The 229808-nt window shown below is 53.6% G+C and carries 219 protein-coding genes and 1 tRNA gene (2 of these 220 only partly in view); 116 read left to right on the forward strand and 104 right to left on the reverse strand.

Annotated features, from left to right (window positions below; genetic code table 11):
- Both FHS30_RS14760 and FHS30_RS14765 read right to left on the reverse strand, forming a co-directional pair.
- Positions 1 to 371: the 5' portion of a hypothetical protein gene (locus FHS30_RS14760; RefSeq protein ID WP_183911278.1), read on the reverse strand. Its footprint begins 238 nt before the window's first position; the window shows 371 of its 609 coding nt (coding positions 1-371); its start codon is at positions 369 to 371; its stop codon lies off the left edge, out of view.
- A complete protein-coding gene (locus tag FHS30_RS14765; RefSeq protein WP_183911279.1) occupies positions 364 to 1155 on the reverse strand; it encodes an SURF1 family protein in 792 nt (263 codons plus the stop codon). Before FHS30_RS14765 ends, FHS30_RS14760 begins: the two co-directional genes overlap by 8 nt.
- 76 nt (positions 1156 to 1231) lie before the next feature.
- Between FHS30_RS14765 and FHS30_RS14770 the strand changes: the two genes are divergently transcribed.
- The gene (locus tag FHS30_RS14770; protein WP_183911280.1) at positions 1232 to 1459 is read left to right on the forward strand and encodes a DUF2909 domain-containing protein; all 228 of its coding nucleotides are present in this window, start codon (positions 1232 to 1234) and stop codon (positions 1457 to 1459) included.
- 10 nt (positions 1460 to 1469) lie between these two features.
- On the opposite strand, the gene FHS30_RS14775 is transcribed toward FHS30_RS14770, so the two are convergent.
- From FHS30_RS14775 to coxB, 4 genes are read right to left on the reverse strand one after another with little or no spacing between them, the layout of a single operon-like run.
- Positions 1470 to 2390: a cytochrome c oxidase subunit 3 gene (locus FHS30_RS14775; protein WP_183911281.1), complete on the reverse strand. Its 921-nt coding sequence runs from the start codon at positions 2388 to 2390 to the stop codon at positions 1470 to 1472.
- 28 nt (positions 2391 to 2418) lie between these two features.
- Positions 2419 to 2994 (reverse strand): cytochrome c oxidase assembly protein, encoded by a 576-nt coding sequence (locus tag FHS30_RS14780; protein ID WP_183911282.1) that lies wholly within the window; start codon positions 2992 to 2994, stop codon positions 2419 to 2421.
- A 3-nt stretch (positions 2995 to 2997) separates the two neighbouring features.
- Complete coding sequence (ctaD, locus tag FHS30_RS14785; protein WP_183911283.1) at positions 2998 to 4548, reverse strand: cytochrome c oxidase subunit I; 1551 nt, start codon at positions 4546 to 4548, stop codon at positions 2998 to 3000.
- Positions 4549 to 4561: 13 nt separating this feature from the next.
- Positions 4562 to 5695 carry a cytochrome c oxidase subunit II gene (coxB, locus tag FHS30_RS14790; RefSeq protein WP_183911284.1) on the reverse strand — a complete coding sequence of 378 codons (1134 nt, stop codon included), beginning with the start codon at positions 5693 to 5695 and terminating at the stop codon, positions 4562 to 4564.
- A gap of 406 nt (positions 5696 to 6101) precedes the next feature.
- Between coxB and FHS30_RS14795 the strand changes: the two genes are divergently transcribed.
- Together FHS30_RS14795 and FHS30_RS14800 are read left to right on the forward strand one after the other, a co-directional pair.
- Positions 6102 to 7418: an MATE family efflux transporter gene (locus tag FHS30_RS14795; protein ID WP_183911285.1), complete on the forward strand. Its 1317-nt coding sequence runs from the start codon at positions 6102 to 6104 to the stop codon at positions 7416 to 7418.
- 257 nt (positions 7419 to 7675) lie between these two features.
- Positions 7676 to 8431 (forward strand): hypothetical protein, encoded by a 756-nt coding sequence (locus FHS30_RS14800; RefSeq protein ID WP_343049191.1) that lies wholly within the window; start codon positions 7676 to 7678, stop codon positions 8429 to 8431.
- Here the strand turns inward: FHS30_RS14800 and FHS30_RS14805 are convergent.
- On the reverse strand, positions 8428 to 8670 hold the full coding sequence (locus FHS30_RS14805) for a YheV family putative zinc ribbon protein (protein ID WP_183911286.1): 243 nt from the start codon (positions 8668 to 8670) through the stop codon (positions 8428 to 8430). The two genes, FHS30_RS14800 and FHS30_RS14805, sit on opposite strands and share 4 nt — an antisense overlap.
- A gap of 4 nt (positions 8671 to 8674) precedes the next feature.
- The gene (locus FHS30_RS14810; protein WP_183911287.1) at positions 8675 to 10717 is read right to left on the reverse strand and encodes a M3 family metallopeptidase; all 2043 of its coding nucleotides are present in this window, start codon (positions 10715 to 10717) and stop codon (positions 8675 to 8677) included.
- Positions 10718 to 10781: 64 nt separating this feature from the next.
- On the opposite strand from FHS30_RS14810, the gene FHS30_RS14815 reads away from it, so the two are divergent.
- The gene (locus FHS30_RS14815; RefSeq protein WP_183911288.1) at positions 10782 to 11330 is read left to right on the forward strand and encodes a gamma carbonic anhydrase family protein; all 549 of its coding nucleotides are present in this window, start codon (positions 10782 to 10784) and stop codon (positions 11328 to 11330) included.
- 2 nt (positions 11331 to 11332) lie between these two features.
- Here the strand turns inward: FHS30_RS14815 and aroE are convergent, their stop codons facing one another.
- The 5 genes from aroE to FHS30_RS14840 form a co-directional block, all read right to left on the reverse strand.
- The gene (gene aroE / locus FHS30_RS14820) at positions 11333 to 12199 is read right to left on the reverse strand and encodes a shikimate dehydrogenase (protein ID WP_343049193.1); all 867 of its coding nucleotides are present in this window, start codon (positions 12197 to 12199) and stop codon (positions 11333 to 11335) included.
- On the reverse strand, positions 12196 to 13104 hold the full coding sequence (gene hemF / locus FHS30_RS14825) for an oxygen-dependent coproporphyrinogen oxidase (protein ID WP_183911289.1): 909 nt from the start codon (positions 13102 to 13104) through the stop codon (positions 12196 to 12198). The genes aroE and hemF overlap by 4 nt, the downstream gene beginning before the upstream one ends.
- A gap of 25 nt (positions 13105 to 13129) precedes the next feature.
- Positions 13130 to 13699, reverse strand: a complete 570-nt coding sequence (gene tsaC, locus FHS30_RS14830; protein WP_183911290.1) for an L-threonylcarbamoyladenylate synthase type 1 TsaC — start codon at positions 13697 to 13699, stop codon at positions 13130 to 13132.
- A 75-nt stretch (positions 13700 to 13774) separates the two neighbouring features.
- Positions 13775 to 14899 carry a DNA-processing protein DprA gene (dprA, locus tag FHS30_RS14835; protein ID WP_183911291.1) on the reverse strand — a complete coding sequence of 375 codons (1125 nt, stop codon included), beginning with the start codon at positions 14897 to 14899 and terminating at the stop codon, positions 13775 to 13777.
- Positions 14900 to 14957: 58 nt separating this feature from the next.
- Positions 14958 to 16001 carry a LysM peptidoglycan-binding domain-containing protein gene (locus tag FHS30_RS14840; protein WP_183911292.1) on the reverse strand — a complete coding sequence of 348 codons (1044 nt, stop codon included), beginning with the start codon at positions 15999 to 16001 and terminating at the stop codon, positions 14958 to 14960.
- Positions 16002 to 16276: 275 nt separating this feature from the next.
- Here FHS30_RS14840 and def point away from each other — a divergent pair, with 275 nt between their 5' ends.
- Genes def through FHS30_RS14865 form a run of 5 tightly spaced genes read left to right on the forward strand, consistent with a single transcriptional unit; the run spans position 16277 to position 21958 of the window.
- The gene (def, locus tag FHS30_RS14845) at positions 16277 to 16783 is read left to right on the forward strand and encodes a peptide deformylase (RefSeq protein WP_183911293.1); all 507 of its coding nucleotides are present in this window, start codon (positions 16277 to 16279) and stop codon (positions 16781 to 16783) included.
- A 35-nt stretch (positions 16784 to 16818) separates the two neighbouring features.
- Positions 16819 to 17784, forward strand: coding sequence for a methionyl-tRNA formyltransferase (fmt, locus tag FHS30_RS14850; protein WP_183911294.1), 966 nt, complete (start codon positions 16819 to 16821; stop codon positions 17782 to 17784).
- Positions 17781 to 19073 (forward strand): 16S rRNA (cytosine(967)-C(5))-methyltransferase RsmB, encoded by a 1293-nt coding sequence (gene rsmB, locus FHS30_RS14855; protein ID WP_183911295.1) that lies wholly within the window; start codon positions 17781 to 17783, stop codon positions 19071 to 19073. Before fmt ends, rsmB begins: the two co-directional genes overlap by 4 nt.
- Before the next feature lie 29 nt (positions 19074 to 19102).
- Positions 19103 to 20488, forward strand: a complete 1386-nt coding sequence (trkA, locus tag FHS30_RS14860) for a Trk system potassium transporter TrkA (protein ID WP_183911296.1) — start codon at positions 19103 to 19105, stop codon at positions 20486 to 20488.
- Positions 20489 to 20509: 21 nt separating this feature from the next.
- On the forward strand, positions 20510 to 21958 hold the full coding sequence (locus tag FHS30_RS14865; RefSeq protein WP_183911297.1) for a TrkH family potassium uptake protein: 1449 nt from the start codon (positions 20510 to 20512) through the stop codon (positions 21956 to 21958).
- A gap of 1 nt (position 21959) precedes the next feature.
- Here FHS30_RS14865 and FHS30_RS14870 read toward each other — a convergent pair whose 3' ends face one another.
- Entirely contained in the window at positions 21960 to 22886 is a 927-nt protein-coding gene (locus FHS30_RS14870) for a lysophospholipid acyltransferase family protein (protein ID WP_183911298.1), read from the reverse strand.
- A 145-nt stretch (positions 22887 to 23031) separates the two neighbouring features.
- Here FHS30_RS14870 and glyQ point away from each other — a divergent pair, with 145 nt between their 5' ends.
- Genes glyQ through FHS30_RS14890 form a run of 4 tightly spaced genes read left to right on the forward strand, consistent with a single transcriptional unit; the run spans position 23032 to position 27348 of the window.
- A complete protein-coding gene (glyQ, locus tag FHS30_RS14875) occupies positions 23032 to 23994 on the forward strand; it encodes a glycine--tRNA ligase subunit alpha (RefSeq protein WP_183911299.1) in 963 nt (320 codons plus the stop codon).
- Complete coding sequence (gene glyS, locus FHS30_RS14880) at positions 23991 to 26069, forward strand: glycine--tRNA ligase subunit beta (protein WP_183911300.1); 2079 nt, start codon at positions 23991 to 23993, stop codon at positions 26067 to 26069. Before glyQ ends, glyS begins: the two co-directional genes overlap by 4 nt.
- Positions 26070 to 26077: 8 nt before the next feature.
- Positions 26078 to 26653 carry a D-glycero-beta-D-manno-heptose 1,7-bisphosphate 7-phosphatase gene (gene gmhB, locus FHS30_RS14885; protein ID WP_183911301.1) on the forward strand — a complete coding sequence of 192 codons (576 nt, stop codon included), beginning with the start codon at positions 26078 to 26080 and terminating at the stop codon, positions 26651 to 26653.
- Positions 26647 to 27348, forward strand: a complete 702-nt coding sequence (locus FHS30_RS14890) for a lysophospholipid acyltransferase family protein (RefSeq protein WP_183911302.1) — start codon at positions 26647 to 26649, stop codon at positions 27346 to 27348. Before gmhB ends, FHS30_RS14890 begins: the two co-directional genes overlap by 7 nt.
- 66 nt (positions 27349 to 27414) lie before the next feature.
- Here FHS30_RS14890 and gyrB read toward each other — a convergent pair whose 3' ends face one another.
- From gyrB to dnaA, 4 genes are all read right to left on the reverse strand, one after another.
- Complete coding sequence (gene gyrB / locus FHS30_RS14895; protein WP_183911303.1) at positions 27415 to 29829, reverse strand: DNA topoisomerase (ATP-hydrolyzing) subunit B; 2415 nt, start codon at positions 29827 to 29829, stop codon at positions 27415 to 27417.
- A gap of 13 nt (positions 29830 to 29842) precedes the next feature.
- Positions 29843 to 30949: a DNA replication/repair protein RecF gene (gene recF, locus FHS30_RS14900; protein WP_183911304.1), complete on the reverse strand. Its 1107-nt coding sequence runs from the start codon at positions 30947 to 30949 to the stop codon at positions 29843 to 29845.
- A gap of 45 nt (positions 30950 to 30994) precedes the next feature.
- On the reverse strand, positions 30995 to 32098 hold the full coding sequence (gene dnaN / locus FHS30_RS14905; RefSeq protein WP_183911305.1) for a DNA polymerase III subunit beta: 1104 nt from the start codon (positions 32096 to 32098) through the stop codon (positions 30995 to 30997).
- Positions 32099 to 32186: 88 nt separating this feature from the next.
- Complete coding sequence (gene dnaA / locus FHS30_RS14910; RefSeq protein ID WP_183911306.1) at positions 32187 to 33614, reverse strand: chromosomal replication initiator protein DnaA; 1428 nt, start codon at positions 33612 to 33614, stop codon at positions 32187 to 32189.
- 633 nt (positions 33615 to 34247) lie between these two features.
- Here dnaA and rpmH point away from each other — a divergent pair.
- The 21 genes from rpmH to FHS30_RS15015 all read left to right on the forward strand — a co-directional run bounded on the left by rpmH (position 34248) and on the right by FHS30_RS15015 (position 54334).
- Positions 34248 to 34385 carry a 50S ribosomal protein L34 gene (rpmH, locus tag FHS30_RS14915; RefSeq protein ID WP_183911307.1) on the forward strand — a complete coding sequence of 46 codons (138 nt, stop codon included), beginning with the start codon at positions 34248 to 34250 and terminating at the stop codon, positions 34383 to 34385.
- 21 nt (positions 34386 to 34406) lie between these two features.
- Complete coding sequence (rnpA, locus tag FHS30_RS14920; RefSeq protein ID WP_183911308.1) at positions 34407 to 34775, forward strand: ribonuclease P protein component; 369 nt, start codon at positions 34407 to 34409, stop codon at positions 34773 to 34775.
- The gene (gene yidD, locus FHS30_RS14925; protein WP_183911309.1) at positions 34772 to 35026 is read left to right on the forward strand and encodes a membrane protein insertion efficiency factor YidD; all 255 of its coding nucleotides are present in this window, start codon (positions 34772 to 34774) and stop codon (positions 35024 to 35026) included. Before rnpA ends, yidD begins: the two co-directional genes overlap by 4 nt.
- Positions 35022 to 36671: a membrane protein insertase YidC gene (gene yidC / locus FHS30_RS14930; RefSeq protein WP_425502403.1), complete on the forward strand. Its 1650-nt coding sequence runs from the start codon at positions 35022 to 35024 to the stop codon at positions 36669 to 36671. Before yidD ends, yidC begins: the two co-directional genes overlap by 5 nt.
- 66 nt (positions 36672 to 36737) lie before the next feature.
- The gene (gene mnmE, locus FHS30_RS14935; RefSeq protein WP_183911311.1) at positions 36738 to 38099 is read left to right on the forward strand and encodes a tRNA uridine-5-carboxymethylaminomethyl(34) synthesis GTPase MnmE; all 1362 of its coding nucleotides are present in this window, start codon (positions 36738 to 36740) and stop codon (positions 38097 to 38099) included.
- A 523-nt stretch (positions 38100 to 38622) separates the two neighbouring features.
- Positions 38623 to 40515: a tRNA uridine-5-carboxymethylaminomethyl(34) synthesis enzyme MnmG gene (gene mnmG / locus FHS30_RS14940; protein ID WP_183911312.1), complete on the forward strand. Its 1893-nt coding sequence runs from the start codon at positions 38623 to 38625 to the stop codon at positions 40513 to 40515.
- Between the two features lie 21 nt (positions 40516 to 40536).
- A complete protein-coding gene (rsmG, locus tag FHS30_RS14945; protein ID WP_183911313.1) occupies positions 40537 to 41178 on the forward strand; it encodes a 16S rRNA (guanine(527)-N(7))-methyltransferase RsmG in 642 nt (213 codons plus the stop codon).
- Positions 41179 to 41194: 16 nt separating this feature from the next.
- Positions 41195 to 41995 (forward strand): AAA family ATPase, encoded by an 801-nt coding sequence (locus tag FHS30_RS14950; protein WP_183911314.1) that lies wholly within the window; start codon positions 41195 to 41197, stop codon positions 41993 to 41995.
- Positions 41996 to 42016: 21 nt separating this feature from the next.
- The gene (locus tag FHS30_RS14955) at positions 42017 to 42928 is read left to right on the forward strand and encodes a ParB/RepB/Spo0J family partition protein (protein ID WP_183911315.1); all 912 of its coding nucleotides are present in this window, start codon (positions 42017 to 42019) and stop codon (positions 42926 to 42928) included.
- Positions 42929 to 43094: 166 nt separating this feature from the next.
- Positions 43095 to 43469 carry an ATP synthase subunit I gene (locus FHS30_RS14960; RefSeq protein WP_221197326.1) on the forward strand — a complete coding sequence of 125 codons (375 nt, stop codon included), beginning with the start codon at positions 43095 to 43097 and terminating at the stop codon, positions 43467 to 43469.
- Between the two features lie 49 nt (positions 43470 to 43518).
- Positions 43519 to 44445: a F0F1 ATP synthase subunit A gene (gene atpB, locus FHS30_RS14965; protein ID WP_183911316.1), complete on the forward strand. Its 927-nt coding sequence runs from the start codon at positions 43519 to 43521 to the stop codon at positions 44443 to 44445.
- Positions 44446 to 44507: 62 nt separating this feature from the next.
- Positions 44508 to 44756 (forward strand): F0F1 ATP synthase subunit C, encoded by a 249-nt coding sequence (gene atpE, locus FHS30_RS14970; RefSeq protein ID WP_015047823.1) that lies wholly within the window; start codon positions 44508 to 44510, stop codon positions 44754 to 44756.
- A gap of 51 nt (positions 44757 to 44807) precedes the next feature.
- Positions 44808 to 45278: a F0F1 ATP synthase subunit B gene (locus tag FHS30_RS14975; protein WP_183911317.1), complete on the forward strand. Its 471-nt coding sequence runs from the start codon at positions 44808 to 44810 to the stop codon at positions 45276 to 45278.
- A gap of 11 nt (positions 45279 to 45289) precedes the next feature.
- Positions 45290 to 45826: a F0F1 ATP synthase subunit delta gene (locus tag FHS30_RS14980; protein ID WP_183911318.1), complete on the forward strand. Its 537-nt coding sequence runs from the start codon at positions 45290 to 45292 to the stop codon at positions 45824 to 45826.
- A gap of 25 nt (positions 45827 to 45851) precedes the next feature.
- A complete protein-coding gene (gene atpA, locus FHS30_RS14985) occupies positions 45852 to 47396 on the forward strand; it encodes a F0F1 ATP synthase subunit alpha (RefSeq protein WP_183911319.1) in 1545 nt (514 codons plus the stop codon).
- A gap of 55 nt (positions 47397 to 47451) precedes the next feature.
- Entirely contained in the window at positions 47452 to 48312 is an 861-nt protein-coding gene (gene atpG / locus FHS30_RS14990) for a F0F1 ATP synthase subunit gamma (RefSeq protein WP_183911320.1), read from the forward strand.
- A 48-nt stretch (positions 48313 to 48360) separates the two neighbouring features.
- Positions 48361 to 49743, forward strand: a complete 1383-nt coding sequence (gene atpD / locus FHS30_RS14995) for a F0F1 ATP synthase subunit beta (protein ID WP_183911321.1) — start codon at positions 48361 to 48363, stop codon at positions 49741 to 49743.
- Positions 49744 to 49767: 24 nt separating this feature from the next.
- Positions 49768 to 50193: a F0F1 ATP synthase subunit epsilon gene (locus tag FHS30_RS15000; RefSeq protein ID WP_183911322.1), complete on the forward strand. Its 426-nt coding sequence runs from the start codon at positions 49768 to 49770 to the stop codon at positions 50191 to 50193.
- 144 nt (positions 50194 to 50337) lie between these two features.
- Positions 50338 to 51699, forward strand: coding sequence for a bifunctional UDP-N-acetylglucosamine diphosphorylase/glucosamine-1-phosphate N-acetyltransferase GlmU (glmU, locus tag FHS30_RS15005; protein ID WP_221197327.1), 1362 nt, complete (start codon positions 50338 to 50340; stop codon positions 51697 to 51699).
- A 61-nt stretch (positions 51700 to 51760) separates the two neighbouring features.
- Positions 51761 to 53590, forward strand: coding sequence for a glutamine--fructose-6-phosphate transaminase (isomerizing) (gene glmS / locus FHS30_RS15010; protein WP_183911324.1), 1830 nt, complete (start codon positions 51761 to 51763; stop codon positions 53588 to 53590).
- A complete protein-coding gene (locus FHS30_RS15015) occupies positions 53591 to 54334 on the forward strand; it encodes a TlyA family RNA methyltransferase (protein WP_183911325.1) in 744 nt (247 codons plus the stop codon).
- 34 nt (positions 54335 to 54368) lie between these two features.
- Here FHS30_RS15015 and FHS30_RS15020 read toward each other — a convergent pair whose 3' ends face one another.
- Positions 54369 to 54941: a hypothetical protein gene (locus FHS30_RS15020; protein ID WP_183911326.1), complete on the reverse strand. Its 573-nt coding sequence runs from the start codon at positions 54939 to 54941 to the stop codon at positions 54369 to 54371.
- Positions 54942 to 54998: 57 nt separating this feature from the next.
- Complete coding sequence (gene hexR / locus FHS30_RS15025; protein WP_425502389.1) at positions 54999 to 55856, reverse strand: transcriptional regulator HexR; 858 nt, start codon at positions 55854 to 55856, stop codon at positions 54999 to 55001.
- A gap of 175 nt (positions 55857 to 56031) precedes the next feature.
- Here hexR and uvrD point away from each other — a divergent pair, with 175 nt between their 5' ends.
- Together uvrD and FHS30_RS15035 are read left to right on the forward strand one after the other, a co-directional pair.
- Positions 56032 to 58212, forward strand: coding sequence for a DNA helicase II (gene uvrD / locus FHS30_RS15030; protein WP_183911327.1), 2181 nt, complete (start codon positions 56032 to 56034; stop codon positions 58210 to 58212).
- Between the two features lie 49 nt (positions 58213 to 58261).
- A complete protein-coding gene (locus tag FHS30_RS15035; protein WP_183911328.1) occupies positions 58262 to 59398 on the forward strand; it encodes a TRAP transporter substrate-binding protein in 1137 nt (378 codons plus the stop codon).
- A gap of 57 nt (positions 59399 to 59455) precedes the next feature.
- Here FHS30_RS15035 and FHS30_RS15040 read toward each other — a convergent pair whose 3' ends face one another.
- The 3 genes from FHS30_RS15040 to FHS30_RS15050 are packed head-to-tail and all read right to left on the reverse strand — an operon-like array spanning position 59456 to position 61793.
- On the reverse strand, positions 59456 to 59848 hold the full coding sequence (locus FHS30_RS15040) for an acyl-CoA thioesterase (RefSeq protein WP_183911329.1): 393 nt from the start codon (positions 59846 to 59848) through the stop codon (positions 59456 to 59458).
- A gap of 33 nt (positions 59849 to 59881) precedes the next feature.
- A complete protein-coding gene (locus FHS30_RS15045) occupies positions 59882 to 61246 on the reverse strand; it encodes a TRAP transporter large permease (protein WP_183911330.1) in 1365 nt (454 codons plus the stop codon).
- Positions 61239 to 61793 carry a TRAP transporter small permease subunit gene (locus FHS30_RS15050; RefSeq protein WP_183911331.1) on the reverse strand — a complete coding sequence of 185 codons (555 nt, stop codon included), beginning with the start codon at positions 61791 to 61793 and terminating at the stop codon, positions 61239 to 61241. The genes FHS30_RS15045 and FHS30_RS15050 overlap by 8 nt, the downstream gene beginning before the upstream one ends.
- A 165-nt stretch (positions 61794 to 61958) precedes the next feature.
- Here FHS30_RS15050 and FHS30_RS15055 point away from each other — a divergent pair, with 165 nt between their 5' ends.
- From FHS30_RS15055 to FHS30_RS15105, 11 genes are all read left to right on the forward strand, one after another.
- On the forward strand, positions 61959 to 62999 hold the full coding sequence (locus tag FHS30_RS15055) for a substrate-binding domain-containing protein (RefSeq protein ID WP_183911332.1): 1041 nt from the start codon (positions 61959 to 61961) through the stop codon (positions 62997 to 62999).
- An 80-nt stretch (positions 63000 to 63079) separates the two neighbouring features.
- Positions 63080 to 64468, forward strand: a complete 1389-nt coding sequence (pstC, locus tag FHS30_RS15060; RefSeq protein ID WP_183911333.1) for a phosphate ABC transporter permease subunit PstC — start codon at positions 63080 to 63082, stop codon at positions 64466 to 64468.
- Entirely contained in the window at positions 64461 to 65738 is a 1278-nt protein-coding gene (pstA, locus tag FHS30_RS15065; protein WP_183911334.1) for a phosphate ABC transporter permease PstA, read from the forward strand. Before pstC ends, pstA begins: the two co-directional genes overlap by 8 nt.
- A gap of 31 nt (positions 65739 to 65769) precedes the next feature.
- Complete coding sequence (gene pstB, locus FHS30_RS15070) at positions 65770 to 66618, forward strand: phosphate ABC transporter ATP-binding protein PstB (protein WP_183911335.1); 849 nt, start codon at positions 65770 to 65772, stop codon at positions 66616 to 66618.
- Between the two features lie 14 nt (positions 66619 to 66632).
- Entirely contained in the window at positions 66633 to 67349 is a 717-nt protein-coding gene (gene phoU / locus FHS30_RS15075) for a phosphate signaling complex protein PhoU (protein ID WP_183911336.1), read from the forward strand.
- Between the two features lie 54 nt (positions 67350 to 67403).
- Complete coding sequence (locus FHS30_RS15080; RefSeq protein ID WP_183911337.1) at positions 67404 to 67628, forward strand: hypothetical protein; 225 nt, start codon at positions 67404 to 67406, stop codon at positions 67626 to 67628.
- 85 nt (positions 67629 to 67713) lie between these two features.
- Positions 67714 to 68190, forward strand: coding sequence for a DUF4265 domain-containing protein (locus tag FHS30_RS15085; RefSeq protein WP_183911338.1), 477 nt, complete (start codon positions 67714 to 67716; stop codon positions 68188 to 68190).
- A gap of 17 nt (positions 68191 to 68207) precedes the next feature.
- A complete protein-coding gene (gene yaaA, locus FHS30_RS15090) occupies positions 68208 to 68984 on the forward strand; it encodes a peroxide stress protein YaaA (protein ID WP_183911339.1) in 777 nt (258 codons plus the stop codon).
- 153 nt (positions 68985 to 69137) lie between these two features.
- Positions 69138 to 69482 carry a hypothetical protein gene (locus tag FHS30_RS15095; RefSeq protein ID WP_183911340.1) on the forward strand — a complete coding sequence of 115 codons (345 nt, stop codon included), beginning with the start codon at positions 69138 to 69140 and terminating at the stop codon, positions 69480 to 69482.
- Positions 69483 to 69530: 48 nt separating this feature from the next.
- Entirely contained in the window at positions 69531 to 70394 is an 864-nt protein-coding gene (locus FHS30_RS15100) for a response regulator (protein ID WP_183911341.1), read from the forward strand.
- A gap of 60 nt (positions 70395 to 70454) precedes the next feature.
- Positions 70455 to 71060 carry a DUF938 domain-containing protein gene (locus FHS30_RS15105; protein ID WP_343049209.1) on the forward strand — a complete coding sequence of 202 codons (606 nt, stop codon included), beginning with the start codon at positions 70455 to 70457 and terminating at the stop codon, positions 71058 to 71060.
- Here FHS30_RS15105 and FHS30_RS15110 read toward each other — a convergent pair.
- The 5 genes from FHS30_RS15110 to FHS30_RS15130 all read right to left on the reverse strand — a co-directional run bounded on the left by FHS30_RS15110 (position 71057) and on the right by FHS30_RS15130 (position 75803).
- Positions 71057 to 72181, reverse strand: a complete 1125-nt coding sequence (locus tag FHS30_RS15110; RefSeq protein ID WP_183911342.1) for a GNAT family N-acetyltransferase — start codon at positions 72179 to 72181, stop codon at positions 71057 to 71059. The genes FHS30_RS15105 and FHS30_RS15110 overlap by 4 nt on opposite strands.
- A gap of 50 nt (positions 72182 to 72231) precedes the next feature.
- Positions 72232 to 73512 carry a phosphate regulon sensor histidine kinase PhoR gene (gene phoR / locus FHS30_RS15115; protein ID WP_183911343.1) on the reverse strand — a complete coding sequence of 427 codons (1281 nt, stop codon included), beginning with the start codon at positions 73510 to 73512 and terminating at the stop codon, positions 72232 to 72234.
- 35 nt (positions 73513 to 73547) lie between these two features.
- Positions 73548 to 74249, reverse strand: coding sequence for a phosphate regulon transcriptional regulator PhoB (gene phoB / locus FHS30_RS15120; RefSeq protein WP_183911344.1), 702 nt, complete (start codon positions 74247 to 74249; stop codon positions 73548 to 73550).
- Between the two features lie 78 nt (positions 74250 to 74327).
- A complete protein-coding gene (ubiA, locus tag FHS30_RS15125) occupies positions 74328 to 75239 on the reverse strand; it encodes a 4-hydroxybenzoate octaprenyltransferase (RefSeq protein ID WP_183911345.1) in 912 nt (303 codons plus the stop codon).
- A gap of 9 nt (positions 75240 to 75248) precedes the next feature.
- On the reverse strand, positions 75249 to 75803 hold the full coding sequence (locus tag FHS30_RS15130) for a chorismate--pyruvate lyase family protein (RefSeq protein WP_183911346.1): 555 nt from the start codon (positions 75801 to 75803) through the stop codon (positions 75249 to 75251).
- A 168-nt stretch (positions 75804 to 75971) separates the two neighbouring features.
- Here FHS30_RS15130 and FHS30_RS15135 point away from each other — a divergent pair, with 168 nt between their 5' ends.
- Together FHS30_RS15135 and FHS30_RS15140 are read left to right on the forward strand one after the other, a co-directional pair.
- Positions 75972 to 76247: an HU family DNA-binding protein gene (locus FHS30_RS15135; protein WP_183911347.1), complete on the forward strand. Its 276-nt coding sequence runs from the start codon at positions 75972 to 75974 to the stop codon at positions 76245 to 76247.
- Between the two features lie 58 nt (positions 76248 to 76305).
- Positions 76306 to 77598, forward strand: a complete 1293-nt coding sequence (locus tag FHS30_RS15140) for a dicarboxylate/amino acid:cation symporter (protein ID WP_183911348.1) — start codon at positions 76306 to 76308, stop codon at positions 77596 to 77598.
- Positions 77599 to 77709: 111 nt separating this feature from the next.
- Here FHS30_RS15140 and FHS30_RS15145 read toward each other — a convergent pair whose 3' ends face one another.
- The 3 genes from FHS30_RS15145 to FHS30_RS15155 form a co-directional block, all read right to left on the reverse strand.
- A complete protein-coding gene (locus FHS30_RS15145; protein ID WP_183911349.1) occupies positions 77710 to 79098 on the reverse strand; it encodes an HDOD domain-containing protein in 1389 nt (462 codons plus the stop codon).
- A 115-nt stretch (positions 79099 to 79213) separates the two neighbouring features.
- Positions 79214 to 81307: an ATP-dependent DNA helicase RecG gene (recG, locus tag FHS30_RS15150; RefSeq protein ID WP_246341353.1), complete on the reverse strand. Its 2094-nt coding sequence runs from the start codon at positions 81305 to 81307 to the stop codon at positions 79214 to 79216.
- Positions 81300 to 82220 carry a hydrogen peroxide-inducible genes activator gene (locus tag FHS30_RS15155; protein ID WP_183911351.1) on the reverse strand — a complete coding sequence of 307 codons (921 nt, stop codon included), beginning with the start codon at positions 82218 to 82220 and terminating at the stop codon, positions 81300 to 81302. Before FHS30_RS15155 ends, recG begins: the two co-directional genes overlap by 8 nt.
- Positions 82221 to 82304: 84 nt before the next feature.
- Here FHS30_RS15155 and FHS30_RS15160 point away from each other — a divergent pair, with 84 nt between their 5' ends.
- Positions 82305 to 83117 carry an NAD-dependent epimerase/dehydratase family protein gene (locus tag FHS30_RS15160; protein WP_183911352.1) on the forward strand — a complete coding sequence of 271 codons (813 nt, stop codon included), beginning with the start codon at positions 82305 to 82307 and terminating at the stop codon, positions 83115 to 83117.
- On the opposite strand, the gene FHS30_RS15165 is transcribed toward FHS30_RS15160, so the two are convergent.
- The 5 genes from FHS30_RS15165 to FHS30_RS15185 all read right to left on the reverse strand — a co-directional run bounded on the left by FHS30_RS15165 (position 83110) and on the right by FHS30_RS15185 (position 87578).
- Positions 83110 to 83493 carry a RidA family protein gene (locus tag FHS30_RS15165; protein WP_183911353.1) on the reverse strand — a complete coding sequence of 128 codons (384 nt, stop codon included), beginning with the start codon at positions 83491 to 83493 and terminating at the stop codon, positions 83110 to 83112. The two genes, FHS30_RS15160 and FHS30_RS15165, sit on opposite strands and share 8 nt — an antisense overlap.
- A gap of 98 nt (positions 83494 to 83591) precedes the next feature.
- Entirely contained in the window at positions 83592 to 85688 is a 2097-nt protein-coding gene (gene spoT / locus FHS30_RS15170; RefSeq protein ID WP_183911354.1) for a bifunctional GTP diphosphokinase/guanosine-3',5'-bis pyrophosphate 3'-pyrophosphohydrolase, read from the reverse strand.
- A gap of 20 nt (positions 85689 to 85708) precedes the next feature.
- Entirely contained in the window at positions 85709 to 85957 is a 249-nt protein-coding gene (rpoZ, locus tag FHS30_RS15175; protein ID WP_183911355.1) for a DNA-directed RNA polymerase subunit omega, read from the reverse strand.
- 107 nt (positions 85958 to 86064) lie between these two features.
- Positions 86065 to 86682 (reverse strand): guanylate kinase, encoded by a 618-nt coding sequence (gmk, locus tag FHS30_RS15180; protein ID WP_183911356.1) that lies wholly within the window; start codon positions 86680 to 86682, stop codon positions 86065 to 86067.
- A 29-nt stretch (positions 86683 to 86711) separates the two neighbouring features.
- Positions 86712 to 87578: a YicC/YloC family endoribonuclease gene (locus FHS30_RS15185; protein WP_183911357.1), complete on the reverse strand. Its 867-nt coding sequence runs from the start codon at positions 87576 to 87578 to the stop codon at positions 86712 to 86714.
- Positions 87579 to 87677: 99 nt separating this feature from the next.
- Between FHS30_RS15185 and rph the strand changes: the two genes are divergently transcribed.
- Entirely contained in the window at positions 87678 to 88400 is a 723-nt protein-coding gene (gene rph / locus FHS30_RS15190; protein WP_183911358.1) for a ribonuclease PH, read from the forward strand.
- A 72-nt stretch (positions 88401 to 88472) separates the two neighbouring features.
- Here the strand turns inward: rph and FHS30_RS15195 are convergent, their stop codons facing one another.
- Positions 88473 to 89246: an exodeoxyribonuclease III gene (locus tag FHS30_RS15195; protein WP_183911359.1), complete on the reverse strand. Its 774-nt coding sequence runs from the start codon at positions 89244 to 89246 to the stop codon at positions 88473 to 88475.
- 238 nt (positions 89247 to 89484) lie between these two features.
- Here FHS30_RS15195 and pyrE point away from each other — a divergent pair, with 238 nt between their 5' ends.
- Positions 89485 to 90129 carry an orotate phosphoribosyltransferase gene (gene pyrE, locus FHS30_RS15200; RefSeq protein ID WP_183911360.1) on the forward strand — a complete coding sequence of 215 codons (645 nt, stop codon included), beginning with the start codon at positions 89485 to 89487 and terminating at the stop codon, positions 90127 to 90129.
- 29 nt (positions 90130 to 90158) lie between these two features.
- On the forward strand, positions 90159 to 90773 hold the full coding sequence (locus tag FHS30_RS15205) for a hypothetical protein (RefSeq protein WP_183911361.1): 615 nt from the start codon (positions 90159 to 90161) through the stop codon (positions 90771 to 90773).
- Between the two features lie 106 nt (positions 90774 to 90879).
- On the opposite strand, the gene slmA is transcribed toward FHS30_RS15205, so the two are convergent.
- From slmA to FHS30_RS15240, 7 genes are all read right to left on the reverse strand, one after another.
- A complete protein-coding gene (slmA, locus tag FHS30_RS15210) occupies positions 90880 to 91497 on the reverse strand; it encodes a nucleoid occlusion factor SlmA (protein ID WP_183911362.1) in 618 nt (205 codons plus the stop codon).
- A 95-nt stretch (positions 91498 to 91592) separates the two neighbouring features.
- Positions 91593 to 92495, reverse strand: a complete 903-nt coding sequence (gene argB, locus FHS30_RS15215; RefSeq protein ID WP_183911363.1) for an acetylglutamate kinase — start codon at positions 92493 to 92495, stop codon at positions 91593 to 91595.
- 97 nt (positions 92496 to 92592) lie between these two features.
- The gene (locus FHS30_RS17415) at positions 92593 to 94998 is read right to left on the reverse strand and encodes a phosphohexomutase domain-containing protein (protein WP_183911364.1); all 2406 of its coding nucleotides are present in this window, start codon (positions 94996 to 94998) and stop codon (positions 92593 to 92595) included.
- A gap of 32 nt (positions 94999 to 95030) precedes the next feature.
- Positions 95031 to 96242, reverse strand: a complete 1212-nt coding sequence (coaBC, locus tag FHS30_RS15225; RefSeq protein ID WP_183911365.1) for a bifunctional phosphopantothenoylcysteine decarboxylase/phosphopantothenate--cysteine ligase CoaBC — start codon at positions 96240 to 96242, stop codon at positions 95031 to 95033.
- Positions 96243 to 96316: 74 nt separating this feature from the next.
- Positions 96317 to 96850 carry a GAF domain-containing protein gene (locus FHS30_RS15230; RefSeq protein WP_221197328.1) on the reverse strand — a complete coding sequence of 178 codons (534 nt, stop codon included), beginning with the start codon at positions 96848 to 96850 and terminating at the stop codon, positions 96317 to 96319.
- Positions 96851 to 97371: 521 nt separating this feature from the next.
- A complete protein-coding gene (locus tag FHS30_RS15235; RefSeq protein WP_183911367.1) occupies positions 97372 to 98016 on the reverse strand; it encodes a response regulator transcription factor in 645 nt (214 codons plus the stop codon).
- Positions 98013 to 100937: a sensor histidine kinase gene (locus FHS30_RS15240; RefSeq protein ID WP_183911368.1), complete on the reverse strand. Its 2925-nt coding sequence runs from the start codon at positions 100935 to 100937 to the stop codon at positions 98013 to 98015. The genes FHS30_RS15235 and FHS30_RS15240 overlap by 4 nt, the downstream gene beginning before the upstream one ends.
- A 171-nt stretch (positions 100938 to 101108) precedes the next feature.
- On the opposite strand from FHS30_RS15240, the gene radC reads away from it, so the two are divergent.
- Together radC and FHS30_RS15250 are read left to right on the forward strand one after the other, a co-directional pair.
- The gene (gene radC, locus FHS30_RS15245; RefSeq protein ID WP_183911369.1) at positions 101109 to 101783 is read left to right on the forward strand and encodes a RadC family protein; all 675 of its coding nucleotides are present in this window, start codon (positions 101109 to 101111) and stop codon (positions 101781 to 101783) included.
- 70 nt (positions 101784 to 101853) lie between these two features.
- Positions 101854 to 102759, forward strand: a complete 906-nt coding sequence (locus FHS30_RS15250) for an ELM1/GtrOC1 family putative glycosyltransferase (RefSeq protein WP_183911370.1) — start codon at positions 101854 to 101856, stop codon at positions 102757 to 102759.
- Here the strand turns inward: FHS30_RS15250 and FHS30_RS15255 are convergent.
- The 4 genes from FHS30_RS15255 to FHS30_RS15270 are packed head-to-tail and all read right to left on the reverse strand — an operon-like array spanning position 102746 to position 106850.
- Positions 102746 to 103861, reverse strand: a complete 1116-nt coding sequence (locus tag FHS30_RS15255) for a glycosyltransferase family 4 protein (RefSeq protein ID WP_183911371.1) — start codon at positions 103859 to 103861, stop codon at positions 102746 to 102748. The genes FHS30_RS15250 and FHS30_RS15255 overlap by 14 nt on opposite strands.
- A complete protein-coding gene (locus FHS30_RS15260; protein WP_183911372.1) occupies positions 103858 to 104544 on the reverse strand; it encodes a YrbL family protein in 687 nt (228 codons plus the stop codon). The genes FHS30_RS15255 and FHS30_RS15260 overlap by 4 nt, the downstream gene beginning before the upstream one ends.
- A gap of 24 nt (positions 104545 to 104568) precedes the next feature.
- Entirely contained in the window at positions 104569 to 105585 is a 1017-nt protein-coding gene (locus tag FHS30_RS15265; RefSeq protein WP_183911373.1) for a glycosyltransferase family 4 protein, read from the reverse strand.
- A 5-nt stretch (positions 105586 to 105590) separates the two neighbouring features.
- Entirely contained in the window at positions 105591 to 106850 is a 1260-nt protein-coding gene (locus FHS30_RS15270; protein ID WP_183911374.1) for an O-antigen ligase family protein, read from the reverse strand.
- 246 nt (positions 106851 to 107096) lie between these two features.
- Between FHS30_RS15270 and rpmB the strand changes: the two genes are divergently transcribed.
- From rpmB to FHS30_RS15295, 5 genes are all read left to right on the forward strand, one after another.
- Positions 107097 to 107333: a 50S ribosomal protein L28 gene (gene rpmB, locus FHS30_RS15275; protein WP_183911375.1), complete on the forward strand. Its 237-nt coding sequence runs from the start codon at positions 107097 to 107099 to the stop codon at positions 107331 to 107333.
- Positions 107334 to 107354: 21 nt separating this feature from the next.
- Positions 107355 to 107510, forward strand: a complete 156-nt coding sequence (gene rpmG, locus FHS30_RS15280; RefSeq protein ID WP_183911376.1) for a 50S ribosomal protein L33 — start codon at positions 107355 to 107357, stop codon at positions 107508 to 107510.
- 79 nt (positions 107511 to 107589) lie between these two features.
- Positions 107590 to 108297 (forward strand): tRNA (N6-threonylcarbamoyladenosine(37)-N6)-methyltransferase TrmO, encoded by a 708-nt coding sequence (gene tsaA, locus FHS30_RS15285; protein WP_183911377.1) that lies wholly within the window; start codon positions 107590 to 107592, stop codon positions 108295 to 108297.
- Between the two features lies 1 nt (position 108298).
- Entirely contained in the window at positions 108299 to 109114 is an 816-nt protein-coding gene (mutM, locus tag FHS30_RS15290; protein WP_183911378.1) for a bifunctional DNA-formamidopyrimidine glycosylase/DNA-(apurinic or apyrimidinic site) lyase, read from the forward strand.
- Between the two features lie 134 nt (positions 109115 to 109248).
- Positions 109249 to 109566 (forward strand): hypothetical protein, encoded by a 318-nt coding sequence (locus FHS30_RS15295; protein WP_183911379.1) that lies wholly within the window; start codon positions 109249 to 109251, stop codon positions 109564 to 109566.
- A gap of 17 nt (positions 109567 to 109583) precedes the next feature.
- Here FHS30_RS15295 and coaD read toward each other — a convergent pair whose 3' ends face one another.
- Entirely contained in the window at positions 109584 to 110072 is a 489-nt protein-coding gene (gene coaD / locus FHS30_RS15300; RefSeq protein WP_183911380.1) for a pantetheine-phosphate adenylyltransferase, read from the reverse strand.
- Positions 110073 to 110127: 55 nt separating this feature from the next.
- Positions 110128 to 110703, reverse strand: a complete 576-nt coding sequence (gene rsmD, locus FHS30_RS15305; protein WP_183911381.1) for a 16S rRNA (guanine(966)-N(2))-methyltransferase RsmD — start codon at positions 110701 to 110703, stop codon at positions 110128 to 110130.
- Positions 110704 to 110811: 108 nt separating this feature from the next.
- On the opposite strand from rsmD, the gene ftsY reads away from it, so the two are divergent.
- The 7 genes from ftsY to FHS30_RS15340 all read left to right on the forward strand — a co-directional run bounded on the left by ftsY (position 110812) and on the right by FHS30_RS15340 (position 117110).
- Positions 110812 to 111849, forward strand: a complete 1038-nt coding sequence (ftsY, locus tag FHS30_RS15310; protein WP_183911382.1) for a signal recognition particle-docking protein FtsY — start codon at positions 110812 to 110814, stop codon at positions 111847 to 111849.
- Positions 111846 to 112559 (forward strand): cell division ATP-binding protein FtsE, encoded by a 714-nt coding sequence (gene ftsE / locus FHS30_RS15315; RefSeq protein WP_183911383.1) that lies wholly within the window; start codon positions 111846 to 111848, stop codon positions 112557 to 112559. The genes ftsY and ftsE overlap by 4 nt, the downstream gene beginning before the upstream one ends.
- A complete protein-coding gene (gene ftsX / locus FHS30_RS15320) occupies positions 112552 to 113535 on the forward strand; it encodes a permease-like cell division protein FtsX (protein ID WP_183911384.1) in 984 nt (327 codons plus the stop codon). The genes ftsE and ftsX overlap by 8 nt, the downstream gene beginning before the upstream one ends.
- A gap of 125 nt (positions 113536 to 113660) precedes the next feature.
- Positions 113661 to 114515 (forward strand): RNA polymerase sigma factor RpoH, encoded by an 855-nt coding sequence (gene rpoH / locus FHS30_RS15325; protein ID WP_183911385.1) that lies wholly within the window; start codon positions 113661 to 113663, stop codon positions 114513 to 114515.
- A gap of 99 nt (positions 114516 to 114614) precedes the next feature.
- Positions 114615 to 115001: a DUF423 domain-containing protein gene (locus FHS30_RS15330; protein WP_183911386.1), complete on the forward strand. Its 387-nt coding sequence runs from the start codon at positions 114615 to 114617 to the stop codon at positions 114999 to 115001.
- 3 nt (positions 115002 to 115004) lie between these two features.
- The gene (gene trmB, locus FHS30_RS15335; protein WP_183911387.1) at positions 115005 to 115742 is read left to right on the forward strand and encodes a tRNA (guanosine(46)-N7)-methyltransferase TrmB; all 738 of its coding nucleotides are present in this window, start codon (positions 115005 to 115007) and stop codon (positions 115740 to 115742) included.
- A gap of 258 nt (positions 115743 to 116000) precedes the next feature.
- Positions 116001 to 117110, forward strand: a complete 1110-nt coding sequence (locus FHS30_RS15340; RefSeq protein WP_246341354.1) for an OmpA family protein — start codon at positions 116001 to 116003, stop codon at positions 117108 to 117110.
- A 59-nt stretch (positions 117111 to 117169) separates the two neighbouring features.
- Here FHS30_RS15340 and FHS30_RS15345 read toward each other — a convergent pair whose 3' ends face one another.
- The 3 genes from FHS30_RS15345 to FHS30_RS15355 form a co-directional block, all read right to left on the reverse strand.
- Positions 117170 to 118033 (reverse strand): universal stress protein, encoded by an 864-nt coding sequence (locus tag FHS30_RS15345; RefSeq protein WP_183911388.1) that lies wholly within the window; start codon positions 118031 to 118033, stop codon positions 117170 to 117172.
- Positions 118034 to 118148: 115 nt separating this feature from the next.
- A complete protein-coding gene (locus FHS30_RS15350) occupies positions 118149 to 120080 on the reverse strand; it encodes an autotransporter domain-containing protein (protein WP_183911389.1) in 1932 nt (643 codons plus the stop codon).
- Between the two features lie 197 nt (positions 120081 to 120277).
- On the reverse strand, positions 120278 to 122167 hold the full coding sequence (locus tag FHS30_RS15355) for an ABC-F family ATP-binding cassette domain-containing protein (protein WP_183911390.1): 1890 nt from the start codon (positions 122165 to 122167) through the stop codon (positions 120278 to 120280).
- Between the two features lie 45 nt (positions 122168 to 122212).
- Between FHS30_RS15355 and FHS30_RS15360 the strand changes: the two genes are divergently transcribed.
- Complete coding sequence (locus tag FHS30_RS15360; RefSeq protein WP_183911391.1) at positions 122213 to 122689, forward strand: TIGR02444 family protein; 477 nt, start codon at positions 122213 to 122215, stop codon at positions 122687 to 122689.
- Positions 122690 to 122759: 70 nt separating this feature from the next.
- On the forward strand, positions 122760 to 123494 hold the full coding sequence (bamJ, locus tag FHS30_RS15365; protein WP_425502392.1) for a BamJ family beta-barrel-assembly machinery protein: 735 nt from the start codon (positions 122760 to 122762) through the stop codon (positions 123492 to 123494).
- A gap of 62 nt (positions 123495 to 123556) precedes the next feature.
- Here the strand turns inward: bamJ and FHS30_RS15370 are convergent, their stop codons facing one another.
- The 5 genes from FHS30_RS15370 to FHS30_RS15390 form a co-directional block, all read right to left on the reverse strand.
- Positions 123557 to 124525: a WD40 repeat domain-containing protein gene (locus tag FHS30_RS15370; RefSeq protein ID WP_183911392.1), complete on the reverse strand. Its 969-nt coding sequence runs from the start codon at positions 124523 to 124525 to the stop codon at positions 123557 to 123559.
- Between the two features lie 113 nt (positions 124526 to 124638).
- Entirely contained in the window at positions 124639 to 125100 is a 462-nt protein-coding gene (gene rsd, locus FHS30_RS15375) for a sigma D regulator (protein WP_183911393.1), read from the reverse strand.
- Between the two features lie 78 nt (positions 125101 to 125178).
- The gene (locus FHS30_RS15380) at positions 125179 to 125880 is read right to left on the reverse strand and encodes an LrgB family protein (protein WP_183911394.1); all 702 of its coding nucleotides are present in this window, start codon (positions 125878 to 125880) and stop codon (positions 125179 to 125181) included.
- Positions 125873 to 126250 (reverse strand): CidA/LrgA family protein, encoded by a 378-nt coding sequence (locus FHS30_RS15385; RefSeq protein WP_183911395.1) that lies wholly within the window; start codon positions 126248 to 126250, stop codon positions 125873 to 125875. The genes FHS30_RS15380 and FHS30_RS15385 overlap by 8 nt, the downstream gene beginning before the upstream one ends.
- Positions 126226 to 126714 carry a disulfide bond formation protein B gene (locus FHS30_RS15390; RefSeq protein WP_183911396.1) on the reverse strand — a complete coding sequence of 163 codons (489 nt, stop codon included), beginning with the start codon at positions 126712 to 126714 and terminating at the stop codon, positions 126226 to 126228. Before FHS30_RS15390 ends, FHS30_RS15385 begins: the two co-directional genes overlap by 25 nt.
- A gap of 149 nt (positions 126715 to 126863) precedes the next feature.
- On the opposite strand from FHS30_RS15390, the gene FHS30_RS15395 reads away from it, so the two are divergent.
- Positions 126864 to 127295 (forward strand): flagellar basal body-associated FliL family protein, encoded by a 432-nt coding sequence (locus tag FHS30_RS15395; protein ID WP_246341355.1) that lies wholly within the window; start codon positions 126864 to 126866, stop codon positions 127293 to 127295.
- A gap of 92 nt (positions 127296 to 127387) precedes the next feature.
- Here FHS30_RS15395 and FHS30_RS15400 read toward each other — a convergent pair whose 3' ends face one another.
- From FHS30_RS15400 to FHS30_RS15445, 10 genes are all read right to left on the reverse strand, one after another.
- Positions 127388 to 127873 (reverse strand): GNAT family N-acetyltransferase, encoded by a 486-nt coding sequence (locus tag FHS30_RS15400; RefSeq protein WP_183911398.1) that lies wholly within the window; start codon positions 127871 to 127873, stop codon positions 127388 to 127390.
- On the reverse strand, positions 127870 to 128904 hold the full coding sequence (locus FHS30_RS15405) for an oxidoreductase (protein WP_183911399.1): 1035 nt from the start codon (positions 128902 to 128904) through the stop codon (positions 127870 to 127872). The genes FHS30_RS15400 and FHS30_RS15405 overlap by 4 nt, the downstream gene beginning before the upstream one ends.
- 34 nt (positions 128905 to 128938) lie before the next feature.
- Complete coding sequence (locus tag FHS30_RS15410) at positions 128939 to 129760, reverse strand: DUF4349 domain-containing protein (protein ID WP_183911400.1); 822 nt, start codon at positions 129758 to 129760, stop codon at positions 128939 to 128941.
- Between the two features lie 113 nt (positions 129761 to 129873).
- Positions 129874 to 130479 carry an acyl carrier protein phosphodiesterase gene (locus tag FHS30_RS15415; RefSeq protein WP_183911401.1) on the reverse strand — a complete coding sequence of 202 codons (606 nt, stop codon included), beginning with the start codon at positions 130477 to 130479 and terminating at the stop codon, positions 129874 to 129876.
- Between the two features lie 24 nt (positions 130480 to 130503).
- Entirely contained in the window at positions 130504 to 132120 is a 1617-nt protein-coding gene (gene gshA / locus FHS30_RS15420) for a glutamate--cysteine ligase (RefSeq protein ID WP_183911402.1), read from the reverse strand.
- A 32-nt stretch (positions 132121 to 132152) separates the two neighbouring features.
- Positions 132153 to 132536, reverse strand: a complete 384-nt coding sequence (locus FHS30_RS15425) for a hypothetical protein (RefSeq protein ID WP_183911403.1) — start codon at positions 132534 to 132536, stop codon at positions 132153 to 132155.
- Between the two features lie 91 nt (positions 132537 to 132627).
- Positions 132628 to 133701 carry an efflux RND transporter periplasmic adaptor subunit gene (locus FHS30_RS15430; protein WP_183911404.1) on the reverse strand — a complete coding sequence of 358 codons (1074 nt, stop codon included), beginning with the start codon at positions 133699 to 133701 and terminating at the stop codon, positions 132628 to 132630.
- 10 nt (positions 133702 to 133711) lie between these two features.
- Positions 133712 to 136816: an efflux RND transporter permease subunit gene (locus FHS30_RS15435; RefSeq protein WP_183911405.1), complete on the reverse strand. Its 3105-nt coding sequence runs from the start codon at positions 136814 to 136816 to the stop codon at positions 133712 to 133714.
- Positions 136817 to 136968: 152 nt separating this feature from the next.
- Positions 136969 to 137772: a LytR/AlgR family response regulator transcription factor gene (locus FHS30_RS15440; RefSeq protein ID WP_183911406.1), complete on the reverse strand. Its 804-nt coding sequence runs from the start codon at positions 137770 to 137772 to the stop codon at positions 136969 to 136971.
- On the reverse strand, positions 137769 to 138890 hold the full coding sequence (locus FHS30_RS15445) for a sensor histidine kinase (protein WP_183911407.1): 1122 nt from the start codon (positions 138888 to 138890) through the stop codon (positions 137769 to 137771). The genes FHS30_RS15440 and FHS30_RS15445 overlap by 4 nt, the downstream gene beginning before the upstream one ends.
- Before the next feature lie 183 nt (positions 138891 to 139073).
- Here FHS30_RS15445 and FHS30_RS15450 point away from each other — a divergent pair, with 183 nt between their 5' ends.
- Positions 139074 to 139448, forward strand: coding sequence for a VOC family protein (locus tag FHS30_RS15450; protein WP_183911408.1), 375 nt, complete (start codon positions 139074 to 139076; stop codon positions 139446 to 139448).
- A 305-nt stretch (positions 139449 to 139753) separates the two neighbouring features.
- Positions 139754 to 140527: a hypothetical protein gene (locus FHS30_RS15455; RefSeq protein ID WP_183911409.1), complete on the forward strand. Its 774-nt coding sequence runs from the start codon at positions 139754 to 139756 to the stop codon at positions 140525 to 140527.
- Between the two features lie 134 nt (positions 140528 to 140661).
- Here FHS30_RS15455 and FHS30_RS15460 read toward each other — a convergent pair whose 3' ends face one another.
- Complete coding sequence (locus FHS30_RS15460) at positions 140662 to 140883, reverse strand: penicillin-binding protein (RefSeq protein ID WP_183911410.1); 222 nt, start codon at positions 140881 to 140883, stop codon at positions 140662 to 140664.
- Between the two features lie 292 nt (positions 140884 to 141175).
- Here FHS30_RS15460 and FHS30_RS15465 point away from each other — a divergent pair, with 292 nt between their 5' ends.
- A complete protein-coding gene (locus tag FHS30_RS15465; protein WP_183911411.1) occupies positions 141176 to 143530 on the forward strand; it encodes a putative bifunctional diguanylate cyclase/phosphodiesterase in 2355 nt (784 codons plus the stop codon).
- Positions 143531 to 143583: 53 nt separating this feature from the next.
- Here FHS30_RS15465 and FHS30_RS15470 read toward each other — a convergent pair whose 3' ends face one another.
- From FHS30_RS15470 to rep, 3 genes are all read right to left on the reverse strand, one after another.
- Positions 143584 to 144201, reverse strand: coding sequence for a class I SAM-dependent methyltransferase (locus FHS30_RS15470; RefSeq protein WP_183911412.1), 618 nt, complete (start codon positions 144199 to 144201; stop codon positions 143584 to 143586).
- A 1-nt stretch (position 144202) separates the two neighbouring features.
- Entirely contained in the window at positions 144203 to 144874 is a 672-nt protein-coding gene (locus FHS30_RS15475; RefSeq protein WP_183911413.1) for an SOS response-associated peptidase family protein, read from the reverse strand.
- A gap of 66 nt (positions 144875 to 144940) precedes the next feature.
- Positions 144941 to 146974, reverse strand: a complete 2034-nt coding sequence (rep, locus tag FHS30_RS15480; RefSeq protein WP_183911414.1) for a DNA helicase Rep — start codon at positions 146972 to 146974, stop codon at positions 144941 to 144943.
- Positions 146975 to 147417: 443 nt separating this feature from the next.
- Between rep and FHS30_RS15485 the strand changes: the two genes are divergently transcribed.
- Positions 147418 to 149121, forward strand: coding sequence for an EAL domain-containing protein (locus tag FHS30_RS15485; RefSeq protein WP_183911415.1), 1704 nt, complete (start codon positions 147418 to 147420; stop codon positions 149119 to 149121).
- 40 nt (positions 149122 to 149161) lie between these two features.
- Here the strand turns inward: FHS30_RS15485 and FHS30_RS15490 are convergent, their stop codons facing one another.
- A complete protein-coding gene (locus FHS30_RS15490; RefSeq protein WP_183911416.1) occupies positions 149162 to 150658 on the reverse strand; it encodes a YifB family Mg chelatase-like AAA ATPase in 1497 nt (498 codons plus the stop codon).
- A 39-nt stretch (positions 150659 to 150697) separates the two neighbouring features.
- Positions 150698 to 150925: an accessory factor UbiK family protein gene (locus FHS30_RS15495; protein WP_183911417.1), complete on the reverse strand. Its 228-nt coding sequence runs from the start codon at positions 150923 to 150925 to the stop codon at positions 150698 to 150700.
- Positions 150926 to 151249: 324 nt separating this feature from the next.
- On the opposite strand from FHS30_RS15495, the gene FHS30_RS15500 reads away from it, so the two are divergent.
- From FHS30_RS15500 to FHS30_RS15515, 4 genes are all read left to right on the forward strand, one after another.
- On the forward strand, positions 151250 to 151906 hold the full coding sequence (locus FHS30_RS15500) for a TorF family putative porin (RefSeq protein ID WP_183911418.1): 657 nt from the start codon (positions 151250 to 151252) through the stop codon (positions 151904 to 151906).
- A gap of 53 nt (positions 151907 to 151959) precedes the next feature.
- The gene (locus tag FHS30_RS15505; protein ID WP_183911419.1) at positions 151960 to 152298 is read left to right on the forward strand and encodes a P-II family nitrogen regulator; all 339 of its coding nucleotides are present in this window, start codon (positions 151960 to 151962) and stop codon (positions 152296 to 152298) included.
- A 36-nt stretch (positions 152299 to 152334) separates the two neighbouring features.
- Entirely contained in the window at positions 152335 to 153567 is a 1233-nt protein-coding gene (locus FHS30_RS15510; RefSeq protein ID WP_183911420.1) for an ammonium transporter, read from the forward strand.
- A 273-nt stretch (positions 153568 to 153840) separates the two neighbouring features.
- A complete protein-coding gene (locus tag FHS30_RS15515; RefSeq protein WP_183911421.1) occupies positions 153841 to 154179 on the forward strand; it encodes a P-II family nitrogen regulator in 339 nt (112 codons plus the stop codon).
- Here FHS30_RS15515 and FHS30_RS15520 read toward each other — a convergent pair.
- The gene (locus FHS30_RS15520) at positions 154176 to 154871 is read right to left on the reverse strand and encodes a 2-thiouracil desulfurase family protein (RefSeq protein ID WP_183911422.1); all 696 of its coding nucleotides are present in this window, start codon (positions 154869 to 154871) and stop codon (positions 154176 to 154178) included. The two genes, FHS30_RS15515 and FHS30_RS15520, sit on opposite strands and share 4 nt — an antisense overlap.
- Positions 154872 to 155345: 474 nt before the next feature.
- Between FHS30_RS15520 and FHS30_RS15525 the strand changes: the two genes are divergently transcribed.
- Complete coding sequence (locus FHS30_RS15525; protein ID WP_183911423.1) at positions 155346 to 155687, forward strand: hypothetical protein; 342 nt, start codon at positions 155346 to 155348, stop codon at positions 155685 to 155687.
- A 70-nt stretch (positions 155688 to 155757) separates the two neighbouring features.
- On the opposite strand, the gene FHS30_RS15530 is transcribed toward FHS30_RS15525, so the two are convergent.
- Positions 155758 to 158064 carry a Tex family protein gene (locus tag FHS30_RS15530; protein WP_183911424.1) on the reverse strand — a complete coding sequence of 769 codons (2307 nt, stop codon included), beginning with the start codon at positions 158062 to 158064 and terminating at the stop codon, positions 155758 to 155760.
- Between the two features lie 228 nt (positions 158065 to 158292).
- On the opposite strand from FHS30_RS15530, the gene FHS30_RS15535 reads away from it, so the two are divergent.
- Both FHS30_RS15535 and FHS30_RS15540 read left to right on the forward strand, forming a co-directional pair.
- Complete coding sequence (locus FHS30_RS15535; protein WP_183911425.1) at positions 158293 to 159450, forward strand: efflux RND transporter periplasmic adaptor subunit; 1158 nt, start codon at positions 158293 to 158295, stop codon at positions 159448 to 159450.
- On the forward strand, positions 159447 to 162608 hold the full coding sequence (locus FHS30_RS15540; RefSeq protein WP_183911426.1) for an efflux RND transporter permease subunit: 3162 nt from the start codon (positions 159447 to 159449) through the stop codon (positions 162606 to 162608). The genes FHS30_RS15535 and FHS30_RS15540 overlap by 4 nt, the downstream gene beginning before the upstream one ends.
- Here the strand turns inward: FHS30_RS15540 and chrA are convergent.
- Positions 162522 to 163745, reverse strand: coding sequence for a chromate efflux transporter (gene chrA / locus FHS30_RS15545; RefSeq protein ID WP_183911427.1), 1224 nt, complete (start codon positions 163743 to 163745; stop codon positions 162522 to 162524). The genes FHS30_RS15540 and chrA overlap by 87 nt on opposite strands.
- A gap of 54 nt (positions 163746 to 163799) precedes the next feature.
- On the opposite strand from chrA, the gene FHS30_RS15550 reads away from it, so the two are divergent.
- Complete coding sequence (locus tag FHS30_RS15550) at positions 163800 to 164531, forward strand: substrate-binding periplasmic protein (protein ID WP_183911428.1); 732 nt, start codon at positions 163800 to 163802, stop codon at positions 164529 to 164531.
- A 26-nt stretch (positions 164532 to 164557) separates the two neighbouring features.
- Positions 164558 to 165433 (forward strand): DMT family transporter, encoded by an 876-nt coding sequence (locus tag FHS30_RS15555; RefSeq protein ID WP_183911429.1) that lies wholly within the window; start codon positions 164558 to 164560, stop codon positions 165431 to 165433.
- Positions 165434 to 165454: 21 nt separating this feature from the next.
- Here FHS30_RS15555 and FHS30_RS15560 read toward each other — a convergent pair whose 3' ends face one another.
- From FHS30_RS15560 to cysQ, 3 genes are all read right to left on the reverse strand, one after another.
- On the reverse strand, positions 165455 to 165676 hold the full coding sequence (locus tag FHS30_RS15560; RefSeq protein ID WP_183911430.1) for a hypothetical protein: 222 nt from the start codon (positions 165674 to 165676) through the stop codon (positions 165455 to 165457).
- A gap of 169 nt (positions 165677 to 165845) precedes the next feature.
- On the reverse strand, positions 165846 to 166622 hold the full coding sequence (locus FHS30_RS15565; protein ID WP_183911431.1) for a zinc metalloprotease: 777 nt from the start codon (positions 166620 to 166622) through the stop codon (positions 165846 to 165848).
- Between the two features lie 286 nt (positions 166623 to 166908).
- Positions 166909 to 167751 carry a 3'(2'),5'-bisphosphate nucleotidase CysQ gene (gene cysQ / locus FHS30_RS15570; protein ID WP_425502395.1) on the reverse strand — a complete coding sequence of 281 codons (843 nt, stop codon included), beginning with the start codon at positions 167749 to 167751 and terminating at the stop codon, positions 166909 to 166911.
- Between the two features lie 140 nt (positions 167752 to 167891).
- Here cysQ and yrfG point away from each other — a divergent pair, with 140 nt between their 5' ends.
- The 5 genes from yrfG (at position 167892) to FHS30_RS15595 (ending at position 173445) form a co-directional block, all read left to right on the forward strand.
- Positions 167892 to 168572, forward strand: a complete 681-nt coding sequence (gene yrfG, locus FHS30_RS15575) for a GMP/IMP nucleotidase (protein WP_183911432.1) — start codon at positions 167892 to 167894, stop codon at positions 168570 to 168572.
- A complete protein-coding gene (locus FHS30_RS15580) occupies positions 168565 to 168960 on the forward strand; it encodes a S4 domain-containing protein (protein WP_183911433.1) in 396 nt (131 codons plus the stop codon). The genes yrfG and FHS30_RS15580 overlap by 8 nt, the downstream gene beginning before the upstream one ends.
- Before the next feature lie 51 nt (positions 168961 to 169011).
- A complete protein-coding gene (gene hslO / locus FHS30_RS15585; protein WP_183911434.1) occupies positions 169012 to 169914 on the forward strand; it encodes an Hsp33 family molecular chaperone HslO in 903 nt (300 codons plus the stop codon).
- Positions 169915 to 170193: 279 nt separating this feature from the next.
- On the forward strand, positions 170194 to 171744 hold the full coding sequence (locus FHS30_RS15590) for a phosphoenolpyruvate carboxykinase (RefSeq protein WP_183911435.1): 1551 nt from the start codon (positions 170194 to 170196) through the stop codon (positions 171742 to 171744).
- Positions 171745 to 171960: 216 nt separating this feature from the next.
- A complete protein-coding gene (locus FHS30_RS15595; RefSeq protein WP_183911436.1) occupies positions 171961 to 173445 on the forward strand; it encodes a S10 family peptidase in 1485 nt (494 codons plus the stop codon).
- Here the strand turns inward: FHS30_RS15595 and FHS30_RS15600 are convergent.
- Both FHS30_RS15600 and FHS30_RS15605 read right to left on the reverse strand, forming a co-directional pair.
- Positions 173435 to 173926 (reverse strand): FAD-binding oxidoreductase, encoded by a 492-nt coding sequence (locus tag FHS30_RS15600; RefSeq protein WP_246341356.1) that lies wholly within the window; start codon positions 173924 to 173926, stop codon positions 173435 to 173437. The genes FHS30_RS15595 and FHS30_RS15600 overlap by 11 nt on opposite strands.
- 49 nt (positions 173927 to 173975) lie before the next feature.
- Complete coding sequence (locus FHS30_RS15605; RefSeq protein ID WP_183911437.1) at positions 173976 to 174341, reverse strand: PEP-CTERM sorting domain-containing protein; 366 nt, start codon at positions 174339 to 174341, stop codon at positions 173976 to 173978.
- 368 nt (positions 174342 to 174709) lie between these two features.
- On the opposite strand from FHS30_RS15605, the gene FHS30_RS15610 reads away from it, so the two are divergent.
- The 5 genes from FHS30_RS15610 (at position 174710) to FHS30_RS15630 (ending at position 178839) form a co-directional block, all read left to right on the forward strand.
- Complete coding sequence (locus FHS30_RS15610; protein ID WP_221197331.1) at positions 174710 to 175318, forward strand: dioxygenase family protein; 609 nt, start codon at positions 174710 to 174712, stop codon at positions 175316 to 175318.
- Positions 175319 to 175450: 132 nt separating this feature from the next.
- Entirely contained in the window at positions 175451 to 176521 is a 1071-nt protein-coding gene (locus FHS30_RS15615; RefSeq protein WP_183911439.1) for an SIR2 family protein, read from the forward strand.
- 78 nt (positions 176522 to 176599) lie between these two features.
- Entirely contained in the window at positions 176600 to 177250 is a 651-nt protein-coding gene (locus FHS30_RS15620) for a hypothetical protein (RefSeq protein WP_183911440.1), read from the forward strand.
- A gap of 87 nt (positions 177251 to 177337) precedes the next feature.
- Positions 177338 to 177991: an AbiV family abortive infection protein gene (locus tag FHS30_RS15625; protein ID WP_183911441.1), complete on the forward strand. Its 654-nt coding sequence runs from the start codon at positions 177338 to 177340 to the stop codon at positions 177989 to 177991.
- 101 nt (positions 177992 to 178092) lie between these two features.
- Positions 178093 to 178839 carry a hypothetical protein gene (locus tag FHS30_RS15630; protein WP_183911442.1) on the forward strand — a complete coding sequence of 249 codons (747 nt, stop codon included), beginning with the start codon at positions 178093 to 178095 and terminating at the stop codon, positions 178837 to 178839.
- Positions 178840 to 179610: 771 nt separating this feature from the next.
- Here the strand turns inward: FHS30_RS15630 and FHS30_RS15635 are convergent.
- From FHS30_RS15635 to FHS30_RS15655, 5 genes are all read right to left on the reverse strand, one after another.
- Positions 179611 to 180168 carry a hypothetical protein gene (locus tag FHS30_RS15635; RefSeq protein WP_183911443.1) on the reverse strand — a complete coding sequence of 186 codons (558 nt, stop codon included), beginning with the start codon at positions 180166 to 180168 and terminating at the stop codon, positions 179611 to 179613.
- Positions 180169 to 180716: 548 nt separating this feature from the next.
- Positions 180717 to 181160: a hypothetical protein gene (locus FHS30_RS15640; RefSeq protein ID WP_183911444.1), complete on the reverse strand. Its 444-nt coding sequence runs from the start codon at positions 181158 to 181160 to the stop codon at positions 180717 to 180719.
- A gap of 320 nt (positions 181161 to 181480) precedes the next feature.
- The gene (locus tag FHS30_RS15645) at positions 181481 to 182167 is read right to left on the reverse strand and encodes a hypothetical protein (protein ID WP_183911445.1); all 687 of its coding nucleotides are present in this window, start codon (positions 182165 to 182167) and stop codon (positions 181481 to 181483) included.
- Positions 182160 to 183212, reverse strand: a complete 1053-nt coding sequence (locus FHS30_RS17420) for a tyrosine-type recombinase/integrase (RefSeq protein WP_183911446.1) — start codon at positions 183210 to 183212, stop codon at positions 182160 to 182162. Before FHS30_RS17420 ends, FHS30_RS15645 begins: the two co-directional genes overlap by 8 nt.
- Before the next feature lie 336 nt (positions 183213 to 183548).
- Positions 183549 to 183624 (reverse strand) — tRNA-Phe (locus tag FHS30_RS15655).
- A 147-nt stretch (positions 183625 to 183771) separates the two neighbouring features.
- Between FHS30_RS15655 and FHS30_RS15660 the strand changes: the two genes are divergently transcribed.
- Complete coding sequence (locus FHS30_RS15660; protein ID WP_246341357.1) at positions 183772 to 184104, forward strand: type 1 pili tip component; 333 nt, start codon at positions 183772 to 183774, stop codon at positions 184102 to 184104.
- Position 184105: 1 nt separating this feature from the next.
- Here FHS30_RS15660 and FHS30_RS15665 read toward each other — a convergent pair whose 3' ends face one another.
- The 3 genes from FHS30_RS15665 to FHS30_RS15675 form a co-directional block, all read right to left on the reverse strand.
- Positions 184106 to 184384, reverse strand: a complete 279-nt coding sequence (locus FHS30_RS15665) for an oxidative damage protection protein (RefSeq protein ID WP_183911447.1) — start codon at positions 184382 to 184384, stop codon at positions 184106 to 184108.
- 63 nt (positions 184385 to 184447) lie between these two features.
- Positions 184448 to 185539 carry an A/G-specific adenine glycosylase gene (gene mutY, locus FHS30_RS15670; RefSeq protein WP_183911448.1) on the reverse strand — a complete coding sequence of 364 codons (1092 nt, stop codon included), beginning with the start codon at positions 185537 to 185539 and terminating at the stop codon, positions 184448 to 184450.
- Positions 185532 to 187634 carry an AsmA family protein gene (locus FHS30_RS15675; RefSeq protein WP_183911449.1) on the reverse strand — a complete coding sequence of 701 codons (2103 nt, stop codon included), beginning with the start codon at positions 187632 to 187634 and terminating at the stop codon, positions 185532 to 185534. The genes mutY and FHS30_RS15675 overlap by 8 nt, the downstream gene beginning before the upstream one ends.
- A 175-nt stretch (positions 187635 to 187809) precedes the next feature.
- Here FHS30_RS15675 and gcvT point away from each other — a divergent pair, with 175 nt between their 5' ends.
- On the forward strand, positions 187810 to 188895 hold the full coding sequence (gcvT, locus tag FHS30_RS15680) for a glycine cleavage system aminomethyltransferase GcvT (protein ID WP_183911450.1): 1086 nt from the start codon (positions 187810 to 187812) through the stop codon (positions 188893 to 188895).
- A gap of 42 nt (positions 188896 to 188937) precedes the next feature.
- Positions 188938 to 189327, forward strand: coding sequence for a glycine cleavage system protein GcvH (gene gcvH / locus FHS30_RS15685; RefSeq protein ID WP_183911451.1), 390 nt, complete (start codon positions 188938 to 188940; stop codon positions 189325 to 189327).
- A 66-nt stretch (positions 189328 to 189393) separates the two neighbouring features.
- On the opposite strand, the gene FHS30_RS15690 is transcribed toward gcvH, so the two are convergent.
- From FHS30_RS15690 to FHS30_RS15700, 3 genes are read right to left on the reverse strand one after another with little or no spacing between them, the layout of a single operon-like run.
- Positions 189394 to 190257, reverse strand: coding sequence for a PhzF family phenazine biosynthesis protein (locus FHS30_RS15690; protein WP_183911452.1), 864 nt, complete (start codon positions 190255 to 190257; stop codon positions 189394 to 189396).
- Positions 190258 to 190311: 54 nt separating this feature from the next.
- On the reverse strand, positions 190312 to 190656 hold the full coding sequence (locus tag FHS30_RS15695) for a MerR family transcriptional regulator (protein ID WP_183911453.1): 345 nt from the start codon (positions 190654 to 190656) through the stop codon (positions 190312 to 190314).
- A 27-nt stretch (positions 190657 to 190683) separates the two neighbouring features.
- Positions 190684 to 191256 carry a pyridoxamine 5'-phosphate oxidase family protein gene (locus tag FHS30_RS15700; RefSeq protein ID WP_183911454.1) on the reverse strand — a complete coding sequence of 191 codons (573 nt, stop codon included), beginning with the start codon at positions 191254 to 191256 and terminating at the stop codon, positions 190684 to 190686.
- A gap of 342 nt (positions 191257 to 191598) precedes the next feature.
- On the opposite strand from FHS30_RS15700, the gene FHS30_RS15705 reads away from it, so the two are divergent.
- From FHS30_RS15705 to FHS30_RS15720, 4 genes are all read left to right on the forward strand, one after another.
- Positions 191599 to 192240 carry a cupredoxin domain-containing protein gene (locus FHS30_RS15705; protein WP_183911455.1) on the forward strand — a complete coding sequence of 214 codons (642 nt, stop codon included), beginning with the start codon at positions 191599 to 191601 and terminating at the stop codon, positions 192238 to 192240.
- Positions 192233 to 194545, forward strand: coding sequence for a putative bifunctional diguanylate cyclase/phosphodiesterase (locus tag FHS30_RS15710; protein WP_183911456.1), 2313 nt, complete (start codon positions 192233 to 192235; stop codon positions 194543 to 194545). Before FHS30_RS15705 ends, FHS30_RS15710 begins: the two co-directional genes overlap by 8 nt.
- 89 nt (positions 194546 to 194634) lie before the next feature.
- Positions 194635 to 195531, forward strand: a complete 897-nt coding sequence (locus FHS30_RS15715; protein WP_246341359.1) for a DUF3034 family protein — start codon at positions 194635 to 194637, stop codon at positions 195529 to 195531.
- Between the two features lie 16 nt (positions 195532 to 195547).
- Complete coding sequence (locus FHS30_RS15720; RefSeq protein WP_246341360.1) at positions 195548 to 195997, forward strand: group I truncated hemoglobin; 450 nt, start codon at positions 195548 to 195550, stop codon at positions 195995 to 195997.
- A gap of 62 nt (positions 195998 to 196059) precedes the next feature.
- Here FHS30_RS15720 and metE read toward each other — a convergent pair whose 3' ends face one another.
- Positions 196060 to 198408, reverse strand: coding sequence for a 5-methyltetrahydropteroyltriglutamate--homocysteine S-methyltransferase (gene metE, locus FHS30_RS15725; protein WP_183911457.1), 2349 nt, complete (start codon positions 198406 to 198408; stop codon positions 196060 to 196062).
- Between the two features lie 111 nt (positions 198409 to 198519).
- Here metE and FHS30_RS15730 point away from each other — a divergent pair, with 111 nt between their 5' ends.
- The 3 genes from FHS30_RS15730 to FHS30_RS15740 all read left to right on the forward strand — a co-directional run bounded on the left by FHS30_RS15730 (position 198520) and on the right by FHS30_RS15740 (position 202868).
- Complete coding sequence (locus FHS30_RS15730; RefSeq protein ID WP_183911458.1) at positions 198520 to 199440, forward strand: LysR family transcriptional regulator; 921 nt, start codon at positions 198520 to 198522, stop codon at positions 199438 to 199440.
- A 30-nt stretch (positions 199441 to 199470) separates the two neighbouring features.
- Positions 199471 to 201204 (forward strand): DUF3592 domain-containing protein, encoded by a 1734-nt coding sequence (locus tag FHS30_RS15735; protein WP_183911459.1) that lies wholly within the window; start codon positions 199471 to 199473, stop codon positions 201202 to 201204.
- A gap of 470 nt (positions 201205 to 201674) precedes the next feature.
- Complete coding sequence (locus tag FHS30_RS15740; protein ID WP_183911460.1) at positions 201675 to 202868, forward strand: class I SAM-dependent rRNA methyltransferase; 1194 nt, start codon at positions 201675 to 201677, stop codon at positions 202866 to 202868.
- 88 nt (positions 202869 to 202956) lie between these two features.
- On the opposite strand, the gene FHS30_RS15745 is transcribed toward FHS30_RS15740, so the two are convergent.
- Both FHS30_RS15745 and FHS30_RS15750 read right to left on the reverse strand, forming a co-directional pair.
- A complete protein-coding gene (locus tag FHS30_RS15745) occupies positions 202957 to 204108 on the reverse strand; it encodes an imelysin family protein (protein ID WP_183911461.1) in 1152 nt (383 codons plus the stop codon).
- Positions 204109 to 204125: 17 nt separating this feature from the next.
- Positions 204126 to 204839, reverse strand: a complete 714-nt coding sequence (locus FHS30_RS15750) for a histidinol-phosphatase (RefSeq protein ID WP_221197332.1) — start codon at positions 204837 to 204839, stop codon at positions 204126 to 204128.
- An 89-nt stretch (positions 204840 to 204928) separates the two neighbouring features.
- On the opposite strand from FHS30_RS15750, the gene rppH reads away from it, so the two are divergent.
- Together rppH and ptsP are read left to right on the forward strand one after the other, a co-directional pair.
- Positions 204929 to 205477, forward strand: a complete 549-nt coding sequence (gene rppH / locus FHS30_RS15755; RefSeq protein ID WP_183911462.1) for an RNA pyrophosphohydrolase — start codon at positions 204929 to 204931, stop codon at positions 205475 to 205477.
- Between the two features lie 23 nt (positions 205478 to 205500).
- Positions 205501 to 207756, forward strand: a complete 2256-nt coding sequence (gene ptsP / locus FHS30_RS15760; protein WP_183911463.1) for a phosphoenolpyruvate--protein phosphotransferase — start codon at positions 205501 to 205503, stop codon at positions 207754 to 207756.
- Between the two features lie 14 nt (positions 207757 to 207770).
- Here the strand turns inward: ptsP and FHS30_RS15765 are convergent, their stop codons facing one another.
- Positions 207771 to 208586 (reverse strand): NRDE family protein, encoded by an 816-nt coding sequence (locus tag FHS30_RS15765; protein WP_183911464.1) that lies wholly within the window; start codon positions 208584 to 208586, stop codon positions 207771 to 207773.
- A gap of 93 nt (positions 208587 to 208679) precedes the next feature.
- On the opposite strand from FHS30_RS15765, the gene lgt reads away from it, so the two are divergent.
- The 9 genes from lgt to FHS30_RS15810 all read left to right on the forward strand — a co-directional run bounded on the left by lgt (position 208680) and on the right by FHS30_RS15810 (position 216294).
- The gene (gene lgt, locus FHS30_RS15770) at positions 208680 to 209507 is read left to right on the forward strand and encodes a prolipoprotein diacylglyceryl transferase (protein ID WP_183911465.1); all 828 of its coding nucleotides are present in this window, start codon (positions 208680 to 208682) and stop codon (positions 209505 to 209507) included.
- Positions 209504 to 210337: a thymidylate synthase gene (locus FHS30_RS15775; RefSeq protein ID WP_183911466.1), complete on the forward strand. Its 834-nt coding sequence runs from the start codon at positions 209504 to 209506 to the stop codon at positions 210335 to 210337. Before lgt ends, FHS30_RS15775 begins: the two co-directional genes overlap by 4 nt.
- A gap of 9 nt (positions 210338 to 210346) precedes the next feature.
- Positions 210347 to 210853: a type 3 dihydrofolate reductase gene (gene folA / locus FHS30_RS15780; RefSeq protein ID WP_183911467.1), complete on the forward strand. Its 507-nt coding sequence runs from the start codon at positions 210347 to 210349 to the stop codon at positions 210851 to 210853.
- A gap of 294 nt (positions 210854 to 211147) precedes the next feature.
- Positions 211148 to 211930: a DUF3450 domain-containing protein gene (locus tag FHS30_RS15785; protein WP_183911468.1), complete on the forward strand. Its 783-nt coding sequence runs from the start codon at positions 211148 to 211150 to the stop codon at positions 211928 to 211930.
- Positions 211930 to 213303 (forward strand): MotA/TolQ/ExbB proton channel family protein, encoded by a 1374-nt coding sequence (locus FHS30_RS15790; RefSeq protein WP_183911469.1) that lies wholly within the window; start codon positions 211930 to 211932, stop codon positions 213301 to 213303. Before FHS30_RS15785 ends, FHS30_RS15790 begins: the two co-directional genes overlap by 1 nt.
- A 10-nt stretch (positions 213304 to 213313) precedes the next feature.
- The gene (locus FHS30_RS15795; protein WP_183911470.1) at positions 213314 to 213841 is read left to right on the forward strand and encodes a MotA/TolQ/ExbB proton channel family protein; all 528 of its coding nucleotides are present in this window, start codon (positions 213314 to 213316) and stop codon (positions 213839 to 213841) included.
- A 74-nt stretch (positions 213842 to 213915) separates the two neighbouring features.
- Positions 213916 to 214317, forward strand: a complete 402-nt coding sequence (locus FHS30_RS15800) for an ExbD/TolR family protein (protein WP_183911471.1) — start codon at positions 213916 to 213918, stop codon at positions 214315 to 214317.
- Between the two features lie 6 nt (positions 214318 to 214323).
- Complete coding sequence (locus FHS30_RS15805; RefSeq protein ID WP_183911472.1) at positions 214324 to 214932, forward strand: energy transducer TonB; 609 nt, start codon at positions 214324 to 214326, stop codon at positions 214930 to 214932.
- Positions 214933 to 214947: 15 nt separating this feature from the next.
- Positions 214948 to 216294 (forward strand): tetratricopeptide repeat protein, encoded by a 1347-nt coding sequence (locus FHS30_RS15810; protein WP_183911473.1) that lies wholly within the window; start codon positions 214948 to 214950, stop codon positions 216292 to 216294.
- A gap of 142 nt (positions 216295 to 216436) precedes the next feature.
- Here FHS30_RS15810 and FHS30_RS15815 read toward each other — a convergent pair whose 3' ends face one another.
- From FHS30_RS15815 to FHS30_RS15845, 7 genes are all read right to left on the reverse strand, one after another.
- The gene (locus FHS30_RS15815; RefSeq protein ID WP_183911474.1) at positions 216437 to 219064 is read right to left on the reverse strand and encodes a TonB-dependent receptor; all 2628 of its coding nucleotides are present in this window, start codon (positions 219062 to 219064) and stop codon (positions 216437 to 216439) included.
- Between the two features lie 226 nt (positions 219065 to 219290).
- Positions 219291 to 221132, reverse strand: coding sequence for a dihydroxy-acid dehydratase (ilvD, locus tag FHS30_RS15820; protein WP_183911475.1), 1842 nt, complete (start codon positions 221130 to 221132; stop codon positions 219291 to 219293).
- Between the two features lie 106 nt (positions 221133 to 221238).
- Complete coding sequence (argA, locus tag FHS30_RS15825) at positions 221239 to 222576, reverse strand: amino-acid N-acetyltransferase (RefSeq protein WP_183911476.1); 1338 nt, start codon at positions 222574 to 222576, stop codon at positions 221239 to 221241.
- A gap of 57 nt (positions 222577 to 222633) precedes the next feature.
- A complete protein-coding gene (gene argE, locus FHS30_RS15830; protein WP_183911477.1) occupies positions 222634 to 223782 on the reverse strand; it encodes an acetylornithine deacetylase in 1149 nt (382 codons plus the stop codon).
- 139 nt (positions 223783 to 223921) lie between these two features.
- Entirely contained in the window at positions 223922 to 224716 is a 795-nt protein-coding gene (locus FHS30_RS15835) for a PhzF family phenazine biosynthesis protein (protein ID WP_183911478.1), read from the reverse strand.
- 124 nt (positions 224717 to 224840) lie between these two features.
- The gene (locus FHS30_RS15840; RefSeq protein WP_183911479.1) at positions 224841 to 226109 is read right to left on the reverse strand and encodes an inorganic phosphate transporter; all 1269 of its coding nucleotides are present in this window, start codon (positions 226107 to 226109) and stop codon (positions 224841 to 224843) included.
- 30 nt (positions 226110 to 226139) lie between these two features.
- Positions 226140 to 226820, reverse strand: coding sequence for a TIGR00153 family protein (locus FHS30_RS15845; protein ID WP_183911480.1), 681 nt, complete (start codon positions 226818 to 226820; stop codon positions 226140 to 226142).
- A 156-nt stretch (positions 226821 to 226976) separates the two neighbouring features.
- Between FHS30_RS15845 and tfpB the strand changes: the two genes are divergently transcribed.
- On the forward strand, positions 226977 to 228746 hold the full coding sequence (gene tfpB, locus FHS30_RS15850; RefSeq protein WP_183911481.1) for a type IV pilus assembly ATPase TfpB: 1770 nt from the start codon (positions 226977 to 226979) through the stop codon (positions 228744 to 228746).
- Between the two features lie 216 nt (positions 228747 to 228962).
- Positions 228963 to 229808 carry the start of a bifunctional [glutamate--ammonia ligase]-adenylyl-L-tyrosine phosphorylase/[glutamate--ammonia-ligase] adenylyltransferase gene (gene glnE, locus FHS30_RS15855; RefSeq protein WP_246341361.1) on the forward strand. The gene runs 2064 nt beyond the window's last position, so the window shows 846 of its 2910 coding nt (coding positions 1-846); its start codon is at positions 228963 to 228965; its stop codon lies beyond the right edge, outside the window.

Consider the following 229808-nt stretch of genomic DNA (forward strand, 5'->3'; position numbering starts at 1 on the left):
TTAGTGAGTATCCAACGCTCCACCCTTGGATATTTTTCATTTAAACGCTTGTGAACTTGTCGTGTAACGTATAAGGCTTGTTCGCACGCAATTTCACAAACATTAAAAGCCGGTATCACTAGCCGCCATTTTGGTTCTATCTGATCAATAGCAGCAGACTGATTTTCTATCGTCAGTGTTAATCCTTCTATATTTACAGGAGGTGCTAAAAGATCGCCTTTATTGATTGTACCTGTGGGCATACCTAGGCCAGTATGATAAACCCCATAGGCAATCACCATTGGCAACACTATGGTGGACACTATAAGAATTTTTGCCCAACGGTTAACGCCATTGACGGGGCCGGCGGCTACTTTTACTGATTCATTCATTGTCTGATTTCACTGCGTTTTTAGGCGTTTTCTTTCGAAAGACAGCCGCGATATTTGAGTTTGCGAAGAGTAACAATATCAATAGGGCAATGGCCATGCAAAGCCACTGCACAGCGTAGCCATAATGTTTAGCGGGCGAGACATTTACGTCGGCCCAGCTCACAGTCAAGGCGCCATAGGACTCGACATCCAGCTCGATCCATTGAATGATTTCAACACCCAAATGGTCCGAAAGACTGGATAGATCAAGCTGATTAAAGCGCATGGGAAAGTCTGAATCTAACGGACTGTTCGATAGCAATGGATGCTCACTTCTAAATACCACTCGGCCACTGAATTGGCCGTTGGCTTTTAGCGGTGTAATAGTCGGTCGCTCTGATCGTCGAAGCGAGCCGGCTTGCCAACCACGGCTTATCAATATCCATCCTGCATCATGCTTAGCGATCTGCGCCACTTGGTAACCGAACCGCCCTTGAAAGGTTCTGTTGTCAACCAATAGCACCCGCTCATTATCTGCACTGCCAGTAAAAACCACGCGCGTATAAGCTGGCAAGGTTGCTAGCTGTTCGGGCGTCATCTTGTCGATGGATTGAACTGGTGCACTTAGGCGCGTCTGTATTTCGGAGAGCTGAATCGACTTCTCTATACCGCGCTGCCACTGCCAGTGTGCAAGCGAGAGAAGTATCGGAAGAAACACCAAACCAAAGATTATCACCCACCAATTGGGTTGCCAATGAAATGCATCATGTGATTTAGGCGCTGAGAATTCAGACGGAATTGGCATTGTTACCTCGATTGCCAGCGTCAACACAACAGCGTAAGGTGGAATCCGATTTTACTAGGCTCAATGGATTCAAACTATGTGGTTAAAGGCACTGATTGTTTTGCTATTTATAGCTGTGCTCGTAAGCTTGAGCAGCGCTCTGATGTTTCTTCTTAAAGACATGGGCGCGAGTGAGTCGCGGCGTACATTATATGCACTGGGTATTCGAATCTCGCTGGCGGCGTTATTAATTGGGTGTTTGGTCTATGGATTCTATAGCGGTGCCTTAACCAGCACCGCACCTTGGGAAATACGGGGGCAATAGCCCCCCTCAATTAACCGAAGACATAGACAAAGATAAACAAGCCAACCCAGACCACGTCTACGAAATGCCAATACCAGCTGGCAGCTTCAAAACCAAATTGGTCATCTGACTTAAAGTGGCCTTTCAACATCGACCGTAGCCACATTACCAACAACATGATGGTGCCCATTGTGACGTGTGCACCATGGAAACCTGTCAACATAAAGAACGTTGTGCCGTATGCACCGCTCTCTAACGTCAGGCCCATGTCGTTATAGGCGACGATGTATTCTTCAGCCTGTAAACCCAAAAAGATAAAGCCCAGCAACACAGTGATGCCCAACCACAAATTGAAGCCCTTGCGGTTATCTTTCTTAATGGCGGTATGTGCAAAGTGAACGGTCACAGAAGACGTCATCAACACAATCGTGTTCCAAAGTGGCAGCCAGCTCCAGACATTTTCGACAGTGCTGCCGCTCATATTTTGGGCCGGGCCTAGCACCTTAGCGGCTTCACCATTGGCGGCCATATCCGGTGTTGTCATCAACGGCCAATGGGCTTCAAAACCTGGCCACAACACTTCTGGCGTCATACTGCTGTGATCACCCTCACCGGCCAACCAAGGCAGTGAGAAGTTTCTAATATAATAGAGCGCTCCGAAAAATGCAGCGAAAAACATGACTTCACTGAAAATAAACCAACCCATGCCCCATACATAGGAACGCTTGAGCTGGGGAGAATTTAAGCCATTCATATTTTCGTCAATCACGGTGCTGAACCAGTTCCACAACACCACTGCCATGACAAAACCGCCGGCCATAAACATCATTGGACCGTTGTCACTGCCGTTGATCCAATTGGCTGCACCAAAAACCGTGAGAAACAAACCGAAACTGGCAAAGATCGGTAATTTGCTCTGCTCCGGAACGTAATAAGTTCCTTCTGTTGCCATGTTGCTACCCCGCATTGTTATGGAGTTGTTAGGGTGTTTGCGCCCGGTTATTGCCTGCTACCTTCGCCTCTGTGGCATCGGTAATATCAAACAATGTGTACGACAAAGTGATGGTGTTCACCTGTTTGGGCACATCCAAATCTACAATAAACTGTAAACCGAGCTCTGCTGTTTCACCGGCTTTTAAGGGCTGGTTATTAAAACAAAAGCACTCAGTTTTATGAAAAAATTGCGCCGCTTTAAATGGCACTAAACTCGGCACCGCTTGCGCTACCATATCTCGATTGGTTGGGTTAACCGCACGATAAATCACATCAACTGGCTGGCCGGGATGAACCTTGATGCTTTTCACACCCGGCTCAAAAACCCAAGGCATAGCTTCATTGTTGGTAGCCACAAACTGAACGGTAATTTCTCGACTCGTATCAACGGTGATTTCTCGCGCCTGATACTGCGCTCCCGTCTTACCGTTTAGTCCCGTAATTTCACAGAAAACGTCATACAGTGGCGGCATAACAAAAATCGCAAAGGCAAACATCGCCACACCCAGCGCCACCAATTTGGCGCTGAGTAAGACGTTAGCTTTTTCCGTTTCGCCGGCCATCAGTTACTTCACTTCTGGCGGTGTACTAAAGGTGTGGTACGGCGCAGGTGACGGAACTGTCCACTCTAAGCCGTGCGAACCTTCCCACACACGATCAGTTGCTTTTTTGCCCGATACGATGGTTGCAATGACGTTATATAAGAACAAGAGTTGAGCGGCGCCAAAGAGGAAGGCACCCACTGATGAAATCATATTCCAATCGGCAAACATCATATTGTAATCGGGGATGCGACGAGGCATGCCAGCCAGTCCAGCGAAATGCATTGGGAAGAAGGTGAGGTTCAAACCGATGAACGCCATCCAGAAATGCATCTTACCCATGGTTTCGTCGTACATATTGCCGCACCACTTGGGTAGCCAGTAGTAGACACCCGCAGTGATAGAAAAGATGGCGCCTGGCACTAATACATAGTGGAAATGAGCCACCACGAAGTAGGTGTCATGATATTGGAAATCTGCTGGCGCAATCGCCAACATCAACCCTGAAAAGCCACCAATGGTAAACAAAATCACGAACGCTACGCTGAATAACATGGGAGTCTCAAAGGTCATTGAACCTTTGAACATGGTAGTGACCCAGTTAAACACTTTCACGCCCGTTGGGACTGCAATGAGCATGGTGGCGTACATGAAGAACAACTCACCCGCAATTGGCATCCCCACTGTAAACATGTGGTGGGCCCACACGATGAAGCTCAGGAATGCAATTGATGCCGTGGCGTAAACCATAGACGCATAGCCAAACAGTGGCTTGCGGGCAAAGGTGGGAATAATCGCGCTCACCACACCAAAGGCGGGCAAGATCATGATGTACACTTCAGGGTGCCCAAAGAACCAAAATACGTGTTGGAACAATACCGGGTCACCACCGCCAGCGGCGGAGAAGAAGCTGGTGCCAAAGTGGATATCCATCAGCATCATGGTTACCACACCGGCCAACACGGGCATTACAGCAATTAGCAAGTACGCTGTAATTAACCACGTCCACACAAATAGCGGCATCTTCATTAAGGTCATGCCCGGGGCCCGCATGTTCAATATGGTTGCGATAATATTGATCGCCCCCATGATCGAACTCGCACCCATAATGTGCACAGCAAATATGAAGAAGGTTACCGAAGGCGGTGCGTATGTCGTGGATAGCGGTGCGTAGAAGGTCCAACCAAAATTGGGTGCTCCGCCCTCCATGAATAACGTGGATGCCAACATGGCAAACGCAAACGGCAGAATCCAGAAGGACCAGTTATTCATGCGCGGCAGTGCCATATCAGGCGCACCGATCATCATGGGTACCATCCAGTTTGCCAAGCCCACAAAGGCCGGCATCACCGCACCAAATACCATTACCAAGCCGTGCATAGTGGTCATTTGGTTAAAAAACTCAGGCTCTACAATTTGTAGACCGGGTTCAAATAGCTCGGCGCGAATCACCAGTGCGAATACACCGCCAAGTAAAAACATTAGGAAACTGAACCACAAATACATACTGCCGATGTCTTTGTGGTTGGTGGTATAGAGCCACCGGGTAATTCCTTTAGCAGGACCGTGTGCCATGTCGTAGCTCCCCCTATAAACCTTGCTTAAAATTCACGATGTCAATTGGCTGCAACTCGGAACCGGTGTTGTTGCCAAACGCATTGCGTTGGAAGGTGATAACCGCCGCGGATTCAACCGGCGTTAACTGCTCACCAAAGGGAGGCATACCTTGTCCACCATTAAGCACGCGATCGATGTGCGCGCGCATGTCGCCGTTGGCGATTGGGCTGCCAGCGATCGCTGGGAAAGTCGGTGGAATTCCTTTGCCATCTGCCTGATGACAGGCGGCACAGTGTTTCTGGTAAACCGCTTCCCCTTGCGCATATAACTCGTCAAAGGTCAGGGTTTGCTTGGCCGCTTCTGCGATAGCAGCCGCCGCTTCACGCTTTTTATTCATCCAAGCATCAAATTCCGCTTGCGGTACCGCGCGCACCACGATGGGCATAAAACCGTGGTCTTTTCCGCACAATTCCGCACATTGGCCGCGATAGATGCCAGGCTCTTCAACATAAGTCCAAGACTCGTTGATAAAGCCGGGAATCGCGTCTTTTTTAACGGCCAAATCCGGTACCCACCACGCGTGAATGACGTCGTTGGCGGTAATCAAAAAGCGAACCTTTTGTTTGGTGGGGATCACCAACTCCTGGTCAACTTCCAGCAGGTAGTTCGGGCCTTTGGGCGCGCGATTGTAGATCTCATCCTGGGGAGTGGACAGCGAGGAGAAGAAACTCACATCCTGATTGAGGTATTCGTATTTCCACTTCCATTGATAACCCGTCACCACCACATCGAGATCGGGCTCGCTGGTGTCGTACACTTTAATGAGGGTTTTGGTGGCGGGTATGACCATGATCACCAAAATGATGATAGGCACTACCGTCCATAAAATTTCGAGTGTCGTACTCTCGTGGAAGTTGGCGGCTTTGGCCCCGTTGGCTTTGCGGTGTGCGATCATGGTGTAAATCATTACACCAAATACAACTACACCGATGGCCACACACCACCAGAAGATATCCATATGCAAACCGTAGATCTCGCGGCTTACATCGGTAACCCCCTGGGTCATGTTGACCCCCCAACGCTTAACGTCGTCTGCCAGTGCAAATTGACTGGTAAACGATAAGCCAAGCAACCAAGCAAAACAGCTTTTTGCTTGTTTCAGCATGCCCATTGTCTCCGTGTAGCTAGTTATGCTTTTTATGACTACTTCAACGGATGAACCCGGCGGAAAGCGAAGCGCTCTCCATTGCCCCGGCCGGTCACAACGGTAAACTATAAATCATTACGCTCGGCTAACACCGAGATCCTACGTATCATCTGCGCGGTGAACCTTTCGGCGCACAACGCTACAACAAAGCCGTCACACTGATACCAGCTAGTGCGATCTGCGCTCTATAGTTAGCGGATACCAGGTGATTATTTCGTCAACCGAGGGGTACATCCAACAAACTGCGGCAAATCGTCGCATTTATAGCGCCTGTAAGAAGGCCATAAGATAGCAAAAAAATCAACAAATTTATTATGTTACGGGTGGTTTTTAATCTGCTACTCGCTCTTGGAGACCACCCTTTTTGAGTTTGCACAAAGACCCCGGCAGTCGAACCCTCTGGGCGCTCGCCTGCCCCTTGATTCTTACCAATATCACCCAACCGCTGCTGGGCATGGTAGACACAGCACTGCTGGGTCACCTACCGCACCCGTCATATTTGGGCGCTGCGGCACTGGGAACCAGCTTGTTGGCCATCTTATTTTGGGGGTTTGGCTTTCTGCGCATGGGTACCACTGGCTTTGTCGCGCGCGCACTTGGCCGCGGCGACCGGGGCGGCGCCAATGGCATCGCGCTTCAACATGCGCTACTGGCATTGGTATTGGCCGCACTGATTTTGGCGGCCGGCCCTTGGCTATTGCCTGTGGCGATCCAGTGGATGGACGCCAGCGAAACAGTCACAGCGCTCGCGCTCGATTACACCCGTATACGCCTTTGGGCCGCACCCGCAACGCTGCTCACCTACGTGTTGCTGGGATGGTTCATAGCCGTTCAGCGAATGCGCGCGCCCCTGTACATCATGCTCGCAACTCAAATTACCAATATTTGTTTGGATTTGGTGTTCATTGTCTGGCTCGACTGGCGCAGTGATGGCGCGGCGCTGGCCAGCTTAATGGCCGAATATACCGGCTTGCTGCTAGCCCTGCGGCTCTACATTCAACACGCGGGCTGGCCCTCAATTGCGCAATTGCGCGCGCGGTCTACGCCTTGGCGGTCACTGCTATCCAGCCATCAGCACTTAATGCTGCGCACCTGGGGGCTATTGGCGGTTATTTTGTTTTTCACCAGCCGAGGCGCCCAGTTGGGGGATACTACGCTTGCGGCGAACGCGATACTGCTGCAATTGGTGCATTTGGCGTCCTATTGCCTAGATGGACTTGCCCACGCCACAGAGAGTCTCGTAGGCCAGGCCTCAGGAGCAAAAAGCCTACGAACGCGACGACGATTATTGATGCTCGCCATGGGTTGGTCCGGAGCAGTCGCACTGCTGTTGTCCGGTATTTTTGCGCTTGGCGAGGGGTCGTTAGTGGCGCTGATGAGCGATATCCCCAACGTCATCGCCGCTACTCACCACTATTATTTCTGGGCGCTGCTGGTGCCACCGGTATCCGTTGCAGCCTATGTATGGGACGGCTATTGCATCGGCACAGGCCAAACTCGCGCAATGCGAGACACGCTATTGGCCTCCGCATTCGGGGTCTTCTTCCCCCTCTGGTGGCTAACCCAAGACTGGGGCAATCACGGCCTATGGTTGGCGTTTTGCCTATTCAATTTGGCGCGGGGATTGAGCCTAACGCTCTATATGACACGCTCTGGAAGGCATGAAGATTTAAAAAATTAGACAAACTTAGTCTTACCCTAGCCTCAGGCTCTGCTATGTTTAGCTTGTGTTGCCAACCTACCTGAATGCGGGCCCAAGAAACAATCTTTGGCCAAACACTGCCCAAACTGGGGAATTGTGGTTAGTATTCCGTTGTTTTGGGTACGGACGACCCAATCCAATGTAGAACACAACATTCGCAGGGCGTGCTAAGGCAAGGGCCCAAATATGCGCAACGTCAGTATGTATGTACATATACCTAAGAGGTACGGTGTAGGGTGTTATTCCAACGCACGCATGTAGAGAGGGAACCAGAGGCCGACCTAACCCCTACGGGTGAGGAGCTGCGCCATATTCGTACTCTCATCAGTCAAGCCATCGAAGCCGAGCACCAGTCCGGGCTATTTTTAAAAGTACTCAAGAAAAATTTTGACAAGCTCCACGGTGCCATAGCACTGCTCGGTCGCGATGGTCGCTTAATGGCCACGCCCGACAACTTAATGGACTTTGTCATCGCCTACATTCGCCACGTGCCCGACTTTATGGAAGCCGTAGGGAAAATCGGCGAATTACACAACATACAGGCAGTAACTACACCGTTTTTACGCATTATCGGCGACTTTTTCCTGAGCCCACCACAGTTGGTGGAAGGTCATACCGGCTTGGATGCCATGCTCGATGAGGCCTATCTTGCGCACCGCATCATTGAAGAGGTAAACGACCACATCATGGCGCGCTTTGGCATTCCACTTGCGCCCATGGATATGACCACCGCCAACCTAGTGGTGCACAGCCTTATTGGTGAGCCCTTTGCCAATGACCTCGATCACGCCGTGCAATACTCGGTTGAGATGCTATTGATGCGCGGCACGGCCATCGACAACTACCTGTGTTCCGATGCATTCAAAAGCTATGTCGGCAACCATCAAAGCTCTGGCTGGGGCGAAGAATTACGGCGCTACCCCTGCCTTGCCAGCAACCTGAGTGTTGAGCTGCATTTCGCGCAAGGTCGCACGAGTAAAAACCTGCACTAGTCCTCTTCCAGGGGCGGAAATTGCAATACTTGTGTATCCGCTTGTTTGATTTCTTCCGGCTGGTTTACCCGCGTACCGAGTTCGCGCACCTGCGGCTTGAAACGCATTTCATCTTTGAATCCACAGGCCACGCACTCACGGAAATCTAAGTCACCGTCGCGGTACATCATGATTCTGTCCAAGGCACTGCAACTGGGGCATATCGCTCCCGCTATAAAACGCTTTTTGGTGGTTGCCATTTACTTAGCTCCTGATGCCACTGTGTCGCAAGAGCGGCTCAATGGATGGCGCTCGGCCTCTAAATTCAGTAAACAAATCCAAGGCAGCGCGCGCGCCCCCCTGCGTCAAAATTGCATCTAAAAATCGCTGGCCAGTTTCGCGGTTGAAAACGCCCTCTTCTTCAAAACGGGAAAAAGCATCTGCCGAAAGCACTTCAGCCCACTTATAACTGTAATAACCTGCGGCGTAACCGCCGGCAAAAATATGGCTGAAACTGTGTTGAAAGCGATTAAACGCTGGCGCCTGTACCACCGCAACGCGCTGACGCACCGCGTCTAGTAACGCTTGCACCTGATCCGACTGGGTAACATCGCGCTGCATATGTAACTCAAAATCAAAGAGCGCGAATTCCAGTTGCCGCACCATAAACATGCCTGTTTGAAAATGTCGGGCAGCCAACATTCGCTGCAGCAATTCCGCCGGCAACGGCTCACCCGACTGGTAGTGGCTGGAAATCATGGGAATAACTTCTGGCTCCCAGCACCAATTCTCCAGAAACTGGCTGGGTAACTCTACTGCATCCCAAGGCACGCCATTGATGCCGGAAACGGCGGCCACATCGACTTCCGTTAACATGTGATGCAGGCCATGGCCGAATTCATGAAACAGCGTCGTGACTTCATCAAAGGTTAAGAGCGACGGCGCATCGTCGAGCGGCGGCGTAAAATTGCACGTTAGATAGGCGATGGGCTTTTGCAATCCATGCTCGGTGAACCTGCGAACGCGGCAATCATCCATCCATGCGCCACCGCGTTTGTTTTCGCGGGCGTAGAGATCCAAATAGAAAAACGCGCACAATTCACCGGATTTTTTTATGGCGTACACTTGCACATCGGGGTGCCAAACAGCGATATCGTGCACTGGCTCTACTTCAATACCGAACAGGCGATGAACCACCGCAAACATACCGTCAATGACTTTTTGAGCGGGAAAGTACGGCCGCAACTCATTTTGAGACACGCTAAAATCACGCTGCTTAAGCTTTTCAGACGCAAAGGTGACATCCCAGGGCTGCAGTGATTGAAGGCCTAAGGATTCATCTGCAAATTTTACTAAAGCTGCATACTCTTGCATGGCCACAGGTTTGGCTTCCGCGGCCAGCTCAATGAGGAAATCCAACACCGCCTGTGGCGAGTCCGCCATTTTTTTTGCCAGCGACAATGCAGAAAAGTGGTCGTAACCCAACAGCGAAGCCAGTGCTTGTCGCTTTTGCAAAATTTCCACAATGAGCGGCCCATTGTCTCGCTCTGGAGGGCCAAATTCAGATGCGCGGGTGACAAACGCGCGATACATTTGCTCGCGCAGAGCGCGGTTTTCTGCGTAGGTCATGACGGCGAGATACGCAGGGAAATCCAGCGTAATGACCCAACCCTGCAAGTTCTTACGCTTTGCCGCCTGCGCCGCTTGTGCCACGGCGTGATCTGGCAAGCCCGCCAGCTCCTGCACATCCGTGATGTGCAAATGCCAACCCTGTGTGGCGTCCAATACGTGATTTGAAAAGGCGTTCGACAACTCGCTAAGGCGCTGCTTAATGGCTTTAAATTCGTTGCGTTCCCGCTCCGGTAAGCCGATGCCAGCAAGGGTGAAATCGCGCAAAGCGTGCTCAACTGCCTGCTTTTGAGCTTGGCTTAACTTCGCAAAATCGGCGCGTAATTTCAGTGATTGGTAAAGATTAAATAGCGCTGGATGCTGGCCCAACTCAGTATGGTACTGCGTCAATTGTTGCAGACAATCTTCGTAAACTTTGCGTAAGGAATCGCTGTTTTGTACGCTGTTGAGATGACTCACGGGCGACCAAGCACGCGCCAATCGATCATCCAACGCCTCTAGCTGACGGAGAATTTGATCGCTCGTCAGCCGCTCGGCCCCCGCAATGATTGCCTCAATCGCCGCTCGATTCTCGGCGAGGATTTCAGTGATGGCTGCCTGAGCCTGTGCGGGGGTGAATTCACCAAAGGGTGGAAAATAGGGATCCGCCAATAACGGATTTTGCTCGATTTGCGGCATGAAATTTCCGACTCGTGGTTAAGTAAGCATAAAATGGCATTTTACCCGAAAAAGGCAGTGCTCGATGAACCCTATTCGATCCTTTAATGGCATTCACCCACAACTGGGTGAGCGCGTATTCATAGACCCTTCGGCCGTCGTCACAGGTGACGTGGTCATAGGTGAAGATAGCTCCGTATGGCCCATGGCCGTGATACGAGGCGATATGCACCGGATTCGCATTGGTGCGCGCACCAGCGTTCAGGATGCGTCGGTGCTGCACATCACCCACGCGGGGCCCTTCAACGAGGACGGCTGGCCCCTCACCATAGGCGACGATGTGACCATTGGACACGGCGCCATGTTGCACGGTTGCACCCTAGGCAACCGGATTCTCGTGGGCATCGGTGCCACTATTCTCGACGGCGCGGTGGTGGAAGACGAAGTGGTTATTGGTGCCGGCACCTTAGTGCCGCCAGGCAAACGGCTTGAGTCTGGCTTCATGTATATGGGAGCCCCCGCTCGACAGGCGAGACCGCTGAGCGACAAAGAGCGGGCGTTTTTTAAATACACAGCGGCAAACTACGCGAAATTAAAAGACCAACACCGCGAACAACTGGCCAACGCTGAATAAGCTCAAGCGCCGGTGCGCAGGTGCTCGCGCATGTGGGTCAACACTGGCTCAATATCGGGCACCACACCCCGCCACCACCGAAACGACTCGGCGGCTTGAGCAACCAACATCCCTAACCCATCCTCGGCATGCGCTGCGCCCTCTGCGCGTGCCCACACCTGAAACGCCGTGGGTTTGGCACTGTAGATCATGTCATAGCAAAGGCAATTGGACCCAAGCTGCCCCCTGGGTAGCGGTGGCAACTCACCCTGAAGTCCGGCCGAGGTGCCATTAATGATGATGTCAAATTCCTGTAGCGACAACGCCGAAAACTCGCACACACTGAGCGGCCCTACGGGGTTAAAAATGGGCACTAACGCCTGAGCCCGTGCCAAGGTGCGATTGGCTACCACCAACTGGGCGGGTTGTGCAGCCAACAGTGGTTGCAACACCCCACGCACAGCGCCGCCGGCACCCAACACTAAAATGCGTGCGCCAGCTAGACGCCAACCCAAGCGCTTAGATAGGTCATAAACTAAGCCAAAACCGTCGGTATTGTCGCCTAAGATGTCGCCATTTTCGCTCAACTTCAGGGTATTCACGGCGCCCGCAAATTCGGCGCGCGGCGTTAATGCATGGGCAAATTTGAAGGCATCCAGCTTGAAGGGGGCGGTCACGTTCATGCCGAGCCCACCTGCCGCAAAGAAACGCCTCGCCTCTTCTGCAAAATGCCCTTCAGCCGGACAGGCCCGTCCATAGTCCAACTGCTGATGGGTTTGATCGGCAAATAAGCGGTGTATCAACGGCGATTTAGATTGTGCAATGGGATTGCCAACCACCTGATAGCGATCGCGCGACAGACCTGCTGTACCCCTGCCTTGGGCCGTCACGCCAACCAATCCCGCGGTTTGAGGTAGTATTCCGTCAATTCAGCCTCGGCACTTTGGGCTTCCGGTTGATAGTTGTATTCCCAGCGCACCAGCGGTGGCAGGGACATCAAAATAGACTCAGTGCGGCCACCGGTTTGCAGCCCGAATAGCGTGCCGCGGTCGAAGACCAAGTTGAATTCCACGTAACGGCCGCGTCGGTACAGCTGGAATTGCCGCTGACGATCGCCAAACACGCGCGATTCCCGCCGCTCCACTATGGGCCCATAGGCGTCTAGGTAGCTGTCGCCCACGGCGCGCATGAAGGCAAAACTCTGCTCAAAACCTAACTCGTTAAAGTCGTCAAAAAACAAACCACCAATACCGCGCGGCTCCTGTCGATGTTTGAGATAAAAGTAGTCATCACACCACTGTTTAAAGCGCGGATAGAGGTCTTCACCAAAGGGCTGACACGCCGCTTGCGCAGTTCGGTGCCAGTGTTGGCAGTCCTCTTCGTTGCCGTAATAGGGCGTTAAATCATAGCCGCCCCCAAACCACCAAACAGGTGCTTCACCCGGGGCTTCAGCAATGAAGAATCGAACATTGGCATGACTCGTCGGCACGTAGGGATTGTGCGGGTGCACCACCAGCGACACCCCCATGGCCTCAAAGGATCGGCCCGCCAATTCCGGTCGAGCTGCCGTGGCGGAGGGTGGCAGCCCATCGCCAAACACGTGGGAAAAATTCACACCGGCTTTTTCAAAAACGCGCCCTTCGGTGAGCACCCTTGAGCGCCCACCGCCGCCTTCCGCACGCTCCCAGCTGTCTTCAATGAATGCATTGCCATCCAAGGCGCTGAGCCCCTGGCAAATGCGGTCTTGAAGATCTAACAGATAGGCTTTAACAACGTCTTTATCAATACTGGCCATGGAAGTCCTTTAGCAAATCGCCTGATCAGGCGCGAATTTCTGCGCCCGTTTCTAGGTCGCGAATTAGGGAGGGGCGCCCGCGCGCGCCGACGGCGCCCGGCGCCAAGGCGTCTATGCCCATCGAGAAGTAAGCAGTTACTTCGGCGGCATCCATGGCGGCCGGTAGCCCCTGCGGATTAGCTGACGTCGACACCAATGCAGATGCCGTCAATTCACACAGTGCTTGTACCACTGGATGGTCGCTAACTCGGACCGCCAGCTTGGGGTGTTGGCCGGTAATCCACGGTGGCACGGATCCGTTGTGGGGAATCAACCAGGTATTGGGACCTGGCCAACTGGCGGCCAATTGCCGCTGCGCGGCTTCAGTTACCGGCGCCAACCAGGGCATCACCTGATCTTGGCGAGCCGCCACTAATATCAACCCCTTTTCAACCGGTCGCTGCTTCAGTGCCAAGATGCGCAGCACAGCGGCTTCGTTTTCCGGAAGACAGCCTAAACCCCAAACTCCCTCTGTCGGGTACGCGATGACCCCACCGTCTTTGAGCGCGGCAACGGCGTGGTGGATGTCGGGGTGGTCGAGCCAGGGGTTCATCATAGTGCAGACCTGTGAACGGGTTTTCGGACGCTGCGCATTGTCACACTTGCGACCGCGCCGTTCAATTCTGCCGCTTCACGGTAACCGCTCGTAGCCACACTCCGTTGATATCACGCTGCCTTGCAGCTCCAATTCATTGAGCAGGCGATGCAACTGTGCCACGTCAAACTCACCCGTCTCCATCAGGGCTTCAAAGGGCATTCGCTCTGTGCCTAATAAATGCAGAACCCGGGCGCTATCATCGGATACTGGCAGTAAGTCGGCGCTCACTTCATCACAGTTAGACGGCGATAACGCCAGATGGCCCAAGCCCGCCCCTAAGTGCTCAACAATGTGAGAGGGGTTTGAAACTAACTGCGCGCCCTCGCGTATCAGCCAATTGCAGCCTTCACTGACGGCGCTGTAGATTGAACCGGGAATTGCGAAAACCTCACGATTTTGCTCAAGCGCTAGACGGGCAGTGATCAATGAACCACTTTTAAGGGCCGCTTCTACCACCAAGGTACCTAAACTCAAGCCACTGATAATACGGTTGCGACGAGGAAAGTGCCCGGGCTCTGGCTTCACACCCAGGGCAAACTCTGAAACCAGCGCGCCGCCCTCCGCCACTATCCGTTCAGCCAAGGCGCGATGAGATGCCGGATAGATGCCATCGAGTCCTGAACCCAACACCGCTACGGTTTTGCCACCAACTGTCAACGCTGCCTCATGCACTACTCCATCAATGCCCAAGGCCAAGCCGCTGGTAATCACAAAGCCGCCTTCGGCCAAAACTGAGGCAAAGCACTGGGCGGTTTTGCGGCCTGCAGCCGTGGGTTTACGCGAACCGACTATGGCTATTTGAGGCAGTGCAAGCGCCTCCGGTTCACCGGCGACATGGAGCAACAAAGGCCCCTGAACCTCCCGAAGTAGCTCGGGATAATCCTCGTCAAATTGCGTGATTAGGTGGTGATGTGGCTGATCCAGCCAATCGGTTAAGCGCGCTAAACGGGTCGCCAGCCAATTGCCGGGAATGTCCGCCAACCAGTCGCACAGCAAGCGCGCACCGCTATCACCCAAAAGGCGCGCTTGGTCTTGATAGGAAAGTTGTATGAGCTGTTCGGGGCTCGGTAACGAGGCCTGCAGTGCCTGCCACTTTATGGGACCCAGTCCGGGGATATGGTGCAGAGCGATGAGTAGATCGCGAAGGGAAAGTGCCATGGTGTTCATCCTTGAACGGCGTCCATAAAAAAGCCGGCTCTGGGCCGGCTTTAATTCATCAGGGGTTTATTACCCGGTCGTTAATCGCCAGTGGGCGAGTGGCGTCGAGCACTATGCCGAAGCTCATCTTCTCAAAAATGCGGAAAACCATTAATAATCCAGCGCGCTCATCGGGCAATTTAACAGGCTTACCGGTGACGCGGTCGCGCACCACTTTCCCCGCTTTCATAATCGCCAAGATATCCCCTGCTTGCAGGGCATCGCGCTGGCCGCGGTTGATCGCGACAACATTCATGCGACCCACCTGCGTAACGCCACCTTCGACGGTCATAATAACGCCATTGATTTCTTTCTCAGGTGCCTTCGGGTAAAAGGTACTGGCCACTGAGCGATCGGCGCTGGGCAACAAGCGGTCTTCAATCAAAATTTCTTGCGTCGTTCGGGTGACATCCATGGTGGCAATATCGCCCTCGATGGCCGCAACGCGCACTGCGCCTACATCCAACGCTTGATAACCGAGGAACTCACCGGTTTCTGGGTCTTTAAAGCTCTTGCCCTTCCGATAGATACCATACACGGGCACAGAGGGGTCGATTTCGCCACGCGCATATAAATAGTCACCTGCGCCACTGATCAATCGACCATCTTCGCCCGCCAATACATAGGCGGCGTTGTTGTACTCATCGGGCATGACGATGCGACTACCCGTTAGGAAGCTGTTAATAGCATCCAAGGGAATGGCCGGAATGGCCGCTGCCACGGGTTGATAGCGAATTTTGGGCGAGAGCTTTTCAACACCAGGTGACATCTTGGTCGTGGGCTTGCCGCGCTCGATGGCGAGGCGAGGCTTGCCGTCGAGGTAGACCAGACTGATCACATCGCCGGGATAAATAAGGTGGGGATTGTCAATTTGAGGATTGACCTGCCAGATTTCTGGCCACATCCACGGGTTTTCCAAGAACTTGCCGGAAATATCCCAAAGGGTATCGCCCTCAGTTACGCGGTAGCTGTCGGGCCTGTCACTGCGGATTTGTACATCTTCGCCAAACGCTGCGGCACACAATACCAGCGACGCCGCCAAACCCAAAAATAGCTTTTTCATAGAAACCAATCCTGTTTCTCGCGGCCTTTAGGGAATAACTCGGCCTCATAGGAGAATTTAGACGTTATAATAGCGCAACAAAACCGGTTGCCCTGCGACTGTCATTCCGCCACTGTCTGGGAGACAATGTGCCACCGTTGGAATAAGACTACAACGGCTTTGCATTTTGCCTCTGCCAACTGCGTGCAGGGTGGTTTAATTTCGGCTTAAATGCTGTCTGATCATAATGTTAGCAGCGACTGTTGCCTTTTTACTAGAAGTTTGTCACACCGTTTATGGCTAAACTCGAGATATTAGAATTTCCTGATCCGCGCTTGCGCACTCTGGCCGAGCCTGTAACTGAGGTTACCGACGCCACCCGCAAGCTTATCGATGACATGTTTGAGACCATGTACGCCTGCCCCGGCATTGGCTTGGCGGCCACGCAGGTGAACGTTCACCAACGCATTGTGGTGATCGATATCAGCGAAGATCAAAGCGAACCACTGGTGTTCATCAACCCTGAAATCGACGTGCTCGATGCTGAGAAAGAAGCCTACGATGAAGGTTGCTTATCGGTGCCTGGGTTCTACGAAACCGTAGAAAGACCCGCACATATTCGGGTAACAGCACTCGATCGTGACGGAAAAAGCTTTGAAATGAAGCCAAATGGCCTTTTGGCCACCTGCATTCAACACGAGTTGGATCACCTTAATGGCAAGCTATTTGTCGATCATATTTCCAACCTCAAGCGCGACCGCATCCGCAAAAAGTTGGAAAAGCAGCACCGCATGCGGGCCTGAGGCCCGCACCTTCTTCGCCTGATTGAGAGCTCCGCATGAGTGCCCTGCGCATTATTTTCGCCGGTACCCCGGATTTCGCGGCCGAACATTTGGCCGCTTTGTTGGAATCCCACCACCAGGTGGTGGCGGTCTTCACCCAACCCGACCGACCCGCTGGCAGGGGCAAAAAATTGCAGGCCAGCCCTGTCAAAGAATTAGCCCAATCCAACCACATTCCCGTGCACCAGCCTGAGCGCCTGCGCAGTGCAGAGGACCAGTCGCTGGTACGCCAGTATGATGCCGACCTCATGGTAGTGGTTGCCTATGGGCTGCTATTGCCTCAAGCGGTGCTGGATATGCCCCGCTTAGGTTGCATCAATGTGCACGCGTCTTTATTGCCGCGCTGGCGTGGTGCAGCGCCAATTCAGCGCTGTATTGAAGCGGGCGACACTGAAACCGGTGTCACAATTATGCAAATGGATGCGGGATTAGACACCGGTGCCATGCTCACTGTCAGCCGCTGCGCCATCGATGCTCAGGAAACATCGGCCAGTCTGCACGACAAACTCATCACACTGGGGCGCCCTGCGCTCATTGAAGCCGTAGACCTACTGGCCGAGAATCGGGCAACGGCCGTTGCCCAAGACGACAGCCTGGCCACCTACGCGCACAAACTCACAAAAGAAGAAGCGCGCATTGATTGGCGACTTCCCGCAGACGTTATCGCCCGCCGCGTGCGTGCGTTTAATCCCTTCCCCGTTGCATTTACCACAATAGGCGAAGCGCGATTGCGCATCTGGTCGGCAGTAGCGGTGCGCGAATCCAGCGGCGCTGCCGCCGGCACGCTCACTGAAATTGTGGGAAGCGGCAGCCAAACTACGCTGCGCATTGCCTGTGGAGAGGGCCAGTTGGAGGTGACTCACCTGCAGTTGCCCGGCAAAAAAGCCATGGCTGTGGTTGATTGCTTGGCGGGCTATCGCGCCCAGTTCGCGCTCGGCTCGATACTTGGCGACGCTGAATGAACAGCCGAGCTCTCGCGGCACAAGCGCTAGCGCAAGTCCTAAACGACGGCCAATCACTGGCGACCGTCTTGCCGCGCACATTGGCGCGCACACCAGAGCGCGATCGAGGCCTGGTATCTGAACTCTGTTACGGCGGCTGTCGCTGGTTTCATCGCTACAATCCGGTGGTGCAGCAACTGCTGAGCAAATCTTTTAAACCCAAAGATACCGACTTGCTCGCGCTGTTGATCCTAGGCATCTACCAATTGGAGCAGATGCGCGTACCCGACCACGCCGCGCTAGCCAATACGGTCGAGGCCTGCAGAGCACTGAAAAAGGACTGGGCAACCAAGGTCGTCAACGGGGTTTTACGTAATTTCCAGCGCAATCGCGCCAAGTTAATGGCAGATGCCGACAAGTTGCCCGGCGTACAACACAGCCACCCGCGCTGGATCCACAAGGCATTGAGCCAACACTGGCCGGCGCAGGTGGCCGACATCGAAGTCGCCAATAACCAACACCCGCCACTCGCACTGCGCTGTGCCGCTGAGCTAGATCGCGATAGCTATCTAGCCACACTGGCGAGCGCTGGCATTGCGTCTAGCTCAGGTGCATTGGCGAACCAAAGCGTTATTCTCGACACTGCGTGCGACGTCACGCAATTGCCTTGCTTTGCCACGGGGCAGGTGAGCGTACAGGATGAAGCCGCCCAACTGGCAGCTGAATTACTGCCCATACCCACTGGTGGGCGAGTGCTCGACAGCTGTTGCGCGCCGGGCGGTAAAAGCGTGCACCTACTGCAACAAAACCCGGGCATCGCGCTGGTGGGTGTAGACGCAGATGCCGATCGACTGTCACGCGTGCAAGAAAACCTCGACCGCTGCCAGCAGACCGCACAACTATTGGTGGGCGACGCCGCCGAGCCCAGCAGCTGGTGGGATCAAGTTCCCTTTGATGCAATCTTGCTCGACGCGCCCTGTTCCGCCACCGGTGTGATTCGCCGGCACCCCGACATCAAGCTACTGCGCAAGCCCGCCGATATTGATAAGCTGGCGGCGCTGCAACAGCGCATTTTGACGGCCCTGTGGCCGCTGTTAGCGCCCGGTGGCCACCTGCTATACGCGACCTGCTCGGTCATGCCGCAGGAAAACACGCTGGTGATGGAACACTTTTTAGCAAATAACGAGAACGCTCAGGAAGTGCCACTACCCGACCGGTGGGGAGTTGCACAAGCCGCCGGTCGGCAACTGTTGCCTGGGCAACACAACAGCGACGGCTTCTACTATTGTCTGGTTCAGAAATTGCCCTAACGCTAACGGCATAAGGATCTCGGTCGACCATGAAAATTATTATTCTTGGTGCAGGACAGGTGGGTGGCACCCTCGCGGTCAATTTAGCCAGCGAATCGAACGACATTACAGTAGTGGATACCAATTCAGCGCTGCTCGAGGACCTGCGCGATCGCATTGACATCGGCGTAGTCACCGGCAGTGCCAGCCACCCTAACGTCCTCATCAGCGCCGGCATTGAAGACGCCGACATGCTGGTAGCTGTCACCAGTAACGATGAAATCAATATGGTGGCCTGTCAGGTGGCTCACAGTTTATTTCGTACGCCCACTAAAATCGCGCGCGTGCGTTCTCAAGCCTACTTGTCGCAAGGCAATTTATTTTCCAATGATGTGATACCTATCGACGTACTCATCAGCCCTGAGCGCTTGGTATCCGATTACATCTATCGCCTAATTGAACACCCCGGCGCTCTGCAAGTATTGGATTTTGCAGAGGGACGCGTGCAATTGGTCGCCGTGCGCGCCTATTACGGCGGGCCGTTAGTGGGCCAAGAACTCCGCTATTTGCGCCAACATATGCCGTCCGTGGACACGCGCGTCGCCGCTATTTATCGGCGCGGCAAAGCCATGATGCCTGAGGGCTCAAGCGTCATTGAAGCGGATGACGAAGTCTTTTTTATCGCCGCCAAAGCAGACATTCGCGCAGTAATGAGCGAGCTTCGGCGTCTGGAGAGTTCTTACAAGCGCATTATCATTGCTGGCGGGGGCAACATCGGTTCGCGCTTGGCGGCGCAACTGGAAAAGCGCTACTCGGTAAAGATCATCGAGTTTAATGAAGCGCGCTGCAACAGTTTGTCTGAAGAACTCGAGGATACCATCGTGTTGCTGGGCAGCGCGTCAGACCAAGATTTGCTACTCGAGGAGAATATCGAAGATACGGATGTATTTTTGGCGTTAACCAATGACGATGAAGCCAACATCATGTCTTCCATGCTCGCCAAGCGCTTAGGTGCGCGCAAAGTGATGACCTTGATCAATAACGCAGCCTATGTGGATTTAGTGCAAGGGGGTGAGATCGATATTGCCATCAGCCCGCAAACCACCACCATTGGCAGCCTGCTTACCCATGTGCGCCGCGGCGATATGGTCAATGTTCACTCGCTGCGCCGCGGTGCGGCAGAGGCCATTGAAGTCATTGCCCACGGCGACAGTAAAACCTCGCGTGTCGTGGGACGCGCCATAGAAGATATCGACCTACCCGAGGGAGCCAGTATCGGTGCCATTGTCCGCGAGCACGATACCGGTAGCGAAGTTATCATTGCCCATGACGATGTGGTGGTAAAAACCGGAGATCACGTCATCGTATTTTTGGTGAATAAAAAATATACCAAAGATGTCGAGCGCTTGTTCCAAGTTGGGTTTTCTTTTTTCTAAGGGATTTTAGCGGCCGCTGTTATGCATTTTTCAGTTATCTTTAGGGTGTTGGGCGTACTGCTGATGATTTTCAGCCTTACCCTCTTGCCGCCGTTTGCGCTGTCGCTGTGGCTCAACGACGATCATCATCACGCGTTTTTAATTGCCTTCGCGATTACCTTTGCCACCGGCCTCGGTATCTGGCTGCCCGTTCATCGCGCCCGCCACGACCTGCAAACGCGCGACGGGTTTTTAATCACCGCACTGTTTTGGTCAGTGTTGGGGCTCTTTGGTTCCCTACCCTTTTATATCAGTGCTGAATTGGATGCCTCTTTTACGGATGCATTGTTTGAATCTATATCTGGCCTTACCACCACCGGTGCGACGGTCTTTACCGGTCTCGATTTTTTACCAAAATCCATTTTGTATTATCGCCAGCAATTGCAATGGTTAGGCGGTATCGGGATCATCGTTATCGCGGTTGCGATACTACCGATGCTGGGAATTGGCGGCATGCAGCTGTACCGGGCAGAAACCCCCGGCCCCGTAAAAGACAGCAAATTAACACCTCGGATCACCGAAACAGCGAAAGCGCTTTTTTTCATGTATGTCGCACTGACACTTCTGTGCGCGCTGGCCTATTGGCTCGGCGGGATGTCGGGATTCGATGCAATTTGCCACGCCTTTTCTACGGTGGCCATCGGCGGGTTTTCAACCCACGATGCGAGCATCGGCTTTTTTAATAGCCCAGTTATAATGGCCATCTGCACATTTTTTATGTTCTTCTCAGGCATTAATTTTGCGCTGCACTTCTTCGGTTGGCGTGAACACAGCATTAGACAATACCTCAAGGACCCTGAGTGTCGCTTTTACAGCGCATGGATTTTAGTGGGTGCGTTAATCACTATTACCTATCTTTATTTCACGGGCACCTATGGCTTTTTTGATAGCTTAATGCACGGCAGTTTTGAATTTGTCTCTGTGTTAACCACCACGGGATTCGGTACAGCGGACTTCAGCGCTTGGCCAACATTCCTACCCTTCATGCTTTTTTTGTTTGCCTTCATGGGCGGTTGTGGCGGCTCTACGGCGGGCGGTATGAAAGTCATGCGGGTCATGCTGATTTGCAAGCAAGGCTATCGTGAAATTAAACGGTTAATTCACCCAAGCGCCATCATTCCTATTAAGGTGGGTAAAAAATCGGTGCCCGATCGCGTTGTAGAAGCGGTGTGGGGCTTTTTTGCGGTCTATATCATTAGCTTTATGGTGATGTTTCTTTTGCTGCTCGCCACCGGTTTGGATTTTGTAACCAGCTTTTCCGCGGTGGGCGCGAGTATCAATAACCTCGGCCCCGGCATGGGCGATGTTGCTGCTCACTATGGCAATATCAATGATCCCGCAAAATGGATTCTATGTTTTGCCATGCTGCTCGGACGGCTCGAGGTATTCACGCTATTGGTGTTATTCACGCCCATGTTTTGGCGCCGGTAATCTAGCCTTTGGTAAAATCGTAGCGGCGCGGTTGGCCCGGCAGTACACGGCGAAAACGTTTGTATTCCCATTGGTATTGTTCGGGTGCCTGCTGCACCAGCTGCTCCACGCTGGCATTCAACCCACATAGAGATGTGCGCTCATCATCGCTGTAAATTGCGGCGTCCGGTTCATCCAGAACAAGCTTAAAACCCGCCTCGGTACGCAGGCAGGCACCGCTGAGCACCTTGCAGCCATTGCGTTGAATCAAATTGTAAATCAGTGTCATGGTCATGGCTTCGACGCCAAAAAACGGCGCAAAAGCCGCGCCACTGTCTCGCTCTGGCACTTGGTCCGGCAAGATCCCCGTGAGACCGCCGCGCTTTAGCCATTTAAACAACCCCATTACCCCTTTGCGATTCGTTGGCAAAACCTCGGTGCCATCCACTTGGCGGTAATGCAAAATCAATTGATCAAACGCCGGCGAAGGGCTCGGTTGATACAGTACTTTTAGATCGTCAATCTGTTGCAGGTAACGCCCCAAAAGTTCCCAATTGCCAATGTGGGGGGCCAAAATAATCACACCCTTGCCCTCGGCGAGGGCAGCTTTTAACCGAGCCTCTACCTCTGGTGCCACGGTAAGTTGCGTCGCCAATCGACGCCACGGCCAAGTCCAGATACGGCTCGATTCAAATAACAGATATACCGTATGCCGCAAGCTAGCGGTGGCCAGCTCAGATTGTTCTGACTGGGTTAAATTGGGGTAGCAGAGTGAAATATTTTCCCGGGTAACTTTCGCCCCGCGGGTGCCTAACCTGCCCATGGCACCGGCAATGCCACAGGCTAACCACCAAGAGACTGTCGTCGGTAGCAACGCTAGTAAACACAAAAATCCGTGAATTAAACGGCTGGTAAGGGGCAGCGGCTTCGGGGTCGGGCTCGATGACATGGTTGGTAGGCCAGTTATTGACTCTCAGGGGCGCGAGATTACCGCAAAAACGGCGCCACGGCCAAAGTCTGCACTTACACCGGTGCACCGGCCCCGCTATAATTCGCACCTTTCCCTAAATTGACCGAGATTGCCCGGAGGCAAAGTGTCTGATTCCAAGGCGGGTGCCACACCCGATGTGAGCACCTTTCAGGGCCTGATATTAGCCCTGCAACAATATTGGGCCGAACAAGGCTGTGTGATACTTCAACCACTCGATATGGAAGTGGGCGCAGGTACCTTTCACCCCGCCACTTTTTTGCGCGCAATCGGCCCAGAAACTTGGAACAGCGCCTACGTGCAACCTTGTCGCCGCCCCACTGACGGCCGCTACGGCGAAAACCCGAATCGCCTGCAGCACTACTACCAATTCCAGGTGGTGATGAAGCCATCACCTGAAAATATCCAAGAGCTGTATCTCGGTTCACTCAAGCATTTGGGCCTCGACACGCTCGTGCATGACATTCGCTTTGTAGAAGACAACTGGGAGTCACCTACTTTGGGTGCCTGGGGCCTGGGTTGGGAAGTGTGGTTGAACGGTATGGAAGTTACCCAGTTCACCTACTTCCAACAGGTTGGCGGTTTGGAGTGCTACCCCGTGACAGGTGAGATCACCTACGGCATCGAGCGCATCGCCATGTACCTACAGGGCGTTGATTCTATCTACGATCTCGTGTGGACCATTGGGCCCGACGGCAAGAAGGTCACCTACGGCGATGTTTTTCACCAAAATGAAGTGGAAATGTCACATTACAATTTCGAACAGGCCAATGTGGAGTTTATGTTTCGAAGCTTCGATACCTATGAGCGTGAGAGTCAGCACCTCATCGAACAAGGCCTGCCTTTGCCCGCCTATGAAATGGTGATGAAAGCCTCACACGCGTTTAACCTGCTCGACGCTCGCCACGCCATATCCGTAACTGAGCGCCAGCGTTTTATTTTGCGAGTGCGCACCTTGGCACGCGCCGTAGCACAAGCCTATTTTGACGCCCGAAAAGCACTGGGCTTTCCACTGGCCGACCCCGCCCTGCGCGATGAAGTCTTAGCCGCCAAGGGAGATTCAAAATGAGCCAGCACACCCTTTTAATAGAAGTCGGTACTGAAGAGTTACCACCCAAGGCACTCAAGTCGCTGTCACAGGCATTCAGTCAGAGCATCGTTAACAGTTTAACGGCACAGGGTTTAGACGTAGGCGCAGTAACATCTTTTGCGGCGCCCCGTCGACTCGCGGTTTCCATTGCCAAGGTGCCCAGCGCCACACCGCTCAACGAAGTAGAAATGTGGGGGCCACCGGCACACATCGCCTTTGATAAAGATGGCGAACCTACCAAGGCGGGCATTGCCTTCGCCCAAAAAAATGGCGTTGATATTAATGCATTGAGCGTTGCGAACGACGGCAAGATCGATAAGGTCTTCGTGCAGATTAAGCAAGGTGGCGACGCAGTCGCTGCGCTGTTGGCCCCGATAGTGGAGCAAGCACTGGCTGAACTGCCGATTCCAAAACGCATGCGCTGGGGTGCAAAGCGCGTTGAGTTTGTGCGGCCCGTGCATTGGTTGGTAATGTTGCACGGCGATCAAATTGTTGATGGCCAGGTAATGGGCCTGCAATCCGGCCGCAATAGCCGTGGGCATAGATTCCATTGCAATGAAGCGGTGCCCATCGCCACGGCAGACAACTACGCTGCTGCTTTAGAAGCAGCCTATGTGCTAGCCGATTACGATGCGCGTCAGCAGCGAATAGTCAGCCAAGTGGAAGCCTGTGCGAACCAGTTGGGTGGCATCGCACAAATGGCGCCCTCACTATTGGATGAAGTCACCGCGCTGGTGGAGTGGCCAGTGGCGCTCGCAGGTAAGTTTGAATCCCGGTTTTTAGCTGTACCGGCGGAAGCGTTAATCTCCTCAATGGGCGAGCACCAAAAATATTTCCACCTGACAGATACTAACGGCGCGCTGTTGCCGTACTTCATCACCGTCGCCAATTTGGAATCAAAAGATCCTGCACAGGTTATCGATGGCAATGAGCGCGTTATACGCCCACGCTTGTCGGATGCCGCGTTCTTTTTTGAAACCGATAAAAAAGTCAGCCTGGAATCCCAGCGAGAGCGCCTAAAAAATATTGTTTTTCAGGCTAAGCTCGGCACGATTTTCGATAAAACAGAACGCGTAGCCAAACTTGCTAAATCGATTGCTGAGCGAGTTAATGGTAATGCCGAAAAAGCAGAGCGGGCCGGGATTTTATGTAAGAGTGATCTAGTTACCAACATGGTGGGCGAATTCGACACCATGCAGGGCATCGCAGGCTACTATTACGCGCTCAACGATGGCGAAGACAATGAAGTGGCGCAGGCACTCAACGAACAGTACCTGCCGCGCTTCGCCGGTGACCAATTGCCACAAACTCAAACGGGTACATTGTTAGCCTTGGCGGATCGGCTAGACACCTTGGTCGGCATTTTCGGCATTGGACAACAACCAACGGGTTCAAAGGATCCCTTTGCACTGCGCCGAGCAAGTCTAGGCGTATTGCGCTTATTGGTTGAGAAACAACTACCACTGGATTTGCGGGAGCTGCTCGAGGCGGCCATTGCTCAACATGCAGCGCTGCCAGCCGCCGACGGTCTCACAGACACCGTGTTGCAGTACATGCTTGATCGATTCCGCGCCTGGTATGAAGATGCTCAAATAGCGCCAGAAATATTTATGGCTGTGAGTGCAAAAGATTTAAGTCAGCCATTGGATATCGATAATCGCGTCAAAGCGGTGCAAGCTTTTGCACAGCTCCCTGAAGCAGACGCGCTGGCCGCTGCAAACAAACGCGTGGCCAATATTCTTGCAAAACTGGATCAGCAGCCCAGCCAAGGCGTCAATACCGCACTGCTTAAAGACGACGCAGAGCGCGCTTTGGCAGAGGCCATTACGCAACAAAAATCAACCATTGCCCCGCTGTTTGCCAATAGCCACTACACCGAGGTTCTATCGAGCCTTGCCGGTATGCAATCAACGGTTGATACGTTTTTTGATCAAGTAATGGTAATGGCGGATGACATCGCCGTGCGAAACAACCGGTTAGCGTTGCTCGCAGAGCTGCGCGCATTGTTTTTGGATGTAGCCGATATTTCCCTTTTAGTGCGCGCAAAAGCCTAAGGCGAGTTATGACAGACACAGGATTAAAGTTAGTCATCCTCGATCGCGATGGGGTAATCAACGAAGACTCCGACGCCTTCGTCAAGAATGTGGACGAGTGGCAACCCCTACCGGGAAGTATTGAGGCCATAGCCGAATTGAGCCGAACTGGTCACACAGTGGTGATCGCTACCAATCAATCGGGTCTAGCCCGAGAGCTGTTTGATTTAGACGATCTCGAGGCAATGCACGCCAAAATGGCCGGATTGGTGGAGGCACAAGGTGGCTCCGTAGCCGCCGTTTTCTATTGCCCGCACGGGCCGGACGATGGCTGCAATTGTCGCAAACCCAAGTCCGGGCTGATCGATGCTATTGAAGCGGAATTTGATACCTGTGCGGAGGGTGTGCCGCTGGTAGGGGACAGTCTACGAGATCTTGAAGCGGGCATCAGTAAAGGTTGTGCGCCAATTCTGGTGCGCACGGGCAAAGGACGCACCACAGAGAGCCAACTAAGCGCGCACAGTCTGTTGAGTGACACCCCAGTGTTCGATTCCCTGTTAGCAGCAGTGCCCCATATTAAAGCAACCTACGGTCAATCATGTTAGTCATCCGCAATCTTCTGTTTTATTTTGGTTATTGGGCCTCTTTGCCTCTTTTTGGGCTCATCGGACTTGCCCTTTGGCCTGTCACCAGTTTTCGTTGCCGTTCGCGCTTTGTTACCTCTTGGAATCGCTTTGTGGTCTGGTGGCTAACCGTGACCTGTGGCGTCCAGTACGAGCTCAAAGGGCTTGAGCACCTTCCCAAGCAGCCAAGTGTGATCCTTGCGAACCACCAATCAGCTTGGGAAACCTTGGTTTTGCAGTATCTTTTTCAGCCTGCGTCCACAGTGCTTAAAAAGGAATTGCTCAATATTCCATTTTTCGGTTGGTGTTTACGGGCGATGGAACCCATCGCTATAGATCGAAAAAACCCGCGCGAAGCCCTCCGTGCGGTTAAGAAAGATGGGGTCGATCGGCTGGCGTCGGGTAATCATGTACTCATTTTCCCAGAGGGCACCCGCAAGGTACCCGGTAAGCTGGGGACATTTGCGCGTTCCGGTGCAGACATTGCCTGCGCAGGCGAATACGACGTCATTCCGGTGGCTCACAACGCGGGAATTTGTTGGCCGGCGCATCAGTGGATTAAACGGCCTGGAAAGGTCACTTTGACCGTGGGCCCTGCCATTACCACGGCAAATAAGAACAGTAAGGCCGTAACCGAGGAAGCGCGCGCTTGGATCGCTGCACAATTAGGCGAGTAAGTTATTGATTTAAAACAAAAAAGCCGGCTTTTAGCCGGCTTTTTTTTGGGGTTGTATTAGGGCCGATTAAACGTCCAAGTTGGCAACCTGCAAAGCATTGGATTCAATGAATTCACGGCGTGGTTCAACTTGATCACCCATGAGACAAGTGAATATTTGATCCGCCGCGATGGCATCTTCGATGGTCACCTTTAACATCCGGCGGCCCTCTGGATCCATGGTGGTTTCCCATAACTGCTCGGGATTCATTTCACCCAAACCTTTGTAGCGCTGAATGTTGTAGCCCTTGCGCGATTCTGTCATCAGCCAATCCAAGGCTGACTTGAAGCTCGTGGTTTGGAAGGTGCGTTCGCCCCGTTTGATATAGGCGCCCTCTTCCAATAAACCGTTTAACTTGGCGCCAAGGGCAACAATGGCTTGGTATTCCTTTGAACTGAAGAAGTCCAGTGCGATGTCGTAGTCCGACGGCACACCGTGGGCGATGATTTCAATTTTTGGTTCAAATATGTGGCGTTCTAAGTTTTCATTAGCGGTGACTAGGTAACGGTGGGTACCCGTAACCTTTTTGTCCAATGACGCGCCCAGGAGCTCGCACCAAGCTGTCACTTGAGCCTTATCCTTAAGCGCTTCAACGGTCAGCTCCGGCAGATAGATCAAGCTTTCTAGCACCTCGGTGGGGTAGACACGGGCGAGACGGTCTATGGTGCGCATGACGCTGCGGTACTGATCAACCAAACTTGCCAAGCCCTCACCACTGATTCCCGGGGCATCCGCATTGACGTGCAGGCTGCTGTTTTCCATAGCTGCCTGGGTCAAATAGCTGGTTAAGGCCTCGTCGTCTTTGAGGTATTGCTCCTGTTTACCACGGGCAATTTTGTACAGCGGCGGTTGCGCAATAAAGATATGGCCACGCTCCACCAGTTCGCGCATCTGGCGGAAGAAAAAGGTAAGTAGCAAGGTGCGGATGTGCGAACCATCCACGTCGGCATCCGTCATGATAATGATGGAATGGTAACGCAGCTTTTCGGGGTTAAACTCTTGATTGCCGATACCGCAACCTAGGGCGGTAATCAGTGTCCCAACCTCTTGAGACGAAAGCATCTTATCGAAACGCGCCTTTTCCACGTTCAAAATCTTACCTTTAAGAGGCAAAATCGCTTGGGTACGGCGATCCCGCCCCTGCTTGGCAGAGCCGCCGGCTGAGTCACCCTCCACAAGGTAAAGTTCTGACAGCGCTGGGTCTTTTTCCTGACAATCTGCCAGTTTTCCAGGGAGCCCTGCGATATCTAAGGCGCCTTTGCGGCGAGTCATTTCTCGCGCCTTTCGGGCAGCTTCACGGGCGCGGGCAGCGTCGATCATCTTGGTGACAATAGATTTAGCCTCACTGGGGTTTTCCAGTAAGTAATCGTTAAATGCCTGCCCCATTTCCTGTTCAACGGCGGTTTTCACCTCAGACGACACCAGCTTATCTTTGGTTTGTGACGAGAACTTTGGATCGGGCACTTTGACAGAAATAATCGCGGTCAAACCTTCGCGGGCGTCATCACCAGTGGTAGCCACTTTGGTGTTTTTCCCCAAGCCCTCGCGTTCGATATAGCTGTTTAGACCGCGCGTTAATGCCGCACGAAAGCCCGCTAAGTGGGTTCCGCCATCGCGCTGAGGAATATTATTGGTGTAACAGTAAATGTTTTCTTGGAAGCTGTCGTTCCACTGCAGTGCCACCTCAACAGTTACACCATCATCGCGCTGGTTGGTGAAGTGCATAACCTTGTTGATGGGTGTTTTGGCGGTATTTAAAAACTCGACAAACGCGTGCAGGCCACCGGCGTATTCATACACCTCTTCTTTACCAGAGCGTTCATCTTTCAGCACGATGCGCACGCCAGAGTTCAGGAATGACAGCTCACGCAACCGCTTGGCCAGATAATCGTAGTGAAATTCAATATTCGTGAAGGTGCCAGAAGACGGCTTAAAATAGACCTGCGTTCCCGTGGTTACTGCATCGCCCACGACTTCTAAGGGGCCCTGAGGAACGCCATGGTGATAGACCTGCTCGTGGATCTTGCCGCCGCGACGGATGGTTAGCTTCAGCTCTTCCGACAGCGCATTTACAACGGATACACCCACACCGTGCAAGCCACCAGACACCTTATAGGTGTTATCGTCAAATTTACCGCCTGCGTGGAGCACGGTCATAATCACTTCAGCAGCCGAAACACCCTCTTCATGGATTTCGGTAGGAATACCGCGACCATTATCAGAGACAGTAATGGATTCATTGGGGTGTATGACAACCCGGATCTCAGAACAATGCCCTGCCAATGCTTCGTCGATGGAGTTATCTACGACCTCAAACACCATATGATGCAGGCCTGTGCCGTCGTCCGTATCGCCAATATACATCCCAGGGCGCTTACGGACTGCATCTAGGCCCTTTAGGACCTTAATACTGGACGAGTCGTAGTTCTTTTGTTCCGACATCTTGTCACTCCATCTAAACGTTATTTTGTTCGCACTCGGTCACTTGACCATGTTCCACGTGAAACACTTTTCGCGGAACGCTTAATTCTTGCCAGGTACTGTCTAAATCTTGCTGATCCACGCCCGTCACAAACACTTGACCACCAAGGGCGATCAACCATTCCCCTAGTCGCCGTCGATTATCTGTATCGAGCTCAGAGGGTAAATCATCAATCAAAAAGGCACATTTACGATCACTTGCCCTCTGAAACACCCTGGCAGCGCTGATACGTAGCGCACACACCAGAAGTTTCTGCTGCCCCCGTGAAAGCACATCTTCAGCGGACAACTTACCTAGGCGAATTTTGAGATCAGCCCGATGTGGGCCAATAGAGGTGTGCCCTAACTGTAGATCCCTCGTACGCTGTTCTACCAACGCATCCGCAAGTGCTATATCAGACGACCAGCCCCGTTGGTATTCAATTTCCAAGTCTTTGTAGACGGGAATTGGCGCTAACAAGGTGAGTAATTCGGCCTTTAACTCATGAAAAACACGGCATCTTAACTTATCTAATAGCTCACCTTGCCGGCTTAATTCAACGTCCCATGGCGCCAGCAAATCCGCGGTTATTCTACCAGATCGGAGCAAACTATTCCGTTGTTTGAGCGCCTGACGCACTTGCCGCCAGGCTGGCATAAACTGATGTTCCACGTGGAACACCAGCCAATCCAAAAACTGCCTTCGCTCTCCTGGACCACCAGTAAGCAAGGCAAAGGTTTCGGAAAAAATGGTTTGCAGTGGCATTACCTGGGCAAGCTCAGAGGCAGAAGACACGGGCTTTCCATTGACGCGGAATTGATCTGCGCCCCGCTGTGTCCTTTCAACACCAATACGAACCTGCCCTTGAGCGCTATCTGTGTACTTTCCAAACACGGTAACTGCAGTCTGCCCCTGTTGAATTAAGGGCTTCAGTTTATGGGAGCGAAAGGAACGCCCTCGCCCAAGCAGACTAACAGCTTCTAATACACTGGTTTTACCGGCGCCGTTGGTGCCAAAGAAGAGGTTGACGTTAGCGTGCAATACGAGCGCGCAGTCAGATATGTTGCGGAAGTTTTGAATGTTTAGGGATTCTAAGGGCATATAGACCAAGGGCCCGTCTGGGCCCTATTTATAACCTGCACTACCTTAGAGTCGCATCGGCATTACGACGTATGCACTGTCACCGTTTTCAGGCTCTTCTAACAACGCACTGGAATTAGAATCTGCGAGGGTGATTTTTACGTTCTCTGTCCCCAAAACAGTGGTCACATCAAGCAAATAGCTGACGTTAAAACCTATTTCCATAGATTCACCCGTGTAATCGACAGTCACTGTCTCTTCGGCTTCTTCCTGTTCAGGGTTATTTGCGACGATTGTTAACTGCCCAGCATCCAGCTGTAGGCGAACACCACGGTATTTTTCGTTGGAAAGAATCGCTGTACGGCCAAAGGCTTGTTTTAACTCGTCTCTCACTCCAATGACAACGCGGTTTCCACCCTTGGGTAGCACGCGCTCGTAATCTGGGAATTTGCCGTCAACCAGTTTCGATGTGAAGGTGAATTCAGGCGTGATTGCACGGATATGACTGCCGCCCAACTTAATTTCCGCAGACGCGTCGCCGTCGCCTAGCAAACGGGCCAGTTCGATAACGCCTTTGCGCGGCAGGATCGCCTGAATCTTTTCAGCGGTGTTGATGTCCATAGGGCGGGTGCACATTGCAAGGCGATGGCCATCGGTCGCAACGACGCGCAGTTGGCCCTGAGTCACCTCCCACAACATCCCATTGAGGTAATAACGGACGTCCTGTTGAGCCATCGCAAAGGCTGTGCGGTCTATTAGTCGCTTGATATCTTTCTGTGCACAATTAAATTGCAGATCAGACGGGCCATCCTCCACATTGGGAAAGTCGTTCGCTGGCAAAGTGGACAGGGTGAACCGGCTTCGACCACTCTTTACCACCAATTTTTGATTGTCTTCGATAAACTCGATATTGGCTGTATCGGGCAACGAACGGCAAATATCGACCAATTTGCGCGCTGGCACGGTGATTTCACCGCCTTCTCCCGGTTGTTCTAACTGGATCCGCCCCACAATTTCTACTTCAAGATCTGTGCCGGTTAACGAAAGTCGGTCGCCGTCCAGTTGTATCAGTACGTTGGATAGAACCGGCAGAGTCTGACGGCGCTCGACAACTCCAGCAACCAGCTGCAATGGTTTTAAGAGTGAATCGCGGGATACTGAAAATCTCATAACCGGTCTCTTTTATAGGTCTAAATTAGGCAGGAATTTCGCCTTATTATATATAAGTTGCTATAAAACGGGGCATGTTAACCCCGTTTTAAGAGGTTAATAGTCTGTGTAAATTCTTGGTATCTTCGCGTATATCAGCACTCTCTTCCTGCAGCTCTTTAATCTTTCGACAGGCGTGCAGCACGGTGGTGTGATCGCGACCACCAAAGGCCTCGCCAATTTCAGGCAGGCTATGATTCGTCAGTTCTTTTGCGAGACTCATGGCAACCTGACGCGGACGTGCAACGGACCGGCTGCGACGCTTAGAGTGCAAATCACTGACTTTAATTTTGTAGTACTCGGCAACCACACGTTGAATATTTTCTATAGAGACCTGTTTGTCCTGCAATGCCAACAAGTCTTTTAACGATTCACGTACCAACTCGACATCGATCGCACGCCCAGTAAAATTGGCATTCGCGACCACGCGTTTCAAGGCACCTTCAAGCTCACGCACGTTTGAACGGATGCGCTGCGCAATGAAAAACGCCGCATCGTGCGGTAAATTCAAATTCTGTTGGGTGGCTTTCTTCATTAAAATCGCCACCCGAGTTTCAAGCTCCGGCGGCTCTACAGCGACCGTTAACCCCCAACCAAAGCGCGATTTCAAACGCTCTTCCAAACCGTCAATCTCTCGAGGATAGCGATCACAGGTCAAAATAATCTGCTGCCCACCCTCTAGCAGTGCATTAAAGGTGTGAAAAAACTCTTCTTGAGAGCGCTCTTTGCCAGCAAAGAATTGAATATCGTCGATCAGCAATGCATCCAATGAACGGTAATAGCGTTTAAAGTCATTGATTGCATTGAGCTGCAGGGCTTTTACCATATCCGCCACGAATCGCTCTGAATGCAGGTAAAGGACCTTTGCATTGGGGTTTTTCTCGATCAATGCATTGCCTACGGCGTGCATTAAGTGAGTTTTACCCAACCCCACGCCCCCATAAATAAATAGGGGGTTATAAGCACCACCAGGATTCTCAGCAATTTGCCGCGCTGCAGCCAAACCCAACTGGTTAGATTTACCCTCTACAAAACGCTGAAACGTGAATTGAGTATTAAGGCGATGCTGATGCTTAAGTCCACCTTCCACATCAACATCCCGATCAGCTCGCGGTTCACTGGGTGTGGGGGCGGGTGATGGGCTCGGCAATATCTCGCGGGTAATTTGTGGGGCAGCCTGAGGTTTCGCGACGGGCTGTGTGCGCGGTCGGTTGTGGCGCGCCAGTGAATTTGCTGCCACACCTAATACCACCCGGGCATCCCGATCCTGCACACACTCTGATACTAATTCGATTATCCGGCCGAGAAACTTGTCAGTTACCCAAGATTTTATAAATTGGTTCGGCGCAAGCAGTGCAATCTCATTGGTCGTCGCACTTTGATCCAACTGCAATGGGCGAATCCACGTATTGAATTGCTCGGGTGACAACTCACTTTGCAAGCAAGAAATACAATGGTTCCACACAGATTCTGGCAATGCACTATCCCCCAAACCGAATTGACTGTTTTAAATTGATATTAATTCTGCGGTGTTTACAACGGCACCCTTTATAGACGCTTTCACGCGCTGCCAAAGCAGTGTCCACTTCCGAGTGGTGCTGCCCAGACTATATTGGCCACTATAAACAGAAACGGTGGTTACCCTGCCACCACAGAAGACGAGCGAAAGCCCATCCTTTTTCAAGGGCGTTATTCTACCGCGCAGGAAAATCCGACGCCATAGTTATCCACAGAAGTAGCAGAAACTTTTTTTGATTAATTAAAAATATGTTTAATATCAATTAGTTACAATAAATAAATACGAGCGCAAAGGCAGTTCCCTAAAACGCGTACTGTGAACAACCACATGAGAGCCTGTTGATAAACCTGTGAATATCTTCTGAATACAATGCAGACAAACCCTGCAGTAGGTGTGCACTCCGTCTCCACCCACTACATGTGGTGTTGGATGAATAAAACCCCCTGGACCCCGCAAAAAACCTGCTTTTTACGTTGCTTTAGGTGGCGCTTTTCATTAAAATCCCGCCTCTTTTCGCTTACCGGCAATTTGTTGATACAGATGTTGGTTGCGAGATTTACCCAAGCTCACTAATTGGCAGGTTTTAGTTCCATGAAAAGAACATTTCAGCCCAGCAATCTAAAGCGCGCTCGTGTACACGGCTTTCGTGCTCGCATGGCTACCAAGAATGGTCGTAAGATTCTGGCATCACGTCGTGCCAAGGGTCGTAAGCAACTGGTTTGTGCTTAATTCCCTATTCGAGGTTCTGGGGTGCCCAGCTTTACGTTCAGCAAAGCGCTGCGACTGCTGACCCCCAGCGACTTCAAGCCGGTCTTTGATCAGGCACCCTTCCGCGCTTCGCACCAATACTTCATGTTTTTAGCCCGCAGTAATGGATTAGAAAATCCACGACTGGGATTAGTTGTGGCTAAAAAAAATGCCCGCCTCGCTGTGCAACGCAATCGTATCAAGCGATTAGTGCGAGAGGCATTCCGCGCTTACCAACACCAATTACCGCCTATTGACTGCGTATTTTTGACCCGTAAGGGCATCGATCAGTTAGACAACGAAACCCTGCGCAAACAGATAGAACAACAATTGAAGCGTTTGATCAAAAAAGCCGGTGCGACACAGCCATGAGCTGGCTAACCATTAAATTCATCCACCTCTACCGCTGGTTGCTGAGTCCATGGATTGGCAACCAATGTCGATTCCATCCAACCTGCTCGTATTATGCAGAAGACGCTATAAATCGACACGGTTTCATAAAAGGGGGTTATTTAATGCTCGCGCGCCTTATAAAATGCCACCCTTGGCACCCCGGCGGATTTGACCCAGTACCGGGCAGTTCCGACTCTCATTCCGATAACGGCAAAAAACATGAAAATTGATTGGATTAAATACCTACTCATCCTCAGCATGGGCGCAGTGACCTTTATGCTGGTAAAAGAGTGGGCTGCATTCGATGACCGCCGCAAAGCCAGCCAGGTCACCAGCGAACAAACCACCCTATCCTCGCCAGTGGCGCAGGCACCCGAAACAATTATGGGTGATGACGGTGTACCCGTTATCGCTTCCGAAGTTCCGGAAGCTGAGGCCGCAGCGCAACAATTGATTACCGTCAGCACCGATAACCTGGTGTTGAAAATTGACACCCAAGGTGGCGACATTGTCTACGCCGCCCTGCCTAAGCACCTGGCAACATTGGGCAACCCTCAACCCTTCGTCCTGCTTAATCAAACAGAATCACACGCATACATTGCGCAAAGTGGGTTGGTGGGGGCCAATGGCACCGATGGCAAGGGTCAGCGTCCCGTCTTCAAAACGGATAAAACCCATTACCAGCTTGCCACTGGCGCTAAGACATTGACGGTAGATCTCGTCTATCAACAACAAGATGTCACACTGACGAAGCGATTCACTTTCACCCGTGATAGCTATTTGGTGGACCTATCCTATCTAGTAGACAATCGTTCCGATCAAACCTGGCGCGCAAATTTCTATGCCCAAATAAAGCGCGACAGCCAACCCGTACCCACCGATGTCGGTTTTGGCATGAACCCTTATTTGGGTGCAGCTATCACCACACTGGATGAAAAGTACAAAAAGGTCGACTTTGAGGATATGGATGAAGCGGCCGTAAAAGATTCTGTACAGGGCGGCTGGGTCGCGATGGTACAGCACTACTTTATTAGCGCCTGGATAGCCAACCCTGAGCATCAAAATAGCTATAGCCTGCGTCGCTCTAAAAATGCCGACCTCTACTTTATGGGTTTCACTGCACCCGCGGTGGAAGTGGCCCCAAATAGCCAAGGCACTCTGGGTGCCTCCTTCTATGTGGGACCAAAAGACGTTTATACCCTTGAGGAAATTTCGCCCTACCTAGACCTGACCGTAGATTACGGCTGGCTCTGGTGGATCGCTAAGCCGCTTTTTCAATTTTTGACCTTTATCTACGGTTTTATTGGAAATTGGGGTTGGTCAATTATTGCATTAACAATTGTTATTAAAGCAATATTCTTTCCGCTATCGGCCGCCAGTTATAGATCAATGGCTAAAATGCGTAAGCTTGGCCCGATGATGCAGGAGCTGAAAGAGCGTTACGGCGACGATCGCCAAAAGATGTCTGGCGAGTTGATGAAGCTCTACAAAAAGGAAAAAGTGAACCCAATGGGTGGCTGTCTGCCCATCCTGGTCCAGATGCCAGTGTTCATTGCCCTCTACTGGGTGCTAATGGAAAGTGTGGAACTTCGCCACACTCCTTTCCTCGGTTGGATTGAGGATCTCTCGGTTAGAGACCCCCTCTTTATTCTGCCTATTTTGATGGGCGCCACTATGTTCGTTCAGTTCAAACTGAACCCAACACCACCAGATCCAACCCAGGCCAAAGTCATGCAAATGATGCCCATCTTCATGACCTTTATGTTCATGTGGTTCCCGGCAGGTTTGGTTTTGTATTGGGTAGCAAACAATACAATTTCAATCATTCAACAATACGTGATTACGCGCCAAATCGAAGCTGGCACACAAGCCTAAATGCACTGGGGGCGCACTCGCCCCTAGGTATATATAATTGGGGCCAAAATTACTGGCCCCTTTTTTATGTCCTATCCAAAAGACACCATTGCCGCTATCGCCACACCTATAGGTCGAGGCGGCGTTGGCATCATCCGCGTTTCAGGCCCCGCAGCCCTCACTATCGCTGAACAGATTCTCAAACGCACACCCAACCCTCGCCAAGCTCACTATGGCAGCTTTTGGGATAGCGAACGTGTATTAGATCAAGGGATTGCACTCTACTTCCCCAACCCGCACTCATTCACGGGTGAAGACGTACTGGAACTGCAAGGCCATGGAGGACCTATTGTCATGGACTGGCTGCTCGCCACCTGTATCAAACTGGGCGCGCGCATGGCCAGACCTGGCGAATTTTCCGAACGAGCGTTTTTGAACGACAAGCTGGATCTGGCACAGGCAGAGGCCATTGCCGACCTCATAGACGCAAACTCGGACCAGGCGGCTCGCAATGCCCTGAATTCGTTACAAGGCGCGTTTTCAAACCGCATCAATGAACTGTTAACAGCCTTAACCAATCTTCGTATCTACGTAGAGGCCGCCATCGACTTCCCAGAGGAAGAGATTGATTTTCTATCAGACGGCCATGTGACTGGTCAGTTGACCGATATCTTGGCCTCTGTGGACCGGGTGCAACAGGAGGCGCGCCAAGGCTGTCTAATGCGCGAGGGAATGAATGTCGTCATCGCAGGTCGTCCAAATGCGGGCAAGTCGAGCTTACTCAATGCCCTTGCCGGTAGAGAAACTGCAATTGTCACTGACATAGAGGGTACCACCCGCGACATTTTGCGAGAGCACATCCACATAGATGGCATGCCATTACACATTATTGACACCGCAGGGTTGAGAGAGAATCCAGACCAGGTTGAAGCCATAGGCATAGAGCGCGCTATTGAGGCCATTCTGAATGCCGATCGCGTTCTGGTTGTGAAAGATCCCAGTCGCACTGACCACCAAAAAGACAGCCTCGAAGATCTACTCCCTAATGTCGCTAAAAAATTAGACCCCAACCGAATTACCACGCTAATCAACAAAGCAGATCTACCGGGACAGGCGTCGGGTTGGTTAAGCGATAAGCCTGCGGTGTTGGCCATCAGCGCAAAATCAGGCGCTGGTTTAGATCTACTCAGAGACCACCTAAAGTCTGTAATGGGCTTCCATGCTGGCACCGAAGGCAGCTTTACGGCTCGACGTCGACATTTAGATGCCATCGATCGCTGTCTAGCCCACTTGCACCAAGGTCAACAGCAGCTCAATGGCTATGGCGCGGGGGAATTGCTCGCAGAAGATCTTCGTGCCGCTCAATCTGCCCTCGGCGAAATCACCGGTCAACTTAGCGCAGACGCCTTACTTGGAAAGATATTTTCATCTTTTTGTATAGGAAAATAAGCCAAGTCCCCATGGTTGGAATGATTAATTTATAAGCTAATCAACTGCTTACCCTGAAGTTATTAACAACTACTCACAGGTTTATCCACTAAACTGTTGTTTTTTGGCGCTTTTATCTCTTAAAAAACATGGCTTGTGGATAACTGTGTGGGCTACCTGACCTTAAGTGGACTAACAACCTTTGCATGAAATTCGCACTTCTAATGAGGGTTTTTTGGTCTGTGCATAACCCCCACTTTTAACAACACCTTGTATACCCAATACACAGACCTTTAAGCCCTGCTTATAAGCAAGTTATTATTGCAATAAGTCATTGTTTTTATTAGTAAAATATCACTTACCCACAGAATTCTTGCGCACCATATATAACAACATCTTTAAAAAACACTCTATATATACCTATATATTTACTTATTTATTTAAAACATTAAAAAGATTAGTAAATTCGATCTCGTTCTTTTTTTGTACAATTCCGTCGCAAAGCATATAATCGCTGCCCTTTTTTCTTCCGTATATAAACACCATGGATTACCCAAGCCGTTTTGATGTCATCGTTATCGGTGGCGGTCACGCTGGTACAGAGGCTTGTCTAGCAGCTGCTCGCATGGGCATGAAAACTCTATTGCTCACCCATAACGTTGAAACGTTGGGCCAGATGTCTTGCAACCCCGCTATTGGAGGGATTGGTAAGAGTCATTTGGTTAAAGAGATTGACGCCTTGGGCGGTGCCATGGCTGAAGCGACTGATCGAGCCGGTATTCAATTTCGCGTGCTGAATGCGCGCAAGGGGCCGGCGGTTAGAGCGACACGAGCACAGGCAGATCGCGTGCTCTACAAAGCGGCAATACGCCATACGTTGGAAAACCAACCCAATCTCTGGATTTTCCAGCAAGCCGCTGATGACCTCATTGTTCGCAATGATCAGGTTGAAGGCGTAGTGACTCAGATGGGCTTAAAGTTTTTCGCCAGCTCCGTGGTTCTAACGGCGGGCACGTTTTTGGGTGGCAAGATTCACATAGGCTTGGACAACTACTCCGGCGGACGCGCAGGTGACCCACCCGCCATTGCGTTGGCCAACCGGTTGCGTGAGTTGCCGTTGCGCGTGGAGCGACTAAAAACCGGTACGCCGCCGCGTATTGATGCGCGCTCGGTAAATTTTTCAGAATTAGAGCAACAATGGGGCGATGATCCACGTCCGGTGATGTCCTATTTGGGTGATCGTTCGCACCACCCAGAGCAGCGCTGTTGCTGGATTACCTACACCAATACACAAACCCACGACATCATTCGCGGTGGCTTAGATCGCTCGCCCATGTACTCAGGTGTTATTGAGGGCGTTGGCCCGCGTTACTGTCCGTCAATCGAAGATAAAATTCATCGGTTTGCCGATAAAGACAAGCACCAAGTTTTTATAGAACCGGAAGGGCTATCGACCCATGAGCTCTATCCGAACGGCATCTCCACCAGTTTGCCGTTTGATGTGCAGTTAAATTTAGTCCGCTCCATCAACGGCTTTGAGAATGCCCATATCATTCGACCAGGCTATGCCATTGAGTACGATTTTTTCAATCCACAAGATCTTCGATACAGCTTTGAAACCAAGGCGATCAACGGCTTGTTTTTTGCCGGACAAATTAACGGCACGACGGGTTACGAAGAAGCGGGTATACAAGGGTTGTTAGCGGGTACCAATGCGGCGTTGCGTGCACAAAATAAACCGGCTTGGTGTCCAGGTCGTGAAGAAGCGTACTTGGGTGTGTTGGTTGACGATTTAATTTCACTTGGTACTCAAGAACCTTATCGCATGTTTACCAGCCGCGCGGAATACCGATTACTACTGCGCGAAGACAATGCTGATTTACGTCTCACTGAAAAAGGTCGCGAGCTTGGTTTAGTGAATGATGCGCGCTGGGCTGCATTTAATATTAAGCGCGAGGCGATTGCTTTAGAGGCACAGCGTTTAAAAGAAACTTGGGTGCAAGCCGCAAGCGCTGAAGCAAAAACCTTAGAGACGAAAATCGGAAGTCCGTTAACCCGCGAATATAATTTACATGATTTGTTGAAGCGCCCTGAACTGCGTTATGAGGATCTACCAAAACCCGCCAGTGCGCCAGTGGCTCCGGATGTATCCGAGCAAGTAGAAATTGCGATTAAATACGCGGGTTATATCGATAGGCAACAAGAAGACATCGATCGTTTGCGTGCTAACGAAGCGATGTTGCTTCCTGAAGATTTGGATTACCAATCGGTGGATGGCTTGTCGAATGAGGTAAAACAAAAATTGGCGGAAGCTAAGCCGCAAACCCTCGCACGCGCCGCGCGCGTTCCTGGTGTAACTCCAGCGGCGGTTTCACTGTTGATGATTTTTTTAAAAAAACGCGGTCTCCTTAAAAAATCCACCACCCTAGCGGTGTAGTTGAAAACTCGAGTGAAACACATGGATTCAAGAGCGCTGTTTTCAGATCAGCTGGAACGAGGTTTAGCGCAAATAGGTATTTCAGCCACTGTTGAACAGCAACGGCAATTGGTTGAATACTTGATTTTGTTCGAAAAATGGAACAAAACCTACAATCTTTCTGCCATACGCGATCGAGAGCAGATGGTGTCGCGCCACTTGTTAGACAGCTTGGTAGTGTTGCCAATCATTACCGGTAAGCGATTTATTGATGTGGGCACGGGTGGGGGATTGCCAGGTATTCCGCTATCGATTATGAAACCGGATTGCCATTTCACATTACTTGATAGTAACGGCAAGAAAACGCGATTTCTATTTCAGGTCAAAACGCAATTACAGCTAGCCAATGTGCAAGTGGAAAACCGTCGGGTAGAAAGTTTTTCGCCCACTGAACTTTACGATGGTGTAATTAGCCGAGCGTTTGCAAGTTTGAAAGATATGGTGGACGGTTGCCATTCGTTAATAGCGAACGATGGCCGGTTTTGGGCACTTAAAGGAGTCTATCCAGAATCTGAGTTGAGTGACCTGACAAAACACTATAATGTCGAGTCTTGTCACCCGCTCGATGTGCCGGGTTGTGATGGTGAACGCCATCTACTCGAATTGCGCCGGCAACCCGATTGATAACAAGGATAAAAACGTGAGCAAGATTTACGCGATTACCAACCAGAAAGGCGGCGTGGGTAAAACCACTACCTGTGTCAACTTGGCTGCATCTCTAGTGGCCACTAAAAAGCGGGTACTTTTGGTAGATCTTGACCCACAAGGCAATGCCACCATGGGTTCTGGCATTGATAAAAATGAGTTGGAGGAATCCGTCTACGACGTTTTGCTGGGAGAGGCAAAGCTACTGGATGTGCTGCAGCATTCTGAGTCCGGTGGCTACGATGTACTACCTGCGAACGGCGATTTAACCGCAGCCGAAGTGCGCTTGCTGGAGTTAAGCGAAAAGGAAACGCGGCTGCGGAGTGCCTTGAAAGAGGCTCAAGCGCGGTACGATTTTATTCTTATCGACTGTCCTCCCTCCCTGAATATGCTGACCGTCAATGCATTGAGTGCATGTCAAAGCGTGATTATTCCGATGCAGTGCGAATATTATGCGTTAGAGGGATTATCCGCTTTGATGCAGACAATTCAGCAAATTACCGAAGTGCTGAATCCCAAGCTTGCCATTGAGGGGATTCTGCGTACCATGCACGACCCGCGCAACAGTCTGACGGTGGATGTGTCGGCGCAACTGACAGAATACTTTGGCGATAAGGTGTATCGCACCTGTATTCCCCGCAATGTGCGTTTAGCTGAGGCCCCGTCATTTGGTCAGCCCGCATTGGCTTACGATAATCAATCGAAAGGTGCTATTGCATACCTGGCGCTAGCGGGTGAAATATTGCGTCGCGATGAAGCCCATATTAAGCAGCTCGCTAATACAAATGCCCAATAACGGACACGGAATCTAAATTCGATGGCAGCGAAACGTAAAGGTCTAGGACGAGGGTTAGATGCCCTGCTCGGCGCAGGCAAGCCCGCCCAAGCGGGCGAAAACGTCGCGGCAAAAGGCCCAAGTACCGATGGATTATTAACGGAGTTGCCGGTTGAATTTATTCAACGAGGTAAATACCAACCGCGTCGGGATATGCACCAAGAGGCTCTGGAGGAGTTGGCGGCGTCCATCAAGGCTCAAGGGGTTATGCAACCCATCGTAGTCCGAATTATCAGCACCGAGCCAGATGGCTCCCCGCGCTACGAAATTATTGCCGGTGAACGCCGGTGGCGTGCAACACAACTGGCGGGGATCGACAAAATACCCGCGGTGGTGCGCGATGTGCCAGATGAAGCCGCCATCGCAATGGCGCTGATTGAAAACATCCAACGCGAGGACTTGAACCCCGTTGAAGAGGCTGTGGCGCTCAAACGACTGCAGGATGAATTTGACCTAACCCAGCAAGAAGTGGCGGATGCCGTTGGTAAATCGCGGACCACAGTCACCAACCTGTTGCGTTTGATTGCTTTAGCCGAAGATGTCAAAAAGATGTTGGAGCATGGCGACCTGGAAATGGGGCACGCCCGCTGCTTATTGACCTTGGATGAGATAGATCAACGCGAAATTGCGCGTCAGGTAGCTGCCCGTGGGTTATCAGTGCGCCAAACTGAAGCACTGGTACGAAAGGTCCAACAGGAACAAACGAAAGCGGTACCGGCTCAGGCAATCAGTCCAGATGTACGCCACCTTGAAGAGAGTTTGGCAGAACACATTGGTGTACCGGTACAGCTGCAGCAGAGTGCGAAGGGGAAAGGCAAGTTGGTCTTAAGCTACAACAGCCTAGATGAGCTGGATGGAATACTCGCGCACCTGCGTTATAAAAATAATGCTTAGTAAGTGCTTACAAACCTGTTGAGATGCTTAATTAAGCTGGTTGAATGCAGCACCCTTTAAACCTATAATGCGCGTCGCCCTTGTGCCGCCAAACGGTGCGCGCGGGCAGATCCGGTGCAAAATGGTCATCAAGCAAGCCGCGCATAAGACTACCTGAGAAGTACACGTGGCAAGCAAATACAAGCCTCCGATTTTACAGTGGTTGGGGATAGAGCTAACGTTACTCGCGCTGCTGACGGCAGTTGCGGGTTTTGTTGATGTGGCTAGCTCCTCAATTTGGGTGTCTTGTCTCTTGGGTGGAATGGTTGCCATCGTCCCCCATGCCTATTTTGCCGGTCTGGCTTGGCGTTTCTCTGGTGCGCGCGCTGCCCCTTGGGTAGTTAGATCTTTTTACCGGGGCGAAAGTGGAAAATTTGTACTAACACTGGTGGGTTTCGGGTTGATCTTTGGGTCCCCACTACCGGTGCAACCGCTGGTGTTATTTACGACCTATTGCCTATTTTTGGCAATTCAAGTTGGGCTTGCAGCCCGGCAGGCGTAACCAGCAAAGTCGATAGCTTTCTTAAAATCATTGAGGTGCTTGAAGCATTATGGCAAGCGAAGAAATCACCACAACCGGTTATATCCAACACCACCTCCAGAATATGGCCTATGGGAAATTGCCCGCGGGCTATGAGCGCGTGAACGCCGATGGCAGTATCACTGTGCTGGAAGAGTCCACATGGACGTTGGCTCACACATCTCAAGAAGCTGTTGATATGGGATTTTGGGCTGTGCATCTAGACTCCATGGGCTGGTCCATTGCATTGGGTGTTATTTTTGCATTTTTGTTCGCCCGTGTAGCTTCCAAGGCGACTGTTGGCGTCCCCACTGGCGTTCAAAGCTTTGTGGAACTGGTGGTTGAGTTTGTGGACAACACTGTGAAAGACATCTTTCACCACCGCAACACCATGATTGCGCCAATGGCGTTAACCATATTTATGTGGGTATTCATGATGAACTTCATGGATCTCATCCCGGTGGATTGGTTGCCCATGGCGGCGGCTAAAATTGCCGGCAATGATCACTTGTTTTTCAAAGTTGTACCCACCACAGACCCTAATATCACCTTGGGAATGGCCTTTGCGGTCTTCTTGTTGATGCTGTTTTTCAGTATTAAAGAAAAAGGTTTGATGGGTTTTGTGAAGGAATTGACCCTGCACCCTTTCCATGCGGGCAAGTGGTACGTCGATATTTTCCTGATTCCAATTAACTTGATTCTGGAAACTGTTTCACTGATTGCCAAGCCAATTTCATTGGGTTTGCGATTGTTCGGCAACCTGTATGCCGGTGAAATGATTTTTATCCTTATTGCGTTGATGTTCGGTGGCGGTGCATTGTTGTTTGCAGGTGCTGGCGTATTGCAATGGGGTTGGGCGGTATTCCATATCTTGGTAATTACCCTGCAGGCTTTCGTATTTATGGTGTTGACCACGGTGTATATGGCCATGGCGCACGATACCGGCGAAGACCACTGATTTAATACATTAAATTCGTTAACTGAAATTCGTTTTAACTTTACCTACTCTAGGAGATAACAATGGAAGCACTTGGTTTGGTATACGTAGCATCTGCACTGCTGATCGGTCTGGGCGCTCTGGGTACTGCGATTGGTTTTGGTACTCTGGGTGGCAAGTTGTTGGAAGGCGCTGCGCGCCAGCCAGAACAGGCCCCTGCGCTGCAAGGCAAAATGTTCCTGATGGCGGGTCTGCTTGATGCGGTGCCTATGATCGGTGTTGGTATCGGCATGTACCTGATCTTCGTTGTGGCTCCAGGCCTGGCAGGTTAATTCCACCCTTTTTGCCTTTTAACCACTCACTAAAGAGCAAGAGGTGTTGGTGTGAATATTAATCTGACCCTGATAGGCCAAACGGTTACGTTTTTAGTATTCGTTTGGTTCTGCTGGAAATACGTATGGCCCGCGCTGATCGGCGTTATGGCTGAGCGTGAGAAGAAAATTGCCGAAGGTCTGCAGGCGGCGGAACGCGCCGACAAAGATCTCGAGTTGGCGCAGAAAAAAGCAACTGATCAACTGAAGGAAGCCAAGGTTCAAGCGGCGACCATCGTTGAGCAGGCCAACAAGCGTGCAGCGCAAATTGTCGAAGAGGCAAAAGAGCAAGCGCGCGCCGAAGGCGATCGATTGAAAGCTGCTGCACAGGCAGAAATTTTGCAGGAATCCAACCGTGCAAAAGAGGCTCTGCGTGCGCAGGTCGCCACTTTGGCTTTGGCTGGTGCGACCAAAGTGTTGGGCTCGTCGGTAGATGAAGCCAAGCATTCGGAACTGCTTAATCAATTAGCGCAAGAGCTTTAAGCGAGGATTCCATGGCTGAATTGACCACCTTGGCACGGCCTTACGCTAAAGCGGCTTTTGAATACGCGTTGGCGGCAAAGGATCTGGCTGGCTGGTCTGCCATGCTGAACACGGCTGCGGCCGTGTCGCAGCAGGAAGTGATGCAGCAGGTACTTAGCCTGCCGTCTTACACTGCAGATCAAAAAGCGCAAATTTTTGTCGATGTTTGCGCGGATACATTGAGCGGCTCCGGCCAAAACTTTATTAAGAACCTGGCAGCCAATAAGCGCCTGACTCTATTGCCGCACATTGCGGTAATTTTCGAGCAGCTTAAAGCCGCACAGGAAAAAACCATCGATGTGGAAGTGGTATCAGCATTTACCCTTTCCGCCGACCTTCAAGAGAAACTGGCAAGCGCACTGAGCAAAAAGCTCAGCTGTGATGTGCGTGTTCAGGCTAGCGTTGATCAGGACTTGATCGGCGGCGCTGTTATTCGCGCTGGCGATACCATCATTGATGGTTCCGTGCGCGGCCGGCTGGCCAAACTCGCCGAAGCGATGAACGCCTAACTCTTATAGGATTGAGGACAAAAGCATGCAGCAACTGAATCCTTCGGAAATCAGTGAAATTATCAAGCAGCGCATCGACAGTCTCGATGTGGCTACTGAAGCCCAAAATGAGGGCACCATTGTTTCCGTATCCGACGGCATTATCCGTATCCACGGATTGGCCGACGTTATGTACGGTGAAATGATTGAATTCGACGGCGGCCGTTTCGGTATGGCCTTGAACCTTGAACAGGACTCTGTGGGTGCTGTGGTTCTGGGTGATACCTCCGGTTTGGCAGAAGGCCAAAAAGTCCGTTGTACCGGTCGCATTCTAGAAGTGCCCGTTGGCGAGGCCCTGTTGGGTCGCGTGATGGACGCACTGGGCAACCCCATCGACGGTAAGGGTGCGTTAAACACCACTGAAACCGATGCGCTAGAAAAAATTGCTCCCGGTGTAATTGAGCGTCAATCCGTAGATCAGCCAATTCAGATTGGTTTGAAAGCGGTTGATGCCATGGTGCCTATCGGTCGCGGTCAGCGCGAGCTGATCATTGGTGACCGTCAGACTGGTAAGACCGCCATCGCCGTTGATGCCATCATCAACCAAAAAGGTACTGGCGTTAAGTGTGTTTACGTCGCTATCGGTCAGAAGGCATCTTCAGTAGCAGCTGTAGTACGTAAGTTGGAAGAGCACGGCGCCATGGATCACACCATTGTGATCGCCGCCACCGCTTCTGATCCAGCGGCCATGCAGTTCTTGGCGCCTTTTGCCGGCTGTACCATGGGTGAATACTTCCGCGATCGCGGTGAAGATGCATTGATCATTTACGATGATTTGACCAAGCAGGCTTGGGCCTACCGTCAAATTTCATTGTTGTTGCGTCGTCCACCAGGCCGTGAAGCCTACCCAGGTGACGTATTCTATTTGCACTCGCGCTTGTTGGAGCGTGCATCACGCGTGAACGCCGATTATGTCGAGCAGTTCACCAAAGGTGCCGTTAAAGGTAAGACCGGTTCATTGACCGCCCTGCCTATCATTGAAACGCAAGCCGGTGACGTATCTGCCTTCGTACCAACCAACGTGATCTCCATTACCGATGGCCAGATCTTCTTGGAAACCAGCTTGTTCAACGCGGGTGTACGCCCAGCCATGAACGCCGGTATTTCGGTATCTCGCGTAGGTGGTGCCGCGCAGACCAAGATCGTGAAAAAACTGTCCGGTGGTATCCGTACCGCACTGGCGCAGTACCGCGAACTGGCTGCCTTCTCACAGTTTGCCTCTGATCTAGATGAAGCCACTAAAGCTCAGTTAGATCACGGTGAGCGCGTAACCGAGCTGATGAAGCAGAAACAGTACCAGCCCCTGAAAGTGGGCGAGTTGGCTGTGGTGGTTTACGCCGCTAACGAAGGTTTCCTGAAAGACGTTGAAGTAGCCAAAATTGGCGCCTTCGAAAGTGCCCTGCTTTCTTACATGAACGCTGAACACGGCGATCTCATGAAGAAGATTAACGAAAGCGGAGATTTCAACGACGAAATTTCTGCAACGTTTAAGGCTGCTCTCGAGAAATTCAAGGCAACCCAAACCTGGTAATTGCTGGGCGCACAGCGCCCACCAATAACTTTAACGAATCTGTTTGAGGCCCGATATGGCAGCCGGAAAAGAGATACGTACTCAGATTACGAGTATTAAAAGTACGCAGAAGATCACCTCGGCCATGGAAATGGTTGCGGCGAGCAAGATGCGTAAAGCGCAAGAGCGCATGCAGCTCGGCAAGCCCTACGCACAGCGTATTCGCGCCGTCGTGGGTCACATTGCCAATGCAGCGCCTGAATACCAGCACTTGTATATGCAAGAGCGTGAGGTTAAGCGCGTCGGTTACATTTTGGTATCCACCGATCGTGGTTTGTGTGGCGGCTTGAACATCAACATGTTCAAAGGCGCACTCAAGTCCATGAAAGAGTGGGCTGATCAAGGCGTGGGCATAGATATTTGTGTGATTGGCGGCAAAGCGCAGTCATTCTTCAAAAGCTACGGCGGCAACGTGGTGGCATCTGTGCGAGACATGGGCGAGGAGCCTTCACTCTCGGGATTGATTGGTACGGTGAAAACCATGCTGAACGCCTATGCAGAGGCGAAGATCGACCGCTTGTTCTTGGTGGGTAACGATTTTGTAAACACCATGACGCAAGTGCCTTACGTCAATCAGTTGCTGCCGCTGCAAGCGGAAAAAACTGAAAAACTGTCTCACACCTGGGACTACTTGTACGAACCAGACGCAAAAGTATTGCTGGATGGTTTGTTGACTCGCTACATCGAATCTCAGGTCTATCAGGCCGTGGTTGAGAACGGTGCTTGTGAGCAGGCTGCACGCATGTTGGCAATGAAAAACGCCACAGACAACGCTGGCGATCTGATCAAGGATCTTCAGCTGGTGTACAACAAAGCGCGTCAGGCAGCCATTACCCAGGAATTGTCTGAGATCGTTAGCGGTGCTGCGGCGGTTTAACGCCCTGCGCAATAGATTTGAAATTTAGGTTTTTAAGAGGAACCGGAAATGAGTAGCGGACGCATTGTACAAATCATCGGTGCCGTTATTGACGTGGAATTTCCGCGTGATTCCGTACCCCAAGTTTATGATGCACTTACAGTGGCAGACAAAGGTCTGACCCTTGAAGTGCAACAGCAACTGGGTGACGGTGTGGTACGCGCGATTGCCATGGGCTCTTCAGAAGGTTTGAGCCGTGGATTAAGCGTTGAAAACACCAAAGCACCAGTCTCCGTGCCTGTGGGTAAGCAAACCCTAGGTCGCATTATGGACGTACTGGGCAACCCCATTGACGAAGCTGGCCCGATCGGTGAAGAGGCGCGTATGCCTATCCACCGTAAAGCCCCTGCTTACGACGAGCTTTCACCTTCATCTGATTTGCTGGAAACCGGCATCAAGGTGATCGATTTGGTTTGTCCTTTCGCCAAGGGCGGTAAGGTCGGACTGTTCGGTGGTGCGGGTGTTGGTAAAACCGTAAACATGATGGAACTCATCAACAACATTGCTAAAGCACACAGTGGTCTGTCTGTTTTTGCCGGTGTTGGTGAGCGTACTCGTGAAGGTAACGACTTCTATCACGAGATGAAAGAATCCAACGTACTCGATAAGGTAGCGATGGTTTACGGCCAGATGAACGAGCCACCGGGCAACCGTTTGCGCGTAGCCCTGACCGGCTTGACTATGGCGGAGAAATTCCGTGACGAAGGTAAGGACGTACTGTTGTTCGTTGACAACATCTACCGTTACACCTTGGCCGGTACCGAAGTATCTGCACTGTTGGGTCGTATGCCATCTGCGGTGGGCTACCAGCCTACACTGGCTGAAGAAATGGGTGTTTTGCAGGAGCGTATTACCTCCACCAAAACCGGTTCAATCACCTCCATTCAGGCCGTATACGTGCCTGCGGACGACTTGACCGATCCATCGCCAGCCACCACTTTTGCGCACTTGGATTCTACTGTTGTATTGAGCCGTGATATCGCCGCTAAGGGTATCTACCCAGCGATCGACCCACTGGACTCTACCTCTCGTCAGTTGGACCCACTGATCATCGGTACCGAACACTACGACGTTGCACGTGGTGTACAGACCGTACTTCAGCGCTACAAAGAACTGAAAGACATCATCGCTATTTTGGGTATGGATGAACTGTCAGAAGAAGACAAAATGACCGTTTATCGCGCCCGTAAAATTGAGCGCTTCTTGTCTCAGCCTTTCCACGTAGCGGAAGTATTTACCGGCGCACCCGGCAAGTACGTAACCCTGAAAGAGACCATTGCGGGCTTCAAAGGGCTGCTGGCAGGCGATTACGACAATCTGCCAGAGCAGGCCTTCTACATGGTTGGCACTATCGATGAAGCTATCGAAAAAGCCAATAAAATGAAGAAGTAACAGCCGTCAATAGAGGCAAAGGTTATGGCCATGACAGTCCACTGTGACATCGTCAGCGCAGAAGAAGCGATCTTTTCCGGTTTGGTTGAACTGGTAGTAGCTGCGGGAACCGAAGGTGATTTAGGTGTCACCTACGGCCACGCACCCCTATTGTCCAGCTTGAAACCAGGTCCTATTCGGATCGTGAAGCAAGACGGCGAAGAGGAAATTTATTACGTTTCCGGCGGTTTTTTGGAGATTCAACCCTACCAAGTCACCGTATTGGCCGATGCAGCGCTTCGTGCCGACGATTTGGACGAAGCGGCGGCTCTTGAAGCACAGAAGTCAGCTGAACAGCAACTGCATAACAACGCGGGTGAAATCGACTTTTCTCGCGCTGCTGTGGAGTTGGCTGAAGCCTCCGCCAAACTTCGTACACTGCAGGCAATTCGCAAAAATCTTAATAAATAAGATTAGGCGAAAAAGCCAACAAAAAAGGGTAGCATTAGCTGCCCTTTTTTGTTTTTACATGGTCTGTAAGCACAGGCTAACGCGTTTACAAACGATGTTCCGTCGGGGCGTCCAGGGACGGCCGGGAACCGATTAGGATTGAATATGTTAGACATCGTTGTATTGGCAGCTGGCAAAGGCACCCGAATGAAATCGGATCTGCCCAAAGTACTGCACCCCGTCGCAGGTAAGCCACTACTCCAACACGTACTCGATACCAGCCAACAACTCGGTGAAAGCGAACTGATAGTGGTTGTGGGTCACGGTGCTGAAACTGTGCGCGAGCGCGTTCACGCGCCAAAATTGAAATTTGTCGAACAAACCGAACAGCTTGGCACCGGCCATGCCGTTCAGCAAACGCTGCAGTACTTACGCGATGATGCGGTGGTTTTGATCCTCTATGGCGACGTACCCCTGATCGCGGCCGACACCCTCGAAACCATGATCGAGCAGGTAAACCACTTTGACATGGCACTGCTCACTGTATTGCTGGGCGATCCCTCTGGCTATGGGCGAATAGTGCGCAATGCTGAAAATAGTATTGTGGCCATCGTCGAACAGAAGGATGCAACACCACAACAACTGCGCATTCAAGAGGTCAACACCGGCGTCATGGCGGTGAAGGGCGCGCTTCTCAAGCGTTGGTTGCCAGAGCTATCGGATGACAATGCCCAGGGCGAATATTATTTAACCGATATCATTGCGTTGGCCTCACGCGATGGCATCACCGTTCAAGGCATCCACCCCACTTCCGAATTGGAAGTTCTGGGCGTCAATAACCGACGCCAACAGGCGGAATTAGAGCGCTACTACCAAAAAACCAATGCCGACAAACTCATGGAAGCTGGGGTGACGCTATTAGACCCCTATCGATTCGATGTGCGTGGCAAATTGCACTGCGGAACCGATGTCATCATCGATGTAAATTGTGTCTTTGAAGGCACCGTGACACTTGGCAATAACGTGGTAATTGAACCTAATTGCGTGCTTAAAAATGTGACTGTTGGAGATGGCGTACGAATCAAAGCTAACAGCCATCTGGAAGACACAAAGGTCGCTGAAAATTGTGAAATTGGGCCCTATGCCCGTCTGCGTCCGGGCACCGAATTAGCCGCGGGCGCAAAAATTGGCAACTTCGTGGAAACCAAGAAAACCTACGTAGGCAAGGGCAGCAAAATCAATCACCTGAGCTATGTGGGCGATGCCACTCTGGGCGAAGGCGTCAACATCGGCGCGGGCACCATTACCTGCAATTACGATGGCGTTAACAAATACAAAACTGACATCGCCGATGGCGTGTTCGTAGGTTCGAATACCGCGTTAGTTGCGCCAGTGACCCTCGGTTCCGGTGCCACCGTTGGCGCGGGTTCGATCATTACCAAGAATGTAGAGCCAGAGGAATTGGCTATCGCGCGTGCCAAACAACGCAATATCACGGGCTGGCAAAAACCAACCAAGAAATCGTAAAAAAATTTAGCAACACAGTTTCGCCCCTTGGTCTGGGGATGAACGCTTACAGGAAAAGATTATGTGTGGAATCGTAGGTGCGGTTGCGAGCCGCAACGTTACAGGGATTTTAGTAGAAGGCTTGATGCGCTTAGAGTACCGCGGCTATGACTCAGCCGGGGTTGCGGTCATTGATAAAGATGGCGCTCTGCAAATTCGCAAAGCGGTTGGCAAGGTTAAAGGCCTCACCGACAAGCTAGACAGCAATCCTACACAGGGCTTTACGGGTATTGCGCACACTCGCTGGGCTACCCATGGCAAACCCACAGAACTCAACGCCCATCCCCATTGCTCAGGCGATATTGCCGTTGTGCACAATGGAATCATTGAGAATCACGGTGAATTGCGCGAGAAACTAAAAGCAAAGGGCTACGAATTTGTGTCTGAGACTGACACAGAAGTAATCGCACACCTGATCCACAATTTAACTTCAGAGGGCCTTTCGCTCATAGATGCCCTGCAAGCGGCCGTTGCGCAATTCGACGGCGCCTACGCCCTTGCTGTAATCGACATCAATCGCCCCAATGAACTGGTTGCCTGCCGCAGTGGCAGCCCGCTGGTATTGGGCTTGGGTATTGAAGAAAATTTCGTCGCCTCTGATCAAATGGCACTCCGTCAGGTTACTGACCGCTTTGTATTTTTGAATGAAGGTGATTTTGTACACCTGAATGACGATAAGGTTGCTATTTATAATATCGAAGGCGACCTTGTTGATCGCGACATACACCAGTTGACCGATAAAGCGGAGGTCGCTGATAAAGGCCAGTACCGCCACTATATGCTCAAAGAAATTTTCGAGCAGCCCACGGTACTTGCACGCACCTTGCAAGGGCGCATTAGTAAAACAAAAGTACTTGAAGCAGCTTTTGGCGCAGACGCCAGTGGCATTTTCGATAAGGTTGAGGGCGTTCAAATTGTTGCCTGTGGAACCAGTTACCACGCAGGTTTAGTGGCGAAATACTGGATGGAATCTATTGCTTCGATTCCTTGTCAGGTTGAAGTGGCCAGCGAATATCGATATCGCAAAGTGTTTGTGCCTAAAAATACACTGTTTGTCACCATCTCACAGTCTGGTGAAACCGCCGACACACTTGCAGCGCTTAAAGAAGCAAAGAAAAGTGATTACCTCGCGAGCCTCGTGATCTGCAACGCGCCGAATTCTTCATTAGTGCGCGAATCCGACCTAGTATTCATGACCCAGGCCGGCCCTGAAATCGGTGTGGCTTCCACAAAGGCATTCACCACACAACTTATTGCATTGCAGTTGCTTACCATTGCACTCGGCCGCAGACATGGTTTAAGTGCAGATCAAGAAGCAAAAATGGTAGCGGCTCTCGCCACGGTGCCTGACGAGGTTGCCAAGGCTTTGACCTTGGACACTGAAATAAAAATTACCAGCGAAAAATTCGCGGATAAGAAACACGCGTTATTTCTTGGCCGTGGTGTTGAATACCCTGTGGCAATGGAGGGGGCCCTTAAGCTTAAGGAAATTTCCTACATTCACGCTGAATCCTATCCAGCGGGTGAGCTTAAACACGGACCGCTTGCACTAGTCGATGCAGACATGCCCATTGTTGCCGTTGCACCAAACAACGAATTAATGGAAAAGTTGAAATCAAACTTGGAAGAAGTACAAGCGCGGGGCGGCAAACTATTTGTGTTCTCCGATCAAGCATCTGCATTTCCAAGTTCCGATGATGTCACCGTGATTAACGTACACTCAGTGCCCGATACCATAGCGCCCATGGTGTATACCATTCCCCTGCAGCTATTGAGCTATCATGTAGCTATTGTAAAGGGTACCGACGTGGATCAGCCTCGCAACCTCGCTAAATCAGTTACCGTCGAATAAATGAGACTCGATGTTGCCCTCGTGGAGCGCGGCTTTGCCCGCTCCCGATCACAGGCTCAGGCGTTAATTAAAGCAGGTGCCGTGTCAGTCAACGGTCAACCCATTCAAAAGTCCTCCTTCGTCTATGAAAGTGACATGCGCTTGCACGTTGCACAAAGCGACGTTACGCAATACGTGTCACGTGGTGGTATAAAACTCGCAGGCGCACTGGATAAACTGGAGCTCGACGTCAAGGGCCTCACAGCGATCGATATGGGCCAGTCTACCGGTGGCTTTACCGATTGCTTACTACAACGCGACGTCGCCAAGGTAGTGGGCGTCGATGTCGGCCGTGATCAACTCGTACAATCCGTGCGAGTTGATCCAAGAGTCGTCTGCTATGAAGGCATCAACGGCCGAGAATTACCGACACAAGCGCTACTTTCACATACTGCCAACAGTCAGGGTTTCGATCTGGCGGTAATGGACGTATCGTTCATCTCGCAAACACTGATTATTCCGTCCCTAGTGCCGCTCCTTAAAAAAGGCGCTCACCTTTTGTCATTGGTTAAACCACAGTTTGAGCTGCAACCGGAGCACATAGGTAAAAATGGATTAGTAAAGACCAATCAATCCTATCCTTTTGTTGAATTAAAAATACGAGAGTGTTTGGCTTCACTAGGAATGCAAGTACAATATTATTTTCCTTCCGACATCGAGGGTGGCGACGGAAATAAGGAGTTTTTTATTTTTGCGCGAAAATGATTTATAGAAAAAATGGCTTAACACGAGCGTTGCTTTAACGAGTATTAGTAAGATCTTTCTCAACTATTTTCCCAACTTTCAGCTCTTCACTTTTAAGATAGATATACTTACCAGCAATTAAAGGAATGTCTCGTGCACTACGGTCACTATATTGAACATCGATATCTGTAATTGTAGCTCCGAAGCCTGCTGTTCTTAGGAAGTGAAAATTACCATAATAAGTCATAGATTTAGGTACTATTTGAAAAGGAATCTGTGCATTGTTGTTGGCATGTAAACCAAACCCCCCGTTATAAACTGACCAAGAAGTAATTTCGTATTCCCCTGGCTCTAAAGCCACTGCAACTATTCTTCCTCTCGTTCCAGGATAGTCTATATCCCAATTCCTGCCCGGGCTTATTTCTATGGTTTGCGTACTCGACTGATTCACTTTATTAAAGCGAACTGAGTAATGAGACGCAGTGCCACTGTAGGAAATGGATATCACCAAATAACCAACATCTTTATCGCTATTAAATTCATGCATTATAGGGAGATACCGCACTTCCGTGCATGCCGTGGTTAATATTAATAACAAAATAAAGATTGAATAAGATACTAATTTCATAAGGCTATCTATGATCCAAGTGAATGAATTAATTCGGTTAGTTAGAACGAATAATGTTCATCGTTCATTATTTACCCGCAGCTTCCGTAACCCCTGCTTCAAGCGAAACAAATGATCATGCAATTTCGGCCCTTTATGTTTCGCTACCCCAATAGCCAACACGTCAATCACCACTAAATGGGCGATGCGTGACGATAGCGGCGTATAGATTTCAATATCCTCTTCTACATTGACCTCGATAGGAATGCTGGCTTTTTGTATCACTGGAGAGCCGGAGGGTGCGATGGCGATAACGATACCGCCGACACTGCGCACCACTTCAATGGCGTTGATCAGTGCTTCGGTGCGGCCCGATTGTGAGATGGCTACAACCACGTCGCCGGGTTTCATGGACATCGCCGACATGTGTTGAATGTGGTGGTCGGAATAGGCCGCAGTGGCTAGTTGTAGGCGGAAGAATTTATGCTGCGCGTCTGCCGCCACGGCGCCACTGGCACCAAAACCGAAAAACTCCACGCGGTTGGCATTGCACAGGGCGTTAACGGCGCGATCCATGATTTCGGGGTTGAGTGAATCGCGTACCTTGAGCAGGGTATCGACGGTGGAGTCAAAGACCTTGTGGCTGTAGTCGGCCACGGTATCTTCGTCCGTGACCGCTATTTGCCCAAAACTGGGGCTTGCCGCCAGTTGTTGGGCCAAATTGAGCTTAAAATCCTGAAAACCTTCACAGCCGATGGCGCGGCAAAAGCGCACCACAGTTGGTTCGCTGACTTCCGCGCGCTTGGCCAAATCCACGATTCGCATGTGTATAATGTCCGCCGGGTGTGCCAGCACAAATTCCGCCACTTTGCGTTCAGACTTGCGCATCGTTAAGATAGCGTCACTGATTTTTTGTGTCATGAGTGCCGGTTTCACTGCCTACTCCTTGTAAAAGCTTTCTGCGTTGTTGCCTTGGTGGGCGCTGCGCGGCGCCTTGCACTATATATCCCACTGCAGCGGCGCATTGCTACCCGGCATTATTTTATTCAATCATGTAGTAAAAACACCAGATTTTTGTAGTTTTCCTACATACAGCGAAATATGATGGTGCATGGACGTTTCTCTCCTGCTCGACCAACTCAACGATGCGCAGCGCCAAGCGGTCAGCGCAGAACCCTGTAATCAACTGATTCTGGCCGGTGCCGGCAGCGGTAAAACCCGCGTGCTGGTGCACCGCATTGCTTGGTTGATCCAAGTTGAACAGGTATCGCCCGTGTCGATCATGGCCGTGACCTTTACCAATAAAGCCGCCCGTGAAATGCGCGCGCGCTTGGAAGAGCTCATGGGGCTGAATCCACGCGCCATGTGGGTGGGCACCTTCCACGGTTTAGCGCATCGGCTCCTTAAAATGCATTGGTCTGATGCCAAACTGCCGCAGAATTTTCAAATCTTAGACAGCGATGACCAGCTGCGTATGATCAAGCGCGTGTGTGCGGGTTTACAGTTGGATGAAAAGCAGTGGCCGGCTCGCCAAGCCCAGTGGTGGATCAACAGCCAAAAAGACGAAGGTCGCCGCGCCGACCACGTCGATGATACCGGCGATGTCTATACCCGCACCCACTTGGCGATCTATCGCGGTTATGAAGCCGCTTGCAATACCACGGGGCTGGTGGATTTCGGGGAATTGTTACTGCGCGCCCTGGAATTGCTGCGCGACAACCCAGCGCTACTCAAGCATTACCAACAGCGTTTCCCCTTTGTCTTGGTGGACGAATTCCAAGACACCAATGCCGTGCAGTATGCCTGGTTGCGCGTGCTGGCGGGCAAAACTGCATATGTCACCGCCGTGGGCGACGACGATCAATCCATCTACGGCTGGCGCGGCGCGCGCATCGAAAATATCCAGCGGTTTACCGATGATTTTTTGAATACCAAAACCATCCGCTTGGAGCAAAACTACCGCTCTACCGCCAATATTTTGAAAGCGGCCAATGCGGTCATCGATAACAACCAAGGCCGACTCGGTAAAGAGCTGTGGACCGACGGTGATGAGGGCGATTTAATCGCCCTGTACGCCGCTTATAACGAACAAGATGAGGCGCGCTTTATTGTCGAGCGCATTGAGCAATGGCACAGCCAACCGAATCGTCGTTTAGACGAGGTGGCCATTTTGTATCGATCAAACGCCCAATCGCGGGTGCTGGAAGAGGCGCTTTTACGCGAACAGGTGCCCTATCGTATCTATGGCGGCCAGCGATTTTACGAGCGCTTGGAAATCAAAAACGCGCTGGCGTATTTACGCCTGATCAATAACCCCCACGATGACCCCGCGTTTGAGCGGGTGGTAAACACACCCACCCGCGGCATTGGTGAAAAATCCGTTGATACTATTCGCCAATTTGCGCGTGCAGAAGGCTGCTCGCTTTGGGCTGCGGCACAAAAAATGGTGCAGGAAAAGGTCTTAGCCCCACGGGCTCGCAGCGCGGTGGAGGGTTTTCAAGTACTGGTGCAAGAGCTGAAACAGGTCACCGAAACGCTGCCATTGGGCGACATGGTCGATAAGGTCATCAAAGGCTCTGGCCTGCTGGATTTCCACAAAAATGAGAAGGGTGAAAAGGGCCAAGCGCGGGTCGAGAACCTCCAAGAACTCACCAACGCCTGTGGCAGTTTTGTCGGCGAAGATGAAAACATCTCAGATTTGGCGGAATTCTTAGACGGTGCGGCACTGGATGCTGGCGATCAGCAGGCCGATGAATTTGAAGACGCGGTGCAATTGATGACCCTGCACTCCGCAAAAGGTCTGGAATTTCCCCTAGTGTTTTTGGCGGGCATGGAAGAAAATCTATTTCCGCACAAAATGTCCATGGAAGAGCCAGGTCGCCTAGAGGAAGAGCGCCGCTTGGCCTATGTGGGCATTACCCGCGCCATGGAGAAGCTGTACCTGACCTATGCGGAATCGCGGCGCATGTATGGCAGCGAAACCTACAATGCCTTGTCGCGTTTTGTGAAAGAAATACCCAATACGCTGTTAGAGGAAGTGCGCGTGAAAGCGAGCTTTTCTCGCCCTGTATCTTTTGAACGGGCCGCCCCTTCACGTTGGGATAATCAGGCAGAATATGCGCAAGATACCGGTTTTAGTCTTGGGCAAGGTGTTAACCACCCAATTTTTGGCGAAGGGGTTATCACCCAATTTGAGGGCCAGGGCGCCAATGCGCGCGTGCAGGTGAATTTTTTAAATGAAGGTAGTAAGTGGTTGGTGCTCAGGCTGGCGAAGTTGGAAGCATTGAGTTAATTTCCTCGCACCTTTTGCAACACCCATCACAATAATAATGGCTAACACTATGAACCCACTTAACCCTCAACGACATTCTGCATGGATTCCCATCGTAATCGTGAGTTTAGCGGCGCTGGTGATCGCACTTTTCTATGCCTTGGTATTCAGCCAACCGGCCACGCAAAAGGTGTTTGAAAACACCGGTGCGCAAACGCAGCAGGTTTACAAATGGCGCATGGCGACCACCTGGCCGAAAAATTTTCCCGGTCTGGGTATGGCCGCAGAAAACTTTGCGAGTTGGATCAATGAAGCCAGCAATGGGCGAATGCAGGTGACCGTATATGGCGCCAATGAATTGGTGCCTGCACTGGGCGTGTTTGATGCAGTTTCCAGTGGCAGCGTTGAATTGGGCCACGGTGGTGCCTACTATTGGAAGGGCAAAATCCCCGCAGCGCCGTTTTTTACCTCGGTGCCTTTCGGCATGAACGCACAGGAAATGAATGGCTGGTTGCACTACGGCAACGGCCTGACATTGTGGCGTGAGGCCTATGCACCGTTCAACATTGTACCTTTCGCCGGCGGCAATACCGGCGTGCAAATGGCCGGTTGGTTTAACAAAGAAATCAATTCCATGGCCGATATCAAAGGCCTAAAAATGCGCATTCCGGGGCTGGGTGGTGAAGTGTTTACCCGTGCAGGAGGTGTTGCCGTCAACATCCCGGGCAATGAACTGTACACCTCGCTGCAGACCGGTGTTATCGATGCCACGGAATGGGTGGGGCCCTACAACGACTTGGCCTTTGGCTTTCATCAGGTGGCCAAGTATTACTACTACCCCGGCTGGCACGAGCCAGGTCCCACTCTGGAATTAATCGTGAATAAAACCGCGTTAGAGTCGCTACCCGCAGATTTACAAAAGTTGGTGGAAGTGACGGCGCGCGCGGTGAATCAAGATATGCTCGACGAGTACACGGCGCGCAATAACCGGGCAATGAATGAATTGGTCACCAAGCACGGTGTACAAATCAAGCGGCTGCCAAGCGACGTGTTGCAAAAGCTCAAGCAAATTTCTGATGAAATGTACGCTGAACAATCTAAGCAAGACCCATTTTTCGCCAAGGTCTATGCCGATTACAAAGCGTTTCGCGATCAAGCTAAGCACTACCACGGGATATCGGAAGAGGCGTATTACCAAAGTCGGTAGTAGGCTATTTGTTATTTCTAGATGTTCAGGCGCACAGGGTGCGCCTAGCGGGCGGGGTTATTTACCGATTGGGCGCGTGCGGCCGTTGCCGTCGATGGCCACATAAACAAATTCGCCTTCGGTAATTTTTTGGGCTTCACCGCCCTGCGGGTCCATGATCCACGCTTCTACCAAGGTGCGGATTGAGGAGCGTCCCACCTCTTCGACCTCTACGTAAAACCCAACGCTTGAACCCACCGGTACGGGGCGTAGAAAGACCATGGAGCCCACGGCCACGGTAGTGACCCGGCCCCGGGCGATAGACTGCGCAGAAACAGAGCCGGCCAAATCCATTTTGGTCATCAACCAACCGCCGTAAATATCGCCGCTGGCGTTGGTATCGGCGGGCAAAGTTAATGTTTGTAGCATCAACTGGCCTGTGGGTGTGGGGTTCTCGTCTTCATTTTGCATGGTGAATTCTCGTTATCAGTACCGCTAAGCTCGCTAACTCCGCAGCAGGTTGGGCAGCCAAGAAACGATGCCTGGCTCCAGCGCTATCAGGGCGAGGAGTAGCAATTGGATCACAATAAAAGGTACTACGCCACGGTAAATCTGTGCGGTAGGCACCGAATCGGGTGCAACGCCGCGCAAATAAAACAGCGCAAAGCCAAAGGGCGGCGTTAAAAAGCTGGTTTGAAGATTGATGGCAATCATAATGCCCAACCACAGGGGGTCTACCCCCATGGCAAACAACACCGGCGCGATGATGGGCACCACCACAAAGGTAATTTCGATAAAGTCGAGAATAAAGCCCAGCAAAAAGATGAGCACCATCACCACCAGTAGCGCCGTCAAGGTGCCGCCTGGCAGCCCGGTAAACAATTCGTGCACCAGTGTTTCTCCGCCAAGGCCGCGAAACACCAAAGAAAACAGCGAGGCCCCAATTAAAATACCAAACACCATGGCGGTAATGCGGGTGGTGGATTGGACCACATCCCGCAGTATCGCGAGGGTTAGCTTACCCCTCAGACCCGCCAGAAGCAGCGCGCCCAAAGCGCCCACGCCAGCGGCTTCAGTGGGCGTGGCCGCGCCGGTGAGAATTGACCCCAATACCAAAACGATCAATGCAATGGGTGGCAACAGGCTCGACAATAGCTCCGCCAGCGACGGCGCTTGATCGAGACTGGCCGGTGCGAGGTGCGGGCTGCGCCACGCCTTAAAACCGAGATAGACCAAGTAAAACACCACCAGAATCAAACCTGGCACCAACGCCCCAACAAATAAGTCGCCCACGGAGATGGGCTCCGCATTGTAAACGCCTAGCGTGAGTTGGGATTGTTGATAGGCACTGCTGAGAATATCGCCCAGCAATACCAGCGCGATGGAGGGTGGGATGATTTGGCCCAGCGTGCCGGTGGCGCAAATAGTGCCGGTGGCCAGCGCGGGGTCATAGCCGCGTTTCAGCATGGTGGGCAGCGACATCAGGCCCATGGTGACCACTGTGGCACCGACAATACCGGTACTGGCGGCCAACAGGGTGCCCACCAAAATGACCGATAACCCCAAGCCGCCGGGCAGTCGACCGCAGGCGCGGGCCATGTTGCTGAGCAGGTCTTCCGCCAACCGGGAGCGCTCAAGCATGACGCCCATGAACACGAACAGGGGCACTGCGATCAAGGTCACATTGGTCATGGTGCCATAGAGGCGATCCGGCAGTGCGAGCAGCAAATTGGGATCGAAATGTTGCAGCAATATGCCCAAACCGGCGAATAGCAATGCCACACCGGCGAGTGTGAAGGCCACGGGATAGCCCAGCATTAGCACCAGACAGACGGCAACAAATAGAAACAGTGGCAGCAGCTCAATCATGGCTCTGGCCCCCATAACTCTGCATCAAGCGGCCCAGATTCCCAGCCACCTGTCCGATGGCGAGTATGATCAAACTGAGTGCAGATAGGGGCAGCAGCCCTTTTAGCAAATAGACAAAGGGCAAACCACCCGCCTCGCCGGACCCCTCTCGAATGGCGAGGGCATTGGTAAAGAAGGGCCAGGTGACCCAGAACATAAGGCAGGCAAAGGGCAGCAGGAATAACAGTGCGCCTAAACAATTGATCCAGGCCTGCGCTGTGGGACTAAAGCGTCGGTAAAAGATGTCGACGCGCACCTGCTGGTCTTCATCGGCGGTATAGGCCAGCGCCAGCAGAAATACCGTGGCGTGCAAATAGATGAGCCCTTCTTGGAGAGCCACGCTGCCCACGTTGAAGCCGTAGCGCAACAGAACGATCAGGCAGGTGATCAGCACCATGGCCAAGGTCAGCCAAGCAACCCAGCGACCCAGTCGCCGAGTGCCTGATTGCAGGGCGAATTGCAGGGCAATCAGCCCTTGGCCTAAGGGCCTTGATTCACTATCAGACATATAAAAACGCTTTTTTATAGATTTTAGTTTTTCATTATACCGTGCACGTCACCCTCAGCGGCGTCTATCCTTTGTCACATTTATGTCATTTAGGGTTCATATAATTGTCACCCAAAGGCAATACAGTGGCGCCGTCAAACAACTAATTGCCCCTTGGAGGACAACGTGAAAAAACTACTGACTACTGCTGCTCTAGCCGCTACCGCACTGGGTGTGGCGATGACTGCTGGCGCGGCCGCGCGCGATCACATTAGCATTGTGGGTTCGTCCACGGTATACCCCTTCTCAACTACCGTGGCTGAGCGCTTTGGTCGGTCTACCCATTTTAAGGCGCCGAAGGTTGAATCCACAGGCACCGGCGGCGGTTTCAAGTTGTTTTGCAGCGGTGTGGGCGTGCAATACCCCGATATGACCAATGCATCGCGCGCCATCAAAGATTCCGAGCTGCAAATGTGTGCAGACAATGGTGTGACCGACGTGGTCGAAGTGTTGATTGGTTACGATGGCATTGTGATCGCCAACGCCAAGGCTGCCCCCCTGTTCAAAGTCACTCGCAAAGACCTCTTTCTCGCCCTGGCTAAGGAAGTTCCCAATCCCAAAGGCGGTCAAGGGTTGATTGCCAACCCCTATAAAACGTGGAAGGACATCAATCCCGTATTGCCAGCCAGCAAGATTGAGGTGCTGGGTCCACCGCCCACGTCAGGCACGCGCGATGCGTTTTTAGAAATGGCTATGGAAGGTGGCTGCAACAGTTTTGATTGGATCAAAGCGTTAAAGTCCACTGACAAAAACAAATACAAAGCCCTGTGTCACGAAATTCGTGAAGACGGAGCCTACGTTGAAGCCGGAGAAAACGACAATTTGATCGTTCAAAAACTGAATGCCAACCCCAACGCGCTGGGCATTTTTGGCTTTAGCTTTCTCGATCAAAATAGCGACAAGGTAAAAGCGTCACAGGTGGATGGCAAAGACCCGACGTTTGATACCATCGCCGATGGTAGTTACCCTATCTCGCGCCCACTGTTTTTCTATGTGAAAAAAGCCCACGTGGGTGTGGTGCCGGGCATCGCTGAATACTTGGCAGAGTTCACCCACGAAAAAGCGTGGGGCGATGAAGGCTATCTGACGGACAAAGGCATGATTCCCATGGCCAAAGCAAAACGCGCCAAGATTGCGGCCGAGGTCAAGGCGTTAAAGACGCTTTAATCGCCGCACTGGCATTTTGAATTACCCATCGCTCGGCGCCGGTCGCCGAGCGATTGCTTTATTGAGAACGACTGAACATTATGCAGCCACTCACACTGTTTACTTCACTGCTCGCACTCGCGGTTTTTGCGTTTGTCATAGGCCGAGGCCGTGCCATGTTGCAATCGCAGAGCATTGGTGGTGCCAGCAGCCTTGCGTCCTTGCCGTTTTACTACGGCATGTTGACGGCGCTTTGGTGTGCGCTCCCTGCGTTGGTGGTCTTAGGTGTTTGGCAGTTGTTTGATGCCAATCTCATCGAGTGGTTTGTGATCGCGAAATTGTCGGCCGACGCACAGGCGCTGCCCGCCGATGAGTTGGGCCTGTTGTTAAACACTGTGTCCAATATTGCCCAGGGGCACCTGTCAAGTGACGGACAGCCGGCGGAATTATTGGCGGCAGCAGAGAGTTTAACGGCTATTCAAACCACCAATCGCCTAGCCGCCACTGGCGTTGTACTGAGTTTGGGCATCTTGGGGTTAATGTTTGGTTGGAGCAAGGTGGCACCGCAACTGCGTGCTCGGCAAAAAGTTGAAACCGTTTTTAGTTGGTTCCTTTTGGCCTGTTCCTGCCTCGCAATTTTGACCACAGTAGGCATTGTGCTCAGCGTGCTGTTTGAGTCGTTACAATTTTTCCGCTCGGTCTCCCCCTTTGAATTTCTCTTTGGTACTCAGTGGAGCCCGCAGATGGCCATGCGTGCCGATCAGGTGGGTAGCTCCGGTGCGTTTGGATCTGTGCCTCTGTTTGCCGGCACGATGTTAATTTCATTGATTGCCATGGTTGTCGCAGTGCCCGTGGGTTTGATGGCTGCCATCTACTTGGCGGAATATGCGCACCGGCAGGTGCGCGCGGTGGTCAAGCCCTTGTTAGAAATTTTGGCGGGCATACCAACTGTGGTTTATGGTTTTTTTGCGGCCCTGACCGTGGCACCTGTCATTCGCGATTTAGGGTTGTCATTCGGTCTCGCCACATCGAGCGAAAGCGCGCTGGCAGCGGGCTTAGTCATGGGGGTAATGATTATTCCCTTTGTGTCTTCGCTGGCCGATGATGTGATCAGTGCAGTGCCGCAATCGTTGCGCGATGGCTCACTGGCATTGGGCGCGACCCAATCTGAAACCATAAAGCAAGTGGTGTTGCCCGCGGCTTTACCTGGCGTGGTTGGTGGTGTATTGCTGGCCGCATCGCGGGCCATTGGCGAAACCATGATCGTCGTTATGGCCGCTGGACTTGCCGCCAAACTCACCGCCAATCCGCTCGAATCGGTGACCACGGTTACTGTCCAAATTGTGACACTACTCGTGGGTGACCAAGAATTTGACAGCCCTAAAACCTTGGCGGCTTTTGCCTTGGGCCTGATGTTGTTTGTCACCACCTTGGCGCTCAATTTTGTAGCACTGCACGTGGTAAAAAAATATCGAGAGCAATATGACTAGCGCGGAATCCACCATTGAAAAAGTGAATAAAAACTTGGCGCGTCGCTATCGTGCTGAACAGCGATTCCGGTTATACGGAATCCTGTCGGTGCTGTTTGGGCTTTCCTGTTTGGTGGTGTTGTTCACCGATATCATCGGCAAAGGTTATAAAGGTTTTGTATCTACCGAGATCTATCTCACGGTAGATTTGAGCAGTGATGATTTAGGCATCAGTGATCCTGAAGTTGAAAATGCGTTCATGCAGGCAGACTTTGAGGGAGCCATCAAGCGAGCACTCTACGCGCGCTTGGACGTGACCGACCGGCGCGCAAAGCGCGCGCTTAATGCGCTTATCAGTAGCGGTGCGAGTTATGCACTGCGCGATCAAGTAAAGCGTCAACCGGAACTATTGGATAGCTCCCACGGATTTTGGTTGTTGGCCGATGATGATGTGGATACCTGGTATAAGAGTGTGGATTCCAAATCGCCTTTTACGGGTCGCTTGAGCGACGAACAGTTGACTTGGTTGCAAACGCTGGACTTCAGCGGCGAGTTGCGTACTGCACTCAACACGACATTTTTTACTAGCGGCGATTCACGTGAACCTGAGATGGCCGGTATTATGGGGGCGGCATTAGGCTCTTTCTTTACCGTGTTAGTGACACTGCTATTATCGTTTCCCATTGGGGTTGCGGCCGCTGTCTATCTTGAAGAATATGCACCAAAAAATCGCTGGACGGATCTTATTGAAGTCAACATCAATAACCTGGCTGCGGTGCCATCAATTATTTTTGGCCTCTTAGGCCTTGCGATATTTATCAATTTCTTTGAAATGCCACGTTCAATACCCTTAGTGGGTGGGCTGGTGCTAACGTTGATGACCCTACCCACCATTATCATTTCCAGCCGCGCCGCTATCAAAGCGGTCCCACCGTCAATACGTGAGGCGGCGCTGGGTTTGGGTGCATCCAAGATGCAAATGGTTATGCACCACGTGTTGCCCTTGGCCATGCCTGGCATGCTTACCGGTGCCATTATCGGCATGGCCCAGGCGTTGGGTGAAACCGCACCGCTATTGATGATCGGCATGGTGGCCTTTGTTGTGGACCTACCTGGTGGTGTGATGGATGCGGCGACTGCCCTGCCCGTACAAATATTTTTATGGGCCGACAGTCCTGAGCGCGCCTTTGTAGAAAAGACCTCGGCAGCCATTATGGTACTGCTTGGATTCTTGTTTTTAATGAATGCACTGGCTGTCTGGCTACGCCGGCGGTTGGAGCGTCGCTGGTAACGCAACGCCTAGAGAGTGACAGGTAACCCCTATGACAACGGCAGCAACACAGGCCCCAATGAATATTTCTGAACACACTGCACAGGCGCACGCCGATAAAACCGTCGGCGAACCCTTGGTGAAAAATGCCAAAATGAGCATGCGGGGCGTCAACGTTTTCTACGCCGATAAGCAGGCTATTTACGGTGTGGATTTGGATATCGGTCGCAATGAAGTGATTGCCATGATTGGTCCATCGGGATGCGGTAAGTCCACGTTTTTGCGTTGCCTAAACCGCATGAACGACACCATCGACATCTGCCGCGTCGAGGGCAAGTTAATGTTGGAAAATCAGGATATTTACGACCCCAGCCTCGATGTCGTGCCGTTGCGGGCGCGGGTTGGCATGGTGTTTCAAAAACCCAATCCATTTCCAAAAAGTATTTATGACAATGTGGCCTACGGGCCCCGTATTCATGGTTTGGCAAGCCGTCGCACAGAGTTGGATGAGATTGTTGAAACCAGTTTGCGCAAAGCCGGTTTATGGGATGAAGTGAAAGACCGCCTGCATGGGCCGGGTACGGGATTGTCGGGTGGTCAGCAGCAGCGCTTGTGCATTGCGCGCACCATTGCAGTGAGCCCAGAAGTGATTTTGATGGATGAACCCTGCTCCGCACTGGACCCCATCGCCACGGCAAAAATTGAAGAATTGATTGCTGAGTTGAGTGAAAATTACACCATCGCCATCGTGACCCACTCAATGCAGCAAGCGGCGCGCGTTTCTCATCGCACCGCGTATTTTCATTTGGGCAAGCTGATTGAAGTAAACGACACCGAAAAAGTGTTTACCAATCCGGATCACGATTTAACAGAGGCTTACATCACTGGCCGGTTCGGCTGATAGGGAGCGCAGATATGGATAAGTTGCATTTAGATCGCCACATCTCACGCCAATTTAATGTGGAGCTGGAAGCCCTGCGCACCCAGCTGCTAGAAATGGGCGGTCTAGTGGAACAGCAGGTGACAGACGCGGTGGCCAGTATTGAATCCGGTGATACTGCCCTGGCTGAAAAAGTGATCGTCAACGAAGATCGCGTGGACGATTTTGAAATTGAGCTCGATGAGCAAGCCACCTTGGTGTTGGCCCGTCGGCAACCGGCCGCCTCAGATTTGCGATTGGTGCTGGCGGTTATCAAAGCCGTACGCGATTTGGAGCGCATCGGTGACGAGGCGCAAAAGGTCGCGAAGATGGCCATTGCGCTGTCGGGTGAAGGCGCCAATCGTCGCGGTGCGACGGAATTGCGCCATATAGGTGCCAGCGTGTTGACCATGATGAACCAAGGGCTCGATGCCTTTGCGCGCTTTGATGCCGAAGCTGCATTGCGGGTGGTGGAGGCCGATGAATCGGTGGACCGTGAATACAAGACGGCCATTCGCGAGATGGTGACCTACATGATGGAAGATCCCCGTGAAATCTCGCGCGTGATGAACGTCCTGTGGGCCTTGCGGGCGCTAGAGCGCATTGGTGATCACGTGCGCAATATTTGCGAGCACGTCGTGTACCTGGTGCGCGGGCTAGATATCCGCCACATCAGCTTGGATGAAGCCGAGGCGAAAATTCTCAACCAGTAGCGCCGATCGAGGTCATTGCCACTATACTGTGACAATGGCCTCCGAGAACTTCCAGTGATTTATCGCACCCTGCTGCTAGCGCTACTGTCGTGGTTGATCTCAGCATGCGAGCCCTCGCGCATTGAGCGCATGTCCGACTTTGAGCTGAGCGAACGCTACAGCAACTGCCTAGAAAAAAAGCCCACCGCCCCCGGATATGCCACCGCCTGCGAGAATATGCGGCGCGAGTGTGAGCGCCGCAAGCGCGAGCTCGGCACCTTTGTTTGCCCCAGCCGCTGAGGCGCTGGGACTCACCCGCCTCTGCCCCTATAATAGCCCTCCTTCAAATACAGGCGCTCCGGCGCAATTGCGACAGAGATAGTGAATGCAGGCTCTACAGGTTATTGAAATGTTTGCCGGCTACAACCCGCAGGGGCAGCCGGTTGCTGAAAAACTGCAGGTGCGTGCCAACGAAGATGGCACCCTTCAGCTGGTAAAATCACCGGCGTTTATCAAAGGCTTGGCCGCCGGCGACACCCTTAAATTGGATCCCGAAGATCAGGCGTTCGAAATCGTGCGACGTAGCGGCAATGTGTGCATACGCGTCTATGGCCGCGAGGACCTGGGCGCTGTGGCAGAAACCTTGACCGCAGAACTGGAAAAGCTGGGCGGTGAGCTGGATATCGAAACCCCACGTATGTTGGTGTACACCGTCCACGTTAGCTTGGGCTTCAGCGCCATCGAGGCCATTCTCAACAAATGCCTGACCGATCAATGCCAGTGGTTATACGGCAACGTCTACGACCCCGAAGATGGCGAAACGCCTCTCAATTGGTGGCAGGAAATCCTGGCTCCCGAATAATCGAACGGAATTAAATTATGTTAATGGTGATTTCGCCGGCTAAAACGCTGGATTACGAGACCCCCTGGCAGTATGCCGCAGCCACCGAACCGGCGTTTTTAGCGCAATCACAATCGCTGATCGATCAACTGCGAGGCTTGTCCCCGCACGATATTTCAGCCTTGATGAGCGTCAGCGATAAGTTGGGAACACTCAATTTTGATCGCTTTCAGCAATGGCAGACGCCGTTTACCAAAGACAACGCCAAGCCGGCGCTGTTGGCTTTTAAAGGCGATGTGTACACCGGCCTACAAGCGGAAACCTTTGCTAAGGACGACTACCAGTTTGCCCAAAAACACCTGCGAATTCTGTCGGGCCTCTACGGATTACTGCGACCCATGGATTTAATGCAGCCCTACCGGCTAGAAATGGGCACCCGCTTTGCCAATGATAGCGCCAAGGACTTATACGGCTTTTGGGGCGCGCAGTTGACGGAGGCCCTCAATGCCCAGTTGCGCAAATTGCGCAGCGACAGCTTGGTCAATCTCGCATCCAACGAATACTTCAAAGCGGTGCAACCGAAAGCGCTGGCGACACCGGTGATTACACCGGTATTCAAGGACTTTAAAAACGGCCAGTACAAAATCATCAGCTTCTACGCTAAAAAAGCGCGGGGCATGATGGCGGCGTTTGCGATCAAAGAGCGACTGACCGATGCGATGGCATTGAAGGAATTCGATTGGGATGGCTATTACTTTGACGCCGAGGCGTCCACAGAAACCCAATGGGAGTTTCGCAGAGATGCCCAAGATTAGCCTTTTGCACTAATATTGGCTTGTTTATATATCTAATTCGTCTTGCGGGAATTCGTCGAACTGTTACGATCCGCACCGGTGTGATCATTGCACGAGTGTTCTACCAACAGCCAAATCAATAACAATAACGCGGCAATGTACCGCAGGGCGCCCATGGCACAAGATCAAGAATTCGTAACCTATGTCCTTGCCCAGCTTGAGCTGGCGAGTGCGGTTACGGGTTTGCCCACTAAAAGCCACCACCATTTCAACGCCGCCAGTTTCAGCCTGGGTGGCGATCGCGTTGCGCTCATCGTAAACAACACCTTGTTCATGCACCTCAATGCCGAGGCAGTGCGCCGTTGGCTGCCCGACACGCAACCGCTGCAACCCGCAGGCGTCAGCTTAGACAGTCAATTCTACCCAGTGCCCCTGGCTTGGCTCGGCGATATCGAGCGGCTGAGTGATTGCCTGCAGTCTGCGATCAGTCACACACCTTGCCAAAAAGCCACCGCCTGATCACCACCTCAGCTGCTAGTCTGTAACAAGGACGTAAAGGAGAGCTGCATGAGTGCACGCATTCTGGTGGTGGACGACGCCAGTTTCATTCGCGATATGGTAAAAAACAACCTGCGCAGCATGCTGCCTGAGGTTGATTTGTATGACGCTGCTGATGGCCACCGAGCCGTGGCCCTGCTTAAGCAACAGAGTATCGATATCATCTTGTCGGATTGGGAAATGCCGGGCATGTCAGGCGAAGAGTTGTTGCAATGGGTGCGCAGTCAAGCGGACCACCAAGCGACACCCTTTGTGATGGTGACCAGCCGCGGTGATCGGGAGTTTGTGGTGAAGGCCGTGCAAGCGGGCGTATCCGACTATTTAGTGAAGCCGTTTACACCGGAAGAATTGATGGGCAAGGTGGCCAAGCAGCTCAAACGCTTGGGAATCGAGGCCAAAACCCAACCGGCCAGCGGTGGTGGCCAAGGGGCGGCATTTGGTTCTATTGAGGCGTTGACGGGGAAGGCGGCAGCCCCCAAACCGAAGGCCGCACAAAGTGCTTCAGCGGCGGCGTTGACGGCCAAGCCCAGCACCGCCAAAAAAACCGCCAAATCAAAGCCGTCAGCTCACAAGGGATTGGCGCAATTGCGCTTGGCTTCGGGGCAGTTTGAATGTTTGATCCGAGAGTTATCACTGCAGGCACTCAACGGCGTCATTCAGCGGCGCGATGCGCTACCTGTGATATTTGAGTCGGCCGTACTAGATATCATGGATGCGGACGGTAAGGCCGTTGCCCGCGTGAATGGCTACATCAGTAGCTTACAGGCGGCTGAACCACGGGTAGATACCCGGTTAGTTAAAATCAGCATTCGCTTTGTGGATGATGATCCGGCAAAATTCGAACAGCTTTCGCGCTACATTGCCCGACTCTAAATCACCGCTCGATTTGTTCCCTAAACGCCACATCTATCATATTAATAACAGGTGCAGTCTGTGGACCCCATTGATCTCAAACCGTTCTCCCAAGCCTGTCAAAACAACCGTGACCCCATATTGCACCATTTGAAGCGCTTGTTTGCCGACTGCGGCAATGTCTTGGAGGTTGGCAGCGGCACCGGCCAGCACGCCGTCCACTTTGCCAAAAACCTGCCCCAGGTTAACTGGTATACCAGCGATCTGCCGGAACACCACGAGGGCATTCAATTGTGGCTCGATGAGTGCCAATTGCCGAATCTACATGCCCCGCTGGCGCTCGATGTGCAGGGCACTTGGCCCCCACTACCCTCTATCGATGCGGCCTTTACCGCTAACACGGTGCACATTATGTCGTGGGACGCCGTGCAGGCGATGTTTTCGGGCCTGGCCCAGCGCCTGCCGGTTGGGGGGTTATTGGTGGTGTACGGACCGATGAATTACGGCGGCAGTTATACCAGCGAGAGCAATGAGCGGTTTGACGTGTGGCTCAAGGCGCAGGATCCAGAGCGCGGTATTCGCGATTACGAAAAGTTGCTGTCGCTGGGTCAAAGTGTGGGCTTAGAGGCGCGTGAAGACAACGAAATGCCCGCCAACAATCGCCTGCTGGTATGGCAAAAAGGCTAGCCTTGTTTAAAGGGCAGCAGTTGCTCTGCGGCCTGCAAGTAAGCCGCCGTCTCTTGCCGCTCGCGGTCAATAAACCCTGTGATTGCCGTGCGCGCGCTGGCGTTGGCCAACCAGTGATTGGAATACACAGGCACCGGTTGAAAGCCCCGCGATATTTTGTGCTCGCCTTGGGCGCCGGAATCAAAACGCTGTAACCCCCGCTCGATGGCAAATTCGATGCCCTGGTAGTAACAGGCCTCAAAGTGCAGGCAATCAAATTCTTGCAGACAACCCCAATAGCGACCGTACAGGGTTTCGCTATCGAACAGATAGAGCGCCGCTGCTTGGGGTTCGCCATTGTGGTGGGCGGTTACCATTAACAGGTTGTCGCTCATGTCGCGCCCCAATTGTTCAAAAAAACCCAAGTTGAGGTAGCCTGGCTGGCCCGAGCGCTTGAGGTAGGTGGTGTGGTAGCAGTGATAGAAAAACCGCCAATCCTCGGCGCTGATCTGGTGACCGGTGGCGCGCCTTAGGGTAAGCCCCTGGGCCTGCACACGGCGTCGTTCGCGCAATAACGTCTTTCGCTTTCGTGCGGTGAAGGTGTCGATAAAGTCTGCAAAATCTTCGTAGTTGTCGTTAAACCAATGATATTGCGGTGTTTCGCGCAGGGTCCAGTCGGGCGCCAGCCGGTGCGCCTGTGTCTGTTGAGTCAACAAGCAATGAACACCGCTAAGGCCCTCGGTTTCGCAGTGGGCCTGCACTTGCAATTGCAGTGTCGCCAACTGCTCGTCGGTGAGTTGGCCCAGCAGGCGCGGGCCCGTGGCGGGGGTAAATGGCACGGCACACAAAAGCTTTGGGTAGTAATTCAGGCCGGCATTTTGGTAGGCCTGAGCCCACGCCCAATCGAATACATACTCTCCCCACGAGTGCTGTTTGAGGTACATGGGGGCGGCGGCGATGAGTTGGTCGCCCTCGCGCACCAGTAGATGGTGGGGTTGCCAGCCGGTGGCCGCAGCCACACAGCCATGGTCTTCCAGAGCACGCAAAAAGCGGTGCTGTAAAAAGGGGTAGTCGCTGGCCAAGAGTGCCTGCCATTGGTGCGCGTCGACGGCGTCGATGGCGCTGACAAATTCCAGCTGCATAGGCGTTAGGCTAAGTGAATGGAGCGCCAGTATAGGTGGCTGACGGTCAATCAGGCCAGCCGTTGCTTGGGAAAACGGCAGCTAAATTGAGAGCCCTTGCCAACCTGACTGGCGATCTCTAAGCGCGCATCGTGGCGCGACAACGCGTGTTTAACGATGGCCAGCCCCAGACCCGTGCCACCGGTGGCGCTGTTGCGGCTGTCGTCAACGCGGTAAAAGCGCTCCGTGAGTCTTGGTAGGTGTCGGGCTTCAATGCCGGGCCCTTGGTCTGCCACGGTGACGGTCAGGCCGCTCTGATCAACCCTGGCGGTGATAGTAATCTGGGTGTTCGGGGGGGTGTATTTGATAGCGTTGTTGATGAGATTGCCAAAGGCGCTTTGCAGTTCCTTTTCCACTCCGCGCAGGGCGATGTTGCTATCGCAGTTGAGCGAGAGCGAGTGGCTCCCCGCCGACAGCGAATTGGCCTCGTCCACTAAGTGCTGCAGCAAAGGCTGAAGGGAGAGCACTTGGTGGCGATCGGGTATCACCTCCGTTTCCAGCACCGACAACGAAATTAAATCATTCACCAAGAGGTGCATACGGGTGCACTGCTGCTGCATTTGAGACAGTGGACCGCGCCATTGGACCGGTAGCTGTTCTGCGTCGGCAAAAGTTTCTAAATAGCCCTTAAGCACTGTCAGGGGGGTGCGCAACTCATGGGAGACATTGGCCACGAAATCTTTGCGCATCTGACTCAAGCGGTGCATAAAGGTGATATCGCGGGCCACCACGAGCTTTTCATTGTGCCCAAAGCGGGTCACCTGAAATTGCAGGCGGTTGTCTTTGTTACCCGAAGCGGGAATATCGAGAGGCTGCTGAAAATCCTGCTGTTCTAGGTAGGCCACGAATTTGGGGTTGCGCACATAATTTACCAGCGGCTGACCCTGATCACTTTGCTCGAAGCCAAACATGCGCTCGGCGGCGGGATTCCACCAATCGATATTGCCGCGGCTATCCAGCAGCAGGACGCCATCGGGCAGTGCCCCGGTGGTTTCTTGCACTCGATTGAGCACTTGTCGAACGCGCTCGGATTCGCGCTCCTGACGTTTTTGTAGGCGGTAGATACTCTCAAAGATATCCGACCAAATACCGCTGGCCTCGGGTGGCGGCGATTTGCGGCGCTGGTTTAACCAGATATCCAATTGGCGGATTTGCCAAAGCATCCAGAACATGTACAAACCGCCACCAACCAAACAGGTGGCCATCACGTAACCATTTATCAGCCCGAACACCAGGCACAGCAGGGTGAACAGTGCGACGCGTTTGAGCTCGGCGTTAAATCCTCTGAGCACCGTAAACTAGGTCCTTTGGTTTGTGGTGTGAGTATTCACTTACTCGCAACCTTAGTGGAAAAGCGGTAGCCGGAGCCACGCACCGTTTGGACAAAGCGGTCGTGCTGGCCCGCTGCCAGGGCTTTACGCAACCGGCGGATGTGCACATCCACGGTGCGCTCATCGATATACACATTGCCACCCCAAATGTGGTCGAGCAGTTGGCTGCGATTATAGACCCGCTCTTGGTGGGTCAGAAAAAATGCCAGCAACCGGTACTCGGTGGGCCCCATGTCCACGGGTTGATCTTGAATGGTGACCCGCTGGCTGATTGGATCTAGGCAGAGTTGATCGACGGTGATGGGCGCCTCGGGCGTGTCGGGCTCGATGCGGCGCAGCACCGCCTTGAGGCGTGCAATCAACTCGCGCGGTGAAAAGGGCTTGGTGATGTAGTCGTCGGCGCCGGTTTCTAAGCCCTGTATCTTATTGTCCTCTTCGCCCTTGGCGGTGAGCATGATGATGGGCAGCTTGGCGGTAATTTCATCGCGCTTGAGGCGCCGCGCCAGCTCGATACCGCTGGTGCCGGGCATCATCCAATCCAACAGTATGAGGTCTGGCTTTTCATCGATGGCCAGCGCATGGCCCGACTGCGCGTTTTCGGCCTCCAAGCAGCGGTAGTCTGCCATTTCTAGGGCGACCCGCAGCATGTCGCGAATGGCCGTCTCGTCGTCAATGATCAGGATGGTCTTTTTGCTCATAACCTTGTCATCTTGCGTTGGGAGAGGCTGTATTAGATTACGGCGATATGACAGTTATATGAACGTGGCGAAATGAAGTTACAGGCCAAGGTCTAACGCCAAGCCTGCAAAGATGGCCGCACCCACCCATTGGTTGTTTAAAAAGGCCTCAAAGGAACCCTTTGGATCGCGCCGGCGAGCCACCCACTGCTGCCACACAAACAGCGCGCCCGCCACGAGTAAGCCGAGATAGTAATAGAGTCCCAATTCAAAGCGTGTGCCCGCCATCAGCATGGCCACCAGCGCGAGCAACTGCAATAGCCCGATGATAGTGAGATCGCTCTCGCCAAATAAAATGGCGGTTGATTTGACCCCAATGCGCAGATCGTCTTTGCGATCGACCATGGCGTAGTAGGTGTCGTAGGCCACCGTCCACAACACGACGGCGGTATACACCAGCCAAATACCCGGCTCCAGTTCGTTGCGTACAGCGGCAAAGGCCATGGGAATGCTCCACGCAAACGCGGCGCCCAAGACCACTTGAGGCAGATAGGTGTGGCGTTTCATAAATGGGTAAACGCTGGCGAGCAGCAGCCCACCCACAGACAGGGCGATGGTGAAGGGGTTGGTGAGGAGCACCAAACCAAAGGCCATGAGCACCAGTATAAAGAAGGTGACCAGCGCGGCTTTGGGAGTGACTGCGCCGCTCACGAGGGGCCGTTGGTGGGTGCGCGCCACGTGGCCATCCACCTTGCGATCGGCATAGTCATTGATCACGCAACCCGCAGCGCGCATGACGATCACGCCCAAAACGAAGATGGTGAGGGTGCGTTGGTCCGGTAGGCCTTCAGCGGCCAGCCACAGCGCCCACAGGGTGGGCCACAAGAGCAGCAGCGTGCCGATTGGGCGGTCGAAGCGCATGAGCGTCCACAGTGCGCTCCAGCGATTGGCTTTGACTTTTCTTTTGGGTCGCGGCTTGCGCGCCCGGGTTGCCTTGCTGGCCTGAGCCATGGGCTTTCCTTACAGGGTTGACAGGAATTCGGGTAAAAAGACTTCGCTCACCAGCAGTGGTTGCTGGTCAAGATAAAACACAGAGCGCCTGCCCCACAAGGGGGTTGGCTGCACGGACTGTGCCTGCGGGTGCAGGTAGCCGTGTTCGGGCAGGATTTCGGCCACTTGAATGGGGCCGCGCGCCATATGTGGATCTTGGAACAACAAGGCGCCGAGCGGTCGGTTATCCAATTGTTTAAGCGCTTTCAGGCGGCCCTGCAAACTGGTCACGGGCACTAAACTTCGGGCGAACACCCAAGGGCGGCCGGCGCCCCGCAAGATCACTTCACGCACCAGCATCTTTTGCCGCAATGGGCTGTTTAGCAGTCGGTATTCGCCCACGAAACCCTCACCCCAACCCTGTTGCAATAACTCGACGTCAAACGCTCGCTTGCTGTGTTCAATCAGCCGCGCGGTGAGCGAGCCCTCGTCCAAGAGCCACGGCATTAGCGGCTTAGGCAGCTGCCAGCTCACTTGCTTGGCATCGCGCCAATGGGGTTCGCGCTGGTGGGATAACGGGTTCAAAGAGGTACCAGAGTGGGGTTAGCGGGGCCGCTATTCTAGGCTACCACCGCACAGGCTGGAAGGGTTGAGGCCGTTGGACAAGCGCCGGTGCTGGCTCTCGCTTGTGGAAAGACGTTAGGATTACGTCCTAACTTCTGGATAACACAAACAACAGCGGAAGGAATCACTATGTATAAGACCGATTTGGTTGCCGCCGTGGCCGACGCCACTGACCTCACTAAAGATAAAGCCGATCTGGCGGTATCTGCCATTCTTGAGCAAATTACCAATGCGCTGGCGCGCGACGACTCAGTGAGTTTGGTTGGGTTTGGCTCTTTTACCCGTCGCTCGCGGGCAGCGCGTACCGGCCGCAGTCCGAAAACGGGCGAAACCATCCAGATTCCAGCCAGCAACTCCGTGGGATTCAAACCGGGCAAAGCGCTCAAAGACGCGGTCAATACCTGACGCGATACGACACACCTGACCCTCATCGCACCCAACTAAGCTAACGCAGGACACCTCTATGAGCCTAACCAGCCGCATTCTAATCGCCATGGCCCTCGGCCTGGTGGTTGGCGCTATGTTTAACATCGTTGAATCCCAAGGCTGGCTGGCCGGGGTCTATGACAGTTGGATCGATCGGTTTTTAGTGGACGGCCTGTTTGACTTGGGCGGCAAGATCTTCGTGGCCCTGTTGAAGCTATTGGTTGTGCCGCTCGTATTTGTTTCCTTGGTGTGCGGGGTTGCGTCGCTGGGTGATAACACCCGCATGGGCCCCATGGCCGGTAAAACCTTGGTGCTCTACATGATCACCACCGCCGTGGCCATCAGTTTAGCCCTGCTTGCCGGTGTGCTGGTTCAGCCTGGCAGTGGCTTCAATCTCACCACCGAAGTCAATTTTGTCGCCGCTGAAGCGCCATCATTGAAAGAGGTGTTGTTGGGCATGGTACCCACCAATCCGGTGCAGGCCATGGCAGAGGGCAACATGCTGCAAATTATCGTGTTTGCCTTGCTGGTGGGCATTGCCGTGTCAAAGTCCGGTGATGCCGGCAAACGCATCGCGAGTTTCTTCAACGATTTTAACGAGATCATTCTGCGAATGGTCGTGATATTAATGAACTTTGCGCCCTACGGTGTATTTTGTTTGATTGCCCAGTTGGCCGCCGATTTGGGGCTCGACGCCTTCAGCAATCTCTTACAATACTTCTTCACCGTGCTGTTTGTGCTGCTTTTACACGGCCTAGGTACCTATGCCTTGGCGCTCAAAGCCTTAACGGGCCTAAGTCCGTTGATGTTTTATCGGAAGATGAAATCGGTGGCGCTCTTCGCCTTTAGCATGAGCTCATCGAATGCCACTATCCCCGTCACCCTGAAAGCAGTGCGCGACGAATTGGGTGCCGATAATCGCGTAGCATCCTTTACAGTGCCCATGGGCGCGACCATCAATATGGATGGCACCGCCATCATGCAAGGCGTGGCCACGGCATTTATCGCCCAGGCTTACAATATTGATATTGGCATCGGCGGTTACATGATGGTGATCTTGACCGCCACCTTGGCGTCCATTGGCACTGCCGGCGTACCGGGTGTTGGCTTGATCATGCTGTCGATGGTGCTCCAGCAAGTGGGTCTGCCGGTGGAGGGCATCGCGCTGATCATCGGCGTGGATCGCCTGTTGGATATGACCCGCACGGCGGTCAATGTCTGCGGCGATGCCATGGTGACATTGGCGGTTGCCAAGAGTGAAGGTATGTTGGATGAGCAGCGCTTCAATGAAGACCCCAACATGCTTCCAGCCCGCAAAACGGAAGCATAACGACCGCACCTACTCGCCTCCAATAAAAAAGCGGCCCCATTCCAGGGCCGCTTGTTTTATTGCTAAACACCGCAAAAATGGGCCGGCAAGACACCGGCAAGTGAGGATGCGTTAGGCCGCGGGCGCCATTTGCGAGGCGATATGCTCAAGCTCGGCAGATGATTCCAAAATGTTGTCGATGGTGGCCTCTGCTTTGACGGGGTCTAAATGCAAGTCGAGGTAAACTTGTGCCGGCACTTCCAAGCGGGGTCCGCAGGGCATGCCACGCTGCGCCAAGAGCCGCCGCGCCACAAATAACAGCTTGGCGTAGGCCGCCAACTCGCCCTGGCAATCGGGTTGGTTTTGATAGCGCAGGGCAAACACGACCTCCTCTGGCATATTCCACAACTCCATTAGCCAGCTGGCAATGTGATCGCGGGTTACGCCCAGCAGGTGTTTTTCGATCTGGGGGTGATCTACGTGGGGGTTGGCCTCGAGTGAGCGACACAATTTGGTGAAATAGGGCGGAAACACCTCGGCCATCACTAAGTAGCCAAAGTTAAATACCAATCCCGACAGGTAGGCCATGCCGAACCCGGGCCGATGATCGCGTGGAATTGCGGTAACCAAACCCTCCATGGCCGCCGCCATATACACGGATTGTTGCCAATAGCGGTTGATGCCAAAGACCCCGTCCTGCGGCATTGACAGTGTCTTGCCGAGCGACAGCCCCAGCGATAGGTTGAGCACCATATCAAAGCCCAAGACCCGCACAATGGCATCGTGGATGGATTTGATTTTGCCGGGTGCCGAGTAATAGGGAGAGGCGGCCCAGCTGACCACTTGCGAGGCGAGGCTGGGGTCGGTCTCGACGATATGCGCGAGATCGCTGATGTCCGCGTTGGGGTTTACCCGCAATTGAATAATCCGTTGCGCCGTGTCCGGCAGCGGCGGCAATTCGAGGGTTTCCTCCAAGCGCTCTTTGACGCGCAGTGCGGTAAATTGCTTGATGGAGTTGGTGATGATGCTGGTGTCATCGCCTTCAATGACCGATTCAAGGCTGGCGAGGGGAATGGCAATTTGGCCGGTGGTGGCTTGTTTCGCTAGCCGAGTAAATTCTTTTTGCGGCAGCTCAAGCAGTTGCGCGCGGCTACCCGGATCGAGGTAAAGCTTGGGTCTATCCAGTAGCTGCTGGTCGATGATCGAGGTGAGTCCACCCAATCCAGGTAGCGCGGGGATGGACGACAATTCGTACTTTTCGAACAATTTTCGCAGGGTTTTTGGGCACATGGCCACCATGTTTCGACCCAGTATTTTGTTCACTGCGGCCAAATCTAGCAGGCTGTCTGCGGGAAAAATGGCCAGTACATGCTCGCGCTCATCCTCGAGCAGTGTGGCGCGGGCGGCGGCCTTGTTGCGCAATTGCTGGTCGTGCCACATGGGGGTATCGAGTGGCTCGGTCAGTTGGTAGTCGAGCTCATGTTGATCCAAAAATTGGATAATGCTGGCTGAAAGTGGCACTGAAACTCCTTGCGTAACTACGGCAAACGCCGATCATTGGCGTCAATGGATTAGTTCAGTGTAGTTAAGGTCGAGCAGCGCTGTGAGATCACATTAGAATATGTGGCGCCTAAATTCACACCTTGGCGTAGACTTCGTTATAACCCAGCCAGCGCCGCGTCAGTTCCGCGGTCTGCTGTGGATGGTTGGCCAATAGGTCGGTGGCCGCCGTGCGCACTTGGGGAATTAGCTCGGCGTCGCGTTGTAGGTCGGCAATTTTAAAGTTCATCGCCCCCGTTTGGCGCGTGCCCAGCACTTCCCCGGGGCCGCGCAATTCGAGGTCTTTTTCAGCAATGACAAAGCCGTCGTTGGTGGCGCGCATGGCTTCTAAGCGCGCTTTGCTATGTTGCGAGAGCGGGCCTGAATACAGCAATACACAGTGGCTTTCGGCGCTGCCCCGCCCTACCCGCCCACGCAGTTGGTGCAATTGCGCCAACCCCAGTCGCTCGGGATTATCGATAATCATGAGGCTGGCATTGGGCACATCCACGCCCACTTCGATGACCGTGGTGGCCACTAAGAGCGGCAATTGCCCCGCTTTAAACTGCGCCATCACCGATTCTTTTTCACTGGGCTTTAAACGCCCGTGTACCAGGCCAATCGCCACACCCGGCAGGCTCAGCGCCAAGGCCTCTTGGGTGGCCTCGGCGGCCTGGGCGGTAAGCGTTTCCGATTCTTCGATCAACGTACACACCCAGTAGACCTGTCGACCGTCACCGATGGCGGCGCGCACTCGCTCGATGACGAGGTCGCGGCGATCTTGGTTGATGACCACAGTGGTGACAGGCTTGCGGCCCGGCGGCAATTCGTCGATCACAGAACAGTCCAAGTCCGCGTAGGCACTCATGGCCAGCGTGCGGGGAATGGGGGTGGCAGTCATAATCAGTTGGTGTGGCCGCAATTGACTGCCGGCCTTTTCGCGCAAACTGAGCCGTTGGTGCACGCCAAAGCGGTGCTGTTCGTCGATGATGACCAAGCCCAAGTCGGCAAAGTTCACCTGCTCTTGAAACAGCGCATGGGTGCCTACGATCAGCTGCGTCTGGCCGCTGGCCAGTGCCGACAACTGGTCGCGGCGCTCGGCCACCTTTTGTTTGCCGGCCAGCCAGCCCACTTGAATACCGAGCGGCTCAAACCACTGCTGGAAATTGTGCCGGTGCTGTTCGCTCAGGATTTCCGTGGGTGCCATGAGCGCCACTTGATAGCCATTGCCGATGGCCTGCAAGGCGGCCATGGCCGCCACGAGGGTTTTGCCCGAGCCCACATCGCCCTGCACCAATCGCAACATGGGCACCGGCTGGGCCAGGTCGGCGGCAATTTCCTGGGCGACGCGACTTTGGGCCTTTGTAGGGTTAAAGGGCAGCTGTTGTAAAAAGGCCGTTAAGCGCTCGCGGTTGTGCGGCAGCGCCGGCGCGCCCTCGGCCTGTAGCTGTTGGCGCAGGCCGAGCAAACTCAAGTGGTGTGCCAGCAATTCTTCGAAGGCGAGGCGCTGTTGGGCGGGGTGTTGGCCCAGGGCCAATTGTTGGACATCGGCATCCGTGGGCGGTTGGTGCAGATAGCGCAATGCGTCGGCGAGTGGCAATTGACCATGGGCCTGGCGCAGCGCGGTGGGCAGCAATTCGCGCAAGCTGGAAGGCGTTAGAAACGCCAGTGTTTGCTGCACTAAGCTGCGCATGCGCGGTTGGGTGACCCCCTCTGTGGCCGGATATACCGGCGTCAAAGACTGGGCCAATGCTGGGCTGGCTTGAGTAACCGCTTCGTATTCTGGGTGGTACAGCTCTAGCCCCGCCGCGCCGCGCCGGGCCTCACCAAAGCACCGTAGCGTCAAGCCGCGCGCGAGGTTTTGCTTTTGCGCCTGATTAAAATGGAAGAACCGCAGCGTGAGAGTGCCGGTGGCGTCCTGTAACTTGACCACCAGTGAGCGGCGGCGGCCGAAGACCACATCGGCGGCCTTTATTTCCCCCTCCAGAACCGCGGTGACCCCCGGCTGGAGCGCACCGATGGGCGTAATGCGGGTCCGATCCAAATAGCGCAGCGGCAGGTGGAACAGTAGGTCTTGCAGGTTGTGCAAACCCAATTTGGCGAGCTTATCGGTCAGCGATTTACCCACCCCCTTTAGCGCTGTAACGGGGACCTTATCGAGCGTGGGGCTGGCGGGGCTGTGATCATTCATTGCCAACGAGGTGGCATTGGTTAATGGAGGCTCGCAAGGCATCAATGGCCTTGTGGCGGGGATAGCTCGCTCGCCAAGCCATGGCTACGGTGCGTCGCGGGGCCGGTTCCACAAAGGGCCGGTAGACGAGCAGATTGTCGGCGTAGCGGGTAGCCTCGACGGCGGAATACGGCAGAATAGTGATGCCCAATCCCGACGCCACCATGTGCCGTAAGGTTTCCAGCGAGCTGCCCTTGGCCGCCGTGCGTATGTGGCCGGCTTTGGGATCGGCGGCGGGCTGCAAGGCTGGGCAGGCCTCGAGGATTTGATCGCGGAAACAGTGGCCTTCTCCGAGCAGCAATACGTTGTAATCGTGTAGCTGGGCGGGGTCGATGGCGTTGAATGCCGCGAGGGGGTGGTCGGTGGGCATCAGCACCACAAAAGGCTCGTCGTACAGTGTTTGCGTGACCACATCCGCCTCGGTAAAGGGCAGCGAGACGATAATCACGTCCAGCTCGCCTTTGCGCAATCGCAGGCGCAAGGTGGCGGTGTAGCCCTCTTCCACATACAGTGGCATGTTCGGCGCGATACGCTGCAGTTCGGGAATAAAATGCGGGAACAAATAGGGGCCAATGGTAAAAATTGCGCCCACATGCAGCGGGCTGGAGAGCTGGTCTTTGCCAGATTTGGCGATGTCTTTAATGGCGGCAGTTTGCTCCAACACGAGTTGCGCCTGATTGACGATTTTCTCGCCCAATGGCGTGGGTTGTACGCGGGTTTTGGAGCGTTCGAAGAGCGCAATGCCCAGTTCTTCTTCGAGCTTCTTCACCGCGATACTCAGGGTGGGTTGACTGACATAGCAGCGCTCAGCGGCTCGACCAAAGTGTTGTTCTTGGGCCAGCGTCACTATGTAGCGCAGTTCGTTGAGGGTCATGGTGTCTTGCCGGTTGCTTCGCGTATGATTGTGACTTTATATCAGAAGTAGTCATTTCGATAGTCCTACTTTATAGGGGAATTTATGCCTTCTGCCTCAACGCTTTTGCTGGGTTTTGGCGATATCGCGCAACGTGTGGCGGCGCGCTTGCCGGGTTCATGCACCGGCGTGCGTCGCACGCCCAGCGCCGGTTGCATCGCGGCCGACGCCACCAATAAGGCTGCTTTAACGGAAATCCTAGCGCCGGGCTTTGATCGCATCTTAGTCACCATGACGCCCACGGCGCGTTCCGACAGTGGCTATAGAGACAGCTATGTGGCGGCGGCCGATGCACTGGCGGAGAGTCTGCATCAGTTGGATCAACGGCCGAGAGTGGTGTTTGTATCGAGCACATCGGTGTACGGGCAGGCAAGTGGCGAGTGGGTGGATGAGTCCAGCGCTACGGAGCCTGAGCACTTTAGCGGCAAGCGGTTACTGGAAGCCGAGCGGCGCTTGTGTTCGGCCGATCTGCCGGTTGTGATCGCCCGCCTATCGGGCATTTATGGTCCAGGCCGAGACCGGCTGCTAACGCAGGTGCGCGATGGGGCTGTGCGCCGAAATTTACTGGCCTACAGCAATCGCATTCACGCCGATGACGCCGCCAGCGCCCTGTGTCACCTTCTGGCATTGGCGGAGCCTGCGCAGTGTTATTTGGTGTCGGACGATGCGCCTGTGTTGCTGGCAGAAGTGGTGCGTGGGTTGGCTAAACTGCAGCAGGTCGTTGCACCGGAACAGAGCCAAGGCGGGCCATTGAGTGGTAAACGCGTGTGCAATGCACGGCTTAAAGCGTCGGGTTGGGCGCCCGCCTACCCAGACTGGCGGGCGGGGTACCAAGCGATAATGGCCGACCTTAAATGACCATCACCGCTTCCGCTTCAAACTGTGCGCCCTTGGGCAGTTCGCTCACACCCACGGCGGCACGGGCGGGATAGGGTTGTTGAAAATACTCAGCCATCACCTCATTCACCACCGGAAAATTGCCCAGATCGGCGAGGTAGAGGTTCAGTTTGACGATATCAGCTAAGGAGCCGTTGGCGGCTTCGCACACGGCGCTGAGGTTTTTGAACACTTGATGGGCTTGAGCCCGAAAATCGCCCTCTACCATCACCATGGTTTCTGGCACCAACGGAATTTGTCCCGACAGGTACACCGTGTTGTTAACTTTAACGGCTTGCGAATAAGTGCCGATGGCAGCGGGTGCTTTATCGGTGCTGATGATGGCTTTGTTAGTCATTGGGCTACCTCGGAAAAAGCGACCAGTATAAGGGCATTGACCGGTGGGTCGTCAATGCAGCTGGCGGCGCAATCACGGAGTTGCCGAGGCGACTGATGCTAGTTGCGGTGGCGGCTGATGCGAATCACTGAGCGCAGGGTCTTCACGCGGCGCAAAATCGTGGCGAGGTGAACGCGGTTGAGCACGCCCAAGGTGAGGTTGATGACGCTGTTGTGGGCGTCGCGCTCGTGCACATTGATCTGCTCGATATTGGCATTTTGTTCGGTGATGCGAGTGGCAAGGCCGGCGATGATGCCGCGCCCCGACTCCACTTCAACGCGAATGTCCACCGGGAACTCGCCGCGCACGTCGGGCGACCAGTTTACCATGGCGATCTTCTCTGGGTTTTCACGCAGTTCGATGATATTGCGGCAGGTGTCATGGTGCACCACCAGCCCTTTGCCGGCGCTGATGTGCCCGACAATGGGGTCGCCTGGAATGGGGCGGCAACAGCGCGCAAAACTGATCATCATGCCATCGGCCGATTCAATCATGAGTGGCGATTGGGCGTTGGCCTTGCGGCTGTCGGAAGGCACTAAATTAGCGACGGCATGGGGCAGACGCTTGCCTAAACCTATCTCTTCAAACAGCGTTTCCATGCTGTGAGTGCCGGCATCTTTGAGCAACGTTTTGCGGGATTCTTTGTCGAGATTTTGTAACTCCAAACCTCGATCGGCCAGTGAACGCGTGAGCAGTTTGCGGCCCAGCTCAATGGATTCGTGATGGCGCTGGTGCTTTAAGAAGTGGCGAATAGCGGAGCGCGCCTTGCCCGAGGTGACGAAATTCAGCCAGGCGGGATTGGGTTGGGCGCTGGCGGCGGTGATGATGGTCACCTTTTGCCCACTTTGCAGGGGCTGGGACAGCGGCGCCAGTCGATCGTTGATGCGACAAGCCACGCACGCATTGCCCACATCCGTGTGCACGGCGTAGGCAAAATCCACCGGTGTCGCACCGCTGGGCAATTCCACAATGCGGCCTTTGGGGGTGAATACATACACCTCGTCCGGGAACAAATCGATTTTGACGTTCTCGATGAACTCCAAGCTGTCGCCCGCGCGCTGCTGCATTTCAAGCAGCCCTTGCACCCACTGGCGCGCGCGCAGGTGGCTGGCGTTGGGGTTGTCGTTGGTTTTGTAGAGCCAGTGAGCGGCGATGCCACTGTTGGCCATCTCATCCATTTCCTTGGTGCGGATCTGCACTTCGATAGGCACGCCATGCATGCCCACTAGCACGGTGTGCAGCGATTGGTAGCCATTGGTTTTGGGGATGGCGATGTAATCTTTGAATTCGGTAATGATGGGCTTGTACAGGTTGTGGATGGCACCCAGGGTGCGATAGCAGGTGTCCACTGAGTCGACGATGATGCGGAAGGCGTAGACGTCCATAATTTCTTTGAACGACTTTTTCTTGGAGCGCATCTTGGTGTAAATACTGTACAAGTGCTTTTCGCGGCCTATTACCAGGGCGTTGATCAGTTCATCTTCCAGGCGTTTCTGCAGGCTCTGTCGGATTTTTTCAACCAGCTCTTTGCGGTTGCCCCGCGCACTTTGCAGTGCGGCCTTGAGGCGTTTAGCGCGCAGCGGGTGCATGGCGGAAAAGCCGCGATTTTCAAACTCAATGCGCATGTCGTTCATGCCTAAACGGTGGGCAATAGGCGCGTAGATTTCTAGAGTTTCACGGGCGATGCGGCGTTTCTTGTCGGGCGGCATCACGCCCAAAGTGCGCATGTTGTGCAGCCGGTCTGCCAGCTTTACCAAGATCACCCGAATATCGCGTGCCATGGCCAGCGTCATCTTCTGGAAATTCTCGGCCTGCTTTTCCGCTTGTGATTCGAATTCGATTTGCGTGAGCTTGCTGACCCCGTCCACTAGATCGGCGACGGTTTCGCCAAACTGCTCGCCCAAGCTGGTTTTGGCTATGCCGGTGTCTTCAATGACGTCGTGGAGCATGGCCGCCATCAAGCTTTGATGGTCCATGTGCATGTTGGAAAGAATGGCGGCTACCGCGAGTGGGTGGGTGATGTAGGGATCACCCGAGCGCCGCTTTTGGCCGTCGTGCGCCTGCTCTGCATAGAGGTAGGCGCGGCGGACCAAATTGATATGTGTAGGTTCTAGATAGGAGGAAAGCTGATGCGCCAGTGCGTCGATAGTCTGCAATCTCTCCCTCCTACGCGGGCTTACTCTTCGGTCAGAATGGGCGCTTCGATTTCGTACTCGGGCTCGTCGCGCTGAGTCAAAATAGAGGCATCCACCAGGCCTTCTTCGATTTCGCGCAGGGCAATCACCGTGGGCTTATCGTTTTCTTCCGGCACCATGGGTGATTTGCCGCCAACGGCAATTTGACGTGCGCGCTTGCTGCCTACGATAACCAGCTCAAAACGGTTATCTACGTGGTTCAGACAATCTTCAACAGTAATACGTGCCATAACTAGTGTTCCGGTAAGCGTGCGTGAGCACCCGCTGTTAAGTCTAGCCCACTGGCCGCGCGGATGCTGGTATGAAAAAGGCCGGCCAGTGTACGCAAATCGATCAGTCAGCTCAATAGGTCTGCCAACAATCTACGGTGTCGTTCATTTTGACGGGCTTGTTTAAGGCGCTGGCTGATGATTAAGGCCTTAAACTCTGCCAGAGCGGTATCAAAATCATCGTTAATGATCAGGTAATCTGCCTCGACGTAGTGGCTCATTTCGTTAATGGCCTCCTTCATACGGGCGTCGATGACCTCGGCGCTGTCCTGCCCTCGACCGTTCAAACGCTGGTGCAGCGCCTCCCGCGAGGGCGGCAGAATAAACACGCCCAGAGTATCGGGTATAAGTCGTCGCACTTGTGCCGCACCCTGCCAGTCTATTTCTAGAATGACGTCTACACCGGAGGCAAGTTGCTCCTCAACCCAAAATTTGGAGGTGCCGTAGTAGTTGGTAAAGACCTGTGCGTGCTCCAAAAATGCAGCCTCTGCCAGCATTTCCTTGAATTGATCTTGTGAGACAAAGTGGTAGTTGACCCCGTCTACTTCGCCTGGGCGCTTGGCGCGCGTGGTGTGCGATACCGACACGCGAATGCCGTCGAGTCCGTCCACGAGGGCGGTCACAAGGCTGGTTTTGCCAGCGCCGGAAGGTGCCGACACGGTAAAGAGGTTGCCGCGAGTTTGCATAGTGTTGCTGTACCTTTAGGCCGCAGAGGCTATTCGATGTTTTGTATTTGTTCGCGCATCTGTTCGATGAGCACTTTGAGTTCAACGGCCGCTTGGGTGGTTTCGGTAACCACGGATTTGGACGACAGGGTATTGGCCTCGCGATTCAATTCTTGCATTAAAAAATCGAGTCGGCGGCCTATGGGCTCAGATTTCTTGAGGGTCAGACGAACTTCGTTAATGTGTGCGCCCAGCCGATCCAGCTCTTCCTCCACATCGGCCTTTTGGGTGAGCATGACGATTTCCTGCTCGATGCGATCCTGATCCAGTTGGCCAGTGAGTTCCTCTAGGCGCGCCTGCAATTTACTGCGCTGCGCTTGCAAGATGGTGGGCATCAATGCGCGAACTTGAGCCACCTGTTCAGCGATCGCAGCCAAGCGCTGTTCGATAAATGCTGCCAGCTCGGCACCTTCGCGCGCGCGATTGTCCGACAGCTGGGTCAGCCCGTGGCGAAAGGCGTCAAGGATGCATTGGTTCAGGGTATCGGTATCAACGGCGTCTTCCACCACCACCCCGGGCCAGCGCAATAGCTCTAGCGGATTGACGGCGGCCAATTGCACGTCGGCTCGCTGCAGGTGTTTGACCGCACCGATAACTTGTTGCAGGCGATCCTGGTCCAGCCCAAGCTCACTTTGTTCAGCGCGGCCAATTTGCAGTTGCAGTGTCGCTTCAACCTTGCCGCGATTGAGCGTTTTGCGCAGCGCATCGCGCAGCAGCGGCTCACAGTGACGCTGGGTTTCCGGTAGCCGAAAGTGCGGTTCTAGGTAGCGGTGATTAACGCTGCGAATTTCCCAGCTTAAGTTGCCCCAATCAAAGCTGGCCTCAACGCGGCCAAAGCCTGTCATACTGCGTGGCATGGTGACGTCCCGAATACGATAAACAGAGCGCCATGTTACCACAGCCATTCCCCGGTATAATTGCCGCTTTCTCTTCAATATTCAGCAAAAGGTAAGATCATGCAAAGACCCAGCGGCCGTCAGGTCGACGAACTTCGCCCAGTGCGCATCACCCGCCAATTCACCTGCCACGCCGAGGGCTCGGTATTGGTGGAGTTTGGCAACACCAAGGTGATTTGCACCGCCTCCGTAGAGGAAGGCGTACCCCGCTTTATGCGCGGCGAAGGTCGTGGCTGGATCACCGCGGAGTACGGCATGCTGCCCCGCTCCACTGGCACCCGTATGGGGCGCGAAGCTGCGCGCGGCAAACAAGGGGGGCGCACAGTAGAGATCCAACGTCTGATCGGCCGCTCTTTGCGTGCCGCCGTCGATCTGCAAGCGCTGGGTGAACACACCATCACAATCGATTGCGACGTGATTCAAGCCGATGGTGGCACGCGCACGGCATCCATTACCGGTGCCTGCGTGGCGCTGGCCGATGCGGTGGCGTTTTTACAGGCCAAGGGCAAGATCAATGCGTCGCCTATCAAGCGCATGATCGCCTCGGTATCGGTGGGTATCTACCAAGGTGCACCGGTATTGGATTTGGATTACCCCGAAGATTCCGCCGCGGAAACCGACATGAATATTGTGTTGGGCAGCGACGGCGGGATTATTGAAATTCAGGGCACTGCCGAGGGCGAGCCTTTCAGTGAGGCAGAGTTTGCCAGCATGTTGGCGCTGGCCAAGAAGGGCATCGCCGAATTACATGACCTGCAATCCGAGGCGTTGCGCCAAGCTTGAACCGTAGTACGCGCAATAAAAAAGGGCCTTGTGGCCCTTTTTTATTGCAGCGCGGCGCTTGATTTTCGACCGCTACTCGATCTCTAGATCGTAATCGATGATCACCGGTTGGTGGCTGGAGAATTGCTGCTTTTTATAAATCGTGGCGTACTCCACTCGATTGGCAAGATTATTGGAGATCACCTGGAAGTCTGTGCGCCAGCCATCGGCGTCGCCCGATTCGGTTTCCGGGAACCAGCTGTACTCGTCGTCGTCGCTGTTAACCTTGCGAAAGGCATCGGTGTATTCCAGCTGGGTAAACAGTTGGTTGAGCCAACTGCGTTCGTGTGGCAGAAAACCAACGTCGCCCTCATGGCGGGCTGCATTCATCACATCTCGGCTTTTGTGGGCCATGGCCCAATTACCGCAAAATACATAGTCGCGACGTTTGCGGCTAATTTTGACGAGGTGTGCTTGCAGGTCGTCATAGAATTTCATCTTGACCTCCTGAGACTCGCTCGCCGACATAGCGGAGGGCGCCAACAGGCTGCCGATACTGATTTTTTCAAAGTCGATCTGCAGGTAGCGGCCTTCCATATCTACGCCGCTGGCAAAGCCAAAACCGTAAATCAAGGCCTTGGGCATCTTTCGGCTGTAAATTGCTACGCCGTTGTAGTGCTTGACGCCGGAATCAAAGAAATACGCGTTGTAACCTTCCGGGTGAAACACCTGGTGGTCCAACTCGTATTCCAGTGCCCGCAAATCTTGCAGGCAAATGATGTCAGCGTCCTGTTCTGCCAGCCAGTCGTAGAGACCCCGCTGTGCCGCCTGATGTATACCATCGACGCTGAGGTTGATAATGCGCATGTTAGCCCCTTAAAAACGGACTGTGTATGATACCCGAGCTTTATAAGTTTTTGTAAATATTGGGTTTACTTGAAGCTCTGTCGCCGTTGCTTTACACGTGATTGGCGAGTGAACTCCCAGACGGTACATCAAAAACAGGGGAGCGCGCTCGGCAAATGTGCCAAAATAGCCGCCCATAAAAGGCCACTACTGGCTTAAACATAGTCCAAAGATTCAGATTTTGATACGGGAAGATGCCATGCAGACCTACCAGCGGGAATTTATCGAGCTGGCCATTGAACACGAGGCCCTGTGCTTTGGAGAGTTTACGCTCAAGAGTGGGCGCACCAGCCCCTATTTTTTTAATGCTGGCCGCTTTAAAACGGGCGCTGCACTCGCCGCCTTGGGACGATTCTACGCAGCAGCCATTCAGGCGTCAGGCGTCGACTTTGATTTAATATTTGGCCCGGCATATAAAGGCATTCCTTTGGCCACCACTACGGCAGTGGCATTGGCCGACGAACACCAGCGCGACCTCCCCTATTGCTTTAACCGCAAAGAGGCCAAAGACCACGGCGAGGGCGGTAGTTTGGTGGGCGCCCCATTGGCAGGCCGCGTATTAATCATTGATGACGTGATCACCGCAGGGACTGCGATTCGCGAAGTCATGCAACTCATAAATGCCGCCGATGCCAAACCGGCCGCGGTAGTGATCGGCTTAAATCGACAAGAGAAAGGCAAGGGAGCACTGTCTGCCATAGCCGAGGTCGAACAGGAATTTGGCATTCCCGTGATCAGCATCATTAGCTTAAACGACATCATCAGCTATCTTGAATCAGACGCTACGCAGGCGTCTATGGTGGAAAAAATCCGCGCCTACCGCGCGTCTTATGGCACCGACTAAACTATGGCAAGGATTAAAGGTTTGACACTATGAAGTTGCTTAGCGGCATCCTGATGGCGGCACTGTCATGCACTATCGCGTGGCAGGTGCGCGCGGCCGATCCCAGCGATGGAAAAGTTTTTTATCGCTACATTAATGAGCAAGGTGCCAAAGTGATGCACCATTCCCTGCCCCCTGAGGCCGCGAAACGCGGTTATGAGGTAGTGAACTTATCGGGCATTGTGCTGCGCGTGGTTCCGCCTGCGTTAACGCCAGAACAGGCCGCCGCTGCCGCCGCACAAAAGGAGCAACAGCGCGAGTTGGCAGAGTGGGATGCCGCGCTGCTGCGACGCTACAGTAGCGTTGAGGATATCGACGCGGTAAAACTGCGTAAATTGGCCGATTTGGAAGCCAACATGGCCATCTTGATTAGCAATCTCAACACCATCCAATCCCAAATTCGCGCCGAATATGCAAGGGGCGCCGATTTTGAGCGTCGCGGCCAACCAGTACCCGAGGTGGTGCTGACAACACTGCAAAATTTAGAGCTCGAGCTTGATGACACGCGGGAAAAGTATATTCAGCGAGAGTGGGAATATGAAGACGTGGCGGAAAAGTTCGAACAGGATAAAGAACGGCTAAGAATTATATTAAACAAGCCCTAGCGTCAGGAAAGCGTGGCCATTCACCACGTACGAAAAAGGGCCCAAGGGGCCCTTTTTTAATGCAATTTTTTAAGAAAAATCGCACACGTTGAAATAATTGTAGATGCTACGAAGTGACTTGCGCCATGGGCTCGTAGAAAAAATCTTGCATCAGTACGGGCCATTGCTCACCCCAAAATTCGGTGGGTGGGCGTTTAAATCCAGAGCGTACGAACTGCGCAATGCGACCCTCGGCGGCTGCCATAAGCAGGTTCGCTGCGGCCGTGAGCGGCAGCCGGGGGCGTAAACCCTCACGGATTTCAGCCTCGCGCAGGATTTGTTTAATCTGCGTTTCGATTCGCTCGAATAATTGTTGAATGCGGGTGTGTAGTCGCTCGGTTTCACCGGTGAGGGCGTCCCCGGTAAGAATGCGGGTAATACCGGGGTTGCGCTCGGTAAAGGTGAGCAACAACAAAAAAATCTTTTCGCAGCGGGCTTGGGCGGTGTCAGTGTCACTTAAAATTAAGCCGATACGAGAAAACAACGTTTCCTCGATAAACTCTATTAAGCCTTCGAACATTTTCGATTTGCTGGGAAAGTGCCGATAAAGTGCCGCTTCGGAAACCCCGACTTCTTTGGCCAATGCAGCCGTAGTGATGCGAGCGCCGGGGCTGGACTCTAGCATGTGAGCCAAGGATTCCAGAATTTGCTGGCGCCGGGACACCTTAGTAGAGGAGTTTGTCATAAAACCTTCGACGTTCGGGGCTTTCGGATAACGGCCTATCCTAGCTACAAAGCTGAGCCGCATCAACGAAAAATACGGCCCGCGGGAGAATTCCTTTATTCGAGGGCGTTGCTAATCTTGGTGCCCACGCCGGTATCGGTGAATATTTCCAGCAAAACAGCGTGATCCACGCGGCCGTCAACGATATGTGAAGAGTTAACTCCAGACTTAACGGCAGATAGCGCGCAAGAAATTTTGGGTAGCATGCCACCGTAAATGGTGCCATCGGCAATCAGTTCATCCACCTGTTCGGTGGTAAGGCCGGTGAGTATTTCGCCGGATTTATTCATTAAGCCTGCCACATTGGTGAGCAGCATCAATTTTTCCGCTTGTAATACTTCCGCAATTTTGCCTGCAACGAGGTCGGCATTGATGTTGTAAGCCGCACCATCTTGCCCCACACCAACGGGCGCGATGACCGGTATGAAATTGCTGTTGGTGAGCATATCGATCACTTCAGTATTGATGGAAACCACTTCCCCAACATGACCGATATCAACAATTTCAGAAGCGTCCATGCCTGGCGTTTTGCGTGTGACAGTCATTTTTTTGGCGCGAATCAATTTACCGTCTTTACCGGTTAATCCAATGGCCTTGCCGCCATTGCGATTAATCAGGCTAACAATTTGTTTATTGACTGTTCCACCTAGCACCATTTCAACCACATCCATGGTGGCGCTGTCAGTCACGCGCATACCGTCGACGAATTCTGACTTGATGCTGAGCTTATTCAATAGCTCACCAATCTGAGGGCCGCCGCCGTGTACGACCACAGGATTAAGCCCCACCAATTTCATGAGCACAATGTCGCGAGCAAAACTGTTTTGCAGCGCTTCATCGGTCATGGCGTTACCGCCAAATTTGACCACGATAGTCTTGCCAGTAAAGCGTTGGATATAGGGCAAGGACTCCGTGAGAACCTTGGCGATTTGCATTGCGTCGTCTCTGGATAGCGACATGAAGAACCTCTGTGACTATGGGTGGTATGGGTGGGGTGGCGCCCGCTCTGCGACGGGCTTTATTGAGTTTCAGTTGTTAAGACAATTATTGCAGCAATTAGAAATCGAGTGGTAAATCTGGTGCGACGCGTTTGATTTCGCGCTTAAACAACGCTTTGAGTTGCTCGAGGGTCTCCTCAGTTTCGGCTTCAAATCGCAAGGTCAATGCAGCGGTGGTATTGGAGGCGCGCACCAGACCCCAGCCCTTGGCGAAGTCCACGCGCACACCGTCTATGGTGGTGAGTTTGCCACTTTGAAATTTACCTTGAGCTATGAGCGCTTTTACCAACTCAAATTTCTTCGACTCCGCTATTGGAATCAAAATCTCTGGCGTTGCAGGGTGCATTGGAAAGGCATCAAATATACTGTCGATATCTTGATCGCGCAGGGTCATGATTTCCAATAAACGGGCACAGGCATACATGCCATCGTCAAAACCATACCAGCGGTCTTTGATAAATATATGGCCGGACAGCTCGCCCCCCAGCAGCGCACCTGTTTCAATCATTTTTTGTTTCATATTGGAGTGGCCGGTCTTCCATAGGATCGGGCGGCCACCGTAGCTGGTGATCAAGCTGTTGAGTTGACGTGTACTTTTGACATCGAAAAGCACATCGGCGCCGGGGTTGCGCGAGACGATATCCTTGGCAAACAACATCAACAGCCGATCTGGCCAAATGATTTCGCCCTTGGGAGTGACCACGGTTAGCCGGTCGCCGTCGCCGTCGAAGGCCACGCCTAGGTCGGCACCGCTGGCCTTAACTTTAGCAATCAGCGTTTGCAGGTTTTCTGCGCGGCTGGGGTCGGGTTGATGGTTGGGGAAGCGGCCGTCTATTTCGCAAAACAGCGGTTCTACTTCACAACCTAATTCCTCAAACAATTGCGGCGCAATTTCGCTGGTTGCGCCGTTGCCGGCATCGATAACTATTTTGACATCGCCCGCCAAGGCCACATCTGAAAAAATCCGGTCAATGTACGCGGGAATGATTTCTTGCGCTTGTTCTGCGGCGTCGCCGGAGCGGAATTGGGCGCGCTGAATGCGCGTGTAAATGGCACTAATGCCCTCTTCTGCAAGGGTGTTGCCATTGATCACAATCTTAAAGCCGTTGTACTCCCCGGTATTGTGGCTGGCGGTGACGATGACACCGCTGCGTGTGCCCCCTGTGCCTTCAGCGCAGGCGTAGTACAGCACGGGTGATGGAATCAAACCCAAATTTAAAACATTGCAACCGGTACTGAGAATCCCGGTAATCAAATTGTTGCACAGTTCCTCACTGTGTACTCGGCCGTCGCGACCCACCAGCAACGCCGATTCGCCTTGCTCGAGGGCCTCTGTACCCAGAGCGCGGCCCAAGGTTTCGGCAAAGGCAGGCGTCAATTGTTCGCCCACGATGCCCCGAATGTCGTAGGCTCTGAATATCTTGCGCAGTGCCGCATTTTCGGCGCTGGGGGCAGGTTCAGAGGATTCGACCACATCCGCCAATTTATTTTCGTTGAGGCCCAGCAGTGATTTGTCTTCTTCTTTTACGTTGACATCAATATCTTTCTTGTCTTTGCTGCCCATCATGGCGCGCTCGCGCGCCTTAGTCACTTTTTGAAGGGCGGTGCGGGCTGCTATTTTGCGCGCCGCAAAGGCGCTGGCTACCAAGAGCATTGCGAGCAACACTAAGCACCCGGCCCAAAACGGGATTGGGTTTATTGCCGCTTGCTGCATGAGCATATAGGAAGGGGTAAAGCGCACGCTCCAATAACTGCCGTCCACGGCTAAATCGAAATGCTTGTCGCTATCGGCGTTGCCTGCGCTGGCAATGAGAGTCACCGGCGACCTACCCACTTTTTGTTGAATCGACGTTTGACCCAGGTCGTTGTTAAAGCTGCTCAGCGTTCTGCGCAAGCCATCAAGCGACAGGGTTAACAACATTGAGCCAATTGCGGCTTGTTCGCGGTCTGTGGGCAGACCTGTGGCCAGCTGAATGCGCCAGCCATCCGCAAATTTCACCGCTTCGGGAACCATGTCTTCCCGTGCTTCGGCTTTATAAATCAGATCCATCTGAATGAAGTTAATGGGCGGATCTAGATCGCCGTTAAGACTCGCAGAACCGCGCGGGAAAAATTGAACAGCCTGAAGATCCTTCATGTTGCGCACCAAGGTGCGGCGATAGTCGGCCAAGACGTTTTCTTCGCTATAAGCTACCGCAACGGCGAGGGCTTCACGCTCGCCCAAACGCGCTACATCTTCCTGCAGGGTTTTTACCCACTGCCCTAGCACGTTGGCCCGCTTATCTGCTTCGAGCTGCGCCAGCGATTCCAGCTGTGCTTGTTCCTGGGCTACCACCATGGTTTGAAAGCCGATCCATCCGACGCCCACGGAGAGCAGTATTGAGAGCAGTGCCAATATCAAAAAATAGGGCGGCTGTTTGGGCTGTTTGGTGGTATTTTTTTTTGCTTTTGGCTCAGCGGGCACTGTGTGGTTCCTTGTGAGTCAATCAATTATTGTCATTTGGCGCGATCTTGCTGGTAGGCGTCGGCGATGCGCGCCACCAGATCGCGTGCCAGTTGACGCTTGCTGCGGGTGTTGAGGGTTTCCTCACCGCTGGCTGTGACCAGCGTGACCGCATTCTCGTCACTGTTGAAGCCGATGTCTGTGCGGGAAACATCGTTGGCGATGACCAACTTTAGCTTTTTTCGGGTAAGCTTTGATCGAGCATAGGCTAGCAGATTTTCAGTCTCAGCCGCGAAGCCTACGCAAAAGGGTGCATTAGAAAGACTGGCCATGGTGGCGATGATATCCGGATTGCGCACCAGTTGCAGCGTCATTTCGTCGGTAGCATCGCCCTGCTTTTTAAGCTTTTGTTGGGCAATGGATTGAGGTCGGTAATCGGCCACCGCCGCCGCGCCAATAAAAATGTCGCCGGGCTGCTCGAGGGCGGCGGCCAGCAGGTCTTGTGCGCTATTGATATCGATGCGCGTGACGTGTGCTGGAGTGGGCAGTTGGGTGGGCCCACTGATCAGCGTCACGCGGGCGCCCGCTTCGGCGCAGGCCTCAGCCAGCGCATAGCCCATTTTGCCGGAGCTGTGGTTGCTGATGTAGCGCACGGGGTCGATCGCCTCCCGGGTGGGGCCGGCGGTAATGGTGACGCGCAAGCCATCCAAGACACCGGTTTGGAAGCAGTTGGCCAGTGCCTCGGCCAACGCGTCGGGCTCGGACATGCGCCCTAGCCCCACATCGCCACAGGCTTGTGTGCCACTGGCTGGGCCGAAAATATGCACGCCGCGGGCTTTGAGGGTGGCGAGATTTTCCTGTGTGGCACCGTGGCCCCACATCGCTTGATTCATCGCTGGCGCAATGGCCAGCGGCGCCTGGCAGGCTAGCGCGACAGTGGTCAGCAGGTCGCTGCCATTGCCGTGGGCCAGCTTGGCGATTACCTCGGCGGTGGCGGGAGCAATCAGCAAAATATCTGCCCAGCGCGCCAGCTCAATGTGACCCATGCCGGCCTCTGCCTCAGGGTCCAGCAACTGGGTGTGTACAGGGTTACCCGACAAGGCCTGCAGTGTCAGGGGCGTGATGAACTCCTGTGCACCTGCGGTCATAATGACCCGCACCGCGGCCCCGGCATCCTGCAGGCGGCGAATTAACTCGGCACTTTTATAGGCGGCAATGCCACCGCAAACGCCCAGCAGGACGTGCTTGTGGGTAAGGCTAGACATGGCAGGCTAAGGCTGTTGTTTCAGTGGGAGCTAAGATACCACTGTCGGCCCTGACTTGCTAAGCGGACAGGCGACTAGGTTGTTCCGTTGAGCTGTTGGCGCAGGTGGGCGACTTCGTTGAGCAGCTCGATATTTTCCATGGCAATAGCGACAGTATCCGCCAATGCTTGCAACAGCATGACCTCGTGTTCCGTGGGTTTATGCGCTTCGGCCCAATAATTGCCGATGGCGCCAATGGGGTCGTTTTGCCGAATGGGCACCATCGCGAGACTGCGCACGAATGTGGGGCGGTAGGCGGCATAGGGAACTCGATCATCGCAGTAGATGTCTTCGATGACGGCGGCTTGTTTGTGCTCAATGACCCAGCCGCTGATGCACGACTGGGCTGGGAATCGCTGCCCTTTCCATAGCGGCGAGATGGCATCCTCATCAGCGTAATAACACTGATCGCCGTCTTTTAACACCAAGGTTGCCCCATCGCACTGAGTAACTTTACGCGCTGCCTTTCTGATGAGCTCCTGTAGCGCGTCGAGGGACTTCACACTCGAGAGCTCACGAGTCACACCAATTAAATACTCTAAATTGTCGAGCCTGCTAGAATCGAACACAGCGAACCACCCAAAACGTAGCGACTGGCCAACCATCAGCCGATGCCATAATCCTGAAAAGTGAAACCTTAAGAAATTCTAGAAAGCCGAGCATGAGTGTGGTGTAAGGAAAACTATGAAGATGATGTAAGGAAATCTACTACATAAAAAACCGCTAAGGCAAGGGCGGGAAGAATTGCTGAAAAGCGACGCTTTGAGCTCAAGCGACTTATATCGATTGTAGAGAGTGTGCCCTAAAAAAACTCAACGCCAGCCACCTAGGAATTCACTGATTAAAGCTGGAGATTACCGAATCGGGTAACTGGTGCTGAGCAACAAGGGTGTTCTTGCAATGCGTTAAAGGCAAAAGTCCTTTAAGCGCTATAAGTAAGTCTATGGGCTCAATTTAGCGTAATTATCGCACTGCAGCTGTCGGTAATTTCCCCTTTATATTGTAGGGAAACCCCCTACTGTGCTTGGAGGCTAGCTGAAAGCCGTCGCAACGGCACAGCTGATATTGGGGTGGCGAATATAGCAATGGCTCAGTCGAGGCTGGTTAGGCCATGCTTCAGTGCAAAGCGAACTAGCTGAGGAAGATCTCGAAGCGCCAGTTTTTCGTAAATACGTGCGCGATAAGTTTCGATAGTTTTTGGAGACAGGGACAACAGCTCTGCGATTCGCACAATACTGTGACTTTCTGCTAACAATTGAAGGACTTGCCGCTCACGAGCGCTTAGTAGTGATACTGCGTCTACGCCAGCAGGACGATGCAAGCTTTGTTCGACAACGATCTCAGCCACGGCTTCACTGAAAAAATGTTTGCCAGCGGTTACTTGTTCAATCGCCTTTACCACTTCTTTTCCCGCTGAACGCTTTAGGATATAGCCCATGGCACCAGCTTGCAGTGCGCGGTGTATATACTCAGGTGAGGAGTGCATAGATAACATGATAATACGGATGGTTGGCAGCCGATTGTGGATCTCTTGGGTCGCCTCTATACCGTTCATTTCTGGCATGGAGACGTCCATAACGACTACGTCCGGACGCAATTGCTTTGCCTTGGCAAGTGCGTCAACGCCATTTGTAGCGCAACCGATAACGCTCATGCCTGATTGCGCATCAATAAGAGCAGCCAAACCGTCGGAAACCATTTGGTGGTCATCGGCGATTAATATTTTTAAGTTCATGTTGACCTCCCTATTAAAAAATGTACCCGCGTCCCCTTAGATTTAATACTTTCAATGTGGAACTTCCCCGCTATGCCCTCAATGCGTTCTCGCATGGTGGTGAGCCCAAACCCTTGCTGAAAAACCGTGTCCTTTGAATCAAATCCGATGCCATTATCAACAATATCGAGCAATAATCGGTGTGGGTACCATACAAGCCCAATCTCCACCCGAGTGGCTCTACTGTGTTTGGCTACATTGTTAAGCGCTTCTTGGGTAGCACGGTAGACGGCGATTTCTTGTGCGACGGAAAAGCGCTCAGGCGCCCCGGTATCGTATACCATTACCTCTATACCAAAGCGGCTTTGGAAGTTGTCGGCATACCATTTCAATGCTGTGCTCAGGCCCCAATCCTCTAGCATAGGCGGCCTCATGTCGTTCACCAAGTGTTCAATACTAAGCGTCGTTGCCTCCAAGATATTCTGCGTGTCCGCCAATATTTTTACTGTAGCTTCATTGTGGTTGCCCAAACTCTGATCGAGTACGCTGAGTGACAAACCCAGCGCGGTCAGGTTTTGACCTACTTGATCGTGGAGATCCATAGCAATGCGTTTTCTCTCGGTCTCTTGAATATCTACCAACTGTTTTGAAAGTTGCTTTAAATGTTGGTTGTATTGTTGTAGCTGAAGCTCTCGATTTTGCTCTTCGGTGATGTCTAAACAAGTGCCAAAAATTGTGTGGACCGATTGTCTATCATCTTTCATTCCAATGCAGTTAAGCCGTAGGGTTTTCAAGCGTTTATCCGCGCTTATGATTCTAACGGTCATTTCAGCGCTGCCGCCATTCTGCGCTATTTCATTAAACGTATTCTCCACCATGGATTTATCGTCTGCGTGGATGAAGTCCAAGCTGTACTTAAAATCCCTGAGCTCTTGAAAATCAGGTATTCCTAGCACTGCCGGTAAATTGCTTGAAAAGGTGGACCTGTCTCGCATTACGTCGTACTGCCAGTTTGCAAGTCCCGCTATGCTTTGTGCTTGTTTTAACAGTGTTTGGTTTTCATGCAGCTCTTTGGTATGAAGCTCCATAGCAATTTTTGCATTTAAAATATTGGTTGTTGAGTCGATAAAATTTTTATCTTCTTCAAGAGGATTATCAGCTGGTTTGAAGGCAATTAAAATTACGCCTAAAATCTTATCTTTATGCACTAGCTCTGCAGTAATTAAAGGAAAATCGGCGTTTAATGATTCGCAAAAAATAGGATCATGATGTACTTTCAATGCTGATTTTAACTGATCTTTAAGGGTGTCTATTTTTTGTGAATCACCTTTTAAGTCATCAGCCAAGTCCAAGCAATTGCTAATTGACTCTTGAAATCTTGGGTCTGACTTTGTCAGTGAAAATGCGCCACCACCCGCCCTCAATGACATGGATACATCGGTAGAGGATCGATAAAATATACCGATATGGTCAGTAGCTAGCTGTGTCGTCAAGTGCTTTACGGCGTGATCCAATATTAAATCAATTGAACGCTCTTGCAGGGCAAAAAATCCTAACGCGGTCAGCGCCGAGTTCCGTGCATTTAAACGTTCCACTCGACATCTATTGTTGTAATCTTCCGTAATGTCTTCCACCAGCGCTACGGTGTGGGTGATGATGCCATCGGGCGATTGTACGGGTGCAACTGTATGGCGTGACCAAAACCATGAATTATCTTTTCGAAACATTTTTTTTACTATGGTGAACTGTCCTGTTTCACCGCGTATAACTTGTTGGCGCATGCTGTCATGTTTTTTCCAGTCGGCCAATGTGCAGTTAGATGCTAAATTTCGAGCTAACATTTCGCTATGGTCGTAGCCGCACATAGTGCAAAATGCTTTGTTGACCTTTTGGTATTCGCCGTCGATAGTGGCAAGGGTAATACCTAGTGGCGCGTAGTTGAAAATTGAACGAAGAAATGCGAGTCGCTGTTGCAATACCGCCCCATGGTCCTGTTCCTTAGATTGCTGAATCCTGTCGTGACGAGCGCTTGAGTCCTCCCAGGCCTGTTCGAGCGAATTTTCAATTTCACGCACGGCCAAAATTAGGTAGTTTCGATAGTTGTCGTCGAATATCTGTTGGGAGCTCAGGCCTACTACGAAACAATAGCGCGCTGTTTTGGCACCGCTTGGTTTGATAGAAATGGCAGCAAGTCCGTTGATAGTTGTCGGCCAGGACTCGGCGTCAATCTCGGTGGTGATCGGTATGTGAGCAACAGAGTGGGATGTCTCTGCCTGCCGGATCAATTCTTTGCCATCAGCTTGGAGCGAAGTGGGCAGCCACCGATATAATTCGGTTTCTGCACCCAGAAATACCTGCGGGAAATCCACGCTATTTTGGCGCAGCGTCTGCCTAGAAATTTGGCAGATATTGTGAGGATCATTAATGTTGCGCAGTGCACTGGATAAGGATTGAATGCTTTTACGTCTTCGCTCCTGTTTAACGTTCAGCGTGGTGTCGGTGGCAACTATAAGGACACCACCTACACCAGTTTCGTCTTTTATAGGGCTACAGCTAAATTTGAAATAACATTCTGATATCGAGCCGTTTCGGATAATTGGACAAAGTAAATCGCCGGTGACGGAGGCTTGGCCAGATTGTGCATTCGCTAAATGGGGCGCAATTGCATCCCAAATTCCGCGAAAATTTTGTTGGGCGTTCGCGCCAATAGGGGGCCTTTGATGGTCGCCCAAAATTGGCAAGAAAAGATCATTGTATAGCTGAACTGCGTCAGGCCCCCAAACGATAGACATGCCAATCTGGCTGTTGAGCATGACGCTGACTGCAGTGCGTAGACTTTGTGGCCAACTCTGAGGATTGCCGAGCGCGCAATTCTCCCAATCGTAGGCGCGCATGAGTGCGGCAACAGCACTGTCACCTTGAAACAGGCAATCATCGTTCATTGATTGGTCCACTATTACGCATTTATTGTCGTTATTTGGCTGGCTCGAGATTGGGACTTTTGACCAGCTGGATTGTGCACAGTTATATGGGTAAATAGAGGTGCACTGTAACGCGATTTTTAGGGCAGTGCTCGGAGAATTGTAGACGCACATGCGATCAGGGAGGATCAGATGGCAATACATCATTGGCCGGCGTCGGAGCGGCCTAGGGAAAAACTCTTATCTAAAGGCCCTGCGGCTTTGTCTGATGCGGAATTGTTGGCCATTTTTCTGCGCACCGGCGTGGCTGGGTGCTCTGCGGTAGATTTAGCGCGAAATTTGTTAAACCGTTTTGGCGGTCTGCGCCCATTGCTAGAGGCTTCGCACAAGGATTTTGTCGAGGCCAAAGGCTTGGGTGACGCCAAGTATGCTCAACTGCAAGCAGTATTGGAGATGGCGCGCCGGCATTTGGCCGCGGAGTTGGCGCAGACAGACGTGTTATCCAGCCCATTGCTAGTTCATCGCTATTTGCAAAGTCAGCTACGCCACCGCGATCGCGAGGTGTTTGCGTTACTGCTGCTCGACAATCGCCATCGGGTGCTGACCTTTAGTACCTTATTCGAGGGCACTTTGGATGGCGCCTCTGTGTATCCGCGCGAAGTTGTAAAAACGGTGTTGGGTGCCAATGCCGCAGCGGTGATTTTGGTACACAACCACCCCTCTGGGGTAGCGGAACCCAGTCAAGCGGATATTGCGATTACAAGGCGACTGAAGGACGCCCTTGGCTTGGTGGATGTGCGGGTACTGGACCACGTTATTGTGGGCGACGGTTATTGTGCGTCTTTGGCTGAGCTAGGATTGCTTTAAAGCGACGGCAGCCTGTTAGAATGCATTTTTTCAATATTTTGAATTTCTTTGGTCTTATTTTGGAGGCTGAGTGCGCAATAACCCGCCCCACGTGTGGCTGTTTACCGACGGAAAGCCGGGCCATCAAAATCAATTGCGAGGCCTAGCCGACCGCCTAACCGCCCATATTGGCGCCGAATGCCATTGGTTAAAAGTGGGGCGGCCTGGGCCAAGTCTGTGGCAGTTGTGGCGCGGTAACAATCCGGCCCCCCATTTGCCCGAACCGGATCTAATGATTGCGGCGGGTTCTACTACCCAAGCTCACTTATTGGCAGCCAAGCGGGCTTTGACCTGCCCTGCCGTAGTGTTGATGAGGCCAAACTTTCCCTATCAATGGCTTGACGGCGCTATTGTGCCGGCGCACGACAAGCCCCCAGCGCGACCCGATATACTGACGACCCAGGGCGTACTCAATGCGGTTGTGCCTGTGCAGCAGGTTCCACAAACCCACGCGGGACTCATTCTATTGGGTGGGCCCTCGCCCCACTACCGCTGGGACAGCGAAACCGTTGTTGCCCAAGTTCAACAGATATCGCGTGCACAACCGGGCTGGCATTGGACCGTGGCCGACTCGCGGCGCACGCCCGAGGATGTGTTTCAAGCTTTGGCGGCATTAAACGACAGCAGCCTTACCTTGGTGTCGCACCACACTACCCCGCCTGACTGGTTGCCCGCTCGACTGGTCACCAGCAGCAGAATTTGGGTGAGTCCCGATAGCGTTTCCATGGTGTATGAAGCCCTGACAAGCGGCGTGCCAACGGGCATTTTGCGGTTAGCGCCGGCGTCTACCGGGCGCGTTGTCGCCGGTATTGACGCGCTCGTGAACGCAGGTCAGCTGCAACAATTTGGCGAGCCAGCGGCCGAGCGCCCGCACATGCCCCTTTGGGAGGCAGAGCGCGCGGCTTTGTGGTTGATCGATCGCTTTAGTCTGCGCTAGCCAGTCGTTGGTAGAGATCCAGCGTTTGCTGTTTCATCGCCGCAAGCAGAAAGGGGTTTTCAGGGTTTGGCGTTTGTGGTGTTGAAAGCAATGTTTGTGTTTTTTCGAACAGCGCAGCGTCATCCAGCCGAGGGACCTTGCCCTGTGGAAACAGGGCAGACAATATTTCACCTACACCACCGTGGTCATAGCCGATGACGGGTCGCCCCATCGCCAAGGGTTCCAGCACGGTGCGACCAAAGGATTCAGGTTTCGTCGACAGCGAAAAAATAATGTTAGAAATGGCGTAGATCTCTCGAATGTCAGCGCGGTGGCCTACAAATACAATGGCGCTGTCGAGCTCGAGCGAAGACACCAGCGCTTTGATCTCTTGAAAATAGCCAAGCCGCCGAGGATCGGGATCACCCACAATCAGCCCAATCACGTCGCGCCCGGCGCGCTGCAACCGATCGATTAATTGAACAAATTCGCGATGCCCTTTTAGCCGAGTGATACGCCCGGGTAGACACAGTAGGGTTTTGCCCGCAAGCGCTGGAAATTGTGAATTCCACGTTTGTAGCCAACTATCGCTGGGCTGAAAGCCCCAAGGAAAGCTTGCCGGGTCTATGCCGCGATAAATTAATTCGCAATGAGGGCCAAAGCAATCTGGATAATTTTCCTGAATGTAGGCGGTGACCGTTTTGGAAACCGCCACCACAGCATCGGCCTGCGCCATCACTTTGCTGTAGCCGTTGACAGAGTAGAGTCCGTGCACCGTGCTCACCACTTTTGGGCGTTGGTGGCGGGGCAACGTTTTGATAGCCAACTTGCACAGCCAAGCCGGCAGTCGGGATCGAACATGAACAATGTCCGGTTTAATCTCAATAAAAACCTTTCGCAATTTATACACTTGCCAGAGCGCGCGCAGGCTCTTTCGATGTACCGGTAATGCCAGGTGTTCACTGCCTTCAGATTCAAGTTGCCGCACGAGCCGACCACCGGCTGAAATCACGATTGAACGATGGCCCGCGGTTACGAGTGCCTGTGCGATCTCTAGTGTGCCGCGCTCGACGCCACCGCTGTGGAGTTCGGGCAAGACTTGCATAATAGTTAAGGTCTTCATGCATTTTCCGGTGATTTTTGGGCCATTTTTATAGTAATTAACTGCTTTAGTCTTTCGATGCGGCGCTTAATTTTGCTGCGCATTGCACCAACTAACCAGCGCGAAAATGGGATCAACTCTTTATTTTGTCCAACACTTTTGACATCAATACACTTTACGCGAATCCTTCCTGTGGCACAGTGAAGCACGAGTAGATTGCCCGAGTTCAAGTCGAACAATGGGATCTTATGTCTCAACAAAAAATGCTGTAGTTCATCTAACGCGTCTAAAAGATCTAGATAATCAATTGATGTGGGTTGATCAAAGTAGGTGTAGATTGGCTTAGCAATACTGCCATCACTGTTTAGGACGATTTCTGAACTCAATGCTTTGCCGTGCGGTGTGTGTCGAAGGCCAAAACATGTGGCCACATAATTGTGGAGTGATTGGCCCGCGATAGATAAGCATTTTTGGTAGGCCCGCCACTCAATGTGGTTTAGCGCCAATTTAGGGAATACTTCTCCTCGGAAGCGTCGCCACCGATTTGCCCTGCCACCCTTGGCTTCCTGAGCCGGCAAGTCAAATTTTAGGCACCTTGATGTGTTTTCTGGATCAATTACACAGACCCGATTAGCCCCCTTGGCAATTACCTCATAGCCATGCCAAAGGACCGGGGTTTTATCGGAAGCGGGCTGTCTATCCATGGCGGTTGCCTTCCAGTGCCAGCGTCATTCTTTTACTAAGCTTTGATACAAATCGATGGTTTTTTTAGCCATCGCGTCTAGCGTCAATTCGGATTTTGCGAACTCTATGGCTGTCTTTGTGTCATTGCGCCAGCGTTGTTGATCAGCAATAGCCACCGTGATCGTGTCGCCGAGGGCTTGTGGTGTAAAGTCTTTCGCCAAATAACGATCGGGCAATATTTCAATCGAACCACTCACTGGAGTGGATACCATCGGCCGCTCTGCTTGAAGTGCCTCAACCAGAATGTAAGGGAAACCTTCGCGATGAGAGCTGATCACTACGCCGTCGAGCGCGGGTAGCAGATTTGAGACGTCATTGCGATGGCCGGCGAGCTTTATTCTGTGGCTCAAGCCGGCGCCCTCGATGGCAAGCCGTAAACTGCCTTTTTCTTGGCCGTCACCAAAAATTATACAATTCACATCTACATTTGTAAGCGATTGAACGAGGAGATCGAAACCCTTCACCGGCGCCAGCCGGCCCACTGCACCGAGTAGGGGTTTGCTCGGATCCAGTTGGAATTCGGTGACCAGTTGTTCGCGGGATTGGGGCGTGTTATTTCCCGGAGCGACCCCATTGTGGATCAGGTGCTTATTTGGGTGCGGTATTTTATCAAGTTGCGCATTGCTGACGGTAATTAACGCGTCAGCAGCGAGAAAGTCGCGGGTGTTTTTTTTGGTCCCATGAATGGTTGCTACCAACGGGGCGCCGAGTTGATGCTTAATTGCAGCCAGTATTTTCATGGCTTTGTTGGCGTGACAGTGAATCACATCCGGATTGATGGCAGTGATCTTGGCTTTCAACGCTCGCCGGAAAAATGGATTGAATCGACTTTTGTCAGTGTCGATAGGTATTAACGTAACTCTAGCATCGAAGTGTTCTTTAAAATCCGCGTGGGTCAAAACGTATACTTGATGGTGCAACGACAGCGTATTAGCCAGCTCGACCACGTGTTTCTCTAAGCCGCCAAAACCTTTGCTCATTAATACGAGGCAAATTTTCATAAAATCTAATGACCTCTGGGTTTGCTGGCCAATGCCCGTGCCGGTGAACTTGTATTGTTAGAGCCGACGGCGATGCACCAACCGATACCCAGCCAAATAAGCCCGGCCATCCAGTTGTTGAACATACTTGGGGTTGCCGCTGCAGGCCAAAACGTTGCGGCAAAGATGGCGCAGACGAAACTCAATTGCATCCAATCTTTGTTGCGCAATAAGTGGGTGCAGCTGGCTTTGATCATGCTTGCGAGTAAAAACAGAAATCCTAACAAACCTATGATGCCCGTCTCTGCGAGCCAAGTAATATAGATGTTATGACTATGGTTGCCGCAAAAGGTCAATTCTTCATGTGTCAAAAATGCCTTGCAGGCATCTTCATAGCCGTGCAGGCCAGTACCGATGATGGGGCTTTCTTGCCACATTAAGTAGCCGCCTTTTAATACTTGGCCGTAGGGTGAAGTCCAGAAATTTTGCAGAACATCAAAAAAGCTAACGATGGTTCTTTGCCACAGCAAGGGGTGTGAATACGCAAGGGCAGTTCCAAGACCGAGTGCCAGTGTGGCGACCAGCAGTGTCAAAGGAGCGTGCTGCCGCTCTTTGATAAGGAAGCCCGTAAAGACGATTCCAACGCCAAGCAAGTAGAGCATGAAGGCCATGCGCTCCCCGGTGGAGAACATGAACAGCAGGCCGAGTAAGATGCCCGCGATCAGTACGCATGCCTGTCGAATATGGGGCTGTTTTACCTGACTGGCATAGAGTCCCGCCAGCGCAATAAAAATAAGCTTAAGGGTCAATGTTCCGGCTACTGGGTTGTTGAATGGGCCAGTCAGGCGCACGGGGTTGTACTTTTCAAAGCCAAAAATGTCGTAGCCGGTAACGTACTGCAAGAGACAGTCAAGTATGACAAACGCAAGAACCACCAGAATGGAGCGACTGAGGTAGCGACGATCAGCAGGGCTTGCCAATAACCAATAGGCGAGCGCCGCCGCGAAAAGTATCCACCGGCCAAAAAAAGCGGCGTATAGCAATGAGTTTAGCGGCTGCGGTAAAAAGGCGGTTTCAATAAGCAATATCAGCCAGAGCAGCAACCCCGCCTTTACCCACGTGTGCTGTAGCCAATGGAAATCATGGGCTCGGTAACTTCTGACCACAAATGCCACGGCGACGATTAATACGGTGAGATCAGCAGCCACGCGAGAAAATAGCAAAAGTACGGGTAATAGTAGTAAAAACAAGACTTTACCGCGGGGCATGGGTGTTGCGTTCGGCATTGGTGGGCCTTGGTGGTCAGGTAAGCGGAGAATCATAGCGATTGCCAGCGCCAGACTCCAGCTTAGGCCAGATCAATTGATATTTTTACCTACTTCTTGCCTCTAGATAGGGTTTCTGGTATAAAACGCGGCTCTTTGAGCTGGGGCACCCTTTGGCGCTCGCCGGGTAGGCCCGGATTTAACAGATTTCTTGCAACCTCTGCGTCATTTTGTTGGCCAGGGATCGATTTTGAACGAGGCAACACGATGTCTAAGGTATGTCAGGTTACGGGTAAGCGTCCGATAACTGGTAATAATGTTTCTCACGCGAAAAACCACACCAAGCGTCGTTTTTTGCCAAACCTCCACACTCACCGTTTTTGGATTGAGTCTGAAAAGCGTTTCGTTAAGCTGCGCGTATCTGCCAAGGGCATGCGCATCATCGACAAGCGTGGCATCGAGCAGGTGCTGACTGATCTGCGCAAGCGCGGCGAAGCGGTTTAATTTTAAGCGGGAGCTATAACCATGCGTGACTTGATTCGATTGAACTCTACTGCCGGTACTGGCCACTTTTACACTACCGACAAGAACAAGCGCACCATGCCTGAGAAAATGGAGATCAAAAAATTTGATCCCGTTGTTCGCAAGCATGTTGTTTATAAGGAAGGCAAGATCAAGTAATTGATCGCACCTACCTCAAAAGCCCGGTTTAGCCGGGCTTTTTTGTGTACAGTCGGGGCTCATCGGCCCCGAAATCTCTATGCCAGAAACTAGCTACCAAGTTCATCCCATCGGCATTGTGCACTCTTGCTTCAAGGAGAAGTTTGGCGTGCCCCGCCAATCTGCGCTGGCGCCATCTGCGAGTGCCTGCCTAGAGCTGCTGCCCCCCTATAACAGCGCCGACGCCGTGCAGGGCTTGGAGCTGGTGAGCCACGTGTGGCTGCAATTTGTGTTTCACTTGAGCCCCATTTCCAACAGCTTAAAGGTGCGCCCGCCGCGCTTAGGCGGCAATCAGCGGGTGGGCGTGTTCGCCACCCGATCGCCGGTGCGCCCAAACCAGTTGGGGCTGTCGGTAGTGCGGCTTGAGCGGGTTGAATGTGAGGCGGGCAGTGTGCGCTTGTGGCTAGCGGGTGTCGATCTGGTGGATGGCACGCCGGTGCTCGATATCAAACCATACCTGCCCTATGTGGACGCTGTGCCCGATGCCACCAATAGCTTGGCGCCAACCGCCCCAGAACCGGTGGCGGTGACTATTCCAGAGGCGCTGGGCTTGTCTGCTCCGTTGGCACAATTGGTAATTGAGGTCTTGGCGCAAGATCCACGCCCGGCCTATCAACAAGTGGACCCGACCCGGCTGTACGGCATGCACCTACTCGATTACAACCTGCAATGGCGCTATGACGCGGTGGGTCGTATTGAGGTGGTGGCCCTGACGCCAATAGCGGGTCTGGCAGGGGGCCCATCCTGACATGCCGGAGTTGCCTGAGGTAGAGACTAGCCGCCGGGGAATTGCGCCCCACATCGAGGGGCGACGCGTGTCTGCGTTGGTGGTGCGCAATGGCCGACTGAGGTGGCCAGTGCCGGCCGATTTACCGGCGTCGGTCGAGGGCTTGAAAGTAAAGTCGGTCGCTCGCCGGGGCAAGTATTTGTTGCTCGCCTTCAGTCGAGGCCACCTCATCATTCATCTCGGCATGTCGGGCAGCCTGCGCATGGTGGCCCCCGATGAGCCGGCAGGTTATCACGATCACATCGACCTTTGCTTCGGGCGCTCGCTTGCGCTGCGTTACACTGACCCGCGCCGCTTCGGTTGCTGGCTCTGGACCGAAGAGGATGTGAGCGCTCACAAACTGCTGGCAGACTTGGGCCCAGAGCCGCTCTCATCGGACTTTGATGCCCACTACCTATTTACCCGCTCGCGCGGTCGCAAGCAAAATCTAAAAAACTTCATTATGGATAGCCATCTGGTGGTGGGGGTCGGCAACATCTATGCTAACGAGGCCCTGTTTTTGGCGGGATTGAGGCCAAGAGCTGCAGCCGGCAGCTTAACGCGGGCCAAGGCAGAGCGACTTGTGGTACAGATCAAAGCGGTTTTGTCGGCTGCTATCGAGCAGGGCGGTACCACACTCAAAGACTTTGTAGGGGGCGATGGCAAGCCGGGTTATTTTAAGCAGCAGTTGTTTGTGTACGGTCGCGGCGGTGAACCTTGTCGAATCTGTCACACACCGCTCAAAGAAGTTCGCGTCAACAATCGCGCCACGGTATATTGTGCCGAGTGCCAACGCTAGCTACACTGCACATTAGCATTCGTCGCTAAGCCCCTGATGGCTTTGAAGTTATCCGATGAAATTTTTGTTCTGGTGGGCGCGTTACCGCATTGATGAGCATGGCCACAGCAGGACTACTATCAAGGAGACGTAAAGTGAACCTGAAAAAATTGAGTGTGAAAGCCGTGGCTTTCACCACCTGCCTAGCGCTTTCAAGTGTCGCGCTGGCTAAAGATGGCGACATTGAGTCACCGTCGGCCTCGGCTATGGCACTGGATTTGGTACTAGTGCGCCCAGTGATGCTGGGTATCACGGTCCTGGGAACGGCCGCGTTTGTGGTATCGCTGCCCTTCTCCGCTGCCGGTGGCAACGTAAAGGAATCGGCCAAGACCTTGGTTGTGGGCCCCGGTGAAGCGACCTTCGTGCGCTGCTTAGGTTGCACAAGCAGTGGCTATCAGCACGACATCGAATAGGTAAGTTGGCGCTGGGTCTAGCCCCGGCGCTCGTTAAACCGCTTCGTTAATGCCTCTTCCACCAAGGGTGGGACGAATTTGCTTACATCGCCTCCCAGTGAGGCGATTTCGCGTACCAGTGACGACGAAATGTAAGACAAGTGGTCCGACGGCGTAAGAAATAAACTCTCCATGTCCGGCGCCAGCGCTCGGTTCATGTTCGCCAACTGAAACTCATATTCGAAATCAGATACCGCGCGCAGTCCGCGCAATACGCCCTGCGCCTGTTTTTGTTTGACCAGATCGGCAAGCAAGATGTCAAAACCGCAAATTTCGATGTTGGGCAGATGGCCGAGCACCTTTTCCGCCAGCTCTACACGCTCTTCGAGCGTAAACATCGGGTTTTTCTTGGTGCTGGCGGCAATGGCGATGATTACCTTGTCGAACAGGCGACAGGCCCGCTCCACCAAGTCGATATGACCATTGGTGAGTGGATCAAAGGTGCCGGGGTAGACGACAGTACGCATTAAAATACCTAGTTGAGTGGGCGGGCGACGGATAGTAGCAAGATGCCACCGAATGTCATAGGCAATGGTATAAACGGTAGCACACTTCGCCCGCGCACTTTTCGCGGTGAAGCTGCCAGTTGTTCGGCGTGATGAGGGCTTTACCTACCGGTGCTTCCACGTAAATCTGGGCGTTGGGGTTGAGGTGTGTGCCAATCTGGTCGAGGCTTGCCTGCCAGAGATCGGCCGCAAAGGGTGGGTCGAGAAAAACCACATCAAAACCGGGCCCCGTGTAGCCAGCGAGCCAAGCGAGCGCGTCGGCTTGGACCACCTCGGCGCCCTGCGCTTGCAGCAATTGCAAATTGGCGTCCAGTTGACGGCACGCCTGAGTGTCTTTTTCGATCATCGTGCAGTGTGTGCAGCCGCGCGAAAGCGCTTCGAGTCCAAGTCCGCCCGCGCCGGCAAACACATCCAGGCACCGCGCTTCAGCGATAGACATCTGCAGCCAATTAAATAGCGTTTCGCGCACGCGATCGCCGGTGGGTCTGAGACCTGCAACCACGGGAAAGCGCAATTTACGCCCGCGCCACTGGCCGCCGATAATGCGCAACTGGCCGTGGGATTCAGGCTGCCTGAGGGGGCGCTTTTTCATGCAGGGGTCAACTCAAATGTGCTCATCAATGGTAGGATAGCGGCCTTTCGTGTGGCGAGGCCGCCCGCCCAGGCCGCGCATTTTAACGCCTGTTGAGCAGTGAAGCCCATGTTTTCAAAGTTGTTTAAGAAAAAGGACACCGTTGCGCCGCCGGAAGATGCGAGCCAGGGTGTCGATCCCGCCGCCGAATCCGTGGCACAACCCGTCGATAAACCCAGTTTATTTGCCCGCATTCGCGCAGGTTTAACGCGCACGCGCAGCCAATTTGCCGAGGGCTTAGGCAATCTGTTTCTTGGTAAAAAAGAAATTGATGATGAGCTACTCGAAGATCTTGAATCGCAATTGCTGGTGGCCGACGTGGGTATCGATGCCACCACCGAGATCATTGAATCGCTCACAGACCGAGTGGCGCGCAAAGAATTGGGCAATCCCGAGGCGTTGCTGCATGCATTGCGCGACGCGTTGCAGGCGCTGCTGGAGCCGGTGGAGCAGCCATTAGTCATCGACACTTCCAAAAAGCCTTACGTCATCCTCGTGGTCGGTGTAAATGGGGTGGGCAAAACCACCACCATTGGCAAGCTGGCCAAGCGACTCCAAGGCGAGGGCCACAAGGTCATGCTCGCGGCGGGAGATACCTTTCGTGCAGCCGCCGTTGAGCAACTGCAGGTATGGGGCGAGCGCAATCAGGTGCCCGTGGTGGCGCAACATACCGGTGCCGACAGCGCATCGGTCATCTATGACGCCATAGCGTCGGCGCAATCGCGCGACATCGATGTGGTGATTGCCGACACGGCGGGGCGCTTGCACAACAAGAGCAATCTGATGGAAGAGTTGGCCAAGGTTAAGCGGGTGATGGCCAAGCTGGATGACAGCGCTCCCCACGAGGTGCTGCTGGTGCTCGATGCCGGCACCGGTCAAAACGCGCTCAGCCAAGCCCAGGAATTTATCAAGGCCGCCGGCGTGTCCGGCGTTGCGCTCACCAAGCTCGATGGCACGGCCAAGGGCGGCGTTATTTTTGCGCTGAGTAAGAAGTTTGGGCTGCCGGTGCGGTTTATCGGTGTCGGTGAGGGCGTAGATGACCTGCAGCCCTTTGCCGCTGAGCCGTTCATTGCCGGCCTGTTTGGCGACAAAGCAGGTGGTGAATGATCCACTTTGATCGCGTAGCTAAGCGCTATAGCAACGGTTTTGAAGCGCTTAAAAGTGTCAGCTTTGACATTGCCGCAGGTGAAATGGTGTTTCTCACGGGGCACTCTGGGGCGGGTAAAAGCACGCTGCTCAAGTTGATCATGGCCATGGAGCAACCGAGCCGAGGTCAGGTATTGGTCAATGGCTCCAACCTCAACCGTTTGGCCGATCGGCACATTCCGCTGCACCGACGCCAAATCGGTGTGGTTTTCCAAAACCACCAACTGTTGTTCGATCGCAGCGTTTTCGACAATGTGGCGCTGCCCCTCGTAATCGCGGGCTTTCCCCCTTCCGATGTGGGCCGCAGGGTGCGTGCGGCGCTGGATAAGGTGGGGTTATTGCACAAGGAAGCGCGCAATCCGCTGGAGCTTTCAGGTGGCGAACAGCAGCGCGTGGGCATCGCGCGCGCCGTGGTCAATAAGCCCAAAATATTGTTGGCTGATGAGCCCACGGGCAACCTCGACCCCGAGCTGTCTGCTGAAATAATGGAGCTGTTTCGACAATTCAATGAAGTGGGCGTTACGCTGCTCATCGCCAGTCACGATATCGAACTGCTGCGACGTCAACAAAAACGCGTATTGGCTCTGCGCGAAGGCGAGCTATTGAGTGATCAGGTGCCGACGGCCCTTCACTCAGATGGCGCCAAAGGTCATCGAGGTCACCATGAGTAGGGCTCGCAAGGCGCCACTACCCACTCGTGCCGGTGCGCGGCCAAAAGTGACTGGCGTCAGCGATCGCGCACGGGCCTGGCGCCAGCACCACGGGCGCTCTGCACGGGATAGTTTAAGGCGCTTGCTGGTAGTCCCCGTGCGCTCCACGCTGACCGTGTTGATGTTGGGGATTGCGCTGGCGCTACCGGCATTGTTATATCTCGCGCTGGCCAATGTGGGGCAGCTATCGGGCCATTGGGCCAGCAGTCACCAAATGTCGGCCTATTTAAAAGCCGGTGCACGCCCAGCTGCAGTAGAGGCCTTGACGGCTACATTGCGGGCGCGCCCCGACGTGGCCGCGGTGACTGCCATCTCGCCCGAGCAAGGCCTAGCTGAGTTCGCGCGCCAAACGGGTCTCACGGGCGCACTTGCAAATGTGAAGAACAATCCGCTGCCGTGGGTGTTATTAGTGCAGCCCGTAGGCACGGCACCTGAATCACTGGCCACCTTGCGCGATCAATTGGCGGCTGAATTAGTCGTGGACGAAGTGCGTCTCGACATGGCGTGGTTGACGCGTCTGCAAGCCATCATGCAGCTGGGGCAGCGCTTTGCTTTAGGATTGGGCTGCCTACTGGGCCTGGGGATGCTGCTTGCGATCGGCAATACCTTGCGCCTAGCCATCGAGAATCGACGTGAAGAAATTTTGGTGGTGAAACTGGTGGGCGGCACCGACGCCTTTGTGCGCCGTCCGTTTCTCTACACGGGCCTCTGGTATGGCGCCGGTGGCGGCATTTGGGCGCTTGTGTTGACCCAACTGGGCCTGTGGTTGGTGTCAAAGCCCGTGGCTCAGCTGGCCAACAGCTATGGCAGCCAGTTTACCCTGCAGGGGCTGGGTGCTGGGGAGACCTTGATTTTGTTGATGGTCGCCCTAATTATAGGTTGGCTGGGCGCGTGGCTCGCGGTAGGTCGTCACTTGCGCGATATAAAACCCCAGTAGCGCCCTCGGTGGGTGCGCAAATACCCCTGCTGCCCCCAATTTTTGGTGGTTTCGCTGAATTTTTTACTCAGTTGGCAGTCAAAAGCGGTAGTGCTACACTCACGCGGTTGTTTTTGGAGGTAAACATGAGTACTAGTCTGCAACCTATTGGCGTCTTGGCCCCCGGTGCCAATCTGAATGCCTATATTCAGGCCGTTAATGGGTTCTCGATTTTGTCAGCTGAAGAAGAAAAGCAGCTGGCTGAAGACCTTTACTACCATGAGAACCTAGAAGCGGCCCGTCGGCTGGTCATGGCGCACCTGCGGTTTGTGGTGCACATCGCCAAGTCCTACTCCGGCTACGGTTTGGCTGAGGCTGATCTCATCCAAGAGGGCAATGTCGGCCTGATGAAGGCGGTAAAGCGCTTCAACCCTGAGCGCGGTGTGCGTTTGGTGAGCTTCGCCGTGCATTGGATTAAGGCCGAAATCCACGAATTCATTCTGCGCAACTGGCGCATTGTGAAAGTGGCAACCACTAAGGCCCAGCGCAAATTGTTCTTTAACTTGCGTGGCGCCAAGAAAAAGCTGGCGTGGCTGTCGCACGATGAAGCCAAGGCCATTGCTAAAGATTTAGATGTCGACGTCAAGCACGTGTACGAAATGGAGGGCCGACTGTCCTCCTACGACGCAGGGTTTGACGCCGGTGCTGATGACGATGACGAAAGCGCCTACCAAGCGCCCGCCAACTATTTAGAGGATCATCGTTACGATCCGGCTCAGCAGTTGGAAGACGCCAACTGGGAAGCCTCTAACGTCAACAGCCTAGAGCTAGCCCTTGAACAGCTCGATGAGCGCAGTCGCGATATTCTCCAGCGCCGCTGGCTCAATGAAGACAAGGCTACCCTGCACGATCTGGCCGCCGTCTACGGCGTTTCCGCTGAGCGTATTCGCCAGCTGGAAAAAAATGCCATGAAAAAAGTGAAGGCGATGATGGAGGCCTAGCGCATCCGTTGTTTGACCCGTGAAGCCGCGCCTGTCGCGGCTTTCTTTTTTAGCGCCTAGGCACAGGCTTTAGCGGCGCGGCACCCGGCACACATCACTATGACCTCTAAACACCTACTAATCCTCGCCGCGCTTTGCGGTGCCCTAGCCGTATTGCTGGGCGCCTTCGGTGCGCACGGGCTGGACGCGGTGTTGACGGAGAGTCAATTGACGACCTGGCGCACTGCAGTGCACTACCATCAGCTACACGCGGTCCTCGCGTTGGCCCTGTGCATGCGATTACTTTCAGATCCGGTTGGGCGATTGCGCCGAGCCATCTATGCTGTGTTGTTCGGGATATTGCTGTTTGCGGGCTCCCTCTATGGCATGGCTCTGGGCGGCCCGCGCTGGCTTGGCCCGATTACGCCGCTTGGTGGCGGCTTGTTAATTATCGGTTGGTTGTTGGTAGCGGCCTATGCCCTGCGACTGCCGGCCCCAGAACGGTGAATTATGAACGCTACTCCACTGCCAGGTATTGAAGATGAGCACGGCTTTACGCCGCGTCCGGAATACAAAAAGAAATCCATCCGCAGTTTTGTCATTCGCGCCGGGCGCATGACACCCGCGCAACGCAGTGCCTTTGAGCGCCAGTGGGCGCAATATGGTTTGAGCCTGTTCAGCGGCCCACTCGATGCCGATGCCGCCTTTGGCCGCTCGGCACCCCTGGTATTGGAAGTGGGATTTGGCATGGGCGACTCCCTGTTGGCGATGGCCAAAGCCGAGCCCGACAAAAATTTTATTGGCATTGAAGTGCACCCCCCAGGCGTTGGTCGCTTGCTCAACAATGCTGCCGACGCGGGCATCACCAATTTGCGCGTCTATATGGCCGATGCTAACGATGTGCTGTCGGATTGCATCGCGGAAGAATCCCTGGCGCGTTTTCAATTGTATTTTCCCGATCCATGGCACAAAAAAAAGCACCAAAAACGCCGGATTGTACAGCCCGCTTTCGCCCAAATGGTGCGCACCAAATTGACGCCGGGTGGTGTTTTTCATCTGGCCACTGATTGGGAGCACTATGCCGATCACATGATGGAAGTGATGAGCAATGCCGAGGGTTTTAGCAATCAAGCTGGCGAATATTTGTTTGCTGAGCGACCCGACTACCGCCCAATCACCAAGTTTGAAAAGCGCGGTGAGCGATTGGGACACGGCGTTTGGGATTTGTTGTTCGAGAAGCACGCATAAATCTGCCCGCATCCTTGCAAAACCAATCGCCCTTGCCCACAATCGCCTGCGGTATCAGTGCAATCTGGTTACAACAATAAAGAGGGGCGTGACTCCGTGGGGAAAGGGACTGTCTTTTCAACGAAAAGAAGCTGGGCGTTCGATTTCTCCTTTTCATTTTAGATGTAGTGCGTCGTTGAGATGCCGCCGGCGTGTGTGTAGCGTATTAAACGCCGCACGCTCTTGCCAAACCATTATAGAAACCAAAGGAGAGATTCGATGAAAAAAGTCATGATGATGTTGCCCCTAGCGTTAGCTGTGGCGGCCACCACTGTTCAAGCCGATCAAATGGGCTTTGAAGTTACTGCCGGCGTCAACGCCACTAATTGGGATGAAGATCGCGGCGTGGAAGACAGCACCGGCTGGATGGGAGCACTAGGCTATCGCATCGACGATCGCTGGGGAATGGAAGTAATGTACGTTGCCAACGATTCAGAATACGATGCTACAGCTACCGAAATTGACGGCCAGCAGTTGAGCGTCAATGCCCTTTACCACTTCCGCCCTGAAAGCAGCGTGCAACCCTTCTTTGTGATGGGTGCGGGTAAAAACCGCTATGAAGTTGCCGGTGTTGGAAGCAGTGAAACCACCTTTAACGTGGGCGCAGGGGTTAAAGCCTACTTGAGCGACAACTTCTTGGTGCGCGGCGACATGCGCGGTATTCGCGGTTCAGATAACAGTGAGTTCGATTTAGGCACCAACATCGCATTGACCTACTTCTTTGGCGTGCGCGATGAACCTGCGCGCCCCGCGCCCGTTGCCGCACCTTCTGATGCCGATAATGATGGCGTAATAGATACGCAAGATGCCTGCCCACAAACACCTGCTGGTGTAGCAGTTGATCGCCGCGGTTGCCCCAAGGATTCTGACAACGACGGCGTTGCCGATTACATGGACAAGTGCCCAGATACCAAAGCGGGCTTGAAGGTTGATGAAAAGGGTTGTGCTATTTCGTTGACGGAAGCTGTGGAAATCAAGCTGGATGTCAATTTTGATAATAATGCCGCAGTGGTTAAGTCTCAGTACTTTGAAGAGATTGGTGCGGTCGCTACCTTTATGAAGAGCTACAAAGATACCGTGGTTGAGCTACAGGGCTTCACCGATTCCCGTGGTTCTGAAGCTTATAATCAGGCGCTCTCACAACGTCGTGCAAATGCTGTGCGCGACGTGTTAATTCAGCGTTTTGGTTTGGCGGCTGAGCGCGTGAAGGCGGTTGGTTACGGTGAAGCAAATCCGGTAGCCTCTAATGATACGGCTGAAGGTCGCGAAGCCAACCGTCGCGTTGTGGCTTCAGTGCAATCAAAAAAGACCACACAAATCCGTAAATAACCCATACGGCAAGTACAAAAAAGGCGAGCACATGCTCGCCTTTTTTATGGGTAGTTTAATTACGAGCGACTGACAGTCAGCAAATCCACTTCTAACAAATCCAATACTTTTTCTGCCGTGTTACCGAGCACGGTAGCCACTAAACCCGAGCGTGCGACCGTACCCATAATGATAAGGTCCGCGTGTAGGGCTTGCACAGTATCGGTTAGTACATCTTTTGCGGTGCCCTCTATTAAATGTATTTGTCGCGCGGGTAAGCCAAAGCGTTGTGCAACCAATTCCACGGGCGCTTGTTCCGACTCATCAGTCCACTGAAATAATTTAATCAGTTCTGGCGTGCTATCGAGCGCGGAGACTAAGTGCAATTCTGAATTTGTTGCAGCGGCGATCTTGCGTGCTTGACTGAAGATTACGTTGTTGAGCTGCTCGTGTTCAGGGCGATTCTCTTCCAAGCTCACGGCGGCCAAAATAATGCCGTTTTGCCACGCCTCATCGGACTTTACGAGCATCACTGGACAAGGTGCCGTGCGCATCAGGTAGACGTCACTGGTACGTTTGATGGCTCGCTCTAGGGTGCTGTGTTTAAAACTGGTTTTGACGATTAGCGCGGCCCCGATACGGCCAGCGGCTTGCGCCACCATAATCTCCCACTTTTGGTTCCAGACCACCTCGCAACTCACGGGGATGTCCTGTGCCAGAAGCGGAGCCGCCAACTCATCGAGCCAGGTTCGCGTTTCCGTCAATTGGGTATGTTTTGCATCTTTGCGCGAGGAGAACTTGCCCAATTCCTGCTCGTCCAAATAGGTGCAGCAAAACAAATGAATTCGCGATTTTGTGCACAGTGCTATGGCTACAGCTCGACTCAGAGCCATCTGGTCATCGGTCAAAGGGTCAATTACGACTAACAGTGTTTGCGCATTCATGGCCTACTCCAGAATCGTAGTTGATTATTACCATAGCAAGCTTTGCCAGATATTCCTCCTAACAAAAAAACGGCGCACAAGGCGCCGTTATAAGGATTTACGCTAACTGGTGGAATTAAAACCGCATGCTAACGCCAACACCTAAGAGGTCAGTGCGGTTATCGCCCCGCTCTGTGGCCCAGCTTGCACTGATGGCAGCTGCATCGCTGATGTAATAGCTGGCCGTGAGATTGCCGTGCCAGGACTGACCTTTGTCTTGAACATAGCCGGGTAACTCATAGCTGCCCAAGGAGAGCGTTTGGTTGGTCATGGTTACCTGGTGGTCTTGCGCCTTCAGTTCTGAGCGAATGCCCCATTCAGAGGTTACGACGAGCTGGTCGGCGCGCCAGTGCACAAACAGACCCACATCGGCGGTCAGTGAGGTGTGCTCTTGATCGTCGAACGTCAGCGAGGTGGTCATACCGCCCGCTTCCGCAAAGCCATCGACGTCGATGGTCCGGTGCGCCAGCTCGATTTTAGGGCCATAGTCCCAGTTGGTGTGGGGCGAAATGTTATAGCCGTACTCTGCCGTCAGGCCCAGTGAGCTGCCATCGGTTGTGCCGGTTTCAGTGCGCATTGCGACACCCAAGGGCAAGACCCGCGCGCTGTCATAGCTTTGCTGGCCCACGTGCACACTGGCATTAGCCCAGTGGCGCGCATTGCTGTAGCCGGTAAACAGGGTGATGGCTTGGCTGCTGCCATCGAGCGTCGAGGCCGAGTCGTCAAAGCCTAGATCGCCGCTTTGCGAAGCGAAGGCGAGGCCCAAGCTCCAGCTTTCGTTCAGGCCGTATTGCAGTCCTAAACTAGCACCTTGGTGCTCGGCGTCGGCATCGGTATAACCGTTGCGCGACTGCAGGTCCATGCTCTGGCCGCTGGCGAAAATTTGCCACTGGCCCGCTTTTAAGGCGCCGCTGGCTAAATTGGCCTGCATCTGATTGCGCAGCGCGCGCTGGTCGGCATCCACAAGGCTGGCACCCAGCACTGGCAATTGCCCCACCTCTTGCGGCGCTTGAATCAGGCTGTACATGTAGTCGGCGATGATCTGTTGCGCGGCCGCCGTTGGGTGCACGCCGTCATTGAAAATGAGCTGGGTGGGATCCCCGTTACCTGCCTGTGACATACCGTAAACGGGATTTTCAAGGCAGCTGCCGCCCGACCCGTCGTAACAGGTAGCGGTTAGCATAGTGACATCCGACATAAAGCCGAATTCAGCGGGGTTGGCCAAAATCTCAGCCATTAAACCGCGTGCGTCGACGGGAATGACGTTGGCGCTGGAGGCATTCAAGCCCGCATAGAGTGTGTCGTTGTAGAGCGCACTCATGGGCGACCACAGGGGTTGTGCGCCAGAGCCTATGCCAGCGGGTGTGGTACCTACATCGGGCAGGTTGGATACCATGATGTACTGGGCACCGGCACTGTCCAACGCATTGATGCCGGCCACCAGCGTATTGGCGGCGGTGACGATGTTGGTGGCGTTGTCGGGGTCAAAGGGGTTGGTCAGGCCCAGCACATCATTGCCGCCCCCGTTGACGTAATAAAGGGTGCGCGCGCTGGCGCTCCCGTATTCGGCCAAGTAGCCATCGCGCACTTTGGCGGGCCCGGCAGCTGGGTTGAATACCGTTGAGCCATTGGCATCGGTGATGGACGCCTTAATTTGCGCAGAAGTGTAGCCGCCTACCGCGTAGTTAGTTCCCGCCGGGAAGCCGGTCACGGGGCTCGGTAGGTAAGGTGTTGAGGCCGCTAAGTAGCCGAGGCCAAGTTGCTGGCTGAGGCGCTGTACGCCCACGAGGTCCGTTTCACTGCCCGCGCCGTTGACGCGATTGGTAAAGCGCAGGCCGCTGCCAGGTACCAAATAGGTGGTATTGATGGGCCCGCCGGCATCGGGGAATTGCCCTGAATCGGAGAGGCTATCGCCGAATACGACCAGCTCGTCAAAGGGCGAGCCTGCGTGCGCAGTGGCAGCGCACATCAAGAGTGCGGCGGCTAGGGGTTTAAGGGTGGATTTCATTGCGTCATTCCTCATTACGACCATCCATAATCGTGGTGGTATTTATTATTTTGGCTGCTGTCTGGGTGACAACAGCGGTGTGGCAAGCTGCGCAAAAACCGAATGCGTTCAGTGATTTATAGTTGTAGTTTCACTGATACGCACTTGATCATAAGGGGGATCAGTGAGCGATACCAGCCGCGCGTCTGACCTTTTAGTCACGCCGACGCTTGCAGCGCCTCTAACTGTTCAGACAAATCAAACCACGTTTGCTCGCTGGCTTCTAAACCTGCCTTGGCCTCCGCCTGCGATTTAATCAGCGCCTGTAGGCGCGCTTTGTTGTCATCTTGGTAGAGGTCGGGGTCGGCCATCTGCGCTTCGACTTCATCGAGCAGCGTCTGGAATTTCTCCATTTGTTGCTCGGCCTTTTTAAGGGCTTGGGTGAGCGGCTTCAGTTTTGCCCGCTCGGCGGCGGCTTGTTGGCGCTGAACCTTGCGATCCGCCCGCGGTGCTTCGTTAGTCGCACTGGCGGCGGTGGGTGCAGCTTGTTGTTGCTGCGCTTGGGTCCACTGGTGGTAGGCGTCGAGATCACCCTCGAAGATACTCACCTGACCCTCGTGTACCAGCCAAAACTCCTCCACGGTGTTGCGCAGCAAATGGCGATCGTGCGAAACCACCACCACGGCGCCTTCAAAGGCTTGCAGTGCCACCGTCAGCGCGTGGCGCATTTCCAAATCGAGGTGGTTGGTGGGTTCATCCAGCAGCAATAAATTGGGCTTTTGCCAGGCGATGATGGCGAGCGCCAGGCGCGCCTTTTCGCCGCCGGAAAACGGCCGCACCTTGCTGAGCGCCAGCTCGCCGTTAAAGCCAAAGCCGCCTAGAAAATTGCGAATTTCCTGGTCGCTGGCTTTGGGCGATAGTCGTTGCAGGTGCAGTGCCGGCGTCGCGTCCAAGTCTAGGGCTTGCAATTGGTGCTGGGCAAAATAGCCGATGCGCAAATGCTCGCCACTCACGCGCTCGCCGGCAAGGGGGGTGAGATCGCCGGTAAAGGCTTTAACCAGTGTGGATTTACCGGCGCCGTTAAATCCGAGCAAACCAATGCGCATGCCGGGCAAAAGGGTGAGATTCAATTGCTCGAACAGCGCCCGCGCGCCGTAACCTAAACGCGCTTGTTGTAAGCCCACAAGCGGCGTGCTCACCTTGTCGTAACAGGGGATGGCAAAGTGAAACGGGGAGTCAATATGGGCCGGCGCGATACTCTCCATGCGCTCTAGCTCTTTCAGTCGGCTCTGTGCCTGCTTCGCCTTTGAGGCTTTGGCGCGAAACCGGCGCACAAAATCTTCAATCTCGGCAACGCGTACCTGCTGTTTTTCGAAGGCCAGTTGTTGTTGTGCCAGCCGCTCGGCTTTTTGCCGCTCGTAGGCGGAATAATTGCCCACATACAGTACCAATTTCTGGCCTTCTAAATTGACGATGCGATCCACCGTTTGATCGAGGAAATCGCGGTCGTGGGAAATTAGCAACAGGGTGCCGGGGTAGCGTTTTAACCATTGCTCTAGCCACAGCGTGGTATCTAAATCCAAGTGGTTGGTGGGTTCGTCCAATAGCAACAGATCGCTCGGGCACATGAGCGCCTGCGCGAGGTTGAGTCGTATGCGCCAGCCGCCGGAAAAGTCGCTCACGGGCTTGTGTTCATCGCCGGGCGCAAAGCCAAGGCCCGCCATTAATTGCAGCGCGCGAGCTTCAGCGGTGTAGCCGTCGATGTGCTCCATTTCGGCATAGGCGTTGGCCAGCGCTTCGCCCTCGCCCTGCGCAATAAGCGCCTCTAAACGCCGCAATTCGGTGTCGCCGTCGAGCACGTGATCGAGCGCGCGTTTGCCGGTATCCTCAATTTCTTGCGCCATGTGGGCAATGCGCCACTGGTCGGGTATTTGGCAGCTACCGGCGTCGGTGCTAAGTGCGCCGAGCAACAATTGGAACAGCGACGATTTGCCCGTACCATTGGCGCCAATCAAGCCCACGTGTTGGCCTGGGTGAATGCGCAGGTCCGCCTGTTCAAGCAGAAATTTTTGCCCGCGTTGCAGGCTCACTTGGTTTAATTCAATCATGGCGCGCATTGTAGCAGCGCGCCTGTCGGCCACCAGCAGAAAATCATGCAAGCGTTGAAAGATTTTGCACTATGGATTTATGGCCGCAAGGATGTGGAAACTGAGTGCTTGGGCTGGCAAGATCGCGCCGGCGTGAGTGTGCCCTTGTTGCTGTGTTGCGCGTGGTTGGATTGGCGCGGTACGGGTTGCGATGGGGCGCAGTTACACGCGCTTGGCCAACCGGTAGTGGAGTGGGAGCGCGCGGTGGTCTGGCCAATCCGCCAGTTGCGCCGGCAACTCAAACCGCAGGCGCGAACCGATGATGTTGTCCAAGCCCTGCGCGAGCGCATCAAGCAGACCGAGCTCAGTGCCGAGTTGGCGGTGTTGGACAAGCTGGCAGCACTGCCTTGGTCGCCCACATCGGAACTGGCGCTGAACAGCCTGGCCTCTCACTATCAACTGCATGATTGTGACCCCTTCCCCGCTTTGCGCCGCGCAATGGCCGAGCGGCCTCCAGGTCGCTTAACAGGCCCGCATAACTAGGCTAGTATTGGCCGCTCGTCATGTACGCCTGAGCCAGTGTGGAGCTTGGGACCTCAACCGGAAGAAGATAATGATTAAAATGAAACATAGCCTGGTGTCAGGCATTGCCTTGGCGTCTGTATTGTTGGCCGCTTGTGGCGCAGATAAAAAAGCTGAAGAAGCCAAGCTCGAAAGTTTGGAAGCCAAGGTGAGCTACATGTTTGGTACCAACATGGCGAGCCAGTTTAAGCAGGAAGGATTTGAGTTGGACGCAGCGGCTATCGCGTTGGCGATCAACGACGTGCAAGCCGGCAAAGAAAGCCGCATCAGTGAAGAAGAAATGCAGCAAGTTATGCAGGATTTCCAAGCCAAGGCGCAGGCCAAGCAAGAAAACAAATTCAAAGCCGTGGCCGATGGCAACATGAAAGAGAGCCAGGCCTATTTAGCAGAGAACGCGAAAAAAGACGGTGTGCAAACCACCGAGTCGGGTTTGCAGTACAAAGTTGTTAACGCTGGTGAAGGCGCCAAGCCCACAACGGCCGACACAGTTACCGTGCACTACAAGGGCACGCTGATTGACGGCACTGAGTTCGACAGTTCATACGGCCGCGGTGAGCCAGTTAGCTTCCCCGTTACCGGTGTCATTCCCGGCTGGACCGAAGCGCTCCAGTTGATGAGCCCCGGCGCCAAGTACGAATTGTATATTCCGTCAGAGCTGGCCTACGGCCCCGGCGGCACTGGCCCAATCGGTCCAAACCAGGCGCTGATTTTTGAAGTGGAATTGCTGAGCATCGACGCCGGCGAAGAGGCAGCGGCCGCCGAATAAGCGAGCCCTTGCTAAAAAGGCTGCCTAGGCAGCCTTTTTTTATGGGCCTGTTTCGGAAACTGTTAGCGCAAGGCGTGGACAAAGCCGTTACTGGCCACGGCAACGTAGCCGTTTTCAGTAAATGCCAATGCCAACACTGCGGCGCCGGTGGGTTGTAGGGTGTCGCGCTTGGGGAGCCGCCAACGTTTTGTTTCGGTGAGACTTTCAACGCTCCAGAGCTGAACTATCTCGTCGGGCCGGCCAGTGAGCAACTGGCTCCCGTCATCGGAAAACCGCGCCGCGGTAAATCGCAGGCCGCGTTTGACCATGGAGCCCTGCAGGGGAATATTGCCGATAGCGCGGCCCGACTCTAGGTTCCAGAGCACGGCTTTGTCGTATTTGGCGGCCGTCAGCGCGCGCGTACCGTCGCGGCTCAAGGCCACCATTTGCACTTCTTCGTCGTGCGTAAACGTGCGCAGCACCTCGCCCGAGGCCACGTCCCAGAGCACCGCTGTTTTATCTTCTGAACCCGTGAGTGCGAATTTAGCATCCGCAGATAACGCCACCTTGCGCACCCGGTTGGTGTGTCGAAAGGTGCGACTGACGCCGCCCCGTTTAATGTCAAACATCACTGCCGTACCGTCCACAAGGCCGAGCAGCGCATAATTGCCATTGGGCGTTAGCGCCATGTCTAAAATCTCCGCTGGCGCATTCCAAAAGCGAGTGGCCTGGCCAGACTGCACATCCCAAAACACGATGGTGTGCGTGGTGGCGGTAGCGGCCCAGCGTGTATCGGGTGAAAAGGCGCTGCTCTGCAGGGTGGATTGTTCACCGGCTCGATGGTTCCAATTGTAGAGGCGTTCAAAATCCGTGAGCCGCCACAGGCTGCCGCCTTCGAAAATGGATCCGATAATGGCATAGTCGCCATCGTCCGAGAGCGATGCGCTCAGGGCCCCCTTATTGGCGACTTCAATGCTTTTTGTGGGGGTGGGCGTTGAATCGCAGGCTGTGAGCCAAAGCAGCACAATCAGGCCAGCAGCTTTCCATTTCATACACGAGTCCGAGCGCAGAGGGTTCTGGCTTTAAAGATAGTGTATAACTGAGGGCTTCGCTTGGGGGGATAGCCCCCCACGGCAAGTCGCGCGGGCGGCTTTAAATCTCGTGGCTAGGCCACGAGATCCTTATGGGCATCGTGCATAACCGCGATCAATCGATCTTCGGCGGCAAACCGAGTCTCGAGGGCGTCACCCAATTGAGACAGGTCATTGCGAAGCGCATCCAAGTCGTCAGTTTCTTGGTATTTGTCGTTAAAATCGAGAATAACATCGGTAGTTGGATCGATTTTGGTATACAACTCAACGGCCTCGCTAATGGCCTCGGTGTCGCCGAATTCTTTTGCTTCGTTCACCAACTGCTTGTACACCTCGAAATGGCCTGCAGAGGAATAATCCACCAGCATTTGGCACAGGGTGCGAACTTTGTCGCCGTGCTGCTCAGGTTCAAAGGCGTCGAAATCAGACAGTTTGCAGTACAGCACCAGCATGTCCTGACGTGCCTGCAGCCAACGATCAATAATATCGCTAACACCACCCCAACGTTCTTTAGCTGTTGCACATTTTTCGAGCATGTTGCGAATTCCTTAACGCTTTTAATGACGAGACTAGTGCTCAATGTAGGGGAAAGTGTGATGCCCGGCAAGCGCTAATCAAAAGCCCCTTGTCAGCGCTTGCACTGTGGCTGGCAACCACAATGCTGTGAATGCCCCCGTCAAGCCCATGGCCAAACTGGCGAACGCGCCGGTGATGGGATTGGTCTCAAACGCGCGCGCCGTACCCACGCCGTGGGCGTTGATGCCTAGTACCAAGCCCTGGCTGCGCGGGTCTTGCAAACCCGTCACGCGGAAGGCCAAGGGTGCCATGAGCGCGCCGAGAATACCGGTAAAAATAACCACGCCCGTGGTCAAACCCGTATTGGCATTTAACTGCTCAGCAATACTCAGGGCGATGGGGGTGGTGACAGATTTTGGCGCCAGTGCGAGCAGGAGTTCATGGCTGCCACCGGCCAGTGCCGCCAATCCCAGAGCCGTGGCGCAGGCCACCAAGCCGCCAAATATTACGGTGACCGTAACCGGCCCAATAAACGCTTTGAGATGGTGGAATTCGCGGTGCAGCGGCAGTGCCAAGGCCACTGTGGCAAGCCCCAGCAGTTGATCAAATAGCAACGTGTGTTGTCGGTATTCGGCAAAGGATATGTTCAGCGCAGTTAACAGCAGCGCCATTAACAAGGTGCCGGTCAGCAGCGGGTGTAGCCAGACGCGGCGAGCCGCGCGTCGGTAGAGTAGCAAGCCCAGTTGGTAGGCCAACAATGTGGCGCCGATGAGCAACAGGCCCGTTGCGCGCTCAGTCATGGTGGCGACTTAGCCAGCGCAGCAGGATTGCACACAACACCATACTGATGAAAGTTGCGAGCACTATAGCCGCGAGGACTGCAGGCCATTGAGCTTGAATGTGATCGGGCAGAAAAAATATACCGACACCGGCGGGCAAAAACAGCAGGCTCAAATTATCGATGAGCGCTTTGCCTGCTGTCTCGGTGGCGACCAACCAGCCTCTAGGCCACAGTACGGCGCCGAGTCGCAGGCTGGCCAGTAATAGCAACATGCCCACAACGGGCCCCGGAATGGGCCAATTGAGCCAGTAGCTGATCAGTTCACCGACCAGCTGGTAGGCAATCAGTATGAGAAGCCCTGGGATCACGCCTTGCGCAGTGCTTGCCACAGGCTAATTACCGCCAAGCCCACAAACGCCACCAGCGTCCAGCCGGGAATGCTCAAGCCTAAAAATTGCCAGACCACGTCGGCGCAATTGCCGTCGCCTTGAAACAACAGTCGCAGGGCGTCCATGAGCGGAAAGGTTTCGAACATGTATTCCAAACCCGGGCCACAGGCGGGCACTTGGTCTTCGGGCAAATTTTGAATCCACACGTGACGGCCAGCAACGCCTGCGCCAATCAGCGCCCCAATGATGCTTAAGCCGCCGTAAATTTTGCGACCGAAGGCGGCGGGGTTGTGCAGCGCAGCCAGCAGCGCCAGAAGACCGACCACTATGACGAAAATGCGCTGCGTGATGCACAGTGGACAGGGGTGCATGCCCATTGCGTGCTGCATGTAGAGCGCCGCGAGGATGAGGCCAGTGCAGCCCAAGAACACAATAAAGTACGTTTGACGAATGCCGGGTAGCATGGGTTGCTCCTAACTAAATGGATAAAGGCGTAATTTTGCCGGCCACACTAGGCGAAAACCGCATTTGGCACAATAACCCGGCACCATAAACGGGCTGGAGCGACTATGCTAAAAGCTTTCCAGAGTTCTTGTTTGGGTAGTTTATGGCGATGTTAAGACCTTTAGTACTGATAGCCTGTTGTCTATTGTTGTGGCATCCGCAAACCGTGGCTCAAGATGAGGAAGCGGAGGCTGAGGGCGAAACGCCGGCCAAGCCAGAGGCGCTGTATATTCCGCTGCAACCGCCCTTCGTGGTGAATTACGGTGGCCCCGGTCGTTTGCGCTACCTAAAAGCCGAACTCACCGTGCGGGTTTACGATGTCAGCGCGGCCCAAAAAGTCCGCCATCACATGCCGGCCATTCGGGATACGCTTGTGACGTTGATGAGTCGGCAGGAAGAGCTGGTCATCGACACACAAGAAGGCAAGGAGCAACTGCGGCAGGATGCGCTCACGGCCATTCGCACGGTTATTGAGAATGAAGAGGGTGAAGACACCGGCGTGGTAGACGTTTTCTTCGACAATTTGATAGTCCAGCGCTAACGCTAATCACCCGCTAGTGGCGCACCGTTGCGATTGATAGCGGTGCGACGCACGCCACCAAATGAACAACGCAAGATTGTTAAAAACACGCGTTAGAGTGATTTAATTTGCAGTGATACGCGTTTATTGCCTACGGCTTGTTCGGCCGCGGTAATGAAGCCCTGTTGTTGATGAAACTGCAGCGACGGCGGATTGGACGGTGCAATGTCGATTTCGGCGGCCAACCAAACTAACTGCTGCGCTTTGGCCCAATCAGTCAGTTCCCGATAAAATTGTTGGCCCAACCCCTGCCCCCGAACTTGTGCGCTCAGCACGATGCGATCAATGTAAAGAAACCGCTGTAAGCGCGCATTAAACCAGCGATAGTTGGGGCTGTCGTAGGCGGCACCATGGGTAAACGCCAACAGAAAGCCCACCACCCCTTCGTTGTTTTCAGCCACCCAAAATAATGCACTGTGTGCGCGAAGCAGTTGCAAGCGCTCGGCATCCATCGGACTTAAAAACTGCACCGATGCTTTATTCAATGCCAGCACGGCCTCGCTATCACCGCTTTCGAAAGCTCGAATGTTGATGCTCATACTATCTCCGACAGGTCTGGGCAATCCAAGGTCATACCGCGTTGCTGGCTTTGTTCAGCGAGCGCCAGCAGCGCCATAACCGAGAGTGCATCCCTTCGTGTGACGGGCAGCGGGCCCCCGACTGTTAACGCGCGCGCCAATTGCCGATAAAACGCCGGGTAGTTGCCGCGCTCGAGTGCGGGCGACTCGGTTCCACTGGCGGTGTCGAGCCGCGCTCGGCGCTGCTGCGAAACACCAAACTGTGGATCGTCCAAGGACAGCCCCGCTTTAAGTTGCGCTTCCTGTGGATCGAGATCTGCAATCGTTAACGTGCCGGCACTCCCTTCCACTCTAAATCGATGCACTGGCCCCGCACAGTGAGGGCTGGAATGCAGTACCACCTCGCAATCGGGGTAGTGCAATTGAACGTGAAAGTAATCGACACTTTGTGCGCCTTGGCGCTGGGCTTGCAAGCGCGCGGTAATCTGTATGGGCCAGCCAAACAGTTGTAGCGCCTGATCGACGAGGTGAGGGCCAAGGTCAAACCAGATGCCTGCACCCGCGCCGGCATTCTCTCGCCATCGGTCGCGCACGCGCGGTCGAAACCGATCAAAACGCGATTCAAACAGCTTTACTGCACCGAGCCGATTGTGGTCCAACGCGGCGCGCAGCGTGAGAAAGTCGCCATCCCAGCGGCGGTTGTGGAAGACCGTGAGTGTGCAAGCATTTGCCGCCGCCAATGCATACAAGTGCTGTGCTTGCGCCAAGGTAACGGTCATGGGCTTTTCCACCACTAGGTGCAACCCGCGCTGCAGCACTTGGCTACTCAAACTGTAGTGCAGGCTATTGGGTGCGGTAATGATCACCACATCGAGTGATGGATGCTTTAAAAAATCTTCGAGCTCGGTGTAGTGCTGGACATCGCCAACCAGCGGTTTAGCTTGGCTGCTGAGTACCGCACAAAGCTCGTAGTCAGCGGCGTGACTTAGTAGGGGAAAATGAAACGTCTGGGCGGCATATCCAAAGCCAATAATGCCCACCTTCAAAGCCATAAATAGCGCGCCTTTTTTCTAGCGTAAGCAGATTTCATTTCAATGTTCGCCAAACAAAACGAGCCAACACAAACAGTACTATCAACCCAATTAAACTTGGAATGCCAAACGCTATCGCCATTAATACAAAGGCGGTTCCCTTGGCAAAGTACTCGCCAAATTGGCTCAGTGACTTGCCAATGGGAGACCAAAAGGAGTCGTACTCTACAGTTTGCAGGTGCACGCTCACAATGGGTTGATCGATGCGTTGATACAGGCGTGCCTTTTCTCCCTGTGCATATTCTAAGTCTGATTGCACACGCGATAATTCGGAGGCAACGCGAATCAGGGCATCTACTTCTTGTGCGGAATTTTGTTCCAATTGCTGCAGCTTATCGCGGTAGCTAATTAACATTTCAATGCGTTTGGAATTGTCCGCAACTTGGTTTTGCAGATCATCCGCCTGCGTGTTTTGCGATACGACCTGGCCGAGTGCTCCCGCTTTTTCAATTACTGTTGCAACGCGCTCTGGTGCCATGCGCATACGCACAAAAGCGTAGCTGAGGTCGCCCTGTTGTAAATTGGTTGCCAGTATTGTGCATTGCTCGAGACAAAAGCTTTTGATGTGCTCCGCTGCCGACATGATTTCATCCTTTGCCACACTGACGGTGATCTGGTGTTCAAAGGCCAAATAGGAATTTCCGCTCTGAAACTCGGGGGCCGCGATGGAGGTGTCGGCGTGCATTTTCATAGTCGACGCTCGAAGCGGGGCAGGCGCCTCCGCGTCGATCTGAGACCCTTCTGGCGAGCAACCTGCCGTGGCGAAAGCAAAGGCTAAAACTAAAACGGTGAGGCTAACGCGGTAAAAATGTTGCATGACGTATCCTTAGCGCTGAATAACCGAGCCAGCATAGCAACCCATGTTGCCCACTGCTATGGCACAGTTTAACGTAGATTTTCGAATGCTTGTGGCTGCCGTTACTGATGCTGTTAATCCCGCTTGCTTGGGTCGTGCACAGGACTGTTCACGTAGGTCAACAGTTTTGGGTAGACCTCATTAAATACTTCCGCCAGCTCAGCGTCTCGCGCCACAAGTACGGGCTCAATATTTGCGAGCAGTTCGGGCTTTGACAAGCGCCGTTGTAGGCTCGCTACCACGCCGTAAATGGTTGCCTTGTCGCCGTAGCGTTCAAATAATTTGTGGGATTGTGCACGCTCTAGAAAGCGCTGCGCGCCGCTCGGCATGCGCGCTTTAAACGGCCCCAGTTGGCGAAACACTTCGGTACAAAATAGGGCGAGTTCGGGTTGGTGCCATCGACTAAATTGTTGCGCCAGAAAGTGGTCGAACATGATATCGATAACGGGCCCGGCTACACGTCGATAGCGCGGCCCGAGTAGCGCCATGGCTGTCGCGGTTTCTGGTTGCCTGTCTATCCAGGCATCGATGTCGCGGTGTCTGCGCACGCCCGCAATAACACCTGCGGGCCATTGCTCGGTGTGTTGGTGTAGTGGCCCCTTTAGCCAGTCGCCTAAAAAGCCGCCCGTGCGCACCTGCGCATCGCTACCGGAAAGTGCGAGATGAGCCAGATAGTTCATCCCGCACGCTCAGCCGTGCGGCGCCTAAAGGCAGTCGAACTTAGGTTTGTCACAGCAGGTGTATTGGGCGTAAAAATCGGCCAAATATTGTTCGAAGTCGCCGGTTTGATCGCGCTCCAGCTGGGCTTGCGCCGCCAGCGATGCCGCCGATTGCTTCTCAAACAGTGCGAGCGATTCGTCGGTGAGTGAACGCTCCCGAAAATATTCGGCGTGCTGATCGGCAAGGTCTTTGGCAAGTTGATAAAAAGTTTTGTTTTTAGCTTGCATGTCGGCCAAGAGTTTGGCGGCCGGTGTTTGGTGGGGATCTTCAATGCGTGCACTCACTGCCGCCACTGCCTGAGAGAACTCTGCACAATCGGAGGCTTGATCTAACACTTGTGCGCTGTGTGCCATGCCCGTGAGTATTTCGTTGGCCCACTGATGCATGGATTTCTCTTGACCCGCTTGTTTCAGTGTCAGCTGCGGGTCGCGCCCCTGCTCGACGATGCGGCGCTGATTTTCTTGCATGTCAGCATATTCGCTTGGGTTCGTTTCCGGGCTTTCGTCCAACAGGCAAAACAGTAGAAACGCATCCATGAAATGCAGTTGTTCACGGGTGACGCCGAGCGGTTCGTAGGGATTTAAATCGACGCAGCGTACTTCAATGTATTCGACCCCGCGTGCATGTAGTGCATTGAGTGCAGTTTCACCGCGTTGGCTCGTGCGCTTTGGGCGAATGGTGGAGTAAAACTCGTTTTCGATTTGTAGCAATGCGGTATTGAGTTGGTTGTAATTTCCCTGCGCATCTTTGAGACCGATGGCCTGATACTCTTTGTGTGGCAAGGTAATGGCGCCGCACAGCGTTTTCAGATAGGTATTGAGGTTGTTGTAGCACACCGTTAGCGAGGTTTGTGCATCACTTTGATAGCCCAAGTTACCCATGCGTAAGCTGGTGGCATAGGGCAGGTGTAAGCTGTGTTCATCGTCACCCACAGGCAATAATTTGTGGGATCGATTTTTCACGAAGCTGCGGCACACCGCCGGTGCCGCACCGTACACATACACCAGCAACCAAAAGTAGCGGCGGAAATTTCGGATTAAATCGAAATAACTTTGGGTTTTAAAATCTTGAAAGCTTAATGGGCTCTTCGCGCGGGCGTGCAGTGCGGCAATCAATTCATCGGAAAAAGAAAAATTGTAGTGCACGCCGGCAATGGTTTGCATGGCGCGACCATAGCGATGGCCCAAGCCAATTCGATAAGTGGTTTTCATGCGCCCGGTGTGGGAGTTGCCATAGCGCGCCACGGGGATGTCGGCGTCGGCGCCGATCATGCACGGCATGCTCGCACCCCACAGCACTTCCTCGCCCAAATGGCGATAGGTAAAGGTATGAATGTCGCTCAGCTGACCGAGCAGCGCATCGACACTGGTGTGCGGCTGAGTGATAAACTCAAGCAGCGCTTCACTGTAATCGGTGGTGATGTGCGGGTGGGTTAAGGTCGCGCCCAGCGCCTTCGGATGGTCTGTTTGCGCCAGTTTTCCGTCTGCGCCCACGCGCAGGCTTTCCTTTTCGAGGCCCCGGAGAATCACTTTCAACAGGTGGGTGTTGCCGTTGGCCAACCAGGCCAGCTTATCTTTTAGGGCGTGCGAAAGGTTGGTCAAGGGCTACTCCTCGGGCCTGAGTGAAGTTTGGATCATGGGGCCAGCGTGGTCTCGGTCTGGCTCGCGTCGGGTGTGGGATCCGCGGATTCTGCCGAGGAGCTTAGCGCGTCTGTATTGTCGCCGTCATCTGCCGTTTCGACCAGCAGGCTGGATTGCTCGGTAGTTCGTTCAGCTTTTGGCAGCGGTTCCGGCAGGGCGTCTTCAGGCACCTGTGGCAGCCCCTTTTCATTCAGGGGGCACTCCAACAAGTGTATGCGCTGGGTGTAGTCCTTGGCGTTAACTTCCACCTTTTGATTGATGGCTTCGTCTTTGTGGGGCGTGAGGTACAGACTCTTGAGGTCGGTGGCGTCTACCCACTCGCGCTGTTTATTCAGCAGCAGCTTGTTTTGATTTTGCAGTAGGAATGCAGTTTTCATGGGAATCGATTCGGCTCATATAAAAAACTGAGGGTTGCCCCCAATGATGGGGGCAAAAATCCGAATTGAAAGGGCTAGGCGAGCGGGTGGCTTAGCTGTTGCTCGCGAGCCCCTCAGTGGCGGCATGTTGTTTGATAATGTTCACGGTCTGGCCCTCCTGCAATCGCTCTGCGCCCCGTACGATGACGAGATCACCGGCGCTAAGGTTGCCGGTGATGGCGATCCGGCTGCCGTAGCCGTCGCCGGTCTGTACGGCAATGCGCTCAGCCTTGTCGTCTGTGCCCACTTTGAACACGTATATTTGGTGTTCGCGCAACACCAATGCATCGCGCGGGACCGTGAGCGAGGCTTGACGTTCGCCGTTGGGAAGTTCGACGCGCACCGCCTCGCCGATAATCCAGTTGGCATCGGCCGCTATGCGCAGTTCCAGCATGCGAGAGCGCTCATCACCCACGGGCACTAGGCTGCGCACTTGGCTGGTGCGAGTCGCCTGCTGGCTCTTGATGGCCACCTCGGCACCGGGGCTCAAATAGCGCAGAGTGCCCAGCGGCGCCTGTGCCCGAATCTCCAGATTCTCGATGTTGGTGAGCCGCACTAGCGTTTCGCCCACACCGATATGTTCACCCGGCTGGTGGTTGCGCGCCACTAGGATGCCGTCGAAGGGCGCTTTAATGTGGGTGCGCTCTAAGTCGTACTGCGTGCGCGCTAGGGCCACCTTGGCGGCTTGCAATTGTTGGCGCGTGGTATCGCGCTCCATGGTGAGTCGCTCCGATTCAGACTTAGAGGTGCTGTTGGTCTGCGCCAAGCGCTCGCTGCGCACGACTTGACGCTCCAAGAAGTCCAGGCTGACTTGTAAACGGGCCACATTGGCTTGATCGTTCTCCAATTGCAGCTGCCAGACGCGATCGTTCAGGCGCGCCAGTGTCTGCCCCTGGGTCACTTGGTCGCCCACTTCTGCAACCCACAGCAAATTGCCAGATATTTCGGCGGCGATGTTGGAATCTTGCCGGCTGATGACCGTACCGGGCACCCACACGGTGGGCGCTATGTCTCGTATTTGGGCCTCCGCCACTTCCACCGCCGCCGGCGGGCGCTGTTGCTGGGCAAAGGTGAGGGCGCTGGCTAAACACAGGCCCAGTGCTGTTATGGTTAGAAGTTGTTTCATGGCGTTTTCCTCAGGCCACAGATTTCAAATGACGAAGTTGGCTGCCGGGCGGAATATCGTGTGCTGACAGTTGGCCTTTTGCCCCCATGCGCAAGAAGCAGGGCAATAACACGAGGGTGAACACGGTGCTGACACTCATGCCGCCTACAATCACTGCCGCCAGTCCGCGATAGATGACGCTGCCCTCACCGGGCATGAGCAACAGTGGCAACATGCCAAACAAGCTAGTCAAGGTGCTCATAAAGATGGGCCGCAAGCGCAGCATCAGTGCCTGCTCCACCGCGAGGTGCCGATTCATGCCCTCGCGCTCGGCGGATCGGGTTTGATGCACCAGCAAAATGGCGTTGTTGACCACTAGCCCGAGCATGATCACGAAGCCAATCATGGTGAGCAGGTCTAGGGGTTGGAATCCCACCCAGTTGAGAATCTGCAGGGCGATCACGCCACCCACCATGGCCAGTGGCATGGCCAAGAGTACTAGCGCACTGTCTTTGGGCGAGCGAAAAAGTACGCTCATCAACAAAAACAGAATAAGCAGCGCAACGGCAAAGTTTTCAGCCATGGTGCCAAGGGCTTGATTGAGATTGTCGGCGCTGCCGCCGTATTGCACATTGCCGCTGGCGAGCGCCTCCCGAATCTTGGGCTCCACCTCGGTGCGCAAGGTGGCGATAGCCTTCTCTAGGGACATGTCCTCGGGCGGCACCACCATGAGCGTCAAGGTGCGGCGGCGATCGATTCGGCGAATTTGATTGGGCCCCACTGTGCGTTCGATGCTGGCCAGTTGGCTGAGCGGAACCACGGCGCCGCTCGGGGTCGCCAGCGGCAAACTGGCGAGCGTCTCTGGATCGTCCCAGCGCTGGGTGCGCAGTATCACGTCCATGCGTTTGACGGCATCGAAGTGCTCACCCACCCACAGCCCCTGCCCCAGCATCCGAATGACGGCGCCCATGTCGCGCCGGTTCCAGCCCAGCTCTTGCAGGGCGCGATCATTCGGCGTCAGTCTGAGTTCGGGCTCTGAGTCAGAGGTGCCGGGCTCGACCCGCGCCTGAGCCTGTGGAATGGCGTCGTTGACCCAGCCCACCGCTCGCTCGGCAACGTGTGCGAGCAATTTGGGGTCGGACGCTTGCAGGTGCAGGGGGACCGCGCGATTGCCACCAAATTGACCGAATAAATTGCCCTGCGCGCTAAAGGCTTGAGTATCGGGCAGGTTCACTGTGATTTCTTCGCGCACCACTTTAAGTAGGTCTTCTACCTTGGATTGATCCAGTGCGCGTGCGCCCATGGTGCCGCCGCCCGGCCATACCAGCACGTAGAAGTTCTTCAGCGCGGGCTCTTTTTCGCCGCGCATGTAGGGCCCCATGCGCTCGTTGATCACCGCGATGATTTCCTTTTCGATGGTGTCAATGTTGGTGGCCGGTGGAAAGCGGAAGAAGGTATCCACGGCATCCCGTTTCACCGGCGGTAGATAGTCCATCTCAGGTAGCAGTAGCCACATGGCCAGTAGCGGTGCGCTGATCAGTCCCGCGATCAGGCTCCAGCGCTGCTTGGGGGTGTGCGTTAGGCGCATGATCAAGCCCGTGATGCGCGTCCACAGTGGCAGGTTGTGGTCTTTGAGTCCGCCCTCTTTTAGCCATCTGGACGCCAACAGAGGCACCACGGTAATGGCCACCAATAGTGAAATACTGACGGCGATGGTGATGGTGAGGGCGAGATCGGAAAATAGCTGGCCTTCCACATCTTTCAAAAACACCACCGGCAAAAAGATGGCCACCGTGGTGGCTGTGGACGCGAGCAATGCGCCCCACACTTCGCTCGTGCCCTGCGTGGCACTGTCGTCGGGGTTTTGCTTTTGCTCGCGCAGGCGCACGACGTTTTCCAGCACCACGATCGCCGCATCCAAGACCATGCCCACGGCAAAGGCCAGCCCCGCCAAAGAGATGACATTGAGCGTGCGACCCGTGAATTGCAGCACGATGAAGGTGGACAGCAGAGATATCGGAATACTCAGGGCCACAATGGCGGTGGCCCTCAACCGCCGCAAAAACCACCAGAGCACACCCACGGCGAGCAATACGCCCAAAAAGATGTTGCTGGTAACGAGGTTGATGGCCCGGTAAATAAACACCGACGCATCGAAGGACTGCACCACGGTTAGATTGCGCGCCGCCACTGGGCCGTCGCGCAGCTCCGCCATTTTTGCTTTCACGGCGTTGAGCGTGGCCAGTACATTGGCACCACTTTCGCGCGTAATTTCAATGCCGATGGCGGGGTTGCCGTTTTGTGTGGCGAGACTAAAGCGATCGGGTTTGCGCACCGAGATGTCGGCAATGTCGCCCAGCGTGATGGGCTTGCCGTCGCGCCAATCCAACACCATGCCGCCCAACTCTTCGGGTTTAAAGCGCCCCGCCATGCGCAGCGTGTATTGCCGTCGACCCACATCGACCCGCCCGCCCGAGACGTCATTGGATTGGCTCACTAAACCCGCTACGGCAGGTAGCTGAATTCCCAGTTGCGCGGCGCGGTAGGGGTCAAAGCGAATTTGCAGTTCTTCCTGATTGCCGCCGCCGGCGCCGCCCACACGGGCGCTGGCCACGCCGGGTATGGATTCAATGGCGGGGCTAATGACTTCTTCGACAAAGGGAATGTACTCATCGACCGGCGTGTCGTTGCCCGGCAGCACTTGCAGGAAATACCAGGTCAATGCGGGGCCACCGCTGCCGCCACCGCCAAGGCTGATAATGGGTTGTGTGGCGTCGCGCGGCAGTGGCTTGAGGCGATTCATGCGCGAGATCACGTCCAACAAGGTCTTCTGCATGTCGGTGTCCATGCTGAAGGTCAAGTTGATCCACGCCCAACCCGCATTGGAGGAGGCCACCACCTCCTTGACGCCGGGCAAGCCTTGCAGCACTTCTTCAATGGGCTCCACGATCTCCGATTCCATCTCCTTGGGGCTGGCGGCACGCCAACCGGCCTGGATGTTAATCACAGGGTTTTCTATGTCGGGGAACAATTGAATCGGTAGCTTGGCTAAGCTAAAGAGGCCAAAGGCCACGGCGAAAACGATGGCGACAATCGCAGCAGGTGGATTGCGCAGCGTAGCTTTAGTGAAATTCATGGTGGCAAATCCAATGACGAGGCACAGATGCTGGTGAGGATTTCACCTTAGCAAAATAGCCTAGTGCGGGAGTGCCAATTGAGGTGTAGCGCAAATAAACTGCGGCCAGTGGAACGCGATGGCCGCGATTAGATAGTTCGTGCGATCAGCGGCTATTTTAAAAAGGTGGAAACCTTGTCTTTGTAGCTGCGACTCATCTTTAGCTTGTCGCCACTGAGCAAGATTAAATGGTATTCGCCGTTTATATGTGAGCTGATTTTCTCAATGCGCTTGATGTTGACGATGGTGGAGCGGTGCACGCGTTGAAACAGGGCGGGATTGAGTTGTTCTTCGAGGGCTTTCATGGTGATGCGCATCACGTGAATCACGCCGTTAACGTGTAAACACATATAGTCGCCAGCAGCGTCTACCCAATCGATATCAGCCACCGGCACGAGGGTAATATTACCGCCATCTTTAACTGCAATTTTCTCCGGGTATTGCGCTGTGCCCTCATCGTCGGACAGCCATTGGTCCACCTGTGCGGGGTCTTTCTGCGTAATGCGGCCGATCACATCCAGCAACTGGGCTTTATCGGCAACGGCATTTTTGTGCTCGTACACTTCGCGTGCGCGACTCACGGCTTCACGTAGGCGACTGTCTTCTATGGGCTTGAGCAGATAATCCACGGCGTGAATTTTAAAGGCATCGACGGCGTAGTGATCGAAAGCCGTGCAGAAAATAATCATCGGCATATCGTCAGCTTGCAGGCTCCGAACCACATCAAAGCCGTCCATACCCGGCATTTGAATGTCGAGAAACACCAAGTCGGGAGACAGCTCGGGAATGGCCGCCAAGGCTTCGCTGCCATTGGTGCATTCACCCACAACTTCGACGCCCTCGATATCTGCGAGTCGCAATTTAAGTCCGCGCCGGCCCAGCGATTCGTCGTCCACAATGAGTGCCTTTAAAGTCATGCCGCCTTGCTCCTTTCAGTACTGCTGTAGGGAATGCGAATGGTAATGCGCAGTCCTCGCGGTTCAATATTTTCCAATTCAAAACTGTGGGCGGCGCCGTACAGCTCGTGCAGTCGCTCGCGGGTATTGGCCAAGCCTACGCCGCCGTGTTGGCCCTCGATCCGATCGCGCATAGCGACGGGAATGTCGGCAATACCCGGGCCATCGTCGCTCAATTGAATAGACAGCTGATTATGCAGCACATCGGCATCCAGTTCTATTGTGCCGCCGTTCGGGCTTTTGGCGATGGCGTATTTAATGGCATTTTCAATGAGCGGTTGCAACAACAGGTTGGGGATGTGCGCGTTGCGGGCCGATTCGCTGATTCTAAAATTAATGTTCAGTCGCTCTTCAAAGCGCAGTTTTTCAATACCCAAATAGAGTTTCAGCGTCTCCACTTCCTGTGCGAGCGTTACTTTTTGCATGGGATTGTTGTCGAGTGAATAGCGCAAAAACTTACTCAGCTCTGTGACCATACCGTTGGCCGTGACCGTTTCCTTTTCCAGGATCAGCGTGGAAATGGCGTTGAGGGTGTTGAACAAAAAGTGTGGGTTGAGTTGGTAGCGCAACATTTTCAATTGTGCTTCATGGGCCATGGCCTGCGCTTTAAGTGTTTTCTCTTTTTCCGCTTGTAGCATGCGGTAGTATTTCAAACTGAAATAGAGTGCAGCCCAGCTCAAGAATATGAAAAATGAATAGGTGTACCAGCCCAGATATTCGTAGAGGCTGCGGGACGACTCCATGTCCTTATTGAGGTAAAAAAACACCTCCATTTTCACAAATGACCAAATGCCGGTAATAACAATGACCGCGAGCAGCGAATAGATGCCGCGCAAGATGGCATTCAGGTTCCAGATTTTCTTAAAAAATTCTCGCAAACCTAGCGATAAGACCAGGCCCGTAGTCACCGACATCAGGGTGTAGGCTGCCTGCAGGCCGAGGTGTCGATCCCAGAAAATCGCGGATAGCGCAACGAAAAAGCCGTAACCGGCCCAGCCGAAGAGGTTCAGGGCCCAAAACTGGTAGTTGGGCTGGTTCAGAATTTTCTGCACCAAGGGTTGTTGATTTAGCGGCTGCATAGTGATCTTTATTAGGTATTTGGTGTTCTTATTATAAGGGCTGTAATAGCGACGAGGGCGACGCATAGGCCGTGTTGGTCGTATATTCAGCGCCGTTGGCCGTAGAACCTGCCCACTGAATCTAGCGCGACAGCGCGCCCAATCTGCTATAACCAAGCCTCAATTTCAATGGAGGAAGCGAAAATGATTGGATATGTGATGGTCGGGACCAACGATATGCCCAAGGCAGCAGCCTTTTACGATGCCCTGTTGGCCGAGATTGGCGCGCAGCGGCTGATGGAAGATGAGCGGTTTATCGCCTGGGCCAACGACCCTCAAAAGCCCGGATTTTGCATTGCGCGCCCCTTTAATGGCGAGGCGGCCAGTGCGGGCAATGGATCGATGATTGCGTTGGCGGTAGAGACGCCCGAGCAAGTGCAAGCCCTGCATGCCAAAGCCCTTAGCCTCGGCGCCACCGATGAAGGTGCACCCGGCCCACGGGGTGAGGGCAGTTTCTACGGTGGCTATTTTCGGGATTTAGACGGCAATAAGCTCAATTTCTTCTGCTTTGTGAAATAGCCGTACCGTCCTCTCGTAGATGTGTTGAGCGAGCGCCCTCCCTGGGGGGCGCAGCGCTTAAAGCGTCCCGCTCATCGACCGCACGCCCTATCCCTCCGGAATCAACATAGGCGCCGCTGAAAACAGAATTTCGCTCCCCTAAACCGTGATATTTAAGTGTCGATCGAAATAAGTAGCCAGTTGCTAGCAGCCAAACAATATAAAAATTGCACGTTTGATCAATTATTATGCCTCTGCGTAACGCAAGTATTTTAGGGCTGTTTTGTGTGCGCGTATTTTTTCAAATATGCGATGAGGAAAAAACAATGATTTATGGACGAAAACATGGAAGCGGGTTGGCTGGTCTACTCGCCGCTTTGATCTTTGTGGTCATGCCGGCGCAAGCGCAAGATAAAGTGCTGCTGGCGGAGATGTGGATGGCAGAGGTTAAGCCAGGCATGCACGCAGATTTCGAAAAGAAATTTAAAGATCACATGAGAGAGCGTGAAAAACTCGAAGACCCCCGAGCTTGGCGCGTCTACACACCCGTGTTAGGTGAGCAACTAAATCAGTACATGATTCGCTATTGTTGCTTTGAGTGGAAAGATGCGGATAGCTACGAAAAGTGGGGCATGGAGAAGCGCCCTGATAAACATTGGAGTAAGCACGTCGATAAATACGCGCAGCGCTATGGTCACAACTTGGAAAGGATAGACCTAAAAAATACCCATTGGCCGAAAGGCGTGGAAGCCAACTTTGTTGGTGTGAGTCAATATTTCGTTAAAATGGGTCAATGGGAAGCCATGAAAGAAGATATGGCCACCATCAGTACGGCGGCCAAAGAAAATAACTGGCCCTACCATTGGTCTTGGCAGTTCCCTGTGGGCGGAACGCCGCAAATGAAATTGGCTATTCCATTTAAAAATTATGCCGATATGGCGCCGCCCGAGCAAAAATTCAGTGAAATAATGGTCAAGCATTTGGGATCTGAAGAAAAAGTTAAAGCGTTTTGGCAGCGCTGGAGCTCGCATTTTGAAACGGTGGAATACAACATCTACCGATATCGAAAGGATCTATCTATGCAGGAAAAATCAGAATAACGAAATTCTGATAGCTCTAAATTAAGCCTGAAGAATTTTTAATAATTTAAAAACACTTCAGGCTTTATACACTAAATTAGTGCTGATTTATTATTGGTCCACGTGTGTATTACCAAAAGCGCTGTGCCCGTGACTCAGTAGGAGGAGTTGGGTGCAATATCATCGTGAATTTCGCCGTAAACTTCTTCTGGATCAATGTCATTGATAAGCAGCACTTCCCTAACCGCTTCAATATGGTTGAGCACTTTCTGGTAGCGGTCGCCATGGCTGTAGCGGCTCACATCAATAGCCTTTGGCATATAACTGAAAGCAATCTTAAGTGCCTGTAAATCCTCGGGTTGCATTCGCTGGTTCATGGCAGAGCTCTCTATGGGTTCAAATGATGCTGTTGTGGCGGCTAGCTGTCACGATGCCGAGCGATATCCCCTTCCCGTTGCGCCGCTAAAATCCTGTTTCAAGTCTACGCTATATATTCACAAGCGCTGGTTCGGCGTGATTTTTGAGACCATCCTACGCTAATGCGGCGCAATAGTGATGACGTAGAAGCTGATATATGAAAGCGAAGATAGGTTATAAGAGGTTGATTTGGTAGGGTTTTTTCCTTCTAGAAGAAGTCGGTCACGCGCCGGCCCTCGCTTCAGAGTGCTCATGGCTACGCTTGCGCTGCTAGGTGTCACGGCCATTGTATTTACCGTCACGGTGATACAGATTCAAGCTGGCGCCACGGCGTACTTGGCGGGGCTTAGCGCGTGGACCCGCGCCCAAGTAGAAGCTGTGCGCCATACCAACATCTACGCGCGCACTGGCGACCCTCAGGCCTTTGCGCAGGCCAACCGGTACTACCAAGTCCCCGTGGGTGACATGGTCGCGCGCCTAGCCCTAGAGGCTACCCCAATCGACCTGGATACCGCTCGACAGGGCCTGTTGGCCGGCGGTAATCACCCCGATGACGTCGATAAGATGATTCGCATGTTTAGGTTGCTGAAAAATGCGCCCTATTTTCGGGATGCAGTGGATGCCTGGCGCCAAAGTGATGCCCCTGTAATTCAGTTAGGCGTCATGCAGCGCAAGCTACGTCGGGCTTGGCAGCAAGAGCAAGTCGATATGGCTGTGGTTAGTGCATTGCACGCAGACCTAGAACAAGTTAATGATCAATTGGCGACGCAGGCGTTTCGTTTCCGCCAAAAAATGAGTTTAGCAAGCCGCGCGCTAGTGACGATATTATCGGTTGCCTCTATTGTGTTTTTCGTCGTTTTGGGTGCGCTCGCGAGCTACATTATCTATCGCATGACGGCGGTTATACGAAATTCAGAACACAAATATAGAACTACCTTCGAGCAGGCGGCAATGGGCATTGCGCAGCTAAACAGCGAGGGCTGTATCGTAGAGGCTAACAGTGCACTGTGCACGACACTAGGCTACACGCGCGAACAGTTGTTGATGATACCTTATCGCGATTTGATATTTCCTGAGGATCGCCAGGTTGACTTGTCACAGCGAAAAGCCGTAGCCGAAGGTACTCAGGACAGTGTTTGTTTTCAGCTTAGGTTGTGCTGCAAAAACGGCAGTGAAATTTGGGCTAAAATTACGATGTCGAAATTCTCGAATGAGGAGTCCGATACAAATCGCTTTATTTGTATTGTTGAAGACGTATCTGAGCAGTACCGACTATCACAAGAACTCACCTACCAAGCGCGGCACGATAATCTTACCGGTCTGCTGAATCGACGCACGTTCGAGGCTTATCTAAAGGAAAGCTTAATTAATGCGCGCAATGAAAATTATGTGCATTGTTTGTGCTTTATAGATCTCGATCAATTTAAAATTATTAACGATACCCTAGGCCATTTTGCCGGTGACCAATTGCTGGTACAAGTTACCCAACAGTTGGCTAAAAGTTTAAGAAAAAGAGATCTGCTTGCGCGCTTAGGTGGTGATGAATTTGGGTTGATTCTCGATTGTTGTGAGCCTGATGCGGCGGTAAAAATAGCCGAACAGCTGCGCCATGATTTGAAAGAATTGCCTTTTGTGTGGGAGGGCAGAAGTTTCACCATTGGCTGTAGTATTGGCATTGTGCCAATACTGGCAACTAGCAGCGATGAGGCCGATTTACTGCAGGCAGCTGATTCTGCCTGCCATTTAGCCAAAGAGCAGGGCCGCAACCGAGTGCTGCTAACATATCAAGGTGATGAAGAACTCACGGCACGAAAAGTTCAAATGGAGTGGCTGGAGCGTATTAATCTCGCAATTAAAGGCGATCAGTTGGTGCTGTACGCCCAGCAGTTAGTACCGCAAACCGACGCTTTGGGAATGCGTATAGAGGTGCTAGTGCGCATGCGTACCGAGGGCGGAGATTTGATTCCGCCCGGTGCTTTTCTGCCGGCGGCCGAACGTTTTGGGGTGGCGCATTTTATAGACCGCTGGGTTATTGAAGAAGTCTGTAGAAAGTTTAGTGAAAGTCCGGCCTTTATGGGTAGCATTGATGCTTGTCACATTAATATATCAGGCACCTCTTTTGGCGAGAAAGATTTTACAAAGTTCACCCTCAAAACATTAAATCAATATGCAATTCCAGCAAAGAAAATTTGCTTTGAAATTACAGAAACTGCCGCAATAAGTAACCTTAAATTAGTGCATGACTATATGGGGTGTTTACGCGAACAAGGCAGTAGTTTTGCGCTCGATGATTTTGGCGCGGGATTGTCTTCGTTTGCATACTTAAAGCAGTTGCCCGTTGAATATTTAAAAATTGACGGATCCTTTGTGAAGAATATGGCAACCGACGACGCTGACTGCGCCATGGTTCGCGCCATTAGCGATATTGGCCGCGCGCTGGGAAAAATTATGGTGGCGGAGTTCGTTGAAGATCAAAAATCGCTAGATCTACTGAGTGAGATGGGTGTGGAATACGCGCAGGGCTACCATACTCATCGGCCAGAGCCACTGGTTGACGTTATGAGCATATCAAACAATGAAAGAATTTCTAGCGATACAAATGGTTAGCGTAATTGTATTTGCGGCAGAGTTTTAGCTTGTTTCTGATTGGTGCCGAGCTATTAGGAGGCAACTGTAAAGTGGGCGAACAAAAATTCTTGTGTCTTTCCAGTGGGCGTTTGGTGCATTTCTTGAAAGTGTTCTACAAGCAGTAATTTTTTACCGAATTGTTCTTGTAATGAACGTGCCGAGTAGCGCGCGACGGGCAAACCGCTGCACTGATTCGGCCCGTTTTCTGAGAATGTTGAAATGATTATGTGCGCATTTATCTTCACAGAATGTAGCAAGTTTTTAAGATAAGCAATGCGATCTTCTGGCTGAGTCAAAAAATGAAACGCCGCACGGTCATGCCAAATATCAAATTGACCTTTCTCAAGGTTGACCCGAGTAACGTCAGCTTCAATCCATTGAACGTGTTCAGTCCTATCGCCAAGGCGTTGCTGCGCTGTTTCAAGCGCGGTTTTGGAAAGATCAAGCACCGTTAGGTTTGAGTAGCCGTTTACGATGAGGTCATCTATGAGCGTTGATGCCCCGCCGCCCACATCGATTATAGAGCAGCTTTTATCTAAGCCTAATTTATTTATGTAATGCAAACTGGTGTCGGCGTGAGTTTGAAACCAACTAACAGAGTCAGCAGCACTAGTAGTATAAATATTCTCCCAATAGGTTTTGTTTTCCATGCTACATTTCATCCGCGGCTATGATGAATTGTTCACCTGTAGGCCGCATTGTACTCGATTTGTCAACGGCTATGGCCGTCAGAGGTAGCCGCAATTGGCTGATCAAATAGGGTTGTAGTTTTTCCGTATTGGTTAGCATTGGATCGAGCCACGTTTGCATGTCAGCGGTCTGATCTTGATTAAATATCAGCGGCAGTGACTTGCGGTGGATATGCTCCAGCTTTGGGTGGCCTGGCAAGGTAATAATTGAGGCTGATATGACTGTTTCGCCAGTCTGTGCGTGCGTCCAAGTCTTGTACAGGCCGCCGAAACAGAAAGCTTCACCAGCAAAAGACAATTGGTGGGGCCGTTTCCCGTCCTGACTTTCAACAAAACTGGTAGCGGGAATTAAGCAGCGGCTAAGGTTAAATTCACGTTTCTTTGCCAGTTGTTGCCAATTGGTGTTGATGGACCAATAGCGCGGGTGCGGCTTAAAGCCGGTGGCTGTAGCCTCTAAATAGAGGTGCCAAATCGCATCGCGCACCGAGGGGGATTCTGGCTCGCCAGTGATGATGCTAATGGAATTGCAGGGAGCGCAGTCTGCGTTGAATCGAAGTTGCTGACCCGCTACACCTAAGTCTTGCATTAGCTGCAAAACGGCCGGTGATTGAATGAGATTAAATCGACCACACATAGTTCGTCCGGTGTAGTTGGCGGTGGTCAAACCTTAGCGCCAATGCGGCATCGGGTCAAAGCGCCGCTACTTGGGTTTGGCGCCGCCTAACATACTGAGCAGGCTGCCGAGCGTCGCGCTGCCCTGGGCTCGATTGGCGTCTGGGTTGTGTTGGCCCATGCCCTCCCAATTCACATCTTCCTCCGGTAATTCATCAAGGAAGCGCGAATAAGAGGTTTCGATAATTTCGCCGTATTGTTTGCGCTTGCCCGCCCAGGTCATGGTCAGCGTCTTTTGCGCGCGGGTAATGCCCACGTAGGTGAGGCGCCGCTCTTCTTCGATGTTATCTTCTTCGATGCTGGTGCGATGGGGCAGCAGGTCCTCTTCCATACCCACCATAAAAACGTGAGGATATTCCAGGCCCTTAGAGGCATGAAGAGTCATGAGCTGCACCTGATCTAGATCGTCTTCCTCGGCCTGTCGATCCAACATGTCGCGTAGCACTAATTTCGCAATGGCGTCCTCAATGGTGATCTCTTCGCCATCGGCCTTTTGCATAATGGTTTTGATCGACTCCAATAGGTACCAAATATTTTCCATGCGCTTTTCGGCAACTTTTGGGCTGGACGCATTCTGGTGTAGCCAGCCTTCGTAGTCGATGTCTTCCACCATTTGTTTGATGGCGGCGACCGGTTCCGCGCCCCGACACAATTCGCCAATGTGTTGCAACCAGTGACAAAAGCGTTGGATGCGGTCCAAACTCGCGGCGGGTATGTGTTCCGCCAACCCGATTTCGTGGCAGGCGGCGAACATACTTATTTGCCGTTGATTGGCGTAGTGTCCCAAGGCTTCGAGGGTGCTGGTGCCGATCTGCCGGCGCGGTGTGTTAATAATGCGTAGAAATGCATTGTCGTCGTCGGGGTTGACGATTAATCGCAGGTACGACATCACATCTTTGATTTCCGCGCGCGCAAAAAAACTGGTGCCGCCGGAAATGCTGTAGGGAATTTGGTGTGCCTGCAGTTTGATTTCGAGCAGTCGCGCTTGATGATTGCCGCGATACAGAATGGCGAAGTCGCGAAATTTAATTTGGCGCTTGAGACGTTGCGATAAAATCTCCATGGCCACTCGCTCGGCCTCGGCATCTTCATTGGCACAGCGAATGACGCGAATCTCTTCACCCAGCCCCATTTCCGACCACAGCGCCTTTTCAAATTCGTGTGGGTTGTGGGCGATGAGATGGTTGGCCACCCTGAGTATGCGGCTGGTGGAGCGATAGTTTTGCTCGAGCTTAATCAATTCCAAGGACGGAAAATCTTTCTTCAGTAGAAACAAATTTTCTGGCCGCGCCCCGCGCCAAGCGTAGATTGATTGATCGTCGTCGCCCACCACCGTGAGGCCGCCGCGATCGCCCACTAACAATTTTACCAGCAGATACTGGCTAGAGTTGGTGTCCTGATATTCGTCGACTAACAAATAGCGAATTTTTCGCTGCCAGCGGGCCAGTACTTCCGGGTATTCAGAAAACAACCGCACCGGCGTCAAAATGAGGTCGTCAAAATCGACAGCGTTATAGGCCTTTAGCGCTTGGTTGTAGCGGCGATAGATCTCCGCAATCTGCGCCTCGCCGGTGCTCTGGGCTTTAGACGCAGCCATTTCCGGTACGGTGAGGTCATTCTTCCAATTGGAAATTTGATTGGCCACCAGATCTAAATGATCGGAGTCGAGGTCGCCATCTTTGAGCATCAATTCCTTTAACAGTGCGCGCGCGTCTTCGGCATCGAATATGGAAAAGCCTGGCTTAAAGCCGAGCTGTTTGTGTTCGCGCCGAATGATGTTTAGGCCCAAGTTGTGAAAGGTAGACACAGTTAGGCCGCGCGCGGCAACACCTTTTACCAATCCGCTGACCCGCTCTTTCATCTCGCGGCTGGCCTTGTTGGTAAAAGTCACCGCTGCAATATGGCGCGCGGGCATGCCGCACTCTTCAATGAGATAGGCAATTTTGCGGGTGATAACGCTGGTTTTACCCGAGCCGGCACCCGCGAGCACCAGACAAGGGCCGTCTATGTGCAAGACGGCCTCACGCTGGCGAGGGTTTAATTTGTTGACGTGTTTGGACACTGACTAACTCTCGGGGCCCGGTGATGCTTAATGCTGGGCTCGGGGCCTATAACAAGGGTAAATGTGCAAGGCTTTGTACCTTGTGCTCATAGGGTGTGGCAGTGCAATCCGCCACCGGCATGTTTTGAATATCGGGCAAGTATACAGGGTTTGGTGCCACTGATTGGTTGGGCGTGTCAGCTTCCGGTGGTTGCCCGTGAGCCGCTAGCGATCCGCGACTTGGGCCAGTGGCTTTGGTCAATGTTGCAGTGTATATAAATCGCCGTGGCGAGCGCCCCAGTGATAACCGTCTGGCAGGAAAAAACCATTCATACCATCAATTGGCTATATGGGTCGATTGGCAGTTTCCCTGCGACGGTGGCTAAGGTAGAGTCGCCGCACTCAGAATATAATCAAAACCAATAATTATGCAGGATGCGCGGCGCACGGCCGGTTAACACGTTATGGATACCCATGTCAGGTTGCTATTTATCGACGCTGAACAGGTTGAATACCTGTTGATTGGCAGCCTGTTGTCTGAAATTTTCCACACCGCCTACGAAATAACTTGGCTGCCAGAGCTAGATAAGGCGGTGCCGGAAATCCTGTCTGACAATTACGACGTCATTCTGATGAACTATCAGTGGGGCGCAAGTTCCGCCAAAGACATCATCCAAGCGGCCCGCCATCAGGGTGCCAAGGCCCCCATTGTGGTGATGACCGATGAAATCGAAGCCGATGTGGATCGCGAAGCCTTAAGCGTGGGCGCTGCCGACTATCTCATTAAGGGCAAGATTGACGCCCAGCTGTTAGAGCGCACGCTGCGCTATGCCATAGAGCGTAAAGGTAATGAAAGTCGCCTAGCGGAATTGGCACACTATGATCCGCTCACCGGCGTCAGCAACCGCACGTTGTTTAAGGATCGACTCAACCACGCCGTCGATCTCGCCCGCCGAGGTGACTACACATTTACCCTCATGTACCTCGATCTGGATGGCTTTAAACCCGTCAACGACTGCTATGGCCACGACGTGGGGGATCAACTGATTCAGCAGGCCGCGCACAGGCTGCTCGAGTGCGTGCGCAATAGCGACACCGTGGCCCGGGTGGGTGGTGATGAATTTATCCTGCTGCTCGACGACATGCGCGCCAGTACCGATATGGCCCATTTGGCGCAAAAGGTCATTGAGTCCTTGGCCACGCCCTTTGATATAGGGGGCATGGAAATCACCGTGGGTTGCAGTCTGGGCATTGCCCCCTACCGCACCGGCGCCGATACCGAAGATGTGCAGCGCCAAGCGGACATGGCCATGTACCGGGCCAAGCAAGCGAGCGGCAATCAGTACTGCTTTTATGCCGAAATCATGGACCAAGATGCCCGCCGACAAATAACGATCGAAAAGGAACTGCGGCGCGGTTTGGGGCGCAACGAAATTGCAATCTACTACCAACCCCGACTCGATACCGTGACCGGTGAAATCTGCGCATTGGAGGCCTTAGTGCGCTGGCGTCATCCCGCGCGCGGGCTCTTGGCGCCCAGTGAGTTCTTAGATGTGGCCGAAAGCAGTGGTCTCGTGGTGGAGATGGGCTACCAGATGCTGGCCCAGGTGTGCCGCGACAGCCACGCCTTAGCGGATGCGGGTCTGGCCGACACCCAGTTGTGTTTGAATCTGTCGCACCGGCAACTGCGCGATGACAAGTTGGTTGATGCATTGATTGCCCAGCTGGATGCGGCCGGCATTCGCGGCTCGCGACTGGAGTTCGAATTGTCGGAATCCAGCTTGATGAAAGATGTCGACACCGTTCGCGATGCCATGGGGCTGCTTTCGGTGACCGGTGCCAGCTTTGCCTTGGATGACTTCGGCTCGGCGATGTCGCCTTTATCGGCAATACAACAATTGCCCTTCGCGCGTTTGAAAATTGATGCCCAGCTGGTGGCAGGCGTAGCCCAGGATCGCCAAAAGCACGCCTTGGTGATGGCCGTGGTGCAACTGGCCCACAGCCTAAAGTTGAGCGTGGTCGCCGAGGGCGTCGAAACCAGCGACCAGCTGCGCCGGCTGCGGGAATTGGGTTGCGATGAAGTGCAGGGCTATTGGCTCTGCCCGCCCAAACCGCTCGACGAAATATTGGTGCACCTGCAGGCCGCTCAAGCCCAGCTCAACGCCTAGCCACCCTTCGCTCTCTTCTACAATCCCGATCGCACGTCGTTCACACCACCAGTGGACGATCCAGCCGCCGGTAGCCGAGCGCCTCGCGCAGGTGATCGTCGCCGAGGGTATCGCGCTGCTCCAAGTCGGCCAGTGTGCGGGCAACCCGCAGAACCCGGTGCCACGCTCGAATTGAAAGCCCAAGCTTGTCCATCGCCTGTGCCAAAAAGTCGTGCTGCGACTCGGTAATTGGGCAGTAGCGCTCTAGCTCTTTCGCGCTCAGTGCCTGATTGGATTTGCCCTGGCGCTGGTAGGCGAGTGTGCGGGCCGCGCCCACCCGCGCGGCCACTGTCGCGCTCGATTCCTCCCGACTATCACCGCGCAATTGCTCCGGCCTTATTGGGCGTACCGGCACGTGCATGTCGATGCGATCGAGCAGCGGTCCACTTAAGCGCCCGCGGTAGCGCCGAATCTGGTCGGGCGTGCAGCGGCAGCGGCCGCGCGGGTCGCCAAAGTATCCGCAGGGGCAGGGATTCATGGCCGCAACCAGCTGAAATTGACAGGGGAAATTGGCCTGCGCGCGGGCCCTTGCGATGCGCACTTCCCCGTGTTCGAGGGGCTCGCGCAGCACTTCGAGCACGGGGCGCGCAAATTCGGGCAACTCGTCGAGAAATAGCACCCCTCGATGGGCCAGAGATATTTCACCGGGTTTGGGTTCGGAGCCGCCGCCCACCAGCGCCGGTGCAGACGCCGTGTGATGGGGGTGCCGGAAGGGGCGTTGGCCCCAGTTTAAGGGCGCGCCGGCCACCGAGTGTATCAAGGCAACATCGAGGGCTTCGTCGGCGGTTAGCGGCGGCAAGAGGCTGGTGAGCCGACTGGCCAGCAAGGTTTTACCGGTGCCGGGCGGGCCGTAGAGCAGCAGGTTGTGCTGTCCTGCGGCAGCCACCTCCAGCGCCCGCCGCGCCTGCGGCTGGCCGCGCACATCGCGGAGGTCGGCCTCTTGCACACAGACTACGGGGGGCCCTGCCTCGGCCGAGGGCAGCGGCGCCCGCCCCTGTAAGTGAGCGCACACTTGCAGCAAGTTGTCGGCCACTAGGGCGCGGCAGGGTTCATAGAGCGCGGCCTCGGCGCCGTTGGCGCGGGCCAATATGAATTGCCGGCCGGCGCGGTGGCAGGCAATGGCGGCGGGCAGGCAGGCGGTGACTCCGCGCAGCTCGCCCGACAGCGCCAGTTCGCCAATGCATTCCAGCCCCGCCAGTGAACTAGCTGGAATTTGCCCAGAGGCGGCCAATATGCCGAGCGCGATGGGCAGGTCAAAGCGTCCGCCGTCCTTGGGCAGGTCGGCGGGCGCCAAATTGATGGTGATGCGGCGGCTGGGAAATTCAAAGTGGCTGTTGATCAGCGCGCTGCGCACCCGATCTTTGCTTTCTTTAACGGCGGTTTCAGGCAGGCCGACGATGGCGAGTCCTGGCAGGCCGTTGGACAGGTGCACCTCGACGGCCACGGGTGGCGCGTCGACGCCAGCGCGGGCGCGCGAATGGACGATGGCGAGGGACATAGACACTCCTTTGTCTGTGGGTTCATCCGTGTAGCGAAATCAGGGTTTAGGCTGGCCCTTTTGCAAGGCGTCCAGCTGGGCCTCCAGGGCCTCTAATTTGGCGCGGGTGCGGGCCAAGACCGCAGTTTGGGCATCGAATTCCTCACGGCTGACCAAGTTGAAGCGGGTCATCAATGTATTGAGCAGCGCTTTTGCCTCGCTACTGCCTGCGGGTACGCGGGCACCGAGCAGTTGACGGAATTCTTCGAGTAATTCGTTGGGCAACATGAATTGCAGTCCTCTATTGACGCCAAAGTGTACCCGCTTCCGACCCGTTTTGGGGCTGATTAGCGCAATATTTTGACCGTGGGCGCGCCCGTGCCTGCCGTTGGTGCGAGGTGTGGCGGATTTGCACCAAAATAGCGCAAAACCCCTTTAACGGTGTGTGTTAGACCTAGACACCCGTTCCAAAAAGTTCACTAAGCCATTGTTTTCAATAACTTAAATATAAGTTGGCAAGGGTTTTGTATAAGGCCTCTTACCAGAACACGGATCGCCCGTAGAACCTTAAAAACAACGCGGGCATAAAACAAAATTCCTGAGGAGGAAAACATGAAATTGGTTGCCAAGTCGCTCATCGCTTCAACACTGCTGGCCGCATCTAGCTTTGCTGCCCCCACCTTCGCTGCCGATGTCAGCGCCAACCTGGGTTTCAACACCGAGTATTTCTACCGCGGTATTTTGCAAAAAGCGTCTTCAGCCAACGGCGGAATTGACGTGGAGGCAAACGGTTTTTATGCCGGCATTTGGGGCGCGGATGTGGGCGAAGGTCTGGAAGTGGATTTGTACGGTGGTTACACCTATAGCGCCACGGAAGACCTGTCATTCACTGTCGGCGTAACTGACTACGAATACACTGGCGAGTTCGACACTTACTACCGCGAAGTGAATCTGGGTGTGGACTACAAATTTTTAAGTGTTGGTTACTCCGAGGGTGTACACGGCGTTGACGGCGCTTCTGATGAAAAGTACGGCTTCTTGGAAGTGACCCTTTCGCACAATGGCTTTTACGGCAAGGTCGGCTCCTACAGCAAAGACTTTGCCGGTGAATACCTAGAGTTTGGCTACGGCACCACGGTGAGCGATATCGATTTTGGCGCGGCCGTCATTTTGAATAGCAAAGAGCTATCCGATCAAGTCAACGATGTTGGCGCCGCAACTTCAGGTCAGGGCTTTAACTTTTCTATCAGCAAATCCTTCGACCTTTAAAATCCATGCGCGCCCGCCTGCAGGTGGGCGCGCCCCTTTGAGGAGTGAATCCGATGAAACTGATTACCGCCGTAATCAAGCCGTTCAAATTAGATGCCGTGCGCGAAGCGCTGTCTGAAAACGGTGTACAGGGTATTACCGTGACCGAAGTAAAAGGCTTTGGCCGCCAGAAGGGTCACACGGAACTCTACCGTGGCGCCGAATACGTGGTGGACTTTTTGCCGAAAACAAAAGTGGAAGTGGCCGTGGGTGATGGGCAGGTAGACATCATTGTAGAAGCAATCACCAAGGCCGCCAATAGCGGCAAAATCGGCGATGGAAAAATATTTGTGTCACCGCTTGAGCAGGTGATTCGCATTCGTACCGGCGAGACCGGCGAAGACGCACTGTAAAAAATTATTTTAATTATTCGCTCTACGGAGACTCTCATGGAAAACGATATTTTTCAGCTCCAGTATGCGCTGGACACCTTCTACTTTTTGGTGTGTGGCGCGCTGGTAATGTGGATGGCGGCCGGCTTCGCCATGCTTGAAGCGGGCTTGGTTCGCTCTAAAAACACCACCGAAATCTTAACCAAAAACGTGGCGTTGTTTGCCATTTCATGCACCATGTACATGGTGTGTGGTTACGCCATCATGTATGGCGGCGACTATCTGTTGTCGGGTATCGCGGGCAACGGCGTGGAAGGCGCTGACGAACCGGCGAGCTACGCGCCCTCGGCAGATTTCTTCTTCCAAGTGGTATTCGTGGCCACCGCCATGTCCATCGTATCTGGCGCTGTGGCCGAGCGCATGAAGCTGTGGGCATTTCTCGCCTTTGCCGTGGTCATGACCGGTTTCATCTACCCCATGGAAGGTTCATGGACCTGGGGTGGCAATCCGGTATTTGGTTTGTACACGCTCAGCGATTTGGGGTTCTTGGATTTTGCCGGCTCTGGCATCGTTCATATGGCCGGTGCAGCTGCAGCGCTTGCGGGCGTGCTGTTGCTAGGCGCGCGCAAGGGGAAGTACACCGCAGATGGCAAGGCAGTGGCCATTCCTGGCGCCAATCTACCGCTGGCGACGCTGGGCACTTTTATCCTGTGGATGGGTTGGTTTGGATTTAACGGTGGCTCTGTGTTGGCCACGGCATCGGTGGACAGTGCCAACAGTGTGGCAGTGGTATTCATGAATACCAACGCGGCGGCGGCCGGCGGTTTGATCGGTGCTCTGGCCTTGGCGCAAGTGTTGTTCGGCAAGGCTGACCTGACCATGGCCCTCAACGGTGCACTGGCCGGGCTAGTGGCGATCACCGCTGGTCCCGATACGCCATCTGCCCTGCAGGCAACTGCGATTGGTGCGGTGGGTGGTCTATTGGTTGTCGGTTCAATTCTGACCCTGGAAAAGCTCAAGATAGATGACCCAGTGGGTGCGATCTCCGTACACGGTGTGGTGGGCTTGTTTGGTTTGCTGGTGGTGCCTTATACCAATGCCGAAGCCAAGCTGACAGGCCAGCTGATTGGCGCGTTAACCATCTTTGGCTGGGTGTTTATTACCAGTGGTATCGCGTGGTTTGTATTGAAGCTATTGATCGGTATTCGCGTCTCTGAGGAGGATGAATACAACGGCGTTGATTTGTCAGAGTGTGGCATGGAAGCTTATCCAGAGTTCACCAGCAAGTAAGATGACCGGGCGCTTGGCTGCGGCCAAGCGCCACGTCAGACGCTGTGCATCCGGCTATAATTCGAGGCGCCGACTCGAGTTAGCCGGATTTTTTTTGGCACCGCCGGTGTGCAATGGCGTTTGCGCGGGTCGATTCCCATGCAGCAGCATCGCGCGGCAATGGCGAACCTCGCACTACACAGGGCAAAAAAACCGGCGCAGCAGATGATTTTGTGGCGCCGAGCGTGTAATGTTCCGCCACTCCACTGAATGCCAGCCATTAAGGACCCCCAGATGAAGTTGATCACTGCAGTCATTAAACCGTTCAAACTGGATGATGTACGCACGGCACTGTCAGAAGTGGGTGTGCAGGGTATGACCGTGACTGAGGTCAAAGGCTTTGGTCGCCAAAAGGGCCACACCGAGCTGTACCGCGGCGCCGAGTACGTCGTGGATTTTTTGCCCAAGGTGAAGTTGGAACTGGCCGTTGATGACGGCATGGTTGAGCAGGCGGTTGAAGCCATCACCAAGGCCGCCCACACGGGTAAAATTGGCGACGGCAAAATCTTTATCACCCCGCTCGAAGAAATTATTCGCATTCGCACAGGTGAAACCGGCGCCGACGCCGTTTAGTCCGCAGTGCTTCGCACGGGCAGCGCCGTTAAATAGTCGAGCGCTGCCGACTCCCTACCCACCTGTTCTGCCACCTTGGCGAGCCCGAGATCCGGCCCATCGTGCAGGGGATTGGCCGCCTTTAGGGTGCGCCGCCACTCGGCGCTCAACTGCCCCTCAGTCAACGCGCTCGCCAATTGCGCAAGCCGCAATAGGTGTAGACAATCCCGCGCCGATTGCAGCTGTGTTTCATCCACAATCAGCAAGGCGGGCAGCTGCGCGCGCAGTGACTGTACCCACACACCATCACCCATTGCTCGCAGCTCGCCATCGGCACCGAATAGCGGGCTGGATCCCGCCCCACAGCTGGGTGACCTGGCTTTCAAAATGGCGCCACACAAGCGCTCACTGGCGAGTGCTTTGGCCTGCTGCTGGCAGCTGGGTACCAACGCCGTGGCCGTCGCGCTGCCATCACTGGCCAGCGCCAAATACTCACCGGTTGGACCCAAGCGCCGCTCAATAGGCGGCCGCGGTACGCCCAGCCCCGCCAGCATTTCGGGGCACAGCGGCAGTGCCCTGGCGTGAGGCCATAGGTGTTGCGCCAACAGTGGCTGGTATTTATGGCCGCCGTCGTAGCGCACTGCCTGCCCTTGCAGGCATTCACTGACCAGCAGTCGCGGCGCCAACACGTGCAGAGGAACTAAGCTTTGCATGCCACATAACTCAATGTTTTCAAATGACATCCCATGCTTACGAAACGAACTAAAAAAAACAATGAATTATTTCCCTGCTCGGCCGATCTAGACTATATGTAGTGTGATGGATTGGCGGCTAACCGTTGGTGAGGCGTAGGGGGCTGGGATAAATGCGGCCGCTTGGTGCTGAACGCCCGCCGAGTTCAGACGGTTATGAGCCCGCCAAGTAAGAACGTGTATGGGAAGTTAGGGCGATTTATAGATAGACGACAGATAGCGCGACGGTTTATCTGGGGCAATATCACCGACCGCAAACGCAGCAAAAGTTACTGCAAGTAACATCAAAATATTACTTCAAAAAATTCTAAAAGAGAGACTTGCGGATTTTTTGAAAAGCGATTAAAAATCGCAATGTGGCTCAAAAAGCTCTGTTCAACCGATTTAATGTTCTATTTTCATTGTAGATTCAACCCGTTGTTTAGGTAGCGCATTATGGCATCGAGAAAACCCAAAAAATCATCCACGGCTGACGAGGCGCTAGATGATTCCGTAGATTCCAAATTTGAGTCCCTAGAGGATGACGATGATGATGAGGAGTCCACTGGCGTCAAGGCATCGGCTGCTTTCGACAGCGATGACGACGATGACAGCACGCCGGTAGATGACCACTTGGTTGATTACTCAGTGCGGTCTAGAGAGGCGACGCGCGCGGCCTTAAATGCGCAAATTGAAGAGTACTTATCCCGCGGTGGAAAAATCAATCACGTGGACAACAATGTCACCGCTGATCCGCCCCGAAAACCCACCAGCAATTATGGGTCGCGTCCCATTTAAGAGTGTTTGATCTACAAAAAAGCCCACCATTCGGTGGGCTTTTTTTATGGTCAATGCAGCTGCTAGGCGACTAAAGCCGTTTGTTTTTGGACTTGGCTTGCGCAAAGAGCGCGGCCATGGTGCCCTCGGTTGTTTTGGCTGGCGCGGCAGTGCGGTTGTGTGTTTTAGCGCTGCGTTGTTGTTTGCCTCCGCTGACTTTTTCCCCCGGCTGATCGTCCATGCGCATGGACAGGCCAATGCGCTTGCGGGGTATGTCCACTTCCATGACTTTCACTTTGACGATGTCGCCGGCTTTTACAACATCGCGCGGATCCTTCACAAAGGTGTTCGACAGCGCAGAAATATGAACCAGACCATCTTGGTGCACGCCCACGTCCACAAAGGCACCAAAGTTGGTGACGTTGGTGACCGTGCCCTCCAGGATCATGCCCGGCTCCAAATCTTTGATTTCCTCCACGCCGTCGGTAAATTGTGCAGTTTTAAACTCGGGGCGTGGATCGCGACCGGGCTTGTCCAGTTCCTTCAAAATATCGGTAATGGTGGGCAAGCCAAATTTTTCATCCACAAAATCGTTGGCTTTTACGGAGCGCAAAAATTGCGTGTCGCCGATAATCCCTTTCAGGTTACGGCTTTGGCTGCCGGCGATGCGTTCAACTACGGCGTAGGATTCCGGGTGCACGCCCGAGGCGTCCAGTGGATTTTCGCCGTCGCGAATGCGCAGAAAACCGGCCGCTTGTTCAAAGGTTTTTTCGCCGAGGCGAGGCACCTTTTTAAGCTGGTCCCGGCTTTTAAAGGCGCCGTTATTATCGCGAAATTCGACGATATTGCTGGCCAGAGTTTGGTTTAAGCCCGACACCCGAGCCAGCAGCGCAGAGGAGGCAGTGTTCACTTCAACGCCCACGGCGTTTACACAATCTTCCACCACGGCGTCCAGCGAGCGCGCCAATTGCACCTGCGAAACGTCGTGTTGGTACTGGCCCACGCCAATGGACTTGGGATCAATTTTCACCAATTCTGCGAGCGGGTCTTGCAGGCGGCGGGCGATGGATATGGCGCCGCGAATGGTGACGTCGAGATCGGGAAATTCTTTGGCGGCAAATTCAGAGGCGGAGTAAACCGACGCACCGGCCTCGTTGACCATTACTTTTTGTGCCTTGATATCTTTGTGGGCTTTTAACACATCGCCAACAAATTTATCGGTCTCGCGCGAGGCGGTGCCGTTGCCGATAGCGATTAAACCCACATCGTACTTTTTACAAAAGGCCACCAGCATAGCCTCAGCTTCGCGAATTTTGTTTTGCGGTGGGGTGGGGAACATGGCGCCGTGATCCAGCACCTTGCCGGTGGCATCGACCACCGCCACTTTTACCCCAGTGCGCAAACCAGGATCTAAGCCGATGGTGGCCTTTTGGCCCGCCGGTGCGGCCAGTAACAAATCCTTCAGGTTGCTGGCGAAGACGCCAATGGCGCCCTCTTCTGCGCGCTCGCGCACCTCGTTAAACAGGTCCGTTTCCAAGTGGGTCAGCAATTTGACCCGCCAAGTCCAGCGCACGCACTCGGCCAGCCACTTGTCCGCTGGGCGGCCTAGGTCTTTCACCTGCCAGTGATCGGCCACCATGGGTTCGCAGGGGTGCGACAGGCGATTGGCCTCCTCGTCGCCGACGGTCATGGCGAGGGTGAGAATGCCTTCATTGCGGGCCCGAAACAGTGCCAAGGCGCGGTGTGACGGAATGTCCTTGAGCAACTCAGAGTGCTCAAAGTAATCGCGAAATTTGGCGCCCTCATCCTCTTTGCCATCGATCAATTTGGCGGTGATGTGCGCTTCCTGCTTGAGGAAATCACGCAATTTGCCGAGCAGCTGGGCGTCTTCGGAAAACTTCTCCATCAAGATTTGTTTGGCGCCGTCGAGGGCTGCTTTGGTGTCTTCGATTTTGTGTTCGGGGTTGAAGAACTTCGCGGCCTCGGCTTCCGGGTCTTGGCTGGGGTCTTCCAGCAGCCCCAAGGCCAGCGGCTCCAAGCCCGCCTCGCGCGCGATCATGGCCTTGGTGCGACGCTTGGGTTTGTAGGGCAGATACAGATCTTCCAATTCCGTTTTGGTGTCGGCGCCGGCAATTTGTGCGGCCAAGGTATCGGTGAGCTTGTCTTGCTCTTCGATGCTTTTCAGGATGGTGGCGCGGCGATCTTCCAGTTCGCGCAGGTAACGCAAACGGTCTTCAAGGTTGCGCATTTGGGTGTCGTCCAGACCGCCCGTAACCTCCTTGCGGTAGCGGGAGATAAAGGGGACGGTGGCACCTTCGTCCAGCAGCGCTACGGCGGCGACGACTTGGGCCTCGTTTACGGACAACTCTTCTGCGATACGCAGGGCAATGCTTTTCATGCAAACCTCTATTCTGTTCTTACACTCGGGTGCGCATGGGCGCACTGGCTGGCGCATTATGCGCAAATAGGCCATTAAAAACAGCCTTGTATTTGCCCATTAACTGTGACGATGGTGGCATTGTTGGCGCAGCTTGTAGGCCGGCGGAGGTGAAGTTGCGTAAAGAGGTGTGAACCCGCGGCGCCAGCTGCTTACAATCGGGCCAACAAACAGTGAAGGAGACTGTGCATGCAAATGCTGCGCAAATTTATGGGGTTGGCAATTCTAACGGCCGGCGCGCTTGTGGCTGCGGCCATTTTCTTACTACAGCCAACGCCAGAGCCCAGACCCTCGCAGGCGCCGCCGCCGCCGCGAGTGCCGGTGATAGAGGTGGCGCCAAGCACCTTGTCGCTACCGGTGCATTCGCAGGGCACGGTGGCGCCCCGGCGCGAAATAGACCTGGTCGCAGAGGTGGCGGGCCGGGTCAAAGTAGTGGCTGACAACTTCGTGTCCGGCGAATTTTTTACCGCCGGAGAGCCCTTAGTGCAGGTGGACCCCATCAATTATGAGTTGGCACTAGTGCGCGCGCGGGGCCGCGTGGCAGAGGCGGAACAGCTGCTGGCCACCGAACAGGGCCGCGCGCGTCAGGCCAAGCGCGAGTGGCGGGATTTGGGCAATGCCGAGGCCAATGCGCTGTTTCTGCGCGAGCCTCAACTGGGTGCCGCGCGCGCGGCGCTGGCGTCGGCCAAGGCCGATGTGCGCCAAGCGGAGCTCGATTTAGCCAAAACCCGCATCGGTGCGCCCTTCGACGGTCGCATTCGGGAGACCTACGTCAATCTGGGCCAATACGTGAGTCCAGGCAGTCGCGTGGCGCGCGTATTTGATAGCCAAGTGGTAGAGGTGCGCTTGCCGCTCACCGATGCGCAGGTAGCGCTGTTGGATTTGCCCCTGGGTTATCGCGCGGCACCCGGTGAGGGACCGCGCGTGACACTGCGTGGCACTGTGGCGGGACAAGCCCGTGAATGGCAGGGCCGCATTGCGCGCACGGAGGCCAGCCTCGAAACCCGCACGCGCATGTACCAAGTCATCGCTGAGGTGCATCAGTCGGAAAACATGAATCAACCGCTGGTGGTGGGTTTGTTTGTGCGGGCCCAGATTGACGGCCGGCCCATTGCCGACGTGTTGCAGGTGCCCCGGACCGCGCTCTATAAGCACCAGACGCTGGTGTTGGTGGGCGCCGACAACATTGTGCGCTTTGCTGAGGCGCAGGTACTCGACAGCAATGAAAATCTAGCGTGGGTGCGCGTACCACTGCGCGCTGGCGATCGCGTTGCGACGGGGCGGCAGGGTTATCTGCAACCGGGTGTGACGGTGGAGCCCGTGATCGATGCTGAGGCGCGCCCATGAGTCGGTTAATTCAGTGGTTTGTGGAAAACCCCGTCGCCGCCAATTTGTTGATGTTGTTGATTTTAATTGGCGGTGGTTTGAGCGTTGCCAACACCAATAAAGAAGTGTTTCCGGGCGCGCTCGCCAACAGCATTGAAATTACCGTGCCCTATCCCGGCGCCGGCCCACGGGAAGTGGAAGAGCAAATCTGTATTCGCATCGAAGAGGCACTGGCGTCCTTAGATGGCATTAAAGAAATCAGCAGTCGGGCGCGACAAAACAGCGGCACGGTGATCGTGGAAGTGGCGGGCGGTTACGATACCCAACGCCTGCTCAACAACGTTAAAACCAAGGTGGATAGTATCACCACCTTTCCCACTAACATCGAGCGCCCGCAAGTGCGCGAGCGATTGTTTCAAAGCGAATTAATGAGCCTCGCGCTCTACGGCGAAGTCGATGAGCGCGCGCTAAAAGAAACGGCTCAATGGATTCGCGACGAACTCGCGCTTTTGCCGAGTGTGTCCATCGTGCAGGTGGACGCCACGCGGCCCGACGAAATGGCGATCGAGCTGAGTGAAGACAGCTTGCGCCAATACAACCTCACCTTTGATCAAGTGGTGAGTGCCATTCGGCGCGCCTCGCTCAATGTGCCGGCGGGCGTGGTCAAAAGTAAACAGGGTGACTTCCAAATTCAAACCCGCGGTCAGGCCTATACCGCATCCGCGTTCGGCGATGTGGTAATCGCCACGCTCGACTCGGGGGCACAGCTGTATCTGCGCGATGTCGCCACCATTACCGACGGATTTACTGAAACCGATTTCATCGCGCGCTTTCAAGGCAAGCCGGCGGTGTTTATCGAACTCTATGTCACCGAAAATCCCAATGTGCTGGCCTCCGCAGAATCCGTGCAGCGCTACATGACGGATGTAAAAGCGCGTCTGCCAGCGGGCATGGAGCTGGAGATTAGTCGCGACTGGTCCAAGGTTTTTAAGGGTCGATTAAATTTGCTCACCAGCAATGCCCTGAGTGGTTTGGTGCTGGTGTTTGTGGTGCTCATGTTGTTTCTGCGGCCAGCGCTAGCACTGTGGGTGTGCGCCGGTATCTCCGTCGCGTTTGCGGGCGCCATGTGGTTTATGCCGAGTTTGGGCGTGAGCTTTAACATGCTGTCGCTGTTTGCATTCTTACTCATATTGGGAATTGTGGTGGATGATGCCATCATCGTGGGCGAGAGCATTTACACCTCGCAGCAGCATGGGCTGCGGGGCAATGCCTCAGCCGCAGGCGGTGCAAAATTGGTGGCGGGCCCGGTATTTTTTGCGGTGATTTCCACCATGATTTTTTTCGTGCCCATGTTGTTCATTCCGAATCAACTGGGCGATATCGTCTACCCCATTCCAGTGATTGTGATTGCCTGCTTGGCATTTTCCTTGGTTGAGTCACTTTTGATCTTGCCCGCGCACCTTGCGCATTTAAAACCTGAGCGGCCACCGGTGAGTGCGCCTATGAAAAAGCTCGCGCAGTTGCGTGCTTTTTTTGCGAATTCATTGGCGCGCATTGCGCAGCACCACTACCAACCGTTTATTGTGCGCTGTCTGCAACGGGTTTCGATTCCCATCGCCACCTTCGTCGCGCTATTTGTTGTTGTCATGGCGATTTACATGTCCGGCGTAGTGCGCCAGTCATTTATGCCGCAAGTGCCGAGCGATTTTATCCGCGCGGCGGTGACGCTCGAGGACGGCCTGCCCTTTGACTACAGTCAGACGGTGCAGCAGCGTATAGAGCGCGCAGCAGAAGAATTAAAAAAAGATACCGAATTAATTGCCGCCAATGGCGGCAGTGATCACTTTATTCGCAGCATTGAATCCTGGGCGACGCCCACCAGTGTGCGCGTGCGCTTGGCGCTGGTGGATGCAGAGACGCGCGCGGTCAGCTCTCGTGCCGTGGCGCAGCGTTGGCGACAAATCATCGGCACAGTGGATAAATCCCTCGATGTGGATGTGGGCTTTACCATCAATGCGCGCGATAAGGCGATTCGCTTGCGCGTGGCAATTAATGAAAATGATTTGGATCGACAGCAGCAGGCGCTGGACGCGGTGAAAACGGCGCTCGCGCGCTATCCCGGCGTGCTGGATGTGAAAGACAGTTTGCAAACGGCGCGCAGTGAATTGGAGTTGTCACTCAAACCCGACGCCGAATTATTAGGTGTGGGTTTGCAGGATGTGGCCCAGCAAATTCGACAGGGATTTTACGGCGCTGAAGCACAACGCATTCCGCGCGGCAAAGAAGATGTGCGCGTGATGGTGCGCTACCCGCGCGTCGAACGCGACAGTGTGGATCAATTACAACAGATCCGCATTCGCACCAACAGCGGCGCGCAGGTGCCGCTGGAAACGGTGGCACAAGTGGAGTTTGTCAAAGGCTTCAGCGAAATTAATCGGGTAGATCGCCAGCGTTCGAACTCGGTGACGGCCGAGTTAGATAGCGATAACTCGGCAGAAGCTTTTGCTATTGTGCAGGATTTAATGGCGCGCAATGGTGATGAATGGCGCCGTGAGTTTGTGGGCTTTCGACTGGAAGTGGCGGGCGACATGAAAGCGCAAAACGAGTTCATGAGCGAATTGCTTCGCGACTTTTTCATTTCGCTGCTGGTCATTTACGCGCTCATGGCGGTGGCCTTTAAATCTTATGGCCAACCGCTGTTAATTATGTCGGCTATTCCCTTCGGGTTTATGGGCGCGGTGTTGGGCCACTGGTTGCTGCAGCGCGAGATCAGCATGTTATCCATGCTCGGCTTTTTGGCCTGTTCGGGGGTGGTGGTCAACGACAACTTGGTCTTGATTGATCGGATCAACCAAATGCGCCGCCAGGGGCTGGCCCTGCTGAATGCCGTGGCCGAGGCCGGTGCGAGCCGCTTTCGCGCCATTGTCTTGACGTCGCTCACCACGTTTATTGGATTGGTTCCGATCATGGCTGAGACCAGCGTGCAGGCGCGATTTCTGATTCCCATGGTCATATCGCTAGCTTTTGGGGTACTGCTGGCATCCACGGTGACGCTCATCCTGGTGCCCTGTTTGTATCTCGCTGGGCACCGGCTAAAACACGGATTGCGCCAGTGGATGGGCAAGCCAGTGATCCAGCCACTGGCGGGCGCCGAAGCCCTCGAGCAAGCCGAGGACTAGCGCCAGCGCCAACAGCCACAGTACTGGCAACTGGCGCACCCTCAACAGCCATAGGCCAATGGCCACCGTGACCAGTTGGCCGAGGCCCAATACGCTGTGAGTGATAATGGGGTGCCAGAGGCTGGCGGCGAGCAGGGCCACCACTGCGGCATTGAGGCCCGCCACGGCGCCGGCCAAGCGCGGCCGTTGGGCGAGCGCCTGCCAGTGGTCGAGCAGGGCCAGCAGCAGGCAAAAGCCCGGCGCAAAAATCGCCAAAAGTGCCAGCAGGCCACCCCACACTGGCTGCTCGAATACTTGGGTGCCCACATAGGCCGCGAAGCTAAACAACGGCCCAGGCAGGGCCTGAGCCAAGCCATAGCCCGCCAAAAATTGGCTGCTATCGAGCATGGGAAATTGGTGTTGCAGCATGGGCAGCACGACGTGCCCCCCGCCAAAGACCCACAGGCCGGCATGGGCAAAGCCGGCAGTTTGCGCCAGCCAACCCTCGGTGCCGCCCAGCAGTGCGGTGCCCACCGCGAGCACAGCCACGGGTATCAACCAGCCCCAGCGCAGGCCAGTTTGAGGTGCTTCCATGGGTGTGGGTTCAGCGCGCGATGAAGGTTTGGCGAGCAGCGCGCCCACGGCACCCGCCAGCAGTAGCAGCGGCAATTGTGATGGCTGCAGGAGAAACCCCAAAAACCACAGCCCCGCCAGCCAGCGCCACTGGCGGTGCTGGCAGTAGCGGGCGTATAGGCTGAGCACCGCATCGGCCACCACGATCACGGCGGTGAGCTGTAGCATCGTGATGACTGCCGACCAGGGGCCGTTGCTAAACAGCCAGTGGCCGCCTAGACCAGCGCCAAGCATGATCAAGGCGGAGGGCGTGGTAAAGCCTAGGAACGCGGCCAGTGCTCCGCCCAATCCACCCCTGCGATAGCCAATGGCAAAGCCCAGCTGGCTGGAGCTTGGGCCGGGCAAAAATTGGCACAGCGCCAAGGTGCTGGCAAAATCTTCCGGTTTAAGCCACTGTAACTCTTGGGCGAACCGGCGATGAAAGTAGCCAATGTGGGCTGCCGGTCCGCCGAAGCTGGTGCAACCCAGCCGCAGGAATTCCCAGAAAATTGTTTTAATGACAGTTAGGTAACGCACAGCGTGCATGATCTGAGGGTGTCTATATTATGTTGGATTGGAAATAATAAGGATTTGGACGGCATGATGAAACTTGCGGCGCTTGGAATCGCGCTTGTGCTGGTACTTGCCCAATCCGCCACGGCAGAGCATTTGAGTGCCAAGGTCGCAGCGCCTCGCTTGCCCGTTCATTTAGAAACCAATAAATCCGGCCTGCTCGCGGAGTTGCATGAGCTGTTGATGGCCGAGGCCGACGTGCAGTCGGCCCTGCAAGTAAGTTCCTATGCGCGCGCAGTACTTAAACTGGAATCTGCCCAAGTTGATGCCTATTTTCCCTCTTGGTTGCCGAATCACTTTAAAGTGGACGTGCTCTATTCTGCGCCGCTCATGCGCGTGGAGTTCTACATTTTTACCGCGCGGGGTAAGCCAAGGCTGAGCCGGCTCGATGAATTGGCCCACATGCGACTCGGTACCGTGGAGGGCACTCTGCTGGAATTGCCACTGGACTCGGTGCCGGGCTTGTTCGTAGTGCCAGGTGTTAATGCCACGTCGCTCTATAACATGCTCAACCAAGGGCGACTGGACGCGCTCTTGATCAGCAAAAACGAGATGGATATTTTGTGCGAGCAATTGGGCGTGCCCATGCTCAACTATGATCCAAGCGCCATGCAGGCCCATAAATACTTGGGCTACTCCTTTCTCAATAATGCCAAGGGTATTAAGCTGCAACGCCAAATCAACGCCGCAATTTTGCGGCTCCAACAATCCGGTGAATTGGCGCGGCGCTTTCCCACCATTGCCGGCTACCTGCAATAACCACCGCGCGAGAGCGATTTATTTTTATGTCCAATTTACCGCGCGCGCTGGTCTTGAGCTTGCTCACGTCATTGGTGGCAAGCTTGGTGGCCGCGGGTTCAAAGCTTGCGGCGCAATACGTTTCCGTGCACGTGGTGGTGGCCAGTCAATATCTAGTGGGCCTGTGTTTGTACCTGCCCCTGTTGTGGCGCGAGCGCGGGCGCGCGTTTGCAACCCAGCGGCCGGGATTGCATCTGATCCGAGGGTTGGCCGGGGTGCTGGCGTTCTACGCCTACTACGCCTCGCTGGGACATATTTCATTGGTGGATGCCACGCTCTTGCGCAATAGCGCACCCCTGTTCGTGCCACTGATCGCTTTGTGGGCGCTACAAATTCGCGTTCCCGCTAAGCGCTGGGGCCCGTTGGCCTTTGGTTTTATTGGGGTGATTGTTATTTTGCGGCCCTGGCCCGCCAGCATTGATGTGTGGCATTTGGCGGCATTGTTTGCGGCGGCGATGATGGCCACCAGCATGATCGCTACGCGATTGTTGACCAAAACCGAATCCAATGAGTCGGTGTTGCTCTATTACTTTTCCATCGCCTTGGCCGTCAGTTTGCCCTTTGCGCTTTGGCATTTGGCGCCCGCGCCTCTTTGGGTGTGGGGGCTATTGTTATTGCTAGGTTTGGGGCTGGCATTGGCGTTGCGGCTCTACACCTTGGCGTACAGAGCGGTAAAGCCCAGTGTGCTGTCGCCGGCTTCTTACCTGAGTGTGGTCTTCGCTGGTGTGTGGGGCTGGTTGTTTTGGCAGGAGTTACCCACCCTGTGGAGCTTATTGGGCATTGGGCTGGTGGTGATCAGTGCGTGTTGGATTTTATGGTTGGGGGATGACGTTGAACCAGCGAGCCCCAGGCCGCCCGCTTAACTCGCTATTTGCGGTAGGTGATTATGTGTAGGTGTCTTGGGGCAGGCCTTTAAGCACGGTTTGGCGGCAGGCGATCAGCTCTTTGTAGGTCTGAAGCAGTGAAAAATCCACGGGTCCCGATTGCATTTGCAGTGCCTGTAATTGGCGCTCAAAGCCGGTGATTTCACGAATCAATTTTTCGCGCAATTTACCGGTGCGGTGATATCCCACGCCGATATGGCATTCGCGCTTGAGTCTGGCCATAAATGATCCCGTTGTTTGGCGACTTTAATCAAGCATAGTCAACGGAGCCGTGCGCGGTGTGATTTGTACAGAACAATAAGTTATTTAGACAAGCGCCTTGGCATATGTGCGCGACCGTACAAAAAAGCCACCGCGAGCGGTGGCTTTTTTGTTGGCTGAAAAATGAATGTTACTCGTGATCGTGCACGATATCCTCGAAGCCTGGTGCCAACCAAATGTGGTGTACCCACAGGCTGTCGTCATCGCCGGGAGACACCCAAATTTGCATGCGGCCCTTTTGCATTACTTTAATCTTAGGGCTCTTGGACGCGCATTTTTTGCCTTTGCAGGTATCAGAGCTGCCGCCGGCGGAATCATAGCCGTCGGTGTGGTTATAGATCTGCGCGAGCATGGCGTAGTCGTGGGAGTTGGGCCACTGGCTGTTATTGCTGTTGGAGTAATCCATACAAGTGTTTTGGCTGGAGCCGTCTTCGCTGGTGTGGCCAAGGCCAAACACATGGCCAATTTCCTGACACATCACGTGGTTGCGATTGGCGGTGGTGTCGCTGGCCATGTAGGTGTCGTTCATTTTCGCCACGCCCAGTTTAATGTGGCCGTTGCTATCGAGATTGATCGACGCCAGTCCCGCCCAGCCATTGTTGCCGTAGTAGGCGTTGCACACGCGCATTTGGCCGGTGACGGACGGGCAGCGCTTGCGGGTCCGCGAATTGTCGTCTGCGCTCACCACAGTCTGATTGATATGGTTGGACTGGTTCCACTTTGACAGCGATGTCTCGAAGGAAGCCTGCCAATCCTGGGTCACACTATCAACGACAGGCAAATTCACAGTGCCCGTTGTAGTGGCCCAGTGATAGTTTGACCACGCGTGATCGGCGTTGGCGAGATTGGGTAGCACGGCGAGTGTGGAGAGAGCAGAGATTGCAACGAGTTTTCTGGTAAAGGACATATAAAGCCTCACATGTTTTTTTTATGACATTTTGAGAAGGCGCGTCTTTCGATACCTCATTAACGCATTAGTACCACGAGGAAGGTATGGTACAGGTGTGTTATAGAGGCCAGCGTAAACAGGGAAGTTGCAATAAATCATTCTTACTGCGCTATACAAGAGTGAAATGTATCGCTCACATTGACCTAATCTAATGCAAAAGTTTGAGAGTTTACGGATGTCGAAAGAGGCTGGGCCGGCGGTTTGCCGCCGACCGGAATGCAAAAAAGCGAGACTGAATTTTCGGTTATAACAGCTCTTGCCACGGATAGCTGGTGTCGCCAATCACGTAGAAAAACGGATTGAGAATGTCGTCTTTTTGGTTGTAGCGCAGCACTTTAAAATCATCATCCAGCACGACCCCACCGGCGGCTTCCACAATAGCCTGGGCGGCGGCGGTGTCCCATTCACTGGTGGGGGCCAAGCGCGGGTAGAGGTCGGCAAGTCCTTCGGCAACCAAACACAATTTCAGCGATGAACCCATATTGCGCGTGAGCACCGGCTTGCCGGTCTCCTTTTCTAGGCGTTGCATCAAGCGGTCTACGGCGTCGGCGCCGTGATTGCGGCTCGCCACCAGTGCGATGGATTCACCGGCTGCCAGCGCCGATTTAACGGTGCGACACTGGATTGCCTGGGGCCCATTGCCCGCGTCTTTGTGCGCGCCAATGCCGCGCCCGCCCAGATAAAGCACATTTTTCACGGGCACATACACCAGCCCTAACACCGGCACACCCTCGTTGATCAAGGCGATATTGACGGTAAACTCGCCGTTGCGGTTGACGAATTCTTTAGTGCCATCGAGTGGGTCGATCAGCCAATAGCGGTGCCAGCTGCCGCGCACCTCGTAGTCGGGTAATTTGGATTCCTCTGAGAGCACCGGCACGTCCGCGAGTAATGGCGTCAAGCCAGCAACCAATATACGGTGCGCGGCCAGATCGGCCTCGGTCAGCGGCGAGCTGTCGTGTTTGTGGCTCACTTCGGGCGCGTCGGCGTGGTTGTAGACAGCGAGAATGGCATCGCCGGCTTGGCGAATGAGCGGCGTTAGGTGGGTCAATAATTGCGCTTTGGCTGCGGCATCCAATGGTTGCACGTGAATCTCCTGTGTTGGGGCCTGAATTCTAGCCTAAAGCGCTTGGCCGTAGGCGCACTAATGCCATAAATGGCTCGCAAAATTCGAAATTACCCCCTCGCCTCGTTTAGACTTGCGCCACCGCACACAGGTTTACTTTTATGACGGCACCTTCACTCGACTGGTCACGTATCGACACAGTGCTCTTGGATATGGACGGCACGCTGCTGGATTTGCATTTCGATAGCTACTTCTGGCTCGACCACCTGCCCGCGCGCTTGGCGCAAATAAGAGGTAAGCCAGAGCAAGAGATTCGCGCTGAATTGTACGCCCACATTCGCGCCATTGAGGGCACGCTCAATTGGTACTGCTTGGATTACTGGGCAGACCAGTTACAAGTGGACATTATGGCGTTGAAGGAAGAGATCAAAGACAAGATTCAGCTGCGCCCGCACGTCGCGGAATTTTTACAGCTCTTGCGCGACCTGGGTAAAAAAGTGGTGCTGATCACCAATTCGCACCCCAAGGGCTTGGACCTCAAGTTAGAAGTGACGGCCTTGGACCAATGGCTGGACCTGATTATTTCCTCGCACGAATTCCAAGAGCCCAAAGAGGTGCAGGCGTTTTGGACCGCACTGCTGGAACGGGAACCCTTCGATCCGGCGCGCGCGCTGTTTGTGGACGATACCGAGCGGGTGCTGGACTCCGCCAAAGCGTTCGGCGTGGGCTTTTTGCTGGGCATTCATCAGCCCGATAGCCAAACCCCCCGGCGCCTCGACAGCTATCCTGCCATCGACCACTTTGACGAACTATTACCCAGCTTACGGGCCGCCCGTGGATAAGTTGCGACTCGATAAGTGGCTCTGGGCTGCACGCTTTTTTAAAACCCGCAGTCTGGCCAAAGCCGCCATTGAGGGCGGCAAGGTGCGCGTGGACGGCGATCGGCCTAAAGTGAGTAAAGACATCAGCGTGGGCATGTCGCTCACCATTCGGCGCGGTTTCGACGAGCAAATAGTGGAGGTCTTGGCATTGTCTGATAAGCGCCGAGGCGCGCCCGAGGCGGCGTTGTTGTACCGCGAGACCGAGGCCAGTTTAGCCGCCCGTGGCGAGCAACAAGCGGCGCGCAAAGCCCAAGCTGGCGAGATTCACACCGAGGGCAGGCCCAACAAAAAGCAGCGCCGCCAAATTCACCGCTTCGTGCGGCGCGTGGTGGGCGAAAGCGATGACTAGGGTGCGGCGCGCCTTGGTGTAAAATACCCCTTTTTAGCAACGGACCCGTTCATGTCAGATGACCAAACTCCGGCGACAGCCGACATTATTCAGCGCTTCCTGTTCGATGGCAGCGACATTCGCGGCGAACAGGTCACTCTGGCCGACAGTTACCGCGAGGTGCTGGCTAACAATCCGGCGCCTGCCCCGGTGCAGCAGCTGCTCGGTGAGATGCTGGCGGCGGTGGCACTGTTGTCGTCAACCTTGAAATTTGATGGCGTTATCACGCTGCAGGCTCAGGGCGACGGGCCGGTGCCGCTGATGATGGCGGAATGTACCCGCCACAAGGGTTTGCGCGGCATAGCGCGGACTCCGGAATCGGGCGTTTTTGAACTGGGTAATGACACCAGTCTGGCGGGCCTGTTGGGTCAAGGCGTCTTGGCCATCACCATCGACCCCGATCAGGGCGAGCGCTATCAGGGCATAGTGCCGCTCGATCAAGCCAGTTTGGCCGAATGCCTGGAGGCGTACTTTTCGCAATCCGAACAGCTGGCCACACGCCTGTGGTTAGCGGCAGATGGCAAGCGCGCCGGTGGGCTGTTGGTGCAGGCGCTGCCCAAGCAATTGGTGGCTGATGAACAGGTCAATGCTGAGCAGTGGGATACCGTGGTCGCGCTGGCCCACACTGTAAAGTCTGATGAATTGCTTTATCTAGACCATTCACAGAATTTATATCGGTTATTCAATGAAATGGCCGTGCGCCTGTTCGATCCGCAACCCTTGGCGTTTTCCTGTACCTGTTCCGAGTCGCGCAGCTTAAATGCGCTGGCCCAGATTAAGCGTGAGGAACTTTATGAAATCCTTACAGAACAACAACATATCACCATTGATTGCCAGTTTTGCAACCAGCAATACCGCTTTGAAGAGCCGCAAATTCGCGCGTTATTCGACAATGAGCCGCCAACGGTGCATTGATCAGCCCAAACATAAGTTTGGTTATTCCTAAACCATTCACTATCGCTCGCGTGAATGAACTCTGGCATAATGCGCCACCTTAAAAGTCACATCATAAGGTGGCGGCCACGACCGCTGCTGTAAAACCCGGGCAAAAAGACTTGGGGGTGGCCAGCCAAACGCTATGCTTTGGTTGGCTCAGCCGGCGGCCCCGCCGACCGCTAGATTGATGGATTGCCCTGCAAAACAGGCAGCACCATCCTGAATAGTTAATGCAATCACGCTGACAGGACGAGAGAAATGACCCAAGCCACTGCGACCGTATACGCGGATCTCAGCTCTGCGCAATTGATCGAAGAAGCGCTCAAACGCGGTGAAGGCCGCCTGACCAACACTGGCGCCCTGCTGTCAGTAACGGGTGCTCGCACCGGCCGTTCGCCCGCCGACCGCTTCATCGTTAAAGAGCCTACCACTGAGGCCGCCATTGATTGGGGCAACGTGAACCGCCCCTTCGATGCCGACAAATTTGATGCCCTGTGGGCCCGCGTTGAAGATTACCTAGGCGCCAAAGATCGCTTTGTGTCTAAGTTGCATGTAGGTGAAGATGAAAATCACTACCTGCCCGTAACCGTGACCACTGAAACAGCGTGGCACAACCTGTTTGCGCGCAACATGTTTATCCGCGCCGCCAACTACAACCCCAAGAGCCGCGACGAGTGGCAGATCCTGCACGCCGCCAACTTTGAGTGTGACCCCTCGCGCGATGGCACCAATTCCGAAGGTATCGTGTGCATCAACTTTGCCCAGCGCAAAGTCTTGTTGGCGGGTATGAAGTACGCCGGCGAAATGAAGAAGTCCATGTTCTCGGTACAGAACTTCTTGTTGCCCGCCGTTGATGTCATGCCCATGCACTGCTCGGCCAACGTCGGCAAAGATGGCGACACCTGTTTGTTCTTTGGTTTGTCGGGCACTGGTAAAACCACCCTGTCGGCCGACCCTGAGCGCTACCTGATTGGCGACGACGAGCACGGTTGGGCCAAGGGTGCGGTTTTCAATATGGAAGGCGGCTGCTACGCCAAAACCATCGACCTTTCACAGAAAAACGAGCCCGTGATTTGGGATGCAATTCGCTTTGGCGCCATCGTTGAAAACGTTGTGGTCGATGACAAGCGCGTTGCCGACTACTGCGACACCAGCCTGTCTGAAAACGGTCGCTGCTCCTACCCGCTCGAACACGTTGAATTGCGCGTTGAAGAAAACCGCGCGGGCGAGCCCAAAAATGTGATCTTCTTGACCTGTGACGTCACTGGCGTGTTGCCGCCCGTTTCGATCCTGTCTAAAGAAGCCGCGGCCTACCACTTCCTGTCGGGCTACACCGCCCGCGTGGGTTCCACCGAGCTGGGCGCAGAAGCGGGTATCAACCCCACCTTCTCCACCTGCTTTGGCGCACCCTTCATGCCCCGCCCCGCCCGTGAATACGCCGAGCTGTTGATGAAGCGCGTGCAGGATTTTGGCGCCAAGGTCTACTTGGTCAACACCGGTTGGACAGGTGGTGCAGGCGGTGCCAACGGCACCGGCAAGCGCTTCCCCATTCCCGTCACGCGTGCGGTGGTTGCAGCCATTCAAAACGGTTCACTCGATGGCGTTGCCACCGAGCACTTGGATACCTTGAATTTGGATATCCCCGTGTCTGTGCCGGGCGTCGATGCCAAGTACTTGAACCCGCGCAAGGCGTGGAACAACGAAGCGGCCTATGACGAACAAGCGGCCAAGCTGGCTGGCCTGTTCGCCAAAAACATCACCAAGTTTAAGGTATCTGCCGACGTAGAAGCGGCCGGACCTAAAGCATAAGGCAGCTGGCAACAGCCTGCCCAAGCGGTGCAAAGCAAAAGGGGCGACCACAGGGTCGCCCCTTTTTTTATGCCCTATGGTTGCATCGCCCCCTGTCTGGATAGCGGGTAGGGCTTGATAGATTTAGTTCGTCATTCTTTTATCTGGCCCGCTCGTGCTAAGTGTGCACTTCAATCGCAGTAAGCGGCCCGCTCACTAAAATACTAGGAAGCTTTCATGCGCAATATTCTATTGATCGCGTTTTTGCTGTTGACCACGCCGCTGGCTCTAGCGGAAAAAGACGACGCACCGGTTGATCCATTTCCCGAAGAAATTCAAAAGGTCACCGAGCACAAGGTCAGCATTGCCGGTAAAACTATTAGCTACACCGCCACAGCGGGTATTTCCTTTGTCTACAACGACAAGCATGAAAAAATTGGCTCTGTCTATTATACCGCCTATGTAAAAAACGGCGAAAAGGCGGGCAAGCGGCCAGTTACCTTTGCCTATAACGGCGGCCCAGGTTCCGCCTCTGTGTGGCTGCACATGGGCACGCTGGGGCCAAAGCGCGTTGTGTTCGACGATGAGGGCTTTCCTACGCCACCGCCTTACAAGGTGGTTGACAATGAATTTTCTATTTTAGATAAAACGGATTTAGTGTTCATCGATCCCGTTGGCACCGGCTATTCTCGCGTGGGTGGCAAAGGCAGCGCTGAAGATTTCCACGGCGTGTGGGAGGATGTAAAAAGTGTGTCGGAGTTTATTCGCCTCTACACTACGCGTAACGGCCGCTGGAGTTCGCCTAAATATTTAGTTGGCGAGAGCTATGGCACGCTGCGCTCTGCGGGCATTGCGCACCACATGAGCGAAAAAATGGGCATGTACTTTAACGGCGTAATGTTGATTTCCAGCGTGTTAAATTTTGCCATTGAAAACGATCCCGATGATCCGACTCAAATTATGTCGCCCATCAGTTTGTTGCCGGCCTATACCGCGACAGCTTGGTATCACAAAAAATTATCCACCCCACTGCAAGCCGACTTACAAGCCACCCTTAAACAAGCGCGCGAGTTTGCGCTGGGTGAATACGCCAGCGTCTTGCTGCAAGGCGATTGGGCGACTCAGGCACAGGTTGATAGCGCCACGAAAAAGTTGGCGGCGCTGACGGGTTTGCCAGAGGCCTTAGTGCGCGAGCAAAATATGCGCATTAACTTAAAAGAATTCGTGCACAACCTGTTGCGCGATGAGGGTAAAACCGTGGGCCGCCTAGACAGCCGCTTCGTTACCGAAGAGCTGGATGCCATGAATCAGCCGGGCTATCGCGACCCCTCCTATATGGCCATCCACGGGCCCTACACCGCCGCGGTAATGGACTATCTTCACAGTGATCTGAAATTTACCAGCGACCTGCCGTATCACATCTTAGGCGGCGGTGTTAAATCGTGGAACTACGAAGACTTTGCTGAAGATATGTTCGATATGAGCCGTAAGTTGCGCCACGCCATGTTGCGCAACCCCGACATGCGCGTGTTTGTGGCCAATGGCTACTACGATTTAGCAACGCCCTTTTTTGCCACGGAATTTAATTTTTCGCACATGGGGCTGCCTGCGGCGCTCAAGAACAATGTCACTATGGCCTACTATGAATCGGGCCACATGATGTACATTCGCAAGCACGATTTGAAAAAGTTAAAGGCAGACCTCGCCAATTTTATTCAATAGGCGACTGCGCCTTGGGTGCCTTCAAATAATCTGGAGGCACCACCTCCTCCGGCCAGCGCGCCAGCACCTCGGCGCGCTCGGCATCAGTTAGCGGTTGATAGCCGCGCCACAGGGGCCAGCCATAACCCCAGCGAAAACTGCTGGGAATAAAGGGCGAGCCACCCACCCGTACCCCCATCAGCATCAACGCACTTACTGAAGACTGCCCTTGAGTGGCCACACATTGTTGCAGCGCTTGATCTGCGAGCTTGCGCTGATCGGCAGTGCCACCGGCCCAATAGGCCGCGTCGTGCGCGACACAACAGCTCTGCCAAAGTTCAGGGTGTTGGTGAGTGCCATCGGGAAAACGTGAACAGCCATCGGTGGTGAATGGTGCAAGTCCGACGGTTTGCGAGTGCACCAAACCGGCAAAGGTCAACGCGAACCAAGTTACTAACAATGTCGTGCGAGTATGAGTTGGGGTCGTAATGGTAGGCAGCATAGCGCGTGGGTAGCCGAGCGGTGTGTGCCGCCAGCATAGCAAATCTTAGTTATGGATTTTCGCTTTGCGTGGCCTCAGACGGCGGTGACTTGCGCGGCCGCAGTTGCCGAGCAATCAGCATAAAAAGCACACCGGCACCGAATAACAGCAGGGTTCCTGGTTCGGGCAACTGAAAGCTGTTGGTATGGGTGGTGGTGTGCGGCGATGGCGCGACGTACCAACTGGGCCCGGCGTTGACCGCAAGCTCAGGCTCGGGCGTGCGCGCTTGCTCAAGTAGCGTTAGCCAATTGAAATCGTTAGCCGCAGCCTCCTGTTGTGCCTCCAACAACTCGCTATCCGTTTGCTCAGGCGTGACGATAACGTCGCCATAGGCAAATGCAGACAGCAAGCTCAACAAAAGGAGTAGGCGTGGCATAGCGGTTAAGCTTAAGTAGGTACGAGTGTGCAAGATTACCATTTTGCTCTGCATGTGGATAGGGAAGCGGCAGTGTTTGGTTAATGGTAGTTGATGACGTGCGTGTGCGTTTGAATGAAAATTTTTAACCAAATGTCCCTTTATTTTGTGTGGGCTTGTGAGAGGGAGAGCTGCTAGTTTAACCAGCGGGAGAGTGTTGCTGGCTGATAGCGCCGACATGCGTTCAGGCGTTTGGATAGCGTGGGATACCGATGTTATTCGCGCCCGAAACAAATCATGGACATGGGTAGGTTTTGCAAATACCGTTTAGCGGTGGGTGTTGATATTTTTAAACAGTAAAATTTCCATATAAAGGACGGTATCGAATGATGGGATATGCCTTAAACGCAACAGTATTGATCTCACTGCTCAGCATGTTGGTTGTATCGCCCAACGGCTATGGGCAAGCAGATCCAGAATGGTTAAAAAGTTGGAATGAGGCCGTAAGTAGTCGACCTGAGATGCTCTCTGCTAGCGGAAGGATTGCGTTGCCGGAAGAGCCGGGAATTCCAATGATCATTCGCGGAAGGGTACTGGATCCAAATGGAACGCCAGCGCCTTCAGTGGTTGTGCATGCCTACCATCGCGATAGTCAAGGTTTTGATTTTGGTGCTGGCGACAATTCGTATACGACATGGCGCTTACAAGGTTGGGTCATTACTGATGAGGATGGGCGTTTTGAATTTAAAACCATTCGTCCCGCGCCAGATCATTTAGGCAGAGAGGCAGCCCATGTTCACATGACGCTTGAATCAAAGTCATTTGGTCGTCAGTGGGCGCCAACCGTCTACTTGGCTGACGATCCACTGGTGGTAGCGGCGCAGCGACAGGGCGTTGGGCAATTGAGCCAATCAAGAAAAGTGAGTGCGCTGGAAATTGTTGATGGCGTGCAAAGGCTCAATCTAGAGCTGCGACTAAAAGGCGAGCCTGACTTTTAGGGTATTGAAGGTAACAGTTGGGGCAGAAGAATAAGAAGGGTCTCCACGTTAAACTTTTGCAGTTTCAGACTGGCCCCTTGATGAATGATTTTAAGGGTGTTGGGATGGGTGTCTTAAGAGAGAGCTCTAGAAATGACGAATCATAACGAATCAAGAACAGACTTTAATAGATATGTGAGAAAGAATCGTGTTTTTATTTTAGGCGCTGGTTTTTCCGCTGACGCGGGGATTCCTTTAACTGCGCCTCTATTAAAGCACGCGATGCATAAATTTTCTGAAGAGTGTAATGGCATATTCCAAAGAGTTGACGCGTATGCTCACGTATGTGTCGAGGAGTATGGAGGGGAAGATTTAGATTATTTGAGTGTTGATTTTTCTGATCTTTGTACTTTTCTGGAGTACATTGAATTAAGGGAATATGGCGGAGGAGAAAGGTGGAGGGATGAAGGGTCTCGTGAAAAGCTAGCCTTGCGCTATTATCTTGCTAAATCGATTGTTGAGCACACGCCATCTGCTAAAAATATTCCTGAGCTATATCTTAAATTTGCGTCTCAATTACATGAGCAAGATGTTGTAATTACGTTTAATTGGGATGGGTTGTTGGAAGCGGCTCTAAATAAAGTTGGCAAAACTTTTACCTATAATTGGGAAGATGATAAGGCTATAAAGCTATGTAAGCTGCACGGCTCAATTAACTGGAGGCTGAACGAGCCAAACGACTTAGGTAGGCCAGTAAACACTTTAGATTGGAAATCGCTAAAATTTACTGAAGGTATAATGGAGAATGAAATATATTTTTCAAATGCATTGCTACGCTACGAGACATGGCAGCATTATGAACCTTTAGGTGAGGTTGAGCCATTTTTAGTCTTGCCTGGCTATGGTAAAGCGTTTGATGTTCGTTCCAATGCGGTTTTATGGTATAAGCCGGAATCGGCTTTTTGCATGACGCATGACGTTTACATAATCGGTTTAAGCTTAGCTCCTGATGATTTCTTTATAAGAAGTCTGTTTCTATCAAATTTTCCATTTGTTGATTCATCCTGTGGCGTAGAGGGGAGGAAAATATTCATTATTAACCCAGATAGAAATGCGGGCAAAAACTATGAATTTCTTCTTGCAAAAGGTCAGGCAGAATTAATTAACAAAAAATTCAGTCTTGAGCATATTGAACTTATGCAGGATCGGCTCAGAGATGCCTAGCAAATAGCCGCCTGTTTCGCTACGGTGCGCTCTCGGTTTTTGCGGGCGTAAAGTGCCTATCATAAAGTAAATAAACTTATGAGCTATAAAGATTTTTTATCATTATTTGTTGGAAAAACTTCAGATGAACTAATTTCTGAAGTAGTCTTGGCTAATGAAAATAAAATAAAAAAAGGTAGTGAAATTGGATGGGTGCTTTCTCCAACCATGCCAATTCCGGAATATTATAAAATTGTAGCAATGGATGATATAAGCAGAGGTTTTTATGATTATTATGAAAATAATTTTTCAGCAGTAATTAATTATGTGGAATCGAAATCCTCTCTACTAAATAAATTTTTGAGATCCATGGTTATGGAGGCCATCTGGGCTTACAAAGAAGATAAGCTGCTGATTTGTATTCCAGCTCTATTCGCTGTAATAGAGGGTGCGTTAGTTCACATATCTAATTCTGGAAATAAGGAAAAAACTAGGTATTGGTATGGAGCTAATAACGCCGCAAGAGAGAGCGGATCCGGACAAATAGCATTACCACTTTTAACATTATCTCATTTTTTGGCTTGTACCTTTCAACCTAGTAAATTTAATGAGGGCCCACTAGCTATTATTAATAGGCATTGGTCTCAGCATGGCCGCTATGAGTCTAGTCCGCCGAAAGAATCAGTAATGCAATTGCTTTCAGCTGTAGCGGTTATTTTATGGGTCTTCGAGTTAAAAAATAATGCTTGATAAGTAGACGTGTGCAGCAGGCTGCACTGGATTCGAAACAAGCTTCTCGCCGTTTATGGCAGCGTTATTTTCTGAATAGGATTGTCGGTGAAGAAGGGTGACGGAATCTCAAAATACAAGCTTAATAGGATTGCTACAGAGTCTTTGAGAAATGCTATCCGTCTTCATTTTGACTCTGTACTGTTGTATGAAAACGGCTCCTACCCAAGTGCTCTTCAGCTTTCGGTTCTGGCGTTGGAGGAATTTGCAAAGGCTAACTGGGTAGATCACTATATATGGTCCTCAGAAACCAATGAGGGCTATCCTACTGCTGAACTTGAGCAAGAATGGCTAAAGCTCCTGTACTTGCACCCTAAAAAGCAGTGGAGCTTTGTAGCAAGAGATACAAATGACTATTCTCCAAAGTTTATTTCTCTAATCCAAAGCAGAAAGCTTGAAGAGAAAAAGCAGAATGCAGTCTATGTTGGCTTGTCTCGTTCAAAAGGGATGGTTGATATAGAAAGCCGGATTTCAACTCCGTGGAAAGTAAAACAAAATGATGCAAAGCAATTCATTTCAATTATTAATGATGAATTGCTAAGAATATTCGCAAGAATCGAAGAGAATGAGTTCTACTTCGAGGGTGGTAGTGGCATGGATGAGGTGTTTGATTACCACATTTATAATAAGCTTTTGAGGTGGCCCCATAGGAGTGGAATAAAAAATAATGGTTGGAGAAAGAAAAGTAGCCAGCGAAACTAATATACACATCTTGCTCGCCCTGTCGGGGTGGGGCGTCTTACGCTGCGCTCCGGTCGCCCCAAATTCGGGCGTTTGCTGTTGAATAATATGGAAAGGTTTATATGGAATTTGATGTAACAGTAATTGCGTCTTTGATTGGGGTTGCTGGCCTAGCGTTTGCCGCACTATTAAGTAGCATCGGATATCTTTATCGAGGACTTATTGAGTCAAAACGTAGTGCAAGGAAAGTACTATATATTTTGCTAGAAATAAGATACGCACTTAGTGCATCACTATTTAACGCAGATAAATCTAAAAATGAATATATTCGCCACTATGCTGATAGGCTTAAAGCAAAGGGGATTGAAGTTAATCGAGAAGATATTGATGCGCAAATAGGATCAATGATCGAAAATCACTTTAATAGTCTTGCGAAGGCCGCGAAAACAGATATTAAGGAAAGGCTGATTCAACCTTTTGAAGAGGCGCTATCCGAGTTGTCCCAAATTTCACCAGTTTTAGCTTATCGTCTTAGAGGTAAGGAAAAGCTTGAATTAATTGCAAAGCTAAACTCTTCTTATTTAGATTCTTTTAAAGACAATTTTATCGATGGTATGGAGGCCGAGTGGGCCAAGTTAGCAATAGTGGAGTTCGCCGAAGAAATAGAAAATGAAGCTATAAAATCTTTGTCAGGAAAATTAGACCAAGAAGTGATTATTTTATCAAAGCGTTGTGGTTGGAAAGACAGCTATGAATGTAGAAGGGTGCTATCGGCCAAATTTGGAGAATTTGATAAAGAGGTGTTTTTAGAACTGGATAAGCTGATTGATAAGTTGATCAAGAAGATGACCGCGGCAGCAAACAAGTGACTATGGTCGCAAGCCAAGCTCTCAGGCCATTTTCACGTCCTAGTTAGTGTCGTTTTTGTCGACCAAGGGGGCAGACACCTTGAAACCCGAGCCGAACTAGGCAGTGGTATTAGTGTGGTTTATCTTGGTGGGAAGTTGGGTGCGAGGCGGACAAATTTGTAGGAACAAATTTGGGCAGCGTTAGCTGCCCCGAAGGGGTGAGTCACAGGGAGGTGACGAATCAATAATCTGAATAGCCTAAGGGCTATTACAACCCCTGCGGGGTTCACTCACATCGTCCTTGATGTTCGCCCGCTGGGAAGCTTCGCTTTGTTAATCGGCTGTCCTGCCGATTAATCGCTTCGCTTGTTTAAAATGCTGGCCGCATTTTGTCGAACCAGGCGGTGGTATTAGTGTGGTTCATCTTGGAGGGAAGTTGGGTGCGAGGCGGAAGTATCTGAATAGCCTAAGGGCTATTCATCCCCTGCGGGCTTCGCTTCGCTCGTATCTAAATGCTGTTCGCATTTAGTCGAACCAGGCGGTGGTTCTCATCCGGCCTCTGGCCGCCATACAAAAAAGCCCCGTCCGAAGACGAGGCTTTTGTGTATGGTGCCCAGAGGCGGAATCGAACCACCGACACGCGGATTTTCAATCGGTTTTTGCCAACATGAGGCAATACTTAATGATATTGCTTGTAGCGGTTTTTATATATAAAACAACGATTTAGATGTGAAAGTATCCGGTTTAATTTTGTGCTGTGTTGTGCTTAATAGTGACGCCCGTGTGACATTTTTAATCGTATAAAAGTTTTTCGCTACTACTCGGTCTTATTAAGGTTAGCTCAATAAGAGAATTTTCATACTTTATGAACGCATTGCGCATCCAGCTAACAGTCAACTGTTTAGAAAAAAGCTCTTTCGCCAAGAGAATGTCTATTTCTGTTTTCCCGTGCGTGCCATTTGCAGTGCTGGTAGGCATTATTCCGTTCAAAAATGGGAATATTTCTGACAATGGTAGACAGAATAGAACTTGATGCGGCTCCCTAGTGAAAACAAAGAAGTGTTTATTGTCCCACTCCCACTCAAGTGTAGTGATATTGTCGTCACCAATGGAGATACTGCCAGCTATTGTTGTAGAAAATTCATTTAGGTAGTTATGATAGAACAAGAATGGTTCATTGGGTAACAGTGTAATGGTGAAGCTTTTTATATTGTGGCCGTTATTACTGAAATTGGTATTCACAGCAATTTCTTTGGGGTTTTTAATCCATGCCTCGATAGCCGAAATATCTACTTTAAGATTAAAGTATGTAAGCTTCGGAATTTGAATTTTTCGAAAAATACTCAACATAACAGCAACCCATGGTAAATATATAAAGGTGTCCTTCAGCAGGACTAGCGAACGCCAATTTAAGCCGCTAATTGGTCTTGCTATAAGTCTAATACATGTAATTCAATGTTGCTAAATGGGCCCTATAAAGGCCTAGTATAGACCTCTAGAGGGCCCACCAAAATTAGTAGCGTTGAAGGCTGAGCTTTAGCGGAGGAGTGATGGTTGGCTCAATTTCCAGTTTCCCTTTACATTCGTCAATTGGCAGCCATGCCAGAGCAAAGAGGCTGCATCGGTGCTTGCCACCCTGCCTCGTTCGGATTAGTAGCCCAGAATTTTCTAAGGCCTCAAGAGCACGTCTCATCGTTCCATTTGAATTCCAGCCTCGCCTTTCCATTAATGAAAGTGTAACAGCCAAGTCACCGTTATTGTGCCCATTGTACTGGCGAACTATATCTACAAGGAGCGCTTTAGAGGTGTATGGAAGGCTGATGTAAAGGGGTGAGTCTAAAAGTTCGTGAGTTAGCCGGAAAAAGGGCGGTGTGCCGCCCCTTCCTTTAGCTTTTTTTCTAGTCCTTGCCATGATTCGACCCCTTTGCGTTATAGATGTTAGAATGGTCGCGGCTCAGGAAGTTGTTATTGCTTTGCCTGTAGGGGGTTAAGGTTGCCTCATTTCCCTCAGTTCGTTTTTCGCGTACCTCTATTCGCTTGGCCTCCCACTCAAAAACCCTTTTTGAAAACTCTTGGCCGTCTCTGCCTGCAATCTGTATGTCGGAAATTTGCAATAGGTATACGAAGTAGCGCGCCTCCCTTCCCGTTGGATCAGTAGTATGGACAATTCTTTCTTGGCCAATAATAGGCCAGCCATATTCGTTTCTGAGGCGTTCAATTGGGCCTGCTAAACGGTAGGTGGCAGCGATGTGTTGAAAGGATAGGTGAGTTAGCCTTTGTCCGGCCAGCAGTCTGGCGAGAACCCTTGCAGGCATTTTCCCAACTTGGCTTGGATACTTCATATGCCGGACTCCTGTGCGGCTTGGCAATCCAGCCATGCCTCAAATTCATCGAGGTCGATGAGTATCTTTCTTCCCATTCTTTTTACGCAGACGGAAAATCCATTTTCAGCTGAATTAAAAATAAGCCATCGTATTGAGGCGGAAGTTATACCTGATTCAGGGTATAGATTGGGAAGTCGTTGAACGGTGCAGAGTCTTTTATGTGGCATTTGTATTTCCTCGTATTCATTATGCAGTCGCTGATTGTCGATTGCTGCTGAATATAATGCTTTTGAGGAAGTACAAATTCTAAGGGCAAAATGCGTTGATATTTTCGGTGGTTATTCCCCTTGACGCCTTCTTTCCCTTATGGCTCGCTTTATTCCTTCGTTTAACTTCTCTAAGGTTGCGGCGCATTTGGGAGTTCCCTCTAGAGCGTGGCCAATACATTCGCGTATGAATTTATTCCGGCTCCGCTTCTCGCAGTGTGCTGTGCAGCACTCATATAGGTCAATTAGACTGAGAATATATTGTTGAAGAGCTACCGCAGAGGTTGCCTTGTCGTTTGTTGACGTATATTCGTTTTTTGCAATGTTTGAAGCCTTGCATAATTTCTGACAAATATTTTCTAGTTTAGTTATCTCTTCCATGCTAATTAGCTCTGTTGACGCGATATTTACCCTGTGTTCAAGCGAGAGTTTTGGCAGTAAATCATTGAGCGTTTGAGCATTGAGAGCTATGTCTGTCAGTATTGATATTGATTCTGAATTTTTAGGCTTGCGCCCAAGCTTTCGTTTATCACTTACCAAGTCTCTTTCGTGTATTTCATAAGTTTTTTGGTGCTCATTTAGTCTGTCAGTTAAGTAATACTTGAATTCAATATATGAGCGATCCACATACAAACTGTTTTGTCTAAGGTCATGCATTTGTATTAGTTTTCCAACGAAGTCGGTTTTGTACTTTGCCCGAAAGCTATATGCTTTTATTGAGAAATCTCTGTGCTTATTCTGAACTGGCTTGTCATTCATCTCGCTGCCTAAATATTCCTTTATTCATTGATTCGAGCACTTTGCTAGTGTGTTGCTCTGACAAGTGTGCGTATCGTTTAACCATTGAAAGTGTCTTGTGTCCTAAGATATCTGCAATTTCTGCAAGAGATGCTCCATTCATGGCTAGATAGCTCGCTGTAGTGTGTCTTAGGTCATGAAATTTAAAGTTTTCAATCTCCGCCTTTTTTAAAGCTTCGGCCCACGGGATGCGAACGAAAAGTGGGGAAGAAGGTTTGCGCTTGCTGTAAAAGACTAGAGGAGTATCTATCCGCCTAGCTTTAGCTAGGTTTATTATTACTTCCTTGGCATGGCCAACTAAAGGAACAGACCTGCGCTCACCGTTCTTAGTGTCATGTAGGGTTAAATATCCTCTCTTGAAGTCTACATCTGCCCAAGTGAGCCCCATTATTTCGCCTTGGCGCATTCCGGTTGAAAGCGCCAAAACGACAATTGGATAGAGTTGTTTGCAGCTTGATGCTTTGCAGGCGGCCAACAACTTGTCGCGTTCGTCGTCACTCAAAAAACGGACTCTGCCTCTGGGTTCCTTAGGTTTTCGGACTTTGCGCAAAGGGTTGTCTTCTAGCCACTCCCATTCGTTTACGGCCGTTGTAAAGGCGTGAGATAAGGCGGCCATATATCTAACTACGGTGGCGGGTTGCCGTCCATGGTGGAGCTTGTCTCTGGCTTCTGCCAGCAAAGAGGGGGTAATGTCTGCAAGCGAGCGAAATCCTAGCTCTTGCTTCCACCAAAGAAGCTGTCTTCCCTGTCCATTCATGCTTTTAGGTTTGGTTGGCAATACTTCTCTTATGTATCGATCAATTAGCTCGGCAAGCGTTCGGCGCTTGGCTTCTGAGGTTTTGAAGTGCCGCCCTTCTTGAATGGCTGCCTCAGTTTGCTGAGCCCAGCGTTTCGCGTCTGTCTTTCTGTTGAATGTGGCGGTTTGAAGCGGGAACCCTTTTAGCCGCACTTGGGCTTGGTAACGTGTCTCACCGTTACTTGTCTTCCTTTCTCGTATGGTTGCCACGTGTTTACGTCCTTAACCTGACTGTCACAACAGACTACATTAACGCCTAATTTCCGGCAACACCGGACTAATAATCTCCGTGCTATAGGGGTCGTGTTCCGTTTAAATCCTAATAAATACAATGTGTTATGGAGTTTGTCGGTGCGTAATTTTTTGGCGTGTCACATATAGGGCGCAATTGCCGCCCAAAATGAGCCAATTCACGGCAGGTTAGGCGGGCATTTTGATAGCTAATTAGAATGGATGGGGCGGCGTTTAGTTGTCTTTGTTTGTGACACTGCTGTGACATGCCAGAAACTAAAAAGGCCCACAATTACTTGTGAGCCTTAAAATTAGTGGTGCCCAGAGGCGGAATCGAACCACCGACACGCGGATTTTCAATCCGCTGCTCTACCGACTGAGCTATCTGGGCAATCCCGCTTTCGCAGGAGGCGCGTATTAAACCCGCTGAGGGGGATTGAGTCAAGGCCGTGGCGGGCTTTTTTTTAGGTTGTTATTCAGGGGCTTATGGCGCTAGATCGTCTTTACTTATAGAGCTAGTTCACGCGGTAGGAGTCTGATGATGAAAGTGCGCGAGTTGTTGTCTGAATGGGAAACCACCACCCAGCGCTGGAAGGGCGAGGTGGATTACACGCTGAAGGTTCCGCTGAAAGATGCGGCGCGGTTGGAGGCGTTGGCGGCGCTTTATCCGGCGGTGGATAAGCAGACGTTGATCAATCAATTGCTGCACGCGGCGTTGGAGGAGATTGAATCGACCATGCCCTATGTGCAGGGCCCTAAGGTGGTGGCCCGCGACGAGTTGGGTGATCCGATGTTTGAGGATGTGGGGCTGACGCCCGAATATCTGCGCTTGCGCGCAGAATTTGCGGAAAAGCTGGCGCAGGCCAGCTAGTTCAGTCTTGATCGCTCGGGGGCACATAGCCCTCGGCGGCATCGTAGTCTTCGCCCGACAGGAATTTTTCCATCTGCTCGCTTAAATAGGTGCGCGCGGTCATGTCCATGAGGTTTAAGTGCTTTTCGTTGATGAGCATGGTCTGGTGAGATAGCCACGCCTGCCACGCCTGCTTGGAGACATCTGCATAGATGGCCTGCCCTTTGGGGCCGGGAAACGGCGGCATGTCCAACCCCTCTAATTCTTTCTGGTACTTTCGGCAAATGACTTTGCGGCTCATATTGGCTCCTTGTGCGTGAGGCGGCTGTTATATCAGAGTGGCTGGCGTGTCACCAGCGGGGCGCTAGATCAGGGGTTCCGCTTCGCTGAGTTCAGACAGCAGGCGCGTGACCGGCGCGGCCAGGCCGAGACTGCCGGGGGCGTCCGGTCGCACCCAACAGGTGGGGCGCTCGGCCACGGCGTCACGGGTGCGGGCCAGTTGGATTAACTGCGGGTGTATGTGCAGGTGATAGTGGCTAAAGGTGTGGCGCCAGCTGGGCAGCGTTTGGAGTTCGGCCACTGGGCCATAGTACTGTTCGGCAAACCCTTGGGCGCACTGCGCCATATCTAGCTCGGGGAAGCTCCACAGGCCGCCCCAAATACCCGTGGGTGGGCGCTGTTCTAGTAGCAATTGACCCTGCCCATTGCGCAACATGAGCAGTTGAACGGATTTTTCGGGCAGGACTTTGCGTGGCTTTTTGCCGGGCAGTTCCGCGATACGGCCCGTGGCGTATGCCACGCAACCGCCCAGCAGCGGGCAGCGTTCGCAGTGGGGTTTACTGCGGGTGCAGAGGGTGGCGCCCAGATCCATCATGGCTTGGGTGTAGTCGCCATTGCGCGCCGGCGGGGTGGCGGCTTCGGCCAAGGCCCACAAGTGGTTGGCCGTGGCGGTTTGGCCGGGCCAGCCGTCGACGCCGTGGTAGCGCGCGAGCACCCGCTTTACATTGCCGTCCAGAATGGCGGCGCGCTCGCCAAAGGCGATGGAGCTAATGGCGCCCGCGGTAGAGCGACCGATGCCCGACAGGCTAACCAGCTGCGCTACGGTGCGCGGAAACTCGCCGTTAAAGTCGTGCACCACTTGGCCTGCAGCCTTGTGCAGGTTGCGCGCGCGGGCGTAGTAGCCAAGGCCGGTCCAGAGGTGCAGCACCTCGTCGATGGGCGCCTCGGCCAGCGCTTGCACGGTGGGGAAGCGCGCCATGAAGCGCTCAAAATACGGAATGACGGTGGCCACCTGCGTTTGTTGCAGCATGATCTCCGACACCCACACGCGATAGGCGTTGATGTCCTGTTGCCAGGGCAGGTGTTTGCGGCCGTGCTGGTCGAACCACGCCAGCACGGTGTCGGCAAAGTGCGCCAGTTTTGTGGCCTGTGTTGCGGCGAGTGTTGCTTTAGTCATCCTTCTTTTGGCGCCCAAACAGTCCTTTCAACAGCTCCTTCGCCTCTGGATTTTTGTCCAGTTGCTTGTCGAGCTCTTTGCCCAATTTGCTTTTAACCTCGTCGCGATAGAGGTCTTCCAGCATGGCCAAATCGGGTGCGCAGGAGGTGGCGCCCAACTTTTCAAAGCGATCTTTGCAGCGCACGGGAATGTCGCGGTTTAGCAGTTTTTTATTGGTGATGGGGCAGTTGAGCAGCTGGTTGGCGGCTTCGTCGATGCGCAGATTGAATTTAAAATCGAGCGCGCCTTTGTTCAGGTCGACCAAGCCCAGCCCCGCCAGCGCCATGTTTTCTACACCGCTGTTCAGGCTCTTAATGTTGAGCGCGTTATTGGCGTACTGGATATTGGAGGTGAGCGTTTGCAGCTTGGTGGCATCGGCCCAGTTGATTTGGGGCATTTCTTGCTTTTGCGCCAACATCGCCAATTGGCAAATGCTCTTCTCCAAATTCATGCTGTGCAGCAGCATTTCTTTGCTGGTGAGCTGAATGTCAGCGGTCATGCTATCCACCAGTGCCGTGCTGGTGGCACCGGACGCATTGCCCGTGGCCACAACCCCGCCGTTGCCCGACACCAGCGCCGGCGCATCAAAATCTTTTAACAACGCCTGTAGCGGCATTCTGTCGCCGGTGGCTTTAAAGGTGAGCTTGGCGGTGTCTTTGCGGGCGTCGAAAACGGCATTGGCGTTGAGTGGCCCGTCGTGCAAGAGCGCATCGAAGCTTTTCAGCGTGATCACCCCACCCTTAGCGTTGGCGTTGGTTCTTACCTGTTTGAAATTCAGGCCCTTCACCGACAGGGTATCGAACTTGGCGAGCAGCTTAAGGTTTAGGCTGCGCAGTGCCTCGAGCGGCAGTGCATCGGGGTTGGCGGCCGGCTTGCTGGCGGCTTTCTTTTTGCCGGCGGCACCCTTGCTGGCAGCGGGTTCCGGCGGTGGCAGGTAGTGATCTAGGTTGATGGCGTCGCCCTGAATGTCCACCTCGATGGCCACGGTGCTGAAATCGCGAATGCCGGCGGTGCCGGTGATGGTGGTGTCATCCACGGTGAGGGTCATGGGTGTGAGGCTGAAGGTCTTATCGGTACCGGCAAAGGGTGAGCGCAGCGCCACCTTGTGCAGGGCCTCGGGTGCGGCCATGGGCGGCAGCGGTGTGCCCATGGCAACCATCAATTTTTGCAGGTTGGTGGGTGCCAAGCTCAAGTCGCCGGAATAACTCAGGCCGCTGTCGGTGGCGCGCCCCAGCAAGATGGTGGCATTGGCCGCAAGTTCTACCCGCGCTTTGGTGGCGCCCTGCTCTAGCACTGTGGGCGCCTTGAGGTTTTCAATAATGATTTGGTCGAGTTTGGCGGGCACTTTCAGCTGCATGTCGGCGCTGGTGTTGCCCATGAGTGTTGACGCCTCGGGGCGCTGGAGCTTGAAATCCGAGCTGAAATTAACGGGAAAGGCGGTGCCGTCCAGCTTCAGTTGAGTCAGCTCGGCCGACAGCGCCGATAGGTGCAGCTTTAAACCCTCGGCGTTTTGAAAGCGTAGATCGCTGTCATTTAAGGTGAGGCGATCGAGCTGCAAATTTTGTTCGAGATCAAAGGCCGGTTGCTCGGCTTGCACGTGGCGCGTCTGTGCCTGATCGAAGTCTGTGGCCAGGGCGTAGCGCAGTTGCGGCTCGACCGAGGCGCCAGCCACCTGCCCCAAGTTCTGCCAATTGCCACGGCCCTTTTTGTTCACCTTTAAATCGATCTTGGCGCCGGTGAGGGTAATGCCATCGATGATAACTTGGCGGCTCAGCAGCGGCATCATTTGCAGTGACACGGCAAAGTGCTCGATGGCGGCGATAGTGGCGTCCGGCTTGGCGGGGTCTGCCACCGATACACCGTTGGCTTTGATGGCGAGGCGCGGCCACAGCTGCCATCCCAAGTCGCCGTCGATGCGCAGGGCAATATTTTGGCGCGCGGCGGCGTCTACCATGTGGGTTTTGTATTTGTTGGGGTCGAAGGTGAGCACCAAAGCCACAACGGCGGCGACCAGCAACACAATCAGCACTAAGAAGACTTTCAGAATACGTACCACAATAACCTCCTGGACATGGGACATCGTGCGCGCAGTGTAACGCACTGCATCAGCATAGGTGGTGTTCTAAAGTGGATTGTCGGGCAGGCAGGGTTTTTTTTGCCTAAATTGTTTGCACGCCTTGGCAATGCCGCTAGAATGCGCGCTTTTCCACTATAGGAAACAGGTGATCATTATGGGAAACAAGACTCCTCTCTTCGAGACCCACAAGGCCATGTCTGGTCGCGTGGTGGATTTTGGCGGCTGGGATATGCCCGTAAATTACGGCTCTCAGGTAGATGAGCACCACAAGGTGCGCACCGATGCCGGCATGTTCGATGTTTCCCACATGACCATCGTGGATGTCACTGGCCCACAGGCCAAGGCGTTCTTGCAAACACTGCTCGCCAACGACGTGGCCAAAATAGAGTCGGCCCCCGGCAAAGCGCTGTACACCGGTATGCTCAATGAGGCCGGCGGCGTCATCGACGATTTGATCGTCTACTACATGGGCGACTGGTATCGCACGGTAGTGAACTGCGCCACGCGCGAAAAAGATCTGGCGTGGATGAACAAAGTGGCCGCGGATTTCGATGTGGCGCTCACCGAGCAGCCGCAGCTGGCCATGGTGGCCGTGCAAGGCCCGAACGCCATCGCCAAAACCCAGCAGGTATTGCCGAAGGCCGCCGAGTTGATTGGCGGTTTGAAAGTGTTTCAAGGTGCGGCCTACGGTGACTGGTTTATCGCCCGCACGGGTTACACCGGTGAAGACGGCCTAGAGGTGATGGTGCCGGCGACGGAAGTGGTCGGGTTCTGGCAGGCGCTGGCTGAGGCGGGCGTACAACCTTGCGGTCTGGGCGCGCGCGATACTCTGCGTCTAGAAGCCGGTATGAATTTGTACGGCGCCGATATGGATGAAAGCGTCTCGCCGCTGGAAGCCAACATGGCGTGGACTATTGCCTGGGAGCCAGCTGAGCGCAACTTCATTGGGCGCGCTGCGTTAACCGAGCAAAAGGCAGCGGGCGTCAAGCGCAAACTGGTGGGCCTGGTGCTGGAAGAAAAAGGCGTACTGCGCGGCCATCAAAAGGTCATCGTAGAGGGCTGTGATGAAACCGGCGAAGTGACCAGTGGTACTTTTTCACCAACCTTGGGTTATTCTATCGCCATGGCGCGCGTACCGGTTGAAGTGGGCGACACATGTCTGGTAGAAATGCGCAACAAACAAGTGCCCGTGAAAGTGGTTAAGCCCAGCTTTGTCCGCAACGGCAAAAAAATATTCTAATTGGATGAAAACTAAGCGGCGCGCCGCGACGAGGAGCTTCACATGAGCGAAATTCGCAAAGAACTGAAATACATGTCCAGCCATGAGTGGGCGCGCATTGAAGACGACGGCACTGTAACCGTAGGCATTTCTGACCACGCGCAGGAAGCACTGGGCGATGTGGTATACGTAGAAACGCCCGAAGTGGGTTCGACCGTCAACGCCGGCGAAGAAGCGGGTGTGGTTGAATCAGTAAAGGCCGCCTCTGACATCTTCTCGCCCATTACCGGTGAAGTGATCGCCGTCAATGAAGCCTTGGAAGATGCGCCAGAAACCGTCAATAGCTCGCCCTACGATGACGGTTGGTTCTACAAAGTGAAGCCAGCGGATTTGACCGAGTTGGACGACGCCTTGGACGCCGACGGTTACGCCGCCGCCTGCGAAGACGAGTAAGTTTTCAGTAGTCTCTAAAAAAGCCCGCACTCGCGGGCTTTTTTGTGTGCGAAAAATATAAGGCAGCTAAATTTCAAGGTCAATTTGACGCACAAATTGTGCATTGCCGCCGGCCATGAGTGAGTGAATTTCGCTGCCCTGCTTCTCCAGTTGCACTTGAATAATGCTGGGCGAGGCAGGCGTCATAAATTGCCCTTGTTCAATGAAAAACTCGGTGTCTGGCTGGCCCAACTGCTGTGACAGATAGCACGCGAGCGGTCCTGCAGCCATACCGGTTGCGGCCTCCTCATCAATGCCAAATCTGGGAGCGAACATTCGCGTAGTCGCATGGCGGCCGGCCACCACAGTGTCGCTGCTGAAGAGGTAAAACCCCACCAGATTCAACGACTCTGACAGTGCCTTGATGGCTGTCAGGTCTGGCTTAAGCTCGGCGAGCCAACGAGTGTCGGATAGCCCTAGTACAAGAAATCCATTGCCCGTATCTACGCGCATTGGCGCTGCAATAGTCTGTCCAGCATCGATTCCGAGCGATTGTAACGTCGACGCTAGATGTGCATCGATGGCTGTGAATTTTGGCGACCTTTGTTCCATATAAGCCTCGTCGCCCCGCAATAATACTCTACGCGTACCGTCGATCGTTTCTTTGGTAAAGTCACCCTCGCCCAGTAGTTCCTGCTCTCTAAGGTAGCGAAAGGTGGCGATTGTCGCGTGGCCGCAATGTGGAATCTGACGTGTAGGTGTAAAGAACTCTAGCTTGACATCGGCGACGGCGGAGCGCGAAACGAACGCCGTTTCTGAAAGCTTTGCTGCGTGGGCAATGGCCAGTTTCTGGTCGTAGGTCAGGTGGTCTGCGTTTAGTACAACGCCCGCGGGATTCCCTCCGCGATTCTGGTCTGTGAATGCGTTGACTTGGGCGACGGAGATTTTCATAGCGAATTCCTGAATGGCTTGATAAGTCTCAAGGTTAGCGAGTTAGACCATGCTCTAAGTCAAGCCTTTTAGTTTTTTAAGTTTGTGTTCGGTGACTTCCAAGTAGTGCTGGATGTCTTGTTGTTGTTGCCGCAATTTTTCAGCGTGCAGAGCTAGTATTTGTGACATTGTGTTCTGATCTTGGGCTCTAAACGCGCTGGTGTAGGCCCTGATGCTAGCAAGCGACATGCCGGATTTTTTTAAGCAAATGATCCAGTTGAGGAGCTCTACGTCGCCGGGTGAGTAGGAGCGATGTCCACTGACATCTAAGCCGGGGTTAGGTATCAGGCCTTGCTTTTCGTAGTATCTAATCGTGTGGGTGCTGATAGACAAGGCTTCGCTTACATCACCAATTTTCAATAACTTACCCTCTTAGAATTGATGGGCTCATTGTGAATGTGGGTGCTTGGACAAATTGTTTTCCAAAATATGGGTATCTATGCCGTCCAATGACGTTTGGTTTTTGTCCGCCCAGTAGTCTTGAATTCCTTGTTTGCCCTTGCGCTCCGCCCAGTCCTTTAGCAGTGATCGATCGCCCATATAGTCGTATAAAGGCACCGCCATACCGCAGGAGTTTTGCACTAAATCCACAGAGAGATCAAAGATCTGACGCGCGCCCGCCATGTCGGGGAAGTGGCCAATCAGCGCCGCCCAGTCTGCGTCTGTGTGATGAATAGCGCGGGCCTGACCGTAGAGCCGCAGGATATTAGGTTTGCCCTCAAAGGCGGCAAACATCAGCGTCATGCGGGGGTGTGACTGCACGTGTGCGGCGGTTTCATTGCCACTGCCAGTGACGTTTAACCAGATGACCCGGTTGGGCCCAAGCACGCGCAGTGAATCCATGCCTTTTGGGGAGATGTTTACCCGGCTGGTATCGGTGGCGGTACCCACAAAGAACAGGTGCTGGGATTCAATAAATGCGCGATTCTTTTCCGAGATGTGGTCGTATTGTTGGCCCATGTCGCCATCCTTGATTGTGGGTTTTGCACGCTCGGTGCCGTTACGAAGGTCTAAGTGCACGCTCAAGCGCTAACGGCTTCAGTGGCACTAGTGGGCTCAATAGTAGCGCACAGGCTTATTGCGCCATGACCCAGCCAGAATGACAACCAAATTTTCGTTTATTGGTAGGATTGTTTGAGCGCGTAATTACCCCCAAGGTTTGGGCAATTAGGTCTTTTTGGCCGAGCTTAACGTGATTATGAGACGCCTTAGCCGCCGTGCTTGTGGTTGTGTACGACTGCCCAATATTGCCGGTCGGTGGGTGGTCTATAGTAGAGAGGTCCCCAACAGTTAGGTTGCCCTATGCCCGCACAAAAAGTGTGCTTTTGTTGTTGTTTGTGTTTATTCGCCGCCAGTGCTTGGGGCGATTTTCGTGTAACTGTGGTGGATGTTGAGGGCAAGCCCGCACCCGACGTGGTGGTATTGGCGCCTAGCGTCAAGTCTGAGCGCCCGCCCGCCCGCGTCACCATTGACCAGCGAGATATGCAGTTTGTACCCCATGTGATTGTGGCCCCCTTAGGTGAGCCGGTGCATTTTCCCAATAGCGATAAAACGCGCCATCAGGTGTATTCATTTTCGGCGCCCAATAATTTTGAATTGAAGCTCTACCGCCAACAGGATGCGCCGCCGGTGTCTTTTGCCAGTGAAGGTGTGGTGGAGCTGGGTTGCAATATCCACGACAGCATGAAGGGCTACATTTTTGTTACGCGGGTATCCAGCCACGGCGTGACTAATGCGCAGGGCTTGGTGAGCCTTCCAGGTGTAGTGAACTATCCGACCGAGCTGCAGATTTGGTATCCCGCGCTGGGCAGTAAATCACCTAAGGCGGTTGAGTTGCAGGCAGATGGTGTGCTCACACTCGATCACGCTGTACAGGCATCGGTAGTGAACAAGCCCTCGTCCTTGCGCGATCGGCTACAGCGGTTTAAACGCCAAAATGACTAGTTTTCGCGCACGCCTACTGTTGGTTTTTATTGCGCTCCTTTCGCTGACCTTGGTGGCGATTACTTGGGCGGTATTTTCGGCGACGCAAAATGCTGGTCACGTTTTTGCCAACAATGAATTAGATGTGGCCGAGCGCGTATTCAAACGCCTGATTATTGAAGATCGCGGCCAACTGAAGACGCGCGTGTCGCTACTCTCCGAGGACTATGGGTTTCGTCAGGCCGTGGCCATTGGCGAAGAGGAAACGCTGATTACCGCATTGGCGAATCACGGAGAACGCGTGGGCGCAGAGATGGTACTGTTGACCGACGGTGAGGGCCGCGTAAAGCTCAGCAGCCACGACCTCACTTTGGTGCAGCCGTTCATTGCGGTGCGCATCGCTGAGGGCACCAGTTTTGATTTACTTGTGCAGGCCGAACAGCAGCTGTTTCAATTTGCCATGGTGCCTGTGCGCGCACCCAGTCTTATAGGTTGGGTGGGCTTAGGCTTTCCACTTAAACCTGCATTGTTGGAAAATTTTAAATCGATTACGCGCGTGGATGTAACCATGATGTTGGCCGAGCGCGCCATACCGGCATTATCCACATTGCCGGCGGCAGCGGGTCAAAACAAACCGATAGCGCAATCTAACGTGCATTCATCGGATCTTATACAGCGCGATTGGTTGACGCGAACCCTTGCCTTTGAAGGTGAAAATGCTGGCGATATCGTCGCGCTGCTGACGGTGCCCTCTTCCGATATTAAAGCGCAATTCAATCAGCTGCAGCAGCGCTTAATTCTCATTGCCGCGCTGGCGTTGGTGCTGGTTGTGGCCGCAATTTTCCGTATTGCCAATGGTTTGAGTCAGCCGTTAGCGACCCTGGCAGCGGCCGCTGACCGCATGGCGGCGGGCGACTATGATCGCCCAGTGCAATTGACCAGCACTGATGAATTGGGGTTGCTCGCAAATTCTCTCAATCGCATGCAAGCAGCTATTAAAGAGCGTGAAGCACATATTACTTTTATGGCCGAGCACGACGAGCGTACTGGCCTGCCGAACCGTGAAAAAGTGCAACACATTCTCGCTGATCTTTTTGCAGAGCAAACCAGTTTCACTGCAGTGCTCTTGCGGGTATCCAATATCAAGCGCCTAAATGATCTGTACGGCATATTGTTCGTGCAGCGATTTATGCCGTTGGTGGCCGAAAGATTAAAATCGGAAGTAACGGCTTGTGGCACCCTGGCACGATTGGGGAGTGACGAGTTTTTGTTAATTCTAACCGCGGGTGCGGTAATCAATCGCCAGGAAATAGAGATACTATCGCACAGTTTTTCACATCCATTTTCTCTCGATGGCGTACAGATTGTATTTGAAATGCGCGCGGGGGTTGTGGATTGTCCAGCTCAGGCAAGCAATTACGAGTTTCTAATTCGACGCAGTAATATTGCGCTGACAGAAGCAGTGCGCGCGGGTCAGAAATTTTATTACTACCAAGATGGTGCGGATGATGCGCATCTACGAAAACTACAAATTACTGCGCGGCTGCAACACGCAATAGAACACGGTAATTTTGAATTGTTTTACCAGCCTCAATTGTCACTGTTAACGGGCGAAATTGAAGGCATGGAAGCGCTCATTCGTTGGAAGGATGAAACCTTGGGTAGCGTTTTCCCCGATGAGTTCATTCCATTGGCTGAGGAGTCGGGACTGATTAGTGATGTTACCCGGTGGGTGGTCGGCCGCGTGCGTGAAGACTGTATGGCACTTGCCTCGACAGGCAAGCCCATCGAAATTAGTATCAATCTTTCCGCTAAGGATATTCTCGATACAGAGATGCTGGCGATGCTCACTGAGGCCGCGGTCAAGGATTTGCCGGCCGGTTGTAGCTTGGCCTATGAAATTACTGAAACCGCACTCGTCGCTGATGCACACGCGGCCCGAGAAAATTTGTTGTTGCTGAAAAACGCAGGCATCCACTTATCCATGGATGATTTCGGTACTGGATTTTCTTCATTGTCGCAGTTAAAGATGCTGCCCGTGTCTAAACTTAAGATCGATAAGTCCTTTGTCATGAAGCTGGCCAGTGACTGCGATGATCAAAATATTGTCGAGGCTATTTTGGGCTTGGCAAAGGCGCTCAAACTATCGGTTGTGGCGGAAGGCGTTGAAGACGCCACTGCCATGTCGATGCTAGATAATTGGGGTTGCCAGAGTATTCAGGGCTATCACCTTGCACGCCCCATGCCGGTAACTGAGGCGCTAGTGTGGTTGGAAAACTACCGGCAAAAAGAAGGTGAAATGGATAGAGATGTTTCAAACGGTTAACCGCACTAAGCAGTGGCTAGCAACGGCCTGCTCGAAAAATCTGACACAGTATTTGTTAAACCGGTGGGTTTAAAAAGGTACAAAAGGCTATGAAAAGTAACGCGTGGTGGCGCGCTTTAGTGACACGCATTTGGTTGCTCATATTGTTGATGTGGGCAGCGGGCGCGTGCGCGCAGAGCCGCATTTTGGCAACGCCAGGCGCAATGCAATTGGAGGGCAGCGCCGGCGGGGGATTAGTGCCCTGGGCTGTGATTGGCAGTTATGCCAGTGAGGATGAATGGGGCGCCTCGGCCGCGTTGACCGCGGTGCAGGTTAATGACTTTTCCTTAACTCAAGCGAGTGTTTTGCTGGGCTTCGACGAGCGCTGGGAAGTGAGCTACGCCCATCAAACCCTTAGGCTGGGCAACCAAGGCGCTGCGGATTTGGCGCAGGCAACGGCCGGCGCCTTTCCCAATTTGACCATTGAACAAGACATTTTTGGTGTTAAGGGTCGAATCACGGGCAACTTAATTTATGGTGCGCTGCCGCAAATCAGCGCGGGGCTGCAGTACAAAATAAACCATAATGCGGACATTTCGACACAGGTATTGGGCGCTAGATCGACGCGAGGTGTGGATTACTACGTGGCCGCCTCCAAACTGTATTTAGATGCGCTGTGGGGTCGCAATATTCTGGTGAATGGCACGCTGCGCCACAGTCGTGCCAATCAACTTGGATTATTGGGTTTCGGTGGCGATCGAAACAGCGCGTGGATGGGTGAGGTGTCGATGGCGGTGTTGCTTAATCGCCACTGGGCGGTGGGTGTTGAATACCGGCAGAAGCCCGATCTATTAAACAGTGTGCGCGAAGATGCGTGGGCCGATGCCTTTGTGGCGTGGTTTCCAAGTAAGCGCGTCACCCTGGTGGCAGCCTATGCCGACCTGGGCAATATTGCGCTCTGGGACGCGCAGCGGGGCTGGTACCTATCACTACAAATCAACAATTAACTGTTAAGCGATCATCATGGCTTTTTTGATGGGTAGAAAAACTGTATTGGGTTTTGTGTGTGGGCTGTTGCTGGCGTGCGCTAGCCAACCGCAACAAACCACCTTGTATCAGCGCATGGGCGGCGAGGCTGGCGTGCGCACTATCGTCGATAATTTTTTATATGAAGTGGGTGACAGTGCGCTCTTGCGACCGCTTTTCAATGACATTGACCTGCCTCGGTTTCGGACAAAATTGGCGGAGCAGTTGTGTGAAATTAGCGGTGGCCCCTGCCGCTATAGCGGTGACAATATGACCGAAGTGCATGCGGGTATGGCTATGAATAATCGGCATTTTGATGCCACCGTAACAGCACTTACCCGCGCTATGGAAGCCGCGGGTGTGGATGTGGCGAGTCAAAATGCCATGTTGAAAAAGCTTGCCGCGATGCACGGTGATGTGATGCGCGAGACAATTGCGCCTGAATAGTCACATCGAGACCCATGCTACACAGCGGCTTTACTCGGACCCATTAATTAATTGGCGCAACCTCAGGCTGGCTCAAGACCGATGGCGGCATCGGCATCTGTCGCTTGTTGTTTCGGTGCCTGTTCCTGAAACTCATTGCGCAATTTTTTTGCTGCCCTAACCATCACTTTTAGCGCCGCTTCGGTCTCTGGCCAGGTGCGGGTTTTAAGGCCGCAGTCGGGGTTTATCCACAGCTGTTGTGGTGGGATTTTTTCCGCAGCCCTATGCATCAGCTCGGCAATCCACTCAACTGTGGGGAGGTTGGGCGAATGGATATCGTACACGCCGGGGCCAATTTGATTGGGGTAGGTAAATTGTTCGAAGGCGTCGAGCAGCGCCATCTGTGATCGCGATGTTTCAAGGGTGATGACATCTGCATCTAAAGCGATGAGAGAATCCATGATGTCGTTAAATTCGGCATAGCACATATGGGTGTGAATTTGCGTGGTGTCTGCCACTTCTGCGCAACACACGCGAAATGCATGAGTGGCCCAGGCGAGGTACTCAGTCCAATCTTTTTTGCGCAGGGGCAAACCTTCGCGCAGGGCTGGTTCGTCAATCTGAATGATGCCGATGCCGGCGGCTTCTAGATCTTGTACTTCGTCGCGAATGGCCAGCGCCAGTTGCTGGGCGGTGCGGCTGCGCGGTTGATCATCGCGCACAAAGGACCAGCACAGAATGGTGTTGGGGCCCGTGAGCATACCTTTGACGGGCTTGCGGGTTAGGCTCTGCGCGTAGCGCGCCCACTCTAGGGTAATGGGTTGTTTGCGCGCTACGTCGCCGACAATGATCGGGGGTTTTACACAGCGCGATCCGTAGCTTTGCACCCAACCCCATTGGGTAAAGGCAAAACCCGTCAGTTGCTCGCCAAAATATTCCACCATGTCATTGCGCTCAGCCTCGCCGTGCACGAGTACATCTAGGTCTAACTTTTCCTGAACTGCGATGGCGTGTTGGATTTCGGCGCGCATGAGTTGGGCGTATTCTCGCCCGCTGAGTTTTCCTTGCTTGTGAAGTCGCCGGGCTTTTCGAATTTCGGTGGTTTGTGGAAAGGAGCCAATGGTAGTTGTGGGTAGCAGTGGCAATCGGAACTTTGCCTGTTGCAGTTTGTTGCGCTCAGCGAACTTGGTGGGGCGAAATGCGTTGTGGCTGGACAGGCGCTGGACGCGAGCCTGAACGTCCACTTGGTTGATGCGCGCGGAAGTGCGCCGAGCCGCCAGTGCGGCGCGATTAATTTTTAGTTTTTCGGTAACTGCTGGTGAGTGTGGCTCGGCCAGTGCTGCTTTAAGGGTGACGAGCTCTTCGAGTTTTTGCTGTGCAAAGGCGAGCCATGGCTGAACGTCCTCGGGCAGTGCGGTTTCCAATGTGAGATCCACCGGCACGTGTAACAGTGAGCAGGAGGGCGCTAACCACAGTTGATCGCCCAAGCGCTCGGCGACGGGGCGCAACACAGTGAGCGCTGCCTCCAAATCGGTAACCCAAATGTTGCGACCATCGACGATGCCAAGACTTAGAATTTTGTGGGGGCTCAAGCGGTCGACAATGCGCCCGATTTCCACACCGCCGCGCACGGCATCTAGGTGTAAGCCCGCCACGGGCAGTTGCAGCGCGACACTGAGGTTGTTGCCCAGTTCGCCAAAATAGTTGGCGACCAATTGTTGCAGGCCCCGAATTTGTAGGCGGTGGTAAGTGGACTCAAACGCTTGCTGCCAAGGGAGCGGCAGATCGAGTGAAAGTATGGGCTCGTCCATCTGTACCCATTCAGCGCCGGCATCGCGCAGGGCTTGCAGTAATTGGCGATACACGGGAATCAAATCATCGAGCAGCAATAGTTTGTCCGCATCGGGTCGCGCGCATTTGCCGAGCCACAAATAAGTGAGTGGGCCAATGAGCACAGGTTTTGCGTTGTGGCCCTGCGCAATGGCTTCGCGCGTTTCCTCGATAAGCTGGTGGTAGCTCAAGTGAAACGCTTGGTTTTCGGTGAACTCGGGTACCAGGTAGTGGTAGTTGGTATCAAACCATTTGGTCATTTCACTGGCGGCGTTGGTGCCGCAACAGCTGTTTTGAGCGCGCCCGCGCGCCACCCGAAACAGTGTGTCTAAGTCTATCGCTGTGCCGGGCGTATGGCCGGCGCGCTCGGGCAGCACTCCGAGTGTGGCAGACATCGTGAGCACTTGGTCGTACCACGCAAAGTCGCCCACCGGTACGAGGTCCAGCCCAGCTTGGCGCTGCCAGTGCGCCGCGCGCAGGGAGCGGCCCGTGGCCTGTAAGTCGGTGAGGCTGCTGTCGCCAGCCCAGTAGTTTTCCAGTGCGAACTTCAGTTCTCGTTGCGCACCGATGCGGGGGAAGCCCAAGTTGTGAATGCGTGCCATCTGATTGCCTTGTGAGGTGTTTGGTGTGAGTGGCAACATTCTCCGCAGGCTGATAAGGTGAATCAAACTGATTAACTTTCTATTAATTATTAATTATATTCATGTTGCTGTATGAACCTTGAAATTAGACAACTGAAAACCTTGGTGGCATTGCGCGAAACGGGGACCTTGGTGGAAGCGGCGCAGCGCTTGTGTTTGACGCAATCGGCGCTGTCGCACCAAATGAAGGAGCTGGAACACCAGCTCGGACAACCGGTGTTTGTGCGCAAGAGTCGCCCTATTCGCTTTACCGAGCCCGGTCAGCGATTGTTAAAACTGGCGGACACGGTGCTGGGCGCTCTGGCCGATGCCCAGCGCGATCTTCAAAAGCTGGTTCACGGCGAGGCGGGTCGATTGTTTATGGCCATCGAGTGCCACAGTTGTTTTAACTGGCTGATGCCGGTAATCGATCAATACCGACCACATTGGCCACAGGTGGAGTTGGATTTTTCCGGTGGCTTCACCTTTGAGCCGCTGCCCGCGTTGGCTCGCGGTGAAGTGGATGTGGTGATCACCACCGATCCACAGCCGCTTAAAGGCTTGGTGTACGAACCGCTTTTCGATTGCGAAATGCGCTTAGCCGTGGCGCCCGGCCACCCCTTGGCCAATGGCGACAGGGTGCAACCTAAACAACTGCAAGCGCAGACGCTGATTACCTACCCAGTCGCGCCAGAGCGTCTCGACATCATGCACCGTTTTTTACAACCGGCCGGCATCCAGCCCGAAATTCGCACTACCGAATTGACGCTCATGATGGTGCAAATGGTGGCATCGGGGCGCGGTGTTTGCTGCCTGCCCAATTGGGTTTTAGATGAGTACGCAGCGCAAGGGCAGCTGAAAAGTTTGGCGCTGGGCGACGGTATCTGGAGTCGAGTGCAATTGGCGATGCGTGCGGAGACGCGCGAAACTGCCTACGCTCAAGACTTTATCCGCATGGCGCGCGCCCATTGTTTTGCGCAGTTAAAGGGCATTCGGCCCGCACCAGTTGAGTGAGTTGGTCATTCATGAAGGAGCTTTGGATTCATGGTTAAACGACAAAAAACCAAGGCTAGCCCATGGCTATTAACCCTATTTGCCCTGCCCTTTGCCGGCGTGGGCTTGGGCTTTTTAGTGATGAGCATCATTCCATCTCTCTACGACAGCGTGGCGATGTCGACTTGGCAGCCTGTGCAGGCGCAATTGATCAGCGCGCGCACGCGGGTGCACCATGGCGATGACAGCACCAGCTACGAGGCCGAGGCCCGTTATCGCTATGATTTTCAGGGCACGGAATATGAGTCCAGTCGCGTCGGGATCATGGCCGGTGCCGACAACATTGGCCAATGGCAGGAAACCCGTGGCGCGCAATTGAATCGCGCACTGCGCGAAGGGCTTCTAATCACGGTGTACGTCGACCCAGACGCGCCGGAGGAAGCGGTGATTTATCGCGAGTTGCGCTGGGGCATGCTGGCTTTTAAAAGTGTATTTGTGCTGGTGTTTGGGGGCGTGGGGTTCGGTTTGATGTGGTTGGCATGGCGAGGCCAGCGAGCGGCGGCGGCCGTCGATGAGCAAACAGCCAGCGCCGAGCCTTGGCGGTTGCGCACCGAATGGGCGAACCCGGTGCGCTCGAATACTAAGCTCGGATTGATAGTGCTGTGGGTCTTTGCCGTAGTTTGGAACGGGGTGTCGGCACCGGTACTGTTTACGCTACCCGGCGAGATGGCCAAGGGCAATCAAGCCATTTTGTTTGCGCTGTTGTTTCCGATTATCGGCCTAGGTTTGTTGGTGTCGGCGGTGGTGAAGCTGCGCCAGTGGTTGCGCTTCGGTTCGGTGCCTTTGCATTTAGATCCTTGGCCTGCGTGCATAGGAGGCCAGCTCGCTGGGCGCATGGAGATCAAATTGCCCTATGATTCGACCCAGCGAGTGCACCTGCAATTGAGCTGTTTGCTCAGCTATTACTCGGGCAGCGGCAAGAATCGCAAGCGCACTGAAAAAATTATTTGGAGCGCTGAGGGTTTGGCAAACCTCGCGCCTGCAGCGCAGGGCAGCAGCATTCAATTTGCCTTTGACATTCCCGCAGGATTACCCCAATCCGAGCTGCCAAGTGAGCGCCATCACCTGTGGCGGTTAGAGGTAAATGCCGCCCTACCCGGTGCCGATTTCAATCAACAATACGAGGTGCCCGTGTTTGAAACGGGCATGGCGGCGTCCAGCCGCATCAAGTGCGCCAGCCAGCACCCGCTGATGCAAGAGGAGCGCGAGCGACGGCTGGAACGGCTGTTGAATATTCGCCAAATTGCCGACGGTGTAGAGCTTTATTATCAAATGGGTCGCCGCTGGCGCGGGCGCTCATTGGGACTGCTCGTGGGTATCGCCATGACCATAGGAGGTTGGTTTGCCCAAGCGAAGGCCGCGCCCCTCATGGTAGTGGTTTTGTTAATAGGTATTGGCCTGCTTATCGCCGTGGGTTGTTGCTACGGGCTGTTGAATAGCTACCGCGTCAAATTGGGGCGGCCGGGAATTTACACTGAGCGAAAGATATTGGGCGTGATGATCAGCAAGCGCTTTTATCCACCCGCCGATATTCAAGGCCTGGTGATAAAGGCCCACGGGAGCTCTCAAGTCGGCAATAAACATACGGAGCACTTTGTCATTGAAGCGCAGCTAAACAGCGGCAAACAGGTGCGGGTGGTTGAAGATTTGGACGGACGAGCGCTGACGGAACAGGCGCTAGAGGTGGTTACCCTGTTGAGCGGCTTGCCCAAAGCTCATGGCTAAGGTGTTTGTGGCCAGTAAATAAAAAAAGCCCCGCATAAACAGTGCGGGGCACAAGCCAGGGTGTCTTTTGAAACGCTCGCGCTGCCACGGGTCTTTTCAAATCGCTACTCAACTTGGTTGTTGCGAGTTTCGTGCCAAAATTCTTTTCAGAGCTGTCCACCCGTAAAACGCCTATTTTTACTGCGATGAAGTGACGGCGCGGGCAGCAATCAATCATTCCTGCCGTCCATTCAGACGGCGACCAAAGAAATATATTCCTAGGGATGTGTAAGATTTACAAAGTCAGCAATGATTTTTAAATGATTCACACCGCTAGCTTGGTTGGCGTGTTGCCCGCGCTCGACATTAGCGCGAGGGGTTGATGAATGTCAGCGCAACGACGGCAGCGAACCCATTAGGTTCTAGGCAATCGAAAATTGGCGCGCTAAAGCAGCTATACTGCGCGCTTTTACCCCACCCGAGGTCGCTTCATGTCACTGCCCACACTGCAATTAAAGTCCCAAGCGGATCGTCGCCTGCGCAAGGGCCATCTGTGGATTTACAGCAACGAAGTGGATGTGGCCGCCACGCCCCTTAAACCGTTTCAGCCGGGTCAACAGGTGGAGGTGATAGCTGCCAACGGCAAGAGCTTGGGCATCGCCGCGCTCAACCCCAATAACCTAATCTGTGCCCGACTGGTGAGCCGCGATAACCGCTACCCACTCGACAAATCACTGCTGGTACACCGGCTCAAGCAGGCGCTGAGTCTGCGCGAAGGATTTTTCCCCGCGCCCTACTATCGCCTGGTTTATGGCGATAGCGATTTGTTGCCGGGTTTGGTGGTGGATCGCTTTGGCGACGTGTTGGTGGTGCAAATCGCCAGTGCGGGCATGGAAGCGGTGCGCGATGACATAATCGCGGCGCTCGTGCAGGTGGTAAAGCCCACCGGGATTTTGTTGGCCAATGAACACTCTGCACGGGAATTGGAGCAGCTGTCGCTCTACACCGAAGTGGCTTATGGCGAAGTTCCGGAACAGGTGGAGTTGATTGAAAATGACACCCGGTTTTTGGCGCCAGTGCGCACGGGTCAAAAGACCGGTTGGTTTTATGACCATCGCTTGAATCGCGCACGCCTGCAGCAGTTTGCCGAGGGCAAGCGAGTGCTCGACGTTTTTTCATACATTGGCGGCTGGGGCTTGGCGGCGGCTCAGGCTGGCGCCGCGCAGGTTGTATGCGTGGATGCATCGGAATCTGCGCTCGAAGGGGTGCGTGCCAACGCCCAGCTCAATGGCTTTGCAGATCGCGTAGAAACGGCACACGGCAAGGCCATCGCCGTAATGAAGGCCATGATTGAGCAAGGCGAGGTGTTTGACATTGTGGTGTTGGATCCGCCGGCATTTATCAAAAAGCGCAAAGACCATAAGTCGGGACTGGCCGCCTATCGCCACATCAACGAACTGGGTATGCGTTTGCTGGCGCGGGATGGCCTGCTGGTGTCTGGCTCTTGCTCAATGCATTTGGCCACGGAGGAGTTGGAATCGTGTATTCAGGGCGCGGCGCGGCACCTCGATCGGCAGGCGCAGCTCATCGTGCGCGGCAGTCAGGGGCCCGACCACCCAGTGCACAGCGCTATCCCAGAGACCGAGTACCTGAAGGCCCTGTTCTACCGCATTTACCTGCCTTGAGTAATCCGAGCTAAGGCGCTGGTAACGATGCTGCACCACACGGCCATTGGCAGCCAATGAGAACTAAGGCGCTGCTTGCATTCGGAATTTAAGGTGCGTCGGCCACGGGTTTGAGGGGTTCGGCCAGTTGTTGCAAGGCGGCGATGGCGGCCACCCACTGGGTTTCCGTTGCCTCGCCCTGCTCCGGTAATTTACTCAATACGCGCTGTGCGGCCTGCCATTGATTGCGCCAACTGCCACTGGCACCCTTGGTCCAATGGTTCAACAGGGCATCTGCGGCGGCAGCATTCCCGGCTAACAGGTGCAAGCTCGCAAGTTGGGCGGCAAGTGGATTGCGGCCGCGGCCACTGTAGGCATTGTGCGCTTGGAAATCGCTATCCAAATCCGCTGCAACATTTAGTTGCGGTTGCATTTGCTGCTCAATCAACAATTGCTCAAGCAAATATAGGCTGGCAATGCGCAGTATTTCCGAGCGCTGTTGCGGGTTTAGCTGCAAGTAGGTCTGTTGCAGGTTGCCCCCGGCTTGCCACGCTTGACGCAACTTCTCTAGGTCATCGATGGCCAGTTCCACCATTAAGCCGAGCAGCGCACGGCGCCGATTGTTGGGCATGTCGGCGGTCTTGGGCGCATCTTCGCCTTTCGCATCGGGTTTTTGGCGGGCGAAATCGCTGGCGGGTCGCTCACCCGTGTCACCCCAAAGTAAATAGGCAATAGGGTGCAGGCCGAGGGCGCGATCTTGGGGGTCAAATTGCTGATGGGCTTCGCGCAGGGCTTTAGCGGTCACCGGAATGGCGATGTCGTTGACCAAACCGGAGTGGCTGTAGACGTCAAAGTAGTCGAGAAACCCCGGTTGAATGGGCCAGCCGTCGAGGCGATCGCGCAGGCTGTTGAGTGGCACGAACAGACCGGGATGGGCGTCGGCCATGGCAAAGTAGAGGCTGAAACCCTGCAGGCTGTCATGGGTTTGGTGCCACTGGTCGCGGGCCTTGGCGAGCTGCTCTTGATCCGGTTGCTTAAGCAGCGCCTGCACTGCCAGACGCAGGCCCAGCAGCTGCTCGTGTGATTGATTTAGCAGCGGCAGTCCGGCCTCCCAGAGCGCGCGGGTGGGATCATCCAGCTCCACTTGCTCGGTGTAGCTAGCCGTGACTTTGGGCGCAGAGCTTGCCGGTGGCGCGGCCTTCTCCTGACAGGCCACGACGGCTAAGCTGGCGCAAATTAAAGCGAGAATGTGGGTGCGCATGGTTCGTTCCTGAACGGTTATCGCAAGCTGATAATGGGCCAGCCCCTGGCTTCGGCTGCGGCGTTAAGCTGCGGGCATGGATCTACCGCTACCGGGTGATCTACCTCGGTTAGCAAGGGTAGGTCATTTATGGAGTCGCTGTAAAAGTAGCAGGTCTCACCTTGGCGCTTGGTTTCGGTCATAAAACTGCGCCAGCGGGTCACTTTACCCGCTTGGTAACAGGGTGGATCTATAATTTCGCCGGTGTATTGGCCGGCGACTATTTCGGGTTCTGTGGCGATCAATTGGTCCACTTGCAGCGCTTCAGCAATGGGTGCCGTTATAAAGCGGTTGGTAGCGGTTATGATGAGCAAGAAATCGCCTGCTGCACGGTGGTGTTCAAGCAGCGCTTGGGCTTTGGGCAAGTGCAGTGGCGCAATCTTGTGGGTCATAAAATCGGCCAACAAGGCCTGCTGTTGCTCGGCGCTAAACTGGGCCACCTGTTGCAATACAAAGCGTTGGTAGGCGTGGATGTCTAGCTCGCCGCGCTTGTAGTCTTCATAAAACTGGTCATTGGCGCGGCGATAGTGGTCCGCGTCTACCAGTTGGCGCTCCACCAAAAACTCACCCCAGCTGTGATCTGAGTCGCCGGCGATGAGGGTGTTATCCAAGTCAAATATTGCTACGGCCACGGCGCAATCCAGGGTTGTGTCAGCGGGGGTGGGCAAGGATAGCGATTTGGCTGCGGGCATACAACGGATTGTCCGCAGGTCCCGTTAAATTGCTGAATACACAACAGTTATGGAACAATAGCCGGCAGCATGAATAAAAGGATCGCACCGTGATAGACAGTGATGGTTTTAGGCCCAACGTGGGGATCATCGTGGCGAATGATCACGGGCAGGTATTGTGGGCGCGCCGCATTGGCGGGCAGGATGCATGGCAATTTCCTCAGGGTGGCATCAACCCCAATGAAACCGCGGAGCAAGCGCTCTATCGAGAGCTCTATGAAGAGGTGGGGCTGGCGCCGGAAGATGTCGAAATTGTCGGAAGTACGCGCGGTTGGCTACGCTATCTGTTACCTAAGAAGTTGCTGCGGCGCGGTTCCACCCCTTTGTGTATTGGCCAGAAGCAGCGCTGGTTTTTACTTCGCCTAACGGCAGACGAATCCAAGATAGATCTGCACACGCAGAAAAAGGACGAGTTTGATCACTGGCGCTGGGTGAGCTACTGGTATCCCTTGGGTAAGGTGGTGTCCTTTAAGCGCGATGTGTATCGCAAGGCATTGCGCGAGTTATCGCCACTGTTGTGCCGCCTGCAGCGCGAGCATAAGCCCGATGCCGACACGGCCGGCGGCGAGCACCTCAGCAACCGTCAATTGACTACATAGGAGCGTAAACTTTGGCCGCGAGCATGCTCAATTCGCTGCGCAATATCGTGCAGGAAGTCAACGCCGCTCGCGATCTCCAGTCTGCGCTCAACATCATTGTGGCCCGCATTAAAGCGGCCATGCAGACGCAGGTGTGCTCCGTTTACTTGCGCAATGGTCAGCACCAATACGTGTTGATGGCCACCGATGGTCTGAACCCGAAAGCCGTGGGCAAAGTGAGCCTAAAGGTGCAGGAGGGTTTGGTGGGGCGCGTGGTCAGCCGCGAAGAACCGCTCAACCTAGAGCACGCTGAAACCCATCCGAGTTATCAATACTTCCCGGAAACCGGCGAGGAGCGGTTTAGCTCATTCCTCGGTGTTCCCATTATTCACCACCGCGAAGTGCTGGGTGTGTTGGTTGTCCAGCAGGTGGAGCGCCGGCGCTTCGATGAGGGCGATGAAGCATTTTTAGTGACCCTGTCGGCCCAGTTGGCGGGTGTGATCGCGCACGCGGAAGCCACGGGCGTGGTGGTCGCCGTGGCCCAGGGCAAGGGCGAAGCTAAATTCGTTGGCACCTCTGGCTGTGCCGGTGTCGCCATCGGTGAAGCAGTGGTCATTTCGCCACCGGCGGATCTCAATTCTGTGCCCTACCAAGTGGTTTCCGATATCGAAGGGGAGACGGCGTTTTTCTACCGTTGCCTTGGCGCTGTGCGCGACGATATTCGGCGTATGGGCGACGAACTTAAGAGTCGACTGTCGAAGGAAGAGCAAGCGCTCTTTGATGCCTATTTGGCCATGCTCGATGACGCCTCACTGGGTGGCGAAGTCATTGAGCGGATTCATCAGGGGGTCTGTGCGCCCTACGCTTGGGCGGAAGTCATACTTGAGCACGAGCGCAATTTTTCTTCCATGAACGACGCCTACCTGCGCGACCGGGCGGCCGATGTGCGCGACCTCGGGCGCAGGGTGTTGAGCTACCTGCAAGAATCGGCACAGATGTGCCGAGTCTACCCCGACGACACCATCCTAGTGGGTGAGGAGCTGACGGCCTCCATGTTGGGCGAAGTGCCAGCCGAGAAGTTGGTGGGCTTGGTTTCAGTGGAGGGCTCGCGCAATTCACACGTGGCGATTTTGGCCCGCGCTATGGATATACCCACGGTCATGGGCGCCATCGATTTGCCCTATACCAAGCTCGATCAGCGCAAGTTGATCGTGGATGGCTATAACGGCATTGTCTTCGCCGATCCGTCCAAACCGCTCAAGGCACAGTACAAGGCCATCTTCAAGGAAGAGCAGGCCCTGCAGAAGGATTTGGAAACCCTCAAGGACAAACCTTGCGAGACCACCGACGGGCATCGATTGAGCTTGTGGGTCAATACCGGTTTGATGGCCGATGTTATGCGCTCGCTGGAGCGCGGTGCAGAGGGTGTCGGTCTCTATCGCACCGAAGTCCCGTTTTTACTGCGCGATCGGTTTCCGGGAGAGGCCGAACAAACCAAAATCTATCGCGAGCAATTGGCCGCGTTCGCACCAAAATCGGTGACCATGCGCACCTTGGACGTGGGCGGCGATAAAGCCCTGCCCTATTTCCCCATCAACGAGGCCAACCCGTTTTTAGGTTGGCGCGGCTTGCGCGTTACCTTGGATCACCCAGAGATTTTTTTGGTGCAGGTGCGCGCCATGCTGAAGGCCAGTGAAGGCTTGGACAACCTGCGCATAATGTTGCCGATGGTCACCAATATTCCGGAATTAGAGGCGGCTAATGCCCTGATATTGCGCGCCTTCAATGAGGTGATGGAAGAGGGGCACCGCGTGGTATTCCCGCCCGTGGGCGTGATGGTCGAGGTGCCTGCACTGGTCTATCAAGCCCGCGAATTTGCCGCCCGCGCAGACTTTCTATCGGTGGGCTCCAATGACTTGACCCAGTACCTTTTGGCGGTAGATCGCAACAACGCGCGGGTGGCCGACCTCTATCAAAGTCTGCACCCCGCGGTATTGCGGGCGTTGATATTGATTGTCGAGGGCGCCCACGCCGAGCAGGTGGATGTCAGTATCTGTGGCGAAATGGCGGGTGATCCAGGCGCTGCGGTACTGCTGATGGCCATGGGCTTTGATGTGTTGTCTATGAGCGCCACCAGCCTGCCCAAAGTAAAATCCGTGCTGCGGGCGATTTCGAAGGTGCAGGCTGAAGCGCTGCTCGACGAGGTGTTAAAACTCAATACCGCAGAGGACATTGAGGCGGCGCTCAATGATCGCTTGCAAACTATGGGTATCAAGCGCCTGTACCGCCCCAATGTGTAACCCCTCAAACGCCGTTAGCGAGGCGTCAGTGCGATTGAAAATGACCGCTCTTCTTGCATCTCTCCCTCGCGGTTAAAACTGCGCTCTAGCAGGGCTACGCCGCCCTGCGCGTCGGCCAGCAAGAGTGTACTTGCGCGCGTGCCGTAGTCAGGCGATACGATGAATCGACTCGATAGCAAGGCTTCTGTGGTGGCATCCACACCGGTGTTGGGAAGGTCTTCATCGGGTGCCCGACGCCGATCCGCCAGCAACGACCACAACCCTGCGACCAGTGCATCCTCGTGGGTTGATTGCTTGAGCAGTTGCGCCAGCGCCGTTTTTCCCTGCGCCACCTTGGGCCAGGATGTGTCGAGGCTGGCATTGCTCAGGCCAAAAAGGCCCTTATCTAGCGCGATCTGTCGAGGTGTGGCTCGATTGGTGCTGCGATTGCTGCTATTGCTGCGATTGGTGCAATAGTGTAATTGCCAGCCATTGGCCGTGTATTCGCCGGCGATCAAATTAAATCCGCTGTAGCTTGCATGATCTACGCCCCGGCAATAGCTTGCGGGTGTTAATGGTTGCGCTAAAAACTGGCTCACCAACTCACCGCGGCTGCGAGTGCCCAGTGGCTGCAGCGGGTTGCGCACATTGGTCAGCGCCGCAAACTTTCCAGAGCGGTGGAGCAGCATCCAGCTGCCGCCCGCCTCTAGGTCCCTGCCGCCCAACCAATCCGGTTGCTCTGGCCAAAAAGCCGCCGCGCGAGTGGGGCGCTGGTGAAACTCATCGCGATTAGCGGCAACTATTAAAGGCCATTGGGGGTGCATCTGGTGGGCGATAAATAACAAGCACATAGTTCGCGCCTAATCGTTGAGATGGGGTTTCGGGCCAGTGATTAAGGCAGCATAATGCCCGCCTCATGTGCGTTACAACCAAATGGACCCCCCATGAATTACCCTGAACTCGATCCCGTCGCCTTTTCTGTTGGCCCAGTAGAGCTCTTCGGATACAGCCTAGGGCCGCTCAGCGTGCACTGGTACGGTTTGATGTACCTAGCCGCGTTTCTGTGCGCGGGCTTTTTAGCCAGCCGCCGCGCGCGCCAACCTCACAGTCCGTTGAAACCTGCGCAGGTAGAAGATCTCATCATGTACGGCGCCTTTGGCGTTATTTTGGGCGGGCGCTTTGGCTATGTATTGTTTTACAACTTTGATCGCTTTCTCGAAGATCCGGTTTGGTTGATTCGCTTGTGGGAGGGCGGGATGTCCTTTCACGGCGGCTTGCTGGGAGTGTTGGTGGCCCTGTGGATTTATGGCCGTCGAATTAATCGCGGCTTTTTTGAAATTACTGACTTCGTGGCTCCCATCGTGCCGTTGGGGCTTGGTTTTGGTCGACTCGGCAATTTCATTGGCCAAGAGCTGTGGGGGCGTGCGTCAGATGTGCCTTGGGCCATGGTCTTTCCCCGCGATCCGCTCGGTTTGGCGCGGCACCCTTCGCAACTGTATCAAGCTGCGCTTGAGGGATTGTTGTTGTTCATTATTTTGTTTTGGTTTTCTGCCAAGCCCAGACCGCGCATGGCGGTGAGTGGATTGTTTTTACTCGGCTATGGCTGTTTTCGCTTTTTAGTGGAGTTTGTGCGCGAGCCGGACAACCACATCAATTTTGATTTATTTGGATGGGTGACGCGCGGTCAAGTGCTGTCAATGCCCATGATTTTATTGGGCCTGTTCTTTATTTGGTTGGCCTACCGCAACGCCAAAAAGGAGACCGTGGCATGAAACAATATCTCGATTTAATGCGCCATGTGCGCGATCACGGCGTGCAAAAAGGCGATCGCACCGGCACCGGTACTAAGAGTGTATTTGGCTACCAAATGCGTTTTAACCTAGCCGATGGCTTTCCGTTGGTGACCACTAAAAAATGCCATTTGAAATCCATCATTCACGAGTTGCTGTGGTTCTTGAAGGGTGAGACGAATATCGGATACCTCAAGGAGCACGGCGTTAAAATTTGGGATGAGTGGGCCACTGAAGACGGTGAGTTGGGACCCGTTTATGGGCGCCAATGGCGCTCCTGGGAGGGGCCAGCGGGCGAGGTGGTCGATCAGATCAGCGAGCTTGTGCACATGATCAAAACTAAGCCCAACTCGCGTCGGCTGTTAATTTCAGCGTGGAACCCAACGGTGCTGCCGGACGAGTCCATTTCGCCGCAAGAAAATGTGGCGCAGGGCCGCATGGCGCTGGCGCCCTGCCACACCTTATTTCAGTTTTACGTGGCTGAGGGCAAGTTGTCGTGCCAGCTGTACCAACGCAGCGCGGATATATTTTTGGGCGTGCCCTTTAACATCGCGTCCTACGCGTTGCTGACCCTGATGCTCGCGCAGGTGTGCGACCTAGAGCCCGGCGACTTCGTGCACACCTTTGGCGATGCACACCTCTACAGCAATCATGCCGAACAGGTCGAGCTGCAATTGTCGCGCAGCCCAAAGCCGTTGCCGACCATGAAATTAAATCCGGCGGTAAAAGATATTTTTAGTTTTAGTTTTGCAGACTTTGAATTGTCGGGTTACGACCCAGATCCCCACATTCCAGCGCCTGTGGCCATCTAAGGAGTGGCCATGACTGAGATCGCATTGATTGTCGCCAAAGCAGAAAATGACACCATCGGGCGCGATAACCAGCTGCCGTGGCACCTGCCTGACGACTTGGCTTACTTCAAGCGCGTAACCATGGGCAAGCCAATTATCATGGGGCGCAAAACCTTCGAGTCGATTGGTCGACCGCTGCCGGGGCGCCCCAATATCGTCATTACGCGGCAGCCAGATTGGCTCGCTGAGGGTGTTACGGTCTGTAACTCGGTTGAGCAGGCCATCGCGCTCGGGTGCAACATGGCTGAACAGGCCGGCGTCGACGAAGCGATGGTTATCGGCGGTAGCGAGATTTATCGGCAAGCCCTACCCTTGGCGTCCCGTCTATACTTGACGCAGGTGCATGCGGAGGTGCCGGGCGACGCTCACTTTCCTGCCATCGAACCAAGCCAGTGGCAGCAAATAAGCGAAGACCGGCGGGTCGCAGGTGGTTCCAATCCGCACGACTATTCGTTTATAGTGCTGCGTCGAACGTGATTCATGTCGCAGTTAGCGCATGTTTCACGGCGAATCACCAAGCAGTTGTATATTTTTTGGGCTGGTGTTACCGCTATTGGATGTACATTCCGAGAGTTGTTACCCATCTGTTACCGAGATGTTACCTAAAGGCACAAACTGGTTTTGGGATTTCGTCTAGTCGTTGAATCTTGGCGAAGGGGGTCTTTACAATGCCCCCCTTAACTGTCGCCAGAGCAACGCGTATATCCGTGTGTGTGGCAGTTGAACTGACGCATACAAGTTGATTGCAAAAGCACCCGAGTTGGGGGAACTATGAAGAAGCAACGATTGAAAGCCGTGGCCTTGTCCACAGTGCTTTCTGCAGGCGCACTGATTGGCAGTGTGGCCCAGGCAGACCAAACCCTGAATGCGATTCTGCAGACAGGCCAAGCTAAAACTACGGCGGCTATGCAGTCTCAGAAGCGTATCGACAAGATCGCTGAAGAAACTAACGCGCTGCTGCAGGAATTCAAAACTGTTAACAAGCAGATTGAAGGCTTGCGCGTATACAACGCTCAGCAGGAAAAGCAAATTGCTAACCAGCTGGTGGTGTTGAATGATCTGGAAGAATCCATCAATCAAGTGACTGTGATGGAGCGTCAAATCCAGCCGCTGATCCTGCGCATGCTGGATGGTTTGGAGCAGTTCATTAACTTGGACGTGCCTTTCCACTTGGACGAGCGCATGGAGCGAGTTGAGCAGTTGCGCAACAACCAAGAGCGTGCCGACATTACCGTCGCTGAAAAATTCCGCCAGGTGCTGGAAGCGTACAAAATCGAATCTGAGTACGGTCGCAAGATCGATACTTACAAAGATACGCTGAACATCGGTGGTGTTGACCGCGAAGTTAACATCCTCCGCGTAGGCCGTGTTGCCTTGATGTACCAGACTACCGACACCAAGTTGTCCGGTGCCTGGGATGCCCGTCAAAAGGCATGGGTAGAGCTGGATTCCGGCGAATACCGTTCATCAATCCTGCAAGGTATCAAGATCGCTAAGAAACAAGCGACCAACGATATCATGGGCTTACCGATTCTGGCTCCGGAGGCTAAATAATGAAGATGTTTGCTAAGCGTTGCCTGATCGTTGCAGTCGTAGGCCTGTTCGGCGCCAGCACTGCGTTCGCTCAGGACGACAAAGCCGCCACACTGGACCAACTATTAAAGATGGTTCAAAACTCTAAAATTTCCGAGACCAAGGAACATCAGCAGCGTGAAGCTGAGTTCCGACGCGACAAGGCCAATCAGCAGTCACTGTTGAATAAAGCCAAGGCCACCAAATTGGCCGAAGAAAAGCGTTCTGAGGAGCTGGAAGCCAAGTACAAGGCTCAGGAAATTCAAGTAGCCGCTAAGCGCAAGCAGTTGCAAGAGCGTTTGGGTTCCTTGAAGGAGCTGTTTGGTCACTTGACGTCTACCGCAGGTGATCTGCGCTCCAACGTAAACAACTCTGTTGTTTCCGCTGAGTTGGGCGATCGCACTGAATTCCTCGATGCGCTCATCGACAAGATGAACTCTGCAACCAAGTTGCCTTCAATCGAAGAGATTGAGCGCCTGTGGTACGAAATGCAGCGTGAAACCATCGAAGGTGGCAATGTCACTAGCTTCCAGGCGAGTGTTATCAAGCCTAACGGTGACAAGCTGAACCAAACTGTCGTGCGTATTGGTAACTACAACCTGATCTCTGAAGGTAAGTACTTAAGCTACTCGCCCAAAGACGGCAAGATTGAAGAGCTGGTTCGTCAGCCCGATGCACACTTGAGCGGCGCTGCAGCTTTGCAAAATGCAACAGGCGGCTTCACTAAGACCGGCATCGACCCCACGGGTCCTTCTGGTGGCTCACTCTTGTCTGCACTGATCAACACGCCTTCACTGGAAGAGCGTTGGCATCAAGGTGGCACTGTAGGCTACATCATCTCTGCAGTCGGTGTGTTCGCGGCCCTACTGGCGCTGTGGCGCTTCATTGTCCTGATGGGCATTTCCGGCAAGGTTAACGCTCAGCTGAAAGCTCAGAAAGCCAACACCAACAACCCACTGGGTCGCGTGTTGAAAGTGGCTGAAGACAACCCAGGTCTGGACGGTGAAACGCTGGAGCTGAAACTGGAAGAAGCGGTACTGAAAGAGCGTCCCGCTATCGAATCCGGCTTACAGCTGCTGAAGATCATCTCCATGGTCGCACCGCTACTGGGTCTACTGGGTACCGTTACCGGTATGATCGTGACCTTCCAGGCCATCACCATCTTTGGTGCGGGCGATCCGAAGGCCATGGCCGGCGGTATTTCTGGTGCTCTGGTAACCACGGTGCTGGGTCTGGTAGTCGCAATTCCGACAGTTTTGATGCACACCCTGGTTAACACCAAGGCCAAGCGCGTTATCCATATTCTGGATGAGCAGAGCGCTGGTATCATTGCTGAAAACGCCGAAAAGAAGTAGGAGATAAACCATGTTGGCATTGATGGACGCGCTAGCAGCCATTAACGCCTTTATGGACTCGGGCGGCCCCATCCTTAAATGGATCGCCGTCCTGACCTTTGTCATGTGGACCCTTATTTTCGAACGGGTTTGGTATTTCAAAGGCAGTCTGAAAGGCGACGTGCAATCTGCACTTGATAGCTGGGAGGCCCGCAAAGAGCGCAAATCCTGGCATGCACATCAGGTGCGGTACGCGCTGATTTCACGCATCTCTGATAAGATCAACGGCAATATGGACATGATCGCAGCAATGGTTGCACTGTGTCCTCTGCTAGGTCTGCTCGGAACCGTGACGGGGATGATCGAGGTGTTCAACATCCTGGCAGTGACCGGTGGTGGTGATGCCAAATCCATGGCGAGTGGTGTGTCTCAGGCGACCATTCCAACCATGGCAGGCATGGTGGCAGCGCTCTCGGGCGTATTTGCCAACACCTTCCTGACCCGTACAGCAGCCAATGAATCCCAGTTGCTGGCCGACCATCTCACGATGGATCATTAATCGCTCCGGCGAGGCCAGGCGAAGCGGTGGGTCCTAGACCCGCCGCCCGTTAACCAGTTACAACGAGAACCGTCATGAGTAAAAGACCAACCAAAGAAGAGGAAGCCGGTGCGATCGATTTGACGCCCATGCTCGACGTGGTGTTTATCATGTTGATCTTCTTCATCGTGACCGCATCGTTCATTAAAGAAGCCGGTATTGAAGTTAATCGCCCCGATGCTACGACTAGCATCCTGAAAAAGAATGCCAATATTTTGGTAGCGATTAACGCCAATAACGAAATCTGGATCTCCAAGCAGCAGGTGGACGTGCGCGACATCAAATCGCATATTGAGCGTTTGCATGCAGAAAACCCCAAAGGGGCGCTGGTGATTCAAGCTGACAATGATGCTCAAATCGAATTCGTCCAAAAGGTTATCGAGGCCGCGCGTGAAGTGTCTGTTCTCGATGTGTCTGTCGCTACCGAACTGAAGTAACTCGCTATGAACATCTTAAAAATTGGTGTAGCAGCGGCACTGGCAGCGGCTACCACAGCAGGATTAATCTTCCTGATGCACTTTTTGATTCAGATGAACGTCACTGAACCAAAAGATGTGGAAGACATCAAGGTCGTGGATATCCACATGCCTGACCGCGAAATCAAAACCGAGTACGACACCGAACCGGCTGTAAAGCCAGACGATCCACAAAATCCTCCGCCAGAAATGCCGGAAATGGATTTTGATACTCCCGATCTAAACCCTAACGCCATCAACATGGGCGCACCAAGATTGGCTGCGAACTTAAAAGTGGGTGGAATTGGTGGTTTTGCCAGCGATGGCGAATATCTCCCGATCGTTAAGGTGCAGCCTGTATACCCACGTCGTGCGTTACAGCGTGGTATTGAAGGTTACGTAATTGTGGAGTTTGTGGTTACCAAAAATGGCTCCGTGCGCGACCCAGTTGTTATCGAAGCTGACCCTGAAGGTGTATTTGATCGCGCGGCGATGAAAGCGGCCCTCAAATTCAAATACAAACCTCGGGTTGTTGATGGCGAACCCATCGAAGTACCCGGTGTACGTAACAAAATTTCCTTCGCGATTGCGAAGTAACTGACGGGAGTGACTATGAACGTTAAAACAGCAGTTACCCGCATCGTCAGAAATGCCCTGTTTGCTGCGCCAATATTGTTAGCGCCAGCGCTAACGGGTGTGGTGTTGCAAGACAGCGCTCTGACGAAATACGCGACCACCGGTGTTGCATTTGCGCAGGACGACAAGCCGAAAAATACGCAAAAGACGCGTAAGACCCCGGCATTGCGTGAAAACGTCTATAAGAAGCTCGCAGAAATTCAGGTGTTTGCCGATGCAGGCGACTGGAATGGCGCGCTGAAAGAACTGAACGACGTCAAAGAAGATAGTGGTAAGTGGAACGGCTATGAGCTTGCTCAGCTAAACAACTACTATGGCTTTGTGTATTACTCATTGGAGCGCTATGCAGAAGCGTTGCGCGCCTATGAGCGCGTTGTATCCAACCCCGACGATATTCCCGTTGGATTGGAAACGGCGACCTTGTACACCATGGCCCAGTTGTACTTCATCCAAGAAGACTACCCTAAAGCCATTGAGGTTTTGACGCGCTGGATGGAAGCGTCGCCCATCGTGGGTGCTGACGCCTATGTGCTGCGTGGCCAAGCCTATTATTCTTTGAACAATTTTAACAAGGCGTTGCCCGATATCAATTGGGCAGTCAACGACTACGAATCCAAGGGTAAGGTACCCAAGGAAAACTGGTTCGCCTTGCAGCGTGCAATTTATTACGAGAAGGGCGACAACAAAAAAGTTGTTCAAATTCTTGAGAAGCTGGTGAAGCACTACCCGAAAGCGTCCTATTGGCGTCAGCTTGGCGGTATGTACGGCGCAGTAAATCGCGAGAGAGACCAGCTGCACGCACTGGAGGCTGCCTACCTTATGGGTGCGGTCACCAATGACAAAGAGTTACTCAACATTGCCTATTTGTTCTTGGGTGAAGAGGTGCCATACAAGGCCGCCAAAATCATCGACAAGGGCATAAAAGACAAGCGCATTGAGCCAACTTCAAAGAACCTTGAGACCCTCGCTGCTGCTTTGCGTATGGCTCAGGAAGTTAAAGAATCATTGCCAGTTATGGAGCGCGCCGCTGCTAAGTCAGATACCGGTGATCTGTATGCACGATTGGCCGGCATTTATCTGGACAATGATATGTTCGATAAAGCCATTGATTCCGGCGAGGTTGCGCTAAAGCGCAAAGGCATTAAGCGCGAAGATCAACTGCAAATTGTTTTGGGCATGTCCCACGTCAATAAAAAGCAGTATGACTCAGCTATTAAGGCCTTCAAAAAAGCCGCTGAAGACAAGCGCTCCGCTAAGTTTGCGCGACAGTGGATTCAGTATGCGGAGAGTGAGCGCGAACGCGAAAAGCAATTAGCACTCTAACTTCTCTGGATGGAAAAATAAAAAAGCCGGCTTATGCCGGCTTTTTTATGTTTTCAATATCGATCTATCGATGACCTTTAGTACTCATAAGAAGACAGTAAAAAGTGGTATTGAATTAATTCAATACCACTTTTACTAGCGATTAAAAGCTATAGGTCATCTTACCGTAGACAAAACGACCGCGCGGGCTGTGTTGTCCAGAGACATAGCCATAGAGGTCGGAGTCACCGTCACCGATGGCGAATGGTACGTCTTCATCCATGGCGTTATCGACGCCAAAGGATAAGTGCACATTTTCAATGCCGGTATAGCGGGCTTGTAAATTGAGCGTGACGAACGCATCTACCGTGCGTGAGGTATTGGTGTCGTAGTCAGCGGTGCCATCAAAATCGATATCTGGCGTATCTTCGAATTCACCGGTGTAGTTGATACTCGCCGTTAAACCAAAGTTGTCCATATCCCAGTCACCGGCGGCAACCCAGCGGTGTTGTGGATACTCGTACTCACCTGCCAGATCAGTGGTCTTAAAGCTGCTGCCGTCTGCGCTAAGTTCCACGCGCTCGAACTCAACGAGATAGGAGTAATCCATACGGAGACTGAGATCGCCGCCAGCAACATTCAAACCACCGTAGCGCGCTGCTAAATCAATGCCGGTCACACTCTGTTCACCGATGTTGATAAAGCCGCTATTAATGGACTGCAGTGCGCCTAAGCTTTCGCCCGGCAAAGCCGCTGAGCGCACACACACTGTGCTGTTTTGTGTGCCACAGAACTGGGTGTAAATGTAGCCAAAGGGTACTTCATCAATCTTGCCTTCCTGCGTGATGTTCCAGTAGTCCATAGATAACTGAAGATCATCTACGGGCTCGTAAACTACGCCGAAGTTAAACGACTCCGATTCTTCAGCTTCTAGCTCTGGGTTGCCAGCAAAGATGATCGTGTAATCAGTGCTGGTGCAGTAGGCGGGGTTAATGGCGCAACCGTAGGTATCTACGAAAAACTGTGATTCCTGCGATGGGCCAAGGCCTATTTGAGCAAGAGAGGGTGCACGGAAGCCTGTGCCCCAAGAGCCGCGAACAGACAAGGTGTCATTGATAGTCCAGCGTCCGTTTACCATTGGATTTACGGAGGAGCCGAAATCGCTGTAGTCATCGTAACGACCTGCCACTGTCACATCAAAGTTGTCTAGCACTGGCAGGGCCATTTCTACGTAAGCAGATGTAATATCGCGACTCGCCGAAGCCGACACAGACTCAGTACCAAAAATCAGGCCGCGTTGAAATTGATCATCCGGGGTATCGGAAGCCTTCTCTTCGCGGTATTCAACACCGGCAGCCATTGCCGCGGTTCCACCAGAAAGGTCAAATAATTCACCGCTAACATTGAAGTCAAATGCGGTCATATGCGATGTGCCGAGTCGCACTAGGCTCGTGGTGATGGAGTTGATGACGCTGTCAGGATTTTGCGCTGCGCCAAATGGATTGTAGCGACCCGCATCGATTTCCTGCTGCAGTAGATCGGTACGCACCCAACCCTGTGAGCGGTTACCCGTTTGCATAGATTCGCTGCGTGCACGTTGAACAGTGGTCTCCCAGGTCCAACCATTGACTTCACCGCGAAGTCCGAACACACCGCGTAAATTGTCGGTTTCGATATCCCATTCCCGTGCGCCCGCATCCACGGTACGGTAGCGACCAACATCCAACGTTGTTGCGCCAGTGTATGGGTTGTCGGGGTGCGTCACAGGCACTGTGAGTGCTGCGCTTTCATCGAGTGGCGTCGGCGCGCCACGGGCCATTGAGGTATTGTGTTGTACGGCAATTTCAGTAAAAAATTCAATGCCGTCTGTGATGTCAGTGTGGCCCATTACCGTAAGGCCGGTGCGCTCGGCGGCGGGCGTTAATACATTCCATGGGCCGTAATCGTAAACACAGGTCTGACCAGCTGCATTTTCTGGTGGGCAGGCAGGGTCAATTGTCGTAGTGCCATCTACAATGAAGCGGCCTGGATAACCCCTCGAAGAACGGAAGTCCATGCCGCCGTTTGCTGATTGGTTTGCGGTGCCTAAGCGCCCCCGATCTTTATTCATCAAAGATGAGTTACTGAAGTGATCAAAAATCAGTGTCAAGTTCGAGTCGTTGGCGCCGTTTACGCCCCAGATGGCAGAGAAAGTACGTTCGTCATTGTGTGTATCTGTGGTGTCACCGTAACCGACAGATACTTCTGCACCTTCGAAATCATTGCGCAATACGATGTTGACTACACCGGCTACTGCATCAGAACCGTAAATGGCTGACGCCCCATCTTTCAACACTTCGACGCGCTCAATGGCGCCAACGGGAATGGCGTTGATATCAACAAAGTTGGTAGTGATGCCTTCAGCGAATGCACTGATGGCTACGCGACGACCGTTGACTAATACCAATGTCGCGTCTGCACCCATGCCGCGCAGACTTACGGCTGCTGCGCCGTTGGCTGTAGAGTCTTGGTTGTTACCACGCGTTGAAAAGGTGCCGTTGCCGGCGGCGGGAGACTTTTCAAAAAGTTGTTGGAGATTGTTGTAGCCAGACTTTTCAATCGTGTCTCTGTCAAAAACCTCAACCGGAGTAGGGCTATTAAAGTCTGCGCCGCGCGCGATGCGCGAACCTACCACGGTAACTTCTTCAATCGATTTTTCATCTTGCGCGACTGCGCCAAACGGTGTGATCGCCAGTGCGGCCAAAACAGCTGTGCACAGCGTTTTACGAGGGAATAGCGAGTGATGTTCCATGAGGATTACCCTTTCCACAAATTAGTATTATGTTGCGGTCCGTAAATGGGCCGCGCCTAAAACTAACAGGGTATGAGGGTTGTGACAATGTATTGCGGTGGACTGCAAAAAAATGCGATTGATGGGTCAAGTTTACACAAAAAAATTACTAATTAGCTGGCGGATCTAGCCATCTATTACGTAGGTATTAGATGGCTAGAGAAATTCGAGAATTCGATTAGAAAAATTAGAGTTTACTTAAATCGCGCACCGCACCTTTATCGGCACTGGTCGCCAAGAGCGCATAGGCTTTCAGTGAGGCAGACACTTTTCTTGGCCGCTGCTTGCGTGGTTTCCACGCGTCTGCACCGCGGGCTTCTTCCTCGGCACGACGTTGTGCTATTTCTGAATCGGTGAGCTTGACGTTGATGGTGCGCGCGGGAATATCGATTCGAATGACGTCTCCGGTTTTCACCAGACCGATGGCGCCACCCGCCGCCGCCTCAGGTGACACGTGCCCGATACTCAAGCCCGATGTGCCGCCGGAAAAACGACCATCTGTGAGCAGGGCGCACTGCTTGCCCAACCCCTTGGATTTCAAATAGCTGGTGGGATAAAGCATTTCTTGCATTCCCGGCCCGCCCTTGGGCCCCTCGTAGCGAATGATGACGATGTCACCTGCGTTAACCCTGCCATCGAGAATATCCGCCACTGCGTCCTCCTGGCTTTCGACAACGTAGGCAGTGCCCTCGAACACCCAAATGTCTTCGTCCACCCCAGATGTTTTAACCACGCAACCATCCACTGCGATGTTGCCGGTGAGCACGGCCAGGCCGCCCTCCTTGCTGTAGGCGTGAGCGACATTGCGGATGCAACCTTGTTCGCGGTCGCCGTCGAGACTGGGCCAGCGCGTGCTCTGCGAGAAAGCCGTTTGGGTGGGGATGCCAGCGGGACCGGCCATATAAAACTTCGCCACCGCACTATCGTTTGATTGCACGATGTCCCACCGAGCAAGTGCGTCGCCCAAGGTGTCGCTGTGGACCGTGGGCACGCTGGTATCGAGCAAACCGGCGCGTGCTAGCTCACCTAAAATTCCAAAAACACCCCCTGCGCGATGTACATCTTCCATGTGGTATTTCGGGGTGTTGGGCGCGACCTTGCACAGTTGCGGAATTTTTCGAGAGAGCACATCAATTTTTTTCATATCAAAATCGATGCCGCCCTCTTGTGCCGCGGCTAACAAATGCAAAATGGTATTGGTGGAACCGCCCATGGCGATGTCCAGTGCCATGGCATTGTTGAACGCGGAAACTGAGGCAATGTTGCGTGGCAGCAGGTGCTCTTCGTTGCCTTCGTAATAGCGCTTGGTGATATCGACGATGCGGCGGCCGGCCTCTAAAAATAATTGTTCTCGGTCGGCGTGGGTGGCGAGTAGTGAGCCATTGCCTGGCAGCGACAACCCCAGCGCCTCGGTCAAACAGTTCATAGAATTGGCGGTAAACATACCCGAACAGGAGCCGCAGGTTGGGCAGGCGGAGCGCTCGTAGGCATCAACCTGCTCGTCGGTGGCATTACTGTCGGCTGCGATGACCATGGCATCCACTAAATCCAACTTGTGCTCAGACAACTTCGTTTTACCGGCCTCCATAGGCCCGCCGGAGACGAATACCACGGGAATGTTCAGGCGCATAGCCGCCATCAGCATACCGGGCGTGATTTTGTCGCAGTTAGAAATGCAGACCAAAGCGTCAGCGCAATGGGCGTTGACCATATACTCGACGCTGTCGGCAATAATGTCCCGCGAGGGCAGGCTATACAGCATGCCATCGTGCCCCATGGCGATGCCGTCATCGACGGCGATGGTGTTAAATTCTTTGGCCACGCCGCCGGCCTGTTCAATTTCTCGGGCCACCAATTGCCCCATGTCTTTCAGGTGCACGTGGCCAGGTACAAATTGTGTAAAAGAGTTAGCTACAGCAATAATCGGCTTTTGAAAATCGTCGTCCTTCATGCCCGTGGCACGCCAAAGCGCGCGCGCGCCCGCCATGTTGCGACCGTGAGTTGAGGTTTTAGAACGATAGACTGGCATTGCGCACTCCGAAACTAAACTGAGACAGCGGGAAAGGCCGGCCAGCATACCAGAATCTTGAGTGTTGGCCGACCCTTTAAGTTGGCGTTTTTAGCAGCAAAATTACCTAGAGGCCCAGTTTCTTAATAAATATTTTCGATTTGCGCTGATAGTTGTAGAGAGATTGCTTCTCGTCGGGCAGCGCGTCCAAATCGCCAGGTACGAAACCTTGCTCCAAAAACCAATGGGCCGTTTGCGTGGTCAATACAAACAATTCACGGATACCCGCGCGCACCGCTTGTCGTTCCAACTGCCTGAGGAGCTTTGCGGCACGCCCGCCCTTTTGATAACCGGGATGGGTGACCACACAGGCCAATTCCGCTTTCGCGATGGCGTAGGGGTAGAGCGCGGCACAGGCGAGTATGGTGCCGTCCTTCTCCAGCACAAAAAACTTTTCGATTTCCGTCTCGAGCATTTCTCTCGAGCGCCGAACCAATACGCCGGCGCGCTCTAGCGGCTCAATGAGCTCGATAATGCCGCCCACGTCGTCAATGGTTGCGGTGCGCAATTGTTCGTAGTTGTCGCGATAGACCATGGAGCCGCTGCCATCGCGGGTGAACAGCTCCTTCAAAAAGGCGCCGTCCTCACTGTACGAGACTATTTGTGCGCGCGGCACGCCTTGGGTACAGGCTTGATAGCAGGCGGTGAGCGCCAGCCGGCTGCCGTGGGCGGGTCGGCTGTGGGGCGAGTTCAGGTATTGGTCGGCCTCGTGCAACATGAATTCGCGTATCAGGCCACCGTGCTCGTCTTCGACACCGGCCCCTTCCACAAAACTGACAATCTTGTCGGCCTGTAGCGTGACGGCGACCTGCGTCGCCACCTCGGCGAAGGATAGGTTAAACACCTCACCCGTGGGTGAGTAGCCCAGTGGCGACACGATCAGTACCGCGCCCATATCAAGTGCTTGGCGCATGGGTTTGATATTGATGCGGCGCACCTTGCCGGTGTACTGCAAGTCGGTGCCGTGGATTACCCCCATGGGCATGCCGGTGACAAAGTTGCCGCTAATCGCTTGGATCTGTGCGCCGTGCATGGGCGAATTGGGCAGCCCGGTGGACAGCGCTGCCTCGATATCGACGCGCACTTCACCGGCAGCCTGAATAATGGCGGTCATGGCCTCCCGGTCGGTGATGCGTAAATTTTCGTGGAAGTGTGATTCCAAATCCGATAATTCGAGCCGCTCTTGGATCTGCGGGCGACTGCCATGGACGACGACCAGTCGGACGCCCAAGCTGTTGAGCAGCGCAATATCGTAAATAATATTGTGAAAATTTTTATGGCGCACGGCCTCGCCAGGCAACATCAAGACGAATGTTTTTCCGCGGTGGGCATTGATATAGGGCGACGAGTCGCGAAACCAATCCACGTATTGTTGTGCGAGATTTTGGGGGTTGTGTTCGGTCATTACTAAACCTGAGTGCGCAGGGTGAAAATAGTTAGCGATATCTATCTGCGATACCGCTCATCGGCAATAGTGTTCTATCAATTGTCGAATGATGCCAGCTGCGGGGCTCAATTGCGCCAACGGAATGAATTCATTGGGCTGGTGGGCCTGGTCGATGGAGCCCGGGCCCAGCACAACCGTCTCCATGCCCAATTGTTGCAGAAAGGGCGCTTCAGTGGCGAAGGCCGCGCTGACGGCGCCGAAGCCTGACAGGGATTCGCAGGCTTTTACCAACTCGCTGTGCGCCGATTGCTCAAAGGCGGGCACGTCATCAAAGAGTGCGCGCAGGCGAATGTCCACATCGAGCTCGATGGCTAGGGGCTCTAAGCGTCGCGCAATTTGCTCGTGCAGTTCGGCGTTGTTCATACCGGGCAGGCTGCGCAGGTCGAATTGTAATTCGCAATCGCCACAGATGCGGTTGGGGTTATCGCCCCCGTGAATACAGCCCAAATTTAACGTGGGCACCTGCACGTGAAAGCCGGGGTGGTGATGTTGGCTTTGCAGTTCAGTGCGAAATGCCTGCAATTCCGACATGACCCGGTGCATGGCATCGAGGGCATTGTTACCCAGTGCAGGATCAGAGGAGTGGCCGCTGTGGCCACGCACGTGCACGGCTTCCATCATAATGCCCTTGTGCATGCGTATGGGTCTGAGGCCCGTGGGTTCGCCAATTATGGCTGCGCGGGCTTGAAGGCCACCGCGCAGCGCCAGTGCGCGGGCGCCAGCCATGGAGGTTTCTTCATCAGCGGTAGCGATAATGGTAATTGGCGCTTGTAGCTTGTGGAGATCGGTGGCGCGCAGCGCGGCTAACACTACGGGGAAAAACCCCTTCATATCGGTGGCGCCCAGACCATAGAGTCGATCTTCGCGCTCGGTGAGCGAAAAGGGGTCTTGCGCCCAGCTGTGGGCGTCGTAGGGCACGGTGTCGGTGTGACCAGAGAGCAGTATTCCGCCGGGGCCGCTGCCCCGGGTGGCAATCAAATTGGCTTTGTGGGGTTGGTCGGGCAAGGGTTGCAGCTCACAGGTAAAACCGAGGTCTGACAGCCAATTGGCCAGCAATTCCACCACCGCGCGATTGCTGGTGTCGAGGCGAGGCGTTGCGCAACTCACGGAGGGCAACGCCACCAGTTGACTCAATTCCTGTGTGTAGCGTTTTAGGTCGATCATGCACTTGCCTCTAGGCGGTCGGCGTATCAGTCAAAAAAGTCGGTTCCTTTAATGGGTACCTTTAATAGGCCCCTTTATTAGGTAAGAAGAACGCTCTTAGCTTGATAGCTTAGCCGCCTGCTGGCAATGCGCAGTGACATCAAATGTGGATAGTGCCCTGCATGTAGTGCACGGCGTGGCCGCGCATCAGCACGCGATCATCCTTTAATTCGCATTCGATGTTGCCGCCCCGCTCGGAAAGTTGACGGGCCTGGCACAGGGATTTGTCGAGTTTGGCGGCCCAGAAGGGCATGAGCTTGGTGTGTGCTGAACCGGTCACCGGGTCCTCATTGACACCCACTGACGGCCCAAAAAAGCGGCTCACAAAATCGCATTTATCCCCTTTGGCGGTGACGATAATGCCGCGAAAGGGCAGTTGCTTAAGTGCGTTGATATCGGGGTCAATATTGGCCACCGCGCTTTGATTGGCGCACATCACCACCAAGTCTTCATTGGCGAAGGTGGCGCCGGGCGTCAGGCCTAAACCGGTGATGAGCAACGCTTGCTCCACACCACTCAGCAAGATCGGCGTCACTGGCTGTGCCGGAAAATCGATTTCTATGCGACCGTCGGCGAGTCGTTTAACGATCAAGGTACCGCTCAAAGTATCGAAATAAATGGTGTTTTGATGGTGCTGCAGGGCGTTGAAAATCACTTCAGCGGCAGCGAGCGTGGCATGGCCACACAACTTCACCTCGGCTTTAGGGGTAAACCAACGCAGCTGAAAGCGCGTGTCTTTGGCCACAAAGAATGCGGTTTCAGAGAGGTTATTTTCATTGGCAATGGCTTGCAGTGTTTCGTCGGGCAGCCATTTGTCCAGAGGTATTACGGCGGCGGGATTGCCCTTAAATCGTTGATCCGTGAAAGAGTCGATCTGATAGATGGGCAAGTCCATAGCAGGATATCCAATAGGTAGAACTTGAGTGTGTGCTTATTTATCTCGGGTCGCCAGTAAAACTTTGATTTAATTAAAAAAGGCGCCCTTAGGCGCCTTTGTTTTGTGCAGTAAACGCGATGGATTACGAGAACATGCCCTTGAACACGAAGAAAAACAAAATGGCGAGCAATGCACCGGCGGGCAGGGTGACAATCCACGACAGGAAGATACTGCCGATCACGCGCAAATTGAGTGCACCAATACCGCGCGCCAAGCCCACACCCAATACCGCACCGACCAGCGTGTGGGTGGTGGAAATGGGCAGGCCGGTACCCGACGCCAGCACTACGGTGCCCGCGGCACCCAGCTCGGCGGCAAAGCCACGGCTGGGCGTCAATTCGGTGATTTTCTTGCCAATGGTGGCCATTACTCTGTAGCCATAGGTGGCGAGACCAATCACGATACCGATGGCGCCCACCAATAAAATCCACCCGGGCATGAGTGCCTTAGCGCCAATGGCACCGGTCTTAACGGTAGACACAATGGCAGCCATAGGTCCGACGGCGTTGGCCACATCGTTGGAGCCGTGGGCAAAGGCCATGGAGCAGGCGGTAAAGATCATCAGAATGGCAAACACTTGTTCCACGTTGGCGAAGCGCGATTGCTCAGTGCTAACCGGCTTAACCCGCGACAGCAGATAAATGCCGAAGCCCGCCACCAACAAACCGATGGCTACCGAAATGCCCATGGATTCCAAGAAGCTCAAGGACAGGCCGCTATCTTTAAACACGTGCTTAAGGCCTTTCAGCAAAGTCACCATGCTGATCAGGAAGCCTACAAAGAACATGTACATGGGCACGTACTTGCGCGCGTTTTCGAGCGGCGTGGCGGTATTCAGAATCAGGTGCTGAACACTGCGGAACAACAGGAAGGAAATGGTGCCCGCCAGAATGGGTGACACTATCCACGAGGCGGCAATGGTGCCCACCTTGCCCCATTCAACGGCCTCGATGGAGATGCCGGCTACGGCAAAGCCAACAATGGCGCCCACGATGGAGTGGGTGGTAGAGACCGGCCAGCCCAGAATCGAGGCGATTAACAACCAGGTACCTGCTGCTAGCAGCGCCGCCATCATGCCGTACACCAGCAGCTCTGGCGTGTCGGCAATAGCGCTTGGGTCGATAATGCCCTTGCGAATGGTGGCGGTTACTTCGCCGCCCGCTAGATAGGCGCCCAGGAACTCAAACACCATGGCGATAATGATGGCTTGCTTGATGGTGAGTGCCTTGGACCCTACAGAGGTGCCCATGGCGTTAGCCACGTCATTGGCACCCACGCCCCAAGCCATAAACAGCCCAAAAATACAGGCCATGACGATAAAGATATGCCCGTATTCAGCAATAATTGACATGAAAAATTCTCCGCAATTAATGGGTGGCGCTTAGCGCGCCAGCAACAGCTCTAGTCGGCTGCCTACTTTTTGTGCACGGTCGGCGACGTCGCCCACCCAGTCGATCACGCGGTAGAGAAACATAACGTCTACCGGTGGCATTTCAGATTCCAGTGCAAACAAGGCGGCACGGATGCTGACTTCCATTTCATCGGCTCGGTTCTCCAGGCGGTCCAGCTCGCCAATCATGTTGGCGACGATGTCCACTTCACGCCCCGAAAAACCGGTTTCCAGCAATTCGTCCAGCTCGTTGATGGCCGTGAGCGACTGCTCCACGGTTTCGACGGCAGAGCCGACAAACTCCATCATCTGGTCGCCCAGGGCCTTGGGCAGTTTCATCTTGCGGCCCAGCATGATGCCGGCGATGTCTTTGGCGCGGTTGGCGATGCGGTCCTGGCCCGACAGCAGCTCCAGCAGGTCAGAGCGTGGCACCGGCAAAAACAGGCTCTTGGGCAGGTGCAGTCGCAAGTCCTTCTTGAGCTTGTCGGCGTCGTTTTCCAGCGCGTGGATCTTGATTTGCACCTGTTCAGCAGCGGTCCAATCGTTGGCGATCACCGCCGCAAAAAACGGCTTTAACAGGCCGGCAGCTTCAGTCACTACCGCCATGTGCTCTTGCATGGGCTTTATGGGCGATTTGCCAAAAAGAATGGCAAAAGGGTTGGCGCTCGGCATGATTTGCTCTCCCGTAGTTCAGTGCGCGCAGTATAGGGAGAGATGTGCGCTGGGTCACGCAACAATCGGTCATTATTTCTGCATATACTGCCTACAAGGCGCGTATTTTCGCGCTGTGTTACATTCTGCCCAATGCCAAGACCAAAGCGAGGAAATATGAACCAGTTGGCCACGCCGGACAGACCCCTAGAGATGCGCAAAGTGGCGCTGGCGCTACTAGAGGACGGGCGCATCAGCCAGGGCGATGCCAACCTGTTAGCGGGCACTCCGCTGTCCGAAAAACAGCGAGCCCGCAATCCGTTGTCCGTTATTGCTGCCCGCAAGCTGGCGGACCCGTCGCGCAAAGACAAGCCCCTCGATGGCGAGCAACTCTCACGTTGGCTGGCCGAGCGCAGCAATTTGGATTGGGTGAATATTGACCCGCTGGAAGTCAATGTGGCTCGCATCACTGAAGTGATGTCCTTTGCGTTCGCGCAGCGCCATAAAATTCTGTGCGTGGCGGTAAAGCCGGATGAGTTGGTAGTGGCCACGGCCGAGCCGCACGTAAACACTTGGGTTGAACAGCTTACCCACACGGCGCGCAAAGGCATCACCAAAGTCATTGCCGACCCAGATGACATCGATCGCTACACCGTCGAATTCTACGCCCTGGCCAAATCCATTTCGGGTGTGGGCGCCGGCAGCACCTCGGCGATCAATAACTTTGAACAGTTGTTGGAGGTGGGCGCCGCGAAAGACCCCGAGGCCAACGATCAGCACATCGTCAACATCGTGGACTGGTTGCTGCAATACGCCTTTGAACAACGCGCCAGTGATATTCATATTGAACCGCGCCGCACCATCGGCCGCGTGCGGTTTCGCATCGACGGTGTTTTGCATCAGGTGTACGAGTTGCCCATGAATGTCACTATGGCAGTGACCTCGCGCTTGAAAGTACTGGGTCGCATGAACGTCGCTGAAAAGCGCAAACCGCAAGACGGTCGCATCAAAACCAAGAGCCCCGACGGCAACGAGGTGGAGTTGCGTTTATCCACACTGCCCACCGCCTTCGGCGAAAAAATGGTGATGCGTATTTTTGATCCCGACGTGCTGCTGCGCTCCTTCGAGCAGCTGGGGTTAGTTGGCGATGATCTCGCCCAGTGGCAAGCGATGCTCGCGCACCCCAATGGAATCGTGCTGGTAACCGGCCCTACGGGTTCTGGTAAAACCACCACCCTCTACTCCTCACTCAAACGCATCGCCACCGATCAGGTCAATGTCTCCACCATCGAAGACCCCATCGAAATGGTGGAAGATGCCTTTAATCAAACCCAGGTGCAGCACAACATCGGGCTGGATTTTGCCGCCGGTGTGCGCACCTTAATGCGTCAAGATCCCGACATCATCATGGTGGGTGAAATTCGCGATTTAGAAACTGCTGAGATGGCCATTCAAGCCTCGCTCACCGGCCACTTGGTGTTGTCCACATTGCACACCAATGACGCCCCCGCCGCTGTGGCGCGCTTGGTGGATTTGGGCGTGCCGGCGTATTTAATTAAATCCGCCGTATTGGGGGTGATGGCCCAGCGTTTGGTGCGCACCTTGTGCCCGCATTGCAAAGCCCCCCAGCCCGTGGACGAGGCCGCGTGGCAACAGTTGGTGTCGCCCTGGAAGGCCGCCGCGCCCGCAAAAATTTACCAGCCCGTGGGGTGTTTGGAATGCCGCAATACCGGTTATTTGGGGCGCGTGGCCATCTACGAAATCATGATGCTCACCGACGCAGTGAAATCGCTCATCAAAGATGACGGCGATTTAATGGTGTTGCGAAAGCAAGCGGTAAAAGAAGGCATGCGCACCCTGCGCATGGCCGGCGCGCAAAAAGTGGGCGCCGGCTTAACCACCATCGAAGAGGTGATGCGCGTGGCACCGGCACCGGATAAGGATTAGTGATTTTTTCCAATAACCACGCGTGGCGTAAAACTGTCTTATACACAGCCAGCACGATTTGAATAATGGTGGCCACAATGATTAGCAATAGGTGGAGCCACCAGCAGTTGGCTGCGGTGTGCAAATAAAAAGCAGGGCGGGCATGGGAGCGCCACTGCCAATTGTTTGGGATAGCTAAATTAGTGCATGATCAACGCAGTGACCGAGGATGAATGTATGACTGCGTTACACCTGCCCGCTGACCCGCCCAGCACGCTCAGCTGTTACTCGGAACTATTGGCAGAGCTGCGCGCGCGCGCAGCGTGTTCTCCAGCGCAATGCGTTCGCTTGCAGCGCCTGCTTCACGCGAGCAATTTCGCCGCCGAAACCCTCAAGAAACACCCCGAGTGGCTGTCGCAGGTGATGGACGACAGCGACCAACCGAACGGCAATTTCGATGCGCGCTTGGCGGCGGAAATAAGCGCTGAAGACGAAGAAGAAACCTTTAATCGCCGCTTGCGCTGGTTCCGACACCGCGAACAAATTCGAATTATCTACCGCGAATTTAATGGCCTTGCACCGCTGGCGGAAACCACCGCCGACTTGTCGGCATTGGCCAGCTGCTTATTGAACGCGGCGCTCGCCTGGCACTACCCGCGCCTGTGTGATCAATTGGGTCAACCTATTGGCCGCCATTCCGGCAAGCCGCAGCCCATGGTGGTGTTGGGCATGGGCAAACTGGGCGCCTGGGAATTAAATCTATCCTCGGATATCGACTTGATTTTCGCCTTTCCCGAAGCGGGCGAAACCAACGGCGCAAGAGCGCTCGACAACCAACAATTTTTTACCCGCTTGGGGCAACGCCTCATAAAAAGTCTGGATACCGTCACCGTAGACGGCTTTTGTTTTCGGATGGATATGCGCTTGCGCCCGCACGGTGACTCGGGCGCGCTGGTTTCCAATTTCAACGCCATTGAAGATTACTACCAAACCCAGGGCCGCGATTGGGAGCGCTTCGCCATGATTAAAGCGCGGCCCGTGGCGTGGGTGGGCGAGGGAGGCACAGCCGCCGCCGACCATCTT

It is taken from the genome of Simiduia aestuariiviva, from assembly GCF_014192475.1.
In the GTDB taxonomy this organism is placed as follows: domain Bacteria; phylum Pseudomonadota; class Gammaproteobacteria; order Pseudomonadales; family Cellvibrionaceae; genus Simiduia; species Simiduia aestuariiviva.

Excerpts from the sequence above, each read along its gene's own strand:
- FHS30_RS14765 (WP_183911279.1), bottom strand. The coding sequence starts at position 1,155 with ATGCCAATTCCGTCTGAATTCTCAGCGCCTAAATCACATGATGCATTT.
- FHS30_RS14770 (WP_183911280.1), top strand. The coding sequence starts at position 1,232 with ATGTGGTTAAAGGCACTGATTGTTTTGCTATTTATAGCTGTGCTCGTA.
- FHS30_RS14775 (WP_183911281.1), bottom strand. The coding sequence starts at position 2,390 with ATGGCAACAGAAGGAACTTATTACGTTCCGGAGCAGAGCAAATTACCG.
- FHS30_RS14780 (WP_183911282.1), bottom strand. The coding sequence starts at position 2,994 with ATGGCCGGCGAAACGGAAAAAGCTAACGTCTTACTCAGCGCCAAATTG.
- ctaD (WP_183911283.1), bottom strand. The coding sequence starts at position 4,548 with ATGGCACACGGTCCTGCTAAAGGAATTACCCGGTGGCTCTATACCACC.
- coxB (WP_183911284.1), bottom strand. The coding sequence starts at position 5,695 with ATGCTGAAACAAGCAAAAAGCTGTTTTGCTTGGTTGCTTGGCTTATCG.
- FHS30_RS14805 (WP_183911286.1), bottom strand. The coding sequence starts at position 8,670 with ATGGCAACCACCAAAAAGCGTTTTATAGCGGGAGCGATATGCCCCAGT.
- FHS30_RS14810 (WP_183911287.1), bottom strand. The coding sequence starts at position 10,717 with ATGCCGCAAATCGAGCAAAATCCGTTATTGGCGGATCCCTATTTTCCA.
- FHS30_RS14815 (WP_183911288.1), top strand. The coding sequence starts at position 10,782 with ATGAACCCTATTCGATCCTTTAATGGCATTCACCCACAACTGGGTGAG.
- hemF (WP_183911289.1), bottom strand. The coding sequence starts at position 13,104 with ATGGCCAGTATTGATAAAGACGTTGTTAAAGCCTATCTGTTAGATCTT.
- tsaC (WP_183911290.1), bottom strand. The coding sequence starts at position 13,699 with ATGATGAACCCCTGGCTCGACCACCCCGACATCCACCACGCCGTTGCC.
- dprA (WP_183911291.1), bottom strand. The coding sequence starts at position 14,899 with ATGGCACTTTCCCTTCGCGATCTACTCATCGCTCTGCACCATATCCCC.
- FHS30_RS14840 (WP_183911292.1), bottom strand. The coding sequence starts at position 16,001 with ATGAAAAAGCTATTTTTGGGTTTGGCGGCGTCGCTGGTATTGTGTGCC.
- def (WP_183911293.1), top strand. The coding sequence starts at position 16,277 with ATGGCTAAACTCGAGATATTAGAATTTCCTGATCCGCGCTTGCGCACT.
- fmt (WP_183911294.1), top strand. The coding sequence starts at position 16,819 with ATGAGTGCCCTGCGCATTATTTTCGCCGGTACCCCGGATTTCGCGGCC.
- rsmB (WP_183911295.1), top strand. The coding sequence starts at position 17,781 with ATGAACAGCCGAGCTCTCGCGGCACAAGCGCTAGCGCAAGTCCTAAAC.
- trkA (WP_183911296.1), top strand. The coding sequence starts at position 19,103 with ATGAAAATTATTATTCTTGGTGCAGGACAGGTGGGTGGCACCCTCGCG.
- FHS30_RS14865 (WP_183911297.1), top strand. The coding sequence starts at position 20,510 with ATGCATTTTTCAGTTATCTTTAGGGTGTTGGGCGTACTGCTGATGATT.
- FHS30_RS14870 (WP_183911298.1), bottom strand. The coding sequence starts at position 22,886 with ATGTCATCGAGCCCGACCCCGAAGCCGCTGCCCCTTACCAGCCGTTTA.
- glyS (WP_183911300.1), top strand. The coding sequence starts at position 23,991 with ATGAGCCAGCACACCCTTTTAATAGAAGTCGGTACTGAAGAGTTACCA.
- gmhB (WP_183911301.1), top strand. The coding sequence starts at position 26,078 with ATGACAGACACAGGATTAAAGTTAGTCATCCTCGATCGCGATGGGGTA.
- FHS30_RS14890 (WP_183911302.1), top strand. The coding sequence starts at position 26,647 with ATGTTAGTCATCCGCAATCTTCTGTTTTATTTTGGTTATTGGGCCTCT.
- gyrB (WP_183911303.1), bottom strand. The coding sequence starts at position 29,829 with ATGTCGGAACAAAAGAACTACGACTCGTCCAGTATTAAGGTCCTAAAG.
- recF (WP_183911304.1), bottom strand. The coding sequence starts at position 30,949 with ATGCCCTTAGAATCCCTAAACATTCAAAACTTCCGCAACATATCTGAC.
- dnaN (WP_183911305.1), bottom strand. The coding sequence starts at position 32,098 with ATGAGATTTTCAGTATCCCGCGATTCACTCTTAAAACCATTGCAGCTG.
- rpmH (WP_183911307.1), top strand. The coding sequence starts at position 34,248 with ATGAAAAGAACATTTCAGCCCAGCAATCTAAAGCGCGCTCGTGTACAC.
- yidD (WP_183911309.1), top strand. The coding sequence starts at position 34,772 with ATGAGCTGGCTAACCATTAAATTCATCCACCTCTACCGCTGGTTGCTG.
- mnmE (WP_183911311.1), top strand. The coding sequence starts at position 36,738 with ATGTCCTATCCAAAAGACACCATTGCCGCTATCGCCACACCTATAGGT.
- mnmG (WP_183911312.1), top strand. The coding sequence starts at position 38,623 with ATGGATTACCCAAGCCGTTTTGATGTCATCGTTATCGGTGGCGGTCAC.
- rsmG (WP_183911313.1), top strand. The coding sequence starts at position 40,537 with ATGGATTCAAGAGCGCTGTTTTCAGATCAGCTGGAACGAGGTTTAGCG.
- FHS30_RS14955 (WP_183911315.1), top strand. The coding sequence starts at position 42,017 with ATGGCAGCGAAACGTAAAGGTCTAGGACGAGGGTTAGATGCCCTGCTC.
- atpB (WP_183911316.1), top strand. The coding sequence starts at position 43,519 with ATGGCAAGCGAAGAAATCACCACAACCGGTTATATCCAACACCACCTC.
- atpE (WP_015047823.1), top strand. The coding sequence starts at position 44,508 with ATGGAAGCACTTGGTTTGGTATACGTAGCATCTGCACTGCTGATCGGT.
- FHS30_RS14980 (WP_183911318.1), top strand. The coding sequence starts at position 45,290 with ATGGCTGAATTGACCACCTTGGCACGGCCTTACGCTAAAGCGGCTTTT.
- atpA (WP_183911319.1), top strand. The coding sequence starts at position 45,852 with ATGCAGCAACTGAATCCTTCGGAAATCAGTGAAATTATCAAGCAGCGC.
- atpG (WP_183911320.1), top strand. The coding sequence starts at position 47,452 with ATGGCAGCCGGAAAAGAGATACGTACTCAGATTACGAGTATTAAAAGT.
- atpD (WP_183911321.1), top strand. The coding sequence starts at position 48,361 with ATGAGTAGCGGACGCATTGTACAAATCATCGGTGCCGTTATTGACGTG.
- FHS30_RS15000 (WP_183911322.1), top strand. The coding sequence starts at position 49,768 with ATGGCCATGACAGTCCACTGTGACATCGTCAGCGCAGAAGAAGCGATC.
- glmU (WP_221197327.1), top strand. The coding sequence starts at position 50,338 with ATGTTAGACATCGTTGTATTGGCAGCTGGCAAAGGCACCCGAATGAAA.
- glmS (WP_183911324.1), top strand. The coding sequence starts at position 51,761 with ATGTGTGGAATCGTAGGTGCGGTTGCGAGCCGCAACGTTACAGGGATT.
- FHS30_RS15015 (WP_183911325.1), top strand. The coding sequence starts at position 53,591 with ATGAGACTCGATGTTGCCCTCGTGGAGCGCGGCTTTGCCCGCTCCCGA.
- FHS30_RS15020 (WP_183911326.1), bottom strand. The coding sequence starts at position 54,941 with ATGAAATTAGTATCTTATTCAATCTTTATTTTGTTATTAATATTAACC.
- uvrD (WP_183911327.1), top strand. The coding sequence starts at position 56,032 with ATGGACGTTTCTCTCCTGCTCGACCAACTCAACGATGCGCAGCGCCAA.
- FHS30_RS15035 (WP_183911328.1), top strand. The coding sequence starts at position 58,262 with ATGAACCCACTTAACCCTCAACGACATTCTGCATGGATTCCCATCGTA.
- FHS30_RS15040 (WP_183911329.1), bottom strand. The coding sequence starts at position 59,848 with ATGCAAAATGAAGACGAGAACCCCACACCCACAGGCCAGTTGATGCTA.
- FHS30_RS15045 (WP_183911330.1), bottom strand. The coding sequence starts at position 61,246 with ATGATTGAGCTGCTGCCACTGTTTCTATTTGTTGCCGTCTGTCTGGTG.
- FHS30_RS15050 (WP_183911331.1), bottom strand. The coding sequence starts at position 61,793 with ATGTCTGATAGTGAATCAAGGCCCTTAGGCCAAGGGCTGATTGCCCTG.
- pstC (WP_183911333.1), top strand. The coding sequence starts at position 63,080 with ATGCAGCCACTCACACTGTTTACTTCACTGCTCGCACTCGCGGTTTTT.
- pstA (WP_183911334.1), top strand. The coding sequence starts at position 64,461 with ATGACTAGCGCGGAATCCACCATTGAAAAAGTGAATAAAAACTTGGCG.
- pstB (WP_183911335.1), top strand. The coding sequence starts at position 65,770 with ATGACAACGGCAGCAACACAGGCCCCAATGAATATTTCTGAACACACT.
- phoU (WP_183911336.1), top strand. The coding sequence starts at position 66,633 with ATGGATAAGTTGCATTTAGATCGCCACATCTCACGCCAATTTAATGTG.
- FHS30_RS15085 (WP_183911338.1), top strand. The coding sequence starts at position 67,714 with ATGCAGGCTCTACAGGTTATTGAAATGTTTGCCGGCTACAACCCGCAG.
- yaaA (WP_183911339.1), top strand. The coding sequence starts at position 68,208 with ATGTTAATGGTGATTTCGCCGGCTAAAACGCTGGATTACGAGACCCCC.
- FHS30_RS15095 (WP_183911340.1), top strand. The coding sequence starts at position 69,138 with ATGGCACAAGATCAAGAATTCGTAACCTATGTCCTTGCCCAGCTTGAG.
- FHS30_RS15100 (WP_183911341.1), top strand. The coding sequence starts at position 69,531 with ATGAGTGCACGCATTCTGGTGGTGGACGACGCCAGTTTCATTCGCGAT.
- FHS30_RS15110 (WP_183911342.1), bottom strand. The coding sequence starts at position 72,181 with ATGCAGCTGGAATTTGTCAGCGCCATCGACGCCGTCGACGCGCACCAA.
- phoB (WP_183911344.1), bottom strand. The coding sequence starts at position 74,249 with ATGAGCAAAAAGACCATCCTGATCATTGACGACGAGACGGCCATTCGC.
- ubiA (WP_183911345.1), bottom strand. The coding sequence starts at position 75,239 with ATGGCTCAGGCCAGCAAGGCAACCCGGGCGCGCAAGCCGCGACCCAAA.
- FHS30_RS15135 (WP_183911347.1), top strand. The coding sequence starts at position 75,972 with ATGTATAAGACCGATTTGGTTGCCGCCGTGGCCGACGCCACTGACCTC.
- FHS30_RS15140 (WP_183911348.1), top strand. The coding sequence starts at position 76,306 with ATGAGCCTAACCAGCCGCATTCTAATCGCCATGGCCCTCGGCCTGGTG.
- recG (WP_246341353.1), bottom strand. The coding sequence starts at position 81,307 with ATGAATGATCACAGCCCCGCCAGCCCCACGCTCGATAAGGTCCCCGTT.
- FHS30_RS15155 (WP_183911351.1), bottom strand. The coding sequence starts at position 82,220 with ATGACCCTCAACGAACTGCGCTACATAGTGACGCTGGCCCAAGAACAA.
- FHS30_RS15160 (WP_183911352.1), top strand. The coding sequence starts at position 82,305 with ATGCCTTCTGCCTCAACGCTTTTGCTGGGTTTTGGCGATATCGCGCAA.
- FHS30_RS15165 (WP_183911353.1), bottom strand. The coding sequence starts at position 83,493 with ATGACTAACAAAGCCATCATCAGCACCGATAAAGCACCCGCTGCCATC.
- rpoZ (WP_183911355.1), bottom strand. The coding sequence starts at position 85,957 with ATGGCACGTATTACTGTTGAAGATTGTCTGAACCACGTAGATAACCGT.
- gmk (WP_183911356.1), bottom strand. The coding sequence starts at position 86,682 with ATGCAAACTCGCGGCAACCTCTTTACCGTGTCGGCACCTTCCGGCGCT.
- FHS30_RS15185 (WP_183911357.1), bottom strand. The coding sequence starts at position 87,578 with ATGCCACGCAGTATGACAGGCTTTGGCCGCGTTGAGGCCAGCTTTGAT.
- rph (WP_183911358.1), top strand. The coding sequence starts at position 87,678 with ATGCAAAGACCCAGCGGCCGTCAGGTCGACGAACTTCGCCCAGTGCGC.
- FHS30_RS15195 (WP_183911359.1), bottom strand. The coding sequence starts at position 89,246 with ATGCGCATTATCAACCTCAGCGTCGATGGTATACATCAGGCGGCACAG.
- pyrE (WP_183911360.1), top strand. The coding sequence starts at position 89,485 with ATGCAGACCTACCAGCGGGAATTTATCGAGCTGGCCATTGAACACGAG.
- FHS30_RS15205 (WP_183911361.1), top strand. The coding sequence starts at position 90,159 with ATGAAGTTGCTTAGCGGCATCCTGATGGCGGCACTGTCATGCACTATC.
- slmA (WP_183911362.1), bottom strand. The coding sequence starts at position 91,497 with ATGACAAACTCCTCTACTAAGGTGTCCCGGCGCCAGCAAATTCTGGAA.
- argB (WP_183911363.1), bottom strand. The coding sequence starts at position 92,495 with ATGTCGCTATCCAGAGACGACGCAATGCAAATCGCCAAGGTTCTCACG.
- coaBC (WP_183911365.1), bottom strand. The coding sequence starts at position 96,242 with ATGTCTAGCCTTACCCACAAGCACGTCCTGCTGGGCGTTTGCGGTGGC.
- FHS30_RS15235 (WP_183911367.1), bottom strand. The coding sequence starts at position 98,016 with ATGAACTTAAAAATATTAATCGCCGATGACCACCAAATGGTTTCCGAC.
- FHS30_RS15240 (WP_183911368.1), bottom strand. The coding sequence starts at position 100,937 with ATGAACGATGATTGCCTGTTTCAAGGTGACAGTGCTGTTGCCGCACTC.
- radC (WP_183911369.1), top strand. The coding sequence starts at position 101,109 with ATGGCAATACATCATTGGCCGGCGTCGGAGCGGCCTAGGGAAAAACTC.
- FHS30_RS15255 (WP_183911371.1), bottom strand. The coding sequence starts at position 103,861 with ATGAAGACCTTAACTATTATGCAAGTCTTGCCCGAACTCCACAGCGGT.
- FHS30_RS15260 (WP_183911372.1), bottom strand. The coding sequence starts at position 104,544 with ATGGATAGACAGCCCGCTTCCGATAAAACCCCGGTCCTTTGGCATGGC.
- FHS30_RS15265 (WP_183911373.1), bottom strand. The coding sequence starts at position 105,585 with ATGAAAATTTGCCTCGTATTAATGAGCAAAGGTTTTGGCGGCTTAGAG.
- FHS30_RS15270 (WP_183911374.1), bottom strand. The coding sequence starts at position 106,850 with ATGCCGAACGCAACACCCATGCCCCGCGGTAAAGTCTTGTTTTTACTA.
- rpmB (WP_183911375.1), top strand. The coding sequence starts at position 107,097 with ATGTCTAAGGTATGTCAGGTTACGGGTAAGCGTCCGATAACTGGTAAT.
- rpmG (WP_183911376.1), top strand. The coding sequence starts at position 107,355 with ATGCGTGACTTGATTCGATTGAACTCTACTGCCGGTACTGGCCACTTT.
- tsaA (WP_183911377.1), top strand. The coding sequence starts at position 107,590 with ATGCCAGAAACTAGCTACCAAGTTCATCCCATCGGCATTGTGCACTCT.
- mutM (WP_183911378.1), top strand. The coding sequence starts at position 108,299 with ATGCCGGAGTTGCCTGAGGTAGAGACTAGCCGCCGGGGAATTGCGCCC.
- coaD (WP_183911380.1), bottom strand. The coding sequence starts at position 110,072 with ATGCGTACTGTCGTCTACCCCGGCACCTTTGATCCACTCACCAATGGT.
- rsmD (WP_183911381.1), bottom strand. The coding sequence starts at position 110,703 with ATGAAAAAGCGCCCCCTCAGGCAGCCTGAATCCCACGGCCAGTTGCGC.
- ftsY (WP_183911382.1), top strand. The coding sequence starts at position 110,812 with ATGTTTTCAAAGTTGTTTAAGAAAAAGGACACCGTTGCGCCGCCGGAA.
- ftsE (WP_183911383.1), top strand. The coding sequence starts at position 111,846 with ATGATCCACTTTGATCGCGTAGCTAAGCGCTATAGCAACGGTTTTGAA.
- ftsX (WP_183911384.1), top strand. The coding sequence starts at position 112,552 with ATGAGTAGGGCTCGCAAGGCGCCACTACCCACTCGTGCCGGTGCGCGG.
- rpoH (WP_183911385.1), top strand. The coding sequence starts at position 113,661 with ATGAGTACTAGTCTGCAACCTATTGGCGTCTTGGCCCCCGGTGCCAAT.
- FHS30_RS15330 (WP_183911386.1), top strand. The coding sequence starts at position 114,615 with ATGACCTCTAAACACCTACTAATCCTCGCCGCGCTTTGCGGTGCCCTA.
- trmB (WP_183911387.1), top strand. The coding sequence starts at position 115,005 with ATGAACGCTACTCCACTGCCAGGTATTGAAGATGAGCACGGCTTTACG.
- FHS30_RS15340 (WP_246341354.1), top strand. The coding sequence starts at position 116,001 with ATGAAAAAAGTCATGATGATGTTGCCCCTAGCGTTAGCTGTGGCGGCC.
- FHS30_RS15345 (WP_183911388.1), bottom strand. The coding sequence starts at position 118,033 with ATGAATGCGCAAACACTGTTAGTCGTAATTGACCCTTTGACCGATGAC.
- FHS30_RS15350 (WP_183911389.1), bottom strand. The coding sequence starts at position 120,080 with ATGAAATCCACCCTTAAACCCCTAGCCGCCGCACTCTTGATGTGCGCT.
- FHS30_RS15355 (WP_183911390.1), bottom strand. The coding sequence starts at position 122,167 with ATGATTGAATTAAACCAAGTGAGCCTGCAACGCGGGCAAAAATTTCTG.
- FHS30_RS15360 (WP_183911391.1), top strand. The coding sequence starts at position 122,213 with ATGCAAGCGTTGAAAGATTTTGCACTATGGATTTATGGCCGCAAGGAT.
- bamJ (WP_425502392.1), top strand. The coding sequence starts at position 122,760 with ATGATTAAAATGAAACATAGCCTGGTGTCAGGCATTGCCTTGGCGTCT.
- FHS30_RS15370 (WP_183911392.1), bottom strand. The coding sequence starts at position 124,525 with ATGAAATGGAAAGCTGCTGGCCTGATTGTGCTGCTTTGGCTCACAGCC.
- rsd (WP_183911393.1), bottom strand. The coding sequence starts at position 125,100 with ATGCTCGAAAAATGTGCAACAGCTAAAGAACGTTGGGGTGGTGTTAGC.
- FHS30_RS15380 (WP_183911394.1), bottom strand. The coding sequence starts at position 125,880 with ATGACTGAGCGCGCAACGGGCCTGTTGCTCATCGGCGCCACATTGTTG.
- FHS30_RS15390 (WP_183911396.1), bottom strand. The coding sequence starts at position 126,714 with ATGCTACCCGGCATTCGTCAAACGTACTTTATTGTGTTCTTGGGCTGC.
- FHS30_RS15395 (WP_246341355.1), top strand. The coding sequence starts at position 126,864 with ATGTTAAGACCTTTAGTACTGATAGCCTGTTGTCTATTGTTGTGGCAT.
- FHS30_RS15400 (WP_183911398.1), bottom strand. The coding sequence starts at position 127,873 with ATGAGCATCAACATTCGAGCTTTCGAAAGCGGTGATAGCGAGGCCGTG.
- FHS30_RS15405 (WP_183911399.1), bottom strand. The coding sequence starts at position 128,904 with ATGGCTTTGAAGGTGGGCATTATTGGCTTTGGATATGCCGCCCAGACG.
- FHS30_RS15410 (WP_183911400.1), bottom strand. The coding sequence starts at position 129,760 with ATGCAACATTTTTACCGCGTTAGCCTCACCGTTTTAGTTTTAGCCTTT.
- FHS30_RS15415 (WP_183911401.1), bottom strand. The coding sequence starts at position 130,479 with ATGAACTATCTGGCTCATCTCGCACTTTCCGGTAGCGATGCGCAGGTG.
- FHS30_RS15425 (WP_183911403.1), bottom strand. The coding sequence starts at position 132,536 with ATGAAAACTGCATTCCTACTGCAAAATCAAAACAAGCTGCTGCTGAAT.
- FHS30_RS15430 (WP_183911404.1), bottom strand. The coding sequence starts at position 133,701 with ATGAAACAACTTCTAACCATAACAGCACTGGGCCTGTGTTTAGCCAGC.
- FHS30_RS15435 (WP_183911405.1), bottom strand. The coding sequence starts at position 136,816 with ATGAATTTCACTAAAGCTACGCTGCGCAATCCACCTGCTGCGATTGTC.
- FHS30_RS15440 (WP_183911406.1), bottom strand. The coding sequence starts at position 137,772 with ATGACTTTAAAGGCACTCATTGTGGACGACGAATCGCTGGGCCGGCGC.
- FHS30_RS15445 (WP_183911407.1), bottom strand. The coding sequence starts at position 138,890 with ATGCAGCCGCTAAATCAACAACCCTTGGTGCAGAAAATTCTGAACCAG.
- FHS30_RS15450 (WP_183911408.1), top strand. The coding sequence starts at position 139,074 with ATGATTGGATATGTGATGGTCGGGACCAACGATATGCCCAAGGCAGCA.
- FHS30_RS15455 (WP_183911409.1), top strand. The coding sequence starts at position 139,754 with ATGATTTATGGACGAAAACATGGAAGCGGGTTGGCTGGTCTACTCGCC.
- FHS30_RS15460 (WP_183911410.1), bottom strand. The coding sequence starts at position 140,883 with ATGAACCAGCGAATGCAACCCGAGGATTTACAGGCACTTAAGATTGCT.
- FHS30_RS15465 (WP_183911411.1), top strand. The coding sequence starts at position 141,176 with ATGGCTACGCTTGCGCTGCTAGGTGTCACGGCCATTGTATTTACCGTC.
- FHS30_RS15470 (WP_183911412.1), bottom strand. The coding sequence starts at position 144,201 with ATGGAAAACAAAACCTATTGGGAGAATATTTATACTACTAGTGCTGCT.
- FHS30_RS15475 (WP_183911413.1), bottom strand. The coding sequence starts at position 144,874 with ATGTGTGGTCGATTTAATCTCATTCAATCACCGGCCGTTTTGCAGCTA.
- FHS30_RS15485 (WP_183911415.1), top strand. The coding sequence starts at position 147,418 with ATGGATACCCATGTCAGGTTGCTATTTATCGACGCTGAACAGGTTGAA.
- FHS30_RS15490 (WP_183911416.1), bottom strand. The coding sequence starts at position 150,658 with ATGTCCCTCGCCATCGTCCATTCGCGCGCCCGCGCTGGCGTCGACGCG.
- FHS30_RS15495 (WP_183911417.1), bottom strand. The coding sequence starts at position 150,925 with ATGTTGCCCAACGAATTACTCGAAGAATTCCGTCAACTGCTCGGTGCC.
- FHS30_RS15500 (WP_183911418.1), top strand. The coding sequence starts at position 151,250 with ATGAAATTGGTTGCCAAGTCGCTCATCGCTTCAACACTGCTGGCCGCA.
- FHS30_RS15505 (WP_183911419.1), top strand. The coding sequence starts at position 151,960 with ATGAAACTGATTACCGCCGTAATCAAGCCGTTCAAATTAGATGCCGTG.
- FHS30_RS15510 (WP_183911420.1), top strand. The coding sequence starts at position 152,335 with ATGGAAAACGATATTTTTCAGCTCCAGTATGCGCTGGACACCTTCTAC.
- FHS30_RS15515 (WP_183911421.1), top strand. The coding sequence starts at position 153,841 with ATGAAGTTGATCACTGCAGTCATTAAACCGTTCAAACTGGATGATGTA.
- FHS30_RS15520 (WP_183911422.1), bottom strand. The coding sequence starts at position 154,871 with ATGCAAAGCTTAGTTCCTCTGCACGTGTTGGCGCCGCGACTGCTGGTC.
- FHS30_RS15525 (WP_183911423.1), top strand. The coding sequence starts at position 155,346 with ATGGCATCGAGAAAACCCAAAAAATCATCCACGGCTGACGAGGCGCTA.
- FHS30_RS15530 (WP_183911424.1), bottom strand. The coding sequence starts at position 158,064 with ATGAAAAGCATTGCCCTGCGTATCGCAGAAGAGTTGTCCGTAAACGAG.
- FHS30_RS15535 (WP_183911425.1), top strand. The coding sequence starts at position 158,293 with ATGCAAATGCTGCGCAAATTTATGGGGTTGGCAATTCTAACGGCCGGC.
- FHS30_RS15540 (WP_183911426.1), top strand. The coding sequence starts at position 159,447 with ATGAGTCGGTTAATTCAGTGGTTTGTGGAAAACCCCGTCGCCGCCAAT.
- chrA (WP_183911427.1), bottom strand. The coding sequence starts at position 163,745 with ATGCACGCTGTGCGTTACCTAACTGTCATTAAAACAATTTTCTGGGAA.
- FHS30_RS15550 (WP_183911428.1), top strand. The coding sequence starts at position 163,800 with ATGATGAAACTTGCGGCGCTTGGAATCGCGCTTGTGCTGGTACTTGCC.
- FHS30_RS15555 (WP_183911429.1), top strand. The coding sequence starts at position 164,558 with ATGTCCAATTTACCGCGCGCGCTGGTCTTGAGCTTGCTCACGTCATTG.
- FHS30_RS15560 (WP_183911430.1), bottom strand. The coding sequence starts at position 165,676 with ATGGCCAGACTCAAGCGCGAATGCCATATCGGCGTGGGATATCACCGC.
- FHS30_RS15565 (WP_183911431.1), bottom strand. The coding sequence starts at position 166,622 with ATGTCCTTTACCAGAAAACTCGTTGCAATCTCTGCTCTCTCCACACTC.
- yrfG (WP_183911432.1), top strand. The coding sequence starts at position 167,892 with ATGACGGCACCTTCACTCGACTGGTCACGTATCGACACAGTGCTCTTG.
- hslO (WP_183911434.1), top strand. The coding sequence starts at position 169,012 with ATGTCAGATGACCAAACTCCGGCGACAGCCGACATTATTCAGCGCTTC.
- FHS30_RS15590 (WP_183911435.1), top strand. The coding sequence starts at position 170,194 with ATGACCCAAGCCACTGCGACCGTATACGCGGATCTCAGCTCTGCGCAA.
- FHS30_RS15595 (WP_183911436.1), top strand. The coding sequence starts at position 171,961 with ATGCGCAATATTCTATTGATCGCGTTTTTGCTGTTGACCACGCCGCTG.
- FHS30_RS15600 (WP_246341356.1), bottom strand. The coding sequence starts at position 173,926 with ATGCTGCCTACCATTACGACCCCAACTCATACTCGCACGACATTGTTA.
- FHS30_RS15605 (WP_183911437.1), bottom strand. The coding sequence starts at position 174,341 with ATGCCACGCCTACTCCTTTTGTTGAGCTTGCTGTCTGCATTTGCCTAT.
- FHS30_RS15610 (WP_221197331.1), top strand. The coding sequence starts at position 174,710 with ATGGGATATGCCTTAAACGCAACAGTATTGATCTCACTGCTCAGCATG.
- FHS30_RS15615 (WP_183911439.1), top strand. The coding sequence starts at position 175,451 with ATGACGAATCATAACGAATCAAGAACAGACTTTAATAGATATGTGAGA.
- FHS30_RS15620 (WP_183911440.1), top strand. The coding sequence starts at position 176,600 with ATGAGCTATAAAGATTTTTTATCATTATTTGTTGGAAAAACTTCAGAT.
- FHS30_RS15630 (WP_183911442.1), top strand. The coding sequence starts at position 178,093 with ATGGAATTTGATGTAACAGTAATTGCGTCTTTGATTGGGGTTGCTGGC.
- FHS30_RS15635 (WP_183911443.1), bottom strand. The coding sequence starts at position 180,168 with ATGTTGAGTATTTTTCGAAAAATTCAAATTCCGAAGCTTACATACTTT.
- FHS30_RS15640 (WP_183911444.1), bottom strand. The coding sequence starts at position 181,160 with ATGAAGTATCCAAGCCAAGTTGGGAAAATGCCTGCAAGGGTTCTCGCC.
- FHS30_RS15645 (WP_183911445.1), bottom strand. The coding sequence starts at position 182,167 with ATGAATGACAAGCCAGTTCAGAATAAGCACAGAGATTTCTCAATAAAA.
- FHS30_RS15660 (WP_246341357.1), top strand. The coding sequence starts at position 183,772 with ATGATGAAAGTGCGCGAGTTGTTGTCTGAATGGGAAACCACCACCCAG.
- FHS30_RS15665 (WP_183911447.1), bottom strand. The coding sequence starts at position 184,384 with ATGAGCCGCAAAGTCATTTGCCGAAAGTACCAGAAAGAATTAGAGGGG.
- mutY (WP_183911448.1), bottom strand. The coding sequence starts at position 185,539 with ATGACTAAAGCAACACTCGCCGCAACACAGGCCACAAAACTGGCGCAC.
- gcvT (WP_183911450.1), top strand. The coding sequence starts at position 187,810 with ATGGGAAACAAGACTCCTCTCTTCGAGACCCACAAGGCCATGTCTGGT.
- gcvH (WP_183911451.1), top strand. The coding sequence starts at position 188,938 with ATGAGCGAAATTCGCAAAGAACTGAAATACATGTCCAGCCATGAGTGG.
- FHS30_RS15690 (WP_183911452.1), bottom strand. The coding sequence starts at position 190,257 with ATGAAAATCTCCGTCGCCCAAGTCAACGCATTCACAGACCAGAATCGC.
- FHS30_RS15700 (WP_183911454.1), bottom strand. The coding sequence starts at position 191,256 with ATGGGCCAACAATACGACCACATCTCGGAAAAGAATCGCGCATTTATT.
- FHS30_RS15705 (WP_183911455.1), top strand. The coding sequence starts at position 191,599 with ATGCCCGCACAAAAAGTGTGCTTTTGTTGTTGTTTGTGTTTATTCGCC.
- FHS30_RS15710 (WP_183911456.1), top strand. The coding sequence starts at position 192,233 with ATGACTAGTTTTCGCGCACGCCTACTGTTGGTTTTTATTGCGCTCCTT.
- FHS30_RS15715 (WP_246341359.1), top strand. The coding sequence starts at position 194,635 with ATGAAAAGTAACGCGTGGTGGCGCGCTTTAGTGACACGCATTTGGTTG.
- FHS30_RS15720 (WP_246341360.1), top strand. The coding sequence starts at position 195,548 with ATGGCTTTTTTGATGGGTAGAAAAACTGTATTGGGTTTTGTGTGTGGG.
- metE (WP_183911457.1), bottom strand. The coding sequence starts at position 198,408 with ATGGCACGCATTCACAACTTGGGCTTCCCCCGCATCGGTGCGCAACGA.
- FHS30_RS15730 (WP_183911458.1), top strand. The coding sequence starts at position 198,520 with ATGAACCTTGAAATTAGACAACTGAAAACCTTGGTGGCATTGCGCGAA.
- FHS30_RS15735 (WP_183911459.1), top strand. The coding sequence starts at position 199,471 with ATGGTTAAACGACAAAAAACCAAGGCTAGCCCATGGCTATTAACCCTA.
- FHS30_RS15740 (WP_183911460.1), top strand. The coding sequence starts at position 201,675 with ATGTCACTGCCCACACTGCAATTAAAGTCCCAAGCGGATCGTCGCCTG.
- FHS30_RS15745 (WP_183911461.1), bottom strand. The coding sequence starts at position 204,108 with ATGCGCACCCACATTCTCGCTTTAATTTGCGCCAGCTTAGCCGTCGTG.
- FHS30_RS15750 (WP_221197332.1), bottom strand. The coding sequence starts at position 204,839 with ATGCCCGCAGCCAAATCGCTATCCTTGCCCACCCCCGCTGACACAACC.
- ptsP (WP_183911463.1), top strand. The coding sequence starts at position 205,501 with ATGCTCAATTCGCTGCGCAATATCGTGCAGGAAGTCAACGCCGCTCGC.
- FHS30_RS15765 (WP_183911464.1), bottom strand. The coding sequence starts at position 208,586 with ATGTGCTTGTTATTTATCGCCCACCAGATGCACCCCCAATGGCCTTTA.
- lgt (WP_183911465.1), top strand. The coding sequence starts at position 208,680 with ATGAATTACCCTGAACTCGATCCCGTCGCCTTTTCTGTTGGCCCAGTA.
- FHS30_RS15775 (WP_183911466.1), top strand. The coding sequence starts at position 209,504 with ATGAAACAATATCTCGATTTAATGCGCCATGTGCGCGATCACGGCGTG.
- folA (WP_183911467.1), top strand. The coding sequence starts at position 210,347 with ATGACTGAGATCGCATTGATTGTCGCCAAAGCAGAAAATGACACCATC.
- FHS30_RS15785 (WP_183911468.1), top strand. The coding sequence starts at position 211,148 with ATGAAGAAGCAACGATTGAAAGCCGTGGCCTTGTCCACAGTGCTTTCT.
- FHS30_RS15790 (WP_183911469.1), top strand. The coding sequence starts at position 211,930 with ATGAAGATGTTTGCTAAGCGTTGCCTGATCGTTGCAGTCGTAGGCCTG.
- FHS30_RS15795 (WP_183911470.1), top strand. The coding sequence starts at position 213,314 with ATGTTGGCATTGATGGACGCGCTAGCAGCCATTAACGCCTTTATGGAC.
- FHS30_RS15800 (WP_183911471.1), top strand. The coding sequence starts at position 213,916 with ATGAGTAAAAGACCAACCAAAGAAGAGGAAGCCGGTGCGATCGATTTG.
- FHS30_RS15805 (WP_183911472.1), top strand. The coding sequence starts at position 214,324 with ATGAACATCTTAAAAATTGGTGTAGCAGCGGCACTGGCAGCGGCTACC.
- FHS30_RS15810 (WP_183911473.1), top strand. The coding sequence starts at position 214,948 with ATGAACGTTAAAACAGCAGTTACCCGCATCGTCAGAAATGCCCTGTTT.
- FHS30_RS15815 (WP_183911474.1), bottom strand. The coding sequence starts at position 219,064 with ATGGAACATCACTCGCTATTCCCTCGTAAAACGCTGTGCACAGCTGTT.
- ilvD (WP_183911475.1), bottom strand. The coding sequence starts at position 221,132 with ATGCCAGTCTATCGTTCTAAAACCTCAACTCACGGTCGCAACATGGCG.
- argA (WP_183911476.1), bottom strand. The coding sequence starts at position 222,576 with ATGACCGAACACAACCCCCAAAATCTCGCACAACAATACGTGGATTGG.
- argE (WP_183911477.1), bottom strand. The coding sequence starts at position 223,782 with ATGATCGACCTAAAACGCTACACACAGGAATTGAGTCAACTGGTGGCG.
- FHS30_RS15835 (WP_183911478.1), bottom strand. The coding sequence starts at position 224,716 with ATGGACTTGCCCATCTATCAGATCGACTCTTTCACGGATCAACGATTT.
- FHS30_RS15840 (WP_183911479.1), bottom strand. The coding sequence starts at position 226,109 with ATGTCAATTATTGCTGAATACGGGCATATCTTTATCGTCATGGCCTGT.
- FHS30_RS15845 (WP_183911480.1), bottom strand. The coding sequence starts at position 226,820 with ATGCCGAGCGCCAACCCTTTTGCCATTCTTTTTGGCAAATCGCCCATA.
- tfpB (WP_183911481.1), top strand. The coding sequence starts at position 226,977 with ATGAACCAGTTGGCCACGCCGGACAGACCCCTAGAGATGCGCAAAGTG.